Source organism: Qipengyuania vulgaris (assembly GCF_009827325.1).
GTDB lineage: Bacteria > Pseudomonadota > Alphaproteobacteria > Sphingomonadales > Sphingomonadaceae > Qipengyuania > Qipengyuania vulgaris.
Window position 1 is genome coordinate 1 of sequence record NZ_WTYC01000005.1, and the last position, 222,906, is coordinate 222,906.

Annotated in this window: 228 protein-coding genes, 5 tRNA genes and 1 pseudogene; 102 read left to right on the forward strand and 132 right to left on the reverse strand. The window is 60.9% G+C overall.

The window, feature by feature from the left end:
• A partial coding sequence (locus tag GRI69_RS15765; RefSeq protein ID WP_237453054.1) for a helix-turn-helix transcriptional regulator occupies positions 1–805 on the forward strand: 805 nt, incomplete at its 5' end.
• On the opposite strand, the gene GRI69_RS10185 is transcribed toward GRI69_RS15765, so the two are convergent.
• On the reverse strand, positions 802–2,115 hold the full coding sequence (locus GRI69_RS10185) for a tyrosine-type recombinase/integrase (protein WP_160728188.1): 1,314 nt from the start codon (positions 2,113–2,115) through the stop codon (positions 802–804). The two genes, GRI69_RS15765 and GRI69_RS10185, sit on opposite strands and share 4 nt — an antisense overlap.
• A gap of 518 nt (positions 2,116–2,633) precedes the next feature.
• Between GRI69_RS10185 and GRI69_RS10190 the strand changes: the two genes are divergently transcribed.
• From GRI69_RS10190 to GRI69_RS16115, 3 genes are all read left to right on the forward strand, one after another.
• Entirely contained in the window at positions 2,634–4,892 is a 2,259-nt protein-coding gene (locus tag GRI69_RS10190; protein WP_160728189.1) for an EAL domain-containing protein, read from the forward strand.
• 14 nt (positions 4,893–4,906) lie between these two features.
• On the forward strand, positions 4,907–5,491 hold the full coding sequence (locus GRI69_RS10195; protein WP_337191057.1) for a PilZ domain-containing protein: 585 nt from the start codon (positions 4,907–4,909) through the stop codon (positions 5,489–5,491).
• Positions 5,492–6,408: 917 nt separating this feature from the next.
• Positions 6,409–6,690: a hypothetical protein gene (locus GRI69_RS16115; protein ID WP_237453055.1), complete on the forward strand. Its 282-nt coding sequence runs from the start codon at positions 6,409–6,411 to the stop codon at positions 6,688–6,690.
• A 567-nt stretch (positions 6,691–7,257) separates the two neighbouring features.
• Here GRI69_RS16115 and GRI69_RS10205 read toward each other — a convergent pair.
• Positions 7,258–8,373, reverse strand: coding sequence for a serine hydrolase (locus tag GRI69_RS10205; RefSeq protein ID WP_160728192.1), 1,116 nt, complete (start codon positions 8,371–8,373; stop codon positions 7,258–7,260).
• Between the two features lie 261 nt (positions 8,374–8,634).
• Between GRI69_RS10205 and GRI69_RS10210 the strand changes: the two genes are divergently transcribed.
• The gene (locus tag GRI69_RS10210) at positions 8,635–9,033 is read left to right on the forward strand and encodes a response regulator (protein WP_160728193.1); all 399 of its coding nucleotides are present in this window, start codon (positions 8,635–8,637) and stop codon (positions 9,031–9,033) included.
• A 383-nt stretch (positions 9,034–9,416) separates the two neighbouring features.
• On the opposite strand, the gene GRI69_RS10215 is transcribed toward GRI69_RS10210, so the two are convergent.
• Positions 9,417–10,481, reverse strand: coding sequence for a class I SAM-dependent methyltransferase (locus GRI69_RS10215; RefSeq protein ID WP_160728194.1), 1,065 nt, complete (start codon positions 10,479–10,481; stop codon positions 9,417–9,419).
• Between the two features lie 30 nt (positions 10,482–10,511).
• Positions 10,512–10,796 carry a nickel-binding protein gene (locus GRI69_RS10220; RefSeq protein WP_160728195.1) on the reverse strand — a complete coding sequence of 95 codons (285 nt, stop codon included), beginning with the start codon at positions 10,794–10,796 and terminating at the stop codon, positions 10,512–10,514.
• 100 nt (positions 10,797–10,896) lie between these two features.
• Between GRI69_RS10220 and GRI69_RS10225 the strand changes: the two genes are divergently transcribed.
• The gene (locus GRI69_RS10225) at positions 10,897–11,835 is read left to right on the forward strand and encodes a LysR substrate-binding domain-containing protein (protein ID WP_160728196.1); all 939 of its coding nucleotides are present in this window, start codon (positions 10,897–10,899) and stop codon (positions 11,833–11,835) included.
• Between the two features lie 234 nt (positions 11,836–12,069).
• Here GRI69_RS10225 and GRI69_RS10230 read toward each other — a convergent pair whose 3' ends face one another.
• Entirely contained in the window at positions 12,070–12,651 is a 582-nt protein-coding gene (locus GRI69_RS10230) for a recombinase family protein (RefSeq protein ID WP_160728197.1), read from the reverse strand.
• Between the two features lie 427 nt (positions 12,652–13,078).
• Here GRI69_RS10230 and GRI69_RS10235 point away from each other — a divergent pair, with 427 nt between their 5' ends.
• Genes GRI69_RS10235 through GRI69_RS10245 form a run of 3 tightly spaced genes read left to right on the forward strand, consistent with a single transcriptional unit; the run spans position 13,079 to position 17,011 of the window.
• The gene (locus GRI69_RS10235) at positions 13,079–14,281 is read left to right on the forward strand and encodes an SIR2 family protein (protein ID WP_160728198.1); all 1,203 of its coding nucleotides are present in this window, start codon (positions 13,079–13,081) and stop codon (positions 14,279–14,281) included.
• A complete protein-coding gene (locus tag GRI69_RS10240) occupies positions 14,271–14,867 on the forward strand; it encodes a hypothetical protein (protein ID WP_160728199.1) in 597 nt (198 codons plus the stop codon). Before GRI69_RS10235 ends, GRI69_RS10240 begins: the two co-directional genes overlap by 11 nt.
• Positions 14,864–17,011: an AAA family ATPase gene (locus GRI69_RS10245; protein WP_160728200.1), complete on the forward strand. Its 2,148-nt coding sequence runs from the start codon at positions 14,864–14,866 to the stop codon at positions 17,009–17,011. Before GRI69_RS10240 ends, GRI69_RS10245 begins: the two co-directional genes overlap by 4 nt.
• 126 nt (positions 17,012–17,137) lie before the next feature.
• On the opposite strand, the gene GRI69_RS10250 is transcribed toward GRI69_RS10245, so the two are convergent.
• Positions 17,138–17,884 carry a thermonuclease family protein gene (locus GRI69_RS10250; RefSeq protein WP_337191058.1) on the reverse strand — a complete coding sequence of 249 codons (747 nt, stop codon included), beginning with the start codon at positions 17,882–17,884 and terminating at the stop codon, positions 17,138–17,140.
• A 601-nt stretch (positions 17,885–18,485) separates the two neighbouring features.
• Entirely contained in the window at positions 18,486–19,187 is a 702-nt protein-coding gene (locus tag GRI69_RS10255; RefSeq protein ID WP_237453056.1) for a hypothetical protein, read from the reverse strand.
• Positions 19,188–19,297: 110 nt separating this feature from the next.
• Between GRI69_RS10255 and GRI69_RS10260 the strand changes: the two genes are divergently transcribed.
• Entirely contained in the window at positions 19,298–19,612 is a 315-nt protein-coding gene (locus GRI69_RS10260) for a helix-turn-helix domain-containing protein (RefSeq protein WP_160728203.1), read from the forward strand.
• A gap of 57 nt (positions 19,613–19,669) precedes the next feature.
• Here GRI69_RS10260 and GRI69_RS10265 read toward each other — a convergent pair whose 3' ends face one another.
• The 3 genes from GRI69_RS10265 to GRI69_RS10275 form a co-directional block, all read right to left on the reverse strand.
• Entirely contained in the window at positions 19,670–20,011 is a 342-nt protein-coding gene (locus tag GRI69_RS10265) for a DUF3768 domain-containing protein (RefSeq protein ID WP_337191059.1), read from the reverse strand.
• Between the two features lie 5 nt (positions 20,012–20,016).
• Entirely contained in the window at positions 20,017–20,634 is a 618-nt protein-coding gene (locus GRI69_RS10270; protein WP_160728205.1) for a hypothetical protein, read from the reverse strand.
• A gap of 149 nt (positions 20,635–20,783) precedes the next feature.
• The gene (locus GRI69_RS10275; protein ID WP_160728206.1) at positions 20,784–21,110 is read right to left on the reverse strand and encodes a hypothetical protein; all 327 of its coding nucleotides are present in this window, start codon (positions 21,108–21,110) and stop codon (positions 20,784–20,786) included.
• 786 nt (positions 21,111–21,896) lie between these two features.
• Between GRI69_RS10275 and GRI69_RS10280 the strand changes: the two genes are divergently transcribed.
• From GRI69_RS10280 to GRI69_RS10290, 3 genes are read left to right on the forward strand one after another with little or no spacing between them, the layout of a single operon-like run.
• Positions 21,897–22,766 (forward strand): hypothetical protein, encoded by an 870-nt coding sequence (locus GRI69_RS10280; RefSeq protein ID WP_160728207.1) that lies wholly within the window; start codon positions 21,897–21,899, stop codon positions 22,764–22,766.
• Positions 22,767–22,788: 22 nt separating this feature from the next.
• Positions 22,789–23,019, forward strand: a complete 231-nt coding sequence (locus GRI69_RS10285; protein ID WP_160728208.1) for a hypothetical protein — start codon at positions 22,789–22,791, stop codon at positions 23,017–23,019.
• Entirely contained in the window at positions 23,016–24,647 is a 1,632-nt protein-coding gene (locus GRI69_RS10290) for a DUF927 domain-containing protein (protein ID WP_160728209.1), read from the forward strand. Before GRI69_RS10285 ends, GRI69_RS10290 begins: the two co-directional genes overlap by 4 nt.
• Here the strand turns inward: GRI69_RS10290 and GRI69_RS10295 are convergent.
• Both GRI69_RS10295 and GRI69_RS10300 read right to left on the reverse strand, forming a co-directional pair.
• The gene (locus tag GRI69_RS10295; RefSeq protein WP_160728210.1) at positions 24,644–25,825 is read right to left on the reverse strand and encodes a tyrosine-type recombinase/integrase; all 1,182 of its coding nucleotides are present in this window, start codon (positions 25,823–25,825) and stop codon (positions 24,644–24,646) included. The genes GRI69_RS10290 and GRI69_RS10295 overlap by 4 nt on opposite strands.
• A gap of 182 nt (positions 25,826–26,007) precedes the next feature.
• Positions 26,008–26,097: transfer RNA gene (locus GRI69_RS10300), tRNA-Ser, on the reverse strand.
• A gap of 161 nt (positions 26,098–26,258) precedes the next feature.
• Between GRI69_RS10300 and hspQ the strand changes: the two genes are divergently transcribed.
• Positions 26,259–26,639, forward strand: a complete 381-nt coding sequence (hspQ, locus tag GRI69_RS10305; RefSeq protein WP_160728211.1) for a heat shock protein HspQ — start codon at positions 26,259–26,261, stop codon at positions 26,637–26,639.
• A 291-nt stretch (positions 26,640–26,930) separates the two neighbouring features.
• Here hspQ and GRI69_RS10310 read toward each other — a convergent pair whose 3' ends face one another.
• The 7 genes from GRI69_RS10310 to GRI69_RS10340 all read right to left on the reverse strand — a co-directional run bounded on the left by GRI69_RS10310 (position 26,931) and on the right by GRI69_RS10340 (position 34,560).
• A complete protein-coding gene (locus tag GRI69_RS10310) occupies positions 26,931–27,302 on the reverse strand; it encodes a hypothetical protein (RefSeq protein WP_160728212.1) in 372 nt (123 codons plus the stop codon).
• 8 nt (positions 27,303–27,310) lie between these two features.
• Entirely contained in the window at positions 27,311–29,533 is a 2,223-nt protein-coding gene (locus GRI69_RS10315) for a M10 family metallopeptidase C-terminal domain-containing protein (RefSeq protein WP_160728213.1), read from the reverse strand.
• A gap of 193 nt (positions 29,534–29,726) precedes the next feature.
• Positions 29,727–31,082, reverse strand: a complete 1,356-nt coding sequence (locus GRI69_RS10320) for an HlyD family type I secretion periplasmic adaptor subunit (protein WP_160728214.1) — start codon at positions 31,080–31,082, stop codon at positions 29,727–29,729.
• On the reverse strand, positions 31,079–32,800 hold the full coding sequence (locus GRI69_RS10325; protein ID WP_160728408.1) for a type I secretion system permease/ATPase: 1,722 nt from the start codon (positions 32,798–32,800) through the stop codon (positions 31,079–31,081). The genes GRI69_RS10320 and GRI69_RS10325 overlap by 4 nt, the downstream gene beginning before the upstream one ends.
• A 5-nt stretch (positions 32,801–32,805) precedes the next feature.
• Positions 32,806–34,239, reverse strand: a complete 1,434-nt coding sequence (locus GRI69_RS10330; RefSeq protein ID WP_160728215.1) for a TolC family protein — start codon at positions 34,237–34,239, stop codon at positions 32,806–32,808.
• A gap of 148 nt (positions 34,240–34,387) precedes the next feature.
• Positions 34,388–34,463 (reverse strand) — tRNA-Thr (locus tag GRI69_RS10335).
• A gap of 23 nt (positions 34,464–34,486) precedes the next feature.
• Positions 34,487–34,560, reverse strand: a tRNA-Cys gene (locus GRI69_RS10340).
• Positions 34,561–34,672: 112 nt separating this feature from the next.
• On the opposite strand from GRI69_RS10340, the gene GRI69_RS10345 reads away from it, so the two are divergent.
• The 4 genes from GRI69_RS10345 to GRI69_RS10360 all read left to right on the forward strand — a co-directional run bounded on the left by GRI69_RS10345 (position 34,673) and on the right by GRI69_RS10360 (position 39,487).
• Positions 34,673–35,452, forward strand: a complete 780-nt coding sequence (locus GRI69_RS10345; protein ID WP_160728216.1) for an acyl-CoA thioesterase — start codon at positions 34,673–34,675, stop codon at positions 35,450–35,452.
• Positions 35,453–35,704: 252 nt separating this feature from the next.
• Positions 35,705–36,256: a sigma-70 family RNA polymerase sigma factor gene (locus tag GRI69_RS10350; RefSeq protein ID WP_160728217.1), complete on the forward strand. Its 552-nt coding sequence runs from the start codon at positions 35,705–35,707 to the stop codon at positions 36,254–36,256.
• A complete protein-coding gene (locus GRI69_RS10355) occupies positions 36,249–36,998 on the forward strand; it encodes an anti-sigma factor domain-containing protein (RefSeq protein WP_160728218.1) in 750 nt (249 codons plus the stop codon). The genes GRI69_RS10350 and GRI69_RS10355 overlap by 8 nt, the downstream gene beginning before the upstream one ends.
• A gap of 161 nt (positions 36,999–37,159) precedes the next feature.
• The gene (locus GRI69_RS10360) at positions 37,160–39,487 is read left to right on the forward strand and encodes a hypothetical protein (RefSeq protein WP_160728219.1); all 2,328 of its coding nucleotides are present in this window, start codon (positions 37,160–37,162) and stop codon (positions 39,485–39,487) included.
• Between the two features lie 87 nt (positions 39,488–39,574).
• Here GRI69_RS10360 and GRI69_RS10365 read toward each other — a convergent pair whose 3' ends face one another.
• Complete coding sequence (locus GRI69_RS10365; RefSeq protein WP_160728220.1) at positions 39,575–40,372, reverse strand: crotonase/enoyl-CoA hydratase family protein; 798 nt, start codon at positions 40,370–40,372, stop codon at positions 39,575–39,577.
• 12 nt (positions 40,373–40,384) lie between these two features.
• Positions 40,385–41,569, reverse strand: a complete 1,185-nt coding sequence (locus GRI69_RS10370; protein ID WP_160728221.1) for an LL-diaminopimelate aminotransferase — start codon at positions 41,567–41,569, stop codon at positions 40,385–40,387.
• A gap of 138 nt (positions 41,570–41,707) precedes the next feature.
• On the opposite strand from GRI69_RS10370, the gene GRI69_RS10375 reads away from it, so the two are divergent.
• The 8 genes from GRI69_RS10375 (at position 41,708) to GRI69_RS10410 (ending at position 48,793) form a co-directional block, all read left to right on the forward strand.
• Positions 41,708–43,585: a PHA/PHB synthase family protein gene (locus GRI69_RS10375; RefSeq protein ID WP_160728222.1), complete on the forward strand. Its 1,878-nt coding sequence runs from the start codon at positions 41,708–41,710 to the stop codon at positions 43,583–43,585.
• Between the two features lie 118 nt (positions 43,586–43,703).
• Entirely contained in the window at positions 43,704–44,483 is a 780-nt protein-coding gene (locus GRI69_RS10380) for a phasin family protein (RefSeq protein ID WP_160728223.1), read from the forward strand.
• A gap of 240 nt (positions 44,484–44,723) precedes the next feature.
• The gene (gene clpS / locus GRI69_RS10385) at positions 44,724–45,059 is read left to right on the forward strand and encodes an ATP-dependent Clp protease adapter ClpS (RefSeq protein ID WP_160728409.1); all 336 of its coding nucleotides are present in this window, start codon (positions 44,724–44,726) and stop codon (positions 45,057–45,059) included.
• Between the two features lie 4 nt (positions 45,060–45,063).
• Positions 45,064–45,570, forward strand: a complete 507-nt coding sequence (locus tag GRI69_RS10390; RefSeq protein ID WP_160728410.1) for a DUF427 domain-containing protein — start codon at positions 45,064–45,066, stop codon at positions 45,568–45,570.
• Between the two features lie 64 nt (positions 45,571–45,634).
• Positions 45,635–46,852: an LptF/LptG family permease gene (locus GRI69_RS10395; RefSeq protein ID WP_160728224.1), complete on the forward strand. Its 1,218-nt coding sequence runs from the start codon at positions 45,635–45,637 to the stop codon at positions 46,850–46,852.
• Positions 46,852–47,949, forward strand: a complete 1,098-nt coding sequence (lptG, locus tag GRI69_RS10400) for an LPS export ABC transporter permease LptG (protein WP_160728225.1) — start codon at positions 46,852–46,854, stop codon at positions 47,947–47,949. Before GRI69_RS10395 ends, lptG begins: the two co-directional genes overlap by 1 nt.
• Positions 47,946–48,464, forward strand: coding sequence for a GNAT family N-acetyltransferase (locus GRI69_RS10405; RefSeq protein WP_160728226.1), 519 nt, complete (start codon positions 47,946–47,948; stop codon positions 48,462–48,464). The genes lptG and GRI69_RS10405 overlap by 4 nt, the downstream gene beginning before the upstream one ends.
• A 68-nt stretch (positions 48,465–48,532) precedes the next feature.
• Positions 48,533–48,793 carry a hypothetical protein gene (locus GRI69_RS10410; RefSeq protein ID WP_160728227.1) on the forward strand — a complete coding sequence of 87 codons (261 nt, stop codon included), beginning with the start codon at positions 48,533–48,535 and terminating at the stop codon, positions 48,791–48,793.
• A gap of 83 nt (positions 48,794–48,876) precedes the next feature.
• Here GRI69_RS10410 and GRI69_RS10415 read toward each other — a convergent pair whose 3' ends face one another.
• A complete protein-coding gene (locus tag GRI69_RS10415) occupies positions 48,877–49,968 on the reverse strand; it encodes a fatty acid desaturase family protein (RefSeq protein WP_160728228.1) in 1,092 nt (363 codons plus the stop codon).
• Positions 49,969–50,115: 147 nt separating this feature from the next.
• Here GRI69_RS10415 and GRI69_RS10420 point away from each other — a divergent pair, with 147 nt between their 5' ends.
• Positions 50,116–51,282, forward strand: coding sequence for a GNAT family N-acetyltransferase (locus GRI69_RS10420; RefSeq protein ID WP_337191060.1), 1,167 nt, complete (start codon positions 50,116–50,118; stop codon positions 51,280–51,282).
• 35 nt (positions 51,283–51,317) lie between these two features.
• Positions 51,318–51,839, forward strand: a complete 522-nt coding sequence (locus tag GRI69_RS10425) for a response regulator (RefSeq protein ID WP_202391973.1) — start codon at positions 51,318–51,320, stop codon at positions 51,837–51,839.
• 230 nt (positions 51,840–52,069) lie between these two features.
• Here the strand turns inward: GRI69_RS10425 and GRI69_RS10430 are convergent, their stop codons facing one another.
• The gene (locus GRI69_RS10430; protein WP_160728229.1) at positions 52,070–52,813 is read right to left on the reverse strand and encodes a Crp/Fnr family transcriptional regulator; all 744 of its coding nucleotides are present in this window, start codon (positions 52,811–52,813) and stop codon (positions 52,070–52,072) included.
• A 152-nt stretch (positions 52,814–52,965) separates the two neighbouring features.
• Between GRI69_RS10430 and GRI69_RS10435 the strand changes: the two genes are divergently transcribed.
• Positions 52,966–53,757: a response regulator gene (locus tag GRI69_RS10435; RefSeq protein WP_160728230.1), complete on the forward strand. Its 792-nt coding sequence runs from the start codon at positions 52,966–52,968 to the stop codon at positions 53,755–53,757.
• A gap of 190 nt (positions 53,758–53,947) precedes the next feature.
• Here GRI69_RS10435 and GRI69_RS10440 read toward each other — a convergent pair whose 3' ends face one another.
• Positions 53,948–55,579 carry a CHASE domain-containing protein gene (locus tag GRI69_RS10440; protein WP_337191061.1) on the reverse strand — a complete coding sequence of 544 codons (1,632 nt, stop codon included), beginning with the start codon at positions 55,577–55,579 and terminating at the stop codon, positions 53,948–53,950.
• 264 nt (positions 55,580–55,843) lie between these two features.
• Here GRI69_RS10440 and GRI69_RS10445 point away from each other — a divergent pair, with 264 nt between their 5' ends.
• From GRI69_RS10445 to GRI69_RS10455, 3 genes are read left to right on the forward strand one after another with little or no spacing between them, the layout of a single operon-like run.
• Complete coding sequence (locus GRI69_RS10445) at positions 55,844–56,026, forward strand: NepR family anti-sigma factor (RefSeq protein ID WP_160728231.1); 183 nt, start codon at positions 55,844–55,846, stop codon at positions 56,024–56,026.
• A complete protein-coding gene (locus tag GRI69_RS10450; protein WP_160728232.1) occupies positions 56,026–56,634 on the forward strand; it encodes a sigma-70 family RNA polymerase sigma factor in 609 nt (202 codons plus the stop codon). The genes GRI69_RS10445 and GRI69_RS10450 overlap by 1 nt, the downstream gene beginning before the upstream one ends.
• Positions 56,635–56,688: 54 nt before the next feature.
• Complete coding sequence (locus GRI69_RS10455; protein WP_160728233.1) at positions 56,689–57,864, forward strand: AI-2E family transporter; 1,176 nt, start codon at positions 56,689–56,691, stop codon at positions 57,862–57,864.
• Between the two features lie 55 nt (positions 57,865–57,919).
• Here the strand turns inward: GRI69_RS10455 and GRI69_RS10460 are convergent, their stop codons facing one another.
• On the reverse strand, positions 57,920–58,531 hold the full coding sequence (locus GRI69_RS10460; RefSeq protein WP_160728234.1) for a superoxide dismutase: 612 nt from the start codon (positions 58,529–58,531) through the stop codon (positions 57,920–57,922).
• A 174-nt stretch (positions 58,532–58,705) separates the two neighbouring features.
• Here GRI69_RS10460 and glmM point away from each other — a divergent pair, with 174 nt between their 5' ends.
• The 3 genes from glmM to thiD are packed head-to-tail and all read left to right on the forward strand — an operon-like array spanning position 58,706 to position 61,082.
• Positions 58,706–60,043, forward strand: a complete 1,338-nt coding sequence (glmM, locus tag GRI69_RS10465; RefSeq protein WP_160728235.1) for a phosphoglucosamine mutase — start codon at positions 58,706–58,708, stop codon at positions 60,041–60,043.
• Entirely contained in the window at positions 60,043–60,267 is a 225-nt protein-coding gene (locus GRI69_RS10470) for a DUF1272 domain-containing protein (RefSeq protein ID WP_160728236.1), read from the forward strand. Before glmM ends, GRI69_RS10470 begins: the two co-directional genes overlap by 1 nt.
• Entirely contained in the window at positions 60,264–61,082 is an 819-nt protein-coding gene (thiD, locus tag GRI69_RS10475; protein WP_160728237.1) for a bifunctional hydroxymethylpyrimidine kinase/phosphomethylpyrimidine kinase, read from the forward strand. Before GRI69_RS10470 ends, thiD begins: the two co-directional genes overlap by 4 nt.
• Here the strand turns inward: thiD and GRI69_RS10480 are convergent.
• Both GRI69_RS10480 and GRI69_RS10485 read right to left on the reverse strand, forming a co-directional pair.
• Complete coding sequence (locus tag GRI69_RS10480; protein ID WP_160728238.1) at positions 61,079–61,969, reverse strand: LOG family protein; 891 nt, start codon at positions 61,967–61,969, stop codon at positions 61,079–61,081. The two genes, thiD and GRI69_RS10480, sit on opposite strands and share 4 nt — an antisense overlap.
• A gap of 52 nt (positions 61,970–62,021) precedes the next feature.
• Positions 62,022–62,097: transfer RNA gene (locus tag GRI69_RS10485), tRNA-Trp, on the reverse strand.
• Between the two features lie 86 nt (positions 62,098–62,183).
• Between GRI69_RS10485 and aat the strand changes: the two genes are divergently transcribed.
• The gene (gene aat, locus GRI69_RS10490) at positions 62,184–62,867 is read left to right on the forward strand and encodes a leucyl/phenylalanyl-tRNA--protein transferase (RefSeq protein ID WP_160728239.1); all 684 of its coding nucleotides are present in this window, start codon (positions 62,184–62,186) and stop codon (positions 62,865–62,867) included.
• Here the strand turns inward: aat and GRI69_RS10495 are convergent.
• Genes GRI69_RS10495 through GRI69_RS10510 form a run of 4 tightly spaced genes read right to left on the reverse strand, consistent with a single transcriptional unit; the run spans position 62,816 to position 64,788 of the window.
• The gene (locus tag GRI69_RS10495) at positions 62,816–63,301 is read right to left on the reverse strand and encodes a DUF2155 domain-containing protein (RefSeq protein ID WP_160728240.1); all 486 of its coding nucleotides are present in this window, start codon (positions 63,299–63,301) and stop codon (positions 62,816–62,818) included. The genes aat and GRI69_RS10495 overlap by 52 nt on opposite strands.
• A gap of 2 nt (positions 63,302–63,303) precedes the next feature.
• Complete coding sequence (locus GRI69_RS10500; protein ID WP_160728241.1) at positions 63,304–63,699, reverse strand: NADH:ubiquinone oxidoreductase subunit NDUFA12; 396 nt, start codon at positions 63,697–63,699, stop codon at positions 63,304–63,306.
• 40 nt (positions 63,700–63,739) lie between these two features.
• Positions 63,740–64,234, reverse strand: a complete 495-nt coding sequence (locus GRI69_RS10505; RefSeq protein WP_237453057.1) for a DUF192 domain-containing protein — start codon at positions 64,232–64,234, stop codon at positions 63,740–63,742.
• Positions 64,210–64,788, reverse strand: a complete 579-nt coding sequence (locus GRI69_RS10510) for a regulatory protein RecX (protein ID WP_160728242.1) — start codon at positions 64,786–64,788, stop codon at positions 64,210–64,212. The genes GRI69_RS10505 and GRI69_RS10510 overlap by 25 nt, the downstream gene beginning before the upstream one ends.
• A 129-nt stretch (positions 64,789–64,917) precedes the next feature.
• On the opposite strand from GRI69_RS10510, the gene GRI69_RS10515 reads away from it, so the two are divergent.
• The 6 genes from GRI69_RS10515 to GRI69_RS10540 all read left to right on the forward strand — a co-directional run bounded on the left by GRI69_RS10515 (position 64,918) and on the right by GRI69_RS10540 (position 72,549).
• Positions 64,918–66,651, forward strand: a complete 1,734-nt coding sequence (locus tag GRI69_RS10515; RefSeq protein ID WP_160728243.1) for a fatty acyl-AMP ligase — start codon at positions 64,918–64,920, stop codon at positions 66,649–66,651.
• A 288-nt stretch (positions 66,652–66,939) separates the two neighbouring features.
• Positions 66,940–68,187, forward strand: a complete 1,248-nt coding sequence (locus GRI69_RS10520) for a toxic anion resistance protein (RefSeq protein ID WP_202391974.1) — start codon at positions 66,940–66,942, stop codon at positions 68,185–68,187.
• A 2-nt stretch (positions 68,188–68,189) separates the two neighbouring features.
• Entirely contained in the window at positions 68,190–68,948 is a 759-nt protein-coding gene (locus tag GRI69_RS10525; protein WP_160728244.1) for a hypothetical protein, read from the forward strand.
• Positions 68,948–69,250: a polyhydroxyalkanoic acid system family protein gene (locus GRI69_RS10530; RefSeq protein WP_160728245.1), complete on the forward strand. Its 303-nt coding sequence runs from the start codon at positions 68,948–68,950 to the stop codon at positions 69,248–69,250. Before GRI69_RS10525 ends, GRI69_RS10530 begins: the two co-directional genes overlap by 1 nt.
• A 195-nt stretch (positions 69,251–69,445) precedes the next feature.
• A complete protein-coding gene (locus tag GRI69_RS10535) occupies positions 69,446–69,982 on the forward strand; it encodes a biliverdin-producing heme oxygenase (RefSeq protein ID WP_160728246.1) in 537 nt (178 codons plus the stop codon).
• A complete protein-coding gene (locus GRI69_RS10540) occupies positions 69,979–72,549 on the forward strand; it encodes an HWE histidine kinase domain-containing protein (RefSeq protein WP_160728247.1) in 2,571 nt (856 codons plus the stop codon). Before GRI69_RS10535 ends, GRI69_RS10540 begins: the two co-directional genes overlap by 4 nt.
• Here the strand turns inward: GRI69_RS10540 and GRI69_RS10545 are convergent.
• The 6 genes from GRI69_RS10545 to GRI69_RS10570 form a co-directional block, all read right to left on the reverse strand.
• Positions 72,503–73,255 carry a class I mannose-6-phosphate isomerase gene (locus GRI69_RS10545; protein ID WP_160728248.1) on the reverse strand — a complete coding sequence of 251 codons (753 nt, stop codon included), beginning with the start codon at positions 73,253–73,255 and terminating at the stop codon, positions 72,503–72,505. The genes GRI69_RS10540 and GRI69_RS10545 overlap by 47 nt on opposite strands.
• An 80-nt stretch (positions 73,256–73,335) precedes the next feature.
• Positions 73,336–74,358, reverse strand: a complete 1,023-nt coding sequence (locus GRI69_RS10550; RefSeq protein ID WP_202391975.1) for a mannose-1-phosphate guanylyltransferase — start codon at positions 74,356–74,358, stop codon at positions 73,336–73,338.
• Positions 74,359–74,417: 59 nt separating this feature from the next.
• Complete coding sequence (locus GRI69_RS10555) at positions 74,418–75,167, reverse strand: energy transducer TonB (RefSeq protein ID WP_237453058.1); 750 nt, start codon at positions 75,165–75,167, stop codon at positions 74,418–74,420.
• A 66-nt stretch (positions 75,168–75,233) separates the two neighbouring features.
• Positions 75,234–77,756: a TonB-dependent receptor gene (locus GRI69_RS10560; protein WP_160728250.1), complete on the reverse strand. Its 2,523-nt coding sequence runs from the start codon at positions 77,754–77,756 to the stop codon at positions 75,234–75,236.
• 242 nt (positions 77,757–77,998) lie between these two features.
• Positions 77,999–78,928 (reverse strand): isopenicillin N synthase family dioxygenase, encoded by a 930-nt coding sequence (locus GRI69_RS10565; RefSeq protein WP_160728251.1) that lies wholly within the window; start codon positions 78,926–78,928, stop codon positions 77,999–78,001.
• Positions 78,929–78,939: 11 nt separating this feature from the next.
• Positions 78,940–80,286: a NupC/NupG family nucleoside CNT transporter gene (locus GRI69_RS10570; protein ID WP_160728252.1), complete on the reverse strand. Its 1,347-nt coding sequence runs from the start codon at positions 80,284–80,286 to the stop codon at positions 78,940–78,942.
• A gap of 147 nt (positions 80,287–80,433) precedes the next feature.
• Here GRI69_RS10570 and GRI69_RS10575 point away from each other — a divergent pair, with 147 nt between their 5' ends.
• Positions 80,434–81,126, forward strand: coding sequence for a queuosine precursor transporter (locus tag GRI69_RS10575; protein WP_160728253.1), 693 nt, complete (start codon positions 80,434–80,436; stop codon positions 81,124–81,126).
• On the opposite strand, the gene GRI69_RS10580 is transcribed toward GRI69_RS10575, so the two are convergent.
• The 3 genes from GRI69_RS10580 to GRI69_RS10590 are packed head-to-tail and all read right to left on the reverse strand — an operon-like array spanning position 81,123 to position 84,087.
• Positions 81,123–81,638 (reverse strand): DUF421 domain-containing protein, encoded by a 516-nt coding sequence (locus tag GRI69_RS10580; protein ID WP_160728254.1) that lies wholly within the window; start codon positions 81,636–81,638, stop codon positions 81,123–81,125. The two genes, GRI69_RS10575 and GRI69_RS10580, sit on opposite strands and share 4 nt — an antisense overlap.
• Positions 81,639–81,685: 47 nt before the next feature.
• Complete coding sequence (locus tag GRI69_RS10585; RefSeq protein ID WP_337191062.1) at positions 81,686–82,675, reverse strand: radical SAM protein; 990 nt, start codon at positions 82,673–82,675, stop codon at positions 81,686–81,688.
• Positions 82,672–84,087 (reverse strand): dihydrolipoyl dehydrogenase family protein, encoded by a 1,416-nt coding sequence (locus tag GRI69_RS10590; RefSeq protein WP_160728256.1) that lies wholly within the window; start codon positions 84,085–84,087, stop codon positions 82,672–82,674. The genes GRI69_RS10585 and GRI69_RS10590 overlap by 4 nt, the downstream gene beginning before the upstream one ends.
• A gap of 74 nt (positions 84,088–84,161) precedes the next feature.
• Between GRI69_RS10590 and GRI69_RS10595 the strand changes: the two genes are divergently transcribed.
• Positions 84,162–85,175, forward strand: a complete 1,014-nt coding sequence (locus GRI69_RS10595) for an SDR family oxidoreductase (protein WP_160728257.1) — start codon at positions 84,162–84,164, stop codon at positions 85,173–85,175.
• A 10-nt stretch (positions 85,176–85,185) separates the two neighbouring features.
• On the opposite strand, the gene GRI69_RS10600 is transcribed toward GRI69_RS10595, so the two are convergent.
• The 6 genes from GRI69_RS10600 to GRI69_RS10625 all read right to left on the reverse strand — a co-directional run bounded on the left by GRI69_RS10600 (position 85,186) and on the right by GRI69_RS10625 (position 89,090).
• Positions 85,186–85,908 (reverse strand): glycosyltransferase, encoded by a 723-nt coding sequence (locus tag GRI69_RS10600; protein WP_160728258.1) that lies wholly within the window; start codon positions 85,906–85,908, stop codon positions 85,186–85,188.
• The gene (locus GRI69_RS10605) at positions 85,905–86,480 is read right to left on the reverse strand and encodes a TIGR04282 family arsenosugar biosynthesis glycosyltransferase (RefSeq protein WP_160728259.1); all 576 of its coding nucleotides are present in this window, start codon (positions 86,478–86,480) and stop codon (positions 85,905–85,907) included. The genes GRI69_RS10600 and GRI69_RS10605 overlap by 4 nt, the downstream gene beginning before the upstream one ends.
• 56 nt (positions 86,481–86,536) lie before the next feature.
• Positions 86,537–86,612, reverse strand: a tRNA-Lys gene (locus tag GRI69_RS10610).
• Positions 86,613–86,678: 66 nt separating this feature from the next.
• Entirely contained in the window at positions 86,679–87,155 is a 477-nt protein-coding gene (gene folK, locus GRI69_RS10615) for a 2-amino-4-hydroxy-6-hydroxymethyldihydropteridine diphosphokinase (protein WP_337191063.1), read from the reverse strand.
• Between the two features lie 181 nt (positions 87,156–87,336).
• Entirely contained in the window at positions 87,337–88,200 is an 864-nt protein-coding gene (gene aguB / locus GRI69_RS10620; RefSeq protein WP_160728260.1) for an N-carbamoylputrescine amidase, read from the reverse strand.
• Between the two features lie 38 nt (positions 88,201–88,238).
• Positions 88,239–89,090: a class I SAM-dependent methyltransferase gene (locus GRI69_RS10625; protein WP_160728261.1), complete on the reverse strand. Its 852-nt coding sequence runs from the start codon at positions 89,088–89,090 to the stop codon at positions 88,239–88,241.
• Between the two features lie 105 nt (positions 89,091–89,195).
• Between GRI69_RS10625 and msrA the strand changes: the two genes are divergently transcribed.
• On the forward strand, positions 89,196–89,723 hold the full coding sequence (gene msrA, locus GRI69_RS10630) for a peptide-methionine (S)-S-oxide reductase MsrA (RefSeq protein WP_160728262.1): 528 nt from the start codon (positions 89,196–89,198) through the stop codon (positions 89,721–89,723).
• A 67-nt stretch (positions 89,724–89,790) separates the two neighbouring features.
• Here the strand turns inward: msrA and GRI69_RS10635 are convergent, their stop codons facing one another.
• A complete protein-coding gene (locus GRI69_RS10635; protein WP_337191064.1) occupies positions 89,791–90,660 on the reverse strand; it encodes an OmpA family protein in 870 nt (289 codons plus the stop codon).
• 265 nt (positions 90,661–90,925) lie between these two features.
• Positions 90,926–92,161 carry an RsmB/NOP family class I SAM-dependent RNA methyltransferase gene (locus tag GRI69_RS10640; RefSeq protein ID WP_160728263.1) on the reverse strand — a complete coding sequence of 412 codons (1,236 nt, stop codon included), beginning with the start codon at positions 92,159–92,161 and terminating at the stop codon, positions 90,926–90,928.
• A 57-nt stretch (positions 92,162–92,218) separates the two neighbouring features.
• Here GRI69_RS10640 and GRI69_RS10645 point away from each other — a divergent pair, with 57 nt between their 5' ends.
• On the forward strand, positions 92,219–92,377 hold the full coding sequence (locus GRI69_RS10645) for a DUF1674 domain-containing protein (protein ID WP_160728264.1): 159 nt from the start codon (positions 92,219–92,221) through the stop codon (positions 92,375–92,377).
• Here the strand turns inward: GRI69_RS10645 and GRI69_RS10650 are convergent.
• Genes GRI69_RS10650 through GRI69_RS10665 form a run of 4 tightly spaced genes read right to left on the reverse strand, consistent with a single transcriptional unit; the run spans position 92,374 to position 98,058 of the window.
• Positions 92,374–93,762 carry a cytochrome P450 gene (locus GRI69_RS10650; RefSeq protein ID WP_160728265.1) on the reverse strand — a complete coding sequence of 463 codons (1,389 nt, stop codon included), beginning with the start codon at positions 93,760–93,762 and terminating at the stop codon, positions 92,374–92,376. The genes GRI69_RS10645 and GRI69_RS10650 overlap by 4 nt on opposite strands.
• 35 nt (positions 93,763–93,797) lie before the next feature.
• A complete protein-coding gene (gene hemH, locus GRI69_RS10655; protein WP_160728266.1) occupies positions 93,798–94,826 on the reverse strand; it encodes a ferrochelatase in 1,029 nt (342 codons plus the stop codon).
• The gene (locus tag GRI69_RS10660; protein WP_160728267.1) at positions 94,823–97,114 is read right to left on the reverse strand and encodes a molybdopterin cofactor-binding domain-containing protein; all 2,292 of its coding nucleotides are present in this window, start codon (positions 97,112–97,114) and stop codon (positions 94,823–94,825) included. The genes hemH and GRI69_RS10660 overlap by 4 nt, the downstream gene beginning before the upstream one ends.
• A complete protein-coding gene (locus GRI69_RS10665; protein ID WP_160728268.1) occupies positions 97,093–98,058 on the reverse strand; it encodes a P-loop NTPase in 966 nt (321 codons plus the stop codon). Before GRI69_RS10665 ends, GRI69_RS10660 begins: the two co-directional genes overlap by 22 nt.
• A gap of 117 nt (positions 98,059–98,175) precedes the next feature.
• Here GRI69_RS10665 and hflK point away from each other — a divergent pair, with 117 nt between their 5' ends.
• The 3 genes from hflK (at position 98,176) to GRI69_RS10680 (ending at position 101,822) form a co-directional block, all read left to right on the forward strand.
• Positions 98,176–99,297, forward strand: coding sequence for a protease modulator HflK (hflK, locus tag GRI69_RS10670; RefSeq protein ID WP_237453059.1), 1,122 nt, complete (start codon positions 98,176–98,178; stop codon positions 99,295–99,297).
• A 1-nt stretch (position 99,298) separates the two neighbouring features.
• Entirely contained in the window at positions 99,299–100,132 is an 834-nt protein-coding gene (gene hflC / locus GRI69_RS10675) for a protease modulator HflC (RefSeq protein WP_160728270.1), read from the forward strand.
• 112 nt (positions 100,133–100,244) lie between these two features.
• Positions 100,245–101,822, forward strand: a complete 1,578-nt coding sequence (locus GRI69_RS10680; RefSeq protein ID WP_202391977.1) for a Do family serine endopeptidase — start codon at positions 100,245–100,247, stop codon at positions 101,820–101,822.
• Between the two features lie 67 nt (positions 101,823–101,889).
• Here GRI69_RS10680 and GRI69_RS10685 read toward each other — a convergent pair whose 3' ends face one another.
• Together GRI69_RS10685 and msrB are read right to left on the reverse strand one after the other, a co-directional pair.
• Positions 101,890–104,097 carry a transglycosylase domain-containing protein gene (locus tag GRI69_RS10685; RefSeq protein WP_160728271.1) on the reverse strand — a complete coding sequence of 736 codons (2,208 nt, stop codon included), beginning with the start codon at positions 104,095–104,097 and terminating at the stop codon, positions 101,890–101,892.
• Between the two features lie 110 nt (positions 104,098–104,207).
• Positions 104,208–104,606: a peptide-methionine (R)-S-oxide reductase MsrB gene (gene msrB, locus GRI69_RS10690; RefSeq protein WP_160728272.1), complete on the reverse strand. Its 399-nt coding sequence runs from the start codon at positions 104,604–104,606 to the stop codon at positions 104,208–104,210.
• Positions 104,607–104,791: 185 nt separating this feature from the next.
• On the opposite strand from msrB, the gene rpsT reads away from it, so the two are divergent.
• The 3 genes from rpsT to GRI69_RS10705 all read left to right on the forward strand — a co-directional run bounded on the left by rpsT (position 104,792) and on the right by GRI69_RS10705 (position 107,845).
• Complete coding sequence (gene rpsT, locus GRI69_RS10695) at positions 104,792–105,052, forward strand: 30S ribosomal protein S20 (RefSeq protein WP_160728273.1); 261 nt, start codon at positions 104,792–104,794, stop codon at positions 105,050–105,052.
• 447 nt (positions 105,053–105,499) lie between these two features.
• Complete coding sequence (gene dnaA, locus GRI69_RS10700) at positions 105,500–106,957, forward strand: chromosomal replication initiator protein DnaA (RefSeq protein WP_160728274.1); 1,458 nt, start codon at positions 105,500–105,502, stop codon at positions 106,955–106,957.
• Between the two features lie 114 nt (positions 106,958–107,071).
• Entirely contained in the window at positions 107,072–107,845 is a 774-nt protein-coding gene (locus GRI69_RS10705; RefSeq protein ID WP_160728275.1) for a HesA/MoeB/ThiF family protein, read from the forward strand.
• On the opposite strand, the gene GRI69_RS10710 is transcribed toward GRI69_RS10705, so the two are convergent.
• A complete protein-coding gene (locus GRI69_RS10710; RefSeq protein ID WP_160728276.1) occupies positions 107,834–108,535 on the reverse strand; it encodes an NAD-dependent deacylase in 702 nt (233 codons plus the stop codon). The genes GRI69_RS10705 and GRI69_RS10710 overlap by 12 nt on opposite strands.
• A gap of 70 nt (positions 108,536–108,605) precedes the next feature.
• Between GRI69_RS10710 and dapB the strand changes: the two genes are divergently transcribed.
• Entirely contained in the window at positions 108,606–109,334 is a 729-nt protein-coding gene (gene dapB / locus GRI69_RS10715) for a 4-hydroxy-tetrahydrodipicolinate reductase (RefSeq protein ID WP_160728277.1), read from the forward strand.
• A 10-nt stretch (positions 109,335–109,344) separates the two neighbouring features.
• The gene (nth, locus tag GRI69_RS10720) at positions 109,345–109,995 is read left to right on the forward strand and encodes an endonuclease III (RefSeq protein ID WP_160728278.1); all 651 of its coding nucleotides are present in this window, start codon (positions 109,345–109,347) and stop codon (positions 109,993–109,995) included.
• Here the strand turns inward: nth and GRI69_RS10725 are convergent.
• From GRI69_RS10725 to dapE, 3 genes are read right to left on the reverse strand one after another with little or no spacing between them, the layout of a single operon-like run.
• Complete coding sequence (locus GRI69_RS10725) at positions 109,992–110,405, reverse strand: DUF4279 domain-containing protein (protein WP_160728279.1); 414 nt, start codon at positions 110,403–110,405, stop codon at positions 109,992–109,994. The two genes, nth and GRI69_RS10725, sit on opposite strands and share 4 nt — an antisense overlap.
• A 12-nt stretch (positions 110,406–110,417) precedes the next feature.
• Positions 110,418–111,656 (reverse strand): dicarboxylate/amino acid:cation symporter, encoded by a 1,239-nt coding sequence (locus GRI69_RS10730; protein ID WP_160728280.1) that lies wholly within the window; start codon positions 111,654–111,656, stop codon positions 110,418–110,420.
• A 25-nt stretch (positions 111,657–111,681) separates the two neighbouring features.
• Entirely contained in the window at positions 111,682–112,815 is a 1,134-nt protein-coding gene (gene dapE, locus GRI69_RS10735) for a succinyl-diaminopimelate desuccinylase (RefSeq protein ID WP_160728281.1), read from the reverse strand.
• Positions 112,816–112,844: 29 nt separating this feature from the next.
• Here dapE and GRI69_RS10740 point away from each other — a divergent pair, with 29 nt between their 5' ends.
• Complete coding sequence (locus GRI69_RS10740; protein ID WP_160728282.1) at positions 112,845–113,312, forward strand: cupin domain-containing protein; 468 nt, start codon at positions 112,845–112,847, stop codon at positions 113,310–113,312.
• On the opposite strand, the gene GRI69_RS10745 is transcribed toward GRI69_RS10740, so the two are convergent.
• Positions 113,309–114,202 carry a S1/P1 nuclease gene (locus tag GRI69_RS10745; protein ID WP_160728283.1) on the reverse strand — a complete coding sequence of 298 codons (894 nt, stop codon included), beginning with the start codon at positions 114,200–114,202 and terminating at the stop codon, positions 113,309–113,311. The two genes, GRI69_RS10740 and GRI69_RS10745, sit on opposite strands and share 4 nt — an antisense overlap.
• Positions 114,169–114,828, reverse strand: coding sequence for a glutathione S-transferase family protein (locus tag GRI69_RS10750; RefSeq protein WP_160728284.1), 660 nt, complete (start codon positions 114,826–114,828; stop codon positions 114,169–114,171). Before GRI69_RS10750 ends, GRI69_RS10745 begins: the two co-directional genes overlap by 34 nt.
• A 131-nt stretch (positions 114,829–114,959) precedes the next feature.
• On the opposite strand from GRI69_RS10750, the gene GRI69_RS10755 reads away from it, so the two are divergent.
• The 4 genes from GRI69_RS10755 to GRI69_RS10770 all read left to right on the forward strand — a co-directional run bounded on the left by GRI69_RS10755 (position 114,960) and on the right by GRI69_RS10770 (position 118,451).
• Positions 114,960–115,376, forward strand: coding sequence for a VOC family protein (locus GRI69_RS10755; RefSeq protein WP_160728285.1), 417 nt, complete (start codon positions 114,960–114,962; stop codon positions 115,374–115,376).
• Positions 115,377–115,619: 243 nt separating this feature from the next.
• Complete coding sequence (locus GRI69_RS10760) at positions 115,620–115,958, forward strand: hypothetical protein (protein WP_160728286.1); 339 nt, start codon at positions 115,620–115,622, stop codon at positions 115,956–115,958.
• A gap of 289 nt (positions 115,959–116,247) precedes the next feature.
• Positions 116,248–117,528 (forward strand): glycosyltransferase family 2 protein, encoded by a 1,281-nt coding sequence (locus tag GRI69_RS10765; protein WP_160728287.1) that lies wholly within the window; start codon positions 116,248–116,250, stop codon positions 117,526–117,528.
• A complete protein-coding gene (locus tag GRI69_RS10770) occupies positions 117,519–118,451 on the forward strand; it encodes a hypothetical protein (protein ID WP_160728288.1) in 933 nt (310 codons plus the stop codon). Before GRI69_RS10765 ends, GRI69_RS10770 begins: the two co-directional genes overlap by 10 nt.
• Before the next feature lie 48 nt (positions 118,452–118,499).
• Here the strand turns inward: GRI69_RS10770 and yihA are convergent, their stop codons facing one another.
• The 5 genes from yihA to rpmH all read right to left on the reverse strand — a co-directional run bounded on the left by yihA (position 118,500) and on the right by rpmH (position 121,788).
• Complete coding sequence (gene yihA / locus GRI69_RS10775) at positions 118,500–119,153, reverse strand: ribosome biogenesis GTP-binding protein YihA/YsxC (protein ID WP_160728289.1); 654 nt, start codon at positions 119,151–119,153, stop codon at positions 118,500–118,502.
• The gene (gene yidC / locus GRI69_RS10780) at positions 119,150–120,895 is read right to left on the reverse strand and encodes a membrane protein insertase YidC (protein ID WP_160728290.1); all 1,746 of its coding nucleotides are present in this window, start codon (positions 120,893–120,895) and stop codon (positions 119,150–119,152) included. Before yidC ends, yihA begins: the two co-directional genes overlap by 4 nt.
• 80 nt (positions 120,896–120,975) lie before the next feature.
• Complete coding sequence (gene yidD, locus GRI69_RS10785) at positions 120,976–121,185, reverse strand: membrane protein insertion efficiency factor YidD (protein WP_160728291.1); 210 nt, start codon at positions 121,183–121,185, stop codon at positions 120,976–120,978.
• The gene (gene rnpA, locus GRI69_RS10790) at positions 121,182–121,565 is read right to left on the reverse strand and encodes a ribonuclease P protein component (protein ID WP_160728292.1); all 384 of its coding nucleotides are present in this window, start codon (positions 121,563–121,565) and stop codon (positions 121,182–121,184) included. Before rnpA ends, yidD begins: the two co-directional genes overlap by 4 nt.
• 88 nt (positions 121,566–121,653) lie before the next feature.
• Positions 121,654–121,788 (reverse strand): 50S ribosomal protein L34, encoded by a 135-nt coding sequence (gene rpmH, locus GRI69_RS10795; RefSeq protein ID WP_090478272.1) that lies wholly within the window; start codon positions 121,786–121,788, stop codon positions 121,654–121,656.
• A gap of 221 nt (positions 121,789–122,009) precedes the next feature.
• Between rpmH and GRI69_RS10800 the strand changes: the two genes are divergently transcribed.
• Entirely contained in the window at positions 122,010–123,518 is a 1,509-nt protein-coding gene (locus GRI69_RS10800) for a YifB family Mg chelatase-like AAA ATPase (protein WP_160728293.1), read from the forward strand.
• Between the two features lie 3 nt (positions 123,519–123,521).
• On the opposite strand, the gene GRI69_RS15770 is transcribed toward GRI69_RS10800, so the two are convergent.
• The 3 genes from GRI69_RS15770 to GRI69_RS10815 all read right to left on the reverse strand — a co-directional run bounded on the left by GRI69_RS15770 (position 123,522) and on the right by GRI69_RS10815 (position 124,908).
• Positions 123,522–123,878, reverse strand: coding sequence for a hypothetical protein (locus tag GRI69_RS15770; RefSeq protein WP_202391997.1), 357 nt, complete (start codon positions 123,876–123,878; stop codon positions 123,522–123,524).
• Between the two features lie 170 nt (positions 123,879–124,048).
• Positions 124,049–124,312 carry a hypothetical protein gene (locus GRI69_RS10810; RefSeq protein ID WP_337191065.1) on the reverse strand — a complete coding sequence of 88 codons (264 nt, stop codon included), beginning with the start codon at positions 124,310–124,312 and terminating at the stop codon, positions 124,049–124,051.
• A gap of 41 nt (positions 124,313–124,353) precedes the next feature.
• Positions 124,354–124,908: a winged helix-turn-helix transcriptional regulator gene (locus GRI69_RS10815; RefSeq protein WP_160728294.1), complete on the reverse strand. Its 555-nt coding sequence runs from the start codon at positions 124,906–124,908 to the stop codon at positions 124,354–124,356.
• 187 nt (positions 124,909–125,095) lie between these two features.
• Here GRI69_RS10815 and GRI69_RS10820 point away from each other — a divergent pair, with 187 nt between their 5' ends.
• Positions 125,096–125,437, forward strand: coding sequence for a DUF8200 family protein (locus tag GRI69_RS10820; protein ID WP_160728421.1), 342 nt, complete (start codon positions 125,096–125,098; stop codon positions 125,435–125,437).
• Between the two features lie 78 nt (positions 125,438–125,515).
• On the opposite strand, the gene GRI69_RS10825 is transcribed toward GRI69_RS10820, so the two are convergent.
• The 3 genes from GRI69_RS10825 to galE form a co-directional block, all read right to left on the reverse strand.
• Complete coding sequence (locus GRI69_RS10825) at positions 125,516–126,130, reverse strand: HAD family hydrolase (protein WP_160728295.1); 615 nt, start codon at positions 126,128–126,130, stop codon at positions 125,516–125,518.
• Positions 126,131–126,223: 93 nt separating this feature from the next.
• On the reverse strand, positions 126,224–126,349 hold the full coding sequence (ykgO, locus tag GRI69_RS10830) for a type B 50S ribosomal protein L36 (RefSeq protein ID WP_006833921.1): 126 nt from the start codon (positions 126,347–126,349) through the stop codon (positions 126,224–126,226).
• An 89-nt stretch (positions 126,350–126,438) separates the two neighbouring features.
• Positions 126,439–127,452, reverse strand: coding sequence for a UDP-glucose 4-epimerase GalE (gene galE, locus GRI69_RS10835; protein WP_160728296.1), 1,014 nt, complete (start codon positions 127,450–127,452; stop codon positions 126,439–126,441).
• Between the two features lie 124 nt (positions 127,453–127,576).
• Between galE and GRI69_RS10840 the strand changes: the two genes are divergently transcribed.
• Together GRI69_RS10840 and GRI69_RS10845 are read left to right on the forward strand one after the other, a co-directional pair.
• A complete protein-coding gene (locus tag GRI69_RS10840) occupies positions 127,577–128,182 on the forward strand; it encodes a DUF4136 domain-containing protein (protein WP_160728297.1) in 606 nt (201 codons plus the stop codon).
• A complete protein-coding gene (locus GRI69_RS10845) occupies positions 128,179–129,318 on the forward strand; it encodes a M14-type cytosolic carboxypeptidase (RefSeq protein WP_160728298.1) in 1,140 nt (379 codons plus the stop codon). The genes GRI69_RS10840 and GRI69_RS10845 overlap by 4 nt, the downstream gene beginning before the upstream one ends.
• Positions 129,319–129,334: 16 nt before the next feature.
• Here the strand turns inward: GRI69_RS10845 and GRI69_RS10850 are convergent, their stop codons facing one another.
• From GRI69_RS10850 to GRI69_RS10865, 4 genes are read right to left on the reverse strand one after another with little or no spacing between them, the layout of a single operon-like run.
• Positions 129,335–130,360: a S66 peptidase family protein gene (locus tag GRI69_RS10850; RefSeq protein WP_160728299.1), complete on the reverse strand. Its 1,026-nt coding sequence runs from the start codon at positions 130,358–130,360 to the stop codon at positions 129,335–129,337.
• Complete coding sequence (locus GRI69_RS10855; RefSeq protein WP_160728300.1) at positions 130,357–130,761, reverse strand: cytidine deaminase; 405 nt, start codon at positions 130,759–130,761, stop codon at positions 130,357–130,359. The genes GRI69_RS10850 and GRI69_RS10855 overlap by 4 nt, the downstream gene beginning before the upstream one ends.
• Positions 130,762–130,770: 9 nt before the next feature.
• Positions 130,771–131,475: a glycoside hydrolase family 25 protein gene (locus tag GRI69_RS10860; protein WP_160728301.1), complete on the reverse strand. Its 705-nt coding sequence runs from the start codon at positions 131,473–131,475 to the stop codon at positions 130,771–130,773.
• 6 nt (positions 131,476–131,481) lie between these two features.
• Complete coding sequence (locus GRI69_RS10865) at positions 131,482–131,985, reverse strand: UPF0262 family protein (RefSeq protein ID WP_160728302.1); 504 nt, start codon at positions 131,983–131,985, stop codon at positions 131,482–131,484.
• Positions 131,986–132,119: 134 nt separating this feature from the next.
• On the opposite strand from GRI69_RS10865, the gene GRI69_RS10870 reads away from it, so the two are divergent.
• A complete protein-coding gene (locus GRI69_RS10870; RefSeq protein ID WP_202391979.1) occupies positions 132,120–133,643 on the forward strand; it encodes a replicative DNA helicase in 1,524 nt (507 codons plus the stop codon).
• 1 nt (position 133,644) lies between these two features.
• Here GRI69_RS10870 and GRI69_RS10875 read toward each other — a convergent pair whose 3' ends face one another.
• Both GRI69_RS10875 and GRI69_RS10880 read right to left on the reverse strand, forming a co-directional pair.
• Positions 133,645–134,178 (reverse strand): hypothetical protein, encoded by a 534-nt coding sequence (locus tag GRI69_RS10875; protein WP_160728304.1) that lies wholly within the window; start codon positions 134,176–134,178, stop codon positions 133,645–133,647.
• A 55-nt stretch (positions 134,179–134,233) separates the two neighbouring features.
• Positions 134,234–135,421 (reverse strand): phospholipase D-like domain-containing protein, encoded by a 1,188-nt coding sequence (locus GRI69_RS10880; protein WP_160728305.1) that lies wholly within the window; start codon positions 135,419–135,421, stop codon positions 134,234–134,236.
• A 112-nt stretch (positions 135,422–135,533) separates the two neighbouring features.
• Between GRI69_RS10880 and rpoZ the strand changes: the two genes are divergently transcribed.
• Positions 135,534–135,878, forward strand: coding sequence for a DNA-directed RNA polymerase subunit omega (gene rpoZ, locus GRI69_RS10885; protein WP_160728306.1), 345 nt, complete (start codon positions 135,534–135,536; stop codon positions 135,876–135,878).
• Between the two features lie 139 nt (positions 135,879–136,017).
• A complete protein-coding gene (locus tag GRI69_RS10890; RefSeq protein ID WP_160728307.1) occupies positions 136,018–137,103 on the forward strand; it encodes a DUF3667 domain-containing protein in 1,086 nt (361 codons plus the stop codon).
• A 1-nt stretch (position 137,104) separates the two neighbouring features.
• On the opposite strand, the gene GRI69_RS10895 is transcribed toward GRI69_RS10890, so the two are convergent.
• The 3 genes from GRI69_RS10895 to GRI69_RS10905 form a co-directional block, all read right to left on the reverse strand.
• Entirely contained in the window at positions 137,105–137,404 is a 300-nt protein-coding gene (locus tag GRI69_RS10895) for an entericidin EcnAB (protein WP_160728308.1), read from the reverse strand.
• A gap of 114 nt (positions 137,405–137,518) precedes the next feature.
• Positions 137,519–139,489 carry an ATP-dependent zinc metalloprotease FtsH gene (gene ftsH / locus GRI69_RS10900; protein WP_160728309.1) on the reverse strand — a complete coding sequence of 657 codons (1,971 nt, stop codon included), beginning with the start codon at positions 139,487–139,489 and terminating at the stop codon, positions 137,519–137,521.
• A gap of 81 nt (positions 139,490–139,570) precedes the next feature.
• Positions 139,571–139,990: a TetR/AcrR family transcriptional regulator C-terminal domain-containing protein gene (locus GRI69_RS10905; RefSeq protein WP_160728310.1), complete on the reverse strand. Its 420-nt coding sequence runs from the start codon at positions 139,988–139,990 to the stop codon at positions 139,571–139,573.
• Positions 139,991–140,094: 104 nt separating this feature from the next.
• On the opposite strand from GRI69_RS10905, the gene GRI69_RS10910 reads away from it, so the two are divergent.
• The 3 genes from GRI69_RS10910 to GRI69_RS10920 are packed head-to-tail and all read left to right on the forward strand — an operon-like array spanning position 140,095 to position 143,344.
• Positions 140,095–140,943, forward strand: a complete 849-nt coding sequence (locus GRI69_RS10910) for an ATP-binding cassette domain-containing protein (protein WP_337191066.1) — start codon at positions 140,095–140,097, stop codon at positions 140,941–140,943.
• Positions 140,943–141,935, forward strand: coding sequence for an efflux RND transporter periplasmic adaptor subunit (locus tag GRI69_RS10915; protein WP_160728311.1), 993 nt, complete (start codon positions 140,943–140,945; stop codon positions 141,933–141,935). The genes GRI69_RS10910 and GRI69_RS10915 overlap by 1 nt, the downstream gene beginning before the upstream one ends.
• Positions 141,935–143,344, forward strand: coding sequence for an efflux transporter outer membrane subunit (locus GRI69_RS10920; RefSeq protein ID WP_160728312.1), 1,410 nt, complete (start codon positions 141,935–141,937; stop codon positions 143,342–143,344). Before GRI69_RS10915 ends, GRI69_RS10920 begins: the two co-directional genes overlap by 1 nt.
• Positions 143,345–143,395: 51 nt before the next feature.
• On the opposite strand, the gene GRI69_RS10925 is transcribed toward GRI69_RS10920, so the two are convergent.
• From GRI69_RS10925 to GRI69_RS10940, 4 genes are read right to left on the reverse strand one after another with little or no spacing between them, the layout of a single operon-like run.
• Complete coding sequence (locus tag GRI69_RS10925; RefSeq protein ID WP_337191067.1) at positions 143,396–144,070, reverse strand: exopolysaccharide biosynthesis protein; 675 nt, start codon at positions 144,068–144,070, stop codon at positions 143,396–143,398.
• A 58-nt stretch (positions 144,071–144,128) separates the two neighbouring features.
• Positions 144,129–144,578, reverse strand: a complete 450-nt coding sequence (locus GRI69_RS10930; protein ID WP_160728313.1) for a MaoC family dehydratase — start codon at positions 144,576–144,578, stop codon at positions 144,129–144,131.
• Entirely contained in the window at positions 144,578–145,996 is a 1,419-nt protein-coding gene (locus GRI69_RS10935; RefSeq protein WP_160728314.1) for an aldehyde dehydrogenase family protein, read from the reverse strand. Before GRI69_RS10935 ends, GRI69_RS10930 begins: the two co-directional genes overlap by 1 nt.
• A 27-nt stretch (positions 145,997–146,023) precedes the next feature.
• Positions 146,024–147,100, reverse strand: a complete 1,077-nt coding sequence (locus GRI69_RS10940) for a CaiB/BaiF CoA transferase family protein (RefSeq protein ID WP_160728315.1) — start codon at positions 147,098–147,100, stop codon at positions 146,024–146,026.
• Positions 147,101–147,229: 129 nt separating this feature from the next.
• On the opposite strand from GRI69_RS10940, the gene moaA reads away from it, so the two are divergent.
• The 3 genes from moaA (at position 147,230) to GRI69_RS10955 (ending at position 150,678) form a co-directional block, all read left to right on the forward strand.
• Entirely contained in the window at positions 147,230–148,267 is a 1,038-nt protein-coding gene (gene moaA / locus GRI69_RS10945; protein WP_160728316.1) for a GTP 3',8-cyclase MoaA, read from the forward strand.
• A gap of 11 nt (positions 148,268–148,278) precedes the next feature.
• Entirely contained in the window at positions 148,279–149,463 is a 1,185-nt protein-coding gene (locus tag GRI69_RS10950) for a molybdopterin molybdotransferase MoeA (RefSeq protein WP_160728317.1), read from the forward strand.
• Between the two features lie 264 nt (positions 149,464–149,727).
• A complete protein-coding gene (locus GRI69_RS10955) occupies positions 149,728–150,678 on the forward strand; it encodes a complex I NDUFA9 subunit family protein (protein WP_160728318.1) in 951 nt (316 codons plus the stop codon).
• Positions 150,679–150,691: 13 nt separating this feature from the next.
• On the opposite strand, the gene GRI69_RS10960 is transcribed toward GRI69_RS10955, so the two are convergent.
• The 6 genes from GRI69_RS10960 to GRI69_RS10985 form a co-directional block, all read right to left on the reverse strand.
• Positions 150,692–151,153, reverse strand: coding sequence for an NfeD family protein (locus GRI69_RS10960; RefSeq protein ID WP_160728319.1), 462 nt, complete (start codon positions 151,151–151,153; stop codon positions 150,692–150,694).
• Between the two features lie 6 nt (positions 151,154–151,159).
• A complete protein-coding gene (locus tag GRI69_RS10965) occupies positions 151,160–152,167 on the reverse strand; it encodes an SPFH domain-containing protein (protein ID WP_160728320.1) in 1,008 nt (335 codons plus the stop codon).
• A 95-nt stretch (positions 152,168–152,262) separates the two neighbouring features.
• On the reverse strand, positions 152,263–153,126 hold the full coding sequence (locus tag GRI69_RS10970) for a dienelactone hydrolase family protein (protein ID WP_160728321.1): 864 nt from the start codon (positions 153,124–153,126) through the stop codon (positions 152,263–152,265).
• A gap of 119 nt (positions 153,127–153,245) precedes the next feature.
• A complete protein-coding gene (purU, locus tag GRI69_RS10975; protein ID WP_160728322.1) occupies positions 153,246–154,100 on the reverse strand; it encodes a formyltetrahydrofolate deformylase in 855 nt (284 codons plus the stop codon).
• A gap of 70 nt (positions 154,101–154,170) precedes the next feature.
• The gene (locus GRI69_RS10980; RefSeq protein ID WP_160728323.1) at positions 154,171–154,497 is read right to left on the reverse strand and encodes a hypothetical protein; all 327 of its coding nucleotides are present in this window, start codon (positions 154,495–154,497) and stop codon (positions 154,171–154,173) included.
• Position 154,498: 1 nt separating this feature from the next.
• Positions 154,499–154,882, reverse strand: a complete 384-nt coding sequence (locus GRI69_RS10985) for a hypothetical protein (protein WP_237453061.1) — start codon at positions 154,880–154,882, stop codon at positions 154,499–154,501.
• 76 nt (positions 154,883–154,958) lie between these two features.
• On the opposite strand from GRI69_RS10985, the gene GRI69_RS10990 reads away from it, so the two are divergent.
• Both GRI69_RS10990 and GRI69_RS10995 read left to right on the forward strand, forming a co-directional pair.
• Positions 154,959–155,441, forward strand: coding sequence for a glycine zipper 2TM domain-containing protein (locus GRI69_RS10990; protein ID WP_160728325.1), 483 nt, complete (start codon positions 154,959–154,961; stop codon positions 155,439–155,441).
• A gap of 106 nt (positions 155,442–155,547) precedes the next feature.
• On the forward strand, positions 155,548–157,362 hold the full coding sequence (locus tag GRI69_RS10995; RefSeq protein WP_160728326.1) for an SLC13 family permease: 1,815 nt from the start codon (positions 155,548–155,550) through the stop codon (positions 157,360–157,362).
• On the opposite strand, the gene purT is transcribed toward GRI69_RS10995, so the two are convergent.
• Positions 157,359–158,522 carry a formate-dependent phosphoribosylglycinamide formyltransferase gene (gene purT, locus GRI69_RS11000; protein ID WP_160728327.1) on the reverse strand — a complete coding sequence of 388 codons (1,164 nt, stop codon included), beginning with the start codon at positions 158,520–158,522 and terminating at the stop codon, positions 157,359–157,361. The two genes, GRI69_RS10995 and purT, sit on opposite strands and share 4 nt — an antisense overlap.
• 11 nt (positions 158,523–158,533) lie before the next feature.
• Positions 158,534–159,328 (reverse strand): LytTR family DNA-binding domain-containing protein, encoded by a 795-nt coding sequence (locus GRI69_RS11005; protein WP_160728328.1) that lies wholly within the window; start codon positions 159,326–159,328, stop codon positions 158,534–158,536.
• Positions 159,329–159,485: 157 nt separating this feature from the next.
• On the opposite strand from GRI69_RS11005, the gene GRI69_RS11010 reads away from it, so the two are divergent.
• Positions 159,486–160,022, forward strand: a complete 537-nt coding sequence (locus tag GRI69_RS11010; protein WP_160728329.1) for a DUF2306 domain-containing protein — start codon at positions 159,486–159,488, stop codon at positions 160,020–160,022.
• Here GRI69_RS11010 and GRI69_RS11015 read toward each other — a convergent pair.
• Positions 160,019–161,299: an aspartate kinase gene (locus tag GRI69_RS11015; protein ID WP_160728330.1), complete on the reverse strand. Its 1,281-nt coding sequence runs from the start codon at positions 161,297–161,299 to the stop codon at positions 160,019–160,021. The genes GRI69_RS11010 and GRI69_RS11015 overlap by 4 nt on opposite strands.
• Positions 161,300–161,352: 53 nt before the next feature.
• On the opposite strand from GRI69_RS11015, the gene ubiG reads away from it, so the two are divergent.
• Positions 161,353–162,111 (forward strand): bifunctional 2-polyprenyl-6-hydroxyphenol methylase/3-demethylubiquinol 3-O-methyltransferase UbiG, encoded by a 759-nt coding sequence (gene ubiG / locus GRI69_RS11020; RefSeq protein ID WP_160728331.1) that lies wholly within the window; start codon positions 161,353–161,355, stop codon positions 162,109–162,111.
• Here the strand turns inward: ubiG and GRI69_RS11025 are convergent.
• The gene (locus tag GRI69_RS11025) at positions 162,092–163,138 is read right to left on the reverse strand and encodes a glycerophosphodiester phosphodiesterase family protein (protein WP_160728332.1); all 1,047 of its coding nucleotides are present in this window, start codon (positions 163,136–163,138) and stop codon (positions 162,092–162,094) included. The genes ubiG and GRI69_RS11025 overlap by 20 nt on opposite strands.
• On the opposite strand from GRI69_RS11025, the gene GRI69_RS11030 reads away from it, so the two are divergent.
• On the forward strand, positions 163,137–163,304 hold the full coding sequence (locus tag GRI69_RS11030; RefSeq protein ID WP_160728333.1) for a hypothetical protein: 168 nt from the start codon (positions 163,137–163,139) through the stop codon (positions 163,302–163,304). The two genes, GRI69_RS11025 and GRI69_RS11030, sit on opposite strands and share 2 nt — an antisense overlap.
• Here the strand turns inward: GRI69_RS11030 and GRI69_RS11035 are convergent.
• The gene (locus GRI69_RS11035) at positions 163,298–163,648 is read right to left on the reverse strand and encodes an ArsC family reductase (protein WP_160728334.1); all 351 of its coding nucleotides are present in this window, start codon (positions 163,646–163,648) and stop codon (positions 163,298–163,300) included. The two genes, GRI69_RS11030 and GRI69_RS11035, sit on opposite strands and share 7 nt — an antisense overlap.
• Positions 163,649–163,828: 180 nt before the next feature.
• On the opposite strand from GRI69_RS11035, the gene GRI69_RS11040 reads away from it, so the two are divergent.
• Positions 163,829–165,103, forward strand: coding sequence for a serine hydrolase domain-containing protein (locus GRI69_RS11040; protein ID WP_160728335.1), 1,275 nt, complete (start codon positions 163,829–163,831; stop codon positions 165,101–165,103).
• Between the two features lie 85 nt (positions 165,104–165,188).
• Here GRI69_RS11040 and ruvC read toward each other — a convergent pair whose 3' ends face one another.
• A complete protein-coding gene (gene ruvC, locus GRI69_RS11045) occupies positions 165,189–165,662 on the reverse strand; it encodes a crossover junction endodeoxyribonuclease RuvC (protein WP_160728336.1) in 474 nt (157 codons plus the stop codon).
• 119 nt (positions 165,663–165,781) lie between these two features.
• A complete protein-coding gene (locus GRI69_RS11050; protein ID WP_160728337.1) occupies positions 165,782–166,528 on the reverse strand; it encodes a YebC/PmpR family DNA-binding transcriptional regulator in 747 nt (248 codons plus the stop codon).
• Between the two features lie 259 nt (positions 166,529–166,787).
• Here GRI69_RS11050 and GRI69_RS11055 point away from each other — a divergent pair, with 259 nt between their 5' ends.
• Positions 166,788–167,510 carry a DUF4136 domain-containing protein gene (locus tag GRI69_RS11055; protein WP_237453062.1) on the forward strand — a complete coding sequence of 241 codons (723 nt, stop codon included), beginning with the start codon at positions 166,788–166,790 and terminating at the stop codon, positions 167,508–167,510.
• A 70-nt stretch (positions 167,511–167,580) separates the two neighbouring features.
• On the opposite strand, the gene GRI69_RS11060 is transcribed toward GRI69_RS11055, so the two are convergent.
• On the reverse strand, positions 167,581–168,603 hold the full coding sequence (locus tag GRI69_RS11060) for a winged helix-turn-helix domain-containing protein (RefSeq protein WP_160728338.1): 1,023 nt from the start codon (positions 168,601–168,603) through the stop codon (positions 167,581–167,583).
• A 121-nt stretch (positions 168,604–168,724) separates the two neighbouring features.
• Between GRI69_RS11060 and GRI69_RS11065 the strand changes: the two genes are divergently transcribed.
• Complete coding sequence (locus GRI69_RS11065; protein WP_160728339.1) at positions 168,725–169,270, forward strand: hypothetical protein; 546 nt, start codon at positions 168,725–168,727, stop codon at positions 169,268–169,270.
• 7 nt (positions 169,271–169,277) lie between these two features.
• Here the strand turns inward: GRI69_RS11065 and dut are convergent, their stop codons facing one another.
• On the reverse strand, positions 169,278–169,739 hold the full coding sequence (gene dut, locus GRI69_RS11070; RefSeq protein WP_160728340.1) for a dUTP diphosphatase: 462 nt from the start codon (positions 169,737–169,739) through the stop codon (positions 169,278–169,280).
• On the reverse strand, positions 169,732–171,510 hold the full coding sequence (locus tag GRI69_RS11075; protein ID WP_160728341.1) for a bifunctional phosphopantothenoylcysteine decarboxylase/phosphopantothenate synthase: 1,779 nt from the start codon (positions 171,508–171,510) through the stop codon (positions 169,732–169,734). Before GRI69_RS11075 ends, dut begins: the two co-directional genes overlap by 8 nt.
• A 120-nt stretch (positions 171,511–171,630) precedes the next feature.
• On the opposite strand from GRI69_RS11075, the gene GRI69_RS11080 reads away from it, so the two are divergent.
• Positions 171,631–172,032, forward strand: a complete 402-nt coding sequence (locus tag GRI69_RS11080; RefSeq protein ID WP_160728342.1) for a hypothetical protein — start codon at positions 171,631–171,633, stop codon at positions 172,030–172,032.
• Here the strand turns inward: GRI69_RS11080 and ubiB are convergent.
• Positions 172,010–173,572, reverse strand: coding sequence for a 2-polyprenylphenol 6-hydroxylase (gene ubiB / locus GRI69_RS11085; RefSeq protein ID WP_160728343.1), 1,563 nt, complete (start codon positions 173,570–173,572; stop codon positions 172,010–172,012). The two genes, GRI69_RS11080 and ubiB, sit on opposite strands and share 23 nt — an antisense overlap.
• A 2-nt stretch (positions 173,573–173,574) precedes the next feature.
• Positions 173,575–174,306, reverse strand: coding sequence for a class I SAM-dependent methyltransferase (locus GRI69_RS11090; RefSeq protein ID WP_160728344.1), 732 nt, complete (start codon positions 174,304–174,306; stop codon positions 173,575–173,577).
• A gap of 56 nt (positions 174,307–174,362) precedes the next feature.
• Between GRI69_RS11090 and mutM the strand changes: the two genes are divergently transcribed.
• Entirely contained in the window at positions 174,363–175,178 is an 816-nt protein-coding gene (gene mutM, locus GRI69_RS11095; protein ID WP_160728345.1) for a bifunctional DNA-formamidopyrimidine glycosylase/DNA-(apurinic or apyrimidinic site) lyase, read from the forward strand.
• Positions 175,179–175,201: 23 nt separating this feature from the next.
• On the opposite strand, the gene GRI69_RS11100 is transcribed toward mutM, so the two are convergent.
• From GRI69_RS11100 to GRI69_RS11115, 4 genes are all read right to left on the reverse strand, one after another.
• Positions 175,202–175,633: an acyl carrier protein gene (locus GRI69_RS11100; protein WP_160728346.1), complete on the reverse strand. Its 432-nt coding sequence runs from the start codon at positions 175,631–175,633 to the stop codon at positions 175,202–175,204.
• Positions 175,634–175,636: 3 nt separating this feature from the next.
• The gene (locus GRI69_RS11105; RefSeq protein ID WP_160728347.1) at positions 175,637–176,308 is read right to left on the reverse strand and encodes a glutathione S-transferase family protein; all 672 of its coding nucleotides are present in this window, start codon (positions 176,306–176,308) and stop codon (positions 175,637–175,639) included.
• A 78-nt stretch (positions 176,309–176,386) separates the two neighbouring features.
• Positions 176,387–176,839, reverse strand: coding sequence for a glycoside hydrolase family 3 protein (locus GRI69_RS11110; RefSeq protein ID WP_160728348.1), 453 nt, complete (start codon positions 176,837–176,839; stop codon positions 176,387–176,389).
• A gap of 68 nt (positions 176,840–176,907) precedes the next feature.
• Positions 176,908–177,285 carry a hypothetical protein gene (locus tag GRI69_RS11115; RefSeq protein WP_160728349.1) on the reverse strand — a complete coding sequence of 126 codons (378 nt, stop codon included), beginning with the start codon at positions 177,283–177,285 and terminating at the stop codon, positions 176,908–176,910.
• A 93-nt stretch (positions 177,286–177,378) separates the two neighbouring features.
• On the opposite strand from GRI69_RS11115, the gene GRI69_RS11120 reads away from it, so the two are divergent.
• The 5 genes from GRI69_RS11120 (at position 177,379) to GRI69_RS11140 (ending at position 181,097) form a co-directional block, all read left to right on the forward strand.
• Complete coding sequence (locus GRI69_RS11120; RefSeq protein ID WP_160728350.1) at positions 177,379–178,488, forward strand: S-(hydroxymethyl)glutathione dehydrogenase/class III alcohol dehydrogenase; 1,110 nt, start codon at positions 177,379–177,381, stop codon at positions 178,486–178,488.
• Between the two features lie 21 nt (positions 178,489–178,509).
• A complete protein-coding gene (locus tag GRI69_RS11125; protein WP_160728351.1) occupies positions 178,510–178,890 on the forward strand; it encodes a VOC family protein in 381 nt (126 codons plus the stop codon).
• A gap of 4 nt (positions 178,891–178,894) precedes the next feature.
• Complete coding sequence (locus GRI69_RS11130) at positions 178,895–179,404, forward strand: prolyl-tRNA synthetase associated domain-containing protein (RefSeq protein WP_160728352.1); 510 nt, start codon at positions 178,895–178,897, stop codon at positions 179,402–179,404.
• Positions 179,401–180,243 (forward strand): S-formylglutathione hydrolase, encoded by an 843-nt coding sequence (gene fghA / locus GRI69_RS11135; RefSeq protein ID WP_160728353.1) that lies wholly within the window; start codon positions 179,401–179,403, stop codon positions 180,241–180,243. Before GRI69_RS11130 ends, fghA begins: the two co-directional genes overlap by 4 nt.
• 452 nt (positions 180,244–180,695) lie before the next feature.
• On the forward strand, positions 180,696–181,097 hold the full coding sequence (locus GRI69_RS11140; RefSeq protein ID WP_160728354.1) for a hypothetical protein: 402 nt from the start codon (positions 180,696–180,698) through the stop codon (positions 181,095–181,097).
• Positions 181,098–181,171: 74 nt separating this feature from the next.
• On the opposite strand, the gene GRI69_RS11145 is transcribed toward GRI69_RS11140, so the two are convergent.
• A complete protein-coding gene (locus GRI69_RS11145) occupies positions 181,172–182,392 on the reverse strand; it encodes a polyhydroxyalkanoate depolymerase (RefSeq protein WP_160728355.1) in 1,221 nt (406 codons plus the stop codon).
• A gap of 166 nt (positions 182,393–182,558) precedes the next feature.
• Between GRI69_RS11145 and GRI69_RS11150 the strand changes: the two genes are divergently transcribed.
• From GRI69_RS11150 to GRI69_RS11175, 6 genes are all read left to right on the forward strand, one after another.
• The gene (locus GRI69_RS11150) at positions 182,559–184,373 is read left to right on the forward strand and encodes an ABC transporter transmembrane domain-containing protein (RefSeq protein WP_160728356.1); all 1,815 of its coding nucleotides are present in this window, start codon (positions 182,559–182,561) and stop codon (positions 184,371–184,373) included.
• Positions 184,374–184,505: 132 nt separating this feature from the next.
• Positions 184,506–186,647: a M13 family metallopeptidase gene (locus GRI69_RS11155; RefSeq protein ID WP_160728357.1), complete on the forward strand. Its 2,142-nt coding sequence runs from the start codon at positions 184,506–184,508 to the stop codon at positions 186,645–186,647.
• Positions 186,648–186,728: 81 nt separating this feature from the next.
• Complete coding sequence (locus GRI69_RS11160; protein ID WP_160728358.1) at positions 186,729–187,538, forward strand: undecaprenyl-diphosphate phosphatase; 810 nt, start codon at positions 186,729–186,731, stop codon at positions 187,536–187,538.
• A gap of 94 nt (positions 187,539–187,632) precedes the next feature.
• A complete protein-coding gene (locus GRI69_RS11165) occupies positions 187,633–187,887 on the forward strand; it encodes a GlsB/YeaQ/YmgE family stress response membrane protein (RefSeq protein WP_160728359.1) in 255 nt (84 codons plus the stop codon).
• 73 nt (positions 187,888–187,960) lie between these two features.
• Positions 187,961–188,218 carry a hypothetical protein gene (locus tag GRI69_RS11170; RefSeq protein ID WP_160728360.1) on the forward strand — a complete coding sequence of 86 codons (258 nt, stop codon included), beginning with the start codon at positions 187,961–187,963 and terminating at the stop codon, positions 188,216–188,218.
• 164 nt (positions 188,219–188,382) lie between these two features.
• Complete coding sequence (locus GRI69_RS11175) at positions 188,383–188,658, forward strand: hypothetical protein (RefSeq protein ID WP_160728361.1); 276 nt, start codon at positions 188,383–188,385, stop codon at positions 188,656–188,658.
• Between the two features lie 90 nt (positions 188,659–188,748).
• Here GRI69_RS11175 and phhA read toward each other — a convergent pair whose 3' ends face one another.
• Entirely contained in the window at positions 188,749–189,690 is a 942-nt protein-coding gene (gene phhA / locus GRI69_RS11180; RefSeq protein ID WP_237453063.1) for a phenylalanine 4-monooxygenase, read from the reverse strand.
• Between the two features lie 58 nt (positions 189,691–189,748).
• Between phhA and ppk2 the strand changes: the two genes are divergently transcribed.
• Positions 189,749–190,519 (forward strand): polyphosphate kinase 2, encoded by a 771-nt coding sequence (gene ppk2, locus GRI69_RS11185; protein WP_160728362.1) that lies wholly within the window; start codon positions 189,749–189,751, stop codon positions 190,517–190,519.
• Here ppk2 and GRI69_RS11190 read toward each other — a convergent pair.
• From GRI69_RS11190 to GRI69_RS11210, 5 genes are all read right to left on the reverse strand, one after another.
• Entirely contained in the window at positions 190,516–191,748 is a 1,233-nt protein-coding gene (locus tag GRI69_RS11190; RefSeq protein WP_160728363.1) for an acetyl-CoA C-acetyltransferase, read from the reverse strand. The genes ppk2 and GRI69_RS11190 overlap by 4 nt on opposite strands.
• Before the next feature lie 17 nt (positions 191,749–191,765).
• On the reverse strand, positions 191,766–192,989 hold the full coding sequence (locus GRI69_RS11195) for a CoA transferase (RefSeq protein ID WP_160728364.1): 1,224 nt from the start codon (positions 192,987–192,989) through the stop codon (positions 191,766–191,768).
• 3 nt (positions 192,990–192,992) lie between these two features.
• Positions 192,993–194,180: an acyl-CoA dehydrogenase family protein gene (locus GRI69_RS11200; protein WP_237453064.1), complete on the reverse strand. Its 1,188-nt coding sequence runs from the start codon at positions 194,178–194,180 to the stop codon at positions 192,993–192,995.
• Complete coding sequence (locus tag GRI69_RS11205; RefSeq protein ID WP_160728365.1) at positions 194,177–194,380, reverse strand: hypothetical protein; 204 nt, start codon at positions 194,378–194,380, stop codon at positions 194,177–194,179. The genes GRI69_RS11200 and GRI69_RS11205 overlap by 4 nt, the downstream gene beginning before the upstream one ends.
• 97 nt (positions 194,381–194,477) lie before the next feature.
• Positions 194,478–194,774, reverse strand: coding sequence for a hypothetical protein (locus GRI69_RS11210; protein WP_160728366.1), 297 nt, complete (start codon positions 194,772–194,774; stop codon positions 194,478–194,480).
• Between the two features lie 114 nt (positions 194,775–194,888).
• On the opposite strand from GRI69_RS11210, the gene recQ reads away from it, so the two are divergent.
• From recQ to asd, 5 genes are all read left to right on the forward strand, one after another.
• Positions 194,889–196,679, forward strand: coding sequence for a DNA helicase RecQ (recQ, locus tag GRI69_RS11215; protein ID WP_160728367.1), 1,791 nt, complete (start codon positions 194,889–194,891; stop codon positions 196,677–196,679).
• A 72-nt stretch (positions 196,680–196,751) separates the two neighbouring features.
• Entirely contained in the window at positions 196,752–197,663 is a 912-nt protein-coding gene (locus tag GRI69_RS11220; protein WP_237453065.1) for an SPFH domain-containing protein, read from the forward strand.
• A gap of 19 nt (positions 197,664–197,682) precedes the next feature.
• Positions 197,683–197,877, forward strand: a complete 195-nt coding sequence (locus GRI69_RS11225) for a type II toxin-antitoxin system antitoxin (RefSeq protein ID WP_160728368.1) — start codon at positions 197,683–197,685, stop codon at positions 197,875–197,877.
• A gap of 250 nt (positions 197,878–198,127) precedes the next feature.
• The gene (locus tag GRI69_RS11230; RefSeq protein ID WP_160728369.1) at positions 198,128–198,391 is read left to right on the forward strand and encodes a DksA/TraR family C4-type zinc finger protein; all 264 of its coding nucleotides are present in this window, start codon (positions 198,128–198,130) and stop codon (positions 198,389–198,391) included.
• A gap of 27 nt (positions 198,392–198,418) precedes the next feature.
• Complete coding sequence (gene asd / locus GRI69_RS11235) at positions 198,419–199,279, forward strand: archaetidylserine decarboxylase (RefSeq protein WP_160728370.1); 861 nt, start codon at positions 198,419–198,421, stop codon at positions 199,277–199,279.
• On the opposite strand, the gene GRI69_RS15780 is transcribed toward asd, so the two are convergent.
• The 8 genes from GRI69_RS15780 to pabB all read right to left on the reverse strand — a co-directional run bounded on the left by GRI69_RS15780 (position 199,258) and on the right by pabB (position 205,912).
• Positions 199,258–199,758 (reverse strand): GNAT family N-acetyltransferase, encoded by a 501-nt coding sequence (locus GRI69_RS15780; protein ID WP_337191068.1) that lies wholly within the window; start codon positions 199,756–199,758, stop codon positions 199,258–199,260. The genes asd and GRI69_RS15780 overlap by 22 nt on opposite strands.
• Positions 199,755–200,813 carry a GTP cyclohydrolase II gene (ribA, locus tag GRI69_RS15785; RefSeq protein WP_202391981.1) on the reverse strand — a complete coding sequence of 353 codons (1,059 nt, stop codon included), beginning with the start codon at positions 200,811–200,813 and terminating at the stop codon, positions 199,755–199,757. Before ribA ends, GRI69_RS15780 begins: the two co-directional genes overlap by 4 nt.
• Complete coding sequence (xth, locus tag GRI69_RS11245; protein ID WP_160728371.1) at positions 200,813–201,604, reverse strand: exodeoxyribonuclease III; 792 nt, start codon at positions 201,602–201,604, stop codon at positions 200,813–200,815. Before xth ends, ribA begins: the two co-directional genes overlap by 1 nt.
• Positions 201,605–201,986: 382 nt before the next feature.
• Complete coding sequence (locus GRI69_RS11250) at positions 201,987–202,646, reverse strand: LolA family protein (RefSeq protein ID WP_160728372.1); 660 nt, start codon at positions 202,644–202,646, stop codon at positions 201,987–201,989.
• Positions 202,647–202,734: 88 nt separating this feature from the next.
• Positions 202,735–202,902, reverse strand: coding sequence for a 50S ribosomal protein L33 (gene rpmG, locus GRI69_RS11255; RefSeq protein WP_006832561.1), 168 nt, complete (start codon positions 202,900–202,902; stop codon positions 202,735–202,737).
• A gap of 148 nt (positions 202,903–203,050) precedes the next feature.
• The gene (gene arfB / locus GRI69_RS11260; protein WP_160728373.1) at positions 203,051–203,455 is read right to left on the reverse strand and encodes an alternative ribosome rescue aminoacyl-tRNA hydrolase ArfB; all 405 of its coding nucleotides are present in this window, start codon (positions 203,453–203,455) and stop codon (positions 203,051–203,053) included.
• Positions 203,448–204,104, reverse strand: coding sequence for an RluA family pseudouridine synthase (locus tag GRI69_RS11265; protein WP_160728374.1), 657 nt, complete (start codon positions 204,102–204,104; stop codon positions 203,448–203,450). Before GRI69_RS11265 ends, arfB begins: the two co-directional genes overlap by 8 nt.
• The gene (gene pabB, locus GRI69_RS11270; protein ID WP_160728375.1) at positions 204,101–205,912 is read right to left on the reverse strand and encodes an aminodeoxychorismate synthase component I; all 1,812 of its coding nucleotides are present in this window, start codon (positions 205,910–205,912) and stop codon (positions 204,101–204,103) included. Before pabB ends, GRI69_RS11265 begins: the two co-directional genes overlap by 4 nt.
• Before the next feature lie 107 nt (positions 205,913–206,019).
• Here pabB and GRI69_RS11275 point away from each other — a divergent pair, with 107 nt between their 5' ends.
• Positions 206,020–207,546, forward strand: a complete 1,527-nt coding sequence (locus GRI69_RS11275) for a helicase HerA-like domain-containing protein (RefSeq protein WP_160728376.1) — start codon at positions 206,020–206,022, stop codon at positions 207,544–207,546.
• On the opposite strand, the gene GRI69_RS11280 is transcribed toward GRI69_RS11275, so the two are convergent.
• The 7 genes and pseudogenes from GRI69_RS11280 to GRI69_RS16420 all read right to left on the reverse strand — a co-directional run.
• Positions 207,543–208,970 carry an ATP-binding protein gene (locus GRI69_RS11280; protein ID WP_160728377.1) on the reverse strand — a complete coding sequence of 476 codons (1,428 nt, stop codon included), beginning with the start codon at positions 208,968–208,970 and terminating at the stop codon, positions 207,543–207,545. The two genes, GRI69_RS11275 and GRI69_RS11280, sit on opposite strands and share 4 nt — an antisense overlap.
• Positions 208,967–209,701 (reverse strand): response regulator, encoded by a 735-nt coding sequence (locus GRI69_RS11285; RefSeq protein ID WP_160728378.1) that lies wholly within the window; start codon positions 209,699–209,701, stop codon positions 208,967–208,969. The genes GRI69_RS11280 and GRI69_RS11285 overlap by 4 nt, the downstream gene beginning before the upstream one ends.
• A gap of 48 nt (positions 209,702–209,749) precedes the next feature.
• Positions 209,750–210,454, reverse strand: coding sequence for an EF-hand domain-containing protein (locus GRI69_RS11290; protein ID WP_237453066.1), 705 nt, complete (start codon positions 210,452–210,454; stop codon positions 209,750–209,752).
• Between the two features lie 179 nt (positions 210,455–210,633).
• Positions 210,634–211,032 (reverse strand): cupin domain-containing protein, encoded by a 399-nt coding sequence (locus GRI69_RS11295; RefSeq protein ID WP_160728380.1) that lies wholly within the window; start codon positions 211,030–211,032, stop codon positions 210,634–210,636.
• Positions 211,032–211,427 carry a VOC family protein gene (locus GRI69_RS11300; RefSeq protein WP_160728381.1) on the reverse strand — a complete coding sequence of 132 codons (396 nt, stop codon included), beginning with the start codon at positions 211,425–211,427 and terminating at the stop codon, positions 211,032–211,034. Before GRI69_RS11300 ends, GRI69_RS11295 begins: the two co-directional genes overlap by 1 nt.
• Before the next feature lie 60 nt (positions 211,428–211,487).
• Positions 211,488–212,399 (reverse strand): M24B family metallopeptidase, encoded by a 912-nt coding sequence (locus GRI69_RS16415; protein WP_419957071.1) that lies wholly within the window; start codon positions 212,397–212,399, stop codon positions 211,488–211,490.
• Positions 212,382–213,293 (reverse strand): annotated as a pseudogene (locus GRI69_RS16420) (aminopeptidase P family N-terminal domain-containing protein); the annotation flags it as partial. The gene GRI69_RS16415 and the pseudogene GRI69_RS16420, both read right to left, overlap by 18 nt.
• Positions 213,294–213,437: 144 nt before the next feature.
• Here GRI69_RS16420 and GRI69_RS11310 point away from each other — a divergent pair.
• The gene (locus tag GRI69_RS11310; protein ID WP_337191069.1) at positions 213,438–215,588 is read left to right on the forward strand and encodes a S9 family peptidase; all 2,151 of its coding nucleotides are present in this window, start codon (positions 213,438–213,440) and stop codon (positions 215,586–215,588) included.
• Positions 215,585–215,980, forward strand: a complete 396-nt coding sequence (locus tag GRI69_RS11315; protein ID WP_160728383.1) for an acyl-CoA thioesterase — start codon at positions 215,585–215,587, stop codon at positions 215,978–215,980. Before GRI69_RS11310 ends, GRI69_RS11315 begins: the two co-directional genes overlap by 4 nt.
• Positions 215,981–215,983: 3 nt before the next feature.
• Here GRI69_RS11315 and GRI69_RS11320 read toward each other — a convergent pair whose 3' ends face one another.
• The 4 genes from GRI69_RS11320 to GRI69_RS11335 all read right to left on the reverse strand — a co-directional run bounded on the left by GRI69_RS11320 (position 215,984) and on the right by GRI69_RS11335 (position 222,900).
• A complete protein-coding gene (locus GRI69_RS11320; RefSeq protein WP_237453067.1) occupies positions 215,984–217,714 on the reverse strand; it encodes a GGDEF domain-containing protein in 1,731 nt (576 codons plus the stop codon).
• An 82-nt stretch (positions 217,715–217,796) separates the two neighbouring features.
• The gene (gene ald, locus GRI69_RS11325) at positions 217,797–218,921 is read right to left on the reverse strand and encodes an alanine dehydrogenase (RefSeq protein WP_160728385.1); all 1,125 of its coding nucleotides are present in this window, start codon (positions 218,919–218,921) and stop codon (positions 217,797–217,799) included.
• A 79-nt stretch (positions 218,922–219,000) separates the two neighbouring features.
• A complete protein-coding gene (locus GRI69_RS11330) occupies positions 219,001–220,551 on the reverse strand; it encodes a DUF389 domain-containing protein (RefSeq protein ID WP_160728386.1) in 1,551 nt (516 codons plus the stop codon).
• A gap of 9 nt (positions 220,552–220,560) precedes the next feature.
• Complete coding sequence (locus tag GRI69_RS11335) at positions 220,561–222,900, reverse strand: FtsK/SpoIIIE family DNA translocase (protein ID WP_160728387.1); 2,340 nt, start codon at positions 222,898–222,900, stop codon at positions 220,561–220,563.
• Positions 222,901–222,906 lie beyond the last annotated feature (6 nt).

Here is a 222,906-nt window from a genome sequence, read left to right on the forward strand (position 1 = left end):
TTCGCAGGCTGCTAACTATTCCTCGATGACCAACTCGATTTCTCCTTGGTCTCCCTATGTGGGGCGCACTTCGATGGTGTCGGCGGGGCGAAAAACGCTCACTTCGGCGTTTGCCGACCTTGTCGTTTCTCGTCAGGGGTTCCAGTCCTACGAATTACCCGATATCTTCTCTGCTCCTGTGGATGAAGGTGAGAACGACGCGGCGCGCGATCTCGTCCGGCTCGAGGCCGAGCATCTGTCTCGCATGTTTGCGAACGGCCGCCTTACCAGTTTTGCACGCCCACTGGGCGGCGGTGAGGTTACCACTATCGCATCTGAGTTTTGGGAACTCGACGATCCGTTGCCGCGCTTCGCAACCGGTGTGTTGAATCTAGAACAATGGGCTGACGAAGGTGCCGAACCAACCCATCGCATCTTCGTCGATGGTCAGCAGTTCGATGGTTGGCTCGCAAGCCTCAAGCCACTCGGACCGCTGTCCAACCGGCAGGTCGAGGAAATCGTCGACCCGCAATTGCGCGCGACAAGGTCTGTTGCCAGACGGAGCGCACAGTGTGGGTTCGGCCAAGCCGACGGGGTAGTGGATGGGCATCAGCATGAGATGTCCACCCCGCCCGGGGTCGGTCCCGAATTTCTCACGGTAAAAGAAGTCAGCACGCTTGTCGGTCGTAGCCGGTCCTCAATCTACGAGGATGAGAAGAAGGGACAATTCCCCGAGCGCGTAAAAATTGGAGCCAGTTCTCGCTGGGCGAAATCCGAAGTGCTTGCCTGGATCGCTGAACAGGCGACAAAGCGCGGCGAAGGCTAGCGTCGCTTGCGTCTGGGGCTATCGACGACCTCTTCGGGCGGTATCGCTCCTTCCATAATCATGTCAGCCCAGCGTTGGGCGAGTTCGCGGCGGCGCGGTTTGTACGCAGCGCGATTATACCGCAGTTCGCTTGCACTCATTCCCTTGGGGGTGTGCGCGAGCATCAGATCGATGATCATGCGATCGGCCAAGAGCCGCACATCGTTGCCTAGTTCCCGCTCAGCCTGTTCGTTCATGATGGTCGAGAAACTGGAGCGCCAGCCATGTGGCACGTGTCGACCCTTGTAGCCTTCGCGATTGTACAGATAGCCGATGGCATTCTCGCTGATTGGCTTGGTGCCTGAACGCGCGCCAGGAAAAGCAAATGACGAGCGTCCCGTGAGCCAGCGCACAGCGCGTAGAGCGTCGACGGCCTGCTTGGAAAGCGGGATCGGATGGCTGAAGGCTTCATCACTGCGCAGGTGGAGCTCCTGCTTGATCTTTTCCGCAGGAACCGTCCACAATGCATCGCTGCTATCGGCTTCGGGATCAGCCCAGTCGATACCAGTGATGTCATTCCATTCCATGAAGCGCACCATGCCGGGACGTTGCGCCGTAAGTGCGAGTATCCTGGCTGCCAAGCGATTAACCGGTGAAGCCCCGGCCCGATCGATATCTGTCATGAATCCTCGTATCGCTTCGACAGACAGCAAGGCCGGATAGCGCTTTGCGGGAGGCAGTGGTCTCAACGCATCATTGATTGCGGTGGCGGGGTTCTCGAGCTTCGCGCCCTCGGCATTTGCATAGCGATAGACTGCGGCAACACGCTGTTTGAGTCGCCTTGCCGTCTCGATGGCACCACGATTTTCAACCTTGCGCAGGACGGCCAGGAGCAGCGGCTTGTCGATATCGGCCAACGGCATGGAGCCAAGATCGGGAAAGATGTCACGCTCGAGGCTGGTGATGACGTCGTTAGCGTGCACAGGCTTCCAGCGTCCCAATTGAAGCGCGTGCCATTCGCGGGCCACCACTTCGAAGGACTTTGACACCCCCTCGTCCCCGACGAGACGCCCGCGTTTCACAGCATGCCGAGGGTCCCGTCCTTCGCGAAGTATCTTCTTCGCCTCGTCACGTTTTTCACGTGCTTCGGCGAGAGAGACCTCAGGATATGTGCCCAAAGTGAGCAAGCGCTCCTTCTTTTCGAACCGATATTTATAGCGCCAGCTTATGTGCCCCTTGCCTGATATGTGCAGGTGAAGTCCGCGGCTATCGGTGAGCTTGTAGGCCTTGTCCCTCGCCGCTGCCGCGCGCGCAGCCTTATCCGTCAGCATCCGATACCCCCAATCCGCACTCACGTTACCCCCAATCTACCCCCGCATGCCCTCGGCTAGGGGTAAATTGGCATGGACAACATAGGAGACGGAAATAGCCGAATTGTAAAGGTTTTTGGGCGACTTTGGTGACGTCTGGACGGCCTCGAAAAGGCCGGTGGCGGAGAGGGAGGGAGCCAAATCAGCTATATTTTTCAGCTAGTTATCACTAGGTCAGTACGGCTAACACCACCTCAGCCATAAATTCGGCAATGGTCTGTCACGGATTAGTGTGGACAATATGGCCGGTCTGGAGGCTAGGTTCCACGTCGCCAAAGGGTCGGTAGTGGAAGGTCCGCTCTCCCCATAGACATCCCAAGAAGCGGACCTCTGTCCGGGCAACTAGACAAACCTGACCCAGGCCCTCTCCATAAAATGTACCGGAAAATCGGGCCACGGATCACGGGGCCGCCCGAAGTTAACCGCGAATTAAGTATGCGGTCTTTATTTGGTTTAATGCCAATGGAGGGGTCGCACCCGTGTCGACGATTTTAGAGAGTGAGACCGCGCGCCTTGCTGCGCTCCATGCTTTGCGCTTGCTCGATACGCCGCGGCAGGATTGCTTCGACAGAATAACCGAGCATTGCGCTCAGTTGTTCGGCTGTACTGTCGCTCTAATTACGCTCGTGGATGAGGACCGGCAGTGGTTTTTGTCCCGCAAGGGTCTCGACGTACATCAGACTCCGCGCAACCTCTCTTTATGCGCCCACGTCGTGCAGACCGGAGAGCGCTTGCTTGTCTCCGATGCGCGGAATGATGAACGTTTTAACGCAAACCCCCTTGTCGCCGCAGACGGGGGTGTACGTGCATACTTGGGTCAGCCCATCTCTAACTTTGATGGAACTATCATCGGAGCGCTCTGCGTGGCTGATCCGCGCCCGGGCCTTTTCGATGGGAAGCAGCATTCCCTACTGGCCAATCTGGGGAAAACTGTAGAGGACCTAATCGAGGCGCATCGCCAGCGCTTAGAGGCAGCCGAACTGAGCGGAAGCCTTGTCGAACGGTCGGACCGACTCGAGAAATCAAACCGAATCTTCAAACAGGCAGAGAAAACAGCCAAGATCGGCTCGTGGGAGCTAGACATCGAGACAGGCATCTTGGAGCATTCCGATGAAGCCTTGTCGATACTCGGAATTGCCAAGAGTGATTCACGGGAGATCGAGGCGGCCTTTGATCGATACGCCCCCGACGATCGAGCCCTAGTTAAGGAAGCCCTTGAAGCAATACTTGCGAGCAAAGGGACCGCTAGCATCGAAGCTGACATTCTCACCCCCGACGGACAAATAAAGCGCGCCAAGACGACGGGCGAATATCTGGCAGGAAATGATAACCAAGGGCCGCGCGTTGTTGGGATCATTCAGGACATAACCGAAGCGCAGCATGCGCGCATGGCGCTCCAGCGTGCGGCTGATTACGATGCATTGACCGGCCTTCACAACCGAAACGCCTTCGACCGGATCCTCGGTGAGAGAATTAAACTCTACCGCAAATCTCAGCAGGATTTCTTTGTGCTGATGCTCGATCTGGATGGCTTCAAGGACATTAATGACTGCTTTGGCCATTTGGTAGGCGATGTTGTGCTTGAGGAGATTAGCTCGCGTATCTCGAAAGCCGTCCCGACTGGCGCGATTGCCGCCCGCTGGGGAGGCGACGAGTTCGCCATCATTACTCCGCTAGGCACCACTCTCAAAGAAGCAAGAAACCTCGGCAAGGCGATGATTGCGGCAGTCGCAGATCAGGTTGAAATTTCCGGCCGACAGGTGGGCGTAAGTGCGACCTGCGGACTTGCGCAGAGCGCCGAAGATCTCAACGTTCGTGAATTGATGCGGCGGGCCGACCTCGCCCTCTATCATGGTAAGTCTCGCGAGCCCGGCCGCATTCATGACTATAATGAAAAGCTCGAACGCGCGAACCGGTTAAGGCAGGATGCAATCAGCCAGGTACGGACTGCGCTAGACGAAGATCGTATTTACGTGGGCTACCAACCCATTGTCCATCTTTCCACCAATGCCCTTGAGGGCCTGGAAGCCCTGATGCGACTGAACACCCGTTCGGGGGCCAAGCTTACAGCCACGCAGGTGTTGCCCGCGCTACTCGATCCCGTGCTGTCGCGCGACATTAGCGAACGTATGGTTGATCTTGTCTGCGGAGATTTTCCTCAAATCTGGGCCGGACAGCCCGGGGTCCAGTTCATCAGCATCAATGCTACCGAAGCAGACTTGCTGAGCCGAGAGTTCTCGGACCGCCTGTTAGGCGCCTTGCAGTCTCACTGCATACCTCCGCAAAACGTTACTCTTGAGATTACTGAGACGATGCTGCTGGTGAACGACAGCGCAGCGGTACAAAAAGTCCTGGAGAATCTTCGCCGAGCAGGTATGCAAATCGCGCTGGACGACTTCGGAACCGGCTTCTCTTCCCTTTCCCACCTCCGCGATTTTCCGATCGACAAGGTGAAGATCGATGGCAGCTTTGTTCAGAAAATGAGCTGCGACCATCAGACAAAACTGATTGTGCAGGCCCTGATCGGGATGGCAAAGAATCTTGGTATCGAGGTTATTGCTGAAGGCGTGGAGACGGAAGAGCAACGAGATCTCTTGTTAGAGATGGGCTGTTACTACGGTCAGGGATATCTGTTCAGCCCCGCTGAGACAGCCTGCCGCTTGAAGTTCCTCAAATATGGCGGCCGCAATCAAGGACTGGAGTCCCCTGAGTTGGCACTCGCGGGCGCCGCGCGTTGAAATAAGGGCATGCTGTGAGTAGCGATCAGCAACCTGCGCATATAGCGTCACAGCGCTCACATGAGCGGACACGGTTGTTTATCATCGTAAACCTTTCTTGCGCGTCGATGTCGGGCACTGTTCGCATACGGGATATGTCTGATTTCGGAGCGCGGATTGAGGCGGACACCTTGCCGCCCCTTGGGGAGCGGGTGAAGCTGCGCAAGGGCGAATTAAGCGCGACCGGCGCCATAGTTCGCCGCGTAGGCAATCAGGCGGGGGTGCATTTTGAGAGGCCCGTCAATGTTGTTGATTGGCTACCAAACAAGGCGCGATCGCAGTTGATGGTTGATATTGCCTTCGAGACAATCAAACCCCGCTTTGAAGGTGGACCCCCTACTGCCAACATTGCTGCAAACGCCCGCGCAGAAGCCAGCGCTCTGCCCTCCAGTCCAGCCACTCGTGACGAACTCGAAGGAATTGCCGATATGCTTGACGCATTGGCCGACACGATGAGTGAGGATCCAGTGATTATCGCGAGTTATCTCGACAAGCTGCAAGTGCTCGACATCGCGTCTCAGAAGCTGCGGAAGGTGGGACGCGACCTGGCTCAGCAGTAGCCAACAAAACAGAGATAGAGAGCAACATTCCATTGGTTCGGCGGCATGGCCATCACCATTGGAACCGTCATCCCGGTATGGCGAATTTGCCACTCTGCCGAACAAACTGTCTCTGAATGGAACAGTTTTGATCAAGCCCGTTGTTTCCTCGATAGGTCTGGCAAAAGGTAGTCCACATGCGAGATGAGCAAGAGGACGATAGGGAGTACCAACCGCGGCACGCGGGCGATAATCCGCTCTGGTTTGCGGTCACTCTTGTGGCGGCAACCTTTGGGTTGCTTCACCTTTTTGTTGCGTAACTCGATGAGTTCTAGTTGCCTCATTTTTGCGGCGGCCGTTACTAGATCTCCAGTCGGCTCTTCCTTTCCACGCGACCAGTAGCTCGCTCAAGGCGAACGAGAAAACTAATGCTGCAAGAATAGCCGCCAAGGCGATCCAGGTCATCACGAACCCTCCTAGAGTGCGGGGCAACGTCTTCGACTCGCATACACTTTTTTCGACCTAGAGACGAGTCGCAGACGCTCTGCCGGACGGGCCTCAACCATAAGCAGATGATTTAGCCGTTCAGGAACTCGAGTGCTCTACGGCTTTTCTCAATCGGTCCGCTTGAGCTTTTGCCTTGGCGATGGCGGGTTCGGAGCAATCTGCCTCGGCAAGATCATCGATCTGATCCGCGGCGCGTATGGCCAATTTCTGCAGAGCTAGTTTCTCCTGCTCAGCGTTCTCAAGATCATGCCGAACCTCGCGATCATCCCTTTCCATAACGTGCCGTCTCCATGCTCGGACCTAACGCTCGGTAGTTGATGATTAATTTTTCCGAGCGATCTATTTACGACATACTAAGGTCCTCGTTCCAGAAAATCCGGAGCATCGATTCAGAACTGCAAAAGCAGCGGTGCAATTTCGGGAGCAAGACCATGATATGCCGCCAGAAGGAGATGCCGAGACCCGTTTTCGAAAAGCTAAAGCGAAGTTATAGCGATACGTATCGCGCCCTTAAGGAGCCATCTGGAGCCGCATTGTTCGTCTACCGCAATTGCTCGGCCAATCCGGTCGTTATGCTGTCACAGAATTTCAGCGAGATTTTTGAAAGGCTTTCTACGGGTAACTGGGAAAGCATTTACGACCCGGACCTCTCCGAGTGCGAGTTCGTCGCAGGCGATGCGAGCCTGGCCGCGCAGATTGTCCAATCGGCCTAGAACTCCGAAGAATCTCGCACGATCTTGGTCTTGTTAATTGGGTATGCGACGGCCGCGGGTCAAAGAGGGTCGAGTTCTTCGGGAGGTTGCGGCCGCCGCACTCTGGTCATGTATGCTGAGGACCACCGGATGCAACCATGCAACCAATTGATACCGCAGTGCGGTGCCGGAAAAGTATAGCCGGAAGACAGATGTGACGGGGGGTCTGAACATCGGCCTTCCGGCTGCACGCCATTTCAGCGCACCTGATGAGAAAGGCCATTCATTCGTTTCGTTCCTTCGGGATTGAGGGGGGCAGCTGCCCGATCGGGCGGCACAGCGGTAATTCTTACAACGCCTTGATGCTATACCGCCCTACGACCGAGGGCCGGACAGTAACGCCCGAGAACATGTCTCACGTCTGCGGTCCGCGAGTCACCCGGCTACTTTGTAGTCGGCTTTTCGTTTGGAATGCAAATGGCAGACTTGTTCGCTATCAGTTGGTCCGTTTGTTCAGGCGGACACCACCGCACGGGCCACGGACGAAACCTCATAAACTGCAGCCGTTTCCTTACGACGAACCGATGCTCATCGAAGAAACTCTGCCAAAAACTTGGCTGCAATCGGGCTCTGCTCGATCTCGGCGCGAACAAGGCTGTTGTGCCACCACACTGCATCGGTGTTCGCCAGAACAATCAGAGTGAGCCTTTCCTCTGGCACTTTGAGATACATCGCGGAATATCGGTCCGGATCCCAGCCCGAGTGCCAAGCGAGCCTGTGTCCTTGCCAGTCCTGAACAAACCATCCCCACCGGTAGTCGCCTGCATCATTCTCCAGAGGCTTCTTGAATATTCTTTCTTGCCAGGCGGGCGACAGCAGCGTGCCGCTGGCTAGGGCCTGGTCGAACTGCGCAAGGTGGCGCACACTGCCCTTGATGCCAGCGGAAGCGCGAAAGTCATCGTCTGATATCGCTGTCCTGACCCGCTGGCCATCCTTGACCATGAACGGGAGGGCGAGAAGCCGTAACGCCGAACCCCCATCAGGATCGCGCCAACCCAGCGCAATGTTCCGAATATCTGCCCGATCCATCACCTGTTCGCGAACAATACGGCGAAGGTCTCTTCCTCCCGCGCCGGTTATCACGCGATCAATGCGGGCGAAGCTGATCGGGTTGTAAACGAAAGTACTTCCGTCGCCATTGGCGCGCATGCTGAGCATGTCGCGCAGGGTTACATCGCGTTCGCAGTTCATTGCGGGGATCAACGTACCATCGGCTTCTGCGCCGCCGCTCCCGAACAGGATTTCGCTTCGCGACAGCCATTCGCACGTTCCCGCCCAGCCCGCGTCCGCGCTCATCGAAATGTCGAAGTCCAATCCCTCGCGTTCAGCTTCGGCGATCAAAGCGGTCGCCACGATTGGCTTGGTTACAGAGGCAATCGAGAAGGTCGTATCCAGAGAGCTGGGTGTCTCGCCTTCGTCGTCGGACCAGCCATAGGCCTCCTCCCAGATCACCTTCCCGTCGCGCAGGATGGCAACAGAGACTGCCGGAATACCTTGCTCATTGCGGAAGGCTGCAAGATACTCATCGAAACTGGAAAGAGCGTCCCTCTCTTCGGCGCTACCGGGAGCAACAGACTGCGCTTGTGCCGGGTATCCCGCGATAACGAGGAACCAGAACGCAGTGGTGAGAAGTCTGAATTGCACCGATCAAAACTCCCGCCATCTTCGTTTGATTTAAGGACTAGCCGGAAGCAGAGTCAAATCTCCAAAGACCTCATGAGCCGCAACTCACTTCCAGCTTTGAACTTGATTGGACATTTGCTCGTGGCGACCCGCGCCCTTTTCTGGCCTGGGAACGGCTGACAGCTTTTTTCGTTAAGCGCTTTAACGCTGGGTCACAAAGCGCTGGAAGCCTGCCACAACCGCATGCGGCAGGCTTCTCTTTCAAGGTAAAACTGCAGTATTATGTCGCTTGCACTCATCATCGAAGATGAACTGGTGATCGCCTTTTCGATCGAAGGAGCACTCGGAGAATTAGGATACTCGTTCTGCGAAATCGCGACGAGCGTCGAAGAGGCCATAAGCGCAGCAGAAAGACGATGTCCGGACCTCATCGTCGCCGATCACAGGATAGTCGGCGGAACCGGAACCGAAGCAGTCTTGAGGATATGTGCTCACAAGACGATACCGGTTGTCTTCGTATCTGCTAGCGGCCCTGAGATTCGCGAGGTGCTTCCGGACGCACTTATTGTCGACAAGCCTTTCGCCATTTCTAGTCTGCAGGGCGCAATCGAAAAAGCTCTCGAACGGCCATTCCGCCATTCGCCTGGTCAAGAAGGTCCGGAGATGCCCGCGATCGAATAGCAGCATTATAGTCGCTCTTGAACTCGGTTAGCGATGAAGGGGTGGCCTACATCAGCTTTGGCATTGCCGGGAACCATCAATCTTTCGGTTACTTGAAAAAAGGTGTCTTTCCGAGACACACCCGGAGGCCTTCCACTCGACCCACCGTTCAAAACCGGGGGGCCTCCGGACTTCTCTGAAAGCTTCATTCCTTTCCTGATTGTTGCGGCGTTTTTCAGAAATCGACGAGCCCATCTCAAATATCTGGTAGGAAGAAGCAGAACGGTCGATCAGTTCGAGAGCGTTGGGCAATAATGGCGATAGGTCGGTTCCAGACCACCTGTTGAATGATCCAAACATCATTCAAGCCCACAAGGGGCCAACGTAAACGATGCAGGGTCAGCCTAGTGTCGCGCTTCCAGAACCATGTTGAACGGTCCCTCCGTTGCTCTTCGAACATTCGAAAAGCCTGCTTCAGTAAGGACTTCAGAGAGTTTGTCTTGACCAGCTTGCGCCCCGAGTGCCTCGCCCACATCCTGCGCCAGCGAGGTCGGTACACAAATCATGGTTGAAGCATTGTAGAATAGCCGGCTCACCGGACTGCCGATGTTCTCGCCAGGCTGGTCGCCAGCGATCGGTTCGACCAGCATCCAGGCCCCGTCGCTTTTGAGCAGATCATGCATGTGGCTTGCGCAACCCCGTGGATCCCCCATGTCGTGCAGGCAATCGAACATGGTAATCAGATCGAAGTCCCGCTCCGCTATGTCCTTGGCCGGAATAGCCTCGAAGCGGACCCGGTCGTTTAGTCCATGAGCCTTTGCATGTGCGTTCGCCTGCTCGATCGAGGGCGCGTGGAAATCATAGCCCACGAAGTGGCTGCGCGGGAACGCCTCGGCCATGATCAGGGTAGAAAATCCGACACCGCACCCGACGTCGGCGACTGCCGCCCCGGCTTCGAGACGAGGAAGCATCCCCTCGAGCGCAGGCAGCCAGGACTGGACGATGCCATTGACGTAACCCGGCCTGAAGAATGCACCGACGGCACAGAACAGGCAGTTCGCGCTGTCACCCCATGCGACGCCTTCGCCGGTCCGAAACCCGTGCTCGACCTTGGCCTCGCCCTCGATCATGGCGGCTGCCAGTTCGAACGCGCCTTCGAGATAAAGAGGACTGTCCTTCTCGGCGAATATCATGGCTTGTTCAGGCGACAGGCTGAAGCGTCCGCTCTCAGCGTCGAACATCACGTAACCGTTAGTGGCCTGGGCCATTGCCCATTCGCGCACGTAGCGCTCGGCGAGGTCGAGACGGCTCGCCAACTCCTCCGCTGTTGCCGGACCGTCTGTATGTAATGAAGAGAACAGCCCGAGCCGCAAGCCGATGCGAACCGTGGGTACACTAAAGGCGCCTCCAAGATCACCGAGCATTTTGCCGACGAGCTGGTCGAGTGTCTCTGGATTGACTTCGGGCATTGCTTTTCTCCTAGAAGACATTGCTGGTGTTCAATTGTTCGCAGTGATCGGATCGATGGTTTGTGAAACTTCGGTGACCTTAGAGACCGGGATGCCGCTAAGTTCGCCATGTCTGCGAATGGTTTCCTCAGAATCGGCAAGGTAGATGCAGAATGTCTTGTCTCCGGCGACGTAGCTGTGTTGCCACTGGATATTCGGACCCAGCTTCGTGATAGCTTGGTTGGATGCGCGCGCTGCTCCGCAAAGCTCGACAATGGACATGCCGCCGATGCCCGATATTTCGCGCTCTACGAGGTAGCGTTTCAGGTTGCTCACCGTCATTCTCCCGATGTGAAAGTGCAGTGTCGCTCCGAACGGTAACTGGCTCAATCTAAAGTTTGTGGAGAAAACTAAAGGTATCCCTTAGTATCTGCCGATGGAATCTCCCACTCACCTGAAATCACTGCAGGCAGTAGAGATGGCGCTGCGTATGGGTTCTATGACCAAAGCGGCGCAGGTTCTTTCGATCACACCCGCAGCGCTCGGACAGCGCGTCAAGGTATTAGAAGATTACTTGGGAATATCTCTATTTGGCCGCGGCAGGAGCGGCCTGATAGTCTCGGCCGAACTGGCTGCTGCCCTCCCACACCTCAAATTGGCTTTCGCCGAACTCGAAGAAGCTGCCCGGGAACTGGACCTGCAGAGAGGACAGGAGTTGCACATCGCCGCTCCATCAGACTTTGCCGAACTCTGGCTCAAACCGCGACTTGGCGAGTTCAGAAAGCTGCTTCCAAACATGCGAATTTGCTTAAACGGTGTCGGGGACGCGCCCATGCGGCTTGGCAAAGGCGATTGCACAATCGCGTATGGCCCCCCTCTCGCAAGCCAGAGTACCGAGGTGCTGATCAACGACTACGCGGTTCCGATTTGTTCTCGGGCCAATCTTGAGCGTACCGCTGCTCTCCCGGCGGCGACAAGGCTCGAGGGGTTCCCACTCCTGCACGTCGATTTCTACAAAGATGATCCCGCCCGGATATCTTGGGCTGAGTGGATCGCCCACAATCACGTCCAACGCACGGCTCCCGAGCGCGGCATTCGATTTCGCCGGATAATAGACACCTTGAACGCGGTCGCCGCGGACGCGGGATTGGCGTTATGCGGAATAGCACTGCTGGAGACAGAAATTGCCGCAGGTCGTATCAAGTTTCCGTGTGGGCTTGATGGCGGGATCTGGAGCTCATGGGGCTTCGTCGCCAGCTTCCCAGAAAGATCACAAGCCAGGCCTCTCGTTCGGCGGTTTCGAGAGTGGCTTGTTAGTGAAAGCATAGCCACAAGCACTTGGCTCGAAAGCGTAACCTCAAAACCCCGGCTGTAGGGCGCTTGAATAGGCAGTATTAGAAATCCTCCCTGCCGATCTTTGCAAACGTACCGGGCATGCCCGAAGAGTGATCCATCGCCCAAGAATGAATGCGTTCGCGTCGCAGATGTCGTCGGGATAAGTCCAGCGAAGCAGAATCCGATTTCGCAGAGGGGGTTTGGCCACAGCATCGGGTAGTCTGCTTTCGGCAGCGCAAAGAATACAAATGACCGAAATGAGGACGCATAGCGGTTAATGCGTTTCTCTTTGCTCCGCGCGTTGAATGGCAGATCGACTGACACCCATCTTTGCAGCGACAGTTGCCAATGAGCCACCTGCTTTGCGCATGGTAATTACTTCATCTACTTGCGCATTGGTTAGTGCACGCGGTCTGCCCAGCTTCTTTCCTTCAGCCTTAGCGCGCCGGAGTCCGGCCTGTGTGCGTTCGATTAATAGATCCCGCTCGAACTCGGCAACCGCGTTGATGACGGACATGGTCATCTTCCCCGCAGCGCTCGTCAGATCGACACCACCCAGTGCCAGGCAATGAACGCGGACATTCTCTTCGGCGAGCAGTTCTACCGTGCTGCGGACATCCATGGCATTGCGACCTAGGCGATCGAGCTTGGTGACGATCAGCACATCATCCCAGTCTAATCGCTCGACCATACGCTTGAACTCAGGCCGCTCCATCGCCGGGACGGAACCCGAGACTGTCTCGCAAAATGTGCGGCGAGCTTCGACATGGAAGCCAGCACCCTCGATTTCGGCAATCTGGTTTTCAGTCGTCTGCTCGATGGTGCTGACGCGGCAATATGCAAATATTCGCGACATTGCTTCTCTCCTCGTATCGAAAGTGTGTCACGAAACAAATTAGTGTATCGAAATGCGTCAGCCTATATTTGGAGCTTCATCTAACGCACTGCAGAGCTGGTTCGAAAACGCTCCTTTTAATTACGGCAGAATCTGACGGTGACTCGCCTACCAATACTTGAGATTATATACCGAGCAAATCGTGTTGATCTGGTTGCATTGGCACCGTAGCCTGAACAACTGAGCTATCTTTGAGGGGTGTTCACCTTTGACAATTCCAGCAGATTTGCTTCACGCAATAGCTGAACCCGGAGGAGGGCAGCTAGCTGTAGTTATTGGAGCTGGATGTTCGGTAGAAGCACCTACTGAAATGCCGCTAGCCGGACCGTTGGCATCTGAAACATGTAGAAAACTAGTAGCAGATGGAATCCTCGCGGAAGGAGAATGCGTGGACCCGTCCAACCTTTCGAAGCTTGCGACTCTCGTCTTCGAGAAGACGGGGGGCCAGGATGAGCTTATCCGACGCTTCCCAGTTAAGGAGATGCGAGCGGCTCGTCCCAATTCAGGCTATAAGCTTTTGGTGGCGCTGATGGTCGAGCGCGCTGTTTCCCACGTTTTGAGTCTTAACTTCGACCGAGCTGTCGAAAATGCGGCTATTCAGTTAGGCCAAGCTCTCAACGTTGTAACCGAACATAGCGGCCACGTGCCGATGACGCCTACTTTAATCTATCTTCACGGGAGCGCAGATTCGCCGCCGCGCGCATGGGTTTTACGGGAAGATACTATGACCGAGGGTTGGAAAGGCCAATGGGAAGAGGTCATAGCAAATCAAATCTTGAGTGCGCCGCGCATCCTTTTTGCCGGGCTTGGCTCTGCCGCTCCGGTCCTTGAGGCGTCAGTTTCCACAATTCAAAAAGCTATTGGAGATAGTAAGCAGATATTCCAGGCTGATTACGGCCCACTGGATAGCAACTTTCTCGCAAAGCAATTGGGGGTTACCGCCGAGCGATACATTCAGGGCAGCTGGAGCGAAGTTCTCAGCAAGCTGTCTGAAAGGCTTGTCTCTGAACAACTTGAAGCCTTAAGGGTAAATGGCCGATCTAACCTTCAAGAGAACGATTTCAGTGACATTGACCAGCAGCGCTTTTTGAATCATGTCGATAAGCTTGCCACTGTTTCACTCTTAGCTTTGGGCCGGATGCGCGCGTTCGCCCAGCTCGATGGGACTCATTATCGACGACATTCGGAGTTAGATGATCTTCAGGTCGCGGAGCCTCTAACAAGACTGGCACAAATTGCGGAAGAACTCGCGCTGCAGGTCCGTCCCACGGCGCACGGCTCTTGGCAAATCCTTCGCGATGGCCGTGTCGTAGGTAATGTAATGTTGGCGTCTGGAGGTGGTGTGCGTCGTTTCGCTGCGATTGAGCCGAGAGTTCGGCAGTTTTGCACCCAAGTAGCGGATGAGGTTCTACCGCCTGATGTAATTTTGATAGGTGGAATAATTGCGGAGACCGACTTTTCGCCCCCTTCCGACATCGTTGCAGACACAGTGGTAGACAGCCTGATAGACGGTCCATCTGGACCTCTTATCGTGTCCGCCAACGCCCCTGACATGCTAGCGCAAGTTGGAGAACTGCTAAATGTCGCCTAGCTTTCCCGCAAATCCGCTTTCAACTTCAGAGCTTCTCGCTGTAGCGAGCTCGCATCTGTCTGCGAATGGCTATCTGGTTGTGCGAGACTTGGATGTAGGTGCGCATTCTGGTGAGCGGGGCTTTGTGGCAGAGGACGATTTCGGTGTCGTTTCCGTCCTCGTATTCGACTCTTGGGCGCAACTCGAAAATGAATGGCGGGACGCTCAAGCTGACCTAGTAGAGTTACTCTCGGCGCGTTTATCACGCTCAGCACCCAAGGCTTGGGATGGATACCTTGTCCTCCTGTGCTCTGCTTACGCAGGGGATTCTAGCGCAGTTAATCAAATCGAGCGTGACACTACTAGGGTCCGAAAAATTGTAGCTACCGGAGAGAATCTGCAAACGATTAAAGATGTCGAGGCGGCGCTGGACCTACTTTTGCCGTTGAAGCTAATAGAAAGCACCACGTCCATGGCGGGCGTCCTTCAAATTCTCCCAACGCTCATTCCCGCCGTCGACTCCGATGCAATTTTAACCGTGGTGGATGCTTTTCAATCGGGCGAACCTCCTCTTGAGCGGCTCCATGCGTTTGGACGGTCGAAATGAGACTCAAACATATTTCGATTGAAGGTTTTCGCGCTTTCACAAACTATGTCGAACTAAATCTCGACGCGGACGTAATCGTTTTGCAGGGACCGAATGGTGTCGGCAAAACGTCACTTCTCGACGCTATCTTATGGTGTTTAACTGGGACCCTAGAGCGATTCAGTGAAGAAACTTCGCCAGCCTCCGTATATTCACGCGAAGGTTTCGCACGAGTTGCTTTGCTACTCTGGGACGGACAAAGCGAACTGGAAGTAATCCGGAGCGTCGGTTCAGAGAAGCGCTCCATTCGTGTCAGATGTGGTGATGAAGAATTCGAAGGCTCTCTCGCCGAACAAAAACTTCGAGAGTCACTTCTGCCACATTCGGATCAGCGCAGCGAAGGGCAACGTGCGTTGGACAGCGTTCTAACTCGCGGCATTTACCTTCAGCAGGACATGGTAAGACAATTCGTTGAGGAGGACAGTTCGACCCAGAGGTTCGCGCTTCTTAGTGAAGTTGTTGGGGCAGGTATTGTGATTGAAGTCCAGCAGTGGCTGGAGCGTAGTAGGAATTCATGGTCACGCACCAATACTGCGCGTCGTCGTGATGAGCTTGGGCCTCTCGAGAAGCGTCTGGCTCAGATAGATGAACAATTATCTAGGCTTTCGGAAAGCAGCATTGAGCAAGTCGAAGGTGTAGATGCGCGAGGTGTGGCGGAAAGTCTTCATAGGCGGTCGGTAACGCTCTTAGGCACCAAGACAATTGAGATATCATCCGCCCCGGAAAGTTCTTCGCAGCTAAGCCGTTTCCTAAAGGAACTTGGCGCGGAAAGGGCAAAAGCGGAACGCGAAGCGATCGTCGCAAGCAGTCTTTTGGAGCAGTCTCAAGAATCTTCAAATACTGACAAGTCCGAAGAAGATGGCGGTAGTGATCTTCAAGGTCAGGAGGCCAAACTCGAAGCGGAAATAGCACAATTAGAGAAAGATTTCGCTTTAGCTGCGAGAGAAGCGGCAGCAGAGCGAGAGCGTTTTGCTAATATAGCACAACGTTCGGAGCGACGTGCGGCGCTTGCGCGTCTCGCGCTTGATGAGCTTGGCTCACACTGTCCTGTTTGTAACCAAACCTACGACGACGAAATTACCCGTCGGCACCTTGAATCGATGATTGCGGACGCAAACGATATCGCGCATCAGGCAACATCGCCCAGCGACCTGCAGCGTATATCTCGGCTGCGAGAGGATGCGTCACAGAAGCTTCAGGAAATACGCAGCCTGATACGCCAACGCGAAGACGCTGTCCGAGAAGCTGAGGCGCGACGATCGATGTTCGATGCCAGACTCTTGGATGCAGGGATCGATCCTAAGAAAGATTTGGTCGAACAGCTCACTCAGCGCCGCGACAAAGCGATGGAGGTTATGACCGAACTCGACGGCCTGATAAGCGAAGGAGAAAACTTTTCGTTGAGGGTACTCCGCGTGGGCGAACAAAGGCGCCGTGAGGAGCTATCGCAAGAGCGCATGTCAGTCTCATCGCAAATTAGCGACCTTAGAAATACGTTTCAATCTTTGGATAAAACGCACGAGTTGGCTGGCGACATTATCAACGGGCTGCGTGGAGCCTCACTCGCAGTGACTCAAAGGCAGGTCGAGCAAATCGAACCTATATTCCAAAGGATTTACAGTCGTATTGATCCCCATCCAACCTTTCGGGTTACGCAATTGGCGGCGTCCTTGAAAAATGGGAAGGGGCAATTGAGCCTCGGTGTATCAGACCCCGACTTCGACAGCGATCCGAATGAGCCAGGTCCGTTGCTGAGTAGTTCGCAATTGAACTCTTATGCAGTGTCGCTTTTTCTTGCCATGAATCTTGCTCTACCGACCGTAAATTTCAATGTAACGATTTTAGATGACCCGCTCCAAAGCTTGGACAATCTAAACCTTCTGGGCCTTGTCGACGTTCTCCGTCGTTTTCGCGCACATCGTCAAATAATTGTCTCGACCCACGAAGAACGACTGGTCGGCTTATTGCAACGAAAGCTAAGGCCAGCCCGGGAAGGAGAGCGGATGATCACTGTTTTGTTTGAAGAGTGGCAGCGCGACGGACCCAAATTTAAATCTATTTACAGTCAATATGTTGACGAGGAACAGCGTGTTCTCGCCGCGTGACAGAGGACTACAACAAGGGAAGTGGATCAATGAGAGGCCGAGTGACGCCCTGACCACGTTCGAGCTAGAGACTCTGATACCAATTGATCTTCGTTCGATCGCCCTGAATCGAGACCTTCTTAGTGCTCACCGTCGTCCCCGGTATGGTTCGCAGGCTACCCCATCGTTGTCGCCATCCATATGCGCTCCATAACCTGGTTGTCCTCGATAAAGCGGCGTGGCTCCGGCAGCACGCGCCTCGTCGCAATTTCGATAGTAGACGCCTGACCCTTGAACGGCACTCAGAGCCGCGGCCCTATTGGCCTGCCGGAGTTCCGCTTGATGTTGCCTATCAGAACGGGCTTTCTGTTCTATCATCGCCTGACGCTTCTCAACAGAGCGTGAGTCCCCTGCGCGAAACTCAGACGGTTTTTGAAAATCCGAAGACCAAATGCCCACTCCTCGGCCGCGCGCCGCGTCCTCGGCAGAAACGTAAGCAGAGGAAAAATCCCGGAGAGCCACTGCATAACCTTGGCGAACCATCTGCTCGGCAAGATCGTGCCCACCCACGAGGCAGGTAGCGACGACCCGTCCATACTGATCAACTGTGCGCTGGGTGCAATTCACACTCCCTCGCTCGACCAACGCGGCCAGGGCACTGGATGCGTCGGCTCCACATGACCAAGCTTGGCCATCGCGGTCGCACGTTTGATGTTTCTCAACAGCATCAATCCCGAAAAGCCGGAAGCGGGTTGAACCGATCTCCAGACTGTCACCATCCACTGCCTGCGCTTTGCCGACATAGGTCTGAGCGGCGGCGGGCGTTGAGATCGACAGCCCTATGATCGCCATTGCCAGCAGTTTGACGCCGTTGATCCCTCCCGAGACTTGCACTGTGTTTCCCACCCCTTTGCCATTCGACTTATATGGTCTGCCACAAGGTTGCCACAGTCAATGGTTTCGCCGGTCGGGGAGGAACCTGCGTTCTACCTGTGACGTTTGCGCGCGCGCAATCGAGTCTAAGTGAGCGAAAACAAGAAGGGCAGCAGCGCACATGAGCATGTCAAAGGCGTAGCCACCTAACGATCATTTTCCTGCTTGGAACAATTGTGGAACAAGCCCGATGTTGATTCGGAGTTTGTCATGATCGTTTTGGATGCCCCCATGGTAGCTGCCTTCGCGGCCCTTCTTACAGCGTGTTCAGCGCTTGTCTGGTCATTGAGACGCAAGCCGTGAGCAGCAAACGGCTAGATGATATTGGTGACTTTCGGAGGCACGGATACACCCTGCGTGTCGATTGTCGGACATGCAACCGGGTCGCAGTTCTTAACCCAACGCGGTTGGTCCTGCTCTGCAACCAGAATGGCTGGTCCCGGCAAATGGCTTCTGTCGAAGCGAGGTTGCGATGCTCCAAATGCGGCTCGAAAGACGTGCGATGTGGTCCCGGCTTCGCAGTGCACGAGGCCCATCGCTATTAGACTTCGAAGAGCACCCGTCAGCAATCGTTCCACTGCCCACCTGCTCTACATAGCCCTTGGACGGCGAGTTCTGCCTCGGTGGCCTCGCGCTCCGCGCACGCTGCTTCCTGCCGGACATCGTCAAGGGCATTGTTGCATTCGAAATCGAACCTGCTCCAATCGAGCTTCAGTTGGTCAGTTGAACGCTCAGGCTCCTCGGTCGCACTGGCAATCGGAGAGCCTACAAGGGCGCCGGACTGGGTTTCATCGACAACTTCGGCCTCCTCAGCTTCAGCAGGTTCCGGCAGGGGTTCTCCGCCACCGCTGGTGAAGTCATCATACGGTGCCTGGGAAAAGCCCATCTGATCCATAGGATAACCACTGGCGACGTGGCGCTCCATTCGTGCACTGGTGCAGGTCGAAACTTCCAATTCGCGATGGCATTGGTCTGCCAAGGGAAAGAGGCATCCGTCGACAATACGCGTTTCGATCCCATACTGGTTAAGTCCAGTCGTTTGCGAGGCGAATAACCCGTTGTCGAATTCACGGTAGATGAAGGGCCTGAAGCCCACATAAGCACCTACCAAGTTTTTGCCATTGAGGTCGCCGCAAACCATATCGCCCACTTGCACGACATCCCGAAACTGAACGGCGGCAGGGTCAGGTTCTTGTCGCACCACGTTCTCCTTGGCACGCCCGATTGCACCTTGGTCGCTCACGGCTTTATCGACCTCATCCACGATGCGGTCGCAGGCACCAACTAAAAGGGCGCAGAACCCTAGGATTCCTGCCCTCAACCTTATGTTGTTCATAAATGTGCCGCCCCGGTTCGTTGCCGTGACATCCGACAATGCAACAACCGCTCGCACAGTTTCTGTGCGCCGGTCAAGTTCGCCGACAGCAGGGTATGGTCGGACAACGAACAACGCCGGGTCTTCGTGACGATCGCTATCGCTGGGTGCTTGATCGGCTGAAGTCGCGCCGCAAGGAATTGGGTATGACGCAGGAGCGCTTGGGCGAACTGCTCGGCATTCACCGCCAATATGTGTCTCGGGTGGAACTTGGTGAGCGTCGCCTAGATATCGTCGAGTTCGTCGACTTTGCTCGAGCTTTGAACCTCGATCCGTTGTTGATAGTCGAGGATATCGAACAGGCGTCAACCTAAGTGCGGCACTCCTCGTAAATGAGACTACGCCGTTCATGACGTGATGCGTCCCCTGACCTACCATTCGCATGTCAGCATAACGGTGAGAACGCGCTTGGTCTTTGCGGGATCGGCGGGGTCATCTGATCCATACCGCAGGTCGGACGAATAGTAGTCCAGCTTCCAAAATAGATTCTCGCCCCACAGTTTGAGATCACCGAAGTCCCGTTCGCCGTGCGGGTCGTTATCAGGATCGAACGCGTCATAGGCTGCAAGTGCCTCTGCCAGCTCTGGTGAGTTGAAGCCTGTGATGGCGAGGACGCCGCTCGTCACCATGATCGAGCCACCGGTTCCGGTTTTCCGGAGTTGGTCATTGAGGCGAGCGATGGCTTCTGCGCGTGGCACAGCGAGTTCCGCCACGGCGCTCATCCTCGCACCAGCTTGAGCAGCAGGTCGATTTCCGGCTTGGCGGCAATGCCGAGTTCTGTGGCTTCTCTGACCGGTGCCATGGCGTCTTGGAAATCATCAGTCGGAAGTGCCTTGGCCAGCAGGTCTGCATTGATGACGATGGGCAGATAAACCCGCTTGTTCGGGGTATCGATCTTGAACCCCTTCTTGCGGAGCTTCGATGTCAGTCCTTGATCGCCTTCCAGCTTGGCGAAGTATCCGGCAAGACCGTCCCGGAACATCAGTTCGAGGTTCAGTTCGGTCGGGCCTGCACCGAGGGCTGCGGCAAGCCAGGTGTGGTCAAGCTCGTCTCGGGCGAACTCGACGATCTCAAGCCATGCGTCGCCCCGGCCAATGCGTTTGGTGGGCTTCCAATCTGGATGGGACAGATACGCGCTCCAAGCGGTGTTCTCGACCACGAACGGCTCGGGTGCCGCGGCCTTCATTGAGATCATGATCATGCGCATCAGCCAGTCACTCAGGTGGCCGTCCGCTAGCCGGTAATCCTGCTCAAGCTGGGCGATGTTCTTGACGATGCGAGCTGCGATGGCGGGGTCTTTCGCCATGGCCAAGTTGCTCTGCTCTGCGGTGGACATATCCACGCTCCTTCCAGTTCGATGATGTCGGAATGACGATCGGCACGCTGCGTCTGCCGCCGAATACGGCCGACCATTGCTGCCGAATCGAAGTTTACTGGCGTGGTGTGCGGTGATCCATATTCGGAGCCGGTCCGCGCTTACTCTAGCTAAAAGGACCAATCCTCATCGTCGACGGTGACGAGCTGCTTGCGTGATCGTTCGTCGTTGTCGCCATTCTCAGACTCGTCGTCATCGTCTTCGGTCAAGGGCGGGAAAAGCGGGTTCGGATGATACATAAATCTCCGAGCCTCCTGATAGGAACTAATCCAGTCTGCCTCGCGAAAATCATACTCTCCGGCGGCTACTCTAGCCGAGATAATCTCGTATCCTCCGAGTTCATCGATAAAGGCATTAACTAGTTGAGGCCGGATCTCATGCTCGAAGGCGTAATTGAGCTCAACGGACATCCGGGACATGGTCGTGTCGTCGAACAAGAATTTCGGTCTCTTGAAGCCTGTCTTGGGCGGTTTCCCAAGTAAGGCTCCTCGAACCAACCGCACGGCCCAATCGACAGCTGAGTTTTGTCGGGGCCGATGGACGATCCCCCACTTATCGTCTCGCTTAATGACCCATTGTCCCATTGTGATGATGGAGCCTCCGTCATCAGCGTCGCAGGCTAGTGTGTAGATTTCTCGTTTGAGGATATTGGCTGTCCTAAATCTCGGAGCTTCAGGTATTCTTTTAGTCTGCCTAATCGCGGTCGTCTTAGACGTTGGCGGTGAGCCAGAATCGGCATCGTTGTAGGTCTTCGCGATTCTACGAGCTTCAGACCGCAAACTCTTACGCGCCCTCTGCCTCTTCTGTGTCGTCGCGCTCTGCGGGTTTCTGATGTCTCTCATCATCCCCAATTAGATCAATTGCGAAATTTCGCAAATATACCCGAGAGAGATACTTGGATGTGTATTATCTGGTTGCTCCCTCTCGCTGGCAACTCCGCTCGGCGGGACTTTTGGAGCAAGTCAAATGACCAAGAAAAAGTCAGATTTTATCGAGATAGTCACTAGCCGCAGATCAGTGCGGACCAGCCGTTCAAAGCGTTTGACAAGGCTGCTAAACGACCCGCCTCTCTTAGTTAGCGTGAAAGATGCGCAAGGCCTCGTGGGGTATAAGCGCAGCAAGCTATTTTCGATGCTCGCAGACGGAACGCTTCAACGCGTAAAGTCCGGAAAGTCCACACGTGTCACGATGAAGAGCATCATGGCTTTTGTGGAGGGCAAGTGATGGCTGGCCTCAACATCGCGGATATTCCGCTACCGCCATATGACTATCGGATCGATCTGCTCTCCCAGAGTGGAACAGAGGATATTCGATTTGAAAGTCTTGAAGACAGCAAGGCTGAAGACTTGCGAAGGGCTCAAGGCCTCAAGCGGACAATGGAACGGTTCCCGGAAGCTTTAGAGCAGCAGCACGCCCTCGGGTTGATGTTACGTCTTGGAGCAAGTTATGCTGGCGAGGGCTACAGGACCTTAGCATCCAGCGTCTATATGCGTGACCTGCGATTGAGGAACTGTGGTGCGCTCTGGCAGCTGATGGACGAGGACGAGAACCCAGCAACGGGAACACTTGTCCGCCCGGGTTCGAAGATGCCTGCCGGGGGGCTCCAAAACCTTGTCCCTCGATGCTCGCGCGAGAGTCTGCGAACGGATCTCAATCGTGCAGGAGCAGCCGACACTGACGGTTGGTTTTATGCCTTTCTGCACGGGGAGTTCATCCCGAACCACGGGCAGTATCTTCCCCATTGGCACTTCGCCTGCAGCGACTCTTTCCGTCCGGTGATTGATAGGCTGCGCGAGCAGTCTGCGTATCAACCTGTAGAAGGCGGACAGGTCCATCGCCCGGTCTGGATGACGCGTGCTCCTCTGACCAATATGCCGAAACCCATCACTTATGTGATGCAGGCGTATTGGCCCTCCCGGGCCTATTTCCTGGATGCTGACGGGAAGGAACGCCGTGTCCGGACGAAGCGGGCAATCCCCGAACCGTATCACTCTCAGTGGATGCTCTGGATGGACCGCTGGGAACCCAAGGATCTCGCACTCCTCATGGGTCTACGTGTCACCCGCGAAGGTCTGATCCGGACGAAGGGGTAATCTGTACACGAGTCCAAGCCCCATGGTGCTCGTAGATGCGTCTGCGGGTGCTGTGGGGCCCTTGGATTGGTGGGTTCTGGGGAAGATTGGTGACAACACTGCACGTCTCTTCCCGACGCTGATTCACCTTCCACCAAATCATCATAACTTCACGCTCTCCGCCGGTGAAATCGGTGAAAACCATACTGATCCCTCGCCACCCTATTCCGAAGTTTTCACCGATTTCACCGCCAATCTGGAGATTCCAAGATGAGCAAATCTGATACAATAGACCGCATACGTCTCACCCTCGCCAAAGGACGTTCTGGTTCAGTCGCCGGCTTCCGTTCGCTGGGAGGAACCGAGTTCTTTGAAATCGAATATGGTGGAGCAGCGGGACACGTCCCGCGTTTGATGTTCCTGGATCAACAACCAGCAGCCAAGATCCTTCTCGCCCGTCAAAAAGTAGTGGTGATGTCGAAGAAGGATTGGACGGAAGTCATAAAGGGTATTGAGGACATCGATGAATTTCCTCCGAGGCCCATCGTTGACCGATTGGGTTGGACCGACGAATATTTCGCCCTGCGTGATGGCAAGGTATTCTCACCTGCACGGCAGCCCAAGGCACAGCTCGTTTCCAGCACCGCGAACGAAGGTGATGCGAAATCAGGAACCTTCGCCCGTTGGAGGAAGGAGATCGCTGAGCCCTTAACGGGCCAGTCCCTGCCCATGGTGGCGGTGCTTGCGGCGATGGCTGCTCCCCTGCTTCGGTATTCGGGCCTCACCCATAATCCAGGTCTCGAGCTTTGCGGTCCGAGGGGAAAAGGGAAAACGCTTCTTTTACGCCTAGCGATTTCGGTCGCGGACAACCCGAACAAACTGCCTACCTTCGACGCCACCCGAATTGGTCTGAGCAAAATCTCCGAGCGCTACGAGGATCGTATCTTTCCGGTCGACGAAGGAAGCCACGTAGACCGTAACGACGGGCATTTCTTTCAATCCCTCGTCTTTGGCATGGCATCGGGCACGAGCCGGGTCACAGCATTCCAAACCGAAATCCATGAGAGTCGCTTCATTCTGATGACGACCGCCAATCGGTCCTATCACGAGAGCCTGTCGCATCTAGACCACGAGACGCGGGCTGCAGCGCTTGATCGTCTCCTTCCGCTCTCGGTCGATCCGGACAACGAATTAGGCGTCTTTGACTTCCTGCCCGAAGGCTTCGCCACCTCCGGCGAATTCGCTCGATATCTGGAGCAGGGAATGAACGCATTGTTCGGCGTTGCAATTCGCCGCTTGTTGCATTCGATCGTCAATACCAAGGCGAAGGACACCGTCTCATTCGCGGCAAGTCTGGGTGCGGATATCCACGCGTTCGAAACTGCGGTAGGTGTGGCGAGCAGCCCGCAAGGCCGCACAAGACCATCTTCATCTTTCGGCCTCTTCTATGCTGCTGGGGCCTTCGCACAGCGCCGCGGGGTTTTGCCCGAAACATGGGATTGTTTGGCCGCCTGTGTCGCCGCCTATCGAAATTATCAGGCTCAATTGCCCGAATGCACACCCCTAGCAGCCCGCCTGATGATGATCGCCGATCGTCCGCAAACGCTAGATTTGCGCGACACTGAGCCGCCTCGGTTGCCTGATGAGGAGTTCAAGGCTCACGGTGCCTTCCTGAAGCGCGGAAAAAATGGGCGCACCGAATTGCTCGTCACGGATGACGTAGTTGATCGCTATTTCCCCGACTGGCGCTCCCTCTCGGGCTCGACCGAATTCAAGAGTCTAAATCTTCGTGACCGCGATCACCGCACCAAGCAACGGCAGGTGAGAAAAGGTCACAAGAAGGAGCGGCTTGTTTGCTTCGTCCTCCCCACGGACATGGTCAAACAGATCGACGCGGATTAGGCTCCCTGATTGTCGCAGTAGCTGGCCCAAGCTGTCATCAACTCTCGCCGCTTGTCGAGTGCACGACCCCGGCGATATGCACGCTCAGTTGCCGAGCCGACCGCATGGGCCAGCGCCATTTCGACCACATCTCGAGGGAACTCGGTCGTATCGCCCGCCCAGTCACGAAACGCACTCCGCATACCGTGGACTGTAACGTCGCGTCCCATCCGCTTCAGGACGGCACTGAGCGACATATCGGAGAGTGACCGACCACTTGGGGCAGCGAACACAACGTCTTTTCCCTCCAGACCTTCTTCGCGCACAGCCTGTAAGACAGATATTGCTGCCTCACTGAGAGGTACGACGTGGGTCTCGCTCGCTTTCATCCTCACCGCCGGGACTGACCACAGTTTCGCGTCTAGATCGACTTCACCCCAGGTCATACCGCGCACTTCGCCCGATCGTGCAGCCGTCAAAATGGTAAACTCCAGGGCTTTGGCCGCCATGCCTTCGCGCTTGCGAAGGGCCGCCATAAACGTGGGCATCTCAGCATAGGGAAGCGCGGCATGATGTTTCACGGACGCCTTGCTGCGTTTTGGCAACAAGTGTTCGAGGTGACCGCGCATACGAGCCGGGTTCTCGCCGGTTCGCAGTCCCTTGGCCTTGGCGGCATCAAGGACCTTTTCGATGCGGCCGCGCACTCTAGAAGCGGTCTCCTGCTTTTTCCCCCATATAGGCCGGACGCAGCGAAGAACATCATCGGTATCGACCTCAGCAATCGGAACTTTCGCAATCGGCTTGCCGTAGGTCTCCAGCGTATTGCGCCACTGCTGGCGATGTTTTGGATTTCGAAAGCCGCTCTCGATGTCGGCGACATACTGCTTGGCGAACTTCCCAAAACTCACCTGAGCCGCATTTTCCTCGCTCGCCCTCTTTCGCAAGATTCTCGGATCACGACCCTCAAGAGCTAGCTGACGCACCTCTGTCGCTTTCTCCCGAGCTTTGGCGAGCGAAACGTCTAGTGCAGACCCAAGGCCCAACTCGAAGCGTTCACCATTTACGGTTCCGATGAAGATCCATGAGCGCCCAGATTTGCGAATCCGGAGATAGAGCCCGCCACCGTCGGAGTGAACGCCTATCTTCTTGAGGTGTTCGACCTGTTTTACGTTGAGCTTGTTACGCGCGCGCGAGGACATGATTTCGCGACTTTAGCTGACACCAGTGTGCTGGCAAGCCATAAGTTCAGCCATAGTTGTGGCGCTGGTCTGGCGCGTTATGGTATGGACTTGCGTGAACGACAAATCGCCGAAAATCCACGGCATTCGGCCATTCGTCCGTGTCCGTATCGGTTCATAACGATGCATAGAAATCTGGCATCTGGCGGAGAGGGAGGGATTCGAACCCTCGATACGGTTGCCCGTATACCGCATTTCGAGTGCGGCGCATTCGACCACTCTGCCACCTCTCCGCATGCAGGGTGCGCTTGAATGGGCCTGGACCCGGGTCGAAGCGAGCGCGCCCATTAGCTGCAGGCACGACCCTTGCCAACCCCTTTCGCATGCGAAATCCGGGGATTCGCTCGGTGAAGTGCTTGTGTGACGGGCAATGCATCCCATATCTTCATCAGATATGGACAGGGCAACGTTTTTCTCCGCACAAGCCGGTCGCACTCTCGAGGCACCGCGCCGCTCCCGCACACGCTTCACCATCGGCGATGTCGTTCGCCACAAAGCATTCGATTTTCGAGGTGTGATCTTCGATATCGATCCTGTCTTCGCGAATAGCGAGGAGTGGTATCAATCCATTCCCGAAGAGATACGTCCCGACCGCGAACAGCCCTATTACCATCTGCTCGCCGAAAGTGACGATAATGACTACGTCGCTTATGTAAGCCAGCAGAACCTAATCGGCGATTCCCTGGCCGGTCCGGTTTCCCACCCCGAAGTCCATCGGTATTTCGAACAGTTTGAAAACGGGCGCTATCGGATGCGTCAAACCCTTACCCACTAGGCTGTCGAAATGGGTGATAGAGGCCAGATCGCCGTTCAGCATTTTAGCCTACTCGCGGGCCGCAAGAAGTAGATAGCCCGCGATCCAAATTCCGCGATGACTGGGCTGGCCGACGAAAGCTATTGAGACGCAAGCCGCACAAAGACTTCCGATCCTTTCGACATGCAGAGAGATCGGGCGAAGGCCGTACAGATCGATCCGAGGCACAACCGAGCCTTATACCAATTCTTCTAGTTCGCCGGATTGCGACTTCCCCTGAACTTGAGATTTGGCGGGGCTTCGAGGCGTGGTTCAGGATTTGCTCTTTGCGATCGCCTGCGCCAAACCGTGCGCGAGACTTGTCCATGAGCTCGGCCCAAGCTGCCTGTCCATCACGGATAGCTCGAGCCGGGCCAACAACACCCCGCTTTCGGCAAATGCGAGCGCCCGTGCCGTGCCGGTTGGACGGGCCTCGGCTTCAATCTTGGAAACCAAGCCGAGATCGATTTCCTTCAAGGCGATCCTGAATATTTCGCACAATTCTTCTTCCGCCGCGCCCGCCCACTTCTCACCTGACAGATGACAGGAGACCCGTTCAGCGCTCACGGGTTTGGAATAGCCCTGAGCGGCGCACGCCAAAAATGCCAATGCAGGCAGAAAGAGAATGCGGCGACGGAATTCCATGCCACGGCTCAGGCGAAGACGGGATCGACGCCCGCGATCGGGTCTATCGCAGAAGCGGCTGGCGGCGGCGCTGCCTCTCCGAATGCAAGGAAGGAATACGGGTTGAGCGAAGATTCAGGTTCCACTTCGGCAAACAGCACCGCATCTGCTCCGCCCACACCATCGGCATCGTAGAAGAGTTTTCCTGTCGCATACTGATAGATAATCCGATCGTCGGAATCCATGGCCTCGGTGCCATAGACGAAGGCCGAAGGGTCGAGCGCGCCTTCCTGTTCGATCGAACTGAAAAGAGCGCCCCGATCCAGCCCGATCTTGTCGCCATTCTCGAAATCGGTGATCTTATCGGCATGCTGCAAGCCGAATGCAGTGAATACGAAGAGGTCATTCCCAACCCCTCCGCTTAGCAAGTCATTTCCGGCACCGCCATCAATGCGATCAGCGCCGTCGCCACCAAATATCTCGTCGTCATCTGCCTCGCCGAATATTTTGTCGTTTCCGCGCTCGCCATAGATAAGGTCCGAGCCTGAGCCACCGCGCACGGTATCGAACCCCTGGCCGGCAAAGATCGTATCCGCCCCAGTCCGGCCGAAGATCGTATTGCTTCCCCATTCGCCTCGGATGGTATCGTTGCCGTCACCGCCGTCCAGGAAGTCGTTGCCCCCAGCACCACGGAGAAGGTCGCCCCCCGAACCACCTTCGAGCCTATCGTTTCCACCGTCGCCATAAAGGCGGTCATTGCCATTATTTCCGAGAAGGATGTCGTCACCGCTTCCGCCGAACAGGTTATCCCAACCGGCACCGCCTTCGACAAGGTCCATATCGCTATCCCCGCGCAGAACATCGCTTCCGAACCCGCCCATCAGGTGATCATCGCCATCACCGCCGCGAACCACGTCCGGGTAGCGGCCGCTGTCGAGAATATCGTTACCGCTATTACCCCACAGGTAGTTCACGGCGTCGTTGCCAAAAATTTGGTCCGAACCTGAACCCCCGCGTGCATCCTCGATGATCACGCCACGGGCAATTGCGACATTGCCAACGCTGCCGCCTATGTTCGAGTAGTGCTCGGCCCTCAAGTCGATAAGCTGGTCCGCGCCAAACCCGCTGTAATCGAGCGTATCGCGGCCGCCAGTGTCATACACCGTATATGCGATACGCGAGTAGAGCGTGGCATCGAAGATTTCCGGGGCACCGGAAATATTGAACCCATAGATGGTATTGCCGGTCCGCGCATCTCCAGCGCCATACAAATTCTGGATCGCCACGATGTCAGCGAGCATCGGAGTGCCAAGCGGCGTGCGACTGTATCCGAGTTGCGAGAAGTAGCTATTCTCCACTTGATCGAAATAGCTCATGATCGTCGTTGCCCAACTATCGTTCAGATAGAGCGCGTCCGTTGCATAGCTTGCATTGCCGTTATAATTTCCGGCGTGACCGAGGCCCAGTGCATGACCAATTTCATGCACGTAGGTCTGGAAGCTGTAGTCATTGAGTTCGCTTCCGTACTGATTGACCCAATCGCTGCTGATATTGACGATAGAACTCGTGATCGTGCCGTCCCAGTATTGGACCATGGATTGCGCGTAAGCGCCAGGCTCGCTGTTTTGAAACGTGATATTGGTAGTAAATGAGCCAAAGGTCGGTGAAAAGCTTATATCGATCAGCGATTCCCAATAGCTGAGCGCTGTTAATGCGAGTTGCTCTTCAGCATTGCTGAGGCTGACGAACTCGTAAAAGATTGTCGAGGCGGAGAACGACCGTTCGTCGCCGCCCCAGTAACCCGCGGTAAGTTGGCCTGCTATCTCGTCCAAGGAATAGACTTGGAGTGGCTGAGCTTCGGTAACGGCCAGCGTATATTCGCCCGAGCTACCCCCATTCCAAGAGTCTGCTTCGATGTAGTAGGTGCCGGCGCTGTTCGCTGTGAAACGAAGAAGGGAATTTAGGTCTGTTCCACCGTCATCGTTTTCGGCCACGAGTGTCCCGTTTGAATCGTAAAGGCGGAGGTAAGTGTCGCCAACCGGCGTCGCGCCGCTACCTTCGAGCGAAACTGAAATGGTTTGATCTTCGCGCAACTCGATCCTGAACCAGTCGCTGTCGCCAACGGTTTCCAACATTTCCGTGACGCTTCCACCGACGGCGATATTCGCTGTGGTCGATGTATCGCTCGGGATATCGACACCATTCGCGAAAACCAGATCGTCACTGTTGTAGGCCCGTTCGCTGGAAAGCAAATAGAGCTCCGCCGACCCGTCGAAGGAGAGAATAGAATTATCCGATTTGCATGCACAGCACGCGCAGTTTTGATTTTGCGACAACACGTATCGACCCTTTAAATTCTGTCATTCAAACGGGACATGCGACATGCCCTCTCCTTGAAGAGGTTCATTCCACATCCACGATTAGTAAGAGATTAAATCCACTTGATTATTCTCGAAAAGCAGTTTCGCTTAGTCGTGTGATTGGTGTCAGGATATACTGGAGTACCGTCCGCTTGTCACCCAACAGGCTGATGTCCGCGACCATACCGGGACCGATTGCCAGTTCCTGGCCTCCGGGACCTTCCAGGGCATTCTCCCGGGTAGTGACCCTCACCAGATAGTATATTTCACCCGATTGCGGATCCTGGATCGAGTCCGCTGAAATTGTCGAAACGGTCCCTTCCAGAGTGCCGTAGACTGCCTGATCATACGCGGTGATGCCGACCTTTGCCTTTTGACCGGTCCGTATGTTGCCGATGTCCTGCGGCGACACGCGTGCCTCGATTAGAAGACTGTCCTCTTGGGCGACCAGTTCGACCAACGGTTCGCCAGGATTTACCGCGCTCCCCCTGGTTGTAACCAGAACCCGACTCACCTTACCTGCAATCGGAGCTCGCAATGTCGTGCGCTGGACGCGCTCCTGCAGCGCAGGGAGAGAACTTGATCGAGCTTCGAATTCGGCCTGGGTCACGGCAAGCTCACTAGCGGCCTGCTCACGCCAATCCTGACGTACACTGGCAAGATTGGCCACCGATTCCGCAACTTGAGCCTGTGCCCGCCCGAGCGAGGCGCGCGCGCCGGCAAGATCGCTGCGGGCGGTTGAAGCTTCGCTCTCGGCGCGGGCCAGGCTCATGCGCGGTTCGATACCGTTCTCAACGAGGGGGCGGATGGCGGCAAGTTCGGCCTCTGCGCGCGTCAACGTGCTCTGGCGCGAGTCTATCGCGGCTTCGGCCTCCGCGACGCTCTGGCGCGAACGTTGCAGCTGCGCCTGTCCCGCGGAAAGAGCGCTGCGCAGGCTCGCCTGACGCGAAGAATAAAGAGCCCTTTCGATTTCCAGCTGGCGTGCAGCTTCCTCATCGGCAGGGGCAGGATAGCGGGGCGCGCGACCGGTCACTTCGGCAGTGAGGCGGGCGACCTTCATGTCGAGCGCCTGCGCTGTGGCCTCGGTGCTGCCCAGATTGGCCCCGGTTTCCGTCGGATCGAGGCGCAGCAAGGGCTGGCCAGCAGACACGCTGTCACCTGGCCGCACGAGGATATCTTCCAGGATGCCACCTTCGAGGCTGGAGACGACCTGCAATTCGCTGCTGGCGATCACCCTGCCCATGCCGCGGACGGTGCGGTCGATTTCAGCAAGTGCTGCCCAGACGATGAAAACGACAAAGAAGAGCAGAATGCCCCAGAAGAGCAGCTTCGAAGCCTTACCCGGCTCGATATCGCCTACAAAGTCCTCAAGGTGACGGTGCTGCTCGTCCTCCTCGATCACGATAGGCTCTTCGCGGCTTTCCTGGGGGAGCGTGTTCATGGTTGCTTGTTCCCCTGTGCGAGCTTTTCAAGCACGGCATCGCGCGGACCGTCGGCAACCACCTTGCCGCGATCCATTATGATGATGCGATCGACCAGTTGCAGCAAAGGCTGGCGGTGCGTCACCACCACGAGCGTGCGATTCTTGAGCTCGTCGCCGAGCCGGTTGATAAGATCGCCCTCGGTTTGCGCGTCCATCGCGCTGGATGGTTCGTCCATGACGATTATGGGCGGCTTGCCAGCGAGAGCACGCGCGACTGCAATCGACTGGCGCTGACCGCCTGAAAGACCTTCCCCGCGGTCGACAAGCTTGAGATCATAGCCGTTCGAGATACGTGAAACGAACAGATCGGTCCCGGATACGCGAGATGCGCGGAGCATCTCCTCGTCGTCGATGAACGGCCGTTCAAGCACGATATTCTCGCGGATGGAGCCTGAGAACAGCGCAGGTTCCTGCAGGACCGATCCAATCTGCGCGCGCAGCGAATAGGGATCGAACTGGGCAAGGTCGACACCGTCGACCAAGACCATGCCCTCCTGCGGGGGGTAGAGTCCGAGCATCATCCGCGCGATGGTCGATTTCCCCGACCCGACACGGCCGAGTATAGCGACGTGCTGACCCGGTTCGATCTTCAGATTGACGTTGTCGAGCGCCGGAGCGCTTCCCCCGGGGTAAGTGAACGACACTCCCCGCAATTCGATGGCGCCCGCAGTCGTGCCCATTTCCAGGGGTTCGGTTTCCGGGCCTTCCACCGGTTGATCCATCATCTGGCGAACATGGCGATAGGCAGTACGGGTTGCCGTCATCCTTCCCACCAGCTGCGAGATTTGCGCGAGCGGAGCTACTGCTCGACCCGCGAGAATGGAGCAGGCGATCAGGCCGCCCAAGGTCAGCTTGTTGTCCGCCACCTGGAAGACCCCGATGATCACCACGCCTGCATAGCTGATCATTCCGGCGGTCGTTGCGAAGGTGGTGCCCACAGAAGATATCAGGCGTTGCCGCAGATTGCTCTGCGCGTGCTCTCTCACTGCTTCTTTCCAACGGCGCTTGAGCATCCGCTCCGCGCCGGAAACCTTTACATGCTCAATGCTTCCGACCGTCTCGACCAATACCGATTGCTTGAGCAGTCCCTGCCCTAGCGTAGTAGCAGAAATGCGCTGCAATGCCGGTTGGGCGGCCAAACCGACCAATATCACCAGCGGGACCATCGCACCTGGTACCGCTACAACCCATCCGCCAATTGCCGCGACCACGGCCAATGTGATGAAGATGAATGGAAGGTCGACGACCGCCACCAAAGTCGCAGAGGCAAAGAAATCTCGAATGGTTTCCAATTCGCGCATCATACCGGTCAATTGGCCGGTGGAACCCTTGCGCAATTCCAGCCTCATCGAGGTCAGGCGGGCGAAGACATCCTCCCCGATTTCTTCATCGATCCGCGCACCGGCAAAGTCCACGAAATAGGCACGAAGCAACTTAAGAATGAAATCGAAGATCAGGATGATGCCGAGCCCGATCGACAGCGCCAGCAAGGAACCGTAGGCGGAGTTGGGCACCACCCGGTCATAGACCGTCATCGTGAACAGCGCGCTGCCGAGGCCGAAGATATTGATCAGTGCTGCAGCAAGCGCGACCTTCGAATAGGTGCGCCAGTTTCGCTTGATCGGCTCGGCCAGCCAATCGGCGATCCGCTTCTTCGGGACTTCGACGAGCGTCATGTCGCTCACAGCGGGACCTCTTCTTCCTGGATTTCCAGCACCTCGAGCAGGCGACCGGTGCGCAGCAACAAAATGTAGCGCGCCTGATCCAGTTCGGTCAGCGCGCGGATATAGGCACTAGCGGCATTGAGATAGGCATTTTGCGCATCCGCCACGTCGAACACCGATCCGCGAAGTGCCTCGAAACGGGCGACGACGATATCGCGCGATTGCCGTGCCGCCTTGTAGGCGGATTCCAGCGCGCGGATTTGCTCTTCTATCGCCTGTACGTCGGACCAGGCAATCGCAGCATCGCGGCGAGCCTCTTCACGTACTCGATCGGCGACTGCATCCGCTGCAACCGCCTCGGCTTCTGCAGCGCGAGCTCTCGACCAGACACCGCCGCCAAGAATACGCCAGTTGAAGTTGACAGTGGCGCGCGTGTCGTAATCGTTGCGCCCATCATCGAAAATTCCATACCGACCATTGTCCACTCGCGCGGTGAGGTCCGGGAACTTGTCCGCATCCGCCGCCCGCGCTTCCTGCTCGCGCGCCTCGGCGGATGCCTCTGCGCCTAACACCTGCGGAGCGGTCTCAGCGATGAAGATCGCATACTCCCGCGTATAGCGCGTGTCGTCGAGCAATGGAGGACGCAACAAGCGGTCGGGTGGCGCAAAGCCGCTGAGTTCTTCGAACCGGGCTTCCGCGCTGGCGAGCTGGCGGCGTGCCTGTGCGAGCTGGACAAGGCCCTGTGAACGCAGGCTGGCAACACGCGCCCGATCACCTTCGGCGGATACGCCGCGCTCGATGCGGGTCTCCACCGCTTCACCGAGCCCGTCCTGCGCTGCAACAAATCCTTCGATTAAGCGTACTAGGGCTTGATAGCCGAAGACCTGTGTCCAGGCAGCGACCATGTCTCCCGCCACCTCTCCCGTCCTTGCCTCCCGCTCAAAGCCTGCCGCGCGCAGCCGAGCAGCAGCCGAGCGGACACGGCCATCAGTCCGGCCGAAATCGATCAAAGGTTGCGCGATGGAAAAAGTAAAATCCACGCGCTCACGCGGTCGTGACCGTTCGATCAGATTGAACGGATCGTCTGAGAAATTACGTTCAAGCGTTTTGAACGCCGAGACGCCGACGTCGATTGCTGGCAGATACCCTGCCCTTGCCTCTCCGACCCTCGCCCGCGCAGCATCTTGCAAGGCGCGCGCCTCGCGACCGACTGGGCTTTGTTTCAATGCAGCCGCGACGATCGTGCGAAAGGTCTCCGGGTCCGCTGTCGTATCCTCGAGGCCTAAGACAGGATCGTTCGCGAAATCGATGGCTAGCGGCTTGGCTTCCGGTTCGGGCAGCGCCGGATCGCGACCAGCTTGAATCGCCACATCCTGCGCACGCAACTGAGCATCGCCAACTGCAGTCAGCGAAACGAACGCAACGACGCAGGCTTGGGCAAGCTCCCTCATGTCCGTCCTTTATCCCCTTATTCCTCCGCCTTAACAGCAAGTTTCCCGGGTGGCACTAACATTCCGAAGACGTGAACAATTTGGATAAGGAATAATGCAAATAGAAGATAGATTTCGAACAGTTGTGCGAGGTTAGTAGAAAAGATAGTGGTGCCGCTTAGGTGACTCGAACACCTGACCCCATCATTACGAATGATGTGCTCTACCAACTGAGCTAAAGCGGCACATTCTCTCTTGCCAAGAGAAGTGGAGGCCCGAGCCGGAATCGAACCGGCGTGCAAGGATTTGCAGTCCTCTGCGTAACCACTCCGCCATCGGGCCTCGCCCGCCCTATCGAACGGGAAGCGGCCCACTAGCGATTCTGCCGAAGCAATGCAATCGCCTTACGTAACGTCAGGCTGGACGACGCGCCGGACAGGGGCGATGGAGCAGCATGAGCATTGCCAGCCTGACCGATCCGATTACCGCCGAAGGCGGCCGCGCAACCTTCCACGACCTCGATCACTGGATGCAGGGTCGCACACTTTATGGCGGCGCTTCGGCGCTGATTGCCTATACCACGGCAGCCCGTGCATATACCGATTTGCCGCCCCTGCGCGCCGGACAGATTGCGTTTGTCGCGCCGACCGGGCCGGAAGTCGAGTTGAAGCGAGAGATCGTCCGCCAAGGACGAAATGTGGCCCAAGTCCGCAGCGAAATCTGGTGCGAGGGCAAGTGCACGCTCAGCGCCTTCTGGCTGTTCGGAACCGAGCGCGAGCCCAACGCAATTCATCCTCCAGCGGGTATCGCCGACTGGCCGGGCCTGCCAGAGGATGCGGCTCCGGTAATGGACGGGAAAGGCCCCGCCTTCATAAAGAACAATTTCGAGCTTCGGCGGGCGCAGGAATTGCGCGGTTCCGGTGAGCCGGTGGTGCGCCGCTGGGCACGCCTGAGCGACCGCGAGGGCCTCGATCCGGTGAGCGAGCTCATTCTGCTCGGCGACGTCATGCCGCCCGGCGCAATGCGAGCGATGCAGCGGCAGGGGCCGATCAGCTCGATCAATTGGTCCTTCAACCTGCTCGACACCGCGCCGAGGACCCGTGAGGGGTGGTGGCTATCCGAAAATGCCAGCCAGCACGCAGCCGGAGGATATTCTTCCGAACGTCTGCGACTGTGGAATGCCGACGGCAAACAGGTACTCGACGGCATGCAATGCGTGGCTATCTTCGGCTGACCGCAAGGTATCGCAAGATGCGCAAGTTGAAGTGCATGCGCCATGCGGTTTCAAAGAGGCGCGCAGAAATGCGGAAGTCCGGCGGAGTCTAGTGCTCTCAAAGCGCGGACGTTCTCCAATTCAAGTAACGCGCGGGGGTACTATCGCGGAGCTTCGCGCTAGGGAAACAGGGTGCGATGTTCCCAGTCCGCCATCACTGAAAAAATTGACATCCCCGGCCATCATGTCACCGTGGCAGCTCCAGGGGGTTAAATGACTGATCGTCAAACACAATTGATCGACGCTTTGACGGGGACTGCGGCGGGCAACCGCGGCTCGCTCCAGACTGTCTACGAGATGACGTCGGCGAAGGTCTTCGGCACCATTCTGCGCATTGTCCGCCGCCGCGAAGTGGCCGAAGATGTCCTCCAGGATGTCTATGTGAAGGTCTGGCGGCGCGCAGGGCGGTTCGACCCGAGCAAGGGCAGCCCGATAACCTGGTTGTGCACGATCGCACGCAATTCGGCCCTCAACGACGTGCGCAGGAACGGCCGCCAGCAGGAACTTGCGGAGGAGGAGTTTCCCGACGTCGCAGACACCAAGATCCTCGCCGCCGACGACTGGCTTTGCGCCGAGCAGGACAGTGCCGCGCTGGCGGACTGCCTCGAAGAACTGCGAGCCGACCACCGCCGCACGATCAAGCTGGCCTTCTTCGAAGGGCTTTCCCATTCGGAACTGGCCGAAAGGGTCAATGTCCCGCTGGGAACGCTCAAGAGCTGGATCAGGCGCGGCCTTGCCGGGCTGAAGGGATGTCTCGGTGGCTGATACGACCGACATCCGCGAAGACGATCCCTTCATCCGTGCCGGCGAATATGCGCTCGGCGCGCTCGAGGGTGACGAACTCGGCGAGGCGCGGCGCCTGCTGCTTGCCGATCAGGGTTTTGCCGAAGCGGTGGAATGGTGGGAATACCGTCTCGGCAGCATGAGCGAGGCGGCGGGCCGATTCATGCCCTCTCCCTCGGTTTGGCCGGGAGTACTGGCCCGGATCGACGCGGAAGACGCCTCGCGCGACTCCGTCCCGGTATCGTTCGAGCCAAGACGGCAATCCCCCTGGAACATCGCCGCGCTGGTCGCCGGTGCAGGCATGGCCGTGGCCGGTCTCGTCTTCTTCATCGCCACTCCGCGCACGGTCACGCTGCCGCAGCAGCCGCCTGCGGCCACCACGCCGGGGCCGCAGCTCATCGCCCAGCTGGACGACGAGGACAGCGCGCGCAAGCTCGCCGGCGTGATCGACGTGGAAAGCAATCGGCTTGCTCTCAGCATTACCGGACTTGAGGCGGATACGGGCAAGACCCCCGAATTGTGGGTGATCCCCGCAGGCGGCGCACCGGTATCGCTGGGCGCGATTCCGCAGTCGGGTTCGTTCGACCGAGAGCTGTCGCGGGCGGAAGCGGACCTCCTCGTGGCGGGATCGACGCTGGCGGTGACCTTCGAGGATGACACCGGCCAGCGGCACGAGAGCCCGACCATGCCGATCCTGCTTGCGGGACCACTCGACCAGGTCTGATCGGGAAAATTAGTCCCAAAATACAGAATGTTAAAAGATTGGCTCGATTTATTTCGCGGCGGGTGCATCCAATCAGGTGACCCAGGTGTAGCTGCGCTCGCCTTCGGGTATCAAATCCCGTCGGCAGCCGAGACCCGTAGGTCTTTGTGCAGCCAAGAGAGATGTCAAAACATCCGCTGTGGGAAGGGATACCCGCGCCACTCGGCTTTCTGGTCCATATGGAAAAGGAAAGCACTATGCGTATCAACACACCGAAGACATTCGCAGCAACACTGCTCGCCGGCACGGCAATGTTTGCCCTTGCGGGCACGGCCCATGCCGATCCGACCCCGGAATGTAACGACTCCGATCCCAACGCCACCGAATGCGGCACCGATTCCACCGCGACCGGCGAAGGTGCGACCGCGGTCGGTAACGGCGCAACGGCCGATGGAACCGATGCCGTCGCCGTAGGCAGCGACGATGCCGGCGCGGCCCCTGCCACTGCAACCGGCCCTTCGACCACTGCGGTCGGCGGGGAAAGCCTCGCGACCGGACCCGGTGCTACGGCTATCGGCTGGCAGTCGATGGCAACCCAAGAGCGCGCGACCGCGCTCGGCCATCTTGCCACCGCACAGGGCGTCCGTTCGCTGGCAGTGGGCGAAAACGCCGACGCGCAGACCGACAATGCAACGGCTATCGGCAATGAATCGATCGCCAACGGCATTGATGCACTCGCCATAGGCGATACGGCGACGTCCACGGGAAACTCCACATCGGCCGTGGGCGGCGAAAGTGTCGCAACCGGCCCGGGTGCCAGCGCATTCGGCTGGCAGGCAACGGCTAACGCGGAACGTTCGACTGCCTTGGGCCACCTCGCATCGAGTGACGGTTTTGCTTCGGTCGCAGTTGGTGAAGCAGCGGCAGCGCAGGGCCGCGGCGGAATTGCTATTGGGGGCAACACCGATGGCGGCGCCTTTGGTGCACTGGCCACAGACGATGCGGGCATCGCTCTCGGCAGCGACGCCGAAGCACGCCAAGTCGGCGCGATCGCGATCGGTAGCGACGGCGACGGCGACGGCGACGGAGCCGTTTCCGATGGCGTCTATTCAGCATCGCTCGGCGCCGATGCATCGGCCACCGGCCTGGGTGCGACTGCGGTAGGCGGCCTCGCCTCCGCAGACGGTGAAGACGCGCTTGCGGTCGGCTTTACCGCCAGCGCGACTGGCCCCTCGACCTCGGCAGTCGGCGGCGAAAGCGTTGCAACCGGACCGGGCGCCTCGGCTTTCGGCTGGCAATCGGCAGCCGCAGCTGAACGCGCCACTGCGCTGGGCCATCTCGCCACGGCACAGGGCGTTCGTTCGCTGGCAGTCGGCGAGAATGCCGATGCGCAAACCGATAACGCTACCGCCATCGGGAACGAGTCGATTGCCAATGGCATCGACGCGCTTGCCCTCGGCGATACGGCCATGGCCATGGGCAATTCCACGACCGCCCTTGGCGGCGAAAGCCTTGCCAACACTCCGGGTGCAACGGCCCTCGGCTGGCAGGCGCAGGCAACTGGGGACATGGCAACAGCTGTGGGCCACCAGTCGACTGCATCGGGCGCGCAGAGCTTCGCCGGCGGAGAGGACTCCGTAGCATCGGGCAGCAATGCCGTGGCCATCGGCAACACCGCCCAAGCAACCGGCGGCGATTCCATTGCCATCGGCGGCAATCGGGATGGCGTGGATGGCTTCTCGACGATCGCCAACGGGCCTTCGACCACCGTGGTCGGCGGACAGTCTTCGGCAATCGGGGCAGGTGCGACCGCCTATGGCTGGCGCGCCAACGCCACTGCCGAACGGGCCACCGCCCTTGGCCATCTGTCCACTGCATCGGGCGTACGTTCGGTTGCCGTGGGTGAAGCTGCATCGGCCACCGGTGACGGTGCCGTAGCCCTCGGCAACGAGTCCGTTGCTTCGGGAGCGAACTCGGTAGCGATCGGCAATGGTGCCGTTGCAGAGAATGACGGACAGGTTGTCATCGCCTCGCTGGACGAAAGCTCCACCTCGCAAATGGGCCCGCTGGCGTTCGTTACGGCGGATGCGAACGGGACGCTGGGCGTCAGCTCGACGGCAGGCATGAGTAATCTTGCCAGCTTCAGCGACGTGCAGGCCAACAGCGCGGCGATTGCCAACAACTCCATGCTGATCGCTGACAATTCCATGGCGATCGTGGATCTGCAGGACCGCCAGTCCATGCTGTTCGACCTGGCCGAAGAAAACAGCGTTCAGGCTCGCCGTGCCAATGAAGGCGTCGCCATGGCGCTGGCCATGGAATCGCCGATCATCATGCCGGGCAAGACAGTCGGCGTTGCGGGCGGCTTCGGCTATTACAACGAACGCGTTGCCGGATCCGCCTCGATGGGCTTCCGGGTGAGTGAAAGCACCGTGGTCACCGGCGGTGTCGGGGTCGGCTTCGACTCCGGCGAAGTCGGTGCCCGCGCAGGATTCCAGTCATCCTGGTAAGCTGGGGCACTTCAGGTTAATCCTGTGGACCAGGATGGGGGAGCGGGTGTTTCGGCATCCGCTCCCTTTTTCATGTGAGCAGGTCGTTCAGAGATCGGTGAACTTGGCGGCCCGTTTCTGCATGCCCGCCATCACCGCCTCGATCTGGTTGGGCTTGCGCATAACAGCAGCCTGTTCGACGCTTTCCGCCATCAGGATGTCGTCGCCCGACTGTTCGAGCATGGCTTCGGACAGACGCTTGGCCCCGCGGATTGCTTCCGGGTTGCGACTGGCAATCTCGTTCGCGATATCGTTTGCCTTGCCCAGCGGATCTTCGGTGACATGCGTCGCAAGTCCGTATTCCCGCGCTTCCTCGCCGGTGAATTCGCGGTTGGTGTAGACCAGTTCACGCAGGTAATCGTCGCGCACCAGTCCGCGCCAGAGGTGGTATCCGCCCATGTCGGGTACGAGGCCCCATTTGAGCTCCATAATCGCCATCCGGGTGGCGGGATGGACCACGCGGATATCCGCACCGCTGGCGATCTGCAGGCCCCCACCGAAGCACACGCCGTGGACCGCCGCAATCACCGGGACCGGGCACTTGCGCCAGGTCATGGCGACTTCCTGGAAGGTGTTGGCGTTGCCATGCGTGCGTTCGGTCAGCGGCTTGCGCTCGTCATCGGGCGCGGCATTGAAGCTCGATACGTCGAGGCCAGCGCAGAATGCCCTGCCTTCACCCGCCAACACCACGGCACGCAGGCCCTTCATCGCCCTCAGCTCTTCGCCCGCGGCAATGATTGCTTCGAACTGCTCCGGATCGAGCGCATTCATCTTGTCGGGGCGGTTGAAGCGGACCTGTGCTACGCCGTTGTCGGCAAGGTCGATCGTGACGCGGTCGGTACTCATCGCTTTCTCCAGTTACCGTGCATGCTCGGCGAGGAATTTTTTCACGTTTCGCGCGGCCTGGCGGATACGCTGCTCGTTCTCCACCATGGCGATGCGGACGAAACCTTCGCCCTCTTCGCCATAACCGACGCCCGCCGCCACGGCGACGCCGGCGTGTTCGAGCAATTGCTTGGAAAATTCGAGGCTGCCCATGTGCTCGAAACCGGTCGGCAGGGGTGCCCAAGCGAACATGCTGGCCGCCGGCACGGGAATGTCCCAGCCTGCGCGGGCGAAGCTTTCGACCATCACGTCACGCCGGCGCTGATACCGCTGCCGGTTCTGCTCGACCACGTCCTGCGGGCCGTTGAGCGCGGCGCAGGCGGCGGCCTGGATCGGGGTAAACGCACCGTAATCGAGATAGGACTTTACCCGCGTGAGCGCTGAAATCAGCGTCCTGTTGCCCACCGCGAATCCCATGCGCCAGCCAGCCATCGAATATGTCTTGGACATGGAGGTAAACTCGACAGCGACCTCCTTCGCACCTTCGGCCTGCAGGATCGAAGGTGTCGGCCTGCCGTCATAATAAAGTTCCGAATAGGCAAGATCGGACATGATCCAGACCTTGTTCTCGCGCGCCCAGTCGACCAGCCGCTGGTAGAATTCGGCATCGACTACCTCTGCGGTAGGATTGCTAGGGTAATTCACCACCAGCACAGTAGGGCGCGGCACGGTGTAGGCCATCGCGCTGTCCAGTGCGCGCCAGTAGCGCTCGTCCGGCGTCGTCGGCACGCTGCGGATCGTGGCGCCGGCGATGATGAAGCCGAAGGTGTGGATCGGGTAACTCGGGCTCGGCGCCAGCACCACGTCGCCCGGGGCGGTGATCGCGGTGGCCATCGAAGACAGGCCCTCTTTCGAACCCATGGTCACCACCACTTCGCTTTCCGGATCGAGATCGACGCCGAAACGGGTCTGGTAATATTTCGCCTGGGCCTTGCGCAGGCCCGGAATGCCCTTGGACTGTGAATAGCCGTGCGCGCCGGGTTTGCCCGCGACTTCGCACAATTTGTCGATCACATGCTGCGGCGGGGGCTGGTCTGGATTGCCCATGCCGAGGTCGATCACATCGCGCCCCGCCTGCCGCGCCGCGTGCCGCATCGCATTGACCTCTGCGATGACATAGGGAGGCAGGCGCTTGATGCGGTAGAATTCGTCGGACATTTAGGCTCCGTGGCGCATTGGTTAAGTCACACTGATTACCTATTCAGGCGGCAGGCGCAAACGGGATAGATGCGCAGGCTTGCGGATTCTTCTAGGTCCGTGACAAACAGCGCTTGGCCCACGCGCGAAGGAATGACGATGACCGAAACGCCCGACCCATTTACCAATCTCTACGAGCACCCGGCCAAGCTGGCGCGTGCGATGTTCGCGCCGATGACCGGCGCGATCGATCCTTCCGCGATGACGGGCACCGCCATGACGCCGGAAGATGTGCAGGCCTGGGCGGAAACGAATACCAGGCTGCAGGCGCTGTGGGCCGAATATCAGGTGGAACAGCTGAGCAATCCGCAGGCGCTGGTGCCCTATTTCGATCCGGCGCGCTGGATGGCGCTGGCCACCGACTGGTACAACCAGATGCCGATCGCCCAGACCGACCAGCAGCAGGCGCTGTGGGACGAAGGGATGAAGCTGTGGCAGGACGTGCTGGGCCAATATGGTCTCGGCCCCAAGGCTTCGGACAAGGGCGGAGACGATATCGATCTGCCGCGTAAGGACCGGCGTTTCGCCGACGAGAAATGGCGGGCGCATCCCGCCTATGCGCTGATCCACCAGACCTATCTCTTCCTGGCAGAGCGGGTTGGCGCGATGGTCGACCGGATCGAAGGACTGAGCCCGCACCAGCGCGAGCAGTTGCGCTTTACCACCAAGACCATCACCGAAGCGGCGAGCCCGGCGAATTTCCCGCTACTCAATCCGGTGGTGATGGAACGCACAATGGAAACGCGCGGCGCGAACCTGGTGAAGGGCATGGAACACCTGCTCTCCGACATGCGGCGCGGGCAGCTTTCGCACACCGACGCCTCGGCGTTCACGCTGGGGGAGAATATCGCCACCACGCCGGGCAAGGTCGTGCATGAAACCCCGCTATACCAGCTGATCCAGTACACCCCGACCACCGAGAAGGTGCTGGCAACGCCGCTGGTGATCTTCCCGCCATGGATCAACCGCTTCTACATTCTCGACCTGAACGAGAAGAAGAGCTTCGTGAAGTGGGCGGTCGATCAGGGCGTGAGCGTGTTCATGGTCAGCTGGAAATCGGCCGATTCGAGCATGAAGGACGTGGTGTGGGACGATTATGTCCGCGCGCAGATCGATGCGATCGACCACATCCGAAGCCGGCTCGACGTGCCGAACGTCCATACGATCGGATATTGCGTAGCGGGCACGACGCTGGCCGCGACGCTGGCGCTGCTTCACCGCCGCGGACAGGAGGAAAAGGTCAGGAGCGCGACCTTCTTCACAGCGCAGGTCGATTTCGAAAAGGCGGGCGAACTGCTCAACTTCGTCGACGACCAGCAGCTTGGCGCAATCAAGTCACTTTCGCCCGACGGTTACCTGGATGGGCGCTACATGGCAGCCACGTTCAACCTGCTGCGCGGCACCGACCTGATCTGGAACTATGTCGTCAACAACTACCTGCTGGGAGAAGACTATCCAGCCTTCGACCTCCTGCACTGGAACGGCGATGTCACCAACCTGCCCGCCAAATGGCACGAGCAGTACATGCGCGATCTTTATCGCGACAACAGGCTGGTCGAAACCGATGCGCTGAGCGTCGACAATACCCCGATCGACCTGGGGCTGGTGACGACGCCCACCTATGTCCAGGCGGGCAAGGAAGATCATATCGCCCCCGCCGAAAGCGTGTGGCGCCTGAAGGACCATTTCACCGGGCCGATAACATTCGTGCTCGCCGGGTCGGGTCACATCGCAGGCGTCGTGAACCCGCCCTCATCCGGAAAGTATCAGTACTGGACCAATGACGGCGAGCCCCGCAGCCTTGCCGAATTTCGCGAAGGCGCGAAGGAGCATCCAGGGAGCTGGTGGCCCCACTGGATCGACTGGCTTCGCGAACAGAACGGCGAAACCGTCGCCGCCGATGGAAAACGGAAGCCCGGCGGCAAGGGCGATCGGGTGATCGAAGATGCGCCCGGACGCTATGTCGCCACGCGGTAACGCCCGCTAACCGGTTGAAAACGAAGACTGCCTCCAATTATGGTGCAGTGCACAAAAACTCCTTGACTTCGCACCTGCAATGCCTATTTTGTGCACTGCAACAATAGCGAGGTTTCCCATGGCCGAAAGCCAGACCAAGATCGATGCCGCTGCAGAGAAGGCTTATGCCGAAGCTGCCGACAAGAAGACGTCCGAGGTTAGCGTCAAGGCTATCGAGAAGGCCGTCGACGCCGGAACGACTGCGCCCGTGAAAGCGGACGCCGTCGCCAAGGCTGTTGCCGCACCTGCTGAAAAGCCCGCCGCGAAGGCGGCTCCGGTGAAGGCGAAGAAGGTCGCTGCCAAGAAAGGCCCGGCAAAGAAAAAGCCGGTCGCCAAAAAGGCCGCTCCGGCCAAAAAGGCCGCCACGACAACCTCGAATACCCCGATCACCAAATTGAAGGATACCATCATGGCCACCGCCAAGAACGCAAAGACCGCCGATTACACCACCAAGGCCAAGGAAATGGCTGCTGACATGCAGACCCGCGCCAAGGCCGCTTACGACAAGAGCAGCGAAATGACCCAGGAAGCAGTCGAATTCCAGAAGGGCAACATCGAAGCCCTGATCCAATCGGGCAAGATCTTTGCTTCGGGCATGCAGGACATGGGCCGCACTTATGTCGAAGAAGCCAAGTCGGCTGCCGAAACCGTCCAGGGCGACGTCAAGAAGTTCGCCGCGATCAAGTCGCCGACCGAGCTCTTCCAGCTGCAGGGCGAAATCGCGCGCCGCAACTTCGACGCGATGGTTTCGACCACTTCGAAGAACACCGAAGCCATGCTCAAGCTGGCCAACGAGGCTTTTGCTCCGCTGTCGAGCCGCATGAGCCTCGCTGCCGACAAGGTCCGCAAGGCCGCCTAGTCGATCAGAGCTTCAACGCGCCGGGCATCTCTCTCCTCTCTCCCTTGTCCGGTAGTTGGAAACGGCGGGTCGGATGGCACAATCGTGTCGTCCGGCCCGTTTGCCTTTTCATAGACCCGAAGCGCCTTTTTGACGTTTTCTCGACCCCGATAAGCCATTGCCTGTCGCTCACCGCTTGCGATTTCCGACAGGCTTACGATATTGGCGCCTGCGATGACCCACCCCAACCGTCTCCACCCCATGCTCGCCGGAAAAGGCGACGATGATGCGCGCGAAGGCGATGGCCAGGTCGGCATCGCCACCAAGACGCGCGCCAAGCCGAAGAAGCCCAGCCAGTACAAGGTGCTGCTGCTTAACGACGATTACACTCCGATGGAGTTCGTCGTCATCGTGCTGAAGCGTTTCTTCCGCATGGATATGGAAGAGGCCACAAGGGTGATGCTTCACGTCCACCAGAAGGGCGTCGGCGTCTGCGGGATCTTTCCCTACGAGGTCGCCGAAACCAAGGTGAACCAGGTGATGGACTTCGCCCGACAGAACGAGCACCCGCTTCAGTGCACGCTGGAAAAGGCCTGAAGCAATCGCCGCAACCGACCACCCCGAACCCGATCCGGTCCGTGAGGGTCAGGAGAGCGTCTGGGACTATCCGCGCCCCGCAATAGCGGAACGCAGCAATCGCCACATCGTGATCCGCCACAAGGGTATCACCCTCGCCGATACCCGGCAGGCCTGGCGTACGCTCGAAACAAGTCACCCGCCCACCTACTACCTGCCGCCGGACGATGTCGCCGTGGAATACCTGTCGGCCAATCGCCACCGTTCCCTGTGCGAATGGAAGGGCCAGGCACGTTACTGGGACGTTGTTATGGGCGACGACCGGATCGAAGCGGCGTGCTGGAGCTACATCGAACCAACAGCTGACTTTGCCCCGATTGCGGGCTATTTTGCATTCTATCCAGAACCCTTCGATCACTGCCTGGTCGATGGCGAACAGGTAATGCCCCAACCGGGCGGCTTCTACGGCGGCTGGATCACCAGCCGGGAGGCGGGCCCCTTCAAGGGCATCCCCGGAAGCCGTTTCTGGTAAGACATGACGCGCGCGATTTTTCGCGCTAGGGCCGCAAACCAGAGACCCACAGGCCGGAACCCGAGTGCTCAATTTCCTTCCCGCAATCGACCGCTACATCTTCCGGCTGGTAATCGTGCCCATGCTGGGCGTGTTTGCGCTGGCGGCCTCGCTGCTGGTGCTCGACAAGATGCTGCGACTGCTCGATTTCGTGGCTGTCGAGGGCGGCCCGGTGGGCGTGGTGTTCAAGATGCTGGCCACGCTCCTGCCCGAATATGCCAGCCTCGCGATCCCTCTCGGACTGTTGCTGGGAATATTGCTGGCCTTTCGCAAACTGGCGACATCCAGCGAACTCGACGTGCTGCGCGCGGTCGGCATGAGCTATGGGCGGCTCCTGCGCGTGCCTTTCACAATTACCGCAGTGTTGATGACCGTCAACGTGGCGCTGGTTTTCTTCGTCCAGCCGGTCAGCCGCTTCACCTATGAAAGGCTCGAATACGAATTGCGTTCGGGCGCGCTGGGTGCGTCGATCAAGGTGGGTGAATTCAACACCATCGCCGACCGCATGGCGCTGCGTATCGAGGAAAGCGAAAACGACGGACGCGAATTGATGGGCATTTTCGCCCGCGTTGCAAACGATAGCGGACAGGTGCTCTCCATCAGCGCACGGGAAGGTTCCTTCCTTGCCACGACCGACGATCCGGACACGATCATCCTGCGACTGACCGACGGAACGATCGTCCAGGATACCGGAAGCCAGACCCCGCGCGTTCTGACATTTACCCGCCACGACCTGCCGATCGACCTGCCGGCGATCGAGGAATTCCGCTCCCGGGGGGAGGACGAACGCGAGTATATCCTGCCCGAGCTCCTGCGTATCGGCTGGGCCGACAATGCCAGCGAGACGAAACGCGATGCCTCGCAGGCGAGCTTCAACTTCCGGCTCGTGGAGGTGGTGATGATGGCGCTGATGCCACTGTTGGCCGTGGCGCTCGGCATACCGCCCAAACGAAGTACCAGCGCACTTGGTGTGTTCCTTTCCATCGTGATGGTCGTCGCCTATCACAAGGTGAACCAATATGGGGAGGATGTGGGCGCGCTCGGCATCGTGGACCCGCTGATCGCCCTTTGGGTTCCCTTCATACTCTTCGCTGCGCTCATCCTGTGGATGTATTACCGGGTGGCATTCGTCCCCGGTGGCCAGGCTATCGGTGCGCTTGAAAACTGGCTTGCCAAGGTGGCGAAGGGTTTCAGGCGGCTATTCCGGCGGAGCCGTGTCATGGACGAGGGTGCGGAGGCCTGATGCAGCTCGATTTCTTCCCTTCGGCCACGCTCACCAGATATCTGGCCAAAATGTTCGTGCTTCGCATCCTTGCGGTGCTGGTCATGCTGGTGCTCGTTCTGCTGATGCTCGATCTCCTGTCGAACAGCGGAAAGATACTAGCGGTGCCCGGCAACGGCCAGGGCGAACTGCTGACCTATGCCGGAATGCGCGCGCCGCAGCTTGTGCAGCGCTTCCTGCCATATTCGGTCTTGCTGGCGACATTGATCACCTTGGTGACGCTGAACCAGAACAGCGAAGTCATCGCGATGAAGGCGGCCGGGCTATCCGCACATCAGGTACTCGCACCCCTTTTGCTCACGGCGCTTGTCGTGGGCGGCATCAGCTTTGCCTTCAACGAACAGGTCGTGACCCGTTCCACCGCAACGCTCAAGGCTTGGGAAGCGGCAGAATGGGGTTCGATCCCGGAAGAATCCAACGTCCGCGCGAATGTCTACCTGGCAGAGGGGACGAATGTGCTTACCGCCGCGCAACTCGCCGGGCGCGGTGACGACATCCGCATGACCGACGTGACGTGGTACCGGCGCAGCCCGGACGGCGCGATCGTCGAACAGATCGACGCCGCGCGCGCCACCTATGCAAAGCCGGGCTGGAGACTCGATGACATCACGCGGTTCGAAGTCGCCAGCGCGTCGTCGAGCGAGGCTGGCAGCATCGTGGTGGGAGAAGGCCTGACCCCGAACCAGATTGATCTGGCGAGGATTGATCCCGATTCCGTACCCTTCTGGGAGCTGGGGGCGCAGATCGACGCATTCGAGGAAGCTGGACGCCGTACGGGCGAGATGCGTGCCAAGTGGTGGCACAAACTGTCGGGGCCGCTGTCGTCTTTCCTGATGCCCTTGCTGGGAGCTGTCGCTGCCTTCGGGCTGGCGCGGTCGGGCCAACTCTTCGTGCGCGCGCTGATCGGCATGGCGCTGGGCTTTGCCTATTTCGTGGTCGACAACGCTGCGCTCGCCATGGGCAATTTCGGGGGCTATCCGCCACTGCTCGCAGCGTGGGCGCCCTTCTTCCTGTTCGCCCTGATTGGCGAGACGGTGCTCATCCGCACGGAAGAATGAGCGAATTCTCGATCAGGCTTGCAGGGCCGGAAGATGCCGATGCGTTTCGCCAGATCGAAGAGGATGCGGCCACTCTCCTGCACGAGGAGCCCTCACTCGAGGGAATTCCAGTACCGGCGTCGCAGAGCCCTGAACATTATCGCGCGTTGATCGCCCGGGGAAACTGCCTTGCCGCCACCGTTGAAGGCGAAGTGGTGGGCTTTGCCGCTGCAGTCAGGATCGGGCGTGAACTCCACCTTCACGAACTCAGCGTTGCCCGGATGCACCATCGGCGCGGCATTGGCGGGACATTGCTCCGCGCGCTGGCCATCGATGCCCGCAATTGCGGCCTGAACGCGATAACTCTCGAGACCTATCGCGACATCCCCTGGAACGGACCGTTCTACGCGCGCCAGGGGTTTATCGAACTAGAGCACCTTGAAGACCGGCCGCACCTTTCCCGATCGCTGGAAGCGGCAGTCGTCGCAGGGATGCCGCGAGACCGGCGATGCGCGATGATCAAGTTTCTCGGCTGACTGAATTCCGGGAACCGCCGCAATTGAAACGCATTGATGCCACAATACTGCCACAAAGGAGATTTGGCATGAAGAAGTTTGCTATCCCCGCCCTCGCTGCTGCGATCGCCCTCGGTGCCTGTGCCGAAGCCAATGCGCCGGCCGACGAAGGCACTGACGGCACCGACACCACCACCGTGGTGACCGAGCCGGCTCCTGCTGAAACCACTGTCATCACCGAACCGGCCCCGGTCAAGGGTGAAGAAGGTTCGAGCGTGAGCATCGATGGCGCCGATGTCGACGCGACGATCAGCGAAGACGGCGTTCAGGCGGAAGTCGACGCCAACTGATTCGATAAAAATCACGGGGTCGCATGACCCGTGTTTGGAAAGGGCCGTTCCCAATCACCGAGGGGAGCGGCCCTTTTTCGTGTCTAGCGCGTGCGACCGAACGTACTGCGAGCGATGCGGGCGACGAGTACGCCCATTCCGGCGTGGTTCGCCCCATGATAGGTAGACGTCTCGCCCAGTTCCCCTGCGAGACGGCGGTGCGCTTCTGGCAGGGAATGATAGGGCATCGACGGCATGAGGTGGTGCAGCGCATGATAGCGCAGGCCCACCGGAGCCCAGATCTCCGCGATCAGGCCGGGCGGCGGCACGTTCACGCTGTCTAGGAATTGCGCAGTAACGGTCATCGCCTCGCCTTCGTTTTCCCACAAATGTGCGACCAGTGTGCGTAGCTGGTTGAGCACGGCCGTGACCGAGACGACCGCGAGCGCAATAAGCAGCGGGCGCCAGCCGAAAGCGAATATGCTGCCGATGAGCAGCCAGGACCAGACAAACCCGCCCGCTTCTTGCCAGAGCACGCGGCGCTTCAGATTGCCCTCGGCCGGACGCCGGCGAAACTCGGGATTGATCGAAAGCGCCGAGAAACGCTGCCAGGTCAGTTGGCGGATCGGCGGAAAGACCGCGCCCAGCGGAACCAGTACAGCAAAGCGGAACAGCAGCGCAACCGGGGCGAGCAACGCGATCAGCACGAACAGCGGCAGGCTCCACGGTTTCATCAGTGCCAGCGGCAGGTATTCCGGATCTTCCACCGTTCCATACTGGGTGCGTTTGTGATGCAGCGTGTGCACGCCTTCATACATGAAGGAAGGCGTCAGCATCGGAATGCCCACGAACAGGTTCCATCCCGTGCGGAATCCTGGGAGCGCGTCGCGGTGAAGGTGCGAAATCTCGTGAATGAACAGGAGCGCGCGGTACAGTGTCAGAGCCGAAACGATGCCAAGCGCTACCGCCAACGTCGTATTCTCGATCAGGATGGCAGCGGCAAGCGTGCCGTAGCCGACCAGCGCGGATCCGATCATATCGGGCCAGTAGATGGCACCGCGCGCCACCGCGATATCCTTGGTCAGGTCGCGGGCTGCGCGCAGCATCGCCTTGTCGTCGGCGATCTGCGAATGCCAGCTACGCTCACGCGGTGCGGTCGCGTCAGTGGCTGGGATGATGGTCTGGTCGGCATTCATGATCGATTTTCCTGGGTGTGCCCTTAGGTCAAAGGCGCGAGAAAATACAGTGTCGGCTGTCGATCATAGTGATCGTGTCCGCGCGTTTCCTTGACAAAGATCAACTGCCCAACACAGGGCTAACAGCGGCTGAATGAAGGAATACAGGTGTCCGACGCAGATATTGTTATCGAACCGGTCGAAGGCAAGCAGGGCCGTGCGACCTTCGTGGATCTCGGGCGCGAATTCGCCGCACGAGAGGCGCATTCGATCCCCCAATTACGTTCGGAACAGCTCGAACTGATCGATCCCGAGAAGAACCCATTCTTCGGACACGCGACCGTCCAGCTGTTCATCGCCTGCCGGGAGGGAAAACCGGTCGGACGGATAGCTGCCCATATCGACCATCTCGCGCTTGAACTTCCGGCCGAGCAGGGGATGGGACCAAGCACCGGAATGTTTGGCTATTTCGACGCGGAAGACGAGAATGTGAGCCGTGCCCTGCTATCCCGCGCCGAAGAATGGCTGCGGGAGAAGGGCATGACCCGCATGATTGGCCCCCTATCCCTTTCCATCTGGGAAGAGCCCGGCCTCTTGGTGAAGGGTCAGGACCATCCGCCCATGATCATGATGGGCCACCACCCCGCGCATTACGCCGACTGGATCGAAAGCGGCGATTTTACTGTGACCAAGCGGCTGTTCACCTACGATCTCGATATCACCTCTGATTTTCCAAAAATCGTTCAGCGCATCGTCGCCTCGGGCGAACGTAACGAGCGCATCCGCATCAGACCGATCGAGATGAAGCGCTGGGAAGAGGAAATCCGTGTCGTGCTCCACATCCTCAACGACGCATGGTCGGACAATTGGGGTTTTGTCCCTTTTACAGAGGCGGAAATCGATCACGCGGCAAAGAAGATGAAGCCGATCATCAAGCCCCGCCTCAACATGATCGCTGAACTCGACGGCAGGCCAGTCGCCTTCATGATGGTCCTTCCCGATATCAACGAGGTGTTGAAGAAGGTAGATGGCAGACTGTTTCCGTTCGGATGGTTCCACCTTCTGCGATGGCTACGCAAACCGATGGGAGCCGGATTGCGCGTTCCCCTGATGGGCGTCCTGAAGGAATTCCAGAATTCACGGATCGCCAGCCAGCTGGCCTTCATGATGATCGAGCATATCCGGCGCAATGCGTTGTCCGATTACGGCAGCCGACGAAGCGAAATCGGATGGATTCTCGACGATAACAAGGGGATGATCGCCATCGCAGACACGATCGGGAGTTCGGTCAATCGCGAATACGTGATTTACGAAAAAGCGATTGGTGTATCCTAGCGCCTGTTGCCGGGTTACCACGGCGGAGTGAGGTAATGGCCACGTTGGGAACTCCATGCCCTGCGCTGCCGTTTCCTGAGGACCGCGCCTCGACAACCGGGGCCGACACCGAATGGATCAGGGACCGCGTGAAAAAGCCCAAGTCATCTTCCAAACTTCCCGACCATATACTGATAGTCGAAGATGATGCGGTCATCAGCCTTACAATCGAACAGGCCTTGCTGGATGCGGGTGTATCGACGGTAGAAATCTGCCCGACAACCGACGAAGCGCTTGCCGCCCTTCGCCGCAAGCAACCCGACGTTATCGTTCTAGACGTCCACCTTGCCGATCGTGACGACGGCTGGGCGATCGCAGAACTGGTCCGCACGCTGGGCCCCGATAGCCCGCGGATCATTTTCTCTACCGGCATGCCGCGCGATATTCCTGAGAACATCGCTGCAATGGGATGCGTGCTTGAAAAGCCATATGAACCGGATGTGCTGGTCGCGCTTCTGAACGAACCGAAGCGCAAGGGCATTATTTCTCGTTTGAGAGGCGCACTGAGCCCCGATTGACCTTTGCGTCGGCGCACTTGGCGCCGGAGGCGTAATTCAAGTTAGTAGCCTTAGCACGAAAAAAAGGCCTTCGCTCTCTTGGAGCGAAGGCCTTTCGGGATCGTATCACCAGCCGCTTGGACGGGAGGGGGGGTCTCGGCGGTGACATAAGCTAAATGAGCCAGCAGGAGACGGGTTCCCACAGTCCCGAAAATTTTTTGATTGTTTCGAAATGGAGTTGGTCTTCCCTACTAAATGAAGGGACGCTGTCCTTTGCTAGACAATTCGAAATCGGCAAAATCCGATGCCTGCTCCATATCAGGGACGCAAATTTCCCGCTGGTTCCATTGAACGAGATTTTCACGGTCCAGCGCACGGATCGTACGGTTGGTGTGAACCAGAGACAGGCCAAGCATTTCCGATATCTGCGATTGAGTGACCGGTATCTGGAGAATATTGCCCTCCTCCGCCACGCCTGTCGAGATTGCGCGATCCAGCAGCCAAACTGCCAGGAAGACGACGCGCTCCTTCGCGTTGCGTTGGCCAAGTGAGACAATATGGCCTTCCAGCGCGGTTTCTTCCTTCGCCGCCAACCAGGTGACATCATAGCCGAGGCGCGGGTTTTCCTTAATCAGGTGAACGAAGTCGCTGCGCCTGAACACACATAGCCGCGCGGACGTCAGCGCCTCGACCGAATGACTGGAAGGTTCGTCGAACGCACCTTGTAGGCCCACCAAATCTCCTGGAAACATGAAATTGACGATCTGGCGCCGTCCGTCTTCGAGCGACCGGTAGCGGATCAGTACCCCCTCCAGAACGGTGAAGAGGTGCTTTGCCTGCTCCTCCTCGCGCAGGATCGGGTCACCCCGCTCATAGAGTCGCTCACCCTGCTTGATCGCTTTCATGTAGGCGCGCTGGCTTTCATCGAGCGGGCGCAGCCCCCGGCACTCCTGCAACGGACAGTCCATGCAATCATACGGTTTTGCGACGTCCATCAAGCAGCTTTCCCCCTTCTTCGCCAAGCTCTATAGGCCCACAGTCCGTTGTCCGAAAGTAGCCCTTTGTCAAATTGGAGGTTTTGCGGGACCCGACCGGAACCGAACCCGATGCGGGGCGTTCTCCCCGCGCAAACCACGGAAGGGGTTATATGTCGCTTGGTGACCAGATTGCTAAAAACCTACCTTATCTCCGCCGCTATGCCCGGGCACTGACCGGCTCACAAGCTACGGGGGATGCCTTTGTTCGCGCAACGCTCGAAGCAGCGCTGGCGGACGAACAACTCAAATCCTCGCTCGAGGGCGGACGTGTTCCGTTGTATCGCGCTTTCAACAAAGTGTGGTCCAGCGCCTATATGGACGTGCCCGAAAGCGAAGGCGAAACGGGCCATGAGGGTGCGGCGCAGGATCGACTTAAATCGATCACACCGCTCAACCGTCAGGCCCTGCTTCTGACCACTCTTGAGGATTTCTCGGTGGAACAGGCCGGAGAGATCATGGAACTGGAAACGGACCAGATCGAAAGTCTGGTTCAGGAAGCCGTCGGCGAGATCGATCGTGAAAGCGCTACCAGCGTCCTGATCATCGAAGACGAGCCGCTGATTTCGATGCAGCTTGAGGACCTCGTAACCTCGCTTGGTCACGAAGTTTGCGGGACTGCCGCCACGCGTACCCAGGCACAGGAAGTCGTGGCCCAGAAGACGCCCGGCCTCGTGCTTGCCGATATTCAGTTGGCAGATGGTTCGTCGGGTCTCGATGCAGTGGACGATATCCTCGCCATCGATAGCGTTCCGGTGATCTTCATCACCGCCTATCCAGAGCGGCTGCTAACGGGCGATCGTCCCGAGCCCACTTATCTCGTGACGAAGCCGTTTCAGGAGCAGACCGTTCGTGCGGCTATCAGTCAGGCACTGTTCTTCGGCTCGAGCCGTCCGCTGGGCTGAACGCCACACTTACAGATCGGGAAGCGACCGCGCGGAGCAATCTGCGCGGCCGTTTCTGTTGGGCCGGTCAAGTCAGCTCTCATCTTTCCGATGAGCTTTCCATCAGGTCGGCTGGCTGGTCATAAACACGTCGGCGCCCCCCTATTCGGGGAAATGGGGGAGGAGGCCCCACGGAAGTGCAGCAGCGCCGTCAGTGGCCCCGCGCGGCAGCCTTGCGAACGCTCCGCAGCGAGAACTCGCTCGGCTCGCGAACTGGAACTAGCAGGGTGCACCGTACGCCTTCCGGGTGAAACTCAAGCTCGACCGGGTGACGTAATTCGTGCGCTACGATCTTCTCGATAAGGTCGGTTCCGAAGCCCCGCTTTCTTGGAAGGTCCACCCGCGGCCCATTGCTCTCTACCCATTCGATACGTGCGAGGTTTTCGTTCACAAGTTCCCAGACGATCGAAACCCTGCCTCCGGGCATCGACAGCGCTCCGAACTTAGCAGCATTGGTGGCAAGCTCGTGAAGCGCCAGACCGAGCGAAAGCGCATCGTTCGGCGCGAGCTCGACATCCGGCCCTTCCGTCACGACTTCATGATCGCTCTCGTTTGTGTAGGGAGCGAGCTCTACGAGAACGACAGAGAGTACCGGAGTCGTCCCCCACTCGGACTGGGTCAGCAGATCGTGCGTGGCCGACAAAGCGCGAATCCGATTGTCTATACCTTCCGCGAATTCATCCAGCGAGGCAGCACGGCGGCGCGTCAGCGAGACGATAGAAAGAACATTGGCGAGGGTGTTCTTGACCCGGTGATTGAGTTCGCGCGTCAGCGAATTCCTGATCGAGTTCTGCTGCGCGAACCATTCGAGCGAGCGACTGTCTTCCTGCGCCTGTTGGGTCAGCAAGCGAGCAACTACGAGCAGGAGACTGGCCACCGCGAGACCGAAGAGAAGCGTGATCATTGACAGAGGGGAGAGCGCAGCCTCGCGCTTCGACTGGACCACTACCACCATTCGCCGATTGGCGAGATCAACCTCGCGCGCGACGGTTTCTCCTTCCTCGCTCCACGCGGCCGTTTCGGCCATGAGGAGCCGCTTTCCGTCCATGATATCGTACAAACGAACACTCGCCTCACTCGATGTGCTTAGCTCTGCCGCCGAATCCAGGAATTGAGATGCATTGAAGGGGCTGTAAACGAACCCCTTCAGTGTGCGTCCGGCACCGGCCCCGTCGAATACAGGCATGTAGATCAGAAAGCCGCTTCCTTCGGCCCGCCCTTCTTGTTTCAGAGTTAGTCGCCCGGTCGCGGTCGGGCGCACGGTCCGCGTGGCGCGATCCATGGCTTCCCTTCTGACAGGCTCGGAATACATGTCGAAACCAAGAGCACGTCGGTTCCGCAGCGTGTCAGGCTGAAGATAGAGGATCGGGACAAGCTGACTGCGATAACTCTTCTCCAGCGATGGCTCGATGCCCAGCAGCCCGACCTTCCCGCGATTTAATTGCTGCTCGAACTCGTCAGCCTGACTGGCAGAAATTGCGGGCGCCCAGCCGATGCCTTCCGCCCCTCGATAGTCGGCATCGAGACGCAATTCAGATACGAATTGCCGAAACAGTGTCGCCGTGATTTCGTCCTGCGCACCGAACAGGGCGGCTCCGGCCCTGAGAAACGAAGAATTAGAGTAAGCACGACGCTCAACCGCTGAAACCATCAACTGAGCCTGTCGCTGAAGTTCCGCACTTGCACGGATTCGTTCACCGCGCTCGATCGAAAAGACGCTGAGTACCGTCACTGCGGCGACGAGCAGAAAAATGGCTAGCGGCACTGCCCGCGGAAAATCCACTAGCCACCGTCTTCGCCGTCCCCTGCGAATGAGATCGTCTTTAACCAGCAGATTGCCTCTTTAAGAACTGCCCCAGTGCAGCCTATTATCCGCCGAAACCCTTAAAGTTCCACGGTTCGCCTTACTTTTCCGACAAGGGTCGAGTTTTTGCCGGAACCAATGTACGCTGGTCGCGTTATGCGTGGACCAATGGGATCGACTGGCGTTGCGCGCGCGGGACTGGGCGCATGCTATCGTCAAATGCAAGGACGTAACCTTAACACAATGACCGCAGATTCATCTTCCGAACGAAAGCCCGTCGCGGGTTCTGACAAGGAAGCGAAACAGGAAGTTAAGGATCGGCCGGACTGGACCAACGGTCTTCGCCGCCTCTACGACTCCGTCGTAGAGGAAGATCTTCCGGACAGCTTCAGGGATCTTCTCTCGCAACTGGACACGAAGGACTGATGGGGCCCGAGAAGCGTACGGCCTCGGAAAAGGCCGATTTCAAACAAGAACTGACGGACGTGGTTCCGCACCTGCGTGCTTTCGCTCGCGGGCTATGCGGGCGTGCCGACATGGCAGACGATCTGGTCCAAGAAACCCTTCTGAAGGCATGGGCGGCGCAGGAGCGCTTCCAGCCTGGCACCAGCATGCGGGCATGGACCTTCGTTATCCTTCGTAACGCCTATCTCACCGACATGCGGCGCAACCGTTTCCGCGGCGAATATGACGAGACGGTGGCTGAACGCATCCTCACTGCGCCGGCAGGCCAGGAAGAGCCAATCCATCTTTCGGATATGCATCGTGCATTGTTGACGCTTCCGCCAGAACGGCGGGAGGCACTGCTGCTGGTAGGTGCAGGTGGCTTCTCTTACGAAGAAGCCGCAAACATCTGCGGATGTGCCGTCGGTACGATCAAGAGTCGCGTCGGCCGCGCACGTGCCGCACTCAACACGATGCTGGCTGATGGCACAATCCCGAGGCGTTCACTTAACGACGATACGGCGCACCGTGCCATTCTCGAAGAATTGGACGATGTGGCAGCCGGACAGGGCGTTTCGGCACGTAGTTGATTGCAGGCCTGACCGGCTTATCCCGGCCATGCCTTCTGGGCGGATAGGATGGGGATGAGCGAGGTCGGTTCCGAATCGAAAGAGCCTACATCGGCCACAGCAACTCCGCACGGACGGCGGTTCACGTTTGCGGAGCAGGAACTGCGCCTTATTTCGGCGCTGGTCGTATTGATCGGCCTTGGGCTGTTTCTTGCACTTCCTTTCGTCCTCTCGATCGGCTCCGTAGTGTTCCTGCCTGTGGTCACCGCTATCATTCTGACGGTGATCCTGTCGCCCCTCGCGGACAAACTTACCGGCTTCGGCGTGCCCAACGCACTCGCATCGCTAATCTCCTTGCTCGTCTTCTTCGCGATCCTCCTTCTGGCTCTTGCCCTGATACTTCAGCCGGCCATCGCGCTGTTCGAGGAACTCCCCGACCTATTGCAACAGGTGGGAGAGCGGTTCACCCAGTTGCGCAACCAGTTTGCTTGGATTGCCCAGATCAACGAGCAGTTGGCGGAACTGGTCGAAAGCGAAGGATCGCAGGAGGTAGTGGTAGCTACCCCGAGCCTGCTCGAAGAGCTCGCCTTCGCAACGCCGAGTTTCGTGATCGAAACGATCCTGACGCTGCTCATGACCTTCTTCATGATCGAAGCGCGCGTTCGCCTGCGCCAGCGTCTGCTGTTCGGTCGCAGCAGCTTTGGCACTAGCATCAAGGCCGCGCGGGTTTTGCGCGAAGTGCAAGACCGCGTAGCTGCCTATATTCTTACCGTTGGCCTCATAAACGTCCTCGTCGGCGTCTTCGTTGCGCTTGGGGCTTGGGCACTCGGCGTCGAGGCCCCGATCATGTGGGGCGGACTTGCCGCGATTCTTAATTTCCTGCCCTATATCGGACCGACTATTATGGTCGGGTTGTTGGCGCTGTTTGGAATCGGAACGACGGAAACGGTATTTCTCGGCCTTATTCCAGCAGCAGCCTATCTTGCGCTCCACACAGTCGAGGCCAATGTCGTCACCCCATCCGTGCTCGGCGCACGGTTCACCATGAACCCCGTCATGATCCTTATCGCCTTGTCCTATTTCACTTGGATATGGGGAGTTTTCGGTGCGCTTCTGTCGGTCCCGATCCTGCTCATGCTTGCGGCACTGTTCGACCATGTGGGGCGACCGAACCTAGTCGGCTTCATTTTCGGAGAGCCGCTGTTCTCAAACGACATCCTCGACATGTCGCAAGACGACGAACACGCATGAAAAAGCCCGCCGTGCGCTTTCGCGCGGCGGGCTCTCCAAATTCATCGGCCAAAAATCAGCCGGGATATTCCCAGGTTGTACCGCGGGCCAGATTCTCGCTCGCGAAGCTCCAGTTCAGCTTTGAACTTACTGCATCCAGATAAGACGGGCGCGCATTTTGGTGGTCTAGGTAATAGGCGTGCTCCCACAGGTCGATAACCAGCAGGGGAGTTACGCCATCCTGATCAGCCAGCGTATCGCCATCGTGCGTTTCTTCGATCGACAGCTTCCCATCCTTGATCGCAAGCCACACCCAGCCACTCGCGAAATGTCCGGCACCGCGCTCTTTCAGCTTGTCCTTGAGACCGTCAGTTGAACCGAAAGCGTCGTCGATCATGGCCTTCAATTCGTCCGAGGCGGAAGTCTCATCCGCCGCCATGGAGTGCCAATAGAAACCATGGTTCCAGCTTTGGGCTGCGTTGTTGAACAACCCCTGATTGCTGCCACGGGCGGCGGCGATAACTTCTTCGAGGCTCTTGCCGGCAAGGCCGCCGCCTTCAATGGCTGCATTGGTCTTGTCGATATAGGCCTTGTGGTGCTTGCCGTGATGATAGCTCAGCGTCTTGGCTGAAACGGCGGGCTCCAGCGCGTTGTCTTCGTAAGGAAGGTCGATCAGCTCGAAAGCCATTGATTGGTCCCCTTGTCGGTTCGTGTGAAAAATTCCGTACTCGCGACCCTAACGCACGGAAGCGTGCGTGGTTGCACTAGGCCGCGACACAAGGAACGGAAAGGGGGGTGAGCGGTCTTTTCTTGCAGCGATAATCACGCCACAAGGACAGGTGGCAATAAATGAAAGGCATTCATGGCTCGCAAACTCTTCGGCACCGATGGCATTCGTGGACGCACCAATGAAGGTGTCATGACCGCGGAGATCGCGATGAAGGTCGGGCAGGCGGCGGGCACGCACTTCCTGCGCGGCGGACATCGCCACCGTGTGGTCATCGGCAAGGATACGCGCCTGTCCGGCTATATGGTTGAGAGTGCACTCGTGGCCGGATTTACCAGCGTGGGCATGGACGTCACTATGACCGGCCCGCTCCCTACTCCGGCCATTGCCTTGTTGACGCGCGAGATGCGTGCCGACCTGGGGGTCATGATCTCCGCCAGTCACAACCCGTTCGAAGACAATGGTATCAAGCTGTTCGGTCCGGACGGCTACAAGTTGTCGGACCAAGCCGAAAGTGCGATCGAGCTGCTGATGGAGCAGGACCCGCTGCTGGTAAGCCCCGATCGCATTGGCCGGGCGCAGCGGATCGAGGACGCTCGCGGGCGCTACATTCACGCGGTCAAGCAGTCGGTAGCGACCGACATTCGCTTCGACGGGCTGAAAGTTGTGGTCGATTGCGCCAATGGTGCGGCCTATCGCGTAGCCCCCTCCGCCATCTGGGAATTGGGTGCGGAAGTTATCGCGATGGGCGTCGAGCCCAACGGCACGAACATCAATCATGAAGTCGGCTCTACATCACTCGATGCAATCAAGGCCCGCGTGGTGGAAGAAGATGCGCATATCGGAATTGCGCTCGACGGGGATGCCGACCGGCTCATCGTGATCGACGAAAAGGGCAAGACTGTTGATGGCGACCAGATCATGGCTCTGATCGCTTCGCGGCTGCTCGAACGGGGCGATTTGAAGGGTGGCGGTGTGGTGGCCACCGTAATGAGCAATCTCGGTCTCGAACGCTACCTCGAAACCATCGGCCTGACGCTGGAACGCACCAAGGTCGGGGACCGCTATGTGCTCGAGCGTATGCGCGAGGGAGGTTTCAATGTGGGCGGCGAACAGTCGGGCCACATGATCCTGACCGACCACGGCACCACGGGAGACGGGACGGTAGCGGCGCTGCGCGTCCTTGCCAGCCTCGTCCGCTTCGGCAACCCGGCCAGCGAATTGCTCCATGTCTTCGATCCCGTGCCGCAGCTGCTGAAGAACGTGCGCTATGGCGGCGGGAAGCCGCTGGAGGATGAGAGTGTCAAGTCGGTCATCGCCGAGGCCGAGACGGAACTTGAGGGGAAAGGCCGCCTCGTCATCCGGCCATCAGGCACCGAACCGGTAATCCGGGTCATGGCCGAAGGCGACGACGCGGTACAGGTGGAAGCGGTGGTGGACCGCATCTGTAACGCGGTGAAAGAAGCCGCCTGATGCTGGAAATGCGTCCCGATTGCGAGCGCTGCCGCGCAGACTTGCCGGCTGATGCTTCCGGCGCGTTCATTTGCAGTTTCGAGTGTACGTTTTGTGCAGATTGCGCCGACCAACTCGACGATCTCTGTCCCAATTGCGGCGGCGAACTGATGGATCGCCCGACGAGGGCGAAGCCCCTCCACGCCAAATATCCGCCGAGCACTGAAAGAAGGCACAAGGGATGAGCGCCACAGCCCCGCCCCGCGTCCTCTCCATTGCCGGCTCCGATTCTTCGGGCGGCGCAGGTATCCAGGCCGATATCAAAACCATCACCATGCTGGGCGGCTATGCCATGAGCGCGATCACTGCAATCACGGCGCAGAACACTCTCGGTGTACAGGTGGTCGAGGCTCTGGACCCCGACCTGGTAATGGCGCAGGTCGATAGCTGCCTTTCAGATATCGGTGCCGATGCGATCAAAATCGGCATGCTCGGTTCGCCCGAAATTGCCATCCTCCTCGCCCAGCGGCTCGACACCTACGCCGGTGCAATCGTTTTTGACCCCGTGATGGTGGCAACCAGCGGGTCTGTATTGGCCGACGAGGCTACCATCGGTGCCTTCGGTGCGTTGATGCAGATCGCGACCGTCGTCACGCCCAATCTACCCGAGCTGGCCGCGCTGACAGGGCGGGAGGAAATCGCGCCGGATAAGGTCTTCGATGCTGCACGCGATCTGGCCGAGCAACAGGACACGATCGTCTTGGCCAAGGGCGGCCATGGAGACGGCGACCAGGTCATCGACTATGTCGTGTCGCCCAGCGGCAAGATCGCGAGCTTCGGCCATCAGCGGATCGAGACCCTTCACACGCACGGCACGGGATGTACGCTATCTTCCGCGCTCGCAACCATGCTTGCCCATGGACAGCCGCTGACACATGCCATTCGCATTGCACGCGCTTTTACCCGCGCCGCGATTGAGCAGGCACCCGGCTTCGGAAGCGGCAACGGCCCGCTTGGCCATCAGGCAGTCCGCAAGCTCAAAAGAGACGAGGAAGCCTAGCGTTCGAGCTTGTAGAACCCGGCGATATGCTCCCACGCATCATCGGCCGTTTCGCACCAGCGAAACAGGTCGAGATCCCTTTTCGAAATCGTGCCCTCTTCGGCAAGCGCTTCGAAGTTCACCACACGAGTCCAGAAGTCCTTGCCGAACAAAAGGATCGGCATAGGCTTCATCTTGCCAGTCTGGATCAACGTCAGCAATTCGAAGAACTCGTCGAAAGTGCCGAAACCCCCCGGGAATACCACCACAGCCTTGGCCCGCAGCAGGAAGTGCATCTTGCGCAAGGCGAAATAGTGGAAGTTGAGCGATAGGTAGGGTGTCACATACTGGTTGGGCGCCTGCTCGTGCGGCAGAATGATGTTGAGGCCGATGCTTTCGCCGCCCGCGTCGCTGGCCCCCCTGTTCGCCGCTTCCATGATCGAAGGGCCGCCGCCCGAGCAGACCACGAATTGGCGCTTGCCATCCTCGATGATCGATTTTTCGGTAACCATCCGGGCGAGCTTGCGAGCTTCGCCGTAATATTTGCTCTTGGCGGCAAGGCTCTCGACGACCTTGCGCTCGTCCTCCGGCAGGTCCTTCGCTCCTTCCAGGGCCGTTTCCACCGATTCCGGCGGAGGAATTCGGGCGCTTCCGTACATGACCATGGTCGAGCCAACGCCGGCCTCGTCGAGGATCATTTCCGGTTTGAGCAGTTCGAGCTGGAACCGGACCGGACGCAATTCCTCGCGGAGGAGGAATTCCGTGTCCTGGAAAGCCAGCTTGTAGGAAGGGTGCGCCGTCTGCGGGGTATGCTTGGCGAGGCCTTTCTTCTCGAACTCGGCCTCTTTCTCGGCTGGATAAAACTTGCGGTCCTTGAGATCGCGCTTTTGCTTTTCTTCTTCTGTCATGGCGCGCGCGATACTGCGCGCGTGCGTAACCGACAAGTCATCGAAGAGAAAATGGCAGGGGTGACAGGATTCGAACCCGTGGCCCTCGGTTTTGGAGACCGATGCTCTACCAGCTGAGCTACACCCCTGCAGCTTGGAGCGCGCGCATTAGTAGAGCCGCGCACACTTGGCAAGATGCGTATCGCCGACAAATGCAAAGTGCTATCATGCGCGCATGCATGCTCCGGTACCCGAAACGATCCCCGTAGAATTGTTGCTGCGCGCCTACCGCAGCGGGGTTTTTCCGATGGCCGACTACCGCAGCGACCGTGAAATATACTGGGTCGAACCGCGTGAACGCGCCATCATCCCGCTCGACGGCTTCCATTTGTCGAAGAGCCTTCGCAAGGTCATCCGGAAGGACCGGTTCCGCGTAAGCTGCGACGAGGATTTTGCTGCGGTCATCGCTGCCTGTGCCGAACCACGGGAGGAACACGCCGAAAGCTGGATCAGTCACCAGATCGAAGCGAGCTATATCGCGCTCCAACGCGCCGGACATGCCCATTCGATAGAGGTCCGGCTTGGAGAAGTACTAGTCGGCGGGCTTTACGGTGTCGCATTCGACCGGGTGTTTTGCGGCGAAAGCATGTTCAGCCGTACCGACAATGCGAGCAAGGTCGCGCTCGCCTGGCTCGTCTCGGCAATGCGGAATGCAGGTTATGTGCTGCTGGACTGCCAGTTCATGACGGAACATCTGGGCAGTCTGGGTGCGGTGGCGATGCCGCAGGCTGCGTATCTGGAACGGCTGCTGGCGGCACGAGGCGCGACTTCGTCGGACATTCCAGCTGCAATCGCCGCAGCCAATGCTCACTCTTCGCCCGGGAATTCCATCGCGCAGGATTTGACCCACACATCGTAAATCGGATGCTCGACGACGTTGATCGCGGGCTTGTTCTTGAACAACCACCCCGAGAATACCTTGCGGAAATCGTTTTCGGTTCCGCGTTCGCGCACCAGCACCTGGACAAAGGCGCCCTCATCCTTCTCGAACTCCCAGGGAGCGGTCCGCTCGCAGGCCCGAAGCCGGATAACGACGTCGCCGATTCTTTCCTGATCGCCCGGGCGCAGTTCAAGATCCTGGCTGAGATTGTTGCGCTTGTTGAGCAGACCGATGGTCGCGACTCGCTCACCCATCGGTGTACCGATGCTGACCTCTTCCGACACGTCCTCCGGCAATTCGACGCCCTGCAAATCCTCTGGAATGGCAGTTTCGACCGGAGCCGGCTCAGGCGGCTCCTCCGTACAGGCCGCAAGCAGCGCCAATGGAGCAAGAAGCGCGATAGCGCGGATCATGTTCAGGCGTCCGGAGACCATGCTTCATAATCGCCCACCGCATGGGCACGCTTACCACCCCGCTCGAGCGCTCCCTGTGGACGATAGGCCGTCGCGGTCCCGGTCGCATTGGGCGAATAATCGGCTTCCCAAATGTGCGCCGGCGGCAGGTTGCTTTCGGGTATGTCGTCGAAGGCTCCGTGCAACCAGCCATGCCATTCGCTCGGCACCCGGCTCGCATCGTTCGACCCTTTGTAAATCACCCAGCGGCGTTCACGCTGACCCTTCTTCGGCTTAGAGCGGTAATAGCTGTTGCCCTGCGCGTCGGTGCCAACATGCTCGCCATTGCGCCAACTCCAGAGGAGCGTGCCGAGGGTCGCACCATCCCACCATGTGAAGATCTTGCCGAGGAAACTCATGGGGCCGCGCCTAGCCGATTCGTGCGCGCGCGCCAAGCGCTTACCACGTCACCCGATCGCCAGCCTCGATCCCAAGTTCCTCCGCGCGGCCGCCCGCGATCTCGAGCACGGCGCTGGTCGAACCGATCGAATAGACCGGGTCTTCCGAATAAGGTTCCGCCATCGCAGCGATATTGGCAATCCGCCCGTCCAGCCCCACGAAGATGATGTCCAGCGGGATGGGCGTGTTCTTCATCCAGAAGCTGCGGGCCGTCGGCTCTTCGTTGGGGAAGAGCATGGCCTCGTCCGGTCCTAGCTCCGTGCGGAACATCAGGCCTTTTGCCTGAAGCTCGGGAGTGTCGGCCAGTTCCGTGCGGAAAGTGTGTGAACCCTGCTTGGTGGCAACTACTACCGGTATGATCTCGAGCCCGGAGACCGGATGAGCGCCGGTTTCCGCTTCAGCTTCCTGAGCCACCCCCGCACCTGTCTGCGGCGAACACGCCGCCGTCATGCACCCCAGAATTCCGACGATCAGTCCCGTACTTCTGCGACCCATTCCTCAAGCTCCGCTTCCGTTTTTGCCTCGACCGCGCGCCGAGCATCATCGAACGAATGGCCGGCACGCACGATGGCCGCAAGCTGCTTTTCACGGTGTTTGCGAGCGGCTTCGGGTCCAGCGCCTTGCGGATCGGTTGAGAACGGGCCGAACCGTCGGCGACGAACATAGGCGAACAGCGCTTCGCGTGCTTCGCATTCTCCCGGCGCATTGGCCTCGCGGACGCCCTCGTCCAGCCCGTCGGCCCGCAGCTTTTCCTCCACACGCCGTGCGCCATAGCCTCGGGCAAGCAAGCCGCTTGCCTTCATTTTCCCATACGCTTCGTCGTCGACATACTGTTTCTCGGCAAATCGAGCGACGAGCGAGGGGATGTCGGGATCGTCTTCGCCTTGCCAACCGCGCTCGCGCAGCTTGCGTTCGAGATAACTTTTTAGTTTGCCCGAGGAGGTTGCGAACCGGGCTGCGTAATGCAGGGCAAGGTCGTTCAAACGCGTCCGGTCGAGCGGTTTGGGTATGCGACGAGCGCGCCTTCGTGTTGCATGACGATCAGCCATCGGCCATATTCGTGCCATAAACCTTATCGAATGGGAAAGATCGATTGGAAGCCGAGTTTGGGAGTTAAGTATCCAGTCGCGTGAGGGTCGCCGCAAGGCATTGTTTTCAAAAGGTATACAAGAGAAAATATGACCGACGCCGTTTTGACGCCGACGCCGAACGATTGCAATCTGCCCCGCCGCCGGAGCGATTTCGCCACGTTCAACGAGGCCATCGACTATGCGGCCCGCAGCGAAAAGGGTCTCAATTTTCACGATATGCGCGGCGGTCTCGAGAGGGTGTATCCCTATTCAGAGATGCGCGAGGACGCGCTTTCCCTTTCTTACAAGCTGGTTGCCGCTGGGATTGGCAAGGAAGATCGCGTAGCGCTCGTCGCGGAAACCAGTGCGGAATTCGCTGCCCTGTTTTGCGCCTGTATCTATGCCGGCGCATGGCCTGTGCCATTGCCGCTGCCAACCACCTTCGGGGGTAAGGACAGCTATATCGAGCAGCTTTCGGTCCAGTTGCAAAGCAGCGACCCCAAGATTCTGCTGTACCCTCCCGAGATTTCCGAAATGGCCAAGGCCGCGGCAGACAATCAGGGCTGCGATGGCGAAAGCTGGGATGTCTTCGCCCGGCGCGAAGGGCCGGAATGCGAACTGCCCACGGCGCGGCCTGACGACATCAGCTACCTGCAGTATTCCAGCGGCTCCACCCGCTTTCCAACGGGCGTTGCCGTAACCCACGAAGCCCTGCTCCATAACCTTTACGGACATGCAACCGGCGTAGACTTGGGCGAGAATGACCGCGTGGTCAGCTGGCTTCCGTGGTATCACGACATGGGGCTGGTCGGCTGCTTCCTCTCGCCGATCGCCAATCAGGCGTCGGTCGACTACATTCGCACCGAACATTTTGCGCGCCGCCCGCTCGCCTGGCTCGACCTCATCAGCCGGAACCAGGGCAATACGCTCAGCTATTCCCCGACCTTCGGTTACGATATCTGCGCGCGCCGTATTTCCAGCCAGAGCCATGTGTCCGAACGGTTCGACCTTTCGCGCTGGCGAACGGCTGGCAACGGTGCCGACATGATCCGCCCCGACGTCATGCAGAATTTCGTCAACGCCTTTGCCGAAGCAGGTTTCAAGGCCAGTGCTTTCACCCCGAGCTATGGCTTAGCCGAAGCGACGCTGGCGGTTACCGTGATGCCCCCGGGCGAAGGCATCCGGGTCGAACTGGTCGAGGAAGAGCGCCTGTCGGGCCGTCCGCGCGACTTGTCGAAGCCTGCCCGTTACCGTGCGATCGTGAACTGCGGGAAGGCGCTGCCGGGAATGGAAGTTGAGATCCGCGACGAACATGGCCAGCCCAAGGGCGACCACCAGATTGGCAAGGTCTGGTGCCGCGGCAAGAGCGTGATGCACTCCTACTTCCGCAATGAGGAAGCCACCGAGGATTGCCTCGTCGGTGGCTGGCTCGATACCGGCGACATGGGGTACCTCGGCGATGACTATCTCTTCGTCGTCGGCCGTGCGAAGGACATGATCATCATCAACGGCAAGAACCTCTGGCCGCAGGACATCGAATGGGCGGTCGAACAGCTGCCCGGCTTCAACCATGGCGACATCGCCGCCTTTTCGATCGACACCGACAATGGCGAAGAAGCGCCTGCCGTACTGGTCCATTGCCGGGTGTCCGAGCCGGAAGAACGCATCAAGCTGCGTGACCAGATCGCAGACAAGGTCCGCGGCGTGACCGGGATGAGCTGTGTCGTCGAACTGGTTCCGCCGCGCACGCTACCGCGAACCAGTTCGGGTAAGCTCAGCCGCGCGAAGGCCAAGCGGCTTTATCTCTCGGGTGAAATCCAACCGCTCGACCTGGCAGCCTAAAGGAAATTCAGGCCGGGGTTTTTCGGACAGCCGAGACACGGCCGATTTCGCCGACGAAGCGGCGCGTAGATAGAACGTCAGCGACGGCCCGATATCGGAGATGTTTTCAACCAAATCCGCCTGCTCGCTTCGCCTCCGATTGCGCACGGGGCGCCCTGCGATGCAAACCGATTATCACGAAATACTCTTTGTCCGGAATCGTTTAGCCCTTCTGCCCGGTTCGGCTTGAAGATTGCGTCTTACGAACCTAATACAGGGAAAGAATTCATTCGGAGGTTATAGCCAGTCATGAGTGACGCAAAATCGCAGCCTGACACTGCAACTGCTGCAAAACCAGCCGCCACGGCGACGGCATCGCCTCCGGAATTCGACCTGACACCACCCGATCCCGTCCCTGCTGTCTCCGCCGAAAAGGCCGCAGGGCTGGTGCCGGTATCGGAAGATGTGAAGAGCAAGCTCGAAACCAAGGTCGACGGGTTTATCGAAGACCTGATCGCGCAAGATGCCAATTCGCCCGAATTCGGCAAAAAGGTCGACCAGCTGACCAATATGGGCCGCAAGGAAATCATGGCGGCCGCCGGAATGTCCAATCGCTTTCTCGACCGGCCGGTTCGCGCAATGGACAAGGACGAAGGCGTGGGTGCAAACCTCGCCGAGCTGCGCCGTGTCGTCGAAGACCTCGATCCGGGCAAGCGCGGCAAGCTGTCGGGAACACGCAAGATCCTCGGCATCATCCCCTTCGGCAACAAGCTGACCAATTATTTCCGCAGCTACCAGAGCGCGCAGACGCATATCCAGTCGGTCCTGTCCAACCTCGCCAGCGGCAAGGACGAACTGATCATGGACAATGCCGCAATCGACGTGGAACGCCAGAAGCTGTGGGAGGCGATGGGCAATCTGGAACAGATGATCCACATCTCCAACACGCTCGACGCCAAGCTGGAGGAAAAAGCGGCAGAGCTCGACGCAACCGATCCGGCCAAGGCGAAGGCAGTTCGAGAAACCGCGCTGTTCTATGTGCGCCAGCGCACTCAGGACCTGCTGACACAGATGGCGGTCAGCGTGCAGGGTTATCTGGCGCTGGACTTGGTCAAAAAGAACAATATCGAACTCGTAAAGGGCGTCGACCGCGCCAGCACCACCACGGTTGGCGCATTGCGCACTGCGGTGACAGTAGCCGAGGCGATGACCAACCAACGCCTTGTGCTGGGACAGATCACCGCGCTCAACGATACGACTGCCGGCATCATAGACAGCACGTCGACGATGCTGCGCGACCAGACCGGAAAGATTCACGAACAGGCCGCGGCGAGCACAATTCCGCTCGAAACTCTGCAGCGCGCCTTCCAGAACATCTACGACACGATGGACGAAGTGGACGAGTTCAAGGTCCGCGCCTTGGAAAGCATGAAGCAGACGGTCACCGTGCTGACCGATGAGGTGGAGAAGTCGAAAGGCTACATCGCGCGCGCCGAAGGGCAATCGCAAGCGCAGAAGCAGGTGGCGGAAAGCGGCTTGCTGAGTATCGAAGGCTGATCATGGGCGATCTCACCCGCGACAGCGACCGGATTATTCAGGATGCGCGTACCGTACGCGACGACAACCGTTCAGGTGGGCGGCATCGTCGTATACCTTCGATCGGTGCAGGCTCGGCCAAGATCAAGCGAGACCTGTGGACCCGTCGCATCCGCAACATCGTGATCACGCTCTTCGGCATATGGGTGGCCGCCGGGGTCGCGGGGATGGTGATCGACGGGATCGGTTTTGCCGGGGTGATGGCCGTACTGGTCGGCAGCGTGATCGCCATCGCTGTGCTTGGCAATTATCCCAAGCTCAAGAGCCCCAAGCGCGAACATCTCAACAAGGGCAATGTGAAGGACATGGTCGGGCGCACCGAGCTGTGGCTCGAAAGCCAGCGGCCTGCCCTGCCCGCTCCGGCGGCAAGGATCGTGAGTGACATGGGGGTGCAATTGGACGCTCTCGGGCTGCAACTGGAGAATGTCGACCAGAACCACCCCAAGGCGCGCGAAGTCCGCAGCCTTGTCGGCGAACAATTGCCGGAGATGATAGACAGCTATCGCAAGATACCCGCGCACCTCCGGAACGAGAAGCGGGCGGGTGCCACTCCGGACGAACAGCTGACCGACAGCCTCGGCAAGATCAGCGGAGAGATCGACAGCATCACGCGTCAGCTGGCTGAAGGCTCGCTCGACGACCTGGCTATCAAACACCGTTATCTCGATTACAAGTTCGGCGAAGGCACCCAGACCTCGCCGCAATTGGAGAACAAGGACTGATGCGCGTTCCTCTGCAGCATGATCTCGGCAAGGAAGAAGTGCGCCGCCGCCTCCACGCGCGCAGTCACGAGATCGGCGATGCAATCCCGGGCGGAATGGCCGATGTGACCACGAGCTGGCCGACCGAGGACTGTCTGGGCCTGGACATCAACGCCATGGGCAATGTCATCCGCGCCCAAGTACACATCGAAGAAACACAGGTGATCTTCGAGATCGATCTGCCCCCTGCACTTTCCTTCGTAGAGCCCATTATCGCCGCAGCGATACGCAAGAAGGGTCAGAAGCTACTGGCCGCCAAGTAGGCGCCGCTACCGGCCACGCCGGATGCAGTGCAAATTCTTGGAGAGGCTGGAACCAACGCTGGATACAAACGCTTTTTATCGCGGTTGGGAAGGTCTATTTCGCCTGCCTCCTGCTGCACCTTGCTTTCGAACAGTGTTCGCTTGCCTGAAATTAGCTCAATCCGGCGATTGCAATTTTGAGGACGGGGTCGACGTTTGAGAGAGCAACTGAGGCAAGCGACAGGAGCGATCCATGCGCGCCTCGACGACATGTTTGGCGAAGCGCCCGTTTCGAACGATGGCGGATACGCAGCATTCCTGTCTGCACAATACTGTGCTCGGAAGACCGTCGGCAATGCGCTCGATCGGCAGCCGCCCGAAGAATTGGGTGCGCCTCCAGCGCAAATCGATCTGTTGCTAAGCGACTTGCATGATCTGGGTGTGAAACCGTGCTCAACGCAAAGCTCCTTCCGATTGAATTCACCTGCCGAAGCGCTTGGCGCGGCCTGGGTCATGGCTGGCTCGGCACTCGGCAATCGAACGATGCTGAGCCGCAGGCGTAAGGCAGGACTGCATGATGCCGAACGTTTCCTTTCGGATACGAGGCTCACGACCTATTTCTCCGAGCTTCTCGGCGTCCTTCATGCAGAACGAGACCATGCGGAAGTGGATGAGGCGATCGAAGGTGCTCTCAGGACATTCGCCGTCTTCGAAAGCGCCTTTGCCTCCGAGGCAGTGGGAGCGGCGGCATGACTCCGACAATGCAAGATGTCGACCTGTCCAATTGCGATCGCGAACCGATCCATAAGCTCGGACACATTCAGGGTTTCGGCGCGCTGATTGCTGTTAACGCCGACTGGTTCCTGGCGCAGCGGTCTGCAAACCTCGAACAGATACTGGGAACACAGCAAGAGATAGCTGTCGGCAGCCGCCTTTCCGACGCCATGTCGGATCGCGCCGTCGAACGATTGCGAAGCGCTGTTGCAGCACTGGTCGATCCCGACCAAGTTGAGCGGCTCTTCGGCGTGGACCTGCTGGGCGATGGGCAACTCTTCGATTGCGCAGTGCACACTTCCGGCCATTACGTTATCATCGAACTCGAACGTCATGCCGAAGGCGACGTCAACCGGCAGATCGGGCTGCTGCGGCCGATAATGGCGCGACTGGAAAAGGTCGAGGGCAGCGAACGCATGCTTGGCGAGGCCGCGCGACAGCTACGCCTTTCGCTCGATATCGATCGGGTCATGGTGTATCGCTTCCATCCCGATCTCTCGGGAGAAGTGGTGGCAGAAGCCCGGCGTGACGATCTCGAGGCATTCCATGGCCTACGCTATCCGAAGACCGATATTCCTGCGCAGGCACGCGAACTCTACAAGCGCAACCGATTCCGCATAATCAGTGATGTCGAGGAAGACCCGGTCCCGATCGAACCCGGTGTAAGCACCGAAGGCGATGCCATCGACCTTTCCATGAGTACGCTGCGCGCAGTTTCGCCGATACATATCGAATACCTGCAGAACATGGGTGTTGGTGCGTCGCTTTCCATCTCAATCATTATCGGTGGAAAGCTGTGGGGTCTGTTTGCGTGTCACCACTATTCCGCAAAGGTCCTGCCCTATTCGCAGCGAACCGCGGCCGAGCTGTTTTCCGAACTATTCTCGCTGATGCTCGAACGCGCGTTGTTCCGCGAGCGCGAACAATTGCGCGAGAACGGCCTCAAGGTGCACGACCGGCTGATGCGCGATATCGCGGCCGGCACACCGCTCAGCGAGAGCCTGCCGCTCCTCACTCCGGTGATTCAGCAGATCATCCCGCACGACGGGGCAAGCGTTTTCGTGGACGACATCTACGATGCGCGCGGCGCGGCGCCGAACGAAGAAGAGTTCCGCGCGATCGTCCCCAGTCTCAACAGCGCCGCGACCAGCCGCATCCTCGCGAGCGATGCGATTGCCGAGCGCCTGCCAAAGGCGGAAAGGTTCGCCGAGCGCGCCGTGGGGGCCCTGATCATTCCGGTCTCGCGCACACCGCGCGATTATCTCGTTCTCTGGCGCCGCGGGCTGACCCAGACCGTCACTTGGGCGGGCAACCCGGATAAACCGGTGGAATATGGCCCGCATGGTGCCCGCCTCACTCCACGCAAGAGTTTCGAGGCGTGGCAGGAATCGGTTGAAGGCCGCAGTTCGCCATGGACACCAGGCGAACTGCAGGTTGCCGATGGTCTCCGCACGACCTTGCTGGAAATAATCCTCCGCCTGACGGACGAGGCGGTTCAGGAACGGGCGAAGGCTCAGGCCCAGCAAGAATTGCTGATCGCAGAGCTCAATCACCGGGTTCGCAATATCCTCAACCTGATCCGAGGGCTCATCAACCAATCGCAGCGTGAAGCCGGAACGATCGAGGAATTCTCCGACATCGTTGGCGGGCGGATTTCAGCGCTCGCAAGCGCCCACGACAATATAACCAAGGGGAACTGGTCTCCCGCCCCGCTACGCGAACTGATCGACACCGAGGCCCATGCTTATCTGACGGATAAGAATGATCGCCTCATCGTCACCGGCCCCGAAGCCATGATTGCGCCCGAGGCCTATACGGTCCTTGCGCTGGTGATCCACGAGATGATCACGAATTCCGCCAAATATGGCTCCTTGTCGGACAGTACCGGTAGGCTAACGATCGACATCGTCCAGAATACCGACACCTCGCTGAACCTGCTTTGGCGTGAAAGCGGCGGGCCACCGGTCAAGCCGCCAAGCAGGCGGGGTTTCGGATCAACCATAATCGAACGATCGATCCCGTTCGAACTGGGCGGCGATGCCAAGGTGGAATACAAGCTCTCGGGCCTCGAAGCGGAGTTCTGCGTACCAGTGCGTTATATCTCCTGGCGCGGTGCCAACAGCACAGGAAGGGCAATGAAAACAAATAGTTCAAATGAAAAACCGCATACCACCAACCTTCCGAAGCGCGTTCTTCTCGTCGAAGACAGCATGATCATCGCGCTCGATACGGAAGACAGCCTGCGCGAGCTTGGCGTGGATACGGTGACAGTGGAAAGCACCGTATCGGGGGCGCTGAACTCGCTCCAGAAAGCCACGCCGGAAATGGCCATCCTGGACTACAATCTCGGCAATGAGAGCAGCGAGCGGGTCGCAGAAGAACTCGCGCGATCAGGAATCCCGTTCTGGCTTGCCACCGGTTATGGCGAGATGGCCGACCGGGTGGAGGAACTCGGAGCGTCTGGCTTGCTGACCAAGCCCTACGGTAAGGATGACCTCCTCAATATTCTGACGCAGACGGGTTCTGGAGAAGCGGCGAAGGATTAGCGATCAGAAGACAGCGCAGGTTGTGAGAAAAGTCTATGCGCTCCGGACAATCCGCCCAGCCCGCAGCGCCCGGTTCAATTTGAGCGCCGTTGATCGAACAACTGCCATCGATGGGTAATACCTGAACTGCCCCTCGAAGGCGCGCCTGCAAATCCCGCGACGGGTTGCCTGTACATTGGGCGAGGAGAAAGTGAGGTCCCTCAATCAGGATCTGTTCGCTGGCCGGGTCTATCCGTCTACGGAATTCGGGCGGGTGGGGAACACGTCGGATGGAGGCCATAGCTTCGTCGAGATTTAGCGGTCTGCCCCGCCCGTAATCATAGAGTCGATGAGTAATGTCGGTGTTTTGCTGGATTTCGATCAGAGTTAGTCCCGCCCCCATAGAATGCACCGTGCCTGCCGGGACATAGATGAAATCGTTCACTTTCACGTCGATCCAATTTAGCATCTCCATGATCGATCCATCCAGCGCTCCCCTCCGGATCGCGTCTGCATCAACTCGTGTCTCAAAGCCCACGGCGAGGCGCGCACCCGGCTCGACTTCGGTCACCATCCAGCATTCGTCCTTCCCAATGCCGGTTGGGCTATTCTCCGCAGTCGGGTGGACCTGCACCGAAAGACGCTCTTCCGTGAACAGGTATTTTGCGAGAATATCGGAGAGCGGTTCCGGCCGTTCAAACCAGATTTCGCCGACCGGTTCCTTCACGGGAGACGCAAACACCGCAGGGAGATTGCAACGGCCCCATGGCTTAACCAGCGCGGTTGTCTTAAGAATCCCGCCGCCCGTCACTTCCCCTTGGCCCCTCCAAGTTTGGCGACGCCCGCTGCCGAGCCGCGCGCGATTACCAGGATTTCATCTCCATCGACCACGATTGTGACATCCCGCAGACCGACCGCTGAAACCCCGGGGCCGTCGCTCTGGATCATGACTCTGCGGCAGTCGATCAATTCGGCTTCCTTTGCCGCTACGATGTTGCCCTCTTCGTCGGCGCGGCGGATCGCTGCCAGGGCATCCCAATTGCCTATGTCCGACCAGCCCATGTCCGCGGCGATCACTGCAGCGCGATCGGTATGTTCCATGAGCGCGTAATCCACGCTCTCCGCTTCGATAGAGAGAAACTCCGCAGCCGCAGGATGGAAGATCGAACCCGTGTCCGTCCCGTTCTTGGTGGATGATCTTACCTGGCGAACCATCGCGGGACGATGCCGCTCCAATTGGGTTAGGTAGTCGCCAGCCCGCAACACGAAGATCCCGGCGTTCCACACAAAGCCGCCACGGCTGAGATAGTCGCGCGCCGCATCTGCGTCCGGCTTCTCAATGAACCGTGCGACGCGGCTCCCGGACCGCAAGCTTTCGCCCATTTCGACATAACCATAGCCCGTTTCGGGTCGGTCGGGCGTGACGCCAAGGCATACTAGCCAGCCTTCCTGCGCAAGCGCTCCGGCCTGATCGACCGCGCGAACCAGCGAAGCCTCATCGGCGATATGGTGATCGCTGGGACAGACGAGCATAATGCTTTCCGGCGGAAGGCGCGCCGCCGCCAGCGCGATCGCAGGAGCCGTATTGCGGGCAGCCGGTTCGACAATCAGCGAATGGGAGCCAGCCTGATCGGCAACGAGGCTCGCATGCGCTTCCCCTGCGACTACGATCGGTTCAGCAAACCGCGAGCGGTCGGCAACGCGATCGAGTGTTTGCTGGAAGAGCGTGCGATCCCCGAGCAGATTGAGGAACGGTTTGGGCCGCTCGGGCCGGCTAAGCGGCCACAGCCGTGTACCAGAACCGCCGCACAGGATCACCGGCTGTATCAACTTGCGCCCTACCCCAATAATTTCGGTCGGCCAGTCGTTAGCTGGCTGAGGGCTTCCTGTCAGTTGAAGAAGCGCTGCTGGTAAAGGAAGACTGCCGCCACCGGATTGCCCTGGGCATCGCGCGCAGGTTCAAAGCGGATCTGCTCATAGGACAGGCGGCAGACCACGGCATCCGTTTCGGGAAAGGGACTCGGACGGTGAACCGAACACGCCGTGACGCGCCCTTCCGCCGAGACCAACAGCCTTACGATAACCGATTCCCCGATACGCGCCTGACGCCCGCCCGGCGGAATGGGAAAGGCGCGAACATCTGTGATGGTGCGTGTCAGGACAGGTTTGGTCGCTGCCACACCGCTTTGTCCGCCGCCGCCGCGTCCGGCCCCTGTTCCTTCGCCGCTCCCCGCCGCGCCGGTGCCTTCGCCCGATTGCGTAGCACCCGAGGTGGTGGCGGTGCCAGTTGATGACGCGCGCGGAACGGGGCGTTCTGGCCTTAGGGTTTGCCGGGGGGTTGGTGCCGTGATGGGCTGCGGCACTGCCTCCTCACCCGGATCGCCCTGCGCGCCCTCATCGGGCTGCGGCTCGACCACCGGCAATTCTTCCTCCGGTGTGGTGACCGTCACGGTGAAGGCCGAGACGAAAGATCGCTCCACACTGGCGATTGATTGCGGGGCGAGTGCACGGGCCAGTCCGTAAAGAACAGCCAAGTGGAGCAGCACGATCAAGGCGATCACCCACGGGTTCGGACGCCGCTTGATTGTGCTGAAGCTTGTTGCAGGTTCGGCCATGGATTGAGAACAGGGTAACGCCATTCGCCGTTCCCGCAAACGAAAAGGGCAGCCCCGAAGGACCGCCCTTTCCTGTCTTCTATTTTGCTATCAGAACCCGAAAATCAGCGAAAGGCTGGCCGCGCGAGGCGGGCCGATCTGGACAAACGGCAGACTGCCGCGATCCAGCGAACCGCCAAAGCCACCGACGTAAAGCTCGTCGAACAAGTTGGTGACGTTCAACTGAATGGCAGCATCGTCGCCGAACGGTGTTTCGCCGATGTTCCAGCGCACGTCGAGATCGACCAGCGTGTACCCATCCACTTTGGCAAAATCGAGGCCGGTAGGTGCCACATTCTCGTCGTTAACGTAACGCTCGCCGGTGTGCTTGACCTGAGCACCGACTTCAACAGAGCCGAAGCTCAGCTGACCACGGGCGCCGACCGACCAGAGCGGTGCACCGCTCTCACGCTTTCCACCGAGCTCGATGGTTTGACCGTCACCCACGAGGTCGTTTTTGATTTCGGATTCGGTGATCGAACCGAAGACATAGAGCAATGCGTTGCTGGTCGGACGCCATGCTACCGAGCCATCGACGCCATACTTGTCAACGCGGCCCAGGTTACGGAAGATGACCGTATCTTGGATTGGGTCGTAAGCGGTGGCGAGACGGTTTTCGTACATGGTGTAGTAACCGGCCAGCTGGGCTTGGATCTGCCCGCTCTGGAAGCGCAGGCCAAGGTCGAAGCTGTCGGTCGTTTCCGGAACTGGCTGGACGCCGGGCGTGTCGGCCGGGAAATACAGCGAAGCATAAAGCGGGTCGGTGCCGGGGACGGATAGACCCTTCGCGTAGTTACCGAAGATCGAAGCATCACCGAGAGCATAGGTGAAGCCGACGTTCGGCAGGATCTCGTCATACTCGTAGGTGCGCGACTGTGGCGGGGCATAATCGGGATTGGCCGCTTCATAAGCAGTCGTGTCCTGATCACCCAAGCAGTCAATGAATCCGCGACCCGCGTCCGGTGTTGTGGTGAAGCAATTCTGGTTGAGTTCACGCGTGAAGAACGGTGCACGAAGACCGAGTACTGCCGTCAGATTGCCGAACTCGCCGCGATACTCACCCGAAACCTGATGCAGGATCGCATAGGAAAGACGGTCACGCTTGTTGAGCGCGAACCCGTCAGAGGTGAGCAGCGGGTCGTTGACGGGGAAAACGTCATTCGGCTCCCCATTGTTGCGGAGGAAGGTGGTCTCACCGGTCTGACGGTGACGTGCACGATCCCACGTATATGCCAAGCGGACGCGGTGTTCAGGGTTCAGTTCATAAGCGAGCGAGGTAATCACGCCATAGCGGCGGGTCTGCGTCTGGCTCGGGTCGGCACCTGCGATGCTGTCCAGAAGATCCCCGTCGCCGTTCAGATCACGGCCGAAGTAATAACCGCCACCGATGAAGCCGGTGTAATCGACACCCCCGACGGTGCGGAAGCCTTCGCGAAGATCTTCGACGCCGCCGCCGTTGGCTTTGACGTACTGGAAGCTCGGGTCCACTGTGAGAACGAGGTTTTCACCGAGACTGAAGCGCGATGCACCACGAATGTTTCCGGTGTTCGACGGATTGTAGCGACGGTCGAAGGTCGATCCACAGTCACCCGAGAAACCGGAGTCGCTGTACTGTTCGGCCTCGCCGTTTACGCCACCGCCACCAAACAGAGTGCCTGCAGGTAGGGTACACGGATAGTCCTGCTCACCAAGGCCGTTCTGCGTGATGTAGAAGCGATCCTCTTTCGTTTCGGGGAACGAATCGAGGCGGAACGAGCCGAAGAAGTTATTGCGATTTTCGTTGTAGTGGCCCGAAACAGAGATGAAGTCTCCGTTGTCGCCGAGGTCCTGCCAGATGCGGCCATTGACCTGGTTCTTATCGACCTTGCCGTAGTTATTGAACGGGTTGTTGTAGCGGGTGTAGCTGTACGACACGAAGGCTTTGGTGCCCGAGCCCGTCAAATCACCGGTGTCGACCATACCAAAAGCGCGCATGTAGGCCCGCGAGCGACCAATGTCGTCACCTTCGGGTAGCGTGGTTCCGCCGGTCATCGTTGCTGTAATTTTGAAATCGTTGCTCGGCTCACGGGTGCGGATATTGATGGTGCCGCCTACTGCCGAGGCCGTCGGACTGTCGACATCGGTTACGCCGAGATTGACGTTCACCGATTCAAGTACTTCGGGGTCAACCTGTTGGTTGGTGTAGAGGGCGTAGTTACCCGAGTCATTGAGCGGAAGGCCATCGAGGGTCTGCGAGATACGGTCCGAACTGAAGCCGCGGATTGTGAAAGAACCGCCCGACGAACCCCAGGGGTCGTTGTTCTGGAAGCTGACGCCCGGGACGAGGTTAACGATATCGTTGACCGTCTGGCCGGGACGCTGGCGGCGGATGATCTCTTCATTGAGAACCTGCGTCGCCTTCGGAGTGTCAGGAACTTCCACGCCGCCAACGCCGTCGAAACGGGCACCGGTAACGACGATTACTTCATCGTCTTCTTCGAAGTCGACCGAGCCGGTGGACTGGGCGAAAGCTGGCGTGGCTGCCACTGCAGAAAGACCAACCACAGAGGTGGCCAAAAGATACTTGAACTTCATCGGAGAAGACCCCTTCGTCTCTTCGGATTGAAAAATACGTAGCACTGGAGATGCGCCGCCCCGCTAGGCTGGCGATGTTTCGGCAAAGCTATCGTTTTGTGACAGAGTCAAGACAGCCGTGACAGTTATGTGGAGGCACCTCCACACTTGCCTGGAAACCGCCCGCATTTCAGCTGTTTACCGCTGTTGCAAAAAGCACACAGAAATCAAAAAGTTTACCTATCCTGCCGATAGGCCGTGTATCATACGAGATTGATCTCGCGCAGACGCTGCATCAGATAGTCGTGACTCGAGATCGGTGCGGGGTGATCGGACGGACTCTCAGGATCGATGCAGGAGGGCAGAGTTTCGATCACATAATCCGGCCTGAAATGCAGGAAGAACGGCATTGAATAGCGCGCCCGGTATGCCGCTTCGCCATGAGGATTGACCACCCGGTGTGTTGTCGAGCGCAGTTTTCCATTCGTAAGGCGATCAAGCATGTCGCCGATATTTACCACCAAGGCGCCTGCTGGCGGATCTATGGCCAGCCACTCGCCGTCAGCAGTGAGCAGCTCCAGCCCCGCCTCCTCCGCGCCCAGCAGCAGGGTGATCGTATTGATGTCGCCATGTGCAGCAGCGCGGATCGCTCCCTCGGCTTCCTTACCCTCGATCGGGGGATAGCGCAGGAGACGCATGACCGAATTTCCGTCCTCGACGGTGGGCACGAAAAACTCTCGCGGGAGGCCGAGGTGGATCGCGATCGCCTCGAGCACACGGGCTCCTGCTTCCTCAAATGCGGCGTAAAGACGGGTGAAGGTATCGCGGAAGCCATCGACCTCGTCCGGCCAGAGATTGTCCGCCATGTATTCGGCGAGCGGATGACCATCTGGCAATTCACGCCCCACGTGCCAGAATTCCTTCAGGTCATGCACGTTCGCGTCTTTCGCCTTCTCCGTTCCGAAGGGGGTATACCCTCGCGCACCGCCTCCGCCGGGAATGTGATAGGCATTCTTCACCTCGTCGGGCAGCGAAAAGAATTCCTTCGACATGGCCTCGGCCCGGTCGATCAGGTCCTGCGGGATGCCGTGGTCGCGGATCACAGCGAAGCCATACTCCTCGAAGCTCCGGCCGATTTCTTCGGCGACTTCTTCGAGCGGGCGGGCAATCGAAACGCTGGCAATGTCAGACATGTGTATTCAACTCAGTAAGGCAGGAAAATACCGGCTAGCGCGGCGCTCATCAGGTTTGCAAGCGAACCCGCCGCGAGCGCACGCAGGCCAAGCTTGGCAATAACGGGGCGCTGGTTCGGCGCAAGCCCTCCGGTGACTGCCATCTGGATCGCGATCGAGCTGAAATTGGCGAACCCGCACAGCGCGAAGGTAATGATGGCACGGCTGCGATCGGTCAGGGCCCCGGCGTCCATCCCGCCGAGTTCGATGAAGGCCACGAATTCGTTGAGCACGATCTTGGTGCCGAACAGCCCCCCCGCAGTTCCAGCCTGCTCCCACGGAATGCCGATCAGGAACATCACGGGCGCGAACAGCCAGCCGAGGATGAGCTGGAAGGTCAGGTCCGGGTAGCCGAAAATGCCGCCAATCCCGCCTAAGATACCGTTGGCAAGTGCAACCAGCGCGACGAAGGTCAGCACCATCGCGCCCACCGCCACAGCGAGCTTCACGCCCGTCTGCGCACCCTGCGCGGCTGCCTCGATCACATTGGCCGGCCTGTGGCCTTCTTCGAAAGTCTCGGCGACGGCTACTTCGTGCGGCTTCCCACTTTCGGTGATGGCAGCGGGCCCTTCTGCGCTGATACGAGACTTCGGCAGGACAATCTCGTCTTCGGGATCGACCCCGGAGAGTTCGGCTGCATCGCGCGCGAGCAGGCTCTCGTCGTCGGGCATGATGATCTTGGCCATCAGAATGCCCCCCGGCGCAGACATGAAGGCCGCGGCAAGCAGGAATGGCACGGCGTCCTCGCCGATGAAGCTGGCATAGGCCGCAAGAATCGTGCCTGCGACACCGGCCATGCCCACCGCCATGAGAGTAAACAGCCGGCTCGGCGTGAGCGCAGCCAAATAGGGGCGCACGACCAACGGGCTTTCCGACTGGCCGACGAAGATATTCGCCGCGCTGCCCAGCGCCTCGACCTTGCTGATGCCGGTGATCCAGCCAATCGCACCGCCGACCCAGCGCACCAGCCGCTGCATGATCCCCCAGTGATAGAGGATCGAGACCAGCGCTGCGAAGAAGATAATGACCGGCAAAGCCGCGATCACGAAAGTGTTGGCGAACGGATTTGCCTCCATGGGACCGAACACCGATTCGATACCGACCTTCGAATAATTCAGGAGCGCGATCACCCCGTTCGACATCGCCTGAATTGCTTCCACGCCCCATGGAGTTCGCAGCACAAGCAATGCCATCAGCGCTTGAAGCGCAAAGGCAGCACCGACGACGCGCAGCTTGATGCGCCTCTTGCCGGTCGACAGCAGGAAGGCGATGGCCAGGATCGCTAGGATCCCAAGAATATTGATAACGACAGGCGGCATGCGGACCCCTTCGCATTGCACGGATGCAACAAGGACTAGTTGCGGATGAAATCGACCGCTACCTTGCGCGGCGGCTCCGCTTAGTCAATTTACGGTCGCAATTCCAGCTTCCGCTATCACCAGTCACGAAAGTATGCCTTCCCTGCCATGACCGACCAATCGACAGGCGATATTCGCATCAATGCCGCCGCAACGCCGCTTGGCCTGTTCGTATATACGCTGGTCTACGGCGGCATGACGGTCTTGGCGGGCGTTCTCGCGTTCAAGCAGGTGCAATTGTACCCCACCGATCTGGCGGTAGAGGCCGGCATCTTCGCCTTCCTCCTGCTGGTGGTAATTTCCAGCACGATCGCGCAATTGTATGGGGAAAAGCTGGCGAACCGGATCGTGTGGTGGGGCTTCCTGCCCCTGCTGATCGCGGCGCTTCTTATGCAACTGGTACTGAATCTGCCCGCGTCGCCGGAAATGGCAGGTGGCCGGGCAGACGACCTTGCCGCCTTCGAACGCGTACACGCGACGATCTGGCGGGTCTGGGCCGCGGGGCCGGCCGCCTACATCGTTTCGCTGCTACTCAACGTATGGATATTCTCGCGCCTTCGCGGAGGTAGTGACAACAACAGCACATTATCACTCATGATGCGCGGCGCGATCGCTTCCGCCTTGAGCCAGGCCATCGATTCGGTGATCTTTATCACGCTCGCTTTTTACGGCCAGTTCCCGATCGGCAATCTGCTCATCGGGCAGATCATTGCGAAAGTAGTACTCAGCTTCATTCTGGTACCGTTCCTGATCACCGGCGGCGTCGCCTTCGCGAAATGGCTGGACGGAAGGCGGACTTAAACCCGCTTCACATTTTCGATCAGCGTTTCTTCGAGCCTGTCACCATGCAGGATCGAGACGTCGCCAGTGGTTTCCAGCACTGCGGCTCGGACGCTCGATAATTCGAGAACGTTGGCTTCGCGTAGTTTGGCAATCAGGTCGCTACGCGCGACCCGAGTCGCTTTCAGCCCATTCTCGCAAAACTCGCCATTTCGCATCAGAAAGACGGGTTGATTCTGCATTACGTTCTCCGCGGTATCGGAAGACTTGCGGATGATTGCAGCCGTAAACTGGATAAAGAACAGACCCGCCATCGCGGCCAGCGCTTGGGCAAAACCTTTCCAGTCGCTCGACTGTGCGGCTCCCGCGACAAGACTGCCGAGTGCCACTGTCATCACGAAGTCGAAATTGGTCATCTTGGAAAGCGAACGCAGGCCATTCATGCGAATGAGAATGACGATCCAGATGATTGCTGCCGCGGCCAGGAGAATCCCTCGGGCGGCAATATCCAGCCATGTGTTATCGAAAATCATGCTGCCCTAACGACTGAGGGCCCAAAAGCATCCCGGACCGATCGCGATCAGGCCGAACAGCTCGCTCCTCCGAGCACGCAGAACCGGGCACAATGGGGATGGTTGAGCGCGACGGGCCCCGAAGCCTCTCTCAACGTTTCTCCAAGATCGAAATCCACTGCGTAAGGGATGAGCGTGCAAGCAACCACACGCGGCGCGAACTCTCCCTTGTGATGGACCACCATCCGGCTGGTATTACACATTACGTCGGCGGGCGACTTGCCCAGAATCTTCCAGCAATCGGTGCTAATCTCGGCAATATCCTTGTCCTCATCCATCTCCGGGAAAATCACCAGCTGTGCTGGATCGCGCGCGTCGATGGCGATCTTCTCCAGTTCGAAAAGTATGGCATAAGCCTCACGAGCGGCCACCTCTGTCTCTTCGGGAAGCAATCGGCCGGCTACGGCGATCGAAAACCCGTGGAGCGACAACCAACGCAACCCATCCATCGCTGGCTCCCAGCTACGCGGGCCTCGCTCGGCCTCGTGGACAGGCTGGCTATGGTGGTCGAGACTGACGCGCAGCGTGAGCCGCTCTCCGTATTTGTCGCGCAGCGCGAGCAAGGCTGCCTCATGCCGCCGCATGGGTTTCATCGCATTGGTCAGCACGAGCGCTTCAAAGCCGCGGGAAAGCGTTTCGCCCAGCATCGCCAGCATGTCGGGATTCATGAACGGTTCGCCGCCAGTGAAACCGATCTCTCGAGTGCCGAACACACCCGCCTCTTCGAGAAAGTGCTGCGCATGATCCCGTGCGAGATAAACCAGCGCGTCATTGGTCGGGCTGCTCTCAATATAACAGGTAGCGCAGGCGAGGTTGCACAGAGTGCCGGTATTGAGCCAGAGCGTTTCCAGCTTTGCCAGCGGCACACTCGCTCGCTGTTCGCCCTTGGCCGTGAGTTTCGGATCGCTGAATTTTTCGCGCGGCAGCGGGGCGGCCTCGACGGCGAAGGGCGACCTGCCGACAGGAGCGTTGCGTGATTTCGGGGGGCTTTTATTCACGCGTGCCTTCTCCGCAACTTGGCGAGGAACTGCGCCCATTTCTTAGGGATCGCGCCAAACACTGTGGGCTCCCATGCGGTAAAGGCAGCGGCCTTGGAAATCTCGCTGCGGGTGGGATAGGCAATGATTGCCGAGCCGAGCGCAAAGGTACTGCTCTTGCCCGTAATCGACTGCGCCAGGGGCAACAGCAATTCCCCGGCATTCTTTCCCACGATGCTCGCGCCGAGAACTTTTTTGCCTTTCAGCACCAGTTTAAGGTGTCCGGCGTCATCGCCTTCGGCCAGCGCCCTTTCATTGTCCCGAAAGCTTTCTTTCACCACCGTCACACGACTGCCGTGTTTTTTCCGCGCATCTTTCTCGGTTAAGCCGATCTGCGCGACTTCCGGATCGGTATAGGTACACCAAGGTAGAGCCGACCATTCGACCTTCGTCGGCAAACCCAGTGTGATCTCCAGCGCGACATTCGATCCCTCGTATCCCGAAACATGGGTTAGTCTCGGACCGTCCCGGCAGTCCCCGATGGCGTAAATGCCCTTGACCGATGTGCGTCGGCGTTGATCCACCTCGATACCATTCGCGCCCATCTTCATGCCGATCTCTTCCAGGCCGAAGCCGTTGCAGTTTGCGCGCCTTCCGGCGGCGATCAGCAAATGGGAGCCTTCAATGATTTCGCTTCCGGCGTGCAGGCGGATTGCGTCAGCGCGGCCTTCGACCTTCTGCGCCTTCGCGCTGACGAAGCGCACTCCCTCCTCTTCGAAAACCTCGCGCACGACGGCTACGCTTTCGCGATCATCCCGGGCCATCAGGTCACCCGGTTCGATTACGGTGACGACGCTTCCGAGCCGGCGGAAGGCCTGTGCCATTTCCATGCCCACTACCCCGCCGCCGACGATCATCAGATGATCTGGCAAAACGTCGAGATCGAACAGAGTTTCGTTCGTAAGGAACGGGACTTGGTCCAGACCTTCGATTGGCGGGATTGCGGGCTTAGACCCGGTGGCGATGACGATGCGCGGCGCGCTCAATTTCCGCCAGCCGACTTCGACAGATTGCGGTCCGGTAACCTGGGCCCAGTCGCGAAAGACCTCGCATCCTATCTCCTCGAAGCGCTCCTCGCTATCGTGCGGAGCGATGGATGCGATCGCATCGTGGACATGCTTATGAACACCCGCCCACTCTACCATGGGTTTCGCCAGCGTAACGCCATAACGCGTTCTCTCGCGCGCCTCCGCAGCGCGTTTTGAAGCGGCGATCAGCGCCTTCGACGGGACGCAGCCGTCGTTCAGACACTCGCCGCCCATCTTGCACCCTTCGATCAGCGCCACATCCAGCCCGAACAGCGCGCAGCCTCCGGCGGCAGTGAGGCCAGCGGCACCGCCGCCGATCACGATAACATCATGGGTGAATTTCATTGCTTGCTGCCTAACGCACATTGCTGCCATTGCGAAGGAATGTTCGCTACACCGCCTTTCAGGGCAGATATCGCGTGAGAATTATCGTTACCGGGGCGGCCGGCCTGCTGGGCGGAGAAGTCTGCGCGCGCCTAGCGGCCGCTGGACACCACGTAACCGGCCTCGTCCACCGCAACCCTGACGTTCGCGCGAATGATGGCGGCGTGGTTCAAGTAGCGACCGTCACGGGCGATGTGTCGCAATGTCGATTGGGCTGGAGCGAACCATTCTTCGCTGAACTCGCCGAAGGTCACGACCTGCTTGTCCATTGTGCCGCAACGGTCCGCTTCGACCTTGCCGAAGAGGATTACAAAGCCGTCAATGTGGACGGGGTTGCCCATGCGCTGGCGCTTGCTGAGGCAGGAGAGATGCACTTCCTCCATGTCTCGACTGCCTATGTTTGCGGCGCTCGAGACGGCCTCGTTCGCGAGAGCGATCCTTTGCCGACCGGAGGATTTGCCAATGGTTACGAGGCGAGCAAGGCGGAGGGAGAGCGGCTTGTTCGGGCGAGCCGAGTTCGCTGGGCCATCGCACGGCCTTCCATCGTCGTCGGTGACTACACCAGCGGCGCGATCCGCCAGTTCGATACTACCTATGCCGCCTTCAAGTTGATTGCCGAAGGCCGCGTACGTCATATGCCCGCTCGGCAAGGCGCGACGCTCGACTTCGTACCGCTCGACTATGTCGCGGATGGAATCGTGACCTTGGCAGAGCGCATGGAAGAAGCTGCGGGCGGTACTTATCATCTCGCCTCCTGCCAGCCGCTTCCGGTCGAGACCTTCACCGCCGCGATTGGCGCCTTTCCTCAGTTTTACGAGCCCGAGCTTGTTCCTCCTGAAGATTTTGATCCGAGCAGACTTCCCGCGCTGGAGCGGCGGCTCTTCAAACGCGTGGCCGGGCTTTATGCGAGTTATTTTCAGCGGAATCCGCATTTCGACGATGCAAGCTTTTACGAACTTTCCGGGAGGCGATGTCCCCCGACAGGCGCGCCTTATATTCGCAGGCTGATAGATTTTTGCATTGAGGCTGGTTTCCTGCCCAAGGCCTAGCGTCGGAAAATCAGCGGACGTCAGGGTAGTGCTCAGCCATGCGCTGGCGCATGCCGAACGCCCAAAGCATTCCCACCTTGAAGTAAATCCAGTTCGCCTTGAGCGGCCCCCATGCCGCTATTCGGCGATCCGAGGTGTAAACGCGTCGCGAGACCATTTTCACCTTACCGCAAGCGGCGAGTTTCACGCACAGGTCGGCTTCCTCCATCACAGCATCTCCTGGCGTGCAGCCGCCAACGCGCAGGAAATCCGCGCGGCGAAAGAACATCGCATGGTCGCCGAACAGGAGCCGGACGCCGCGAAAGAACTGATGGGGGCGGGTCAGAAGCGGCGCGTACCAGGTCTTGGCCCAATTATGCAGCGTGGTGCCCCAACGAGTTTTCTTAGGGCCGCGAATGACGGGAGTGAAGCTCGCAAGGGCAATCGAGGCATCGGCCAGAGTGTCCTCGATCACTTGCACCATATCTGCCGGAGGCAGTGTATCAGCATGCACGACGCAGACGATTTTCCCTTTTGCCTGTTGGACACCGAGATTGATCTGGCGCGCACGTCCCCGTTCGCATTCGAGGATCCGCCACCCGGCCTTGCGGGCAATGTCCACAGTCGCATCGCTGCTCCCCCCGTCGACCAGCATGACTTCGTTCGGACATGGTTCGAGCGTTTCGAACAGTGTGACCAGAGCAGGTAGCGCTGCTTCTTCGTCTAGAGCGGGCACGAGGAGCGTGACGCTCATTCGAACTCGGGCCACTCTGCCAAGTCTTCCGGCGTGTCGATATCCGCCAGTTCGGGTAGTATCGCTGGACCGATCCCATGGGTCGCAAGCCGCGCAAGCGTTTCGGGAAGCACGCGCGGCGTGCTCCATTCCATATCTTCGAACAGGAATGGCACTGGCTCGCTGAAGCCAATTAGATAGTAGCCGCCGTCATTTGCAGGACCCAGCACAACACGCCGGTCATCCAATGCGCCCGCGGCTGCCTGGAGAAGCGGCGCGGTAACCCCTGGGCAATCGCTTCCGATCAGCAGGGCCGGCGCTTTCACCCGCGCCATTTTCTCTCCGAGATTGCCTTCGCCCTGATCGACGACCACCGTATCATCGCCAAATAATTCGTGAAATGCCATGATTTCCCCTCCGGTCACCCGGAGTTCGAAATCAAGACCACTTTCTTTGGCAACCTCGACAGTCTGCGCCAGCAATCTGGCGTAAATCCGGGCAGCACCTTCTTCGCCGACCGCCGGAATCAGGCGCGTCTTCACCTTGCCGGGAACGGGCAGGCGCGCGAAAATCGAAAGTTTCGGAGATACCATCGCCGTGCAGGATAGCGGACCTACAGCGCGGGGAAAGGGGCGGGGGCTGGAAAAGGTGGTGAGCCGTGCTGGGTTCGAACCAGCGACCTACTGATTAAAAGTCAGTTGCTCTACCGACTGAGCTAACGGCCCGACCACGGGCGCTCACCTAGGCAGGTGATGGGGACGGGTCAAGCGTGCATGACCGCGATCAGGAAATCAGGCGTGAGCGAGGCGGCTCGCGAGTTGCCGGAGGCTCAGGCCGGTCACCGGATCGCGCCAATGCGGTGCCACTTCGGCCGCAGGTCCCGATACGAACGGGCGTTCGCGGAATAGCGGATGCGGTATGACCAGGTCAGGTGTGAGCCACACGCCGCCGCTCCACAGGACGATGTCGAGATCAAGCGATCGTGCGCGCCAGGGCGCCCCGCGCCTCCGTCTGCCAAAGCGGAATTCGAGTTGTTGTAGTCGCGCTAAAAAATGGGCTGGTTCAGATTCCGATTCCACGACCGCAGCGGCATTCGCATAGCTCCGCAGGGAAGGCCCGATCGGCCGACTGCTTCGGGTCCGCGATACCTCGGCGACTTCCCCCACTTCCGCCAAGGCTAACACTGCTGCGTCCACTACCCGGTGCGGCCCACCGACCCCCGCCACACGGACGTTCGAGCCGATTGCAATGAGATAACGGTGAATCACCCAACCTTCTCGAAGACGCCGTCAGCTGTCGGCAACTGGGGAAACTCGCCCATCGCCACTCTGCACCTGCGCTTCATAACATCCGCGGTCTCGATAGCCTTCCGATAGATCGCGGTTTCGAGCGCGACAGTGAAAAGCCGGTCGAGCTGATCTTGAGTGATACCGCGCCTGCTGACCAAACCTAAATATCCTCGCTGATCCGCCCATAGAGCTGCGGACGTCGGTCGCGAAAGAAGCCCATGCCTGCGCGGTGCTTCGCCGCCCTGTCCAAATCGAGACTGGCAACCAGCGCGCCGGAATCCGATGCGCCATATTCCTCCAGCAAATCTCCCCATTCATCGCTGATGAAGCTGTGACCATAGAAACTCTGCTGGCGGTCGGCCGGACCCTCGTGGCCGATCCGGTTGGCGGCGCAGACCGGCATGCAGTTCGACACCGCATGGCCAATCATCGCCCTGCGCCACATGCGACTGGTGTCTAGATCCGCATCATAGGGTTCGGAGCCTATGGCGGTGGGATAGAACAACACTTCGGCACCCCTCAGCGCCATCACGCGCGCGCATTCGGGATACCACTGATCCCAGCAGATGCCGACGCCGATCCGGGCACCGAAGACATCCCAGACCTTGAAGCCGTCATTGCCCGGGCGGAAATAGTATTTTTCCTCGTATCCCGGCCCATCGGGGATGTGGCTTTTGCGGTACGTCCCCATGATCTCCCCATCCGGTCCGATCATCGCGAGCGTGTTGTAATAGTGATGCCCGTCGCGCTCGAAGAAGCTGGTCGGTATCGCAACGCCCAGCTTTCGCGCCAGCCCCTGCATCGCGAGAACGCTTGGGCTTTCGGCAGTAGGGAATGCGAGCGAGAAAAGCTCTTCGCTTTCATCCCGGCAGAAATACTCGCCCGCGAACAGTTCGGGCGGCAGGATGACCTGCGCGCCCTTCCCCGCCGCTTCCTCGACCAACGCAGAAACTGCGGCGATATTGTCGTCCGCTTGCGGACGGGCAAGCGGCAGTTGTAGGACGGCGACGGTCAGATTTCTCATGCGCGCGAGATAGGGTGCCGTCGCCGTTCAGGCAATGATTACGGGCGCTTGCGGAAAAGCAGCGTCATACGGTCGCTTTCGCCGAGATCGCGCGTGCGGGCGTCCATTTCATCGTCGCCGCCAAGGCTAGGCGGCATCGCCCACACGCCGCCTTCCCAATTGGCAGGGTCGTTGGGATTGGCATTCACTTCGCTGCTGCCGACGAGTTCGAAACCGAGCGCTTCGACATATCCGACCACGTCATCCTGCCGCAGATAGCCTTTCGAGCCGTTGGCATAGTCCGCTGCCGCATCATCGGGAGCGCGGTGCTGGACGATGCCCAGCATTCCGCCCGGCTTCAGCAATTCGCGCATCTTCTTCAGTTCGCTGTCGGCGTTGTTCCAGCGCATCATGTTGTGCATCATGCGGATCACCAGCACCCGATCAAGGGTTCCCGCCTCTCCCTCGGGAATGGCATCCAGCGTCATGGCGGAGAAATTCTCGGCAGGGAGGCCGGTGAATTCTGCCGCTTCGGCCGGAAAGCCTGCGGCGCCGGCACGAATACCCTGCTGCGATTCAGCGTTGAAGGGACCACTGGTCGGATCGAAATAGAGGCCGACAAGCTGGCCCTCGCCACCAAGGTAATGGCCGAGGACGCGGGTGTACCATCCGCCGCCCGGGGCGTATTCGCCGACTTTCATATCGGGCTCGACGCGGAAAAGCGCTAGGGTTTCTGCCGGATTGCGAAACTCGTCGCGCGCGCGGTCCTCTGCGCGGCTGGGGTGGTTGATCGCGCCCGAAAGCGCTTCGGCGTGGGTAGCGGCAAACTCCGCCTGATCCGGCAGTTCGTGATGGTCGGCGGCGGCAGGAACTGCCAGTGCCAGCATGGTGGAGGCAAGCAGGTAGCGCATCGAAATTCTCCCTCGGTATGATGGGTGAGTTCTGCACGTGCACGCCCCGGATGACAAGCGAGAGACGGCTTCCTATCTCCCTCTTCGACAAGGAGACTGATCGAGATGGCAAAAGAACAGGTGATCGTTGCGGGCGGGTGCTTCTGGTGCACCGAAGCCGTGATGAAGGACGTGATCGGCGTGAGCGATGTCGAGAGCGGGTATATCGGAGGCGACAAGCCGAACCCAACCTACAAGGAGGTCTGTACCGGCAACACCGGCCATGCCGAGGGCGTCCGTGTGACCTTCGACAGCGGGGAGATCACGCTGGACGAGATCCTCGACGTATTCATGGGTACGCACGATCCTTCCCAGCTGAACCGCCAGGGCAACGATGTCGGCACGCAGTACCGCAGCGCCATCTTCCCGACGGAAGAACAGCGCGAAGCCGCAGAGGCCGCTATCGAACGGTGGAACGACGAGCATTCCGATCAAAGCGCGGTGACCACGATCGAGAGTGGCGAATGGTATCCCGCAGAGGATTACCATCAGGAATATTGGGAGGGCGAAGGCCAGCGGAACCCCTATTGCCAAGCGGTCATTCCGCCAAAGCTGATGAAGCTGCGCAAAAGCTTCCAGAAGTACCTCAAGTAAGACGCCGAATAAAAAGAGGGCGAGCCAGCGGCCCGCCCCCAGATCATAGAAGTCTATCGCGTCAGGCTTAGCCTTCTTCGGTGGCCTTGCTGACGAGAATATTGACCGAAACGCGGCGGTTCTGCGCCTTGCCTTCAGCCGTGCTGTTGTCCGCCACCGGATCGGCTTCCGCCATGCCGGTGGGGGTCAGCATGCGCCACGGCTCCCAGCCGCATTCCTGCTGGAGATAGTTGACGACGCGGCTTGCACGGCGCTCGCTCAGGACCTGATTGTAATCCTGATCGCCGACAGAGTCGGTGTAACCGACGACCAGCAGCAGGGCGTTGTCCATCTGCTCCGCCTGCGTGGCGAGGTTGCAGATTTCGCGCTGGCCTTCGCCGGTAAGGTTCCACTTGCCGCTGTCGAAATAGACATTGGTTACACCGCGAACATTGTACTGGTCGATAGTGCCCATGCGGCCACGCAGTGCTTCGGCAGCGGCGGTGTTCTCATCAATGTCGGCGCGGTGCTCGGCGAACTGCTGCTGAGTTGCGCCGCGGATCATCGAAGCGGTTTCGAGGTCGCTCGACTTCAGCTTGACCTGCTTGGCGACGAGGCCGCCCTGGAACTGGAGCGTTTCGACTTCGACCGGAAGGCCGTTCATCAACTGTGCTGTATTCAGGGCCTTGCTTCCGAGGCCGAGGAAGCCACCAGAGGCTTTGACCTCAGTGCCCTCATCCACGATGATGGTGGTGGCCTGCCCGTTTTCGGTGGTCACCTGAATCCGGTCGCTCTCACGCGCAGTGATCATGCCTTCGACCTTAGGGCCTTCGGTGAGCGCCGAACCATAGACATCGATGTCGCTATTGGCTTCCTGCGCCGTGAGCGGTGCGGCCATCGGAAGGGCCATGGCGGACAGCAGGAGGGGGATACCTGCCTTCTTCGTAAATGCAGTCACTTTGGTACTCCTTATTAAACGATGACACCGCCTTGAGGGGGGAGGGCGAGGTCATGACCGGCGACCCGGTGCTCGTAATCCTTACGTCATTACCTCCACGCCGAAACGGCGCAGGGGACCGGGGCTCGGCCCCGCGAGACGGAGAGAAATGTTGGGATTTGCCTTGCTCGAAAATGAACAGTGGCCGGAATGTGGCAAGACTGGGGCCGGTTCGGTCAGCCGGTGCGACGAGTTGAGGCGACGCCGGTCACGTTTAACCTTGGAATCAGGCGGCTCTGCGCTTTCTCGTGATATAAAAACCATCGAGCCCACCGCGCTCGGCAAGCATTCCGGGATCGGTGCGCAAGCTGCCGTCGGCGCAAGGAGAAAGCCCGGCAGGTAGCTCGCTTTGTTCGATCGGAACCGTTTGCAGGGTTGCAAATCCCTGTTCCTCGCCTTCGGGGGGTTCAAGGGAGCAAGTGGCATAGACCAATAGCCCCCCGGGCTTGAGCCACTGGCCTGCCTGCTCGATCAGTGCGGCCTGCAATTCGGCCATTTCCTCGACTTGGCGCTGGCCGATCCGATGAATGACGTCGGGGTGGCGTCGGGCCGTGCCGGTTGCGGTGCAGGGCGCATCGAGCAGGATCGCATCGAAATGGTGCTTCGGCTCCCAGCCAAGCGCATCTGCGCGAACCACGCCTGCCTTAAGGCCGGTGCGTTTGAGATTTGCTTTCAGCAGGTCGAGGCGGCGTTTGGAGATGTCGAGCGCAGTCACCTGCCAACCTTGCGCGGCCAGCTGCAGTGTCTTCCCCCCGGGTGCGGCGCACAGATCGAGCACATGGCGCCCCTCCCCAGCACCGAGCAATCTCGCGGGGAGAGAGGCGGCGAGGTCCTGCACCCACCATTCGCCTTCGGCAAAACCCGCCAGCTTCTCTACATTTTCGCCGCGCGGAAGCCGCAGGTGTCCGGGCAGGATGCTGTCGGCGGCGAGCTTCGTCTTCCAGATCTCTGTCTGCGCCGGGTCTTTCAGCGTAATATCGAGCGGTGGCGGCTCGGCGAGACCCAGCGCGATCGACGCGCTTCGCTCGCCCCAGCGCTCCGCAACCTCGGCAGGCAAAGTGGGCACGTCCGGCAGGATCACTTCGCGCTTGGACAGTGTGGAGAAAACCCCGTGCGCCAACTTGCGCGGGCCACCGGCAAGGAGAGGCAGGCATGTGGCGATGACTGCATGTGGCGGGGTCTGCAGCCGCAACCATTGCGCCAGCATCATGCGCAGTACCATTCTCACCTTGGCATCCCCGGGCAGCGGCTTTTTGGTCGTGCTGTCGATGAGGGCGTCGAGGTCTACCAGCCAGCGCAACACTTCACTTGCGATGGCCCGCGCGAGTGCCTTGTCCTCGAACTTGCGCACGTCCTTGGTCGCGGCCGCAAAGGCAATGTCGAGCGTCTCGCCACGGCGAAGGACGGCATCGAGCAGGCGAAGCGCGGCGCGGCGCGCGTGTATTCCGGTAGGCTGGACCATGAGGCAGCGCCTCTACGCGCTCTTGCGCAACGCCGCCAGTGTGCTCATCTTGCGCTCATGACAAAACGTGCGACCAAGCGACCTGAGACTTTCGACAAGCCGAAACACTGGAACAGCGAGCCGCCGCCCGAACCGAAAAAAGGTAGCGACGATGAAGACCTCAGTCCGACCCGCTACGGCGACTGGGTCAAGGACGGCATCGCGATCGATTTTTAGATTTTCTCGAGCCGAATTCGGAGCCCGTCTTTCGGCTTGGGGATAGGCCAGGGCTGCCAGTCTGGCTCCTGTTCGAGGCTGACACGATAGCGCGGCAGGAACTGGGCCAGTAGAATCTTCACCTGCATGTAAGCGAAGTGGAGACCCAAGCACATGTGCGCGCCGCCTCCGAACGGCACCCAGGCGTATTTGTGCCGCGCCTTCACCTTGTCGGGCGTAAACCGCGTCGGGTCGAAGGCGAAGGGATCGTCCCAGTGCAGTTCATCATGATGCACGAAATACTGGTTTATCCCGACATGGCTGCCCGCCGGGATGCGATATCCACCAAACTCGAATTCTCTCAGCGCACGGCGAGGCATTGATGGAACGGGCGGTACCATGCGCAGCGCTTCCTTGAAGGCCATTTCACAGAGTTCCAGCTTTCCCATGTCTTCATAGGCAAGATCCCGCGGCTCGCCGTCAGAGCCAGCTCCGCCTGTCACGCTTGTGACCTCCTGCCTTAGCTTTTCCTGCCATTCGGGATGCTTCGCGAGCAGCCAGATGAGTGACGTCGCCGAGCTGGTGATCGTATCATGAGCCGCCATCATCAGGAAGTTCATGTGATCGACGACTTCGTCGACCGGCATACGGCTGCCATCCTCATATTCCGCTGTGGCGAATTGGCTGAACATGTCTTGCCCCCCGCCCTCGGCACGGCGGCGATGCGTTTCCCGGGTGAAGAAATCCACCAGAAAGGCACGCCCGTCCACACCGCGCTTCATCTGGGTGAAGGGCAATGGCTTGCGCACCGGTGCGACGCTCGCCTGCACCATGTCGATGAAAGCCGTATTGATTCGGTCGGCTTCCGGTCCCCATTCGATGCCGATGAAACTGTCTGCAGCGAGATCGAGTGTCAGCGACTTGATGGAGGGGTAGAACTGCATCGATCCCTCACCCCAATCCTCCATCTTCTTCGCGATACCGCGATTGAGGCTCCCCGAATAGTGCCGCATGGGCTCCGGTTTGAAAGCGATCGAGAGGGCGCGGCGGTCGGCGCGATGGTGATCGAAATCGAGCAGCATCAGCCCGCGCGGAAAGAGTTGGTCGAGGATCGGGCCCCACCCCTGCTCGCTGCTGAAATTCTTGCCGCGATCGAACAGCACCAGCTCATTCGCATCGGCACCGATCAGCACAACGTTCCAGCCTCCGAAAGCCTTGTTCTTGTAGACCCTTCCGTAGGTCCGAACCATATGCCGGGTGAACGCGTGAGGGTCCTTGAGCATCTTCAAGGTGTTACCAACCAGCGGCCAGCCTCCCTCGCCGGGGATGTGGGCGAGTTGGTCGTCGCTCGGATTGCCTTCGCTCCAATGCGTCGGGATCGGGTCGTGTGCTGCCAAAGTTGCCATCGGCCGACTATGCCTCAGCAGGTATTAAGTAGCAATTAGCAATCTATCCAGCCGGATAGTTCGCGCCTAAGGATCGTTTCGAGCATGATCAGACCCGCCTCCGAAGTATTGAGGCAGGAAAGAGCAGCGAAACTTTCACCCCCACCTTCAAGGAATTGGTCGCGCCCCTGGATCGCCAGCTCTTCCAAGGTTTCGAGGCAATCCGCGGAAAACCCCGGAGCCGCGATGGCCAGTCGTTTCGTCCCTTTCGCAACTTCTTCGCCGATTACTGTGTCTGTCGCCGGCTCGAGCCATTTTGCCGGTCCGAAACGGGACTGGAACGTCGTGCGGATTCGTAGGTCCCTCCTTTTCAGACGCTCCTGCAGCAACCGCGAAGTCTTCTGGCAGTGACAATGATACGGATCGCCGAGATGCAGCGTCCGCTCAGGCATGCCATGAAAACTAAGGAGCAGGACTTCGGGTTGAAAATCCAGCGCATCCAGTTGGCGGGTCAGGTCCGCTTCCAGCGCTTCAATATAAGCCGGGTCGTCTTGATAGGCGGGCAAAGTACGCAGCGCAGGTTGCCAACGCATTGTCCGCAGCTTGTCCGCAGCCTTGTCCACAACCGTTGCCGTCGTCGCGGCTGAATATTGCGGGTAGAGCGGGGCCAGCAAGATGCGCTCGCAGCCCGCATCCATCAGGGCTTGCAATCGTTCGGGAATCGACGGCGTGCCGTAACGCATCGCCCAATCGACCTTCACGCGCTCGCCGAAAGCTTCCTGCATGGCCTCCGCCTGTTTGCGGGTGATGACCGCGAGGGGCGATCCATCCTCGGTCCAAACCTGCGAATAGGCGTGCGCGCTCTTCTTGGGCCGGGTGTTGAGGATGATCCCGCGCAAAATGGGCTGCCAGGCGATTGGGGGGATCTCGACCACGCGGCGATCCGACAGAAACTCCGCAAGATAGCGCCTGACGGGACCGACTTCGGGTGCATCGGGCGTGCCAAGATTGACGAGCAGCATACCCACCCGTCCGGATTGCACGGAGGGATGGTCTACGGGAAGGCTCTGGGGCTGCAAAGTCATGGGGTCAGCGGCAGACGGTAAGATCGCTCACCCGTCAAGGCAAAGAGCGCATTGGCTATGGCTGGTGCGGCCACGGCGACCCCGATTTCTCCCGGATCGAATGGTTCGGCATCACTTGCCACGAAGTCGATCAGCATATCGGGCGTCTGCGCGAGAGATGGGAGTTTCATTCCGCTCAATGTCCTCGGCACGGGATGGCCGCTGCTGAAGCTTAGTGGTGCTCCCAACGCGAGTCCCATCCCATAAAGGAGGCCTCCCTCAATCTGCTGGCGGGCAATATCGACGTTAACGATACGTCCGATATCTACCACCGCACTCAGCTGTCGCACGGCAATGCCTCCTTCCCCGCGTCTGACGTGGGCAACGCATGCGATATGTCCGGCCGTTTCCGGATTTCTTCCCATGCGAACCATGGCGACGCCTTCGCCCGAACCTTCCTGTCCCCCGTCCCAGTCCCCGAGCCGCGTCGCGCGGCGCAGCGTCTCGGCCATTCGCGGGGCTCCCCCCAACATTGCCATGCGGTAAAGAAACGGATCCCGTCCGGCATTCCTCGCCAGCTCATCGATGAAGCATTCGGTGAAAAAGGATGTGTAGGCGTGCGCTCCGCCGCGCATTCGGCCCGTCGCCAAACTTACGGCGGCGGGGACATGCTCGATCGCGACATGGGCGAGGCTATAGGGCGGCAGCGCGCCGTCGACCACAAAAGGATCCGCTTCGCCTTCTGCTTCGCGCTTCGCTGCCTCGGAAGTATAATTGTCGAACAACCGATGCCCGACCTCGCGCATCCAGCATGGCGAGGTGATCCTGGCGCGCCATGCCAAGGGCTGTCCCTGTGCACCGATGGCAGCGGCTATCTCGGCCGAGATCGGAGCGCGAGGCGGGACTGCCTGGAAATCCTGCGCGCGAGACCAGGTCAACTGGACGGGCTTGCCGACCTGTGCAGCAATCTGCGCCACCTCGATCGCATGCTGCTTTTCAAGTCGAGCATCGAAGCTCCCCCCCGCCGGCATCGGATAGAGTATCACGTCCGATGGTGAGAGGCCGATGGCCTTCGCTGCTGCATCGCGTGCTGCTGCAGGAGCCTGGGTGGCGATCCACAGTTTGAGGCGTCCGCCTGATAACTGTGCGGTCGCCGATGCAGTTTCAAGCGGAGCATGTGTAGCTGGGGCGATATCGTAGCGCTGGATAACCTGCGGCTCGGCAGGAAGACTGTCGGGCTCTCCGATGGTCTCAATCCGTTCGGCGAGGTCCGGCCCCTGTTCGACCGCCCGTTCCATTTCGCTGTCAAGCACGACCTGCTCCATCGCGCCGGGGCCCGTGAATTCCGGGCGCATCTTAGCCAGTGCGCGATCGGCGATCCACCAGCTCTCCCCCACAGCTGCGAGCCAGCGTTTGGACTTGATGACGGAAACTAACCCGCCCGTTCCGGCGACAGCATCTGCGTTGAAGCGCAACAGTTCCGGCAAACCATAGGGACCGTGCCGTATCGAGGCATACACCATGCCCGGAAGACGAACATCTGCAGCGAAAAGGTGGCTGCCATCTACTTTCGACGGTAAGTCGAGCCGCGCAAAGAGCGTCTGCGCACTGCCTTCGCCAGGTATCGGCTCTTCGAAGGCCGGCATGGGCCGGAGCGGAGGCGGATCTGGTGGGTCGTATTCAGCGGCCTCTGCCGCCAGATCACCGAAAGGCAGGCGGTTGCCCGAATGGATGACGAAGCCTTCCGCGACTTCGCATTCTTCCGGTTCTACCTCCCAGCGATCCGCTGCAACGCGCGTAAGCATGTCGCGTGCGCTGGCCGCCGCCTCGCGAAGTGGCAATTCGTAAGCAGCAAGGCTGGTGCCGGCAGCCGTTACTGTGAAATCGTTAGATCTCGCGAACCTTTCCACCGATCTGTCTTGCGAATCCTGGCCCGCACCGAGGAGCCCTTCCCACAGTGGAGACCATTCGGCGGCAAGGGCCAGATTTGCAAAGAAGCCAGACGGAGGAACGGGCTCGATCCCGATTTGCCGCCAGTCCGCCCCCAGCTCCATGGCCGCGATCTGTGCGAGGACGGTGCCCACGCCCTGTCCCATTTCCAGTTGCGGAATGCCTACCGTGACCACCCCGTCGCGGCCGATTATTAGCCAGCCAGCGAACTCCGTCTCACCCTCGCGCGCCGCCAACGGGCTTTCGTAGCTACGCGGCCAGAACGACCAAGCAAGTAGCAGTCCCCCGCCCGCCGCTGCGCCGACCAGCAGCTTGCGGCGAGAAACCTGAAGGCCATTCAGTTTTTCGCGGAGATCCATGCCTGCAATCTTTCGGCAATCCGCAGGAACGGTTCGGCCATGGAGCTATCGCCCGCCGCCGGAGGATCGCCGGCATCGCTACCTTGCCTTATCGCGATATCGAGCGGGATACGTCCGAGGAACGGCAGGTCGAGCTTCCCGGCCGCCGCTTCCACACCGCCCGCACCGAACGGATCGGACACTTCACCGCAATGAGGGCAGGCATAGCCCGACATATTTTCCACCAGTCCGATGACCTCCACGCCTGCGGTGTCGAACAATTGCCCGGCGCGAGCGGCATCGATCAGCGCCAGGTCCTGCGGTGTTGAAACCAGTATCGCGCCTGCCGGTTTGAACTTCTGGATCATGGTAAGCTGCACATCGCCCGTTCCGGGCGGCAAATCCACCAGCAGGACCTCCATGTCCTTGCTCCAGTGCGCCTCAATCAGCTGTCCGAGTGCACTTCCCGCCATGGGGCCGCGCCAAGCCAATGCCTTGCCCGGCGCCACGAGATGCCCCATCGATAGATGCGGCACGCCATACTTGCTTTCGATCGGGACCGGCTTGTTGTCGCGCGCATCGGGCTTCTGCCCCTGGCTACCGAAAATTACGGGCTGCGACGGGCCATAAATATCTGCATCGACCAGCCCGACTTTCACGCCGCTGCGCGCGAGGGCGATAGCGAGATTGGCGGTCAGCGTCGACTTGCCCACGCCGCCCTTGCCCGAACCGATGGCAATTATCATCGGGCCCTTTCGTTCGGCTGTCATGACAACCCGCACGCCGCCAACATCTTCGCGCGCTTCAAGTTTGTCTTGGATCAAGCGTTCCATATCGGCGCGCTGCTCGTCAGAGAGGCCTGCGACATCGAGCACTACCGTCGCACGTCCTTCGTTCAGGACCGATCCCGTGATGCGGGCTGCAATTTCGGGCGGAAACTGGTCGGAAAAATCGGCGCGGCTCATGTCGGCCGCTGCTGTAGCATCGAAAAGCGCGCTGCAACCCCTGTTTTTCCGCCAAAGCCTTCCTATAAGACAGTTATGAGAATTTTGGACGGGCTTGGACAGAGGATCCGCCTCGCAATGGCAGGAAACAATCCATGGGGTTCGGGGGGCGATGGCTCCTCGGGTTCGGGCGATGACGGTGACAACGGAGGCGGCGATAAGCCCAAGGGCCCGCGTAATCCTTGGCTGCCCCCAGGTTCCGGCGGAAAAGGCGGCGACGGACGCCGCGGTCCCAACATCGAAGACATTTTCAGGAACCGCGGCCCTGAGGGTCCGCGTCGCCAAGGAAGCGGTGGACCCGGCGGGCCCGGATTCCGCATGCCCCAGAGGCCCGGCGGCAAGAGCTGGTTTCCCGTTCTGGTGGTCGGCATCATCGCGCTTGGTCTACTCGCCACAAGTGTTCATCTGATCGGGCCGCAGCAGCAGGCCGTGGTCAAGACGCTGGGCGATTATACCCGCACGCTGGATTCGGGTCTGCAGTTCACGGCCCCATTTCCAATCGAATCAGTCGAAGTGGAAGACGTTCAGGGCGTGCGTGCCGTGCGCATCCCGGGCAATGACACGCAGGTAAAGCTTATCCTTACCGGCGACCAGAACCTGGTCGATCTGAGCTACATCGTCCGTTGGAACATTCGCAATCTTTCCGACTTCAAATTCCGCGTCGTCGACCCAATCGAGACGGTCAACGAAGTGGCAGAGGCAGCCATGCGCGCCTCGATCGCCGAAAAGCAACTCGACGAGACGTTCTCCGGCCAAGGGCGTGCGGCCATCGAACTGGATGTGCGCGAAAGAATGCAGCGGACGCTCGACAATTATCAGGCTGGCATCAACGTGCTGGGTGTCGAAATCGAAAAGGCCGATCCGCCCGGTCAGGTGGTCGACGCATTCCGCGACGTGCAGGTTGCGGAACAGAACGCCGACGCCGCACGCAACCAGGCCCAGGGTTATGCCCAGCAGGTGCTGGCACAGGCGCAGGGTGAAGCCGAAGCTTTCGACAAGGTATACGAGGAATACCGGTTGGCCCCGGAAGTCACGCGCCAGCGTCTCTATTACGAGACCATGGAGCGTGTCCTGAGCAACACCGACACTACCGTTATCGAAGCGCAGGGCGTCACGCCCTATCTGCCGCTTCCCGAAATTCGGCGCCGCGCACAGCAATCGCAGCCAGCCGCCACCGTTACCGCGCCCGAAGGACAGTAAGATGCAGCGTATCTGGGAAGATCACCGCCTCTCGATCATCATCGGCGCCCTGGTGCTGATCGGCTTGTTGATGAGCGTGTATATCGTGCCTGAAGAAGAACAGGCCGTCGTTATTCGGACAGGCGAACCGATCGGCACGGTAAATACACCCGGCGGAGACACAGGCGCGGGTATCTACTTGCGAATGCCGTTCGTGGACCGTGTCGTACGAATCGAAAAGCGGCTGCTGGACCTCGAGATGAGTGACGAGGAAGTGCTGTCCAACGACCAGCAGCGCCTGCTGGTCAACGCCTATGCCCGGTTCCGCATTACTGATCCCGTTCGCATGGTGGAGCGCGCCGGCTCCACGGACGGGGTTCGCAACGCTCTCGAGCCGATACTGAACTCCGTACTGCGACAGGAGCTTGGTCGCCGTACCTTCCAGGCCATGCTGACGGCAGAGCGGGGGTCGGCCCTCGAGAATGTCCGGATCAATCTGGATCGACAAGCGCGCCAATACGGAGCCGAAGTGGTCGGAGTGCAGATCACTCGAACCGATTTGCCCGATGCGCCGCTGCAATCGGCATTTACCCGCATGGAGTCGGATCGGCAGCGCGAAGCGCGCACGATCCGCGCACAAGGCAGCCGTGATGCCCGTATTATTCGCGCAAATGCCGATGCAGATGCGGCGCGGATCTACGCGGACTCGTTCGGCAAGGATGCGAATTTCTACGACTTCTACCGCGCGATGCAGAGCTACGATGCGACTTTCGCGGCAGAGAACAGCAGCGCGGAAAGCAGCATAATTCTGTCTCCGGATAATGAGTATCTCCAGCAGTTCCGCGGACGCCGTTGACCTTTGGTCGAAAGCTCGGTGCTGCAGCAGGCTCCGTTCAAGGCGCATTCACCGCGCCTGACAGCAGGTTGCCGTTTGGAACCGCAGTCTGCGCATTGCATACCCCAAATGGATGTACGATCTGCGAACTGACACAGAGGATTTGAAAGAGGACGTGAAAAAAGTGCGATATGCCTATTCCGTAACCGCCACCCTTCTTGCCGGTGGTGCCGCCCTTTCCCTCGCCGGTTTCCCGGCCGGAGCACAGGTTGCCCAGAACGACGACACGCAAATAGCCCGCATGTCTCCGCGTGCGGGTGCGCCGGCCAGCTTCGCAGACCTCACTGCTCAATTACAGCCGGCTGTGGTCAACATCTCGACCCGCCAGCGGATCGAAGTGGAGAGCGGAGGCAATCCGTTTGCCGGCACTCCCTTCGAAGAACTATTCAATCGTCGCCAAGGACAGCAGAATGGCGAACCGCAATATCGCGAGGGCCAATCGCTTGGTTCCGGATTCATCATTTCTGCCGACGGTTACGTCGTTACCAATAATCACGTTGTCAGCCCGACCGGTCGCGGATCGGTTGAAGAAATTACCGTAACTCTCCCGGACGGCACTGAATACGAGGCCGAGTTGATCGGTACCGATCCGTCGTCCGACCTCGCCGTACTCAAGGTCAACCGGGGAGAAGCGTTCCCCTTCGTGAAGTTCGGCGATTCTAGCCAGGCCCGCGTGGGAGACTGGGTGATTGCCATCGGCAACCCCTTCGGCCTCGGAGGGACCGTTACCAGCGGGATTGTCTCCTCCGTGCTCCGCAATACCGGGGGCGGCGCATATGACCGCTATTTGCAGACCGATGCCAGCATCAACCGCGGCAATTCAGGCGGTCCGCTATTCGACATGGAAGGCAATGTGATCGGCATCAACAATGCCATCATCTCGCCGACAGGCGGCAGCGTGGGGATCGGCTTTGCGATTCCTGCCGAAATCGCCGAGCCGATTGTCGACAAGCTGGTACGCGGCATCGAAATCGAACGCGGCTATCTGGGAATCCAGATCCAGCCCGTGAGCGACGACGTTGCCGCATCGCTTGGCCTCGAACGCAATCGCGGTGAAATCGTCCAGATGGTCCAGCCGGGCGAGGCCGCTGCGCAGGGCGGAGTCGAGGCTGGCGATATCGTGCTCTCCGTCAACGGACGCGACGTTACTCCCGACCAGACCCTGTCTTATCTCGTCGCTAATGTCGCGCCGGGGACCACAATACCGCTAGAAGTGATCCGCAACGGCGAGCGTCGCCGCCTGAATGTCACTGTCGGCAAGCGCCCGACCGAGGAAGAGCTGCGCCAAAGCCAGATGTTCGATCCCGACGCTGAAGAAGAGGACGACATGGCGCCGAGCGACAGCGCGGTTCTCGATGACAGTCTCGGGCTCCAAGTGCTGCAGCTCACACCGCAGATCGCTCGTCAGCTGGGTGTTGGCCCCGACACACGCGGACTGGTGGTAGCTTCGGTCGACCAGAACTCGGATGCAGCTCGCAAGGGCCTGCGTCGCGGCGACATCATTTTGACGGCAAACTATCGTCCGGTCGTTCAGGTCTCTGAGCTCGAATCGATTGTCGGCAGTGCCCAATCTGAAAATCGTGATGCCGTTCTTCTGAGAGTGCAGCGTCGGGGCGGTTCGCCTCAATATATCGCGGTACGCATGCGCTGACTGATAAAGATATCTTGAGAAAATGGCCCCTCCCGGATCGCTCCGGGAGGGGTTTTTCGTAGGGCAATCAACCCGGGTTGCGCGTCGGCGATGGTGAAGGCCTCGGCCTGTCACGCCCGATCACGCCGTCGAGAAAATCGTCGTCCACGGCCTGCGGAGCTCCGTCGGCGCCGCGTCCGTTGGGAGTTTGCGGACGTGGTGCAGGGACACGTTGGCCCGGCTGAGGCACCGGCGAGGAAGGACGCATTGCATCATCCTGCCCGCCCGGCCCCTCACCGTCGCCAGGAAACGGAATCGCGCCGCCCGGTTCGTCGCTGCGGCCAGGTTCGATGAGATTGCCTTGCTCATCGATGTAATAATAGTCGTCCGGATCGCCGAAGAAAAAGTCGTCTTCTTCCTCCAGCTGCCATTCGGGAAGCTGCAATTCCGTGTCGAATTCCTCGACCGGGCGGTCCTTCACCGCATAACGCATATAGGCAGCGAAGGCTTGTGCCGGAGCGCGGCCACCCTGAAGGCCGCCGACCCGGGCATTGTCGTCGCGCCCCATCCAGACCCCGGTCGTGATCCCCGAAGAAAAGCCGACGAAATAACCGTCCTTGTTCGAACTGGTCGTGCCCGTCTTTCCGGCAACCGGTCGCCCGATCTGAGCGGCACGACCCGTGCCTGTCTGCACTGCTGTCTGCAGGAGATCGGTAATACCACGTGCGACATGATCAGGGACCAATTGCGAACTGCGTGCACGCTTGTGCTGGTAGAGAAGATCGCCATCGGCCGTCGTCACCTTTACGATGCCGTATGGCTCTACAGAGGAGCCCCCTGCCGAAACGGCAGCAAAGGCCCGGGTCATGTCGAGCAGACGAACCTCGTTCGATCCCAGAACCATGGCAGGGTAGGTGTTGATCGGCGTGGTTATGCCGAACCGGCGGGCCATGGAGGCCACCGCGCTGAACCCCACCTCATTTCCCAGCTGCGCCGCGACAGTGTTGATCGAATAGGCGAAGGCTGTGCGAAGATTGGTTTCGCCGATATTCCGGCCATTCGAGTTGCGGGGGCTCCACCCACCGATCGATACCTCTGTGTCGACCACGCGGTCTTCGGGCGTATAACCAGCCTCCAGTGCCGCGAGATAAACGAAAAGCTTCCAGCTCGAACCGGGCTGCCGCAGTGCATTGGTGGCGCGGTTGTAGTTAGTCTGCACATAATCCGTTCCGCCGACCAGCGCGAGGATGGCGCCGTCACGATCGAGGCTCACCAGCGCGCCCTGCGCCCCCTCCGGGGTGTTTGCAGAAATGGATGCCGTGGCCGCCCTCTGCATCCCGGGGTCGAGCGTGGTCCAGACCTCGATCGGTTCGAAGGTCTCAGGCAGAAGGAGATCGAGCTGCGGCAGCGCCCAGTCGGTGAAATAGCGGACCGAATTGGTGCCGGTGTCCTCCTTGAGCTTTACCGCGGATACGTCGACCTGGGCCTCGCTCGGGCTGATCCTGCCCTGATCGCGCATCAGTCGGAGCACCACGCTGGCGCGGGCAACGGCGGCATCGACATCGGCAGTCGGCGAATAGCGGCTCGGCGCCTTTACCAGGCCGGCGATAATGGCGGCCTCTGCCGTCGAGAGTTCGGTCGCGGGATGGCTGAAGAACTTCCGGCTCGCGGAATCGATGCCGTACGCTCCGCCGCCAAAGTAAACCTTGTTGAGATAGAGCTCGAGAATCTGCTCCTTCGAGAACTTCCATTCCAAGGCCATCGCAAGCACCGCCTCGCGTAACTTGCGGTCGAGCGAGCGATTGGAATTCAGGAAGACATTCCGCGCGAGCTGTTGGGTTATGGTCGACGTTGCACCAAGCCGGTCTTCGCCTGTCGCCCAGACATAGACTGCCCGTGTCAGACCATAGGGATCGACCCCGGGATGCGAATAGAAACGGCGGTCCTCGACCGAGATCATCGCATCCTTCATCACCTGCGGGATTTCGTTGCTCGAGAGCCATTTGCCGTAGCTGGGTCCGAGTTCGACAATCTCGGTTCCGTCCCGCGCACGCACGACGATCGTCTGCGCGTTTTGGGTCGCCTTGAGTTGGTAATAGCTGGGCAAGGACCGTGCCGCGAAGGCGACTGCAATAGCCAGGAAAACGAGACCGAGGACAGCCGCGCCGCCGCCCCAGATGAGCAGCCGCCTGAACCAAAGCTTCACGCGGCCGTGATCGCGTCTGCCATCCGCTTGTGCGCGCGATGCTCGTGCAGCGCGCTTGCTGCTTTTGCGGCGGCTGCCTCTCTTGTCCATCGAGTGCGAATTCCCTCGTTACGATTGGGTTGCCCTTTATCCGCCATAAACTGTCATGGCGAGACGTAACCTCGGGTGAATGCGGCATTCTCCGTGGAGAATGTGGCGCATCAGTCGTCAGGATCAAATTCCAGCGCGGCGGAATTGACGCAGTAGCGCAGGCCGCTTTCCCCCGGACCATCAGGGAAGACATGACCAAGGTGGCCTTCGCAATTGGAGCAAATCACCTCGGTGCGGACCATTCCGTGCGTCATATCGCGGTGCTCTTCGACCGCATCTCCCTCAGCAGGTGCCGTAAAGCTGGGCCAACCCGAACCGCTGTCGTACTTATCGGCACTTTCGAAGAGCAACTGACCGCAGGCCGCGCAATGATAATCGCCTTCCGCCTTGTTCTTCTCGTATTTTCCCGTGAAGGCGCGCTCGGTGCCCTTTTCACGGAGTACATGATATTGCTCCGGTGTCAGTTTTTCGCGCCATTGCTCATCGGTCAATGCGAGCTTGTCAGTCACTGCTTGTCCTTCCTCGGGGATCTGTCCATATGACGAGAACCGGGCGCTCTGCCGACGGTTCCGCTTTCGCTTGACGATTCGCAAGGCCAACGCTAAGTGCGCCGCTTTCCGGCGGTCCATCCGCCCTTTTCGACACGACCAATTGATTTTCGCCGCTCATAGCTGCGGCTCGACCGAGGACAAACATGGCCAATACGCCGCAAGCCAAAAAGCGCATCCGCCGCAACGACCGCCGCGCAGAGATCAACACCTCGCGCATGAGCCGCATCCGCAACTTCGTGAAGAAGGTGGAGCTGGCGCTCGAAACCGGCGACAAGAAGGAAGCCCAGACCGCTTTGCAGAACGCTCAGCCTGAGCTCGCTCGCGGCGTTGCAAGAGGTGTACTCCACAAGAATACCGCGGCCCGCAAGATGAGCCGTCTTTCGAAGCGCGTCGCCGCTCTCTGATTCGGGTCGGTTGACGCCGACCATAGGAAAATTTGAAGGGGCCGTCGGAACATCCGGCGGCCCCTTCGTGCTGTTCGAGTTTCTTATCAAAACCGAATTGTCATTCTAATGTAATGTGATCCTCCGGAATCCCGCGATTCGCGCGTATATTTCAGCGAATTGCATGCATTTTCAAATGCATGAACGGGGGGCTGCGGGGTAGCGTCGAGTCAACAAGTTTATTTCGACTTTTTTACAGTTATCCCCCTTGCGACTCATCACGAACGCGACTTAAAAAACGGTTCTGCCCGGGGGGGACAGCCCGGGTATTCACATCGATGGCCAAGGGGAGGGACCACCCGTGAATCAGACGATTCCGGGCAATGGCGGAGCCGTGCCTACCCTCCTGGCGAGCCGCCTTGAAATAGCAGACGATCACGGATCGGACCGTCTGGGGGGAATGAGAAAATGACAAAAGCGGGCGAGCTTGCTGGCAAGCGGAAGGCGACTGACGACATGGAAGATCTCGAGGCGGTAAACCTGGCAGCGGATTGGGCCGATATTAGCCAGGGACTCCGCAAGGATCTGGGTCATCAGCTTCACAGCCAGTGGATCAAGCCGATCCAGCTGGGCAAGATCGATGCCGATACGGGCACGCTCGACCTCTATCTTCCGACCGAGTTCAGCGCCAACTGGGTGAAGGACCGCTTTGCCGACCGGCTGAGCCTGGCATGGAAGATCGCACGCAACGAAGTCCGCAAGGTCGCCATTTCTGTTCATCCGGGCCGCCGCCAGGTTGCCGACCTGCGCCTCCATAACGATGGTCGCCGCCCGGCCAACGATGCCGACACATCGATGATGGCAATCGGCGCAGATACGCTCGGCGATTCCGGTTTCACCTCTTCGGTAGGTCTCGACGCCTCGCTGACCTTTGCCGCCTTCGTGACCGGCGAAGCGAATATCCTCGCCTTCAATGCTTCGCAGCGCATGGCTGCAACCGAGAAACCGCAGTTCAGCCCGCTTTATCTCAAGGCCGCCACCGGTCAGGGCAAGACGCATCTCCTCCACGCCATCGGTCACACGTTCCTCCAGACGCACAACCGCAGCCGGATCTTCTACTGCAGCGCCGAACGGTTCATGGTCGAATTCGTCCAGGCGCTGAAAGCGAACCGGATGATGGAGTTCAAAGCCCGCCTGCGCAGCTTCGACCTGCTGCTTGTCGACGACATCCAGTTCATCATCGGCAAGGCTTCGGCGCAGGAAGAATTGCTCTACACGATCGACGCGCTGCTCAATGAGGGCAAGCGCCTGGTCTTCGCCGCAGACCGTGCACCGCAGGCACTCGACGGTGTCGAGCCGCGCCTTCTTTCCCGCCTCTCGATGGGTCTGGTCGCTGACATCCAGCCGGCCGATATCGAACTTCGCAAGAAGATTCTCCATTCCAAGCTGACCAAGTTCGCACCGCTATCCGTGCCCGAGGACGTGCTCGACTTCCTTGCACGCACAATTACGCGCAACGTGCGTGAGTTGGTCGGCGGCCTCAACAAGCTGATCGCCTATGCCCAGCTGACTGGTCAGGAAGTCTCGCTCCAGCTGGCCGAGGAGCAACTCACCGACATCCTCTCGGCAAACCGCCGCCGGATCACCATCGACGAGATCCAGCGGACCGTCTGCCAGTTCTACCGGATCGACCGCAGCGAGATGAGCTCCAAGCGCCGCGCGCGTGCCGTGGTCCGCCCGCGGCAGGTGGCGATGTACCTGTCCAAGGTACTTACTCCGCGAAGCTATCCCGAGATCGGTCGCAAATTCGGCGGACGCGATCACTCCACCGTGATCCACGCCGTTCGCCTGATCGAGGACCTGCGCCAGCGCGATGCCGACATGGACGGCGACGTGCGCAGCCTTCTCCGCCAGCTGGAAAGCTGAACGAACTTCACTCCGTAGCCCTTCGGATCGCGCAGGCGCGGAGCCAAAGCTGATCGACAGGCCGGGCGCAGAGGCCTGTCGACAGTTTTCCCACTTGATGCCAACAGGCTTTCCATGAGCCTGTCCCCCGATCGCCTCGACCGTTTTGCGCGCCATATCGTCCTGCCGGAAATCGGCGGCGCAGGGCAGGTCGCGCTGGCTCGTAAGCACCTTGTGCTGGTCGGACTGGGTGGAATCGGCAGTCCTTCGTTGCAGTATCTCGCGGCTGCAGGAATCGGTAGATTGACGCTGGTCGATGACGACAAGGTCGATACCTCGAACCTCCAGCGCCAGACGCTTTATAACGAACGCGACGTCGGTCACGGCAAGGCCGTTTCCGCCAAGCGCTGGGTGAAGCTGTTCGACCCTGCGCTCGAGGTCGAGATCAGCGACCGACGGATCGATCCTGTCCGCGCCGCTGCGCTTGTCGAAGGTGTGGATCTCGTGCTCGACGGAACCGATAATTTCGCCACACGCCTCGCGGTTTCGGATGCCTGCGTGAAGGCAGGCGTACCGCTGCTGTCAGCCGCCGTGGGGCGCTTCCAGGGTCAGGTCGGAGCCTTCGCAGGTCACCTCGCGGAACAGGCTTGCTACCGCTGCTTCGTCGGCGACGCTTTCGATGCGGAAGATTGCGACACTTGCGCCGAGGACGGCATGCTCGGTGCGATGGCCGGATGGGTGGGAAGCTTCGCCGCGCTGCATGCGGTGCGGGTGCTGCTCGATAATGTGAGCGGCTTCGGCGATCCGCAATGGAGCCGGGTGAACCTGCTCGACGGGATGCAGCCCGGGATGCGGCAATTCACTATTGCGAAGGACCCGGCCTGCAAGGGATGCGGTTCAGGTATCTAGGATCTGCGACACCCATTCCGGCACGAGCTTCCCTGCCTTGCCCTGCCGCGATTCGTCGAACCAGTATGAGCCTTCGCCGCGTTCCAGATTGAGCTCCAGCGTGCGCGCGCCCAGTTCGCGCGCCTCGCGTACGAAGCCCGCGGCCGGATAGACCGCGCCGCTGGTCCCGATGCTCACGAACAGGTCCGCACGGTGCAATGCTGCATAGATCCGGTCCATCTCGTAGGGCATTTCGCCGAACCACACGACATCCGGACGGAGCGCTTGTTCTCCGCAGCCGGGGCAGGACGGCTGACCCAACAGCGGCGCGCTCCAGCGGTGACGTGCCTCGCACCGCGAACACAGCGCGCTCAGCAATTCGCCATGCATGTGAAGCACCCGCTTCGCCCCGGCTCGCTCATGGAGATCGTCGACATTCTGCGTAACGATCAGGAGATCTCCTTCCCATTCCGCATCAAGTCGCGCCAGCGCCTCATGCGCGGCATTGGGCGAAACCTTCCGAACCGCCTCACGCCGTGCATCGTAGAAGCGCTGGACGAGTTCGGGGTCACGGGCAAAGCCTTCCGGCGTTGCGACGTCTTCCACCCGGTGCTGTTCCCAGAGCCCTCCGGCATCACGGAACGTATCGATCCCGCTCTCTGCGGATATTCCCGCGCCGGTCAGGACGACGATGTTGCGGATATTGGTCATTGCCCTCACGTAGCGAAGCGGTAGGGCAGATCAAAGCCTACCAATCAAATACGGATCCGAGGGAGGGGCTATGGCGAATATCGGTGTGATCGGCAGCAAGGGCGCGATGGGCGAGGCGCTGCGGCGCGTAATCGAGGCGTCGGGCCACGATTATGCCGGGGGCGCGGACAAGGGTGACGATGTCAGCAAGCTGGCCGATGTGTCGGACATGCTGGTCGATTTTTCCGCTCCGGGCGCGCTCCAGTCGAATCTGCATGCCGCCGTGGGGGCGGGTATTCCGATGGTCGTCGGAACTACCGGCCTCGAGGACAAGCATCACGAAGCCATCGACCATGCCGCGCGCGCCGTGCCCGTGCTCCAGACCGGCAATACTTCGCTGGGCGTCACATTGCTGGCCCATCTCGTACGTGAAGCGGCTTCACGCCTCGGAAGCCAGTGGGATATCGAAATCGTCGAGATGCACCACCGCCGCAAGGTCGATGCTCCCTCCGGCACGGCCTTGTTGCTCGGCGAGGCAGCAGCAGAAGCACGGGGCATCACGCTAGCGGACAATCGCGAGAGCGGGCGCGACGGTCACGCCGGCGCACGGGCAGAAGGCGCAATCGGATTCGCGGCGCTGCGCGGCGGCACGGTGGCGGGTGAGCACAGCGTGATCCTCGCGGGCGACGAGGAGCGCCTCACGCTCTCGCACAGCGCCGAGAATCGCGCGATTTTCGCCCGCGGCGCGATCCGGGCGGCCGAATGGCTGCGCGGGAGAGAGCCGGGCCGCTATACCATGGAACAGGTACTGGGCATCTGACGCGCGTGGCATGACCAGGGACCAGATCTTCGAATTCTTCCGGCGTCTGGCGGAAGACAACCCCTCGCCAGAGACGGAACTGGAATATGGCAATGCCTACCAGCTGGTGGTGGCCGTGGCGCTATCGGCGCAGGCGACCGATGTCGGAGTGAACAAGGCCACCCGAGCACTGTTTCTCGACGTGGAGACCCCTGAGCAAATGCTGGAGTTGGGCGAAGAGGGGCTAAAGGAACACATCAAGACCATCGGCCTGTTCAATTCCAAGGCAAAAAATGTGATCGCCATGAGCCAGTTGCTGGTGGACGAATATGGCGGCGAAGTGCCCGCCACGCGCGAAGACCTCGTGCGTCTTCCCGGCGTAGGGCGCAAGACCGCCAATGTCGTACTCAACTGCTGGTTCGGGCAGGAGACCTTCGCGGTCGATACGCACATACTGCGTGTCGGAAACCGCACCGGCCTGGCCAAAGGCAAGACGCCCGAGCAAGTCGAGGCCAAGCTCGAAAAGCGCGTGCCCCAGCCCTTCCGCCTCGGCGCGCATCACTGGCTGATCCTGCACGGGAGGTATGTCTGCAAGGCACGCACGCCCGAGTGCTGGCGCTGCAAGGTGGCGGATCTGTGCAGCTACCGGAAGAAGGTGCTGGAGAAGCCGAAGGGGCGTTAGCCTTCCCTGACGCCATATAAGTCGAGCTCAAGAGCCAAACCTCGATCCGAAATCTGTTGCAAGATTGACTGCGACAACCCCACACCTTCGTTTACGCAAACCATAAAAAGGCCACAGAACAGCTGCGCGCGCTCTGCTCTCGGAAGTTGCTTCCACCGCGATAGGTCGTCGGTCACACTTGAAAATAACGTCGCGATTTTCATCTCAAGATTGCCCGAGACTTCCTTGTCGACCTCAAGTCGCCAAGAACCTGTTGGGGCGATTTTTGATCTACCGAGGGACGTGACCCATGCCTCACCTTTCTTGACCCCCACGGTCGGCTTGCATTCGAGTAGTTCGGTAAATAGCTCCGGATCTAGATCGTCATCCCAAAAACCAAGCGTGACGATGCAGTCTGATAAATCAGCCATCAGCACACTGACTCAAACGTCATCCGCCGAGACCATCTCGCCCCGGTCGATCTCGCCCGTCATCACCGCCACCGTTGTCGCCACCGCCGCATCTCCGCTGACGTTTGTCGTGGTGCGCATCATGTCCATTATCCGGTCCACCCCGGCAACGAATGCGATCGTCTCCAGCGGCACGCCGACAGCGCCGAAAACCAGCGCCATCATGATTAGGCCTGCGCCCGGAATGCCCGCTGCGCCGACCGCGCCGAGCGTGGCAAGGATCGAGATGAGGAAGTAATCGCCCCAGCTCAGGTCCACGCCGAAGATCTGCGCGCCGAACAGCGTGGCAAGGCCGAGATACATCGCCGTGCCGTTCATGTTGATCGTCGCGCCCAGGCTGATCACGAAGCTCGCCACCGAGTTCGAGACGCCGAGATTTCGCTCCGCGCATCGCAGGGTGACGGGCAGCGTCGCGTTGGAGCTGGCAGTCGAATAGCTCACCGCCATTGCATCCACGATGCCGCGGAAGAAATCGCGCACCGGCAGCTTGGCGAGGAACTTGATCATCGCCGAATACATCACGAAGATGATCAGCAAGCAGCCGACATAATTCAGCGCCACCAGCTTCGACAGCGCCAGCAGCGCGTCGAGGCCGAGCGTTCCGGCAACCCAGGCCATCAGCGCGAAGACGCCGAAGGGGGTGAGTTCCATGACGACCATGGTGACCTTCTGCATGATCACCGCGCCGCTATCGAAGACTTTCTGCACCGGCAGGCCGTCTTCCTTCGCCATCAATATTCCGATGCCGATCAGCATGGAGAAGACGATCAGCGGCAGCACCGCGACATCGGCCATGACCTGAACCGGGCTTTCGGGCACGATTGACAGGATCATGTCCACCGCCGTGGTTTCGTTGGGCACCGGGGTCTCGCCGCGCTCGATGGCGCTGGTATCCACCCCGCTGCCGGGAGCAACGAAGGTGCCGAGCGCGAGGCCCAGCCACACCGCGATCTGACCGGTCACGATGAACAGCAGCATCGCCCGCCCTCCGACTGCGCCAAGCTTGCGCAAATCGCCGATGGCGGCGACGCCGGAAACGAGACTGAAGAAGATCAGCGGGACGACCAGCATCTTGATCGACTTGATGAAGAAATCGCCGATCCACTTGATGCTTTCCGCATCCGGTCCCCAGGCATAACCTGTGAGCACGCCGAGGATGAGCGCAGTCAGCACGCGCTGCCACAGCGGAATTTCGAACCAGACCCTCAGCATGCGTATCCCCTCACGTCCCGGTAAATTATGTCAGCGCGTCTCTGGCTATGCGCGCGTAGATGCGGCTTAGCGTGGAAAGGTCTTCGATGGCTACAGCTTCGTCGCGCTTGTGCATGGTGGCGTTGACGAGGCCGAATTCGATCACCGGGCACACCGCGCGCAGGAAGCGCGCATCGGAAGTGCCGCCGGTGGTGGAGGGTTCGGGATCGACGCCCGTTTCCGCCTTCACGGCACGGGCAATGATGTCGCTGAATTCGCCCGGCGGGGTGAGGAAGGGTTCGCCCGAAATGATCGGCAGCGTGGTACCGCCGTGCTTTTCAGCAATCGCGGCCACCTTTTCGGAAAGCGAGGCACCCGAATGCTCGTCGTTGAAACGGATCGAGATGCGCGCCTTGGCAGCTTCGGGAATGACGTTGTGTGCCGGGTTGCCGACTTCGAGATCGGTGATTTCGAGGTTCGAGGCCTGGAACCAGTCATTGCCCTGGTCGAGGACCAGCGCGTCGAGCTCGGCAAGCATCGCGACCAGCTTGGGGATCGGATTGTCGGCAAGGTGCGGGTAGGCAACGTGGCCCTGAGTTCCTTCAACCGTGAGCCAGATATTGAGCGAACCCCGCCGGCCGATCTTCATCATGTCGCCCAGCCGGTTTACGCTGGTCGGCTCGCCGACGAGGCACAGATCCGGCTGGTGGCCTGCCTCGCGCATGAAGTCGATCAGCGCGCGGGTGCCGTGGAGCGCGGGGCCTTCCTCGTCCCCGGTAATGATGAAGCTGATCGTCCCCGCCTCGGCCGGCACGTTTTTCACCGCGTCGACCATGCAGGCGATCGCGCCTTTCATGTCGACTGCGCCCCGCCCGTAGAGCAGTTCTCCGCGCACTTGTGGGGCGAAAGCGTCGGAGGTCCAGCCGCCGCCGGGGGGCACTACGTCGAGATGGCCAGCGAAGGCGAAGTGCTTCGATCCCGCCGGCCCATGGCGGACGGCGAACAGATTTTCGACCGGTGCCTCGGGGCTGCCTGTTTCGCCGTGCCCGCTAATGAAGCGCTTGATCGTGAAGCTGAACGGCTCGAGCATCGCTTCAAGCTCGTCGAACACGGAGCCGGTGGCGGGGGTTACGCTGTGCGCGGACATCAGCCGCTTGGCGAGTTCGAGGACTTCAGTCATGGTCCCTCCGCTAGCAGGAGTGCGCCCCGATGCCCAAGCTCGATCTCGATGCCATCCCCCGGACCAATGCGACCGGCTACCCCCCGCCCTATGACGAGGACGTCGAGGGCCGCTGGTATCGCCGCCTTGCCCCTGCTGCGGAGCTGACGAAGCTTGGCGCAAGCCATGTCGTGCTCGAACCCGGCGCCTATTCCTCGCAGCGGCATTGGCACGAGGGACAGGACGAACTCGTCGTCATGCTGCAGGGTGAAGCCATCCTGATCGAGGACGACGGGGAGGTCCCCGTCCATCCGGGCGACATCCTCGCCTGGCCCGCAGGCCGAAAGGACGGCCACCGGCTCCACAACCGCTCCGACAAGCCCTGCGTTTTCATCGCCATCAGCGGAGGTGACCGCGACGAAGACCGCGGCGAATATCCCGATATCGACATGGTCTTCACGCCGGAGGGCTATTTCCGGAAGGACGGCACGCCCTACCCCACCAAGCGTGTGCCCTAGTCCCGTTCGGGCTCGGGCAAAGCGCCGGGAGCGAATGCGGCATCGAGATATTCCGCCATGCGAATGCCCGCCTGCGTGACGCGCTTTTGCGAAATGGGGATCGCGCGCTCGATGTCTTCTTGCGTCAGTGCGGTCTCGTCCGGCAGGTCTTCGCCCTCACAGGCTGGCCGGTCGAAGGCGTTGGGATAGACGAAGTCGCGGCTCGTCTCCCAGCTCTCGCGGCCCCAGTCGGCAGAGGTGCCCCCGCCCAGCTCGGCGCGCTCGGCGGCGGTGTAACGGCGCACCAGCGGTACGGGCGACGAGGTGATCGCCCGTTCTGCCAGCGGTCCGTCCCAGATCCAGTGGAGGTTCAGCCCCGGTGCGATGCCATAGGCAGTGTCGATATCGTTGCCGCCGCGGTCGTCATGGTCGCCCGAATGGAGCGGCATGTGCACATCGCCGATGAAGTGGACGAGGAAGGCGAGCGCTTCCAGCCGGACATTGGCGGGCAGGCTCTCATCGGAAAGGATCAGCTGGTTGCGTTCGATCTGCGCGAGGATGCAGTTCTGGCCCGAGCAGTTTGCGCGCGGCTCGTAAGCCTCGCACACGGGCGCAGTGCGATAGTGCCAGGCGAAGGTATAGCCCCAGCGCCAGTAATCCTTGCGCAGGCAATCGGGCCAGGTGCTGGCATCCTCGAGGCTGGCAAGATCGCATCCCTCCACGCCCAGTTCGGGCGCGGCCCTCAGCAGGCGCGCGATCCCAGCGCGCGTTTCGGGACGCACGTTCTCCATCGCGATCGCCGCCGTGGTGCGGTGGGCATAGAAGCCCCAGGCCTGCGCCTGCGCCGGTAGCAGCGCCAGCAGCGCCGCAAATGCGATCAGGAAACGGTTTCGTATTGCTCTATGACCCATTCTTCGTTTTCCGATGCCTCGATCCAGGCCTGCATCCATTCGTGCTCCCACATCGCCTGCATATAGGCTGCGGCGAAGCCGGGAACGGCGACCTCATAGCTGATAAAACGTGACACTACCGGGGCAAAGAAGATGTCCGCCGCGCCGAAAGTGCCGAAAAGATAGGGGCCGCCATTGCCGAACCGGCTGCGCGCCTCCGCCCAGAGGGTGAGGATGCGCAGGATGTCCGCACGGCAGGTTTCGCTCGGCTCGAATCCCTCGAAGCGCTTGCGCACGTTCATCGGGCATTCGCTGCGCAGCGCCTGGAAGGAACTGTGCATTTCGGCGACCATCGATCGGGCCATGCCCCGCGCCGTATCGTCCTTGGGCCAGAACCTGTCGCGGCCCACCTTGTCGGCGAGATATTCCATCATGGCGAGGCTGTCCCACACCACGGTTTCCCCGTCCCACAGCAGGGGGACCTTGCCCGAGGAGGGGCGGATTTCGCCATCCTGCTTGGAAGCCTCCCAGTTCTCGCCATAGAGCGGAACGACGATTTCCTCGAAGGACAGGCCGGATTGCTTGGCCGCCAGCCAGCCGCGCAGGCTCCAGCTCGAATAGTTCTTGTTGCCGATGATGATCTTCATGCAGGCTCCACCTTTCCCGTCCGCCTTGCGCCCTAGTGGTTCATCCCCGCGCTGTCGACGCTGAATGGTGACAGGGCGGCCGGGCGCAAGATACTGTAGGAAAATGGAAAGCGCTGGCATAGAACGGCGGCATGACCCTGCGCCCCTTCCATCTCGCCTTCCCCGTTCGCGACCTTGCGGAAGCCCGCAGCTTCTATGGCGGCCTGCTGGGCTGCGCGGAAGGACGCTCGTCGGACGAATGGATCGATTTCGATTTCTACGGCAACCAGATCGTTGCGCATACGGGCGGCGAAAGCGGCGACCGCGCCAGCAATCCGGTCGACGGGCACGATATCCCCGTCCCCCATTTCGGCGTGGTTCTGACGATGGAGGACTGGCAGGCGCTGGCCGAGCGGCTGGTGGCGGCAGGCACGGAGTTCGCCATCGAACCCACGATCCGCTTCAAGGGCCAGCCCGGCGAACAGGCGACGATGTTCTTCCGCGACCCCAGCGGCAATGCGCTGGAAATGAAGGCGTTCGCTGACGATGCGAAGCTCTTTGCGCGTTAGGCTGAGGTTAAGCGCGCACACAGGAAAGGCGACGTTCCGCTTACAACGCTCGTCCGTTCGCTCCCTAAGTTGTAACGATCACAGCTATACGATGAGTGCGTTTGGGATCAGAACAGATGTGTCACAATAGGACAGTTACCTATTAGCGGGCCATCGCGGGATAGAAATTACGACTTTATGCGTTAGCTGGATAAGCAATTCAGAGGACGATGAAACTCGTCGCGGGTCGTAAAGGGACTTTCAATGTCATTCAATCATTCTGGCAAGTCGCCAGAAGCAAAGCCTCATGCGCCTTACGAATATTCTAATTCCCGTCCATTCAGTGTCTTCGGATTAGCGGCAGTAGCTTCACTCGGGGCGCTGTCCGTAGTCGGAGGTGCCTGGACCGTGCTGGAACAGGCCACCAGCAGCGAGGGTATTGCCGGCCCACCTGATCTCAAACTGGTCGTTGATGCGATCGGGGGCCACGGCCAATCGATTGTAAGTGCATCAGAGGTACAGGCTTCAGAAACCCACGAAAGCGAGGGCGGCCTTTCCGGCGAAGATGCCGATAACGAGCAAGCCGTCAACGACCCTGTCTAATATGGCTTCCTGCATGACTTTGCTCCTGCTTCGTGAGCAGAAGATTGCAGACCGAGCTTCAAATGGAGTTTCGCAGTAGGGTTACCCCGCTGTTAACTTTCGGAAAAATAAATTGGAACCGCCCCCACGGGCGCAGGTTCAAGTCTTCGCGTGCAGTGGAATAACGGGGAAATGCATCAAGCAGGGGTCGCAGCAATTGACGTATACGCAATCTATCGGTGACCCCGCTTCCTCGCGGAGCGCCGAGTACTGGCGCAAACGCGAACGCAAAGTACGGCTCCGTTATCTCATGGCGCTCGCATTCGGTCTTGCTTGGGTTCTGTTCAGCATCTGGATGTCGCTTCCATGGCTGACCGACTTGGGAAACCTTGCCCATCCGCTGATCGCGCTCTTCGTGCTGACATTCATCGCCTACGTTCCCGGCTTCATGAACGCGTTTCTCCTGATCAGTCTGGTTCTAAGACCCAGCTCCCGGCGTGAAACGCCTGCGCAATGGCCGTCGATCACAATCCTGATAGCCGCGTATCAGGAAGAGAAGCTGATCGGTGAGACATTGCGAAGCATCGCCGCTCTCGAATATCCCGGAAAGCTCGAAATCCTCGTGTTGGACGATGGCTCCAGAGATGGCACCGCGGCCCGCACTCGTGATTGCCAGGCGCTGTTTTCTGCGCTCCCCAACATGGAGCTCAAGCTCGTGCGCGAAGAACACAATCGGGGGAAAGCGCGTGTCCTTAATCATGGGCTCGAACTGGCAAGCCACGAGCTAATCATCACCATCGACGCTGATACCCGCCTGGAAAAAGGGTGCATCACCAGCCTGGTGGAGCACCTCGTAGCCAGTCCTCCTGAAACGGTGGCAATTGCGGGGGCTGTCCTCGTTGCCAACCACGATGAAAGCTGGATCACGCGCGTGCAGCAGTGGGATTATTTCCACGGCATCGCTGCGGTCAAACGCATGCAGGGCATGTATTACGGCACACTGGTCGCCCAAGGTGCCTTTTCGATCTATCGCAAGCAGGCGGTGATTGACGCGGGTGGGTGGCCCGATACGGTCGGCGAAGACATTGTGCTCACCTGGTCGCTCCTGCGTCAGGGGCTGATCGTCCGTCACGCCGAAGATGCGATTGCATGGACCCATGCGCCAGAGACCTTCACGGGCCTTGCCAAACAACGCAAGCGCTGGGCGCGCGGAATGATCGAGGCGCTCGCGATACACAAGCCGCTGCTCTCGATGCGCAAGATGCGCACAATGTTCATCTGGTGGAACCTGCTCTTCGTCAGTATCGACCTGACTTTCACCTTCGCGTTCCTCCCCGGCCTGGTCCTCGCCTTCCTGGGGATATTCTGGCTGGCCGGACCCATCACCCTGCTGGTGCTGCCGCTGGCGGCGCTGTGGAACCTCGTCATCTATCGTATCCAGACCCGCATGCTGAAACGCATGGGCGTAAAGATGGAGAAAAGCCTCTCAGGCTTCCTTCTCTACGCCTTCATCTATCCTTTGCTGATGCAACCGGTTTCGGTCTGGGGTTATTTCGCCGAACTCTTCGGAGGCAAGAAGCAATGGAATTGAAGCCCGCCCTCAATGGAGCGGTTACGCTCCTCGCGCTCACGACCTTGGCCACTCCGGTCGCAGCGCAGGAACTCGACTCATCGGCGGCCGCCGGAGCCGAGGTATTCTACTCCTCGGACAGCGACGATACCGAAATCGTCCGCGCCGCGATCGACCTGGATATCTCCAATCGCGGCGAAGACCGCCGCTACGGCATTCGGGTGGAAAAGGCATGGTATGATCCCTCGGCTACCGGCACGCGTGAGCGCGAAAGGGTCTTTCTGAGGGCAGCGGACATTTCTGGGGACTGGAACTGGTCTGCGCTTGTCGGCACCGACGGCGATACAATCATCGGATCCGCATCGGTTCACGATAATTCGCCATGGCGAAAGGAAGCTTTTGTCGAACGCGATATCGTCGCAACGCCGCGTGGCCTCGATGAAGGCATCTATTCCACCTTCGCAGGCGCTGCGCTCGACATCCCCGCCGACGACAGCAACGTCTTCACGGTCCTCGGCGGAGTTCAAGAGTTTACCGGCGACAACGTCCGGCTTCACGCGAGGGCTAATTTTGTCCACGTGGTGGACGAGCAGCTTGGCCTGAGCGCCCAGCTGCGTACACGCTACTTTCATTCAAGCGATCCGAACGAGTTCGACTACTATTCACCGCGCTATTACGTTCAAGCGCTCCCCGTGATTCAAATGCGTCGCTTTGTTGAGCGGTGGGAACTCGTGGGGGTTGTTGGCGTAGGAGCGCAGCGAGATGCCACTTCCGATTGGAAGCGATCTGATTTTCTGAACTTACGAGTCAGAAGTCCGAAGAATGACGAGAACTGGCAGTTGCACGCAGACCTGACCTATACAAACCAACCTGGCGACAGCGCAATATCAGGGAGCGACTATAGTTATTTCCAAACGCGCTTCGGCTTAATGCGAAGGTTCTGAGCAACCGCCGTGGTTACCTCCCTAAAGCCGTCCGAAAGCCGACGTTCGCTAGACCCCAGCGTCCTTCAGCACCGCAGCCCTTAGTTCCGCGATTCCCATGCCCTTCTCCGCGCTGGTCACGTGGATCTGCGGATAGGCGGCGACGTGCTTCTTCGTCTCGGCTTCGACCGCGGCAACGGTCTTTTCGAGTTCGCTGGCCTTGATCTTGTCCGCCTTGGTCAGGACCACGCGGTAGCCGACCGCGGCCTCGTCGAGCATCTTCATCATCTCGCGGTCGACGTCCTTCAGCCCGTGGCGGCTATCCACCAGCACGAGATTGCGGACCAGCACCTGCCGTCCGCGCAGGTAGGTCTTCACGAGGGCCTTCCACTTCTCGACCACTTTCACCGGCGCCTTGGCAAAGCCGTAGCCGGGCATGTCGACGAGGCGGAACTGCGTGGGCTCCCCCACTTCGAAGAAGTTGAGTTCCTGCGTGCGTCCGGGGGTCACCGACGCGCGGGCGATCTTCTTGCGCCCGGTGAGCGCGTTGAGCAGCGAGCTCTTGCCGACATTGGAACGTCCGGCAAAGGCGATTTCCGGCACTGTCGGTTCGGGCAGGAACTTGAGCTGCGGGGCCGAGAGAAGGAACTCCACCCGGCCCGAGAACAGCTTGGTCGCGCGCCGTTCCAGCCGGGCCTGTTCGGCGGCTTCTTCGTCGGTCATGACCCGTCGGCCTCGGCAGCGGCAGCGGCCTTCTCGGCCTTCTCCCTCTCCGCAGCCGCCTTCAATTGCGGATGCTTCGAATAGAGGTATTTCTGCTGCGCCAGCGTCAGGATGTTCGAGGTTACCCAGTAGAGCAGCAGGCCTGCGGCGAACGGCGCCATGATGAACATCAGCACCCAGGGCATGATCGAGAAGACCTGCTGCTGGATCGGGTCCATCGCGCTGGGGTTCAGCTTGAACGTCAGCCACATGGTCACGCCGAGCAGAACGGCGAGGATGCCGATGGCAAGGAAGCTGGGCGGCGTGAACGGCAGCAGGCCGAACAGGTTGAGGATCGTCGCCGGATCGGGCGCGGACAGATCCTCGATCCAGAGGAAGTTCTGGTGACGCATCTCGATCGCGAGATAGAGCACCTTGTAGAGTGCGAAAAAGATCGGGATCTGCAGGATCAGCGGGAGGCAGCCGGCGAGCGGATTGACCTGCTCTTCCTTGAACAGCTTCTGCATTTCCTGCTGCTGCTTCAGCTTGTCGTCCTTGTGCTTGTCCTGCAGCGCCTTCATCTTCGGCTGGATGGCCTTCATCGCCGCCATGGAGCCGAACTGCTTCTGCGCAATGGGGAACATCAGCCCGCGCACGATAATCGTCAGGATGATGATCGCGACGCCGAAATTGCCGACGATTTCGAAAATGTTCTTGAGCAGCCAGAGGAACGGCTTCTCGAACCAGCGGAACCAGCCCCAGTCGATGGCGAGACCGAACTGCGGAATCCCGGCATCCTGATAGGAGTCGAGGATTTCGCTGTCCTTTGCCCCGGCAAAGAGGCGCGAGGTCGCGGTGTACTTGCGGCCCGCCGGGACGGTCACCGGATCGTAGATCATGTCGGCGCGATAGGCATCGGCCCCGAGCGAGCGGAAGGTCGCGTCGGGCGCTGCGCCCTGCTGCGGCACCAGCGCGGCCAGCCAGTAGATGTCGGTGAAGCCGATCCAATCGGGAGCGCCGGCCGGGCTTACCTTGCCGGATTCCTCGACATCGTCGTAATCATAGTCGTAATCGACGCTCTGGCCGAAGGAGCCGATGGGGCCGGAGTGGGCGATGAAGAAATCGTCGCTCGCCGTCGTGCTGGTGCGTCCGACCAGCCCGTAAGGCTGCGCCACCACCGGCGCTGCGCTGCCGTTGGAGATCGCCTGCTCGACGCTGACCATGTAATTTTCGTCGATCGAGTAGGTAAGCTCGATCGTTACGCCATCGCCCGCATCATGGGTGAGCGTGACCGGATTTCCCGGGCTGAGGGTTCCGCCATCGGCCTGCCACACGGCATCGTCGGAAATCTTCTGCCCGTTGAGCAGATAACCGAACTGCGAATACTGCTGGATCGCCGTACCGCGGGGCGCGAAAATGCGGACCGGTTCGCTGTCGGCATCCGGAGTGGCGGCATAATCCTTGAGCACCACATCGTCGAGGAAGGCGCCCTGCAGATTGATCGACCCTGCGATCTTGGGCGAATCGATAGGCACGCGCTGCGCCGAGCCCAGCGAAGTGGCAAGATCGACCGCTGGCATCGCCCCGCCGCCGATTTCACCGCTTGCCGCGACGGCAGCCTGTTCGGCTGGCGTATCGACCTGTTCCGCGGTGACCGGGACTTCTTCTGGCTGCGGATAGAAATAGTCCATGGCCCACTGCCAGCCGATCAGGACGGCAAGCGACAGGGTCAGGACGAGCACGAAATTGCGAGAGTTTTCCAAGGTCGATCCCGTTGGTAGTTGTATTCGGTCAGATGGGCCGGGTGTATTGCTACGTCAAGACAGCGCCCCGCGTAATGCACTCAGGGCACTGGATCGTGGCCGCAGCCCCCCCAGGGTTGGCAGCGCAATAGCCGCTTGAAGGCCAACCATCCACCCTTGATTGCCCCATGCTTTTGCAGGGCCTCGATGGCGTATTGGCTGCACGACGGGGTGAAGCGGCAAGTGGGCGGCAGGATGCGGCTGGGGCCTAGCTGCCAGCCGCGGGCGATCCAGATGAAAAGGTACTTCACGCGCGCCGCGACCGTTGGTGGCGGGGCCGCCGAGCGCGGTCGCCTTCTCCGCTTGCGGCCCGGGCGAGCGCGACATGGAGTTCGCCTTCCAGACTGGCGAAATCACGCTCCACCCCGCCTTCACGGCCGATGAGGATGTGATCGTGATCGGGCAGGCCGGCTTCGGGCAAGGCCGCCCAGAGCAATTCACGAAAGCGCCGTTTCATGCGGTTGCGCACGACCGCGTTGCCGATCTTCTTGGTTACGGTGATGCCGTACCGCTTGCCTTTGCCTTCGTTGGGCCGCGTCAGCAGCACGAACTCTGGCTTGGCATTGCGCAGCCCGCCATTGGCTGCGACAAAATCGCTGCGCTTGCGGATGACGGAGAGGCTCGGGTGCATCGATTGCAGATACGCAAAACGGGCCCCCGATGGGAGCCCGTTTGACTATCGCGATTGAAGCCGCACCGTGGCGCGGCCAATCAGTCGATCAAGCGCAGAGGTTCTTGCGGCCGCGGTTGCGACGCGCACGGAGCACCTTGCGGCCACCCGGAGTTGCCTTGCGGGCGAAGAAACCGTGGCGACGGGCGCGCACGAGGTTCGAAGGCTGGAAAGTCCGCTTCATCGGAAAGTCCTTTAAAATCCATAGTTGCTGCCGGGCGAATCGCTCCGACAAAAAAGGGCCGCCGCAACGGGCGACCGCTCACAGGTGGGCGCGTTTAAGAGAATGTGCCTTCGAGGTCAAGCCTCAAACCGCGGCGCGGCGCCCGCGATAAGCCAAGTCTCGACAATATCTGCGCTTCTTGCCAGAGCGTCAAATTCAGACAGGGGTTTGGGGGTATTAGCGTGGTCGCACTGGTCCGGACGGTGGCCTATCTCGGGCTGGAAGCGCGGGCGGTAGAAGTGCAGTGCTCGCTCGCGCCCGGCCTGCCCAATTTCAACATTGTCGGGCTTGCCGACAAGGCGGTCGGCGAAAGCAAGGAACGCGTCCGCGCTGCGCTTTCATCGATGGGCCTTGCCCTGCCGCCCAAGCGGATCACCATCAACCTCTCCCCCGCCGACCTGCCCAAGGAAGGCTCGCATTACGATCTCCCGGTCGCGCTTGCGGTGCTCGCCGCGATGGGCATCACCGATGCGGAGCAGCTGGCGGACTGGATCGTGGTCGGCGAACTGGCGCTCGATGCGCGGGTCGCCCCGTCGCCCGGCGTATTGCTTGCGGCCATCCATGCGAGCGAGGAAGAGAAGGGCCTCATCTGTCCTGCTGCACAGGGCTCGGAAGCCAAATGGGCGAGCGACGTGCCCATTCTCGCCGCGCCGGACCTTGCCAGCCTGCTCAATCATCTCAAGGGCACAAGCCTGCTGCCCGATCCCGAGCGCGGCCTCGTCGAGGAGCCCGGCCGCGCGCCCGATCTCAAGCAGGTGAAGGGACAGGAAACCGCCAAGCGCGCGCTCGAAATCGCGGCCGCCGGTGGTCACAACCTCCTGATGATCGGTCCGCCCGGCGCAGGGAAGTCACTGCTCGCCAGTTGCCTGCCGGGGATACTCCCCCCGCTTTCACCGCCGGAAGCGCTGGAGGTCAGCATGGTGCAATCGGTGGCGGGCCTGCTCGAGGAAGGCCGGATCAGCCGCGCCCGCCCGTTCCGCGCGCCGCATCACTCGGCAAGTATGGCCGCGCTGACCGGCGGCGGGCTCAAGGTCAAGCCGGGCGAAGTCAGCCTCGCACATCTCGGCGTGCTGTTCATGGACGAGCTTCCGGAATTCCAGCGCGCCGTGCTCGATTCACTGCGCCAGCCGCTCGAGACGAACAAAGTCGATGTCGCGCGCGCCAATGCGCATGTGAGCTTTCCGGCGAACGTCCAGCTTGTCGCTGCCATGAATCCGTGCCGCTGCGGCCATCTGGGCGATCCCGCGCTGGCCTGCAGCCGCGCACCAAAGTGTGCCGCCGATTACCAAAGCAAGGTATCAGGCCCGCTGCTCGACCGTATCGATCTGCATGTCGAAGTCGATCCCGTCAGCGCTGCGGATCTGGCGTTGCCTCCACCGGCCGAAGGGAGCGCGGAAGTCGGCGCGCGCGTGGCGAAGGCCCGCGCGATCCAGACAGAACGTGCAGAGAAAAGCGGGGCGCGCACCAATGCGGATCTGGAGGGCGACGCGCTCGAAGAGATTGCCGGTCCCGACGAAAAGGGCCGCGAGTTGCTGATGCAGGCAGCAAGCGCGATGCGTTTGTCGGCGCGCAGCTATACCCGAATGTTACGGGTTGCCCGGACCATTGCCGATCTGGCTGGCGCCGAGAAGGTGGGGCGCATACATGTGGCAGAGGCGCTCAGCTACCGGAGACAGCCGCCCCGCGCCTGATCTTCAGCGGACGCTTTCTTCGCTCATATCGAGGTTGAGCTTGACCGTCTCGTGTTCGTGGTCGCCTTCGAACTTGGCGAGGAAATCGGCGATCGGCATTGCCTGGTCGGGCATTTGCGTCGCTCCCGCAGTCGGCGTTTCCATAGTGGCGGCATCGCCAGGCGTGGTGCGCACATGCAGGTAGGGTACCCAGATCTCGCCGAAGTCCGCCTGCTGATACCATACGTCCAGCACGTCATAGCTCGCCCAGGTCCCGTCGGGTTCCTTCAGGCGCAGGCCTTCGCCAATGCGCGGCACGGCCATCGCCTTGATGCGAAATTGCGTCTGGTGAGTCTCGTTCTGAACTTCGATTTCGATCACGTTTCTGTCCGGCTCAAACGGGCATGTGCCCCGATTCCCGACAGGGTATGCCAGAAAGGTGTTGCGATGGTTTTAACGATGACGTCACTTGGAAAAGCAGCGTTTGACGTCACGACGCCGGATTGGGCTTGGGGTCGTGAGCATGGTGTTTGCGGGCCAGCGACTCAGGCTTATCCGTTCGAGGCGTAGGGCGTATTCTCGACCAGGTGGCGATTGTAATCGGGGGCTCCGTCGTTCCACCAGACCGGGCCCCGCTCCCCGAGCGATACCTTGGCTTCGTGCACACGGACGCGCGCTGCCTTCTCCGCTTCGGGGTCTTCCTGACGTTTCGCGATGCCGACGGCACGGCGCGCGTCCATCAATTCCGCTACCAGCGATTCGCGGGCACCTTCGGAAAGTGCAGGATTGCTTGCGCGCCAGAGCCTTCCGCGCACGATGATATAACGCCGGTCGGGAGTGTATTCGGGCTGGTCGCTCAGGCTGCGTCGCGCTTGCGGCGGTTGGCGGCAAGATCGACCACCGATCCGCAATCCAGTTCCGCACCCTGCGAGGCCTTCGTTCCGTCGGCGCGTATGCCGAGATTCGCGCGTTCCACCAGATGGAGGTCCTGCGGCCCCAGGATACGCCCGTCATGGCTCAGGATGGAGGTAGGCCCGATAGGAAGCCGGTCACGTTCATCCACGAGGACGGGGTTTTCGATAACTTCGGCCCCGTATTTCTGACCCCACTGGCGCAGCGAGACCATGGCGGGAAGCAGATCGAAGCCCTTTTCGGTCAGGCGGTACTCGATCTTGCGGCGATCGTCGGGACAGGGATCGCGTTTGAGAATCCCGTGTTCGACCAGCTTGGCGAGGCGGTTCGAGAGGATATTGCGAGCGATACCCAGTTCGCTGAGGAATTCCTCGAAATGGTGCAGGCCATTGAAGCTGGCGCGCAGGATCATGAAACTCCAGCGTTCGCCCATCACTTCGAGCGCCTGCGGCAAGCCGCATTCGGTAAGTTCGCGCAACGGTTCGCGGATATCGCCCATAGAAATCAGTCCTCTTCCTGCAACCTGTCTAGCGCAAAATCCGCTGAGTCCAAACATTTAGAAAAAACGAGTTGCATATCGAAACCTATAAGCATAGGTAGTGATTCGCAACCAGTTGCAAATCGAAACTTAGTTGCTGTTTTCGCAATTGCTGTTGTCAAAAATGCATTCTTCGAAAGGTTTCGACATGACCCTCTCCAATTCTCCCTCCGCCAAGCTCGGCGTTTTCGGCGCCGCCATTCTCTATACTGCCGCAGGTTTCGGCGCCCTGATCGCGCCGAGCGCAGCAGAAGCGCGTGACAGCGCCCCCTTCTACACTGCCGAACTCTCGCAACCTGCTACGGAACGCACCGTAATTGCCGGAGGCGTCGCCTGGACCTGCCAGGGTACGACTTGCGTCGCGCCCAAGGGCACCTCGCGCCCGCTACGCGTATGCCGCGAACTTCAGCGCGATACCGGCGATGTGGTCGCCTTCACCGCCAAGGGCGAAGCGCTCGAAGCCGACAAGCTGGCGAAGTGCAACGGCTGAACCGTCACGATCCCTCCCCACCCCCTCTCCATCAGGGTGGACCTTCAAGCCCCGGCGTTAACCGCCGGGGCTTTTTCGTCAGATGAGCCCGCGTGCCTTCAGATCGGATTCGAGCAATTCCGCATCGGTGAAGTGATGCACCTGCCAGCCGCAATCCCTGGCGGCAGCGATATTGTCAGGATTGTCGTCGATGAAGAGCATCGCTTCCGGCGCGTAGCCGAAACGGTCCGCCGACAGCGCAAAGATTGCCGGGTCGGGCTTCGCGATCCGCTCGACCCCGGACACCACGATCTCGCGAAAGCGATCGAAAATTGCGTGCTGCGGGCGAAAACCGGCCCAGAAGGCATCGGCGAAATTGGTGATGGCGAACAGGGGCACGCCGCGTGTGTCCAGCCGTTCGACCAGTTCATGGCTGCCTTCGACAGGCCCCGGAATGGTCTCGTTGAACCTTGTCGCATAGGCGTGGATTTCCGCAGAGAAATCCGGAAACCGGGCAATCCGATCAAGAACCAGCTTTGTCAGGGGCTGTCCGGAATCGTGGAGATAATGCCATTCCTCGGTAACGACCTCGCTGAGTATCTTCTCAAGCCGTGCGGCATCGCTGGTCATCTTCTCGAACAGCAGGCGCATGTCCCATCGATAGAGCACGCGCCCGACGTCGAAGACGACGGCGTCGACCGGCTGTCCGTTCATAAAGCTGGTTCCCCAAATGCGAACGGCCCGCACTCCCTTCGGAGCCGGGCCGGTCGGTGCAAGTCGCGGGATGAATTCCCGCGCAGCCGAAGCTTAGCCCTGGCGGGCCTTGAAGCGACGGTTGGTCTTGTTGATGACGTAAGTGCGGCCGCGACGACGGATCACGCGGCAATCGCGGTGACGGCTCTTGAGCGACTTGAGGCTGTTGCGGATCTTCATCGTTTCTCTCTGCAAATAAATACGCGCCGGAGATTGGTCCCCGACGCGCCAATTTCAAGCGGGCCCGTTAACGGCGGAGGCGATTCTGGTCAAGCTTTTCCACGAATTTCGGAGAGCCTGCGTTCCCATTGAAGTGCGTGGGTGATGATTTCGCCAAGATCGTCGTGCTTCGGCTGCCACGGCAGCATCTCGCGAATGCGGCCGGGATCGGAAACCAGTTCGGCCGGATCGCCGGCGCGCCTGGCCTCCATCCGGCGCTCGATATGGGTGTTCGTCACCCGGTCGACCGCGTCGAGGACTTCAAGGACGGAAAAGCCCCGCCCGTATCCGCAGTTCATAGTGAGCGAGCGGTCGGGTGCTGCTATCAGCGCCTCCATCGCAAGCACATGGGCGTCGGCAAGATCGCTGACGTGGATGTAATCGCGCACCCCCGTCCCATCGGGCGTGTCGTAATCCGTGCCGAAAACCGAGACGCCGTCCCGCTTGCCCGACGCAGCCTCGCAAGCGACCTTGATCAGATGGGTGGCGCCTGCAGTGGACTGGCCGCTCCGCCCCTGCGGATCCGCACCCGCGACGTTGAAATAGCGCAGCGCGCAGAAGTTGAAACCATGGGCCACGCTTGCATCGGCGAGCATCTGTTCGGCCATCAGCTTCGACCAGCCATAGGGATTGATCGGCTGTTTCGGCGCATCCTCTGCAATCGGCGAGGTTTCCGGAATTCCATAGGTCGCAGCAGTCGAGGAGAAAATGAAATGCTCCACGCCGCCGGCCACCGCAGCTTCAATCAGCGCGCGGCTTTTGACCGTGTTGTTCTCGTAATATTTCAGCGGCTGTTCGACCGATTCGGGGACGATGATCGAACCGGCGAAGTGCATGATAGCCTTTGTGCCCTGCTCGAGAAAAATCTGTTCGAGCAGGATTCCGTCCGCAATGTCGCCCTCGTAGAACGGAACGCTATCCGGCACCGCGAATGGGAAGCCGGTAGAGAGATTGTCTATTACCGCAACGGGCCAGCCAGCATCCTTCAGGGCAAGCACCGCGTGGCTGCCGATATAGCCTGCCCCTCCCGTGACGAGCACGGGTACTTTCGCATCACGATCCATGACCGTGCGCCTAGCACAGCTTGCAGCAAGGGCAATCGCACAGGGGATCGGGGAAGGTCGGCGGAGCCATGTCGCAGGCCGAGCGTTGGGGTTGGACAGTCTCTGCCACATGAAAGGTCGCAAGATGACAATCAAATCAGCAATCGCTGCAACTCTGGCCGCCGTCACGCTTTCGGCCTGTTCGACCACGCCCGGACCGGTGGAGGTGACGCGCTTCGTTGCACCCGAAGCCACTGCCCAGCTGGGACAAGGCACCATATTCGTAGAGAGCGCGCCCGGCATGGATGGCGACAGCCTTTCGGCTGCGCCCTATAAGTCCGCGGTAGCCGATGAACTGCGTCGCCTTGGCTATACGGAGACGGATCGCGCCTCCGCCTCCCAGATCGCGGCCGTATCGTTTGAGCGATATGTCATGACCGCCGAAGGTCGGCGCTCCCCTGTGAGCGTGGGAGTGGGCGGTAGTACCGGAACATATGGTTCCGGCGTCGGGCTCGGTCTCGGCATCAATCTGGGCGGCGGAGAGCGCGACAAGGTCGGCACGCAGCTCGGCGTGACGATCCGCGATTCGGCAACTTCACAGAACCTCTGGGAGGGCCGCGCAGACTTCCGCGTTGCGGAAAACTCGCCCCTTGCGCAATCGCAGGCGAACGCCCAGACGGTCGCCGCCGCGCTGTTCAGCGAATTTCCCGGCAATAATGGCGAAACAGTAGAAATTGAGGTTCCCGAGTGAGTGATATCCGGATCGATGCAGCTTTCGACAGCGGCAATATCGAAGTCCTGTCGGTAGAAGGCGCAACCGCCCGTCTGGCCATTCCCCGGGATACGAATAGCGAATTCAAGCAGTGGTTTCACTTTCGCGTCTCGGGCGCTGCGGGCCGCGAACTCGTACTCAAGATCACCCAGCTTTCGAACAGCGCTTATCCCGGCGGCTGGCCCGACTATGACGCCTGCGTATCCGAAGACCGCGACTATTGGGGCCGAGCCGCTTCGAGCTACGACGAAAGCGAAGAAGGCGGAACGCTGACGATCCGCTATACGCCTGCCAGCGATATCGCCTATTTCGCCTATTTCGCCCCCTATTCGATGGAGCGCCATCACGATCTCGTCGCCGAGGCCGCGGCTTCGGAAGGGGTGACCCATACTCACCTCGGCAATACGCTGGACGGCCAGCCGATCGATTGCCTCGAGATGGGCGACGGCAATTTCAACGTGTGGCTCTACGCCCGCCAGCACCCGGGCGAAACGCAGGCCGAGTGGTGGATGGAAGGCGCCTTGGAAGTGCTCACCGATCCATCCGACAGCGTCGGGCGCAAACTGCGCCAGCGGTGCCGCCTGCATCTCGTGCCCAACTGCAACCCGGACGGTTCGAAGCGGGGGAACCTGCGCGTCAACGCGGCGGGCGCCAACCTGAACCGCGAGTGGGAAAACCCCAGCGCCGAACGCAGTCCGGAAGTGCTCGCCATCCGTAACTACATGGACAAGACCGGCGTGGATTTCGCCATGGACGTTCACGGGGACGAAGCGATCCCGGTCAGTTTCCTTGCCGGCTACGAAGGCATCCCGTCCTGGACCGAAGAGCATGGCGAGCGTTATTACAGCTACGAACGCATCCTCGACCGCCGTACGCCCGATTTCCAGACCGAGTTCGGCTATACCAAGGCCGCCCCGGGCAAGGCCAATCTCGCGATGAGCACCAACCAGGTTGCAGAACGCTTCGGCGCGACCGCGATGACCTTGGAAATGCCCTACAAGGACAACAAGGCAGATCCCGAGCCCGAACAGGGCTGGAGCCCGGAACGCTGCAAGATGCTGGCCCGCGACTGCCTTGCTTCACTGGTAGAATGGATGGACGAGCGCGGCATCTGAGCCGCGCCCGGCCAACTCAGCGCACGATCGGCTCCAGGAGGGCGATCGTGCGCGCATCGGCGTCCACTTCCACCATCCCGCCATGGGGCAGGCTCAATTGTCCGCGATGATGGCCGATGTTCGCGCCTGCAAACGCGGGAATGCCGAGCGGCTCCAGATAGGCAGTGAGCAAATCGTCGAGCGTCTGGCCCGCGTAGTCCGGATCGGAATTCGCACAACTGCGGCACCGCCCGAAAACAACGCCCGATAGCTGGCCCAACACGCCTGCCAGCGAGAGTTGCTGCAGCATCCGGTCGATCCGGTATTCTTCTTCATTCACGTCTTCGAGGAACAGGATCGCGCCGCCAAAATCGGGGACGTAGGCCGATCCCATCATCGTCGAGAGTACAGTCAGGTTGCCGCCCAGCAATCTGCCGCGTGCCTTGCCCGATCGGATCGTTCTTCCCTGCGGCCCCTGTGCAAGTTCGATTTCGGTGCTCAGGACCGGTGTCTCGCCCGTGAAGGCGAGCCGCCACAGGCTTTCCCAGCTTGCCTTTGGCCAGGGACTGCCAGCATTGGGCGCATGGAGGGTGGGAAAGCCAGCGTTTGCCGCAATCGCGAGGTGCAGCGAGGTCACATCGCTATAGCCGATGACAAGTTTGGGATTATCGCGGATCAGATCCCAGTCCAGCATCTGGAGCAGCCGCGCCCCGCCCCAGCCGCCGCGAATGGCGAAGATCGCGCTTACGCTTTCGTCGGCGAACATCGCCTCGAGATCGCGCGCCCGCTGGCTGTCCGTTCCGGCGAGGTAGCCGTCGCTTGCCATCACATTTGCGCCCAGTTTCGGCACCAGCCCCATTCCGCGGATATTGTGCTGGGCGAAGGCTATCTCCTCGTCGCTCACCGCGCTGGCCGGGGCCACGAGGCCTACCGTGTCGCCCAGCGCGATGCGCCGCGGCTGGCGGTGCAACTTGGGGGGCGCCGCGGCGTGAGCGAGCGAAGGTGCGCCAGCCGCCAGAGACATCGCGGCAAGACCGCCGAGGGCGGCGCGCCGGTCGATCATACGAGGCTGGCAGGCCCGAATGCATGCGGGAGGAGCTCGCTGAGCTTCACCCGGTGCACCTCCTGCGGTCCCACGCACAGGATCAGCGGATCGGTCCCGCCCAGTTGCGCAAGTTCGTTGAGCACCTGTCGGCAGCGGCCGCAGGGGGTGATCGGTTCGTCGCCCGGACCCGTAACCGCGACCGCTTCCAGCCCGCCGCGGAGCCCGTCAGCCATGGCCTTCGATACCGCCACGGTTTCGGCGCAAAGTGCAAGGCCATAGCTGGCATTCTCGATATTGGTGCCGGTCACCACGCTCCCATCGGCAAAACGCAAGGCGCTGCCCACGGCGAAATTCGAATAGGGAGAATAGGAGTTTTGCGCGGCCTTGCGGGCGGCAGCGATCAGGTCGTCGTCGGTCATGCTTGCGGCTTACGGTCGCACGACCAGCCAGCGCAAGGGGTTCTCCGCCGCCTCGCTGAGATAGGACGAGTTCGCGGTCCAGACCATCCATGGCCGTCCGCCATAATCGGGCTCCTGCATGTCTCCCTCCAGCCAGAGCGCGCGTTCGAGACGGCGTGCGGGGCGATAGCGAGCCTCGAATTCCTCGCTCGGGGCAAGCACGGCGGGGGCTTCGGTATGCGATTCGATCTGGTTGACCAGCGTCAGCAATTCGCTCTGTACCGCCGCTTCGGAAACGCTCTCGAAGCACTCGTCGGTCGTGCGGGACAGCCGGATCGCGGGAGGCAGCAAGTCGGCATCGCGCGGGACAATGGTGACGTAATTCGCCGATTGCCCGTCGGCGGTTTCGCACGGATCGAACAAATGGACCGCGCCGACCTGCAATCCGGCCTCGCGCGCCGCGGCGAGATTGCGCGAGAAATTGGCGTCCTTGCCGCGGGCGCCGCGACTGGCCTCGAGATAGACGAACTCGGCCCCCAGGCCCTTCAGCACTTCGAAATCTACTGCGCCATCGTTCTCGCCGACGAGGGCGCCCTGATCCGGATAGGCCTGGTCGTCAGGTCTCCAGCTCTGCTGCTCGTATTCAAGGTACAGCCAGTACCCCGCACCGATCAGCCCTGCGAGCAGCAGCAGCTTGATCAGGAGGCCGCCGCGGCCCTTCTTGCGTTTCGCCATCGCCGATCAGCCCTTGATGTGCAGGACGCAGATGAGGGTGAACAGGCGGCGCGCGGTGGCGAAATCGGTTTCGACCTTGCCCTCCAGCCGCTCGAGCAGCAGTTCGGCGGCGCGGTTGTGTACGCCGCGGCGCGCCATATCGATCGTCTCGATCTCGCCAGGGGTCGCCTTGCGGATCGCTTGGTAATAACTGTCGCAGATGGCAAAATATTCGCGGATCGGCCGGCGGAAACGGGCGAGGCCGAGCAGCAGTTCCTCCAGGACGGTATCCTCGCTGTCCGCGATGGTCATGAGCAGCCGCCCGTCGCGCACGGCGAGGCGCAGATGATAGGGGCCGCCCGACCCGCGCTCGGCTGCGCGCACCGGCCTGAACGTGTTTTCCTCGATCAGGTCGAAGATCGCGATCCGGCGTTCCTGTTCGACATCGGCGTTGCGCCAGATGATCGTCTCTTCATCGAGATCGATCTTCGCAATGCGCTGGTCGCCGGAAGGGGTGGTTGAATCGCTCATCGTCCGAAGCTGCTTTCGCAACTGCGGCGAGGCGGGGCAAGGTCGATCTTTTTTTCGGCCATCCACAGGCCTGTCCTCACTCCTGCCGATCGCGGCGGTTCAATCTGCACCGCGCTTGCTGCATGGTGCCGCGCATGGCCGAAACCGATCTTCTTTTCCCCGCAACCGATTCGACACCAGCAGCCGAGAAGCAGGGCCAGACCCTGCCCAGCAATGTCGAAGCGGAGGCTGCCTTCCTCGGTGCGGTGCTGATCGACAACCAGGTGGTGCAGGAGCTCAATACCCCCCTTCAGCCCCATCATTTCTACGAGCCGGTGCATCAGCGTATCTACGAGCGCGTTCACAAGCTGATCGATCGCAATTCGGTGGCCACGCCGGTTACGCTCAAGCCCTATTTCGAGAGCGACGAGGCGATGAAGCAGCTGGGCGGGGTGACCTATCTCGCGCAGCTTACCATGGACGGGCAGGGCCTGCTCGCCACCGGCAAGCTGGCCGAGCAGATCTACGATCTCGCCCTGCTTCGCGAACTGGTCAATGTCGGACGCAACCTCGTCGAAGGAGCGCTCGACACCTCGGATGAAGTCGCGCCGATGGACCGCATCAGCCAGGCCGAAGCCGATCTCTACAAGGTGGCCGAGGGTGCCACGACGGGGAGCGAGGCACAGGATTTCCGTACTGCCGCGCTAGGCGCGCTCAAGATGGTCGAAGCCGCGATCAATTCGGGCGGCAAGTTCTCGGGCAAGACGACCGGCCTCGAAACCATCAACGACAAGACCAGCGGCCTGCACAATTCCGATCTCGTGATCCTCGCGGGCCGTCCGGGCATGGGCAAGACCTCGCTGGCCACGAATATCGCCTTCAATGCCGCGCGCCGGCTGATGGATGACGAGAAAATCGGCATCGAGCGCGGCGAAAGCCCCGGCGCGGCGACCGCCTTTTTCAGCCTCGAAATGAGCGCCGACCAGCTGGCGACGCGTATCCTGGCGGAGACGGCGGAGATTTCCTCGGAAAAGCTGCGATCGGGCAAGCTGAGCAAGGAGGAGTTCCAGCGACTCTCCTTCGCCAGCCAGGAACTGAACGAACTGCCGCTGTATATCGACGACACTCCGGGCCTGACCATCGGCGCCCTGAGGACCCGCGCGCGGCGCCTGAAGCGACGCCACGATATCGGTCTGGTCATCGTCGACTATCTGCAGCTCTTGCAGGGTTCGGGCCGCGCCAACGACAACCGCGTGAATGAAATTTCCGAAATCAGCCGCGGATTGAAGACTCTCGCCAAGGAACTGCACGTTCCCGTCATCGCGCTGTCCCAGCTCAGCCGTGCGGTGGAGCAGCGCGAGGACAAGCGCCCGCAGCTGTCGGACCTGCGCGAATCGGGCTCGATCGAGCAGGACGCCGACATGGTCTGGTTCATCTATCGCGGCGAATATTATCACAATGCGCTCAAGCCCGACACGCCCGATGAAACAAGCAGCGAAGAGGCGCGAGTGAAGTACGCCGATTGGGAGGCGCGGCACCTCGAACTGGTGAACCGCGCAACGCTGATCGTCGCCAAGCAGCGCCACGGTTCCACCGGCAACGTGCCGCTGTTGTTCCAGAGCGAATTCACCAAGTTCACCTCGCCCGAACTGCGCGGTGGCTACGACGATTACGAGTAGGTCAGGCGTCGGGTTGCGGCCCGCATTCGTAGCGGCCATCGATTGCAACGCTCTGCTCGCCTCGCGCGATCGTCATCGTGGCTTCCATCGGCGCCGGACCGGTCCGGGGCGCGGGCGTTTCACGAATTTCGGCAGCTTCGCTTACCTCGATCTCGACCGTGAGCCCGTCGTCGCCGGTGAAGCTGGCCGCGGCCTGTAGCGAGTTGTAGCCGCCCGATCCATCCATCTGGATTTCCTGCGGCTGCCCATCGAGCACCACGAGGCCTTCAGCGCCTTCGAGCGACACCGAATTCGCGGCAGCAGCGAACAGGGTTTCATTTCCCCGGCGGAATACGCAGCCGAGTTCGCCCATCACATTTCGATCCCGGCGCAAAGCCTCGTCGATCACGCCCGGCACAAGCGTGGGGCGCTGCGCTGACAGTTCAGCGGCTGTCGGCAGGGGCGGTAGATCGGCTTCGCCTTCGTCCCGATCTTCGATCGGTTCGGCACAAGCTGCAAGGGTGAGGATGGCCGCGGCGGCGATCACGTGTTTCATCGAAATCTCCTTCACTGACCTACGGCCCTGCCGACCAAAGCGTTCCGGCGGGAGATCAGAAGCCGAGATTCGTCCGCCGCGCGACGGTATAGTCGATCACCGAAACCAGTACCCAGCCCATCCACCAGCGGACGCGGTTCCACAAAGTGGCGCGCTCGCGGTGCTTCTCCATGGTGATGTGTTCCGATGCCTCGATATGTGCGCCGACGAAATCCCGCATGCGATCGGCCAGCGCCTTGTCCTCGATCCGCAACATGATCTCGAGATTGAGATAGAGGCTGCGCATATCGAAATTGGCGCTCCCCAGATAGACGGCATCGTCCAGCACCAGCAGCTTCGTGTGGAGCTTGCAGGGCGTGAACTCCCAGATTTTCGCGCCGCGCTTGAGGAGATATTTGTACAGCGACCGGGTGGCCCCGATGGTGGCGCCATTGTCGCTCTTGGCCGCCATCAGCAAGCGCGTATGCCCCTTCCGAGCCACCCGTGCGATGCGCTTGAGCAGCGTATAGGGCGGAGAGAAATAGGCCATGAAGATGTCCAGCTTTTCGCCGTCCTTCAGATCCTGCGTGACACAGCGTGCCCAGGTTGAAAGACCGCGGGTCGGTCCACCGACCAGCCAGCGCGCATTCCCATCCGCCGAAGTCCAGTCCCAGCTGCTGACCGCCCGTCTTATCTCCCGGAAATGCGCATCCGCATCCTTGGTCCAATGGCACAATCGCGCGAACCAGTCGGTGAGCCCCTGCACCGCATCGCCTTCGATCCTTATACCGATATCGTTCCAGCCATTGCGTTCGGGCGGGGCGAAATAGTCGTCTTCGATATTGAAGCCGCCAAACATGGCGCATCTATTGTCGGCGATGACCATCTTCTGGTGGTTGCGGATGAGATATCGCAAGCTCCAGCGCGGGCTGAAGCACAGGTAGCGACCCCCGCAATCCACCAAGGGCTGGAGGAATTCGTCGCTCGCCGAAGCACCGAAGCGATCAATGATCAGCGTGACATCCACCCCGCGCCCCGCCGCATCGCACAGCGCATCGCGCAGCTGCGTGGAAACCTCGTCCTCGGCGAAGATGTAGAAACAGATGTCCAGCGTTTCGCGGGCCGAGCGGACGAGGTCCATCAGCGCTTCGCGGCGATCTTTCCCCGCGGGATAGAAGGTCAGCGACTGGCCCTGAGCCTCGGCGGTGAAGCTGGGCGGGTCCCGGTAGTCCGATGCCTGCGCTGTGATGGCTGGTTCTCCCATGCGCTTCCACCCTTAGCGTGCCGCGCGACCGGCGCAAATTCTTGACTATCGGGTTCCCCATCCCTATTTGGCGCGCTTTCCGAGATTCTCTTGATTTTGCATCGGAGTGCCCATGGCGCGCGTTACCGTCGAAGATTGCGTAGACAAAATTCCCAACCGTTTCGATCTTGTCCTGCTGGCAGCCCAGCGGGCCCGCGAAATTTCCGGCGGCGCGGAACTGACCATCGACCGCGATCGTGACAAGAATCCGGTCGTGGCGCTGCGTGAAATCGCCGAACAGACCGTGAAGCCGAAGGAACTCAAGGAAGCTGCAGTAACCAACCTGCAGAAAATCCTGCCGGACGACGATGACGAGATGGATGACGTGGGCTCGCTCAGCCAGTCGGCCGAAGCACTGCGCATCACCGCATCGGCACCGGCGCGTTCGACCTCGATCGGCTCCGACTACGAAGGCTGATCCTTCTATCGAATGATACGAAAGGGCCGCCTCCCAAGGGGACGCGGCCTTTTTGCGTTCTGAGGCCGATGTCACGGGAATGTTCGGCCTCGACGAGGTCTGGTGTTGCGGTTTATCAGCAGCCCCGGAGGGTATGGGCATGAGCGATTTCGGCGAGGCGATGGGAACGGCCGTGGAGGGAGGTCTGTTCGCGAAGGTGGTAGGCCGCAATGGCAGCAAAGGTATAGCCGGCGACTCCACACCGCTTGAAAAGGGGCATTTCGCAGAGGGCATCTGCCTCAATTGCGGCACCAGCCTGGTCGGTTCGCATTGCCACGAATGCGGACAACAGGCGCACCTCCACCGGACCATCGGCGCCTTCATTCATGACCTCCTGCACGGGGCGCTCCATTTCGAAGGTCGGACGTGGAAAACGCTGCCCAAGCTGTTCTTCAAACCCGGCGAACTGACGCGCCGCTATATCGATGGAGAGCGAGCGCGGTTCGTTTCTCCGATGGCGCTGTTCCTGTTTTCGATCTTCCTCATGTTCGCAATTTTTCAGGTGGCGGGCATTTCGACCCCTACCGACATGAGCAGCCCCAACGCAGAGGTGCGCGAACGGGCAGAAGGCGCACGCGACACGCTCGAAGCAGAGCTCGCAGCAACCGATCCTTCCGACAGCGAGCGGCGGGCGGAGCTGGAGACCAAGATAGCTGGCCTTGGCGAAGCGATCGAGTTCATCGAGACTGGTAGGGACTATGACTTCGTCGATCGGGACGGAAAGCGGGCCTATTCGACCATGAACCTGACAGGTATCGAAGCGATCGATCAGGGCATCGTCGCCAAATGGCGCAAGAACCCTGGTCTCATGCTCTACAAACTGCAAACCAACTTCTATAAATTCAGCTGGCTGCTGATCCCACTGTCGATCCCGTTCGTATGGCTATTGTTCGCGTGGCGGCGGCGCTTCAAAGCGTACGATCACGCCATTTTCGTTACCTATTCGCTCAGCTTCATGAGCCTGCTGATACTGGCAGTCACTCTGGCAGGGCTTGCAGGGCTGCATACCGCCTTGATCGCGCTTGTCCTGATGATCGTACCACCGCTCCATATCTACAAGCAGCTGCGCGGAGCCTACGGCCTATCTCGCTTTTCAGCGCTCTGGAGGCTCGCGGTCCTCACCGTGTTCATCATGGTCATACTGACGCTGTTCCTTCAGCTGCTGCTGGTCATGGGCGCCTTCTAGCTCACTCGTTGGGATCGGCCTGATCCGCGTTCAATTCGTCGCCGAGCACCGGTGCCGGGCCCGGCGATTCCGTGTCGCCTTCCTCGATTTGGTGTTCGAGATTCGAGGCGCCTTCCGCAACCGCACCGGCGGCTTCCTTCGCACCCTCTTCAAGGACCTCCCCTGCGACTGCGGCATTGGCCTCGATGTCGTCACCTACAAGGTCAGCGGTTCGCGATGCATCCTCCTGCGTCTGCTCGGAGCAGGCTGCAAGGCCGGTCAGGGTAATGGCGGCAAAGGTCGTGGCGATCAGGCGGTTCATTGGTTCATCCTCATGCTGTGGCGGCCATTTCTTCGGCCATTGTCGCCCCTAAACGCAAGAAGGGCGCCGAGGGTTTCCCACTCGGCGCCCTTAGCTTGTCACGAGCCTTGAAGATCAGGCCCCAGCGGGAGCACCTTCACCCGAGCCGCCGAATTTCTTTCCGGCTTTGGGAACCGTGCTGCCGCCCGGCTGACGGACCGCGATCGGCCCCTTCGGCTCATCGGGACGGTCGATCTTGCCGTCCTTCATCAGCTGGTCGATTTCATCGCCGGTCAGGGTCTCGAATTCGAGCATTGCCTGTGCCAGCAGGTGCAGCTTGTCTTCCTGCTCGGTGAGGATTTCGCGGGCGCGGGCAAGCCCTTCCTCCACCAGCGACTTGATCTCGGCATCGATCAGTTTGTTGGTTTCCGCCCCGCCCATGGTGCGTGCGGTCTGGCCCATGCCGAGATAGCCTTCCTGGCTCTCTTCGTACATCAGCGGGCCGAGCTTGTCCGACATGCCCCATTTGGTGACCATGTTCTTGGCGAGGTCAGTGGCGTACTGGATGTCACCGGATGCGCCGCTCGACACCTTGTTGTGGCCGAAGATGAGTTCTTCCGCCACGCGGCCACCCATCGCCACGGCAAGGTTCGCATGCATCTTGTCGCGGTGGTAGGAGTAATTGTCCCGCTCGGGCAGCCGCATCACCATGCCCAGTGCGCGGCCGCGCGGGATGATGGTGGCCTTGTGAATCGGGTCCGATGCCGGCTCGTTGAGGCTGACCAGGGCGTGGCCTGCCTCGTGATAAGCAGTCATCTTCTTCTCGTCCTCGGTCATGACCATGCTGCGACGCTCGGCGCCCATCATGACCTTGTCCTTGGCGTCCTCGAATTCCTGCATAGCGACGAGACGCTTGTTGCGACGCGCGGCCAGCAGGGCGGCTTCGTTACAGAGGTTTGCGAGGTCTGCGCCCGAGAAGCCGGGCGTACCGCGCGCGATGGTGCGCGGGTTCACATCAGGTGCGAGCGGAAGCTTCTTCATATGCACGGCGAGGATCTTCTCGCGCCCGTCAATGTCCGGGATCGGCACCACGACCTGTCGGTCGAAGCGGCCCGGACGCAGCAATGCGGGATCGAGCACGTCGGGGCGGTTGGTTGCCGCGATGATGATGATGCCTTCATTGGCTTCGAAGCCGTCCATCTCGACCAGCAGCTGGTTCAGCGTCTGCTCGCGCTCGTCGTTCGAATTGCCGAGGCCGTGGCCACGGCTACGCCCGACCGCATCGATTTCGTCGATGAACACGATGCAGGGCGCGTTCTTCTTGGCCTGTTCGAACATGTCTCGCACGCGGCTCGCGCCGACGCCGACGAACATTTCGACGAAGTCCGAGCCGGAGATGGTGAAGAAGGGAACGCCCGCCTCGCCAGCGATTGCGCGGGCGAGCAAGGTCTTACCCGTACCCGGGGAGCCGACCAGTAGCGCACCTTTGGGAATCTGACCGCCAAGCTTGGAGAAACGGCTCGGGTCCTTGAGAAACTCGACGATTTCTTCCAGTTCCTCGCGCGCTTCGTCGATACCGGCCACATCTTCGAAAGTCACACGGCCCTGCTTTTCTGTAAGCATCTTGGCCTTCGACTTGCCGAAGCCCATGGCACCGCCTGCGCCGCCGCCTTTCTGAACCTGGCGCAGCGCGAAAAACGCGATGCCGAGGATCAGCAGGAACGGCAGGATATTGATCAGCGCATAGACAAGCATGCTGCCATTTTCGGCTTCCTTGCCGGAGAACTGGACGCCGTTTTCCTCGAGCAGCGGCGTCAGGGTCGTGTCGCCCTTGACGGGGATGGTGCTGAAGGTTTCGTTGTCGTTGGTCACCCCGGTGATCTGCTCGTCGGAAATCTCGACCGACTTGATCGTCCCTTCGGCGACCTTCTCCTTGAAGTCCGAATAGAGCAGCTGGGTCCCTGCGCTCTGCCCGCCGCCGCCGAACATCGAGACGACCAGCAACAGGCCGAGGAACACACCGCCCCAGACCAGCAGGCTCTTGATCCACGGGTTGGGACCGTTTCCTTCCGGATCGGGTGTGCGGTTGTCGTTATCATCGCGCATGGCGGGGGCAATCCTTTCCTAGCGTGTGGAATGTAGGGTGGCCCGGGTGAATGGCAAGTTTAGAGGCCGCCGAATTCTCGCTTAATTCCGCTCACACTTATCGACGGCATAGGCGCGGCAGAAGACCTCGACCGCTCCTTCGATCCGCTTGCTGTTGTACGCCGGGTCGTTCGGCTGGCCAAAACGCCGCTCGATGTCGCCCATCCCCTTGCACATGCTGGCAAATTGTTCGGCGGCGAGTTCCGGGTCATCAAGGGCTAGCTCGCCTGCTTCGGCCATGGCAGCGAGCAGCATGCCGAAATTGCGCTTCATGCGGTGCGGGCCAGCCGCAAGGAAAGCGGCCCCGATTTCCGGCTCATGCTCCGTCTCGGCGGCAATTCTGCGGTCGAACCGGATCATTTCTTCGCGCGACAGGAACGCCACCATTGCTTCCCCGATGACGCGCAGCCGATCGCGCAGGGCACCGCTGGGAATTTGCCGGAGCGTGAAATGGTCACGCATACGTTCGCATTCGGCTTCCACGGCTTCGGCGAACAACCCGCGCTTGTCGCCGAAATGATTGTAGATCGTGACCTTCGGGCATACCGCTCAATTTCGGGATTACCGTGGCGCTCGGCTTTATCGTGGGGGTCGCCATCGTCGGGCTGACGTTCAGCCTTTTCATACGAGACAACATCAAGCAGTTCGGCGCGCTCAAGGCGATCGGCGTGACCAATGGCAAGATCCGCCGGATGGTGGCAGCGCAGGCCGGCCTGGTGGGGTTGATCGGATACGGACTCGGCGTGCTCGGCACAGTGGGATTCGTCGTGGCCTTTTCTTCCGACCCCACCTTCAAGGGCTTCTACATTCCCTGGCAGATCCCGCTCATCAGCCTGGTCGCGGTCGCGCTCATTCTCGGGCTCACCGGCTGGCTTGCCCTGCGCAGCGTGCCAACGGAGGGCGAGGTGAAGGTCTTCGGCACCGACATTTACGATCTCAGCGACGACGAACTGGTCGAGTTCCGGCTGAACAACATCGGCTTCATCTTCCAGCAGTACAATCTGATCCCGTCGATCGATGCGGCGAGCAATGCGGCCGTGCCCCTGATGGCGCAGGGCATGGACCGCGAAGAAGCGCGCATGCGCGCGGTCGCCATGCTGGAAAAGCTGAATATCGGTGATCAGGCCGCCAAGCTGCCGAACCAGCTTTCGGGCGGACAGCAGCAGCGCGTCGCCATCGCCCGCGCGCTGGTGCACGAACCGCGCCTGGTGGTGTGCGACGAGCCCACTGCGGCGCTTGACGCTTCTTCGGGCCGCCGGGTCATGGACCTGTTGCGCGAGGTAGCCGTCGCCGAAAATCGTGCCTGCATCATCGTCACCCACGACAACCGCATATTCGATCTCGCCGATCGCATCCTCGTGCTCGAGGACGGCGTGGTTACTCATGACGGCACCGAAATGCCGGAGGATCACTGATGGCCCTTGATATCAAATCGCTCAGTTTCACTCGCCAGATACTGCCCATAATCGCGGTGCTCGGGCTGGTGCTGGCCGCTTTCTACATCCTCTCGAGCCAGCCCGATCGGGAACTTTCGGACCCCGACCGAGAGCCGCCACGCGCACCCGAAGCGCTGGCGAACGCAGCGCGCGTGGCGGGATCGGGCGTGGTAGAGCCGTCGAGCGAGCTGGTGCAGATCGGCTCCGCGCTCTCGGGACTGGTCACCGGAGTCTTCGTCCGGCCCGGGGAACGGGTAAGCGAAGGGCAGACCCTGTTCACCGTCGACGACCGTCAGGTGCGCGCCCAGTTGCGCGAGGCCGAAGCCGCCATTGGCGAAGCGCGCGCAGCGATAGCCGAAGCCCAGAGCGCCGAGGCCACTGCCAGCCGCCAGCTCGCGCTATACCGCAGCGTCGACGATCCCGCCGCCGTAAGCCGCAGCGAAGTCATCCGCGCAGAGGGCGAAGCGAGCACAGCGGCAGAACGCTTGCGGCTGGCCCGCGCCCGGCTCGATGCGGCGCAGGCCCGGGCGGCTTCGGCACGCACCGAGATCGGCCGGTTGACCGTACGCGCACCTATCGCCGGCGAAATCCTGGCAGTAAATATCCGCAAGGGCGAGTATGTCTCGACCATGGGCGGAGGCGGATCGCAGCCCTTCATCGAGATGGGTCAGACGCAGCCTATGCACGTGCGCATCGATATCGACGAGGAACAGGCTCCGCGCATCGCACTGGGCGAGCCTGCCACGGTCTCGCCCCGCGGTGCGGCCGACCAGCAGGTGAAAGCCAGTTTCGTCCGCGCCGAACCTCTCGTCGTACCGAAGCGGTCGCTGACCAATTCCGCTGCCGAACGCGTCGATGTGAGGGTCCTGCAGGTCATCTACGAATTGCCTGCCGGTGCGACCGGCGACGCCGGCATCTTTCGCGTCGGCCAGCAAGTCGACGCCTATATCCCGGCCAGGCAAGTTCGGTGATGCAGCGGCTTCTCCTGCTCGCGGGCACGCTGGCCTTGGCTTCGTGCGTGGCCGGACCGCCGCCCGAAGTCGCAACCCCTGCACCGGTGCTGCCGCCACAATTCCTGTATGAGCCTTATGCAACCACCGGTGCGGCGCTGGCCGACCTTCTCCCGCAAGAAGACCCGGGCTTCGGCACGCTGGCGGCTCAGGCTCTCGCCAGCTCGCCGACTCTGGCGGAAGCGCTTGCCCGCATAGACCAGGCCCGCGCTGGTGCGGATCGCGCCGGTGCAGAGCGCCTGCCCTCAGTCGGGGCCAATGCCTCCGTCACGGGCCAGCGAGCCAACCCCGCGCAGTTCGGGGCCTCGCTGCCCCCCGGCGTGACTATCGATACCGAACGGGTCAGCTACGCCGCCAATCTCACCGCTCGGTGGGACCCCGACCTCTTCGGCCACCTGCGGGAACAAGAGCGTGCGGCAATTGCGCGAGTAGATGCTGCCAATGCCTCTTCGCGCGCGGTACGCAACGCCCTGTTATCTGAGATCGCCGCCAGCGTCATCGACTGGCGCACGCTCGAAGCGCGGCAGGCAGCAATCGAGGAAGACATTGCGGGCGCAGAAGACCTAGCCCGGCTGGCCAGCGTACGCGAACGGGCAGGTATTGCGCCCGGCTTCGACCGAGTCCGTGCCGAAAGCGCCGCCGATGCTTCCCGCAGTCGGCTCGCGGGGCTGGAGAGCGAGCGAGCACGGCTGACGGGCCGACTGGTGACGCTGACGACACAAGGAGCTGCGCAGGTTTGCGCGGCTCTTGCTCTCGATCCGCCCGGCGCCGAACTTCTTCCGCCCCCAGCCGCCTTGCCCTCGACGCTGCTCGTGAACCGGCCGGACGTGCTGGCGGCTTCGGCGGAGCTTGCAGCGGCAGATGCCGAACTCGCGGCGACAGCGCGTAGCCGGTTTCCCTCCTTCGATCTCTCTGCTGCAGTGGGATTGCTCGCCTTCAGCCCGGCCGACCTGTTCGACGAGGATAGCCTCGTAGGCTCGCTTGCTGCCGCGGTCGCCGCGCGCCTGTTCGACTTCGGCCGGATCGAAGCGGAAATAGACGGCGCAGCCGCCACAAAGCGAGCGGCGTTCCAAGCCTATCGCGGGTCGGTCTATACCGCACTCGGTGACGCGGAGGCCGGATATGGGCTGGTTGCAGCAGCAGACCGGGAACTGGCGGCAGCGCAGGCGGAAGCCGCCAGCCTGCAGCGGGCCGCACGCCTTGCGGAAACGCGTCAGCGCGCGGGACTGGCCGATTTCCTGACTGTGCTGGAAGCTCGCAGGGCAACCGATGCAAGCGGCGAGCGCGCCGCGTCGGCACTAGGCCGTGCGCGAAGAGCACGGGTCCTGCTGTGGCAGGCGCTGGGCGGAGAGGTTCAGCCGGACGACTGATACTGTGGGCGTATTCAATATGAGTGCGAAGCGCGTCAGAACATGATGCGATCAACCGCTCCGCAATGAGACTTCCGCCGCAATCACAGTCGCCAAGCCCCCCGAACCACCTTCCTCGTCATCAGACGTGTAATAATAATATGTCCCGCCAGCTATTGCAGCGACGGCCAGTAGCAATGCGAAGAGCATTACCAGTCCGTCGCGCACGATCAGGGCGAGGCCAATGGCGGCAATTGCGAGCATAGGACCGGAACTGGCGAAAGGGAGAAACTCGAGCGGCGGGACGGTGACGCACAGGATGATCACCGCAAACGCCGCAACTTTCAGCCAAATTCCTTCGGTCAGATTTCCGAGCCGGTCCTTGCTGTGTCCGTCCAGCCAGTGTGCGATGCCGCGCAGCTTCTTGACTGACTTGTGCAGCTTCTTTGCGCCGACCGCGCGTTTCTGGAGGAATTGCGGCATCCATATATGGTCCTTGCCGAACAGCATCTGGACCGCGACGAGTGCGATGATCAGCGCAAGGAATGTCGGCACGCCAGGGATTCCGCCAACCGGGGTGATCTCGATCAAGGCGGGCAACATGATAAACGGACCGAAGCTGCGCCTGCCGAAATCGTCCAGCACGTCTCCGATGCAAACCTTCTCGTTTTGCGCGGCCAGCTCGTCGAGTTCGCCGATGACGTCTTCGACGCTTTGCGGTTCGTGCCGGCCCATGTCGTCGCTCACTCGCTATCCCCTTCGCCCCTCAACGCACGATAGGGCGAAAGGGGTACCCAGCGATCTCTCAGCCGCTTTTCCTGAGCAGTGCCGAACGCTCGCAGCGGCATACGACTTCACCCCTCTGGTTCACTGCTTCGTGCACAAAGGTGACGATTCCGGCGTCGGGCCGCGACTTGCTTTCGCGCAGCGCAATCACCTCGCTGGTGGCATGCAGCGTGTCGCCGATAAACACCGGCTTCGGCATGACCAGCTTGTCGTAGCCAAGATTGGCTACCAGCGTGCCGAGGGTCGTATCCCCTACGCTCAGCCCAACCATCAGCGAGAATGTGAAAGTGCCGTTGACCAGGATCTGCCCGAACTCGCTTTCCTTCGCCGCTTCCACATCGAGGTGGAGCGGCTGCGGATTGTGGGTCATCACGGTGAAGAAGAGGTTGTCCGCCTCCGTCACCGTGCGTCGGATTTCATGCGTCAGTCTGTCACCGACCTTCCATTCGTCGAAGAATTTCCCCGCCATCAGCCGTGGCCCATCACGGCTTTCACCTCGAGGAAGTCGGTGAAGCCCCACTCGCCCCATTCGCGGCCGTTTCCCGACTTCTTGTAGCCGCCGAAAGCCGCGTTCATGTCGTAACCGCCATTGATGGCGACGCGGCCAGCGCGGATACGCTTGGCAAGGCTTCGCGCGGTTTCGATGTCTTCGCCCGTAACCGCACTGGCGAGCCCATATTCGGTATCGTTGGCGATGCGGATGGCGTCATCATAATCGTCGTAGCCCAGAATGCAGAGTACCGGCCCGAAGATTTCCTCCCGCGCAATGGTCATATCGTTGTCGACATCGGCGAACACTGTCGGCTTGACGTAGTGACCGGTCTCCAAGCCCTCAGGCTTGCCGGGTCCACCTGCGACCAGCGTAGCACCTTCTTCGATGCCTTTTTCGATAAGTGCCTGGATCTTGTCCCACTGCGTGCGGCTGACGACTGGCCCGATTGCAGCGTTGCCCTTCGGATCGGCCGGGATAACACCTTCTGCGGCTTCTTTCGCCGCGGCCTTGGCTTCTTCCATCCGCTTATGCGGCACGAGCATGCGGCTGGGCGCGGTACAGGTTTGGCCCGAATTGCCCATCATCGAAACCGTGCCCCTGGCCACCGACTTCGTGAAGGCGCTATCGTCGAGGACGATGTTCGGGCTCTTCCCGCCCAGTTCCTGCGCGACGCGCTTGACGGTGTCGGCAGCGTTCTTGGCGATTGCGATGCCCGCGCGCGTCGAGCCGGTGAAGCTGACCATATCGATGTCGGGATGGCCGCTGATGGCTTCGCCTACACCTGGTCCATCGCCATTGATCAGGTTGAACACACCTGCGGGTACGCCCGCGGCATCCATGATCTCGGCGAAGATATACCCATTGAACGGGGCGATTTCGGACGGTTTCAGGATCATGGTGTTGCCGGTCGCCAGCGCTGGGAAGACTTTGCAGGCGATCTGGTTGAGCGGCCAGTTCCACGGGGTAATCATTCCGACCACGCCGATCGGCTCCCACACGTGGAGCGTTGGCCCGTCCTGGCGTTCGAATTCAAAGCCCTCGAGAATTTCGATGGCCTTCTGGCAGTGGCCGGCAAGCAGGCCCACATGCGGTCCGTTGGCGAGGCTCAACGGTGCGCCCATCTCGTCGCTGACAGCGGTTGCGAGGTCTTCCTTGCGGCTTTCGATCTCGGCCTGGATTGCGCGCAGCAGCGTGAGGCGTTCTTCCCTGCTGGTCTGGCTGAAGGTGTCGAACGCACGGCGCGCTGCGGTCACCGCCTTGTCAACATCGGCCTTCGTGCCGAAGCTGATATGTCCGATGGTCTCTTCCGTCGCCGGGTTCTCGACCGCTACGGTGTTTTCCGTGACCGGATCGACCCATTGGCCGTCGATGTAGAACTTGGTGAAATCGCGCATGAGGTATCTCTCCTTATGCGCGCTCCACTAGCCCCTTGTATCCCAGCGCGCCACCACCTCTTCACCGTCTTGCGCACTGTCGCGAATAACCCCCGGCGTGCGGCCGAAGCGCGGCGCCGGTGCCGTGTGCGAGACGCCGCCGTGATCGACGAATGCCCCGCGCGCTTTCATGTGCGGATGATCCTTCGCTTCATCCAGAGGCACGACCGGGGCGAAGCACGCATCGGTTCCCTCGAGCAGCGCCACCCATTGCGCCTGAGACTTGGTCCTGAACAGCGCGGCGAGTTTCTCGGTGTAATCGTCCCAGTTCTTCGGATCGAGCTGCCCTTCGGCAAGCTCCTTAGGCGCGTCGGCGCGAGCCAGCAGTTCAGCGTAGAACTGCGGCTCGATCGCACCGACACTGATCTCGCGGCCATCGGCACATTCGTAGCAGCGGTAGAAATGGGCCGCGCCTCCGAGCAGGCCTGCACCCCGTTCGGTCGTCCGCAACGCGCTGTGTGGCTGGCCGTAGAAAAAGCTCATAAGGCTGTTCACACCATCCACGATTGCCGCGTCAACGACCTGCCCTTTGCCGCTCTTTTCGCGTTCGTAGATCGCCGCTAGGATGCCGAAGGCGCAGTACATCGAGCCGCCACCGAAATCGCCGACGAGGTTTTGCGGCGGGATCGGCAGCTGCCCCTTCGCTCCGATACTGTCGAGCGCCCCGGTGATGGCGATGTAATTGAGATCGTGGCCCGCTGCCTGCGCGAGCGGCCCCTCCTGCCCCCATCCGGTCATGCGCGCGTAAACGAGCCGCGGATTGATCGAGAGCATTTCGTCCGGACCTAGTCCCAACCGCTCCATCACCCCCGGGCGGAAGCCTTCGACGAGAACATCGGCATGTGTCAGCGCCTTCTTGACGAAAGCCTGACCATCTTCACTCTTGAGGTCGACCGCCGCCCGGTTGCGCGCCCTTTCGACTACCGCATTCATCGGCTGGTGTCCGGGCCGTTCGATCCGCACCACTTCCGCACCGAGATCGGCAAGGAGCATCGCAACATGGGGTCCCGGCCCGATCCCCTGGAATTCGACGACTTTAAGGCCTTCCAGCGGTCCGTTGTTCATTCTTCTCTCCCGATATTGCGTTTCGTCCACACAAATCCAAACGGTCCGCAATTGCAACCGAATTGGCTGGTCGCGGATGTCTTCACGAATGGTGGCCTTGTTGCGGGGGAGCGTATATGCCTCGGACCGATGGCATTGTTCGATCCTCTTCAGCCAAAGCAACCGGGTAAGCACGCGGGCGAACCCGCGCCGCTCGTCGATGGTTTCGGACGCCGCTTTTCCTACCTGCGTCTTTCCCTGACCGATCGCTGCAATTTTCGCTGCACCTATTGCCTGCCACAGGGTTTCGTGAAGCAGAAGGGCTTGCCCGCCGAACTTTCACCCGATGAATTTCGCCGGGCAGTGAGCGGGTTTTCCCGGCTGGGCCTGCGCAAGGTGCGGCTGACGGGCGGGGAGCCGACGGTACGGCGGGATTTCACGGAAATCGCAAACGGATTATCCAGTATCGAAAGCGTCGAGCGGATTGCGATGACGACCAATGGCTATCGCCTCGCCGAGCGGGCGGCTGAATGGCACGGCGCGGGGATCGATGCAGTGAATGTCAGCATCGACACGCTCGACCGTGAGGGTTTCGCCAGACTGACCGGCCATGATCGGTTGCCCGGAGTCGTTGCCGGTGTCGATGCGGCGATCGATACAGGATATTCCGCGGTCAAGATAAACAGCGTTCTCCTTCGCGATCTGGAAGGCGCCGGTTGGGAAAAGGTGCTGGAATTCGTCGCCCAGCGGGACGTCACTTGGCGTTTCATCGAATTGATGCGCACCAACGACAACGCGCGATATCACGAGCAGCAGGCAACACCGGGCGAAGGCATCCGCGAACGGCTCCTGAATTCCGGTTGGACCCTCATCGCACGCCAGCGAGATGCCGGGCCTGCGATCGAATATAACAACCCGCACTATCGCGGACGCATCGGACTGATCGCACCTTACTCCCCCGGCTTTTGCGACAGTTGCAACCGCCTGCGCCTTTCCAGCCGCGGCCGGCTGCATCTTTGCCTTTTCGGGAAGGAAGGTTTCGATCTGCGCCCATACCTTCAGAGTGACGACCAGCAGTCCGAACTGATCGATTGCATCGTGTCTGCGATGCCATCCAAGACCAACGGTCACCGCCTTCACGAGGGCGACAGCGGGTCGACGCCGCATCTCGCCTCGATCGGCGGCTGAGACGACGGGACATGCTGAGCTTCGACGAGGCCATCGTACTACTGGCCGAGAATATCAGGCCTCTGGGGGCCGAGACCGTGGCGCTGGAACAATCGGCTGGCCGCTTCTTGGCGGAAGACCTCCGCGCTCGCAGTGACGCCCCCCGAACCGACGTCGCGATCATGGATGGTTATGCCGTTCTGCGTGCAGCGGCGGCTGCCGATGACTCTCTTTCGGTTATCGGCGAAGCAAGACCGGGGGCGCCGTACAAGGGCCGATTGGAAGCAGGCGAAGCCGTTCGCATTTTCACCGGCGCCGCCATCCCGGACGGCGCTGATTGCGTCATCATGCAGGAACATGCCGTTCGCGATGGCAAGAAAGTAACATTCGCGTCGGGCCATGGACCGGCACGCCATATCCGCAAGGCGGCGAGCGACTTTCGTGCCGGTGAAGTGCTCCTGACTAGCGGGACACGGCTCAATCCAAGCGTATTGGTGACAGGCTCAGCCGCGGACCGTGCGCGCGTGATGGTTGCGCGGCGACCACGCGTTGCGATCATAGCTACAGGCGACGAACTAACCCCTCCGGGCGAAGCTTCCCTGACCGACTCGGGGATTCCGGATTCCGTCAGCTACGCGATCGCGGCATTGTGCGAACAGTCGGGAGCGGAAGTCGTATCTCGCCTCCGTTGCGGTGACAATCTTTCAGACCTGGCCAAATATGCGGATGAAGCGGTTACCGAAGCCGATTGCATCATAGTGACAGGAGGCGCGTCCGTCGGCGACCACGACCTGGCCCGACCGATGTTCTCTGAAACGGGGCTGAATCTAGTGTTTTCAAAGCTCGCCATAAAACCCGGCAGGCCGGTCTGGTTCGGCCTTTCCGGCAGTAAGCCGGTGCTCGGGCTACCCGGCAATCCTACTTCGGCAATGGTCACCGCAAGATTGTTCCTGCGCCCGCTATTATCGGCCTTGCAAGGCGGCGAGATTGCCCATGAACTCGAATTTGTCCGGCTAAACTTGGCGTCCCCACTTCCGGAAACGGGAAACCGGGAAACCTTCGTGCGCGCGTTCTGGTCTCCGGCCGGACTGATGCCGATTGGCAACCAGCAAAGCGGCGCGCAAGCACCGCTCGCCACAGCCAACTGGCTTATCCGGCGGCCAGCCGGTTCCGCAGCAGTAGCGCCGGAAACGTCCGTTGATGCGCTGCCGTTCTGAACAGGATAAGGAGAAATAATGTCACAGGAGAATTCGAACCTCCACGCCCTTGGGAGCTCTGACACCTGAAATCGGTGCGCCTAGAAGTTCCCCATTTCGGAACGCGATCGATCCGCGAATTATACGAGTCCCGATCAGGATAGGGCGGTGGCTACCTTCTCAACGCAAGTTAAGTCGTGTGCGGGGTGAGTGCTTGCGGCTTAAAGTACATTGCGGCTAGGGCGCAGCGACAGATTCCCATTTCGCAAATTCGAGACAAGACTGATGGCAAAGAGCGGCGCTTTGAACGGCAAGATGGTGGTGCTGATGGGCGGCACCGGCTTTCTCGGCAATTACGTGGCACAAGCGCTGCTTACCCGGGGCGCCCGTGTGAGGATTTGCGGCCGTGACCCACAGGCCGCATTCAAGCTCAAGCCTCTGGCCAATCTCGGGCAGCTGCAGTTTGCACGATTGGACGCGACCGACCGCCGCAGCGTTGAGCAGTGCGTCGACGGCGCCGATGCGGTGGTGAACCTCGTCGGCAGCTTTGAAGGCGATCTCCACAAACTGATGGGTGAGGCGCCCGGCTGGATGGCCGCTGCCGCAACGGAAACCGGCGCGCAGAGCTTTGTGCATGTGAGCGCCATTGCTGCCGAACCGGATGAAGATTCCGAGAATGAATATGCCAGCGCCAAGCACCTGGGCGAGCGGCGCGTCAGGGCCGCTTTTCCCAATGCCACGATCGTTCGTCCGTCGATCATGTTCGGCAAGGACGATAACTTCCTAAACATGTTCGGAGCGCTGATTTCGAAACTGCCCGTGCTCCCGGTCTTCGGCCCCGAGGCGGAACTGCAACTCGTTTACGTGGACGATGTCGCCGAGGTAATCGCAAGAAGCCTTGAGGACCCCGGACTTCATGGCGGCAAGATTTATGAGCTGGGCGGTCCCGAAAAGCTGACCATGATGGAAATCAACCGCCGTATCGCCGCGTCGCAGCGCCGCAAGCGGACATTCTTGCCGATGCCCGACGGCCTGTCGGCTACGTTCGCGGCGCTCCCTGGAACTCCGATGGGCAGCGACCAGTGGAATCTGCTGAAACAAGGCAATGTGACGAGCGGCGAATATCCCGGTTTCGAGAAATTCGGGATCGAGCCCAAGCCGCTTGGCCTTTTTCTCGACAAGTGGATGACACACTTCCGCAAGCACGGACGCTTCGCCGCAAGGCTGAGCGCCTGAGCCCTTACCGCCCTTAGTTCGAGCTCTCGTCGCGCAGCACTCCGACTGGCTCGACCAGCAGGTCGGTTCCGCGATTGCCCGTTATGCGCACGCGCGCGCCCGCGTCGACATCTGCGCCCCGCGCGGTCCACTCGCTGTCGCCGACCTTGACCCTCCCCGTCCCGCTTTCGATCGCCTGGGTCACAACAGCCGTTTCACCGACCAGACGCCCGACCCGGTTGTTGAGCAGGGGATCGGAAGAGATGATCGGCCGATCGCGCAGCCAGCGCTTGGCGGAAAAGGCGAATATCAGGGAGAGCGAAACAAAGGAGATGACCTCCATCGCCAGCGGAGGACCCGAGACGAAAGAAAGTACCGCCACCGACAGCGCAGCCAGTGCCAGCCAGATAAGATAGACGCCTGGCACGAGCATTTCGAGGGCTGCCAGCGTGAGCCCGAGGATCGCCCAGATCCAATAGCTTTCGATTCCGTCCATGCGTGCTCAGCCCTGGTTTCGCGTGGGCGGCACGCTGGGGCTGCGAACGGGCTCGCGTTCACGCTGACGGGGGATCGCAGTCCCGCTATCCACCTTACCCGGGTCTTCCCCGAAGGTACCCCTCACGAGCTCGCCAATACCCCCAAGAGAGCCAATCAGCTGCGTTGCCTCCACCGGGAAGAGTATGGTCTTAGCATTGGGGCTATCGGCGAACTTGGCGACCGCCTTGGTATATTCCTGTGCTACGAAATAATTGATCGCCTGGTTGCCGGAACTGGCGATGGCGTTGGAGACCATTTCGGTCGCTTTCGCTTCGGCTTCGGCCGCCCGTTCGCGCGCTTCGGCGTCGCGGAACTGGGCTTCGCGCTTGCCTTCTGCTTCGAGGATGGCGGATTGCTTGCGGCCCTCGGCGCGGAGGATCGAGCTCGTCTTGTCGCCTTCCGCTTCGAGTATTTCGGCACGCTTCAGGCGCTCCGCCTTCATCTGCCGCGCCATGGCCTCCGAGATATCCATTGGCGGACGGATGTCCTTGATCTCCACGCGGGTGATCTTGATGCCCCAAGGCGAGGTCGCGTGATCGACCACGCTGAGCAGCCGGGCGTTTATTTCGTCACGCTTGGACAGTGTCTCGTCGAGATCCATCGAGCCCATGACTGTGCGCAGGTTGGTGGTGGTCAGCGCAAGGATGGCGTTATGCAGGCCGGAAACTTCATAGGCGGCCTTGCCCGCATCCAGCACCTGGAAGAACACTACCGCATCCACGCCCACCATGGCATTGTCCTTGGTGATGATCTCCTGCCCCGGAATGTCGAGCACCTGTTCCATCACGTTCACCTTGTGGCCGACACGGTCGATGAAGGGGGTGATGATATGCAGCCCCGGTTCGGCCGCCTTGGTGAATTTTCCGAAGCGTTCGATGGTGTAGACGAAGCCCTGCTTGACCACGCGCACTGCCATCAGCAGAAACACGATCAACAGCAGGACCAGCAAAGCCAGCGTTATCGTACCACCCATTACCATACCCCTCACAACTGATTGGAGCATCGTAACGAGGTGTAGTCAGCCCGCAAGCGAAACCGGCATCTACCTTTGCCGGAGGTGTGCGCCTGTTACAACGCCGCCGAATAGGTCGCCAGTAACCTGCTCCAGGCACGCTCCGCAGCCTCGCGATCATAAGCTGGACTGTCCGGCACGCACCAGCCGTGATCGCCCGCATAGACCTCTATTTCGGCAGAAGTGCCAACTGCCGAAGCGGCATTACGCAAGGCTGTCTTGGCTTCCGGCCCTTCGGCGTCGTCATCCTGCGCGATGGCGATGAGATAGCGGACATCGTCCTGCAACATCCGATGCGGACTGGCCTCGCCATCACGCACCAGGCCGCCCCCATGGAAGCTACACGCCGCGCCGATGCGATCGTCTGCGGCAGCGCTCCAGATCGTGAAGGGCCCGCCCATGCAATAGCCCTGCGTTCCGATACGCGCGTCCGTGTCGACCGCGCTCTGGTTAGACAGCCAACCGGCCGCGGCCTCCGCATCCGATCCGATCGCCGCGGCATCGAGCTTGCCCCGCCAGGGCCGCACCTTCTGGAAACCCTCATTCGCGGCAAATGTAGCGAAGTCGGAAAATTGCTCTCCGGAAACGTCGCGGTAATAGGGATTTACCAGCAGAACCGCATATCCTCCCCCGGCGAGGCGCCGCGCCATCTGGCGCTTGGCATCCCGGATTCCTGCGATGTCGGGCCAGAAAATCACCGCGGGATGGTCGCCCGTTTCGGGGTGAAAGAACTCCCCGTCCATCGTACCGGAAGAGGTGCTGAAGCTCACCTGACGGCCCGCAATCGTGCGGACGTCGGTGCTGCTTCCCATTTCCATCGGCGCACAGGCGGCTGCGGCCCCGGCCAGGCTGCCCGCTCCGAACGTCCTGCGGGACAGCTTCTGTTTCGCCCATCGTGCCAGTTGCTGCTCATCGCACATAAATTCACTCTCCGCTCGCCCGTCCGCCAAAGAGCCTAGCAAGGTGCGCGGATCGAGCAAGAGCCCAATGGGCGTGAAGACTCGGCGAGGCCAAGCCGTTCGTCGCCTCAAACGGTCAATCAGTTTCCGAAGACCACCGTGCGGTGCCCGTTGAGCAGAACACGTTCCTCAAGGTGCAGCCGGACGGCTTCGGCCAGTACGCGGCTTTCTATGTTCCTGCCTTTGCGGACCAGTTGATCGGGACTGTCGGCATGGGTAACCGGCTCGGCTGCCTGATGGATGATCGGACCCTCGTCCAGATCAGCGGTAACGTAATGGGCGCTGGCGCCAATCATCTTGACCCCGCGCTCGTAGGCCTGATGGTAGGGCTTCGCACCCTTGAAACCGGGCAGGAAGGAATGATGAATGTTGATGCAGCGTCCTGCAAAATGTTCTGCCTGGCGATCCGACAGGATCTGCATGTACCGCGCTAGGATCACCAGCTCCGCATCGTACCGATCGGCCAGCTTTCGCACCTCGGCTTCCTGTTCCGGCCTGGTTTCCGGCGTGACCGGCAGTTGGTGGAAAGGAATACCACCCAGATGCGCGTGCTCGATCGATTCGCGCGGATGATTGGAAATGATTGCCACCGGCTCCATCGCCAGTTCGCCGATGCGCCAGCGGTATAGCAAGTCGGCGAGACAGTGGTCGAACTTGCTGACCATTATCAGCACCCGCTTCGGCCGGTCGCACTGAGCGAGCTTCCACCCCATTTCGAACTCATTAGCCAGGCCAACGAATTGGTCGCAAAGGTGATCGCGTTCCCAGTTGCCCGGATCGAATTCGACCCGCATGAAGAACGCCTTCGAAGACCGGTCGTTGAATTGCTGCGCCTCGAGGATGTTGCCGCCGCCTGCAAAAAGGAATGAGGTCACACGGGCAGTTATGCCCGGTCGGTCGGCGCAGGATAAGGTGAGGACAAGAGGCTCTGCCATCAGCTTTCTTGGTGCCTCATCTGCGGAAATCGCAAGCGCGAAGGCCTAAGCGCGGCGATAGTTGCGCTTCTCAGTCATCAAGCTCGAAAATCACCTCTTTCATCCCGGTCTCGTGAAGAGCGTTTTCGACAATTGCCTTCTCTTCCTCATTGAAGCCTCCATCGCAGCGGATCACATGGGCGATCGGATTTCGCAGCGAAAAGCCACCCTCCCTTACGATCTGCCGGATGGCGCGAACGATCGTATCTTCGAGAAAACGGGCATGCCCCACCACGGATTGTTCGGTAGAAAACGGATATTCGGCCCGCTGGTCGACGAAGGTCTCGGTTCCGCGATGGGTAACCTGTACCCGGTCGCGATATATTGCGACGTCGAGATCGAGCCGATGGATGTTCACCCTACCGGCGCGCGAGCGCGTCCTCGCTGCGCGTCACCAAATTCGCAATGAGCTCCACGACCGGTTCTTCTTCCTTGAACATGCCGACCGAATGGCCTGCCACTAGGCTGCCATTTTCGAAATTGCGATCGATCACTGCACGGCGCAGGGCACCCGCCCAATTGTATTCGATCTGGAGCTGTACTTCTTCCATTGCGATCTCTCCGCGATGAAGAACGCTCACGACTTCAATCTGTTTCCGGGTGACCTCTTTGGCTCCCTCGCCTTCAAACGCGCGGAACACAGTTACCGGCAGGCGCAGGTCGACCTGCACGCTTGCAATTCCGTCGCGTGCACTGACGCAAAACAACGCGCCCTCGAGGCAGTTCGCCGCAATCAGGGCCAATCTGTCGAAGCCGGTTTCCTTCCGTTCATGTTTCTCCAACCACGGTGGGGACGAAGTAAAATCTGGAGACGAACCCATGCTTAGGAAAACAACAAGCTCGCTCCTCGCTCTTGCCGTTGGCGGCGCCGTTTTCGCCTCACCCGCAAGCGCAGCCGAACCGGTTTACGGTTTCGCGCCCCAGGCGGGTCACGCCCTCTCAATGACGTGGCATCATTCCGATGATGACGATGATTGGGACGATGACGATTGGGAGGATGATGACGACGATGACGATGACCGCTGGCGCAAGCGCCGCTATCGCGGAGATCGGTACTCGCGCGATCGAGGTCGATATTACGGCGAGCCGGTCTATCGCAATACGCGTGTCTGGCGGGGCCGGGATGGCCGCGTCTATTGCCGCAAACAGGATGGCACGACAGGGTTGATCGTCGGTGGTGCGCTCGGTGCGATCCTTGGACGGGAGATCGATTCACGCGGTGACCGTAGCCTCGGCACCATTCTCGGTGCGGCAGGCGGAGCGTTGCTTGGCCGCGAAATCGAACGGGGCCGCTGTCGTTAGTTACGCGCTCACGTGAAACCAAGTTGATCTAGCCCGTCGGAGGACCGTACCTCCGGCGGGTTTATTCCGCTTTGCAAACCGAAGTTTGCCGCTAGCAGTTGCGCAAATGCCAGCGTTGCTGCCCGATTCGCTTGTCGCCTTCCACCCGCAGATCGGGTTGGCGCTCCTCATCATCCTGTTCGTTGGCTTCATGCTTGAACGCCTGCCACCGGTCGTGCTCGCTTCTGTAGGCGGGCTGGCGATGTTTTTGCTGGGCTTCTTGTCGACCGACGAGCTGCTTGGGGTCTTCTCCAACCCTGCCCCGATTACCATCGCGGCCATGTTCGTCCTCTCCGGTGCGCTCCTGCGGACCGGGACCCTTGAGGAAATATCCGGCTGGATAATTCGGCGTACGCGGCGCAAACCGCGGCTCGCTGTCGCCGAGATCGGCATGGGGACAATCGCCGCATCTGCCTTCATGAACAACACGCCGGTCGTGCTGGTGATGATTCCCATCGTCAAACGTCTTGCCAAGGCGCTCGGCATCGCTGCGACACGCCTGCTGATCCCGCTCTCCTATCTCTCGATCCTCGGCGGCACTTTGACGCTCATCGGCACCTCGACCAATCTTCTGGTAGACGGTGTTGCGCGCGAGCAGGGACTTGAGCCATTCGGCATGTTCGAAATCACCAGTGTAGGATTGGCGACCGCGACTGCAGGCGCGTTGTTTCTTGCTCTTCTCGGTCCGCGGCTGCTCCCCAATCGCCCGCCTCGCGCGCTGGACGAAGACGAAACCGAAAGCGACTCCTACCTTTCCCACCTCACCGTAATGCAGGGCAGCCCGCTGATCGGTCAGAAATTGGTCGCGATCGCGCTTGCGCGTAGGCCCGGAGTGAGAATCATCGGGGTGAAGCGCGGTGCCACCATTACCCGCAATGGTATCGAAACCCACCGTCTGGCAGCGGGCGACCAGTTGATAGTCGGTGCCAGTCCTGCAGAACTCGCTTCGCTGGCCGAGGCATTCGATTTCCGTACCGGCCTCACGGGCGTCGGCGGAGGCGTGGCGACCGCAGGCATGGATCGGCCGCGCGATTTGTCCCTGGTGGAGGCGGTCGTGTCTTCATCGCATCCGATAATCGGGCGAAGGCTCGCGGACATACCCATGCTTTCAAAGCTCAAGGTTCGCGTGCTGGGCCTCTCCCGGCCTCGGCATCTTGCAGGTCCCGAATTGGCCGAAGTGCGAGTGCGTGCAGGCGACCGCCTGTTGATCGCAGCCGGAACCGATGCCGCACAAGCCCTCAACGGCAATGTTGGGCTGGGCACGGTCAACAAGGCTCCAACACGCGCCTTTCGTCGCCGGCACGCGCCGGTGGCGATCGGGACGCTTGTGGGCGTGGTGGTACTCGCCGCACTGTTCAACCTGCCGATCCAGGCATTGGCGCTTCTGGGTGCAGGCTTCGTGCTCTTGACCCGCTGCCTCGAGCCCGAAGAAGCATGGAGCGCGATAGACGGCAATACGCTCGTCCTGATCTTCGGCATGCTGGCTTTCGGCAAGGGGCTCGAAAATGCAGGAACGGTCGAGTTGATCGTCGAATGGGCGCAGCCTTTCTTTGCCTCGGCCACCCCGCTGCTCATGCTGCTGTCTATCTACGCGCTGACCAGCCTGCTGACCGAAAGCGTTACCAACAACGCCGTGGCGGTCATCCTCACGCCCATCGCCATCGGCCTCGCCCAAGCCACCGGAGCGGATGTGCGCGAAATGGTGGTGGCGGTCATGTTCGGAGCCAGCGCCAGTTTTGCGACGCCCATCGGATACCAGACCAATACGCTGGTTTACGGCGCGGCGAACTATCGCTTCGCGGACTTCCTCAAGATCGGGCTGCCGATGAACATCGTGGTGGGCGTGGCCACCTGCGTCGCGATAGATAGCTTTTTCGGTTAGTCGCCGTAGACGATGCGGACCTTGTGTGCCGCATCGCGCGCCTTGCGCCGTGCCTCGTCGGTATCGCCGGCCGTCGCCAGCGCCACGCCCATCCGGCGGTATGGCCGGCTGGTCGGCTTGGCAAAGATCCTGAGATCGGTGCCCGGTTCTTCCAGTGCTTCGGCAAGGCATTCATATGACAATGCCGCGCTGTCGCGCTCGGCAAGTATGACTGCACTGGCGGAAGGCCGCGCGCGCATTTCGGGCGGAACTGGCAGCCCCAGCACTGCGCGAGCGTGCAGGTCGAATTCGGTCAGGTTCTGACTGACCAGCGTTACCATGCCGGTATCGTGCGGACGGGGCGATAGCTCCGAGAAGATGACCTCCTCGCCCTTCACGAAGAATTCGACCCCGAACAGCCCATAGCCCCCAAGATTATCGACGACCTTGCGCGACATCTCCTGTGCCTTCGCAATTGCCGCTTCCGACATGGGCGTGGGCTGCCAGCTTTCCTGGTAATCGCCCCGCTCCTGCCGGTGCCCAATCGGCGGGCAGAAAGTAACGCCGTCCTGGTGCCGTACGGTGAGCAAGGTGATCTCATAATCGAAATCCACGAACTGCTCGACAATCACGCGCTGCCGGTCGCCGCGCATGTTTGCGCAGGCATAGTCCCACGCCTCTTCCAGCTTCGCGTGCTCGCGCACCGTACTCTGGCCCTTGCCCGATGACGACATCACTGGCTTGATGACGCAGGGAAAGCCGGTGTGCTCCGCCGCCGCACACACTTCCTCGAGATTCTTGGCGTAGAGATATTTCGACGTCACCAGCCCAAGCTCGTTCGCGGCAAGATCGCGGATCGCATCGCGGTTCATCGTCAGCTGTGCAGCGCGAGCCGAAGGGACGATCGTAAAGCCCCCATCCTCAAGATCGGCCAACACGGAGGTGCGGATCGCTTCGATTTCGGGCACGATATAGTCGGGCCTGTGCTTCTCGGCCGCCTCGCGCAGCTTTTCAGCGTCGAGCATGGAGAAAACTTCGCGCGCGTCGGCTAGCTGCATGGCCGGGGCATTGTCATAGGAATCGCAGGCAACGACATAGGCACCCAGCCGCTTGGCCGAGATGACGAACTCGCGCCCTAGCTCGCCCGAACCAAGCAGCAGGATTTTTGCCGTGAACGCCATTTTCGAATTCCCTAAATCCAGCCCGCATCCCTGAGCATCTGAACATTGGTGCGACTGACAGGTACTTCGACGCCATTGGCCAGCACCAGCCGCACATTGCGCCCCTCGCGTCTGATTTCCTCGACGGCCCCGCGCGCGACCCACCAGCTGCGGTGCACCTGCAGACCCTCAGCCGCGTCCAGTTCCGCCACCGCGTCGCGCAGGCGCAGCAGTACGAGATCGGAGCCCAGCGCGGTGTGAGCGCGGACATAATGATCTTCCATTTCCAGAGCCTGCAGATCCGTGCCAAGCGATGGCGGCAAGCGGTCGAGAAAGCGCGGGGGCAGGTCCTCGCCGGTCTTTGCAATTCCATCGGATCGCGCATGCGTGGGCGGCGGTCTTGTGCTGTCGCGACCCAGCAGCTGAAACAGCACAGTGACGGCCCCGCCGACGACGAGCACGTTGAGGTAATGTGTTAGCGCCGTCTCGGGATCGGGCATGGACAACGGTCCGTACAAACCGTTCAGCGACCACACGATGGCCGCCATTGGTACAGTCGCCAGCAAGACGCCGGCGATCCATAATCCGGCGCGCGGTAGGTCCAGCTGCCGATGGATACGAGCAACAAGCACGCCGAGCGGTGCATAGACCGCGTAACCTGCGTAGGCGAGCCCCAGCCACATAGCGAGCCGTGTGACGAAAGGTTGCTCGAAACTGCCAAAGGGGCCGATGACGGCCATCAGGACACCGAGCACCGACATCACGGACAGGTCCACCGCCAATTTGCGCGCAAGCGTCCTTTTCCGGCCTGTGTCCTCCGCGGTCATCGCGCCGGTTTGCCTGCCCGTTCGCGATACGTAAAGTGGCAAGACACCACAAATGCGTGCTTTTCGCGAAGGATCCTGCCCGCCTGCGCACAGCGCATTGCACGCGAACGGCAGGGCAGCAGGAAGGGTCTCACGAACCTCAAGCGGAGACCTTCACATGACCACCTTCAACAACCAGACGGCACGCCGAGCCCAGCCCGGCCATGCCTTCGATCTCTCGCCTGTGGCCCGCACCCTTATCAGCCTGTCCTGCTTCACCCTGTGCTTCTTCGTAGTTCTGGCGCTTGGCCGAGCCGCATTTGGTTTTGCCCCGGACCTGCATCATTACGACAAGCTGCCGGTCTGGATCCACGTGGCCTGTGTCGTCCCGGCCATTCCGCTGGGTGGTTACCTGTTGCTCGCCCGCAAGGGGACGAAGCGTCACAAGCAGCTCGGCAAGTTCTGGCTCATCCTCATGTTGGCGACGGCCACTTCCGCCATCTTCATCAAGTCGGGCGGTAGCTTCAGCCCCATCCATTTATTGATACCGGTGACCTTTCACGCCGCGTGGAAAACGGTGGCCACAGCGCGGCGCGGCAATATCGCCGGCCACAAGAAGCATCTCGTTCTGACCTATGTGCTGGCGTTGCTGGCGCCGGGTATCATTGCTTTTGCAGTTCCCGGCCGTCTGATGAACCAGATGGTATTCGGCTAAGCCGCCTCATCCTCCGCATCGAGGCCATAGGCGGTGTGCAGAACACGCACTGCCAGTTCGGTTTCGTCCTCGTCGATCATCACGCTGACCTTGATTTCCGAGGTGGTGATCGCCTGGATGTTGATCCCGCGGTCGGCGAGTGCCTGGAACATGGTCGCGGCGACACCTGCATGGCTCTTCATGCCGACGCCCACGACACTGATCTTTGCGATCTTGCTGTCGGTGATCAGGCGGTTGTAGCCGATGTCGTCGCGCCTGTCCTCGAGCAGGGCCTGCGCACGGGCGAGGTCGGCTTGGGGCACGGTGAAGGTGACGTCGGTCTCACCCTTGTCGCGCCCCACGTTCTGGATGATCATGTCGACGTTGATGCTGGCCTGCGCGAGCGGTTCGAAGATATGCGCCACCGAACCCGGCTTGTCGGGCACGCGGGTGAGGATGATCTTGGCTTCGTTCTTGTCGTGCGCGATGCCGGTTACGTGCTGGCGTTCCACTTCGCCCTTCTCCACCAATTCGTCCATTTCCTCTTCCGACACGATCATCGTGCCCGGAAGTTCGTCTGCGGGGATCGCATCGTCGCCCACGAAGCTGGAGAGGACCTGCACGCGCACACCCTCCTTCATGGCAAGGCCCACGCTGCGGGTCTGCAGCACCTTGGCCCCCACACTCGCCAGTTCGAGCATTTCCTCGTAGGTCACCGCCTTCAGCTTGCGTGCCTTGGCCACGATCCGCGGGTCGGTGGTATAGACGCCGTCGACATCGGTATAGATGTCGCAGCGGTCGGCATTGATCGCCGCTGCCACTGCTACTGCAGAAGTGTCGGACCCACCACGCCCGAGTGTCGTGATCCGGCCATCTGTCGCAAGGCCCTGGAACCCGGGGATAACCGCAATTTCGCCTCGCTCCATTGAGGCGACAAGCTCGTCCGCATCGATACCCTCGATCCGCGCACGGGCATGGGCTTCGATGGTCCGGACCGGCAATTGCCAACCCAGCCAGCTGCGTGCCTTGGCCCCCACCGACTGGAGCGTCAGTGCCAGAAGGCCCGAGGTGACCTGCTCGCCGCTTGCCACCACCACATCGTATTCGGCCGGATCGTAGAGCGCGTTGGCTTCGCGGCAGAAGTTTACAAGCCGATCGGTTTCGCCGGCCATGGCGCTGACGACAACCGCAACCTCGTTGCCGCCCGCCGCCTGCTTGCGCACGATATTGGCGACGCGGCGAATGCGTTCGGTCCCTGCCATGGAGGTGCCGCCGAATTTCATCACGATGCGGGCCAAGCGGGAATCTCTCCGTACTGGAATGCGTGGGATATGGCTGCTAGCCACGGCGCATGAGCGATGCAACCACGAGCCGTCCAAGCAATACTTCGGTCGGCCAAACGATCCGGCCCGAAGAGGCTGCGCATTTCGGCAAGCTGGCCAAGGACTGGTGGGATCCGAAGGGATCCAGCGCGATGCTGCACAAGCTCAATCCCGTGCGCCTAAAATTCCTGCGCGAAGCCATCGACCTGCACTGGACGGGCGACGTTCGCGATGCGCGGCCGCTCGCGGGCAAAAGCGCGCTCGACGTGGGGTGCGGCGCAGGGCTGCTCTGCGAACCGCTGGCGCGGTTGGGTGCGGATGTGACCGGTGTCGACGCGGCGCCCGAAAACGTGGCAGCCGCCGCGATCCATGCCGAACGCAGCGGGCTCGACATCCGCTACATGGCGGGCGAGCTTGCCGGACACGACATCGGCACCTTCGATCTGGTCACCGCGATGGAGGTGATCGAACATGTCGCCGACAAGCAGGCCTTTGCCGCGCAACTGGCGGTACGGCTGGCCGAAGGCGGGTTGATGGTCCTTTCCACCCCCAACCGGACCGTGCGGTCGCGCGCGCTCATGATCGGTGCGGCGGAGAGCTTCGGACTGATCCCGAAAGGGACGCACGAATGGAGCGATTTCGTCACTCCCGGCGAGCTATCCGAAATACTTGCCTCGGCAGGTCTCATCATGGGTGAACCTAAGGGTATCGCATTTTCGCCGATGAAGGGACTGCACCTCTCGGACGATTTGTCGCTGAACTACATCGTCACTGCTCGCGCAGCTTAATCGCAACTGCCGGATCGTCGGTGAAATAGCCGTCTACCCCGGCCGCATCGAGAAGGCCGATCAGGGCCTCCACATTACCGCGCGCGGCCTCGCCGCCCGAGCTGCGCAGCGGCTTCGGCAGGAAGACGTTTTCCTTGCGCACCGTCCAGGCGTGAACTTCCAGCCCCGCCGCCTGCGCCGCCTCGATCAGCCCTGTGGGTGTCCCATCGGGATTGAGCAGAAGGCGTAAATCCGCGCCCACCGCATCGGCATAGCTGGTCACTTCGGCCAGTCCGCTGGGGGAAAGCATGTCCTCGTAACGCAAAGCCGGTTCGTCGGCGGGCCCTTTTCCCGGTGTGGCAAGCAGCACCAGCCTTGCGTCGATCAGCTGGTTGAGGCGGCGCAATGGAGCTACTTCGAAGCTCTGCACGAAGACCGCGTCTTCCGCATCGTCCAGACCGGCATCGCGCAAGGCAGTGACCAGCAGGTCGACGCTGTCGATGCCCGCTTCCTGCAGCAGGAAGGTAGGGTGCTTCAGTTCGGGATACAGGCCGATAGTGCGGCCCGTCTCTGCCTGCTTGGCCCTCACCAGCTTCACGATCTCGGCGAAGGTCGGGACGGGATAGAGCCCGTCGAAGCGGGCATTGGCTGGCCGGACGCCGGGTAGGCGCTCCTTTGCCCGCAGCGTACGCAATTCGGCGAGGGTGAAGTCTTCGGCGAACCATCCGCTCACCATGGTTCCATCGATCGTCTTGGTGCGTCGGCGGTCGGCGAATTCCTCGCGCTCCCCGACATCCGTCGTGTCCGAAAGTTCGTTTTCGTGGCGTGCGACGAGGTGGAGATCCTGGGTCACGACCAGGTCAGGTTCGATGTAATCTGCGCCCTGGTCTATCGCACGCTCGTAGGCCGCCAGAGTATGCTCTGGCCGCTCCCCGCTTGCGCCGCGATGCGCAATCACGAGCATCTCCTGTGCGCTGGCTACCGCCGGGCTGGCAAGGATAAATAGTAACGAAATCTTGAGGACGAATCGGCTAAACAATCTCGTCATGTTCAAGAAGCTCCTAATCGGCACGGCCATCGTGGTGGGACTCATCTACGGGTCGGGAAACGATTTTGCGTCCCTAAAGCAGCAAATTACCAGCACTTCGAACGAAAACGCCCGCGGCCTGACTGCCGGAGACAACAAGGGTTGGGGAAGCGACAGCGGTTATTGAAACGCCGCGGACCAGTCGTCTTCCGAAAAGCCCACCAGTACGCCGCCTTCATGTTCCACCACCGGGCGCTTTATCATGCTCGGATGTTTCACCATCAAGTCGATCGCCTTTGTGCGGTCGATATCGATCTTGTCCCCGTCGGATAGTTTGCGGAAAGTCGTCCCGCGCCTGTTGAGAAGGGCTTCCCACCCCGCCAAATTGCTCCACGCCGACAGTCTGGAAGGATCGGCACCCTCCTTCTTGTAATCGTGGAACGCGTATTCGATACCCTGCGTGTCGAGCCATTTCCGGGCCTTCTTGACGGTGTCGCAGTTGGGAATTCCGTACATTGCAGGTCTGGTCATTGAGTCAGCTATCTCTTCAATTCCGGGCAGTGTGAGTCTCGGCTTGGGCATGCCACAGAATTACCGCTACGGCGACACAGTCTATGGCGAGCGGCGAAAGCGCGTCTAGCGCGTCATCGGCGTATCGCCCTGCGCAGATTGATGACAATCGTGTGGTTGGTGGGAAGAAGGGGGGAGCATATGTTGAGACAAGGATTGGCATTGGCGGGCGCGGTCGGGCTGGCGGCCTGTGCAACGGTTCCGGCTTCAGTCGAAAGTCAGGCGTTCGCACCGGATTGCCCAGCGATCGACAAATTCCTCGAAAATACCGTCATGGAAGGCCGAACGGTCGGAGCATCGACCCTGGTCTGGAAAGATGGACGCGAGGCCTGCTTCGAGTCCGCAGGATTGGCATCGCGCGAAGACAACCGTCCTTTCGCTCGCGACACCCTCTTGCAGATTTTCTCCATGACCAAGCCGGTAACCGGCGTGGCACTGATGCAGCTCTGGGAGCAGGGCAGGTTTGGGCTGGACGATCCGCTCTATTGGCATCTTCCCGAATATAAGGGCCTGCAGGTTGCAACCGGTATCGGCAGCGATGGCAAGCCGGTACTGCGCGATCCCTCACGGCCGCCGACCGTCCGCGATGTGCTGCGCCATACGGCGGGGTTTTCCTACGGCGATTCGGGCGAGCCCGCTGACAGGGTCTGGGCGACAGTTGATCCGCTCTCGGCCGACAATACGCTCGCCGAGTTTTCCGAGAAGATGGCAATGGTGCCGCTTCGTGCCGATCCGGGTACCCGATGGATCTATTCCGCCAGCGTCGATGTGCAGGCGCGGCTCGTCGAAGTATTGTCGGGAATGACCTTCGACGAATACGTTGCCGCCAACCTATTCGAGCCATTGGGCATGGCCGATAGCGGATGGAAGCGCGAAAGCAGCGATCTCGGACGGTTGGCCCGCATATATTTAGCCGGCGAAGACGGCGGGCTTGAACCCATGCCACGTGAGGACTGGCTCGAAGCGAATTTTGCCGGAAAGCCGATGACGATGGGCGGCTCGGGCATCGTGACCACGGTTGACGATTACATGCGCTTCGCCCGCATGCTGCTGAACGAGGGCGCGCTGGACGGCGCACGCATTCTTGAACCGGCGACGATACGCCTGATGTCCACCGACACACTTGATCCGCGCATCTCCCCTGGAGATCGTTCGTGGCTGACGGGCAAGGGAACCGGGGGCTTCGGCTTGGATTTCTTCGTGCGCACTGCGCCGCCCATGTCGGCGGACGAAAACAGGGGGACGGTCGGCGAATTCTTTTGGGACGGATTGCCATCCATGCTGTTCTGGGTGGACCCGGGGCAGGATATGGCGGTCGTCTTCGCGACGCAGAAAATTCCGTTCGACAACGCACTGCACCGCGACTTCCGGATCGCCGTCTATGGCACAGATTATGCGGGTGTCCCGCCGGAATGAGCCGATAGAGATGGCAAGCGTGTAAGCTACAGCTTGCCGGTCGTTAAACCCGGTAGCTACCGGTTACCGCCCAAGTTGCCTGTATCTAGTACCTCGGGCTCAGGTGCGCATCGGCGATAGCTACCGCAAGCGCGTCGGCAGCGTCGGCTCCCGCGATCGCCGCTCCGGGCAGCAATACCTTGAGCATGGCCTGCACCTGATGTTTGTCCGCGCCGCCTGTGCCGACCACGGCCTTCTTGACCAGCCGCGCTGCATGTTCATTGACCTGCAGGCCAGCAGCACCGCAGGCGGCCAGCACTGCGCCGCGAGCCTGGGCCAGCTTCAGGGTCGATTGCGGGTTCTTATTTACGAAGACCTCTTCGGCAGCGGCGCGGTCGGGCGTGTATTCGGCAATGACACTCGCCACTCCCGCCTGCAGCAAGGCCAGACGCTCTGCCATCGGCTGGTTCGGCCCGGTGGGCACCTGACCGTTGGCGAGATGCGTGATGCGCGAACCTTCGGCGCGGATCACGCCCCAGCCAGTGCAGCTGAGCGAAGGATCGAGGCCGAGGATAATCATCGCTTCGCGCGTCTCCTACAGCCCGATCCGCCAGCCAAGGCGCCACGCCAAAGCAAGCAGGAATGCCGCGCCGAGCACGAGGGCGATTGCCCATTCGCGCGCCCTCACCGCGAAACCTCTCAGGCCCCGACCTTGTCCATCACCTCGTCCGAAATCTCGTAATTGCCCCAGACGGTCTGGACGTCGTCATCGTCTTCCAGCGCGTCGATCAGCTTGATCAGCGTGGAAGCATTCTTTTCGTCCATGTCGACGGTAATATTCGGCTTCCATGCCAGCTTGACGTTCTCCGCCGCGCCCAGCGACTTTTCGAGATCGCCGGCAACCTGGTGGAGATCGTCCGCGGCAGTCCAGATGGTGTGGCCGTCTTCCGAGCTTTCGATGTCCTCCGCGCCGGCTTCCATGGCGGCTTCGAGGACCTTGTCCTCGCCGCCCGCACTGGCCGGATATTCGATCAGGCCGAGCCGTTCGAAGCCGTGCTGGACGCTGCCTTCGGTGCCGAGATTGCCGCCGTTCTTGCTGAAGGCCGTGCGCACGGCCGTGGCCGTCCGGTTGCGGTTGTCGGTCAGCGCTTCGACAATGATCGCACTGCCGCCGGGGCCATAGCCCTCGTAACGCACTTCTTCGTAGTTCTCGCCGTCACTGGCAGAGGCCTTGTCGATCGCGCGCTGGATGTTGTCCTTCGGCATCGACTGCGCCTTGGCCGCATTGACCGCCAGGCGTAGTCGCGGGTTCATGTCCGGATCGGGCATGCCCATTTTCGCAGCCACCGTAATCTCGCGGCTCAGCTTCGAAAACAGGTTCGAGCGCTTCTTGTCCTGCGCGCCCTTGCGGTGCATGATATTCTTGAACTTGGAATGGCCTGCCATGGGTCTCGTTTGCCGCCTGAATGTTTATAATCGCGTGGTCCCTTAGCCGCTTCCCGGTCCTTCCGACAAGCCTCGCAAGCAGTGCATCTTTTGTGAAACCGCGCATTCAAAGGCTGTTCATGGCAAAGGGCGTAAGACACTGATCATTCGCTGGAAGAATGCCATGGGGAATTGGCACGCGGCGAAAGTTATGAAACTATCGTGTATCAAGGGCTTCGCACCCGGCGACGCTGCCGCGCGATACGAAAGGACCCAAGCTATGACCACCCGTTCGAAGGGTTGGGGGCGCAAACTCAAGCTGGCCTCCGTTCCCATGATCCTTGCAGGCCTTGCCGCCTGCGCCACGCCTTTCCAGGCTGATGTGTCGCGCTTCCAAACGCAGCTTCCCGCTCCACAGGGTGAAAGCTTTGCGGTAGTGGCCGATGACCCCGAACTGGCTGGCGGCCTTGAGTTTTCTCAATACGCTGACTTCGTCGAAGCTGAGATGGCGCGTCTCGGCTATGCTGAGGCTGCCTCTCCCGACGACGCAACGTTGCTTGTTCGCTTCGACTACGGTGTCGACAATGGACGTGAACGCGTGCGCAGCACCGGGTTCCATGATCCGTTCTATTCGCCTTGGCGCGGCTACCGGTCTCCATTCTATCGCCCGCGCTACTACCGCACCCGGGATGGTCGACTGATCCGTGCCGGTTATGCCGGTAGCCCTTGGGGTTATGGCTTTTACGATCCCTGGTTCGGCGGTCCCGACGTGACGAGCTACACGGTCTATACCAGCGGTATCGACATGAAGATCGACCGTGCTGCCACGGGCGAGCGCCTGTTCGAAGGCAAGGCACAGGCGCTGTCGACCTCGAACCGTCTCCAGTACCTCGTCCCCAATCTGGTCGAGGCCATGTTCACCGACTTCCCCGGCAATTCGGGCGAAACGGTGCGCATCTCGGTCAAGCCGGAAGACGAAAATACCGTTCGCCGGCTCGACTGACGTTAAATTGATCTCGCTTTTAGGCGGGAACTGAAAAGAAAAGGCGGCCACGGATTGGGCCGCCTTTTCTCTATCTGCTGCGCATTCGCCACACCAGATTCGCGTAGACGATGGCAGACGTGAACGCTGCGCCCTCAATCATCGCGGTCACCAGGTGGGTGATCTCTCGAAAGCCTTCGTCTCCGAAGAGGGCTCCCACGCCCGCCATTTGTAAGTGCGAAGCCGGGAACTGCGCTTCGAGTTGGGCAAGCGTTGCTCCCAGAAACGACCCGCCGGACAGCGCCGTCAGGGCGGTGACCGATGCGCCGACAATCGCAGCCAACAAGATCGTCACAGTTCGTGACCTGTTCGCACCCAGCATGATCTGCAGACTGGCACCGGCAGCGGTTCCCAACGCCATTCCCTCGAACATTCCCGTAACCCGGCCCGGAAACACACCGGTCAGCGATTGCATACCGTATGCTGCCAGCGCCGACCCCAGCCCACCAACCACGATACCGCCGGCGGCTCCGCCAAGAACGACCGACCAACCCCTCTCACCGCGCCAGAGCGTGGCAAGCGCCATCCCGGCGCCGATTGCCGCCCCGCCAAGCACTGCAAGAGTGGCGGAAAGCAGGATGAGCGTCGCTATCCCCGCCACCCCGCCCGTGGTTCCGGCGATCCCGTAAAACAATCCGCCCAAGAGACCGGCCGCCAATGCGCCCAATGTAGTTGCCCCCGCCACTCGCGCGGCTGGCGACTGTTGGTTCGCCATTGGACGCGCGTCTTCAGCTCCCGTGATTTCGGCCACGAAACGATAGCCGTGCTTGGGCACCGTTTCGATGTAACGCGGTGCAGATGCTCCGTCGCCCAGCGCGCGCCGCAACGTGCGAATGCACTGGGTGAGTGCTTCGTCGGTTACCGGGATGCCTTTCCAGACATCGTCCATGAACCGCTCTTTCGTTACGAGACTGCGCGGGTTTGTCGCAAGTAACGCCAGGGCATCGAAATAGCGGCTTCCGAGCTCGACCTTCTGGCCCTCGCAAAGCAATTGCCGATTGTCGAAGTCGAGAACGAATTCGCCGAAGCGAAGGCTTCCGGTGATGTCTCCCATAACCGACCGGTTAGGCTATGATTGCCTCGTGAGGAAGGGTTTCAGCAATTGCTCACGAATTGCTCATGCCGCTCACCCGGGGCGGCGGTTAGTTGTCGCCCTGTCCACAGGGAGAAAGATTATGTCCGACGTTGTTAAGGCACTCAATGGTTGGCGCATCGCCGGATGGGGCGCGCTTGCTGCACTCCTGATCCTCCCGGCGATCGCCATGCGGTTCACTCCGGAAGTCGACTGGACGGCATCCGATTTCCTATTTGCAGGAATAATTCTTGCGGTGCTGGGAATCGGGGGCGAGATCGCCTTGAGGGTTGGGCGCAACGCCCCGCATCGGTCGGGGATAGGGATCGCAGCACTGGGCGGCTTCCTGACAGTCTGGATCAATGGCGCAGTGGGGATGCTGGGAAGCGAAGACGAACCGACCAACCTCGTTTTCATTGCATTGGTTGGCGTAGCGATATTCGCCAGCCTTATCGTGTGGTTCCGCCCCTCGAGCATGCGCTGGATCATGGCGGCACTTTCCGCTGGTCAGTTCGCGGTGGGTATCGCAGCAGGGTTATGGACCATGCCCGGACACTCCCTTGAATGGGGTGTACTGACTTTTTTCGCCTTGATCTGGGGCTCGTCTGCCGCGTGTTTTCATGCGGCGAACCAGCGCGCAAGGAAATGATGCGGTGCTAGACCAGTTGCGCGTGGCCGCCGGTTGATCCGAAGCCACCTTCACCGCGGGCGGTATCATCGAGCTCTTCGACTTCGTCCCACGAAGCCTGAACGACCGGGGCGATCACCAGCTGTGCCACCCGGTCGCCGCGCGCAATCGTGAACTCGTCGGAACCGTGGTTGATAAGAATGATCTTCAATTCCCCGCGATAGTCGCTGTCGATCGTGCCCGGGGTGTTGGGCACGGAAATGCCGTGCTTAAGCGCGAGGCCCGAACGAGCCCGGACCTGAATTTCGAAGCCTTGCGGGATCGCCATTGCCAGACCTGTCGCCACGGCATGACGTTGGCCGGGTCTGAGCGTCACGCTCTCTGCTGACAGCACGTCCATGCCGGCGGCACCGCTGGTCGCGTAGGCGGGCAAGTCGAGCCCGTGGCCATGCGGCAGCCGCTTGATGCGGACCGGCACCGGGTCAGTCACGCGGGTCTTCCTCCGGTGCAACGAGTGCTTCGGCCGCGCGGCGGACCAGTTCGCGAGCGACGTCTTCCTTGGGCATTTCGGCGAGGCTTTCCACGCCGCCCGAGGTGACGATGTGAACCTGGTTCAAATCGCCGCCCATCACGCTTTCGCCTTCAACACCAGCGACATTGTTGGCCACGATCCAGTCGGCACCCTTGCGCTTGCGTTTGGACTTCGCGTTCTCGACGACGTTTTCGGTTTCGGCAGCGAAGCCGATCAGGAGATGCGGTCGTTTGCGCCCCGCTGCGACGGCGGCAAGAATGTCCGGATTCTCGGCGAGGATAAGCGCAGGCGGTGCGCTGCCGCGCTTTTTCATTTTTTCGCCTGCGACATGGCGGCTCTTCCAGTCGGCCACGGCGGCGACCATGAAGGCTGCATCGGCAGGAAGCGCATTGCGCACTTCTTCTGCCATGTCTTCGGCTGTCTCTACATCGATGCGATCGACACCCACCGGGGTGGGAAGATGCACGGGACCGGAAATAAGCGTTACTCGTGCTCCAGCCGCTGCAGCCATGGCAGCGATGGCAAAGCCCTGCTTCCCGCTCGAACGGTTGGCGATGTACCGCACCGGATCGATCGGCTCGCGGGTCGGACCGGCAGTAACCAGTACGTGCTTGCCGTAGAGCGGGCGATGTTCGGGATCTTCGTCGAAAATCGCCTGACCATAGAGCGGATTCGCGGCCAATGCTTCCGATGCGTCCAATACCTGGGCATCGCCTGGAATCGGCTGCGGCATGGCGCGCGCGTCCAGCCGGGCGACGGTGTGGTTGATTGCTTCCTTGTCCGTCGGAGGAGCAGAGGCAGCCCCGCCCTTCTTGGCAAGCAGCGGCCCGCCGAGATCCGGATTGAATTCTGGCTCCTCGAACGCGTCGGCGTCGAAATCGACTTCCTCGAATTCGTCCTCGTCGAAATCCTGTTCGACCTCCTTCTCACTGCGCTTTGCGGTGCTGCGCGGGATGATCGCATTGAGCAGGCTGCCGAGTCCCGAACCGCTATAGGAGGACTTCTCTTCGTCGTATTCGTGTTCGTCAGCTTCTGCCGGTTCGCCGTGCTCGTCGCTCTCTGGATCGACGGAAAGCGGCGAGAGTTGCGGGGCCGGCGGAGCAAGTTCGGGCAGGTCGATATCCAGATCGAGCTGTTCGGCGATCTTCTGCAGGATCGCCGCCGGTTCCGGCAGGCGTCCGGGACCGAATTCCCCACACGCCATCGCGCCTTCGTCCGGATCCATCACGGTAACGCCCGCCTGACGGAGCCATTCGGCATTACGCTGGGTCGCAGAATGCTCCCACATGCGCACGTTCATCGCGGGCACGGTCACGACTGGCTTGTCGGTGGCGAGGATCAGAGTGGTGGCGAGATCGTCGGCGATGCCCGCAGCCATCTTTGCAAGGAGGTCCGCCGTGGCCGGGCATACGACGACGAGGTCGGCCTGCCGCGAAAGCTGGATATGCCCCATCTCCACCTCGTCCTTGAGGTCGAAGAGCGAGGTATAGACCTTGTTCTCGCTCAGCGCGGCAAGCGCCATGGGTGTAACGAATTGCTGGCCACCTTCGGTCAGGACGCAAGTGACATCGCCCCCCGCCTTCTTGATCAGGCGCACGAGTTCGCAGCTCTTGTAGGCGGCGATGCCGCCTCCGATGACGAGCAGTATCCTGGGGCCGCTCACGCGCCCATGCCCGCTGTCTTCATGGTGCGCTGACTGGCTCGCGCGGATCGGCTGGTGAATTCCCATTGCGTCATCGATGCGCTTGCTAGCGCCCCCTGTCCGTCATTTCCAGCGCGCATAAGCACACTATTCAAGCTCATCCTTGCCAGCCTATGGTTTAGAAATCCGTAACGGGGGAATTTCACCATGCATTTCATTCTCGCCGGTCTGCTTGCGCTCGGTGCGCTGCTCGACCTGATCCTCGGCATCAGCTTCTTCATCGATCCCGCCAAAGCTGGTTCCGATTTCGGGCTGCATTCGCCCACGCCGATGGGTCTGTCGGCCATGCGCGGGGATTTCACCGCCTTCTTCTGGGTTGCGGCGATCAGCATGGGTATCGGCGCATGGAAGCGGCGCGGAGACGTATTGTGGCCCGCGCTTGCGCTCTTCGCCATCGCTTTTACCGGGCGACTGGTGAACCTCGTGGTGGTCGGCGATTACGACGGCTGGTGGCAGCCCATGACTGTCGAAGCGCTTCACGTCATCGTGATCGCTCTCGCGATCCAGGTCTTTCCCTTCGGCGGGATCAGCCCAGCAGACCCTGTGTGACAGCGGCCCAGGACGCGATGCCGCCCAAGGCTGCCGCCGCAACATAGCCGACCCAGCCGCGTTTCTTGCGCTTGGGGGCTCCCGGTCCGAATTCGATCGGGATTTCGGGCAGCGGCGGCGGTTCGGGCGCCCCGCCCCGGGTAGGGAAGCGATCCTCGATCCGGCGGACGAGTTCGGGAATACGTAGCAGCGTTGCGGTATCTTCGCGGATCCGGTCCGCGATGGCGGCTTCGGGGCCGAGTTCGTCGCGAATCCAGCTGCGGACATAGGGGGCGGACACGTCCCACATGTTGATCTTGGGATTGAGCTGGGTGGCGATGCCTTCGACCATTACCATGGTCTTCTGCAGCAGCAGAAGATGAGGCTGGGTCTGCATGTCGAAATCGCGCGTGATTGCGAACAGCCCGTCGAGCATCTGGCCGACGCTCAACTCGCTTACCGGCTTGCCGCGCATCGGCTCGCCCACAGCCCTGAGCGCCGTCGCGAACTCGTCGACATTATGGTAGCTGGGCACATATTGTGCCTCGAAATGGATCTCGGCAACGCGGCGGTAATTGCCTGTGGTCAGACCATAGAGGATTTCGGCCAGCCACATGCGCGCGCGCCGGTCGATCCTCCCCATGATGCCGAAATCGATCGCCGCGATTGTCCCGTCGGGCTTAACGAACAAGTTGCCCTGATGCATGTCGGCGTGGAAGAATCCGGCCGCGATAGCCTGTTTGAGAAAGGCAAGGACCAAACGGCTGGCCAGATCGTCCATGTCGTGGCCTGCGGCGATCAGCGCTTCGGTGTCGCTGATCTTGATCCCGTCGATCCAGTCGATGGTCATGACCCGGCCATTGGTCCGGTCCCAGTCGATATCTGGGATCTCGTATTTCTCGGTTGCGACCATGTGCTCGGCCAGTTCGGAAGCGCTCGCCGCCTCGCGCCGAAGATCGAGCTCCCGATTGGTCCAGCGTTTGAAATTGGCGATGGTCAGGCGCGGGCGGAGGCGCGCGCCCTCTCCGCCGAAGCTTTCGAGATGCGCGGCAGCCCATTCATAGGTGTCGATATCGCGCGCAAAGCGTTCGCGCACGCCGGGGCGCAGCACCTTGACCGCGACTTCGCGGCCCTCGGTCGTCACCGCGCGGTGCACCTGCGCGATCGAGGCAGCGCCGATCGGCACCGGATCGAATTCCGACCATAGCGCCTCCAGAGGCTGTTCGAAGCTGGCCTCGATACTCGCCTTGATCTCCGAGAAATCGACCGGGGGCAGGTTGTCCTGCAGGCTCAGGAGGTTGCGTGCCGCTTCCTCTCCGACAAGGTCGGGACGGGTCGCCAATGTCTGTCCGAGCTTGATGGCTGCCGGACCGATATCCTTGAAGGCCCCGGCATAGTCGGGCTCTTTCGGCTGCACCGTTCCGAAGCGAGCGATCCGCGCCAGCCGCTTGACCGGCGGCGGCGTATTCGGATCACGCTCGATCCCGCGCAGCGCGCCATGCCGCGCAAGCGTGCGGCCCCATTTCAAGAGCCGCCAGATATGCGTTGCGGGCCGTGCCACCGCTAGACTTTCCACCCCGAGTGGATGTTCACCGCGCCGCCGAGTATTTTCTCGACACGTGTGTTCTCGAAGCCCGCATCGCGGATCATGGCCTTGAACTCGGGTGGCTTGGGGAACCGGCGGATCGACTCGGCCAGGTAGCGATAGCTGTCCTCGTCACCAGCAATCGCCTTGCCGATCTGCGGCATGACCTTGTGCGAATAGAGGTCGTAGACTTCCTTGAAGCCGGGCCAGTCGGTCTGGCTGAATTCCATGCAGTAGAACCGTCCGCCGAACTTCAGAACGCGGTGCGCCTCGCGGAGGGCCTTGTCGATGAAGGTCACGTTGCGGATGCCGAACACGATGGTGTAGGCGTCGAATGTGCGGCTGGAAAACGCCAGTTCCTCGGCATTCTGGCGAGACCACACGAGTCCATCGATGCCGCGCTCCATCGCGCGTTCGATGCCGACGTCGAGCATTTCCTGGTTGATGTCGGACACGGTGACGCTCGCACCCTTGTCCGCCATACGGAAGGCAATATCGCCCGTGCCGCCCGCCATGTCGAGGATCTGTTCGCCCGGCTGCGGCTTCACGCGCTTGACGAAGCGGTCTTTCCAGAGCCGGTGCATTCCGGCGCTCATGGCGTCGTTCATCACGTCGTATTTGGCGGCAACGCTGGAAAAGACCTCGCCCACGCGGCCGGTCTTTTCGGATGCGTCGATGTCTTCGTAGCCGAAGGAAACGGTGTCGTTCATGGAGGCGAGCCTTAGGGGGAATTGAGCGGGGCGCAAAGGGTGTTAGAGGGGTTTTCATGCCAGAGCTTCCCGAAGTCGAAACAACGGTGCGCGGACTTGCCCGGTTCCTCGAGGGGGAGACGATCACGCGCGTCACGGTCAACCGCCCCGATATGCGCCGCCCCTTCCCGCCCGATCTGGTGCAGGCGCTGACCGGCGCAAGCGTGACGCACCTGTCGCGCCGGGCGAAATACGGGCTGATCCATACCAGCCGCGACCATGCCATGATCTTTCACCTCGGCATGAGCGGGCGCTGGCGGATCGACCCGGAGGTTGACGAGAAACACGACCATCTCGTGATCGAAACCGCAGGCCACCGTTTCGCCCTCAACGACCCGCGCCGCTTCGGTTCGGTCGACCTGATGACCAGTAGCGAACTGGTTACGTGGAAACCCTTCACCGCTCTGGGACCGGAACCATTGGGCGACGATCTCACCCCCGAACATCTGCGCGAGGCGACACGCGGGCGCAAACAGGCGATCAAGCTGCTGCTGCTAGATCAGAGCATCGTGGCAGGCCTTGGCAATATCTACGTCTGCGAGGCGCTGTGGCATGCGGGCATCCACCCGCGAAAGGCTGGGGGCAAGGTGACCCTGCCGCAACTCCGCCGCCTCGTGCCTGCGATCAAGGATGTGCTGGAGCGCTCCATCAGCGACGGCGGTTCTACCTTGCGCGATTTTGCCCAGCCCGACGGCAACCTCGGCTATTTCGCCACCCGCTTCCACGTCTACGGTCGCGAAGGGGAGCCCTGCCACCATGAGGACGGCGGCACCATCCGCCGCATCGTACAGGGTGGTCGCAGCACGTGGTTCTGCCCGGTTTGTCAGAGGTAGAATTCAGCCTAAGTCTTGCAATATTACTTGTCCGGCCATGCGCCAGCTTCAGCGGCAGAAACCACTTCGGCAACAGTGATAGGTTGAAGAGGGTCGGGGGTGACCCGGTGTATAGCCCAATACCAAGCCACCAAGAGAACGACGGCAATCAGGAAGCCAACCATTGCTCCGAGATCGAGCAACCCCGCAACTACGCCGCCTGCTACGGCGGCAGGCAATATGATCAAGCCGTTCCAACAGGAAAATCCTTCCGGCCCAAAATAGTCACCCCAATGCTGATATAGGTTCGTTAGATCAGTCCCGTATCGCTCCTGGAGAGATTGAAAGAATTCGACCGCATCGTCACCGTCCATTCCTAGGTCGTGAAGTAGCCGTGAGGATGGACTAATCTTCTCGGCCGACAGACCGCGCTCGTCAGCCAACATCCCGACAATCTCGCGACCTGTTTCGCTCATGACCTACAAATCCAGCGAGGCATATTCCCGTGGCGGGGGCAGGCCGTCCATCTTCTCGCTCAGCAGCGGGCGGAAGCTGGGGCGGCTTTTCATGACCATGTACCATCCTTGCGCCTGCTCATGTCCGCGCCAGTCGACCGCGCCGAGGTAATCGACGACCGAGAGATGCGCTGCACAGGTCAGGTCGGCGAGGCTCAGCTGGGGGCCTGCGAGCCATTGCCGCGTGTCGACCAGCCAATCGATATAGTCGAGATGGCCATGCAGCATCCGCCCCATCTGGCGCAGCACCTGCCCATCTGGCGGCTGCCGCAGGACAATCCGCTTCTTCATCTTCTCATTGAGGGCTGGCCCGCTCACGTCGGCATAGAAATTCTCGTCGAACAGAGCGACCAGACGCCGGATTTCGGCGCGCTGGGTTGCGCTGCCCGAAATCATCGGATTGCGTTCGACAGTCTCTTCCAGGAATTCGCAGATAGCCTGGCTGTCACACAGGGTGACCCGGCGCGCAGCATCATGGAGCACCGGGGTACGACCTGCAGGATTGAGCTGCCAGAAAGCGTCGCTTGCCTCCCAGGGATTTTCGCGCACCAGTTCGTAGGCGACCGACTTCTCGCCCATGAGCAAGCGGAGCTTCCGGCTGAAGGGACACAAGGGGAATTGGTGGAGTTGCCACATGCTGGCCCACCCCATGCATCACCCGGGCGCCAAAATCCACATCGCCGCGCAGCTGTCCGCCAAAATTTCGGCGTGAAGTCAGTCGGCTTGCGGCGCAGCGTCCTTTAACCGTTCCGCCATCTGCTCGAGCGCGGGCATCATCTGTTCGAAAGCGTCGGCCATCGAGCCCATCGTATCGAGCGCGCGCGGCAGGTTCTTCTCGATTGCTTCAGGCACGCGGTCCGCTTGGGGAGCCACCGAACGCAAGGTTGCGTCGGGATCGACCTTGGGCGCATCCTCGCCCGCGATTTCCCCGAGCGAGTTCATCAGGGGGGCAAGCGGCATGTCGAGCAGCACCTCGCTCATCGTCCGCAGCATAAGCGCCATCTGGCGCTGGTTTTCGGGGTCCCGCATGCGTTCGGCCATGTCGGAAAACGGGCTTTCCCGCTCTTCCAGCGCAAGCGGCTCTTGCGTGTCCGCATCCTGCGCAAATGCGGGGGCAGACGCCAAGAGGGCGGTCGAAGCAAGAGTTGTCAGAACAAGTTTACGCATGGTCATTCCCCGAATTTCGCGGCGGGAAGGTGCTACTCCCAGCCCGCTGAAAGGTGGCTGAACGGACTTCAGAGACCGGACGCCTCAAGCATCAGCAGGCAAGCTGGCATTACCTGCTCGATGGCTTGCGGATCACCTTTCAGCGCTTCCGCCTCCCGCATCACGAGCTGCGCAATCGCATCGCGGTTTGCCCCGGTCTGCTCCATCAATTGCGCCATGGTGCGCACGAAGAATTCCTGGCCGCGCTGGCCGAGTTCCGGATAGTCCTGAAAGCCCGCATCGCCGGCCTCACGTGACTGCTGGACCAGCGCGAAGGCAACACCGCAGCGCAGCGTGGTTTCCTGCTCCATCGTGAGAGCGGGAAGCGCAGGTGCGGGTTCCACGCCCTGCGCAGAAAGCGGAACCGCGGCAGAAAGGGCGGCGAGTGTGATCAAGGACTTTATCATGGCACCCAGCCTAAACCGGTGCCGATGAACCGCAAGCAACTTGCGGGGCCGCAGGAGCTTCACTACGCCAGCCGAAAAGGAGATTCGTTTCATATGAAAACCAGAGCCGCCGTCGCCTTCGAAGCCAAGCAACCGCTGGAGATCGTCGAACTCGATCTCGAAGGCCCGAAAGACGGCGAAGTGCTGGTCGAAATCAAGGCGACGGGCATCTGCCACACCGATGCCTATACGCTCGACGGGTTGGACAGCGAGGGGCTGTTCCCGAGTGTGCTGGGCCATGAAGGCGCAGGAATTGTGCGCGAGGTCGGCAAGGGCGTCACTTCGGTGAAGCCCGGCGACCATGTGATCCCGCTCTACACGCCGGAATGCCGCCAGTGCAAAATGTGCCTCTCGGGCAAGACCAATCTGTGCAGCGCGATCCGCGAAACGCAGGGCAAGGGCCTGATGCCCGACGGGACGACGCGGTTCAGCTACAACGGCAAGCCGATCTACCATTATATGGGCTGTTCGACCTTCTCGAACTTCACCGTCCTGCCCGAAATCGCCGTGGCGAAGATCCGCGAGGACGCGCCCTTCCACACCAGTTGCTACATCGGTTGCGGTGTGACCACGGGGGTGGGCGCTGTCGTGAACACGGCGCAGGTGAAGCCGGGCGACAATGTGGTGGTGTTCGGGCTGGGCGGGATCGGCCTCAACGTCATCCAGGGCGCGAAGATGTCGGGCGCCGACCGTATCGTCGGTGTCGACATCAATCCGGACAAGAAGAGCTATGCCGAACATTTCGGCATGACCGACTTCATCAATCCCAAGGAAGTGAAGGACGTGGTCGCCACCATCGTAGAGATGCTCGATGGCGGGGCGGATTACAGCTTCGACTGCACCGGCAATACCGACGTGATGCGTCAGGCGCTCGAATGCTGCCACAAGGGCTGGGGCACCAGCATCATCATCGGCGTGGCGGAAGCGGGCAAGACCATCGAGACGCGCCCCTTCCAGCTGGTGACGGGCCGCAACTGGCGCGGGACGGCATTCGGCGGGGCCAAGGGCCGCACCGACGTGGCCAAGATCGTCGACTGGTACATGGACGGCAAGATCCAGATCGACCCGATGATCACCCACGTCCTCAAGCTCGAGGAAATCAACAAGGGTTTCGACCTCATGCATGCGGGCGAAAGCATCCGCAGCGTGGTGGTTTACGACTGAATTTCACCAAGGAGAGAAGCAATGTTCAGCCATGTCATGCTGGGGGCCGACGATATCGACGCCTCGAAGAAGTTCTACGATGCCTGCTTCAAGGCGCTGGGCGGCCGCGAAGGCCAGATCGATCCCAAGGGCCGCGTGATCTATATTCACAATGGCGGGATCTTCCTGCTGACCAAGCCGATCGACGGACAGCCGGCGAGCTGCGGCAACGGATCGACCATCGGTTTTGCCGCCGACAGCCCCGAAATGGCCGATGCCTGGCATAAGGCTGGCAGCGAGAATGGCGGCACCGAGATCGAGGATCCGCCGGGCATGCGCGAAGGTGCAGGCATGAAGCTCTACCTCGCCTATCTGCGCGATCCTGCAGGCAACAAGGTCTGCGCGATGCACCGTCCGGGCTGATAGCTTGGGCCATCGCGGCGAAGCGGGATTGCGGGAGGACCTCCGGGCGCTCGCGATCCCCTTCGAGCATCACGAACACGAGGCCGTCTTCACGGTCGAGGAAAGCCGCGGGGTGAAGGAAGCCATCCCGGGCGAGCATACGAAGAACCTGTTCCTGAAGGATGCGGGCGGCGCCTTCTGGCTGGTCACCGTTCCGGCGGAAATGCGGGTCGATCTCAAGGCGCTGCCTGCCGCCATCGGCTGCAAGCGGGTGAGCTTCGGCAAGCCTGACGACATGGAGCGACTGCTGGGCCTTACACCCGGATCGGTCACTCCGCTGGGCGCGATCAACGCCGAACCGGGCAGCATCGCCGTGGTTCTCGACCGAACACTGGCCGAGGCGGCCCGTATCAACGTCCACCCGCTTCGCAATACCGCGACCATCGGCCTGTCCGGCGCGGACACCTTGCGATTGCTCGAACATTGGGGGCATGCGCCGCGCATTGCAGACATACCCGCACAGGAAACCGGATGACTCTCGAATACCTCTCCCAGAACAAGGCCTTTGGCGGCGACCAGTTCGTGCTGTCGCACCAGTCGGAAACGACGGGGACGGAAATGACCTTCTCCGTCTATGTTCCGCCCCATGCCCAGGGAGCGAAACTGCCGGTGCTCTGGTACCTTTCGGGCCTCACCTGCACCCATGCCAATGTCACCGAAAAGGGCGAATACCGCGCCGCCTGCGCCGAACACGGCGTGATCTTCGTCGCGCCCGACACTAGCCCGCGCGGTGACGACGTGCCCGATGCCAAGGACGAATATGATTTCGGCAAGGGCGCGGGCTTCTATGTCGATGCCACACAGCAGCCGTGGTCGAAGCACTACCGGATGCGCAGCTACATCGAGGAAGAACTCCCCGCGCTGGTAGCCGCCAACTTCCCCGCCGACATGACCCGACAGGGCATCACCGGCCATTCGATGGGCGGTCACGGCGCGCTGATCACCGCCCTGCGCAACCCGGACCGCTTCCGCTCGGTCAGCGCCTTCGCGCCGATCGTCGCCCCCGCGAAAGTCCCATGGGGCGAAAAGGCCTTGTCACGCTATCTCGGGGACGACCGCGATGCGTGGCGCGCATATGATGCCGTCGCACTGATCGAAGATGGCGCGCGGCTGGACAATCTGCTGGTCGACCAGGGCACGGCAGACAATTTTCTCGAAGAGCAGCTCAAGACCGGCCTGCTATCGATGGCTTGCGCCAAGGCAGGCATTCCCGCCGACATCCGCATGTGGGAAGGGTACGACCACTCCTATTACTTCATCTCGACCTTCTTGGGCGAGCATTTGGCGTGGCATGCGGAGCGGTTGGGTAAGTAGAAGGCGAAAAGGCGGCTGACGCCCCATTGTTGACATCCATCGACGTTCCCCTTTTTGCATCAAAAAGCTGAAAATGCTAAAAACAGTTCCTCTTTAAATAAGGAGCTGTCGTGAAATAAGGAGCTGTCGTGATAAATTCCCTCGTCGCCGTCGCTGTCATCCTAATAGGTGTTTTCGGATACAAGAACAGCAAACGTTCTGACAATCGCCCTGCCGATTGACCACCTTGCACCCCAAACGGTCATCCGCCTCTGTTTAGGATCACGCCAAAAGTGGACCGATTGCTTTGTGGAATTCTTTGCTGTTAACGGATATTTTTGATACAATGCCGACGCAAACATGCGTCCGATTATGTCGTTTAATCAAAGGTCCAGCTGGGTAGCAGACTAACACTATTCATCTTGGCTTCATATTCGGACGAGCAACCTTTGGCCTTATCGAGGGGACCTGCAATGCACTTACTAGCATCCGTTTTGCCGCTTCTTTCGGTAGGTATTGCCGCACCCCCTACTGGCTATTCGGAGCAATTCGAGAAAATCGCAGTTGCCGCGTCCTCTTTTCAGACTTGTGAACAGTTGGGCTACTCGGTCGATCGTCAAGGTATCGCCAGTTGGACTCGGGCCGCCAAACAGAACGCCGTTGCCGCTGGTGCTAGCGAAGACGAAGCTCGAAATAAGTTGCAGAAAGTCGTTCGGACTGAATGGAAAAGTGTTCTTGATCGCCATGCGCGCGCAAAGATCATGCAGCATTCTCCCAAGCACGTGGCTCGCAACAATCGCCTCTGGCAGTCTCGCTGCGAGAACTTGGCGGAAGATCCTTGGAGCGCGCCCTATTTTTCGGCCGATCGAGGCTGATCATCAATCGCTGTTCCGGGGGAGGGGCAGAAGTTCCACCCCTCAGCCCATTCGGGAAGTTAAGGTCCATCGCCTCACCCGTGCGCGGCGATGAATTCCTCCACCACCGGCGCGATCTTGCCGCGCCATTTGCTGCCGTTGAAGATGCCGTAATGTCCGGCGCCCTCCGCCATGTAATAGCGCTTCTTTCCGGTCTCGAGATTGGGCGTCAGTTCAAGCGCGGCGCGGGTCTGGCCTAGACCCGAGATATCGTCGCGCTCGCCTTCGATGGCGAGCAGGGCGGTCTCGGTGATGTCGCCCAGATCGACGCGCTTGCCGCGGTGCATGAAGGTGCCGTTGGGGATCGAATGGTTCTGGAACACTTCCTGCACCGTCTGCAGGTAGAATTCCGCCGTCATGTCGCACACGCTGCGATATTCGTCGTAGAAATCCTTGGTCGCCTGCGCGCTCGCCTCGTCGCCTTCGGTGAGGTGCTTGTACATCTCGTAATGGCTTTGCATGTGATTGCCGAGATTCATGCTCATGAAACCGGCCAGCTGCATGAAGCCGGGATAGACCCGCCGCCCATGCCCGCGGTATTGCATCGGCACCGTGGCAATCACGTTGTGCTGGAACCACTCGATCGGACGGTCCATCGCCATGTCATTGACGCTGGTGGGCGAACAGCGGGTGTCGATCGGTCCGCCCATCATGGTGAGCGTCTTGGGCGCGCAAGGGTGCCTGTCGCGGTTCATGATCGCGGTCGCGGCGAAAACCGGAACCGAAGGCTGGCAAACCGCCATCGCATGCGATCCGGGACCGATGTGTTCGAGGAACTCGATCACGTAATCCATGTAGTCGTCGAGATCGAACTCCCCTTCGTGCAGCGGCACGTTGCGGGCATCGGACCAGTCGGTGACGTAAACGATGTAATTATCCAGCATCCGCTCGACCGTGCCCCGCAGCAGGGTGGCGTAGTGTCCGCTCATCGGCGCGACAATCAGGAGGCTCGGCGCGTCTTTCGGCAGGCCTTCGCGGTGGAAACGCTTCAGGTCGCCGAAGGGCTTGTTGAGTACCGTGGCTTCGACCACCGGATATTCGTCATTCCCGACGGTGACGCTTTCGATGCACCAGGCAGGCTTGCCATATGTGGCGGTGGCGTGGGCGAAAACCTCGAGCGCGCTCGCCGCCATTGGCCCCATGCCCATATAGCCGAAGGGCAGCGCCGGATTGGAGAGCATCTCGGACCCGATCGAGGCCCAGGTGCTGGCGCTCGACAGCCAGCTGCGTTGCAATTCATAGGCGTGATAAAGCATCGTATTCCCCTGCGGCCCGCCTGTTGTGTTGTCGCGTGCGGGATCGTCCAAAAGAGGTGGAGTGTGCCGCTTCGCTTGTGATTGTGCAATGCACAAAAGGGGTAAAAGTGCCGGTAAGGCGCCTCCGGTGTGGATTTTGCACCCCGCGCGCACTAGGTGAGCGTCGATGGACGAGACGGGCACTGAAACCAAACCGAAGCGCAGGCTCTTCCGCCGGCGGAAGGTCGAGAACCGCTCCCTGAAGCCCCTGCGGATGGTCTTTGCGGCCATGCTGCAATATCCCGGCCACGTGGCCATGGCGCTGGCAGCGCTGGTGATAACGGCAGCGGCCACACTGGCGATTCCCGCCGGCTTCAAGATGGTCATCGACAGCGGCTTCGGCGCCAGCGGCGATCCCGACCAGATGGGGCAGTGGTTCCGCTACCTGCTGGTGATCGTCTGCGTCCTGGCGCTGGGAACGGCGCTGCGCTTCTATTTCGTGAGCTGGCTTGGCGAACGGGTCATCGCCGATGTCCGGATGCGGGTTCAGGACAACCTGCTGCGGCTTGCGCCGGGATTTTACGAAGAGAACAGCCCCAAGGAAATCTCGAGCCGGATGACCAGCGATACGGCGCTGATCGAAACGACCGTGGGCACGACCGTGTCGGTTGCCCTGCGCAACACGTTGGTGGCGATCGGGGGGACGATCTACCTCTTCTACCTCGTGCCGAGCCTGACGGCGGGCATGCTGCTGATCATCCCCGCAATCATCCTGCCGATAACCCTGTTCGGGCGCAGGCTGCGCAAGGTCAGCCGCACGAGCCAGGACCGCGTGGCGGACATCGGGGCGATGGTGACCGAAGTGCTGTCGGCGATGAAGATCGTCCAGGGCTTCAATCAGGAAAAGCGCGAACATACGCGCTTCTCGGACGCGGTGGAGCGCACCTTTGCCGTGGCCAAGCGCCGGATCCTCATCCGGGCCGCGCTCACCGCAAGTGTGATCCTGCTTATCTTCGGCGGCATCACCATGCTAATCTGGCGCGGTGCGGAAGCCGTGAACGAGGGCACGATTTCCGGCGGCACGATTGCGGCCTTCGTGCTCACGGCAGGATTGGTGGCAGGGGCTTTCGGCGCCCTGACCGAAGTCTATGGCGATCTGCTACGCGCTTCGGGGGCTGCGAGCCGATTGACGGAACTGCTGGCTGAAAAGCCCGCAATCAGGGCTCCCGAGAAACCGCAGGAATTGCCCACCCCGCCCCGCGGCAGCCTGTCGTTTCGCAATGTCACCTTCCGCTATCCGACACGGCTCGAGACGCCTGCGCTGATCGATTTCAGCCTCGAGGTCGAGCCGGGAGAGACCGTCGCCATCGTCGGCCCCTCCGGCGCGGGAAAATCGACCATTTTCCAGCTGGCCGAACGCTTCTACGACCCGCAGAGCGGCACGATCCGCCTCGACGGCATACCGCTGACGAAGGCCGATCCAGCCGAGATCCGCAAGCGTATCGCCTTCGTCCCGCAAGAGGGTGTGCTGTTCTCCGCCAGCGCGCGCGACAATCTGCGTTACGGCAATTGGGACGCGAGCGAAGAGGAAATCTGGGCCGCCGCACGGGCCGCGAATGCGACCGATTTTCTGGAATATCTGCCGAAGGGTCTCGACACCTATCTCGGCGAAAACGGAACGCAGCTTTCGGGGGGCCAGCGCCAGCGCGTTGCCATTGCCCGCGCGCTGCTGCGCAATGCGCCGATCCTGCTGCTCGACGAAGCGACCAGTGCGCTCGATGCCGAAAGCGAACGGCTGGTGCAGGACGCGCTCGAACACCTGATGCAGGATCGCACTACGCTGGTTATCGCCCACCGCCTTGCCACCGTGCGTGCGGCGGACCGGATCGTGGTGATGGAGGAAGGGCGCCTCGTCGAACAGGGCACGCACGATCAGCTGGCGGCCAATGGCGGGCTCTACGCAAGGCTCGCGAGGCTCCAGTTCGGCAACGAAGCCGCCTGAACCTTCGACCAAACCCTCGCGGTATCCGACGAACGGCGACTCCCTCGCCTTCGATCTGCTAACCAGACTGCACGAGGTCGCATGTCCTGGGGGAATGAGGGCACGACCGGACTGCAACCGGAGAGATATTTCATGACCAAGACGTTTTTCGCTGCGGGTGTTTCCGCGCTCGTGCTGTCGCTGTCCATGCCCGCCGTGGCGCAGGACACTGCCGCAGCACCGGCCGCCGAAGAGACTCCGCTGCCCACGATGGAATTCGGCGAATGGGGCTTCGACCCGGCTTCGCTGTCGCAGGATATCGATCCGGGCGACGACTTTTTCGCCTATGCCAACCAGAAGTGGCTCGACGCCAATCCGCTGCCGGCGGAATTCAGCCGCTTCGGCGCGTTCAATCTGCTGCGCGAGAAATCGACGGCGGATGTGAAGACGCTCGTCGACCGGCTGACCGCCAAGGACCCGGCCGCACTTACCTCCGACGAAAAGCGCATCGTCGATGCCTATGAGGCCTATCTCGACACCGCCGCCATCGAAGCTGCCGGCCTTGCGCCTGCGCAGCCCTATCTCGAAGCGATCAAGGGCGCCGAAACGCTGGCTTCGCTGGCCGAGGTCTGGGGCACGCCCGGCTATTCCTCGCCCCTCTTCGCCTATGTCGAAGTCGATGCGAAGGAACCCACCCGCTATTCCGTCCACGCCGGTTCGGGCGGTCTCGGCCTGCCCGACCGGGACTATTACCTCGACGAAAGCGAGAAGGGTAAGGACATCCAGGCTAAGTACCGCGACTACCTCGCTTTCCTGCTCGGCGAGGCGGGTTATGCCGACGCTGCGGGCATGGCGCAGAAGGTCTATGACTTCGAGGATTCGCTTGCCCGCAAGGTCGCCTGGGATCGCGCTACGCGCCGTAACGACGACCTGACCTATAATGCACTGACCCCGGCAGAGCTGAACGAAAAGGCCGGCGGCTTCCCCCTCGCTGCGATGCTGGCGGCGAGCGGCTTCGAGGATGTCGACCGCTTCATCGTCACCGACCTTTCGCCGAGCAAGGAACGTGCAGAGGAACTTGGACTCGATGCCGAAACGCTCGCCAAGATTGGCGGCGGCATGCCCGCAGCAATGGAATTGATCCTCGAAACCCCGATGGAGGTGCTGCAGGCCTGGACCGCCAAGGGCTTCCTTTCGTCCAACGCCGCTGTCCTGCCCAAGCGCTTCGACGATGCACAGTTCGCTTTTTACGGCACCACGCTGAACGGCACCCCCGAACAGCGCCCCCGCTGGAAGCGCGCGATCGGCGAGACCGAGGGCCTGCTGGGCGAATTGCTCGGCAAATCCTATGTCGCCGATTACTTCCCGCCCGAAAACAAGGCGGCGATGGACGATCTGGTGGCCAACCTGCGCAAGGCCATGGCGCTTTCCATCGAGCAGAACGACTGGATGGGCGAAGCGACCAAGAAACAGGCGGTGGCCAAGCTCGACGCGTTCGATCCCAAGATCGGTTACCGCGACAACCTCGAGACCTATGAAGGTCTCGGCATCGTTCCCGGCGCACCTATCGCCAACCGCATGGCGGCGGCCGAATGGGGCTGGGAAGACATGATGAGCAAGCTGGGCGGCCCGATCGACCGGACCGAATGGTACATGCTGCCGCAGACGGTCAACGCCTATTACAACCCGACCAAGAACGAGATCGTCTTCCCGGCTGCCATCCTGCAGCAGCCGTTCTTCGGCATCAGTGCCGATCCGGCGGTCAACTATGGCGGCATCGGCGGGGTAATCGGGCACGAAATGGGCCACGGTTTCGACGACCAGGGTTCCAAATCGGATGGTACCGGCATGCTGCGTAACTGGTGGACCGACGCCGACCGCGAAGCGTTCGACCAGATGGGCAATGCGCTGGTCGAACAGTACAATGCCTACTGCCCGCTCGACGACGGGGAAACCTGCGTCAACGGCCGGCTCACCCTTGGCGAGAACATCGGCGATCTCGGCGGTCTCAGCCTCGCCTACCGCGCCTACAAGCTGTCGCTGAACGGCAAGGAAGACGAAGTGATCGACGGGCTGACCGGCGACCAGCGGTTCTTCCTCGCCTGGGCGCAGGTATGGCGTTCGCAGCAGCGCGAGGAATCGGCCCGCCAGCGGCTGACCACCGATCCGCACAGCCCCGAAGAGTTCCGCGTCAACGGCATCGTGCGCAACATGGATGCCTGGTACGAGGCCTTCGGCGTAACCCCGGAAGACGAGCTCTACCTTCCTCCGGAAGAGCGGATCACGATCTGGTAAGTACGCCAGTCGGCGCAGAAAACAGCGAGGGCGGAGCAGGTCGGTTGACTTGCTCCGCCCTTTCTTCATGAGAGCGCCCCTATGGACAATACGATCACCGCCATCCTGCTGGGCATACTCGAAGGCCTGACCGAGTTTCTGCCGGTCTCCTCAACGGGCCACCTGATCCTGGCCCAGTCGTTTTTCGGTTACGATCCGGAACAGTGGCGCCAGTTCAATATCGTCATCCAGCTGGGTGCCATCCTGGCAGTCGTCGTGTCTTACTGGTCGCTATTCTGGCGCATGGGCACGGGATTCCTGACCGGCCAGCCGGAAGCCCTGCGCTTCGTGCGCAACATCTTCCTGGGTTTCGTGCCGGCCGCGATCATCGGACTGCTCGCCAAGGATGCCATCGACGTCATGCTCGGCAGCCCGATGGTGGTTGCCGTCGCGCTGGTGCTAGGCGGGATCGCCATACTGGTTCTGGAAAAGACGATACCCGCGCGGGAAGACACCGGGGTGGCGGCGCTTTCGTGGAAAGTCTCCATGGCGATCGGTCTCGCCCAGTGTCTGGCGATGATCCCCGGTACGAGCCGCTCTGCCTCCAGCATCCTCGGTGCGCTCGCCATGGGCGTCGGACGCAAGACCGCAGCGGAGTTTTCGTTCTTTCTCGCGGTGCCCACCATGCTCGGCGCGGCCACGGTCAAGATACTCGACGAACCGGCGCTGCTCCGCGGAGAGGCGCTGATCAGCTGGACCGAAATCGGCCTCGGCTTCCTCGCGGCCTTCCTCACCGCATTATTGGTGATCCGCCTCTTCGTCGCTTATGTCAGCAAGCACGGCTTTTCGCCCTTCGCATGGTACCGAATCCTGCTGGGTTCGATCGCTGTCTTCTGGCTCTGGGGCAGCTGATGGGCCGCATTACTGTCACCGTTTCGTCTCATTTTAGGAACCGATTGCCAAACCATGGCTTGTCTGGATTGATACGAACTGCAGGGAACCCCCGATGGGTCTGATTATCCTGATTATTACTGGTGCTCTTCTGGGCTGGTTGGCGACAATCGCCCTGAAGATCGAGGACGGGAGCAGCATCTTGCGCAACGTCCTGGCAGGCATGGCAGGATCGCTGATCGTCGGCGTAGCCACTTCGGGCGGTGTTTTCCTGGGCGCAATCGGCGCGACTACGCTCCTCTATGCGATACTGGGCGCGCTCGTCTTCGTCGGCCTTTACAACGTCATACGCCAGAAGGCCTTGTCTTAATTTCGCCACCGTTTATCAAAAGCAGCCAGGACATGCCCTGCGGCATGAATCCTTGAACCAAGGGGAAGATATAATGAAATTCACCAAAGCCACGCTCGTTGCATCGGCAGCCGCACTCAGCCTCGGCCTCGCAGCTTGCGACAGCCCGACGGAAGAAGCCGCTGAAGAGCAGGCAGAAGGCATGGAAGCCGAAGCTGACGCCATGGAAGACGCCGGCACGATCACCGACGAGCAGGCTGACGCCATGGAAGCCGAAGCTGACAACGTCGAAGACGCCGCCGAAGGCGACACCGACGAGTACACCGAAGGCATGGAAGAAGCCGTCAACTAAGACGCTTTCCAATCGGAATTCGAAGGCGGCTCGGGAGAAATCCCGGGCCGTCTTTTTTTCGATCTCCGGAACCAATCCCGCTCTAACACATTTTTGCCATGATTAGCGATTTGTCGTGCTTTTGCGACAGGCGTCGCAATCGCACCAATTGAAGGGGAAATTCGATGAAATTCACCAAAGCTACTCTCGTTGCTTCGACCGCTGCCATGAGCCTCGGCCTTGCCGCATGCGACGGCGCAAACGAAAACGCCATGGAAGATGCCGGCGAACAGCAGGCTGAAGAAGTGAACGACATGGCCGACCAGATGGAAGCCGAAGGCGCGATCACCAGCGATCAGGAAGACGCTATGGTCGATGACGCCGAAGACACGGCCGACGCCATGGAAGAGCAGGGCGAAATGATGGACGAAGGCGCGGAAGACGCTGCCGAACCCATGTAAGTCACTTCTGCTTTGCAGAACGACAAACGGCTCCGGAGCAATCCGGAGCCGTTTTCGGTTTGGCTCTGAATTCGGTCCTGATCGGTCTGCCTAGACCGGCTTGGCGCCCGATCCCCTGCCGCCGCGCAGCGTGTATTCGAGCGTCCCGCGATTGACCACATAGTCGACGTCGATCACCGCCGTATTGGCATAGGTGAACCCCGGCCCCAGATTCCTGTAGAGCTTGTCGAAATCGCGTTCTACCGTCTGGCGGTAGAGATCCTCGAAGCTCGAGATGACGAAATAGGTCGGCTGCAGGTCGCTGATCACGTAATCGGTGCGCATAACCCGGTCGACATTGAGCATGATCCGGTTGGGGCTTTCCGCCTCGACCGAATAGACCACCTCGGTCGGTCCAGACAGGATGCCTGCCCCGTAGGCGCGGATATCGCCAGGCTTTTCTTCGAGCAGGCCGAACTCCACCGTGTACCAGTAAAGCGCGCCCAGCGCCTTCAGCCGGTTGTAACGCATCGCCTTCCAGCCGGCCTTGCCGTATTCCTGCATGTAATCGGCATAGACCGGATCGGTCAGCATCGGGACGTGGCCGAAGACATCGTGGAACACATCGGGTTCCTGGATGTAGTCGAAGGTCTCGCGCGTGCGGATGAAATTGCCTGCGGGGAAGCGCCGGTTGGCGAGGTGCCAGAAGAACACGTGATCGGGGATCAGCATGGGCACGGGGACCACGCTCCAGCCGGTCAGCCTGTCGAGCTCTTCGGAAAGCTTGCCGAATTCGGGCACGCCCCCGCGCCCAAGGTCGAGCTTCTCCGTCCCTTCCATGAAAGCGGTCGCCGCGCGGCCGGGCAGCATTTCCATCTGCCGCTTGAACAGGTCGTTCCAGATCGCGTCGTCTTCGCTGTCATATGCGGTCTGCTTGGGCTCGAGCCAGTCTTCGCCCACATGCTCGGGCCGCTTCAAGGGCGCGGTGAATACATCCGCCGGCATTTCCGGCAGGCGGGTAAAATCTTGTTCTGTTTCTGCAAGTGTAGCCATATTGCTCCACTAGATAGTAGCTTTGCCGCCACCATTCAAATCGGGAGATGCGCGCAGGATGAAACGGAAAGAATACGAAACCGCGCTCGAACCGATGCGCGAAGAACTGGTGGCGATGGCGCGCTGGGTGCGGGTAACCGGCCAGCGTATCGTCGTATTGTTCGAAGGACGCGATACGGCAGGCAAGGGCGGCGCCATCCGCGCGGTGTCGGAAAAGCTCAATCCGCGCCAGTGCCATACCGTGGCACTGGGCACGCCGACCGAAGCCGAGCAGGGCCAATGGTATTTCCAGCGCTACGCCGGACACCTGCCGACAGCGGGCGAGATTGTGCTGTTCGACCGCAGCTGGTACAATCGCGCGGGCGTCGAAAAGGTCATGGGCTTCGCGACCGATGCCCAGGTGAACCAGTTCCTCGATCAGGTGCCGGTTTTCGAGAAGATGCTCGTCGAGGACGGAATACTTCTGTTCAAATACTGGCTTGGAGCGGACCAGGAAAGACAGGAGGAACGACTGCGCGAACGGCTGGATGACCCGCTCAAGCGCTGGAAGCTCTCTCCCATCGATCTCGCCGCGCGCGGTAAATACGATGCCTATACCGAGGCGCGCGAGGAAATGCTGCGGCGTACACATACCGACTGGGCACCGTGGACGCTCGTCGATTTCAACGACCAGAAGCAGGGCAGACTGACGCTGGTACGCGACCTGCTCGACCGCTTGCCCGACACCAGATGCGATCCTGCGGAAATCGACTTTCCCGCGTTGGGGCGCGAACCAGAGGCGGAGAGCTACGGCGTGCTCAAGCCCATCGAAAACTATCCGATCGCTTAGGCCGCGCGCTCGAACACCGCGGCCATGCCTTGTCCGCCGCCGATGCACATTGTCTCGAGGCCGTAGCGCACCTCGCGCCGCTGCATTTCATGCGCCATGTCGGCGAGGATGCGGATACCCGTCGCGCCGATGGGGTGGCCGAGCGAGATGCCCGATCCGTTGACGTTGACGATGTCGCGGCGGCTGTCGTCATCGGCAAAACCCCAGCCCTTGAGCACGGCAAGCGCCTGCGGGGCGAAGGCCTCGTTCAGTTCGATCAGGTCGATGTCGTCCCAGCCAAGACCGTTCTTCGCGAACAGCCGCTCGACCGCCGGGACCGGGCCGATGCCCATACGGCTGGGATCGCAGCCCGCCGCGCTCCACGAATGGAACCACAGGATCGGTTCGAGGCCGAGTTCCTCCACCTTGTCTTCAGCCACGACGAGGCAGGCGGCCGCGGCATCGTTCTGCTGGCTGGCATTGCCTGCCGTGACGACGGCTTGCGGGTCACGCTTGCCGTCGATGGGGCGGAGCGCGGAAAGCGTCTCCATGCTCGCATCCTCGCGGAAGCCTTCATCCTTGGCGAAAATGGTGGGATCGCCCCTGCGCGAGGGGATTTCGACCGGCACGAGCTGTTCGTCGAACCGGTCGGCGTCCCACGCGCGGGCGGCATTCTGGTGGCTGCGGACCGCAAATTCATCCGAGGCCTCGCGGCTGATGCCGTAATCCTTGGCGAGATTCTCGGCGGTTTCGATCATGCCGGTGATGACGCCGAAACGCTCGATCGGCTGGCTCATCAGCCGTCCCCGCGTCAGGCGGTCCCACAAGGCCATGTCGCCCATCCGCGAACCGTGGCGCGCCCGGGTGGTGTAGTGTTCCACATTGGACATGCTCTCCACCCCGCCCGCCAGCACGCAATCGGCAGCGCCAGTCTGGACCATCATCGCCGCGGTCGCTACCGCCTGAAGGCCCGAGCCGCAGCGCCGGTCGAGCTGGAAACCGGGCACTTCGATGGGATAGCCTGCCGCCAGCCAGCTCCACCGCCCGATAGCGGGTGCCTCGCCGCTGCCATAGCCCTGGCTGAACACCACATCATCGACGCGCAGAGGATCGATGCCGGTGCGTTCGACCAGCGCCTTGATGATAACCGCCCCCAAAGCACCCGCCTCGAGCGGGGCGAGGCTGCCGAGAAACTTGCCCACCGGGGTACGGAGCGGCTTGCAGATGGCGACACGGCGGAGTTCGGGCATGGGTTTAATCCCTAAATTCAAGCATCGGAAAGGCGGGCGATATCGCGGTCGACCAGCTGGCCTATTGCGCCCGAGGAAAGGCCGAGCCTTGTCGCGAGCACTTCCTCGGTATGCTGGCCGAGATAGGGCGCGGGGGCAGGCGCACCTGCCTCGCGGCCGGGAATGTTGGCGAAGCTGCGCGTAGCGGGATATTCGAGTCCCGAGGGGTTGCCCGATGAGCGGGTGAAAAGCGGGTTTTCGCCAACGAGAACGGGGTCGTTCGCGGCTTCGTGCATGGTGCGGTACCGCTCGAAGGTGCAGCCTTCCGCCCCCATCCGGCGTTCGAGGTCGCTCCAGTCCATCGCACCGGCGCGCGACTTGAACAGGTCGAACAGCGCGCGGCGATGCTCGAAACGGGGCCGGTCGCCATCGGCGAAACGTACGCCCTCCCGTTCTTCCAGAGCGGCAATTCCCTCCGCCACATCGAAGGCTTTCACCAGCCCTGCCCACTGCTTGGCGGTCAGCGCAGCGACCATGAAGCGCGTGCCGTCACGCGTGCGAAAGTCGCGCCCGAACGCACCCCAGATCGCATTGCCCAGCCGTTCGCGGTCGCCGCCGCGATAGAGCATTTCGGCCATCGCGCCGCTATTGGCGACCGTGCCGATCGCCACATCGCCCAGCGGCACGCGCAGTTCGCTGCCCTCGCCGGTACGATCGCGGTGGCGGATCGCCGAAACCAGCGCAAAGGCGCAATATGCGCCGGTGATGAAATCCCAGGCGGGCAGCACCTGGTTGACCGGCGGCGCGGTCTCCAAGTCCCAGTCTTCCGGGCCGCACATCAGCGGATAGCCGCTGGCGGCGTTGACGGTGAAATCCATCGCCTGCCGTCCGTCATGCCAGCCCATGATGCGCACGCTGACGAGATCGGGCCGGTCAGCCGCAACCGCATCGTGCGAAAGGAAGCTCTTTTCGGGTAGGTTGGTGATGAGGTTGCCGGTTTTTGCCGACAGTTCGACCAGCAGTTCGCGCCCCTCTGCGCTACGCAGGTCGAGAGCGACCGATTTCTTCGCCCGGTTGAGGTTCTCCCAACTCAGCGAGCGCCCCTCTTCGGTCAGCATGTAGCGATCGTAATCGAGCCCGCCTTCCTTGTGATCGACGCGGATCACCTCCGCGCCCATCTGCGCGCAATAGAGCCCTGCAGTGGGCGAGGCGACGAAGCTCGACGCCTCTATGATCGAGAGATCGTCCAGGAGGTTATACACCCGCTACAGACCCGCCGCATATTCGCGCAGCATCCGCTTGGCGATCTGCAGTTGCAGGATCTGCGTGGTGCCTTCGTAAATGCGGTAGATCCGCGCATCGCGGAAGAAGCGTTCGGCGTCGTATTCCGCGAGATAGCCCGCCCCGCCATAAATCTGCACCACGCGGTCCACCACGCGGCCGCACATTTCGGAGGCGAAGACCTTGAACGCCGCCGCGTGCTTGACCGTGTCCTCGCCGCGATCGACCCGCGCGGTAACGTCGGCCATCATGGCTTCGGCGGCATAGATCTCGGTCCAGCTCTCGGCGAGCATCTGCTGGATCAGCTGGAAATTGGCGATGGGTTCGCCGAAAGCCTGCCGCTCGTTGGCGTATTTCACCGCGGAATCGAGCGCGCGGCGCGCATAGCCCGCGCTCGCCGCGCCAACCGAGATGCGGCCATTGTCGAGGCTCATCATCGCAAAGCGGAAGCCCTGACCCGTCTCGCCGCCGAGCAATGCATCGCCCGGCACATGCACGTCGTCGAGCATGACATCGGAGATATGGCTGCCCGACTGACCCATTTTCTTGTCCGGGCTTCCGGTCGAAACGCCGGGGGTATCCATCGGAACGAGGAAGGCGGAAACATGCGCGTTTTTCGGTAGCGCGTCCTTCTCGGTACGCGCCATGATCAGCGCGACATCGGCGTGCGGCGCATTGGTGATGTAGCGTTTGGTGCCGTTGAGGATCCAGCCGTTCCCGTCCGGATCAGGCCGAGCCATCGTCTGCATGGCTGCACTGTCAGATCCGCTGCCGGGTTCGGTCAGGCCGAAACAGGCGATCTCTCCGCCCGCGATGCGCGGCCACCATTCGGCTTTCTGCGCTTCGGTCCCGCCGTTTTTGATCGCCGAATTGAACATGCCGACATTGATCGAAAAGATCGAACGGAAGGCAGGCGCGGCATAGGCCATGGTCTGCACGACCTTGGCGTATTGGGTGATGTTGAGCCCCGCGCCGCCATAATCTTCGGGAACGGTGAGGCCGAACAGTCCCATGTCCTTCATCTCGGCCAAGATGTCGTCGGGGACCTTGTCCTGCTCGATGACGTCCTTTTCCGCCGGAAGCAGCCGTTCGCGGACATAGCGTTCGAGCTGTTCGAGGAACTGGTCGAACGTATCCTGATCCATTCCGGGATTGGCGGCGGCCGTGCTCATTCGCTCTCTCCAGTCGATGGCGTTGCTTCGGGGTCAGGCGTTTCCTCGGGCATCCGCTGTTCCTCCAGCATCGAGGCAGCGTCTTCGAGCGCTTCCGCCTCTTCCTGCGTCACGGGGCCGGGGTCAGCGCCCTCAGTCGAGGAATTGCATCCGGCGAGGGCAAAAACACTCGCTGCGAGCGGAAGGGCGATTCGGGTCATGGCGGCGATGCTATCTCCCCGGAGCGCGGCAAACAAAGCCGCTACGGAAAAGGGGCGGGCACGGCGCATGGCCGGCCCGCCCTTCAGGCGCGGAAACTTATTCGGCCGATTCTTCAGCCATCGCGTCCATCGCGGCTTCGGCCGTCGCGGCAGCATTGTCGCCTGCGGTTTCGACCGAAGCGGCTTCGACTTCGGCTGCAGCCTCGGCCTGCGCATCGTCGGCCACGACATTGGCGTTGGGATCGGCGACCGGTTCGTCGGTTACCGGTTCCATCGCCTCGTCGGCGGCGATTTCGACGGTATCGGCTTCGGCTTCGGTCGAAGCATCGTCGGCACTGCCGCAGGCGGCGAGCGCAAGCGAGGCGGTGGCGATGGCAGCAATACGGAACTTCATGGCATTCTCCTTTGAATGGGTTCACTTCGTGGTTAATCGCTCCTGCGCCAAGAGGCCAAGGGAAAAAACGCCTTCGCCGGTTGCGCAGGGCGGCGCGGGCGGCGACAGGGGTGCATGGCCTCCAGCCCCACCCTCGACATGCCGAACGCGCGCGAGACCTTGCGCGCCACCTTCGGGTTCGACGATTTTCGCGGGCGGCAGGCGGAAGTGGTCGAGCGCACGCTGGCGGGCAAGTCGAGCCTGGCGGTCATGCCGACGGGTGCCGGAAAGTCGCTGACCTACCAGCTTCCCGCAGTTATGCTGGAGGGGACCTGCGTGGTGATCAGCCCGCTCATCGCGCTGATGCACGACCAGTTGCGCAGCGCACGGGCCAACGGCATCCGCGCTGCCACGCTGACCAGCGCCGACGCCGACTGGCGCGAAACGCAGGACGCCTTCCGTGCGGGCGAACTGGATCTGCTTTACATCGCGCCCGAACGCGCCAGCCAGCCGGCATTCCGCGATTTCCTCTCCTCTTCCAAGCTGGCGCTCTTCGCCATCGACGAGGCGCATTGCGTTTCCGAATGGGGGCACGATTTCCGTCCCGATTACCGGATGCTGCGCCCGCTGATGGACGCCTTCCCCGATGTGGCGAGGCTCGCGCTGACGGCCACCGCGGACGGGCAGACGCGCGTCGACGTGATGGCGCAGCTTGGCATTCCGGAAGAGGGGCTGGTGCTGGCGGGCTTCGACCGGCCGAACATTCGCTACGCCATCCGCCCGCGGGACAACCCGGTCCGCCAGATCGCCGCCCTCATGGCCGAACGCCCCGGTCCCGGCATCGTCTATGCCCAGACCCGCCGCAAGGTGGAGGAGCTTGCCGAAAAGCTCGCCGCCGCCACGGGCCGCAAGGTGCTGCCCTATCACGCCGGGCTTCCGGCAGAGACGCGGGCCGCCAACCAGGCCGCCTTCGTCGCATCCGAAGACATGGTGATCGCCGCCACGGTCGCCTTCGGCATGGGGATCGACAAGCCCGATGTCCGCTTCGTCGCCCATGTCGGCGTGCCCAAGTCGGTGGAGGCCTATTACCAGGAAACCGGCCGCGCGGGGCGTGACGGGGACCCGGCGGCTGCGGCCATGTTCTGGGGCGCGGGCGATTTCGCCACGGCCCGCGCGCGTCTCGCCGAAGTCGACGAGGATCGCCGCAATGCCGAGCGCGCCCGCCTCGATGCGCTGGCGGGGCTGGTCGAGACGGCGGGGTGCAGGCGCGCGGTCCTGCTGCGCCATTTCGGCGAAAGCCCGCCCGAGAGCTGCGGCAATTGCGACAATTGCCTCGACCGGCCCGCAGTCACGCAGGTGACCGAACTGGCGCGCAAGCTGCTGTCCGCCGTCTACCGCACCGGACAGAGCTTCGGCTTGGGCCATATCCAGAAGGTGCTCACCGGCGCGAACGACGAGCGCATCCGCCAGCGCGGGCATGACCGTCTCAGCGTCTTCGGTATCGTCGAGGGGGAGGATGCGCTGTTGCTCCAGCCGCTCGGGCGCGCCTTGCAGGCTCGCGGCGATCTCGTCCCCACCGAGCACGGCGGACTGGCGCTGGGCGGCAGCGCGCGGGAAATCCTGACAGGCGCGCGCGAGGTCGAGATCGTCGTCCCGCCGAAACGCCAGCGCCGCAGCCGGGGAGGCGGGAGCGGTGAGGCCAATCCAGTGGGCGATCCGCTGTTCGACGCGCTGCGCGAACTGCGCCGCGAACTCGCCGCCGAAGCGCAGGTCCCGCCCTACGTCATCTTCCACGATTCGACCCTGCGCGAGATGGCGGCCAGCCGGCCCTCGACCATGGCACAAATGGGCCGCATCACCGGCGTGGGCGGCAAGAAGCTCGAAGCCTATGGGGCGCGCTTCCTCCAGGAAATCTCCCGCCACTGACCGCTTCTGCTTGACCTGCACGCCTGACGATATAAATATGATATCATAATTATATCGGAGGAACGATTCGTCATGACGGTAGAACTCAAGGGGATGAACACCAGCCGCGAACGCGCGGCTTCCAGTTACAACGGCTATGTAATGCTGATCATCCTCGTGGTGGTGGTCGCGGCGCTGGCATTCATCTTGCCCGCGCTCGCGCCCGAAAGCGGCGCCGCGAAAGCAGCCAAGCTCACCTTCGTCGGCGCGTTGATCGCCTCGCTGATGGGCGTGCTGATCCTCGCCGCGGGCTTTTTCATGATCCAGCCGAACCAGGCCGTCGTCATCACGCTGTTCGGCGAATATCGCGGCAGCGAACGGACAGAGGGGCTGCGCTGGGTGTGGCCGTGGATGGGCCGGAACAAGATTTCCGCCCGCGCACACAACATCCATTCAGAACGCGTGAAGATCAACGATCTGCGCGGCAACCCGATCGAGATCGCCTGCAACGTGGTATGGCGCGTGGCCGATACCGCGCAAGCGAGCTTCGATGTCGACGATTACAAGGCCTTCGTGAACATCCAGATCGAGGCGGGTCTGCGCACGGTCGGTTCGCGCCATCCCTATGACGATTTCGAAGGCGAGGAAGTCACGCTGCGCAGCGGCGGCGACGTGGTCAACCGCGAGTTGCTCGAGGAACTCAACGACCGGCTCAAGGTCGCGGGCATCGTGGTCGACGAGGCGGGCCTCACCCACCTCGCCTATGCCAGCGAAATCGCCAGCGCCATGCTCAAGCGCCAGCAGGCCGACGCGATCATCGCCGCGCGCGCCAAGATCGTGCTCGGCGCGGTCGGCATGGTCGAGGACGCGCTGACCAAGCTGAGCCAGGACGGCATCGTGGAGATGGACGACGAACGCCGCGCCGCGATGGTTTCCAACCTGATGGTCGTCCTGTGCGGCGAAAGAGACGTGCATCCGGTGGTCAACGCCGGTTCGATCTACTGACGGTCAAGAACCCGGGTCCATGTCCAACAAGAAAGCCTTTGCCCTGCGTCTCGACCCGGCGGTTCACGCCGCGGTCGAACGCCTGGCGGCAGACGAACTGCGCAGCGCCAATGCGCAGATCGAAATGCTGCTGCGCGAGGCGTTGAAGGCGCGCGGCGCCGAGGTGAAACCGTCCCCGCCGCCGCGCAGGGGGCGTCCTCCCGCCGAGGGCTGAGCGTGGTTACGGCAACGCTCATCATGTCGGTTAGCACCGTTTCGCCAGCATGCGAATTCTGCGGATCTTAACCTTTTGCGGCCATCAGGGCACAATGGCCAAGCCGACTGCCTCGAACCTCCAGCGATTCCCCGTGTGGATCGTCCTCGCGGTCGCCGCCGCTTCGATCGGCTTCATCCCCCTCGCCGCCCTGCTCTTCTGACGGAACGACAGCAGGCTCCTGTCCGTTATCCGGGCGAAGGAGTTTGCAATGGCAGGCGGATGGGCGCGTGACGGCGCAGTTCAGGACCAGATCGACGATACGGTGAGCGACGCGGTGAGCGCCGCCCGCGCGCGTATGCCCAAGGGCGAAAGCGCGAAATATTGCGACGAATGCGGCGAGGAAATCCCCGAGAAGCGGCGGCTCGCACTGCCCGGCGTGCGTACCTGCGTCGCATGCCAGTCGGGCCGCGATGCCTCCTCGCGGCAAACCGGCATCAATCGGCGCGGCAGCAAGGACAGCCAGTTGCGCTGAGCCGCGGCCCCGCTAAGGCTCCAATCCATGACATCCCCCTTCATCTGGCTGCAGCACGCGCTTCCGCACCATCTCGTCTCGCGCGGTGCCGGCAAGATCGCCTCCAGCGAATCCGTCTGGCTCAAGAACCTCCTGATCCGCCGGTTCATCGACGCCTATGATGTCGACATGGGGGAGGCCGCCCGCCGGGTGGAGGACTTCAAGAGTTTCAACGATTTCTTCACCCGCGAACTCAAGCCCGGCGCGCGTCCGCTTGCCGACAGCCGGACCCACATCCTCAGCCCCGCCGATGGCGCGGTCAGCCAGATCGGGCGCATCGACGAAGACCGGATCTTCCAGGCCAAGGGGCGGCATTTCACCGCCACCCAGCTCCTCGGCGGCGATGCCGGAGCGGCAGAGCGTTTCGAAGGCGGCAGCTTCGCCACCATCTATCTCTCGCCGCGCGATTACCACCGCGTCCACATGCCTGCCGCAGGTTCGCTCGCATCGACTGCCTATGTGCCCGGCGATCTCTTTTCGGTGAACCAGGTGACGGCAGAGAATGTCGACGGCCTCTTCGCGCGCAACGAACGGCTCGCCTGCCTCTTCACCGGCCCGGACGGCGTGTTCGCCAGCGTGATGGTCGGCGCCATGATCGTGGCGGGCATAGAGACGGTGTGGAGCGGACTCGTCGAGACCCACCATCCGCGGCTGGTCCGCGAAAGTTTCGAACCCGGCGCCCATGCGTTCGGCGCGGGTGACGAAATGGGCCGCTTCATCCTCGGCTCGACCGTGGTGCTGCTGTTCGAACCGGGCAGGGTGGAATGGGACGCGGGGCTCAAGGCCGGTGACGCCGTCCGTATGGGACAGGCGATCGGCAGGCGGCTTCAGCCGAACGCCGGAGCGTAGGTCACCGTGCCAGCGGGAGGTTCGCCTTCGAGCACCAGCCGCTGAAAATATTCGGGCGGCGGGCCGGGATAGACCAGCCGCGGATCGTGCCGGAAGCCGAAGCGCGCATAATAGGCCGGATCGCCCAGCAGGACGATCCCGCGCGCGCCCGTCTCGCGCACATCGGCAATCGCGCGCTGCATCAGGCGCTGTCCCACACCTCCGCGCTGGCACGCAGGCAAGACGCTGATCGGCCCCAGCCCGAACCAGCCTTGGCTGCCGTCCGATATGCGGACCGGCGAAAGCGCCACATGACCGACGATGCGCTCTCCGTCCTCGGCGACCAGCGAAAGGGCAAGGTCGCCATCGGCGCGCAGGCGTTCGATGATTTTCACCTCGCTGCCGTCGCTATGGTCGACGTCCGCAAAGGCGGCCTCCGTGACTACGCTGATCTGCGCGCAGTCGGCCCGCGTCTCGGGCCGGATGGTCAGCGCGCTCACGGCAGCAGGTGGCCCGCCCGATCGCGCTTGGTGGCGAGGTAGCGGGCGTTGTGGGGATTGTCGGGCAGCGAATGCGCCACGCGCTCGGACACCTCCACCCCTTCGGCCTCCAGCGCTGCGACCTTCGCGGGATTGTTCGTCATCAGGCGGATGTCCTTCACGCCGAGCAGGCCGAGCATCCGCGCCGCCGTGGGGAAATCCCGCGCTTCGTCGGGCAGGCCCAGCCGCGTGTTGGCATCGACCGTGTCGAACCCCTGATCCTGCAAACGGTAAGCCCGCAGCTTGTTGACGAGCCCGATCCCGCGCCCTTCCTGCCGCATGTAGAGCAGCACGCCCCAGCCGCCCCTGTCCGCTTCCTGCGCCATGGCGTGCAGGGCGGCATCGAGCTGCGGGCCGCAATCGCACTTGAGACTGCCGAGGATATCGCCGGTGAGGCATTCGGAATGCAGGCGGACGAGTGGCGGCCGGTCCACGCGCTGTTCGCCGATGATCAGCGCGACATGTTCGCGCGTATCGTCCGGGCTGCGGAAGGCCACGATATGCGCGTCCTCCGCCGCGGCGACGGGGAGGCGTGCGCGCGAGGCGATATGGAGCCGGGCGGGATCGGCGAAAGCGGCCAGATCGCCGACCTCCAGCGACGCCGGCTCTGTCGCTCCCGCCGGATCGACGAGGAAGGCGGGAAGGATGCCCGCAATCCGCGCCAGTTCGAGCGCGGCCCGGGCCTGTTCCTCCCACGCCAGCGGCAGGGCCTTGAAGGGACCCTTGAGCGGGCTTTGCAAATCGAGCGCCGGATCGGCGACCGCCAGCGCAGCGGACAGGTCGAAGCTTTCCGCGCCGCGAAGCAGGACAGGCGTGCGCGGCACCGCGGCTTCGCGCTGGTTGGCCAGCTTGAGCGTGACCGCGCGGGTGGCGGAAATCAGCATCGCCTCCCCTGATATTTCCGAGAAAGCCGTCTCGACCGGTTGCAGCAACGGTGCACCTTCGATCGCCAGCGGCCAGCCGTGGCGCAAGGCATCCACCGCCAGCGCCGCCCGGCGAGAAGGCGACGGAGACATCAGATGCTGAACTCCGTCACCAGCGGTACGTGGTCGGACGGCTTTTCCCAGTCGCGCGCATATTCGTGGACCGAATGCCCGGTCGCCTGCCGGGCGAGTTCGGGGCTGGCCCACATGTGATCGAGCCGGCGGCCCCGGTCGTTCGCCTTCCAGTCCTTCGCGCGGTAGCTCCACCAGCTGTAATAGCGTTCGGGCGCCTTGATATGCTCGCGCCCGATGTCGGACCAGCCGTGGGCATCCATGAACCGCTGGAGGCTTTCGACCTCGATCGGCGTGTGGCTGACGACCTTGAGCAACTGCTTGTGGTTCCACACGTCGCTTTCCAGCGGCGCGATGTTGAAATCGCCCACGATCAACGTCGGGCGGTCCACCGCATCGGCCCAGCGGGTCATCCGCTCGAGGAAATCGAGCTTCTGGCCGAACTTAGCGTTTATCTCGCGGTTCGGCTCGTCACCCCCGGCAGGCACATAGACGTTCTCAACGATCATGCCGTCGTGCTCGGGCAGTTCGACGCCGACGTGGCGCGCCTCGCCATTGTCCTGCCAGTCGTGACGCGAAAATTCGCGGATCGGCACCCGGCTAACCGTGGCCACGCCGTGATAGCCCTTCTGGCCGTGCACGGCGATATGATCGTAGCCCAGCGCCCTGAACGCCTCGTAGGGGAACTGGTGCTCCTGGCACTTGATTTCCTGCAGGCAGAGAACGTCGGGCGCGGCATCCTTCAGGAAGCGCTCGACGATGGGCATGCGGAGGCGAACGGAATTGATGTTCCAGGTAGCTACAGAAACCATGGCGCGGAGATAGGGGGACGCGGCGCAGGGGTCTAGGTTTGAGTTGGGATTGTCGACGCCTGGTCACGGCAGTCAAAGGCCGGATGGCCGCCCGCAGCGGGTGCAGCTTGCTGCACGTCTGGCGAGGACGAACCCGCGGACGCGGGTTCGGAACACCAGACAGCAAAAAAACCCTCGAGCCGGGGGCATTGGCTCGAGGGTTCCTTGTGAGCGTTCGTCACGCTTGGATACCGAGCGGTTTTTAAGGGCGGGCAATCAACAGGGGGGAAATTGCCGCCACCGCTTCGATAACTCCAGTTCTAGGCCTGCCGGGATTGCTGCTCAATGAACATTCCGACTCGGCGAATCGCAACAATGGAACGGGTTGTCGCCGAAGTGTTATTTACGGGCGACGGGACGAACGACGCGGGTCCTTGAAGGTAAATGCGCTGTCCGCAACCGACACGCCGTAGCGGTTGTTGTTGAGGCGAACCGTGGTGCGGTGATTCTGCGAATCGAGCGCCACCCAGTGCGTGAGGCGCAAACCGCCCGGGGCCGATCCGTCGCGCGCGAAGATCAGCGTGATCGCGCCGAATTCGGGGCGGCCCGGATCGCGCACTTCGATGCTGACGACGTCGCTATGGCTGGTCGGAACCAGCTTGCCGTATTTCTTCACGTCGCGGCTCGGGTCGAGCAGTGCGCCCAGCGGCGAATTGCTGATCGGCCAGCGCTGGACCTGGTTCACCTCGTAGTCGATCATGTACATCGACTTGCCGTTCGAGACGACGAGGAGCGGCACGCCCTTTTCATATTCGAAACGGATCTTGCCGGGGCGCTTCAGCGTCATCACGCCCGAAACGGCCTGGCCGTTGCGGTCGGTCTGGACGAAGTCCGCCTTCATGGTGGAAATGCCGCGCAATGCAGCGACCGCACGGTCGAGATCGCCGGCCGCCGCTTCGACGGGGGTCGGAGCGGCATAAAAGGATGCGGGAACACCCACGGATAGCGCAAGCGCCAGTGCGGAGGCGACGGGACGATTTTTGAAGATAGACAAGGTGCTCATGCTCCTGAATTACAGTCGGAGCATTGAACTGTCACTGAACTAAAGGCGTTCCCGCCGTTCAGCTTCCGGACCGCACGGCCCGGCCAGATCACTTGATCTTGGCTTCCTTGAATTCGACGTGCTTGCGCGCCACCGGATCGTACTTCTTGAAGACGAACTTTTCGGTGTGGTTGCGCGGATTCTTCTTCGTCACGTAATAGAAGCCCGTGTCGGCGGTCGAGACGAGCTTGATCTTGACGGTTGCGGGCTTCGCCATGGCGTGTTCCTAAAGATCTTTCGAAAAGGGTCCGCCCCACGCGAGGGAGAGGCGGCCTAAATAATAAGGGCGGCGCGTGTCGCACCGCCGTCCGGCGCGCCCTTTGTGTGATTCACCGGCAAAAGTCAAGCGCCCGGCGCACCCGGCATTACCATTCGACCTTGCCGCGCTTGGCCTTCACGTCGCCCCGCACCTTCTTGGCCTTGAGGCGTTTCACCTTGCCCACGCGGTTCACCCTGCTCTTCTTGCGTTTCCGGGGCGGATCAAGCGCTTGATTGACAAGTTGGATCAGACGCTCCCGCGCCGCCTCGCGGTTCTGTTCCTGCGTGCGGTACTCGTTGGCGGTGAGGACGATTTCGCCGTTCTTGGTGAACCTGCTGCCCGCGATTTCCTTGATTCGCTCGAAGGTTTCCGGGCTCAGGCCGAGCTGGAATACGTCCACCCGGAGCTGCACCGCCGTGGCGACCTTGTTCACATTCTGCCCGCCCGGGCCGGAGGACGCGATGAATTTCTCTTCGGCGATCTCCAACGCCCGGTCGACGATTCTACCCATCCGTGAACCCGAGCGCCGCGAACTCGCGCGGCAGCGGCGCGGCCGCCTCTATGGCCGGCTTCTTCTCCCGCGGGACCACCAAACCTGCGGCATGCAGCATGGTACGAGGCGCGCCCTTGCCCGTCCCGTAAACCGGATCGCCCAACAGCGGCATGCCCAAACCTGCCTCGCAATGAATCCGGATCTGGTGCGTCCTTCCGGTTTCCGGACGGAATTCGAGGAGGGCCTTTCCATCAAGTTCCATCAGCTTGCGCCAATGGGTGATCGAGGGCTTGCCCTTCTTCGCGGCGATCATGCGCCAGCCTTTTTCCGCGCTGCTGATCTTGGAAAGTGAGAGCTCGATAGTGCCCTCTTCGCCCTCGGGGATACCCGCAACGACACCGACATAACGCTTGGTCACGAGCCGGTCCTCGAACGCCTTGGCGAATCGCTTCAACGCCTTGGGATTGCGGGCCAGCAGCAGGCAGCCGCTGGTGTCCGTATCGAGCCGGTGGACCGGCGAGGGATCGCGCTGGAAGCCGAGGCGGAGCTGTTCGAAATGGTCTTCCAGACACGGCCCGCCGCGCTTCGGGCGATCCACGGAAATACCCGCAGGCTTGTTGATCACGAGCGCTTCGCCGTCTTCGAAAATAATCGGGATGTCGGTCATACGGCTTTCAGTTCGGCCCGCACCATCTGGCGCAGCGCATTTCCGAGGAAGAAACCGTCCTCGAGATCGGCAATGGTGAGTTCGGCTTCGCGCGCCCTGCCCCCGTCGAGGAGCGACTGGCGGAACACGCCGGGCAGGAGGCCGAGCGCTGCGGGCGGCGTCAGCCATACGCCATCGCGTTCGACAAAGATATTGGTGACGCACCCTTCGGTCAGCAAACCATCCTCGCGTACGAACAATGCCTCGGTCGCCCCATGGCGCCTGGCGATGGCCTGCGCATCTTCATAAAAGCCGCGGTCGGTGGTCTTGTGGCGCAGCCGCCAGTCGCCGGAATCGACCGGCAGCGGGAGGATGATGCACGCGGCGGGATTGGGCCAGGCATCGGGCATGCCCTGCACCTCCAGCGCAATGGCACCGCTGCGCGAAGCCAGCAGACGGATACGGCCCGGCTCGTCGAGGACGAAACAGCAGGCATGGAGCTGGTTGCGCGCGTCGTGACGGTCGAAGCCGAAACCCAGTTCCGCCGCGCTGTCCTTCATCCGCGAAAGATGTGTTTCGAGCAGGGGTATGCCTTCCTCGGGCGTGAAGCGCATGGTTTCGATCAGGTCGAACTGCGCCGCCTTGTGTTCGGGCGAGGACTTGCTGGCAAATGCCCCCTTGAGCAGCGCTTCGCGCCATTCCGTGCGCGCTTCGCTGTCGGCCACGATCGCGCCGCCCACGCCCAGTACGGCCTTGCCCCGAGCATTCTCGATCTCGGTCAGCCGCAAGGTGCGGATGGCGACGTTGAATGCGGCATCGCCATCCGCACCGATCCGTCCGATGGCCCCGCAATAGGGCCCGCGCGGTTCGCGCTCCACCGCCTCGATCAGTTCCATCGCGCGGATTTTCGGTGCGCCGGTGATCGAACCACAGGGGAAAAGCGCGCGCACCAGATCGGCCGCGCCCCTGTCCTCGCGCAATTGGGCGCGCACCACGCTCACCATCTGGTGCACCGTCGGATAGCTCTCGATCGCGAAGGGTTCGTCCACCCGCACGCTGCCCGCCTCGGCCATGCGGGAGAGATCGTTGCGCATCAGGTCCACGATCATGAGGTTTTCGGCCTTGTCCTTGACCGAATTCGCCAGTTCTCCGGCCAAGGCTGCATCCTGCCCTGCGTCGGCGGACCGCGGACGTGTGCCCTTCATCGGCTTGGCCTTGGCTTCCCGTCCTTTCAGGGAAACGAACAGTTCGGGCGACAGGCTCAGCAGCCAGTGCGATCCGTCGAAGATCACTCCGCCATAGCCCGCCTGAGCCGCAGGTCGCAGTGCGGCATAGAGGCCCAGCGGATCGCCAGTGAAATTACCGGCCAGAGGAAAGGTCAGATTGGCCTGGTAGATATCGCCTGCACGGATCGCTTCCTGAAGGCGTTCGAATGCCAGCTCGTAACCGCCGGGCGAGATTTGCGGCTCCAGCGGGCCTACGCTTCCCGGGCCCTGCGCCCGTGCGGCGAGCCATGCCGGCATTTCGCCGGCGGCAATTCGCCGGGGTTCATCGAACAGGCCCAGCCAGACCAACGGGCCAGCCCCGCCCGCCTTTGCCTCGGCCAGAGGCAAGAGCCGATCCTCCAGTGCCAGCCCGGCTTCATAGGCGATATAGCCCGCCAGTTCGCCGCCTTCCTGCCGCGCGGCCTCGGCAGCTGAAAGCACGGCCTCGACCTCGTCGGTCCGATTGGCGACGAACAGCTGCTTGGGATTTTCATAGAACAGGGCATCGGCGGCGTCGTGTTCGCGCGCATCGTCTAACAGAACGAATGGGTGCCTGCCCGCCATCTTGCGTCTGCCTTTACAGAGCCTGCGCGCCAAGTCGAGGGATTGCTTGACCATTGCGCCAGGCCTGCGCCAAATCGATACGCACCACAAACAAGGGCGGGACAACGATGAGCACTATCTTTCTTGGCGCCACCGACGCAGGCGGCCAGCAGTTCATGCGGCTCGCGCAGGCCAACCGCCACGGCTTGATCGCAGGCGCCACCGGCACCGGGAAGACCGTGACCCTACAGGGGCTGGCTGAGAGTTTCTCCGCCCAGGGCGTGCCGGTCTTCGTGGCCGATGTGAAAGGCGACCTTGCGGGCATTGCGATGTCCGGATCGCCGCAGTTCAAACACGCCGACAAGCTTGAGGGCAGGGCGAAGGAACTGGGCATGGATGATTATGCCTATGCCGATAACGCCGCGGTTTTCTGGGATCTCTACGGCGAACAGGGTTTCCCGATCCGCACCACGATTTCGGAAATGGGGCCGCTGCTGCTTGCGCGGCTGCTCGACCTGAACGAAACGCAGGAAGGCGTGCTCAACATCGTCTTCCGCTATGCGGACGAGAACAATCTCCTGCTGATCGATCTCGGCGACCTGCAATCGATGCTCACCTTCGCCTATGACAATGCGAGCGAGCTTTCGGGCACCTATGGCAATGTTTCCAAGGCGAGTGTCGGGGCAATCCAGCGGCAGTTGCTCAGCTTCGAAAGCCAGGGCGCGGACATGTTCTTCGGCGAACCGGCGCTGGAGATCGACGATTTCCTTACGGTGGACGATCGGGGTCGCGGCATCATCAATGTCCTCGCCGCCGACAAGTTGATGCGCGGGCCCAAGCTTTACGCCACCTTCCTCCTCTGGCTGCTGGCCGAATTGTTCGAGACCCTCCCCGAGGTAGGCGATCCCGAAAAGCCGAAGCTGGTGTTCTTCTTCGACGAAGCGCACCTGCTGTTCGACGACGCTCCTGAAGCGCTGGAAAACAAGGTCGAGCAGGTCGTGCGGCTGATCCGATCGAAGGGAGTTGGCGTCTATTTCGTGACGCAGAACCCGATCGATATCCCGGAAAAGATCGCCGGACAGCTGGGCAACCGCATCCAGCACGCCCTGCGCGCCTTTACCCCGCGCGACCAGCGCGCGATCAAGGCGGCAGCCGAGACGTTCCGCATCAATCCCGCGCTCGATGTCGAACAGGCGATCACCGAACTCAAGGTCGGCGAGGCTCTGGTCTCCACGCTCGACGAGGACGGTGCGCCGACAGTAGTTCAGCGCACACTGATCAAGCCGCCGCATTCACGGCTTGGCCCGGTGACCGAAAAGGAACGCAAGATCGTCAATTCGGTCAGCGAGCTGGACGGGAAATATGACGACGCCGTCGACCGCGAGAGCGCGGAGGAGGTGCTTGCCGCCAAGGCCGCAGATGCCGCTGCAACCGCCGAAGAGGTGGCGGAGCAGGGGCGAGAGGAAGTGGCGAAGCGCAGCCGCAAGTCGACCTCGATGTGGGGCAAGGCTGGCAAGGCGGCGGCCACGGCTGCGGCCGGTTCGCTCACTTCGATCGCGGTGGCGACGGTACTGGGCAAGAAATCGAGCGCCAATCCGCTGCGGACCGGCGCCACGGCTTTCGTGCGCAACATCATCGGCGGATTGATGCGCTAGAGCGGGAGGCGGAATTCCGCGCGGAGCCCCCCTTCGGGGCGGTTCGACAAATTCAGTTCTCCGCCGTGCTGTTCGGCAACGGCGCGCGCCAGCGTCAGGCCGAGCCCCGCCCCGCCGGTGGCGCGGTTCCGGCTCGCCTCGCCGCGGGTGAAGGGCTCCAGCATGTCGGCAATGCGATCTTCGGGGATGCCCGGCCCGCTGTCCTCTACGCGCAGAACGGCGGTATCGCCTTCCTGTAGCACGCTTACGCAAGCGCCCCCGCCATAGCGCAGGGCGTTCGAGACGAGGTTACGCAGCCCGCGCTTCAGCCAGGTGAGGTGGATGGGCGCGACGATGCGCTGCGTTTCCAGCTCGACCGTCTCGCCCATATCCTCGAATTCCTCGACCACAGAAGCCGCCAATGCAGCAAGGTCGGTCCGTTCCGGCGCAGCGTCCGACTTGCCGACGCGCGCAAGCGCGAGGATTTCGTCGAGCGTAAGCGTGATGTCCTCGATGCTGTCGATCATGCGTTCACGCGCGGCGGCATTTTCGACGCTTTCAACCCGCACACGAAGCGCGGCCAGCGGCGTCTTGAGATCGTGTCCGATCGCTCCGAGCATCACGTCCTTTTCCGCCAGCATGGCACCGATCCGTGCCTCCATCGCATTATGCGCGCCAATCAGACGGCGGACATCCTCCGGCCCGTGGGGCTCCATCGGCTCCGACTGGCTGGGCCGCCGCGAAAATTCCTCGGTCCGCGTCGTCAGTTGGGCGAGCGGCCCGGTAATCCGGCGCAGGACGAGCCAGAGGACGAACGAGAGGAGCAGGGTAAGTGCGCCGGCCTGGAGCAAGGGGAACAGCGGTCCGAATTCCTCATGCGGCTTGCGAATGGGGGCGCGGACCACGTCCCATCCATCGCCATCGGTGATTCCGGCGATGGCGATAGAATCCGGCAGGTCTTCCGGCGCATAACCGCGGCGAAGGGCAAGGCGCTGCATAAACCGTTGCGCGATCGGGTCTGCTGAGACGGGCCGCTCGACCAGCCTGATATCGGTGAATTCGCGGCCGTTCTCGCGCAATGTCTCCGCAAGGCGTTCCTGCAGTTCGGGCATCGCGCGGTCCTGCAGCAAGGACTGGAAGCCGGTCTCGCGCGTGAAATCGGTGCCGGAGAACCGGCGGCCCATGCGGCGCGGGCGGTCCTGCTCGTCGCGGGAGGACATTTCCCGGCCGGGGTCGATTCGGGCCACGAGGTCTTCCGCGCCGCCTTCCCGAATGCGGGCCGAAGCGACGAGGCGCAGGCTTAGCGTATTTACTAAACCGGTCTCGGCACGGTCCTTTTCGATGCTCCACGCCAGAAGGCCGTTGACGCCCTGGACGATGAAGAGCGTGAGCGCGACTGCCAGCGTGACCTGGCCGAGCAGGCTTTTCGGAAGCCAGCGCGTCACCGGCTATCCTGCGCCACCCGTGTAACGTCGGCGGCGAAACGGTAGCCTCCGCCGCGCACGGTCTGGATGAAATGCGGGCTGCGGCTGTCTGCTTCGATCTTTCGGCGGAGTCGGCTGATCTGATTATCGACCGCACGATCGAACAGATGGGCTTCGCGGCCCTGCACCATATCGAGCAATTGATCCCGGTCGAGAACGCGGCGCGGGTGATCGCAGAAGGCCCGCAGCATGCGGAATTCGGCGGTCGAGATCGGTACGAGCGTGCCTTCGGGATCAATCAGGCGACGCTTCAGGGGATCGAGCTTCCAGCCCTCGAAGGCGTACAGCATGTCCTCGGCAGCATCTTCCGGTACGCGCTCGGCACGCCGCAGGACCGAACGGATACGCGCCACGAGTTCGCGCGGTTCGAAGGGTTTCGTCACATAATCGTCCGCGCCGATCTCGAGGCCGACGATCCGGTCCATTGCTTCGCCCTTGGCGGTCAGGAGGATAACCGGCAGGTTCTTGGTTTCAGCAAGGTGGCGGCACAGCGATAGGCCGTCTTCTCCCGGCATCATGATGTCGAGCAGGACGAGATCGGGCGTTTCCGTGCCGAGCAGGCTGCGCGCCGAGGCGGCGCTGTCCGCTTCACGCACGACGAACCCCTGGCCGGTGAGATATTCGGCGAGGGGTTCGCGGAGCGTGCGCTCGTCGTCGACGAGCAGGAGGGTGATGAGCGCGGTATCGTTCATGGATTGGCTTTCGCGCCTACCGTGTGGTTCGCGAGATGCGCAAGCGCCTTACTGGGCGGCTTCGCGCTTTGCCTTCCATTCGGCGCGCATCGCCTGATGGGCGGTTTGCCGCTCGGCGGCGGTAATCGTCCCGTCTCCATTCGTGTCGACCTTGGCGAAATGGGCAGCCTGAGCGGCGTCGAATTCAGCCCGCGTGATCGACTTGTCGCCATCGGCATCTGCCATGCGAAGCATCATCATGCCGCCGCCGCGACGAGCGCCGCGCATGCCGTGGTGGCCGCGCTTGCCGCCGCGCCGCGATTCGGCATCGCTGCCACGATTACCGCGGGCCTCGTGGTTGGCCTGCATTTCTTCTTGGGTGAGGCCACCAGAGGTATCGGCATCCATGGCGGCGAAGCGTTCTGCCATGCGCTCGGCGCGGCGTTCGGCGCGCGCTTCAAGGCGTTCGCTGCGGCGCTCCATGCGCGCATCGCGCCGTGCTTCCATTTCGGCCTGCGAAAGTTCGCCGTCGCCATTCGTATCGGCCTTGGCGAACATTTCACTGCGGCGAGCGGCGCGGTCTTCGGCGTTGATCACGCCGTCGCCATTGGCGTCCATTCTGGCGAACATCTGAGCGCCATGACTGGCCATTTCGGCGCGGGTGACATTGCCGTCGCCATCGGTATCGACCTTGCCCATCGGGCCCTGCGCCAAAGCGGCGGTTCCGGCCAATGCCAGTGCGGCGGCGGAAAATCCAAGTGCAGTCTTTTTCATCATTCTCTCCAAACTGGGAGAGCTGCGACGGTGTGTCGGGAAGAGGGGGAGAAACAGGAGGGCCCGCCGCAGCTCGTGCATTCCTTCTAGAGAGGGATTGTCGCAGCTTTATCCCGAAGACAGGCTGAATTGTAACGAAGTGTCGCGTTCAGCTGGCCATGTTCATCGCCGTGAAACCCTCAGCGCGGGCGGTGCAGCGTTCCTTCGCCCGCAGTCACGAAGATCGCAGTGGCTCGCCCCGCAACGTCGGCAATGTGCCAGACGCCGGGCGGGTTGATCACATATTCGCCCGCGCCAAGCGTCACGCTCTCGCGGTGTCCGTCGGGAAATTCCTGGTGCAAAACCATCTCGCCTTCGGTGCAGATAACCAGCTCGTCGCCGACGGGATGCATTTCCCAACTCGGCCAGCCCTCCTCAAACGTGTGCTCGCTCACCAGCCGCCCCTCCCGGCCATCGGCCCGGTGCCGCACGCCATAGGCCTCGTACCACTCCATCCCGTCGAAGGGCGGCTGGGGCACGGCGGTGGCGCCGAGACCCAGATGGACGAAGCTGTCGGCGAGACGGCGCGGGCCGGCCATCAGGCAACCTTGTCCATCAGGAAGGCATTGAGCTTGTTGCCGTCCGGATCGCGGAAATAGGCGGCGTAGAACAGCATGCCGTTCTCGTCCGGCTCCCCGCGCGGGCCCGGCTCGCCTTCGTCACTGCCGCCGTTGGCCAGCGCGATGTCGTAAAGACGCTGGACCTGGTCACGGTCCTTCGCCTCCAGCGCTACCATGGTGCCGTTTCCGACGCTCGCCTTCTCGCCGTCAAACGGCACGGTCGCAGCGATCCCTGCGCCGCCATCCCATTTGCCCCAGGCAATGAAGGTCTCGAAATCCATCATCCGGCCAACCCCGAGTTCTGCCGCAACGGCATCGTAGAACTTCGCTGCTCTTTCGAGGTCGTTGGTACCGACCGTAACGTAACCGATCATGCGTTTGCTCCTTCGATAACGACTCGCGACCGGCAGAACATTACGTGAACAATGCGGTCCCTACAAGGGCTTGCATTCACGTTCGAGCCACGCGAGATCCTCGCCCTCGAGCTGCGGCGCCAGAATCTCGCGCGTCTTCGCGTGATAATCGTTCCACCATGCTATTTCGCGATCGGTCATCATCGATTTGTCAACCAGCCGGCGATCGAGCGGGACATGGGTCAGCGTCTCGAAAGTCAGGTATTTGCCTTCGCTGCCATCTATCTTCGCATCGACGACTAGCACGAGGTTTTCGATCCGGATGCCGAATTCGCCCGCCTTGTAATAACCCGGCTCGTTGGAAAGGATCATGCCCTCCTGCAAGGGGGTCTCGGTCCCGGGGAATGCACCGCCCGGCTTGGAGATCCGCTGCGGGCCTTCGTGGACGGAGAGATAGCTGCCCACACCGTGGCCGGTGCCATGGCCGTAATCGACCCCGGCCTGCCACAGGTGCATGCGCGCAAGAGCATCCAGCGCGCCGCCCGAAGTCCTGTCGGGAAAGCGTGCAAGATCAAGCTCGATATGGCCCTTGAGGACGCGGGTATTGCGGTCGATCATCTCTGCGGTGGGCTCACCCGGACCGACCCACACGGTGCGGGTGATGTCGGTCGTCCCGTCGGGATACTGGCCGCCCGAATCGCACAGATAGATGCTCGACGGCGGGATCTTGATATTGCTGTCTTCGTCCACCTTGTAGTGCGGCAGCGCGGCATGGCCGGCTGCGGCGCTGATCGTGTCGAAACTGGTATCCTTCAGATCCGGGCTCAGGCCGCGGAATTCGCGCAGCTTGGCCGCCGCGGTGAGTTCGTCCACCTCGCCCGAGGGGGCGTTTTCTGCAATCCAGCGCAAATATTTCACGACCGCCGCACCGTCGCGTGCCTGCGCGTCGCGGTGGCCCTGCTGTTCGGCGGAATTCTTAATCGCCTTGGGCAGGACTGCGGGATCGGCATCGCGTACCACTTTGGCTCCGCCCTGTTCGAGCGCTTGGAAAATGCCCGCCACGGCGTGATTGGGATCGGCCGCGACGGTCTTGCCCTCGAGCCCCGCAAGGGCAGGCTGGAAATCGGCCCGGTCCCGCACTCTGACGGCATTGCCAAGGTGCTTGGTCAGCTCGGGCGTGACCTTTTCAGGGGCTATGAACAGCTCCGCCGTGCCATCGGCATGGGCGAGCACATAGGACAACGCGACCGGGGTGTTGTCGACATCCGCACCGCGCATGTTGAGCACCCAGGCGACCGAATCGAGCGCGGTGATGACCGTGGCGTCATACCCTTCCTGCTTGAGCCAGTCGGCGATCTCCGCGCGCTTGTCGGCGCTGGAACGACCTGCAAACGTGTCGTCATGGGGCACGGCCGCTTCGAGCGAAGGTTGCGGACGGTCGGCCCAGACCGCGTCGATCGGATTGCCGTCGACCGGCACCAGTTCGATACCCTTCTTAGCGAAAAGCTTCTGCGCATTTTCGACCCATTCGACCCCGTGGAGCCAAGCATCATAGCCGATTTTCGCCCCCTTCGGTGCGTGTGCGACGATCCATTTGGCGGGCGAAGTCGCGGGCACGTCCTCGTAATCGTAAAGCTTGCCATCGACCTGCTCGCGCACCTGGACGGTGTAACGTCCATCGGTGAACATGGCCGCCCTGTCCTTCAGGACGGCGGCGCTGCCCGCGCTACCGCCGAAGCCGGTCAGCCAGTGGAGACGCTGGGCATAGGATCCGACATATTCGCTCATATGCTCGTCGGAGATCGGAATTACGAAGCCATGAAGGCCGCACTTGTCGAGTTCGGTGCGCAGCGCATCGAGGCGGGCTTCATGTGTCTGCATCAGCATTACGGAAAATCCTTTCGTCGGGGCCGCTCGGCTTTTGGGCGAAGCGGCGCTTGCCGCGGCTCGGTGCCGCGCATAATCACCCCCTATCAATAGGGAATTGCGGCCACTCTTTCCACCTTTGCGCCGCAAGAGGAGGGACCATCCGTGACTTTCATTCGACTGGCTGCGTGCCTATCTGCCGCAACGCTGGCATTCGCCGCGCCCGCATCTGCCCAGAATACCGAAGGGAACTCCGTGACCTCACCCACCTCTCCGCCCACTGCCGAGAAGCGCGATCACAGCTACACGCACCACGGGATAACCATCTCCGATCCCTATCACTGGCTGAAAGACCAGAGCTACCCTACGATCGACGACGAGGACATTATCGATCATCTGAAGGCTGAAAACGCCTGGTTCGAAACGCGCATGGCGCCGCAACAGGCGCTGGTCGACGGACTGTACGAAGAAATGAAGGCGCGGGTGAAGGAGGACGATTCCACGGTTCCACAGCGCCGCGGCGAATATCTCTACTGGTCGGAATTCGAGGAAGGCAAGGAGTACCGCAAATACTATCGCCGCCCGGTAGCCGGCGGTGATGCGCAGCTGATCCTCGACGAGAACGAACTTGCCGAAGGAAATGAATATTTCCGACTGGGGGCATTCTCCGTCTCGGACAACGGCCGCTACCTCGCCTACTCTTCCGACAACACCGGTTCGGAACGCTTCACCGCGCGGATCAAGGACCTAGAGACAGGCGAACTGCTGCCGGACGAAATCCCGGGAACGCTGACGGGCCTGACCTGGGTGATGGACGACAAGGCTATCGTCTACGGCCTCGCCAACGAGCAATGGCGCGTCCACGATGCGACGATACACGTGCTTGGGACACCCGTCGCCGAGGATGTCGAGCTCTACCGCGAAACACAGAACGACGGCTTCCGCGTGGACGCCGGGCTCTCCGCGCAGGAAGACTGGCTGATCATTTCGGCGGGCGATAACGAGACCAGCGAAATCCGCCTGGTGCGGGCCGACGATCCGACCGGCGAACAGATCCTGATCTCGCCGCGCCAGACGGGCCGCGAATACGATGTGGATGTGCGCGACGGCAAGATCTACGTCCACACCAACGACGAACATGTGAACTTCCGCCTCGCCACGGCCAGTCTCGACAACCCCGGAGACTGGACCACGCTGATCGCGGGTTCGGACGAATTCTATCTCGACGGGTTCGAACTGTTCAAGGAATTCTACGTCACCGAAGGGCGCCTGCGCGGTCTCGACCAGATCCAGCTTCGCAGCTACGACGATCCCAACCTCGTCAAACCGGTCGCCTTCACCGAAGCGAGCTTTTCGACCGGCTTATCCAACAATCCGGAATACGATCAGGACAGGCTGCGCCTGTCCTATGCAAGCATGGTCACGCCGGATTCGGTTTACGATTATCATGTGGAGACCGGCGAACTCGAACTGCTGAAGCAGCAGGAAATTCCCAGCGGTTACGACGCCGATCTCTACGAAGTCGAGCGGATCGAGATTGCCGCACGTGACGGGACGATGGTCCCCGTATCGATCGTCAGCCGGAAGGACCGCGAACGGGGCGGGCCGCTGCATCTCTATGCCTATGGTGCTTACGGTTTCGCCTATCCTCCCAGCTTTTCGACCACGCGCCTGAGCCTGGTTGATCGTGGCTATGCCTTCGCCATCGCCCATATCCGCGGCGGCGACGATCTTGGCCGCAACTGGTATCTGCAGGGCAAGCTCAACGAACGGACCAACACTTTCAACGATTTCGTCGATGTGGCGAAGGGGCTGATCGCCAAGGGGTACACGCAGCAGGGCAGGATCAGCGCAAGCGGCGGTTCTGCAGGCGGCGAGTTGATGGGCGTAGTGGTAAACACCAATCCCGAGCTTTGGGGCGCGGTCGTGGCGCATGTTCCCTTCGTCGACGTGCTCAGCACGATGCTCGACAAGGACCTGCCGCTAACGCCAGGTGAATGGCCTGAGTGGGGCAATCCGATCGAGAGCAAGCAGGCCTTCGCCTATATCCTGAGCTATTCGCCCTACGATCAGGTGGTTGCACAGGACTATCCGCCGCTGCTCGTGACCGCCGGCCTCAACGATCCGCGCGTGACCTATTGGGAGCCCGCCAAATGGGTTGCCAAGCTGCGCGAATTCAAGACCGACGACAACGAACTGCTGCTCAAGACGAACATGGGTGCAGGGCATGGCGGCAAATCGGGACGTTTCGCCTCGATCTACGAGGTCGCCGAGGAATACGCCTTCCTCCTGTGGCAGATGGGCGAAACGGGTTGAGCGCGAAATACCAGCAAAGGTTTACGGCGAAGCCCGAGCACATCGACGAACTCGGGCACGTCAACAATACGGTATGGGTCCGCTGGATCCAGGATATCGCCGTAGCGCATTGGGACAACACGGCCCGGGCCGAAGACAGCGAGCGATACTTCTGGGTCGTGACCCGGCACGAGATCGACTACCGAGGGAATGTGTCAGAAGGCGAGAGCGTTACCGGCGAAACCTGGATCGAGGGCGGGCCGCGCGGGGCCACTTCGATCCGCCGTGTCGACTTCCGCAACGAGGCAGGGAAGGTGATCGTTTCTGCCGCGACGACCTGGGCCATGCTGGATCGCACCACGCAGCGTTTGGTGAGGGTTCGGCCGGAAATACTCGAGCCGTTCCGCGCGTAACGATTACGCGGCTACCGAACGCGGGCTTGCAGGGTTTGGCTCGAGATCTTCCAGCTTCTCCGAAAAGGTCCTGTTACGCCCCGCACATTTCGCTGCGTAGAGCAGACGGTCGCCATGCGCGTACAAGTTCTCGAAACTGGCTTCGGGCAAGGTCGCGATTGCAGCGAAATCCAGATAGCCCATGCTGGCCGTGACCGGGAACTGAACTTCATCCACCTCGGCCATGATCCGCGCGGTAACTGCCTTGCGCCGGCCTTCGGCCTTTTGCGCTGCGTCTTTTCCGCGCAAGAGCAGGAGGAATTCCTCGCCCCCGATCCGGAAGGCGATCATATCCTCTTCGTCGCCCGGGCTGAGCGCCCATGCTGCGCTGCGGATGACGCGGTCGCCTACGGGGTGGCCATAGAGGTCGTTGATCGATTTGAACTGGTCCAGATCTACCACCGCCATAGCATGGAAGCCCTGTCGGACAAGGAGGGGATAGCGCGCTTCCAGCGCCCGGCGGTTGAGCAACCCGGTGAGCTCGTCCAGCTCGCTGAGGACTTCGAGATCGCGCGCTGCATTAAGGGCCTTGTCGCGTTCGCGGCGCAGGGTCATGAAGCGCTGGGCAACAGCCAATGCGGTGGCGACCACTTCGAACAGCAGGGCAAAGTTCTGCGGCCAGGTCTCATCAAAATCGATGCGCAGCGAAGGCACATAGACACTTGTCAGCTGGAAAAGCACGATCGAGGCAAGCGGCGCAAACCCGAAGATCAAGTAGGGCGCCATTTTGCTTCCGCCCCTCTGCGCTTGCCCCAGAACGGTGAAATAAGCCGTCAGGATTATCAGCAAGGCGCCAAAGTAGACATGATCGAGCCAGAGGCCGAAGGCGGCCGGAAATAGCGTCGTCGCCAGTCCGTTGACCAGCGTCAACGCGGTTATTCCGAACAGGATTTGCCGGTGTCTGCGGGTCAGATACCGGGGTTCGATGAAATTCAGGGCGAACAGGATAGTCGCGATCACTAGCATGTCGAGGCTGAGATAGGTGATGATCAGTTCAGCTTCGTAGGTCAGGCCCGACACCAGTGGGAGCAGCCCCGATACCGCCGCTGTCTGGAGCGAAGCCATGACGCAGAAGAGGGCATGAAACAGCGGGAAGCTCTCGCGTAGCGCCCTGAAGAACACGAAGTCGAAGATCATCGGGGCGAGGAGCAACCCGCACAAGAGCGCCGCGAAGAGGTGAATCACGCCAGCCGTGGACCGTACCGAAGGTTCGGTGACCAGCTCGCCCTGCACCAATGCCTCGGGCCAGTATCCATCGTCGAGCACCATGACCATGGCTTCGGTTGGCTCGTCCAGCCTGGGGAGCTCGACGATCGATTTGAGGCTCGAGGTTCCGAGCTGGGTGTCCTTGAAACCGTAAACCCGCGTCGCATGACCGCCCTCTCTGCCCAGCGCGGTGATGGTCAGCTTCCCGAATGGGTGACGGTCGAATTCGATGAAGCGCGGCGGCTCCCCCGCCCAGCGCCCGTCTTCGAAATCGAACCGAATGAAATGCCGTTCCGCCTCCCAATCGAACTCCGCGCCTTTGCAGCTCCAGCCGGCAGCATCGACTGCCCGCACTTCCACACCAACCGACTTCTTGTCCGAGGTGTGACAAATGGATCCGGCAGGGAATGCCTCGCGCGCGGAAAGCGGCGCAGGCGCAAGCGCCTGCATCGCCAGATAGGCGAAAATTAGCGCATGCACCGCGTGCATAGCTGTTTTCTTGAGCACCCCGCCCATCAGCGCGGTATACTCGCGGGCGCTTAAAAGGAAGTTACCAGAACGGGGCCGGGCATTAACCCTGGTTCGTCAGGACTTCCGCAACGGGGCGGTACTCATAGCCCAGCTCGCGGGCGACCGCTTCGTAGGTCACCTCGCCGGCATGCACGTTGAGCCCTTCCGCAAGGTACGGGTCGTTGGCCATCGCCTTCTTCCAGCCCATGCGCGCAATGCGCAGGGCGTGCGGCAGGGTGACGTTGTTGAGCGCATATGTACTGGTGCGCGCGACCGCGCCCGGCATGTTGGCAACGCAGTAATGCACGACATCGTCGATCACATAGGTCGGGTCGGCGTGCGTGGTCGGCTTCGAAGTCTCGAAGCAGCCGCCCTGATCGATGGCGACATCGACAAGCACTGCGCCCTTCTGCATGTCCTTAAGCATCTCACGCGTGACGAGCTTGGGGGCGGCTGCACCCGGGATCAGCACGGCACCGATGACAAGGTCCGCACCGCAAACCGCATCGTAAAGGTTCGCCTGGTTGGAAAAGCGAGTTGCGGCGCGGGCTTCGAAATGGGTGCCGACCTTTTCGAGCACATCGGGGTCGCGGTCGAGGATCGTGACGTCCGCACCAAGCCCGGCTGCCATCTGCGCGGCATTGAAACCGACCACACCGCCGCCGATCACCACCACCTTCCCCGGCATCACGCCAGGCACGCCGCCAAGCAACACCCCGCGCCCGCCATGCGCCTTTTCAAGCGCAGTCGCGCCCGCCTGGACGCTCATGCGTCCGGCAACCTGGCTCATGGGCTTGAGCAGCGGAAGCTGGCCGCGCGGACCGGTCACGGTCTCATAGGCAATGGCCGTGACGCCGCTTTCAACGAGGTCTTTCGTCTGCGGGGCGTCGGGTGCCAGGTGGAGGTAGGTGTAGAGAATCTGGCCTTCGCGCAGCTTCTTGCGCTCGGCTTCCTGCGGTTCCTTCACCTTCACGATCATCTCGCATTCGGCAAAGATTTCATCGGGTGTATCGACGATCTTCGCGCCCGCTTCGACATACTGCTGATCGGTTGCGTCGATACCGCTTCCGGCCTGGGTCTGGATCCAGACCTCGTTCCCCTGGACGATCAGTTCCTTCGCGCTTTCCGGCGTGAGGCCGACGCGATATTCGTGGTTCTTGATTTCCTTGGGACAACCGATGCGCATGGGGACAAACTCCTTCTCTGCGCCGGGCCGTTACAAGTGATACCATCCCCCTGCAAGCGCAGCACAACCGCTCGCAAGCTTATTGCGGCAGGGCAGCCCATTCGATTTCGATACTATCGCCTTGCCCAGTTTCGACTTGCGAAATCTCGATTCCCGCGGCGGTCAGCCTGCTCGCGAGAGCATCGGTCTCCTCCTCCGGCCCGCGCAGGATCAGCGGCAGGCCGATTCGCCGAGCAGCCCAGGTGACCGTTCCTTCGGAAAGCGCGCCCTGTTCGGTGGGTCCATCCTCCCCCAAAGCAATGCCGGGAAGCGCCTGCGGGGGAGGCCGCAGGTAGACCGTCCACCCGGGTGTCTTGTCGGCAACGCGGCGCTCGAGCTGGCGATATCCAGCTAGCGACAGGCCGGGCAAAGGCCTAGCCGAGGCTGAAATCCTGCGTGTTTCGCGGTCGAGGAGGACATCTGCGCGTTCGACGCCAGCTGCCATCGCCATGCGTTCGATCATGCCGGCGATCTGCCGTTCGGTGGCGGCGGCCTGTTCTGCCGCACGTGCGCGGGCGAGTTCGGCCTGCTCCGCAGCGCCGGGGTCGGTGCCCACGCGGAACTGCTCGATACTCACCTTGATATTCTCTCCGAGACGCTGGCGCAAAAGCCGGTCGATATCCGCATTTGCGTCGGTATCGAATTCGGGAGTCAGGACTGTCGCCGTGATGTTCAGCGGGTCGCTATCCCAGTCAATCGCCTGCTCGCTGATCCGCGCGCGATCCCCAAATTCGGCCTGTATTGTATTCGTGACGATGCGCTGCGCGTTGGCCTCCCACGCGATCTGCCGGAGCGACAAGCCCAGCGGGATGGCGAGGGCGACGAAGATCGAAAAGATCCCGAAGTTCTGGAACCAGCCTTGCCGGCTGGAAAGGGTAGTTCGAAAACCGTAAAGCCTCGCCATCATCGTGGCGGTGAGCGCAATGACGAGGAAGTTGGTGAAAAAGAGCCCCAGCGCGCCGAAGAAGACCGTCCAATTCAAGGTGGCAAGGCCGAAACCCACTACGGCAAGCGGCGGCATCAGGGCTGTGGCGATGGCGACGCCGACAATCGTTCCTTCGCGTCCGCGGATCATCGCGTAGGAACCGGCGATCGAAGAGAACAAGGCTACCAGAAGATCGAACAGGTTGGGCCGCGTCCGGGCGGCGATCTCTTCGGTTACGGTCTGCAAGGGTGAGACCACCACGATCAGCGCTGCAAAGAGCACCGAGGCAAGGCTTCCGATTGCCAGCGACCTAGCGCTGATTTTCAGCCATTTCTGTTTGCCGGTGGCAAGTGCAAACCCAACGCCGAGAATCGGGCTCATCAACGGCGAGAGGAGCATGGCGCCGATCACGACCGCAGGCGAGGACAGCAGCAATCCGAGGATCGCAATCCCCGCCGACATCATCACCATCAGGATATAGCGTGCGGTCGTCGGGCATTCGGTGGCGATCTTGGCGACCACGTCCTGATGGTCCACCTCCGACCGAACGTTGTCGCGCCAATACTGGCGCAGGGGCGCCATCGCGCGTCCAATCGGGGAAAATACCCAGCGCGCAGCACGCTCGGCCTCTTCATCGGCGGACGGAGTTGCAGATTTGGTATTCATGGGCGCGCTTTAGATCGGGGTTCCGTCCTGGTCGCGGAATATCTCGCGGCGACCGACGTGATTGGCAGGACCAACCAGACCTTCCTCTTCCATCCGCTCGATCCACTTGGCAGCGGTGTTGTATCCCACGCCCATCTGGCGCTGGAGCCAGGAACCGGACGCCTTCTGGTTTTCGATTACGATCTGGCAGGCCTGCCGGTACTTGCGCTCTTCCGGATTGTCGGACGCGGTGAACTCGTCCTCGAAATTGAAGCCGCCGTCTTCCGGTTCTTCGGTGACTGCATCGACGTAATCTGGCTTGCCCTGTTCGCGCCAGTGGTCGGCCACACGTTCCACCTCGTCATCCGCCACGAACGGCCCGTGCACGCGCACCACGGCGCCCGTGTTGGGCTTGTAGAGCATGTCGCCCTTGCCCAGCAGCTGCTCTGCACCCTGTTCGCCGAGGATGGTGCGACTGTCGATCCGGCTGGTGACTTTGAAACTGATACGGGTCGGAAGGTTCGCCTTGATGACGCCAGTAATGACATCGACCGAGGGACGCTGCGTCGCCATGATCAGGTGAATCCCGGCGGCGCGTGATTTCTGGGACAGGCGCTGGATCAGCACCTCGATCTCCTTGCCGACGGTGACCATGAGATCGGCAAGTTCGTCGACGATCAGGACGATCAACGGCAGCGGTTCGTAATCGAGCTGCTCTTCCTCGTAGAGCTCCTCGCCCGTTTCCGCATCGAAACCGGTCTGCACCCGGCGGCCGAGCGGCTTCCCCTTGGCAGCAGCGGTTTTCACCTTCTCGTTGAAGCCCGCAATGTTTCGCGAGTTGACGCTCGACATCATGCGGTAGCGCTTTTCCATCTCCTCGACCGCCCATTTGAGCGCACGGACCGACTTGGCGGGTTCGGTGACCACCGGGCTCAGGAGATGCGGGATGTCGTCATAGGTCTTGAGTTCGAGCACCTTGGGATCGATCAGGATCAGGCGGCACTCGTCCGGCGTGAAGCGGTACAATAGCGACAGCAGGATCGCGTTGAGGCCCACCGACTTACCTGAGCCCGTAGTACCGGCAACAAGCAAGTGCGGCATGGCGGCAAGATCGGCGATGATGGGCTCGCCCGCGATGTCCTTGCCGAGGATCATCGGCAGGATGCCCTTGTGATCGACGAACGCGCTGGACGTGGCCAGTTCCTTGTAGCTGACCATCTGCCGGTCGGCATTGGGCAGTTCGATGCCGATCACCGTCTTGCCCGGGATCGGGCTGACACGCGCGCTGATCGCGCTCATATTGCGGGCGATGTCTTCCGCCAGCCCGACCACCCGGCTGGCCTTGATGCCGGGCGCGGGCTCGAGTTCGTACATGGTCACGACCGGTCCTGCGCGCACGGCGGTAATCTCGCCCTTCACGTTGAAATCGTCGAGCACGTTTTCGAGCAGGCGCGCGTTTCGCTCCAGCGCGATCTTATCCAGTTTCGCCACCTTCTGCTCAGGCTGGTCGGCGAGCAATTCGTGACTCGGCAACTGGTAGTTGGCGAACATGTCGCGCTGGCTGGGTTTGGCCGTCTGGGAGGGGGCCGGCGCTGAAATGGGATCGGCGATCTCGGGCGCGCGGCGGACAGCAGCGACCGGCTCGGTCGTTTCCTCGTCACCGGTCTCGACCGGAGCGCGTTTTGCGCGCTTCTGCTTCTTGGATGCAAGGGGCACATCGATTTCGGAAAGCTGCGGGCGACGCTTGAGCATTCCGGGCAATGTGAAAAACTGTGCCCATTCGATGGCGAAGACCTTCGTCACCAGCGCCAGCGCGCCGCCCAAGGCGACAAGACCGATCCCGGCAATGATCCAGCCGGAAAATGCGCCGCCGAAACGCGTCGCGACAGCCTCGATTGCTCCGGCCCCGAGCAACCCGGCGGTGCCCCCGCCGCCCGCAGGGAAAATCCCGGGGCTATCCTGAAACAAAAGCGAGATGACCGTGCCGAGCAGCACCATTGCGAGCACAAGCAAGGCAAACGGAATCCACCACTTGCCGGGCGTTTCCTCCTCATCCGGATCTTCCACTCCGGTCCACAACCGGCGCGCGGAAATCCACAAGAGCGGGAGCAGCAGAAGCGCAGGGAGACCAAACCAGAAATAGGCCTGATCGGCGGCCCAGGCACCGCTTGCCCCCATCCAGTTGGAAATGTCGCTGCCCGAGGCAGCGGTCGAGGCGCTGGGGTCGGTCTGCGTATAGCTGAACAGTGCCAGAGCAAGGAACAGCAGGAGCGCGAACAGTACGCCTGCGCTCACCATATGCGTCGCACGGCGCAGGGAACGGCGAAAGGCCGCCCGCCAATCGGGTTTGGCGCCTGCGCGCGTTGCCATTACAAT

What these genes read in the sequence shown, in the direction of transcription:
- GRI69_RS10185 (WP_160728188.1), bottom strand. Translation starts at nt 2,115, where the DNA reads ATGCTGACGGATAAGGCTGCGCGCGCGGCAGCGGCGAGGGACAAGGCC.
- GRI69_RS16115 (WP_237453055.1), top strand. Translation starts at nt 6,409, where the DNA reads ATGATATGCCGCCAGAAGGAGATGCCGAGACCCGTTTTCGAAAAGCTA.
- GRI69_RS10210 (WP_160728193.1), top strand. Translation starts at nt 8,635, where the DNA reads ATGTCGCTTGCACTCATCATCGAAGATGAACTGGTGATCGCCTTTTCG.
- GRI69_RS10215 (WP_160728194.1), bottom strand. Translation starts at nt 10,481, where the DNA reads ATGCCCGAAGTCAATCCAGAGACACTCGACCAGCTCGTCGGCAAAATG.
- GRI69_RS10225 (WP_160728196.1), top strand. Translation starts at nt 10,897, where the DNA reads ATGGAATCTCCCACTCACCTGAAATCACTGCAGGCAGTAGAGATGGCG.
- GRI69_RS10230 (WP_160728197.1), bottom strand. Translation starts at nt 12,651, where the DNA reads ATGTCGCGAATATTTGCATATTGCCGCGTCAGCACCATCGAGCAGACG.
- GRI69_RS10240 (WP_160728199.1), top strand. Translation starts at nt 14,271, where the DNA reads ATGTCGCCTAGCTTTCCCGCAAATCCGCTTTCAACTTCAGAGCTTCTC.
- GRI69_RS10245 (WP_160728200.1), top strand. Translation starts at nt 14,864, where the DNA reads ATGAGACTCAAACATATTTCGATTGAAGGTTTTCGCGCTTTCACAAAC.
- GRI69_RS10260 (WP_160728203.1), top strand. Translation starts at nt 19,298, where the DNA reads ATGCAACAACCGCTCGCACAGTTTCTGTGCGCCGGTCAAGTTCGCCGA.
- GRI69_RS10270 (WP_160728205.1), bottom strand. Translation starts at nt 20,634, where the DNA reads ATGTCCACCGCAGAGCAGAGCAACTTGGCCATGGCGAAAGACCCCGCC.
- GRI69_RS10280 (WP_160728207.1), top strand. Translation starts at nt 21,897, where the DNA reads ATGGCTGGCCTCAACATCGCGGATATTCCGCTACCGCCATATGACTAT.
- GRI69_RS10285 (WP_160728208.1), top strand. Translation starts at nt 22,789, where the DNA reads ATGGTGCTCGTAGATGCGTCTGCGGGTGCTGTGGGGCCCTTGGATTGG.
- GRI69_RS10290 (WP_160728209.1), top strand. Translation starts at nt 23,016, where the DNA reads ATGAGCAAATCTGATACAATAGACCGCATACGTCTCACCCTCGCCAAA.
- GRI69_RS10295 (WP_160728210.1), bottom strand. Translation starts at nt 25,825, where the DNA reads ATGTCCTCGCGCGCGCGTAACAAGCTCAACGTAAAACAGGTCGAACAC.
- hspQ (WP_160728211.1), top strand. Translation starts at nt 26,259, where the DNA reads ATGGACAGGGCAACGTTTTTCTCCGCACAAGCCGGTCGCACTCTCGAG.
- GRI69_RS10310 (WP_160728212.1), bottom strand. Translation starts at nt 27,302, where the DNA reads ATGGAATTCCGTCGCCGCATTCTCTTTCTGCCTGCATTGGCATTTTTG.
- GRI69_RS10320 (WP_160728214.1), bottom strand. Translation starts at nt 31,082, where the DNA reads ATGAACACGCTCCCCCAGGAAAGCCGCGAAGAGCCTATCGTGATCGAG.
- GRI69_RS10325 (WP_160728408.1), bottom strand. Translation starts at nt 32,800, where the DNA reads ATGACGCTCGTCGAAGTCCCGAAGAAGCGGATCGCCGATTGGCTGGCC.
- GRI69_RS10330 (WP_160728215.1), bottom strand. Translation starts at nt 34,239, where the DNA reads ATGAGGGAGCTTGCCCAAGCCTGCGTCGTTGCGTTCGTTTCGCTGACT.
- GRI69_RS10345 (WP_160728216.1), top strand. Translation starts at nt 34,673, where the DNA reads ATGAGCATTGCCAGCCTGACCGATCCGATTACCGCCGAAGGCGGCCGC.
- GRI69_RS10350 (WP_160728217.1), top strand. Translation starts at nt 35,705, where the DNA reads ATGACTGATCGTCAAACACAATTGATCGACGCTTTGACGGGGACTGCG.
- GRI69_RS10360 (WP_160728219.1), top strand. Translation starts at nt 37,160, where the DNA reads ATGTCAAAACATCCGCTGTGGGAAGGGATACCCGCGCCACTCGGCTTT.
- GRI69_RS10365 (WP_160728220.1), bottom strand. Translation starts at nt 40,372, where the DNA reads ATGAGTACCGACCGCGTCACGATCGACCTTGCCGACAACGGCGTAGCA.
- GRI69_RS10370 (WP_160728221.1), bottom strand. Translation starts at nt 41,569, where the DNA reads ATGTCCGACGAATTCTACCGCATCAAGCGCCTGCCTCCCTATGTCATC.
- GRI69_RS10375 (WP_160728222.1), top strand. Translation starts at nt 41,708, where the DNA reads ATGACCGAAACGCCCGACCCATTTACCAATCTCTACGAGCACCCGGCC.
- GRI69_RS10380 (WP_160728223.1), top strand. Translation starts at nt 43,704, where the DNA reads ATGGCCGAAAGCCAGACCAAGATCGATGCCGCTGCAGAGAAGGCTTAT.
- clpS (WP_160728409.1), top strand. Translation starts at nt 44,724, where the DNA reads ATGCTCGCCGGAAAAGGCGACGATGATGCGCGCGAAGGCGATGGCCAG.
- lptG (WP_160728225.1), top strand. Translation starts at nt 46,852, where the DNA reads ATGCAGCTCGATTTCTTCCCTTCGGCCACGCTCACCAGATATCTGGCC.
- GRI69_RS10405 (WP_160728226.1), top strand. Translation starts at nt 47,946, where the DNA reads ATGAGCGAATTCTCGATCAGGCTTGCAGGGCCGGAAGATGCCGATGCG.
- GRI69_RS10410 (WP_160728227.1), top strand. Translation starts at nt 48,533, where the DNA reads ATGAAGAAGTTTGCTATCCCCGCCCTCGCTGCTGCGATCGCCCTCGGT.
- GRI69_RS10415 (WP_160728228.1), bottom strand. Translation starts at nt 49,968, where the DNA reads ATGAATGCCGACCAGACCATCATCCCAGCCACTGACGCGACCGCACCG.
- GRI69_RS10425 (WP_202391973.1), top strand. Translation starts at nt 51,318, where the DNA reads ATGGCCACGTTGGGAACTCCATGCCCTGCGCTGCCGTTTCCTGAGGAC.
- GRI69_RS10430 (WP_160728229.1), bottom strand. Translation starts at nt 52,813, where the DNA reads ATGGACGTCGCAAAACCGTATGATTGCATGGACTGTCCGTTGCAGGAG.
- GRI69_RS10435 (WP_160728230.1), top strand. Translation starts at nt 52,966, where the DNA reads ATGTCGCTTGGTGACCAGATTGCTAAAAACCTACCTTATCTCCGCCGC.
- GRI69_RS10445 (WP_160728231.1), top strand. Translation starts at nt 55,844, where the DNA reads ATGACCGCAGATTCATCTTCCGAACGAAAGCCCGTCGCGGGTTCTGAC.
- GRI69_RS10450 (WP_160728232.1), top strand. Translation starts at nt 56,026, where the DNA reads ATGGGGCCCGAGAAGCGTACGGCCTCGGAAAAGGCCGATTTCAAACAA.
- GRI69_RS10455 (WP_160728233.1), top strand. Translation starts at nt 56,689, where the DNA reads ATGAGCGAGGTCGGTTCCGAATCGAAAGAGCCTACATCGGCCACAGCA.
- GRI69_RS10460 (WP_160728234.1), bottom strand. Translation starts at nt 58,531, where the DNA reads ATGGCTTTCGAGCTGATCGACCTTCCTTACGAAGACAACGCGCTGGAG.
- glmM (WP_160728235.1), top strand. Translation starts at nt 58,706, where the DNA reads ATGGCTCGCAAACTCTTCGGCACCGATGGCATTCGTGGACGCACCAAT.
- GRI69_RS10470 (WP_160728236.1), top strand. Translation starts at nt 60,043, where the DNA reads ATGCTGGAAATGCGTCCCGATTGCGAGCGCTGCCGCGCAGACTTGCCG.
- thiD (WP_160728237.1), top strand. Translation starts at nt 60,264, where the DNA reads ATGAGCGCCACAGCCCCGCCCCGCGTCCTCTCCATTGCCGGCTCCGAT.
- GRI69_RS10480 (WP_160728238.1), bottom strand. Translation starts at nt 61,969, where the DNA reads ATGACAGAAGAAGAAAAGCAAAAGCGCGATCTCAAGGACCGCAAGTTT.
- aat (WP_160728239.1), top strand. Translation starts at nt 62,184, where the DNA reads ATGCATGCTCCGGTACCCGAAACGATCCCCGTAGAATTGTTGCTGCGC.
- GRI69_RS10495 (WP_160728240.1), bottom strand. Translation starts at nt 63,301, where the DNA reads ATGATCCGCGCTATCGCGCTTCTTGCTCCATTGGCGCTGCTTGCGGCC.
- GRI69_RS10500 (WP_160728241.1), bottom strand. Translation starts at nt 63,699, where the DNA reads ATGAGTTTCCTCGGCAAGATCTTCACATGGTGGGATGGTGCGACCCTC.
- GRI69_RS10505 (WP_237453057.1), bottom strand. Translation starts at nt 64,234, where the DNA reads ATGGGTCGCAGAAGTACGGGACTGATCGTCGGAATTCTGGGGTGCATG.
- GRI69_RS10510 (WP_160728242.1), bottom strand. Translation starts at nt 64,788, where the DNA reads ATGGCTGATCGTCATGCAACACGAAGGCGCGCTCGTCGCATACCCAAA.
- GRI69_RS10515 (WP_160728243.1), top strand. Translation starts at nt 64,918, where the DNA reads ATGACCGACGCCGTTTTGACGCCGACGCCGAACGATTGCAATCTGCCC.
- GRI69_RS10520 (WP_202391974.1), top strand. Translation starts at nt 66,940, where the DNA reads ATGAGTGACGCAAAATCGCAGCCTGACACTGCAACTGCTGCAAAACCA.
- GRI69_RS10525 (WP_160728244.1), top strand. Translation starts at nt 68,190, where the DNA reads ATGGGCGATCTCACCCGCGACAGCGACCGGATTATTCAGGATGCGCGT.
- GRI69_RS10530 (WP_160728245.1), top strand. Translation starts at nt 68,948, where the DNA reads ATGCGCGTTCCTCTGCAGCATGATCTCGGCAAGGAAGAAGTGCGCCGC.
- GRI69_RS10540 (WP_160728247.1), top strand. Translation starts at nt 69,979, where the DNA reads ATGACTCCGACAATGCAAGATGTCGACCTGTCCAATTGCGATCGCGAA.
- GRI69_RS10555 (WP_237453058.1), bottom strand. Translation starts at nt 75,167, where the DNA reads ATGGCGTTACCCTGTTCTCAATCCATGGCCGAACCTGCAACAAGCTTC.
- GRI69_RS10560 (WP_160728250.1), bottom strand. Translation starts at nt 77,756, where the DNA reads ATGAAGTTCAAGTATCTTTTGGCCACCTCTGTGGTTGGTCTTTCTGCA.
- GRI69_RS10565 (WP_160728251.1), bottom strand. Translation starts at nt 78,928, where the DNA reads ATGTCTGACATTGCCAGCGTTTCGATTGCCCGCCCGCTCGAAGAAGTC.
- GRI69_RS10570 (WP_160728252.1), bottom strand. Translation starts at nt 80,286, where the DNA reads ATGCCGCCTGTCGTTATCAATATTCTTGGGATCCTAGCGATCCTGGCC.
- GRI69_RS10575 (WP_160728253.1), top strand. Translation starts at nt 80,434, where the DNA reads ATGACCGACCAATCGACAGGCGATATTCGCATCAATGCCGCCGCAACG.
- GRI69_RS10580 (WP_160728254.1), bottom strand. Translation starts at nt 81,638, where the DNA reads ATGATTTTCGATAACACATGGCTGGATATTGCCGCCCGAGGGATTCTC.
- GRI69_RS10590 (WP_160728256.1), bottom strand. Translation starts at nt 84,087, where the DNA reads ATGAAATTCACCCATGATGTTATCGTGATCGGCGGCGGTGCCGCTGGC.
- GRI69_RS10600 (WP_160728258.1), bottom strand. Translation starts at nt 85,908, where the DNA reads ATGAGCGTCACGCTCCTCGTGCCCGCTCTAGACGAAGAAGCAGCGCTA.
- GRI69_RS10605 (WP_160728259.1), bottom strand. Translation starts at nt 86,480, where the DNA reads ATGGTATCTCCGAAACTTTCGATTTTCGCGCGCCTGCCCGTTCCCGGC.
- aguB (WP_160728260.1), bottom strand. Translation starts at nt 88,200, where the DNA reads ATGAGAAATCTGACCGTCGCCGTCCTACAACTGCCGCTTGCCCGTCCG.
- GRI69_RS10625 (WP_160728261.1), bottom strand. Translation starts at nt 89,090, where the DNA reads ATGCGCTACCTGCTTGCCTCCACCATGCTGGCACTGGCAGTTCCTGCC.
- msrA (WP_160728262.1), top strand. Translation starts at nt 89,196, where the DNA reads ATGGCAAAAGAACAGGTGATCGTTGCGGGCGGGTGCTTCTGGTGCACC.
- GRI69_RS10640 (WP_160728263.1), bottom strand. Translation starts at nt 92,161, where the DNA reads ATGGTCCAGCCTACCGGAATACACGCGCGCCGCGCCGCGCTTCGCCTG.
- GRI69_RS10645 (WP_160728264.1), top strand. Translation starts at nt 92,219, where the DNA reads ATGACAAAACGTGCGACCAAGCGACCTGAGACTTTCGACAAGCCGAAA.
- GRI69_RS10650 (WP_160728265.1), bottom strand. Translation starts at nt 93,762, where the DNA reads ATGGCAACTTTGGCAGCACACGACCCGATCCCGACGCATTGGAGCGAA.
- hemH (WP_160728266.1), bottom strand. Translation starts at nt 94,826, where the DNA reads ATGACTTTGCAGCCCCAGAGCCTTCCCGTAGACCATCCCTCCGTGCAA.
- GRI69_RS10660 (WP_160728267.1), bottom strand. Translation starts at nt 97,114, where the DNA reads ATGGATCTCCGCGAAAAACTGAATGGCCTTCAGGTTTCTCGCCGCAAG.
- GRI69_RS10665 (WP_160728268.1), bottom strand. Translation starts at nt 98,058, where the DNA reads ATGAGCCGCGCCGATTTTTCCGACCAGTTTCCGCCCGAAATTGCAGCC.
- hflK (WP_237453059.1), top strand. Translation starts at nt 98,176, where the DNA reads ATGGCAGGAAACAATCCATGGGGTTCGGGGGGCGATGGCTCCTCGGGT.
- hflC (WP_160728270.1), top strand. Translation starts at nt 99,299, where the DNA reads ATGCAGCGTATCTGGGAAGATCACCGCCTCTCGATCATCATCGGCGCC.
- GRI69_RS10680 (WP_202391977.1), top strand. Translation starts at nt 100,245, where the DNA reads ATGTACGATCTGCGAACTGACACAGAGGATTTGAAAGAGGACGTGAAA.
- GRI69_RS10685 (WP_160728271.1), bottom strand. Translation starts at nt 104,097, where the DNA reads ATGGACAAGAGAGGCAGCCGCCGCAAAAGCAGCAAGCGCGCTGCACGA.
- rpsT (WP_160728273.1), top strand. Translation starts at nt 104,792, where the DNA reads ATGGCCAATACGCCGCAAGCCAAAAAGCGCATCCGCCGCAACGACCGC.
- dnaA (WP_160728274.1), top strand. Translation starts at nt 105,500, where the DNA reads ATGACAAAAGCGGGCGAGCTTGCTGGCAAGCGGAAGGCGACTGACGAC.
- GRI69_RS10705 (WP_160728275.1), top strand. Translation starts at nt 107,072, where the DNA reads ATGAGCCTGTCCCCCGATCGCCTCGACCGTTTTGCGCGCCATATCGTC.
- GRI69_RS10710 (WP_160728276.1), bottom strand. Translation starts at nt 108,535, where the DNA reads ATGACCAATATCCGCAACATCGTCGTCCTGACCGGCGCGGGAATATCC.
- dapB (WP_160728277.1), top strand. Translation starts at nt 108,606, where the DNA reads ATGGCGAATATCGGTGTGATCGGCAGCAAGGGCGCGATGGGCGAGGCG.
- nth (WP_160728278.1), top strand. Translation starts at nt 109,345, where the DNA reads ATGACCAGGGACCAGATCTTCGAATTCTTCCGGCGTCTGGCGGAAGAC.
- GRI69_RS10725 (WP_160728279.1), bottom strand. Translation starts at nt 110,405, where the DNA reads ATGGCTGATTTATCAGACTGCATCGTCACGCTTGGTTTTTGGGATGAC.
- GRI69_RS10730 (WP_160728280.1), bottom strand. Translation starts at nt 111,656, where the DNA reads ATGCTGAGGGTCTGGTTCGAAATTCCGCTGTGGCAGCGCGTGCTGACT.
- dapE (WP_160728281.1), bottom strand. Translation starts at nt 112,815, where the DNA reads ATGACTGAAGTCCTCGAACTCGCCAAGCGGCTGATGTCCGCGCACAGC.
- GRI69_RS10740 (WP_160728282.1), top strand. Translation starts at nt 112,845, where the DNA reads ATGCCCAAGCTCGATCTCGATGCCATCCCCCGGACCAATGCGACCGGC.
- GRI69_RS10745 (WP_160728283.1), bottom strand. Translation starts at nt 114,202, where the DNA reads ATGGGTCATAGAGCAATACGAAACCGTTTCCTGATCGCATTTGCGGCG.
- GRI69_RS10750 (WP_160728284.1), bottom strand. Translation starts at nt 114,828, where the DNA reads ATGAAGATCATCATCGGCAACAAGAACTATTCGAGCTGGAGCCTGCGC.
- GRI69_RS10755 (WP_160728285.1), top strand. Translation starts at nt 114,960, where the DNA reads ATGACCCTGCGCCCCTTCCATCTCGCCTTCCCCGTTCGCGACCTTGCG.
- GRI69_RS10760 (WP_160728286.1), top strand. Translation starts at nt 115,620, where the DNA reads ATGTCATTCAATCATTCTGGCAAGTCGCCAGAAGCAAAGCCTCATGCG.
- GRI69_RS10765 (WP_160728287.1), top strand. Translation starts at nt 116,248, where the DNA reads ATGGCGCTCGCATTCGGTCTTGCTTGGGTTCTGTTCAGCATCTGGATG.
- GRI69_RS10770 (WP_160728288.1), top strand. Translation starts at nt 117,519, where the DNA reads ATGGAATTGAAGCCCGCCCTCAATGGAGCGGTTACGCTCCTCGCGCTC.
- yihA (WP_160728289.1), bottom strand. Translation starts at nt 119,153, where the DNA reads ATGACCGACGAAGAAGCCGCCGAACAGGCCCGGCTGGAACGGCGCGCG.
- rnpA (WP_160728292.1), bottom strand. Translation starts at nt 121,565, where the DNA reads ATGCACCCGAGCCTCTCCGTCATCCGCAAGCGCAGCGATTTTGTCGCA.
- rpmH (WP_090478272.1), bottom strand. Translation starts at nt 121,788, where the DNA reads ATGAAGCGGACTTTCCAGCCTTCGAACCTCGTGCGCGCCCGTCGCCAC.
- GRI69_RS10815 (WP_160728294.1), bottom strand. Translation starts at nt 124,908, where the DNA reads ATGGGCGATATCCGCGAACCGTTGCGCGAACTTACCGAATGCGGCTTG.
- GRI69_RS10820 (WP_160728421.1), top strand. Translation starts at nt 125,096, where the DNA reads ATGACCCTCTCCAATTCTCCCTCCGCCAAGCTCGGCGTTTTCGGCGCC.
- GRI69_RS10825 (WP_160728295.1), bottom strand. Translation starts at nt 126,130, where the DNA reads ATGAACGGACAGCCGGTCGACGCCGTCGTCTTCGACGTCGGGCGCGTG.
- ykgO (WP_006833921.1), bottom strand. Translation starts at nt 126,349, where the DNA reads ATGAAGATCCGCAACAGCCTCAAGTCGCTCAAGAGCCGTCACCGCGAT.
- galE (WP_160728296.1), bottom strand. Translation starts at nt 127,452, where the DNA reads ATGGATCGTGATGCGAAAGTACCCGTGCTCGTCACGGGAGGGGCAGGC.
- GRI69_RS10840 (WP_160728297.1), top strand. Translation starts at nt 127,577, where the DNA reads ATGACAATCAAATCAGCAATCGCTGCAACTCTGGCCGCCGTCACGCTT.
- GRI69_RS10850 (WP_160728299.1), bottom strand. Translation starts at nt 130,360, where the DNA reads ATGATCGACCGGCGCGCCGCCCTCGGCGGTCTTGCCGCGATGTCTCTG.
- GRI69_RS10855 (WP_160728300.1), bottom strand. Translation starts at nt 130,761, where the DNA reads ATGACCGACGACGACCTGATCGCTGCCGCCCGCAAGGCCGCGCAAAAC.
- GRI69_RS10860 (WP_160728301.1), bottom strand. Translation starts at nt 131,475, where the DNA reads ATGGCGAAACGCAAGAAGGGCCGCGGCGGCCTCCTGATCAAGCTGCTG.
- GRI69_RS10865 (WP_160728302.1), bottom strand. Translation starts at nt 131,985, where the DNA reads ATGAGCGATTCAACCACCCCTTCCGGCGACCAGCGCATTGCGAAGATC.
- GRI69_RS10870 (WP_202391979.1), top strand. Translation starts at nt 132,120, where the DNA reads ATGGCCGAAACCGATCTTCTTTTCCCCGCAACCGATTCGACACCAGCA.
- GRI69_RS10875 (WP_160728304.1), bottom strand. Translation starts at nt 134,178, where the DNA reads ATGAAACACGTGATCGCCGCCGCGGCCATCCTCACCCTTGCAGCTTGT.
- GRI69_RS10880 (WP_160728305.1), bottom strand. Translation starts at nt 135,421, where the DNA reads ATGGGAGAACCAGCCATCACAGCGCAGGCATCGGACTACCGGGACCCG.
- rpoZ (WP_160728306.1), top strand. Translation starts at nt 135,534, where the DNA reads ATGGCGCGCGTTACCGTCGAAGATTGCGTAGACAAAATTCCCAACCGT.
- GRI69_RS10890 (WP_160728307.1), top strand. Translation starts at nt 136,018, where the DNA reads ATGAGCGATTTCGGCGAGGCGATGGGAACGGCCGTGGAGGGAGGTCTG.
- GRI69_RS10895 (WP_160728308.1), bottom strand. Translation starts at nt 137,404, where the DNA reads ATGAACCGCCTGATCGCCACGACCTTTGCCGCCATTACCCTGACCGGC.
- ftsH (WP_160728309.1), bottom strand. Translation starts at nt 139,489, where the DNA reads ATGCGCGATGATAACGACAACCGCACACCCGATCCGGAAGGAAACGGT.
- GRI69_RS10905 (WP_160728310.1), bottom strand. Translation starts at nt 139,990, where the DNA reads ATGCGTGACCATTTCACGCTCCGGCAAATTCCCAGCGGTGCCCTGCGC.
- GRI69_RS10915 (WP_160728311.1), top strand. Translation starts at nt 140,943, where the DNA reads ATGGCCCTTGATATCAAATCGCTCAGTTTCACTCGCCAGATACTGCCC.
- GRI69_RS10920 (WP_160728312.1), top strand. Translation starts at nt 141,935, where the DNA reads ATGCAGCGGCTTCTCCTGCTCGCGGGCACGCTGGCCTTGGCTTCGTGC.
- GRI69_RS10930 (WP_160728313.1), bottom strand. Translation starts at nt 144,578, where the DNA reads ATGGCGGGGAAATTCTTCGACGAATGGAAGGTCGGTGACAGACTGACG.
- GRI69_RS10935 (WP_160728314.1), bottom strand. Translation starts at nt 145,996, where the DNA reads ATGCGCGATTTCACCAAGTTCTACATCGACGGCCAATGGGTCGATCCG.
- GRI69_RS10940 (WP_160728315.1), bottom strand. Translation starts at nt 147,100, where the DNA reads ATGAACAACGGACCGCTGGAAGGCCTTAAAGTCGTCGAATTCCAGGGG.
- moaA (WP_160728316.1), top strand. Translation starts at nt 147,230, where the DNA reads ATGGCATTGTTCGATCCTCTTCAGCCAAAGCAACCGGGTAAGCACGCG.
- GRI69_RS10950 (WP_160728317.1), top strand. Translation starts at nt 148,279, where the DNA reads ATGCTGAGCTTCGACGAGGCCATCGTACTACTGGCCGAGAATATCAGG.
- GRI69_RS10955 (WP_160728318.1), top strand. Translation starts at nt 149,728, where the DNA reads ATGGCAAAGAGCGGCGCTTTGAACGGCAAGATGGTGGTGCTGATGGGC.
- GRI69_RS10960 (WP_160728319.1), bottom strand. Translation starts at nt 151,153, where the DNA reads ATGGACGGAATCGAAAGCTATTGGATCTGGGCGATCCTCGGGCTCACG.
- GRI69_RS10965 (WP_160728320.1), bottom strand. Translation starts at nt 152,167, where the DNA reads ATGGGTGGTACGATAACGCTGGCTTTGCTGGTCCTGCTGTTGATCGTG.
- GRI69_RS10970 (WP_160728321.1), bottom strand. Translation starts at nt 153,126, where the DNA reads ATGTGCGATGAGCAGCAACTGGCACGATGGGCGAAACAGAAGCTGTCC.
- purU (WP_160728322.1), bottom strand. Translation starts at nt 154,100, where the DNA reads ATGGCAGAGCCTCTTGTCCTCACCTTATCCTGCGCCGACCGACCGGGC.
- GRI69_RS10990 (WP_160728325.1), top strand. Translation starts at nt 154,959, where the DNA reads ATGCTTAGGAAAACAACAAGCTCGCTCCTCGCTCTTGCCGTTGGCGGC.
- GRI69_RS10995 (WP_160728326.1), top strand. Translation starts at nt 155,548, where the DNA reads ATGCCAGCGTTGCTGCCCGATTCGCTTGTCGCCTTCCACCCGCAGATC.
- purT (WP_160728327.1), bottom strand. Translation starts at nt 158,522, where the DNA reads ATGGCGTTCACGGCAAAAATCCTGCTGCTTGGTTCGGGCGAGCTAGGG.
- GRI69_RS11005 (WP_160728328.1), bottom strand. Translation starts at nt 159,328, where the DNA reads ATGACCGCGGAGGACACAGGCCGGAAAAGGACGCTTGCGCGCAAATTG.
- GRI69_RS11010 (WP_160728329.1), top strand. Translation starts at nt 159,486, where the DNA reads ATGACCACCTTCAACAACCAGACGGCACGCCGAGCCCAGCCCGGCCAT.
- ubiG (WP_160728331.1), top strand. Translation starts at nt 161,353, where the DNA reads ATGAGCGATGCAACCACGAGCCGTCCAAGCAATACTTCGGTCGGCCAA.
- GRI69_RS11030 (WP_160728333.1), top strand. Translation starts at nt 163,137, where the DNA reads ATGTTCAAGAAGCTCCTAATCGGCACGGCCATCGTGGTGGGACTCATC.
- GRI69_RS11025 (WP_160728332.1), bottom strand. Translation starts at nt 163,138, where the DNA reads ATGACGAGATTGTTTAGCCGATTCGTCCTCAAGATTTCGTTACTATTT.
- GRI69_RS11035 (WP_160728334.1), bottom strand. Translation starts at nt 163,648, where the DNA reads ATGACCAGACCTGCAATGTACGGAATTCCCAACTGCGACACCGTCAAG.
- GRI69_RS11040 (WP_160728335.1), top strand. Translation starts at nt 163,829, where the DNA reads ATGTTGAGACAAGGATTGGCATTGGCGGGCGCGGTCGGGCTGGCGGCC.
- ruvC (WP_160728336.1), bottom strand. Translation starts at nt 165,662, where the DNA reads ATGATTATCCTCGGCCTCGATCCTTCGCTCAGCTGCACTGGCTGGGGC.
- GRI69_RS11050 (WP_160728337.1), bottom strand. Translation starts at nt 166,528, where the DNA reads ATGGCAGGCCATTCCAAGTTCAAGAATATCATGCACCGCAAGGGCGCG.
- GRI69_RS11055 (WP_237453062.1), top strand. Translation starts at nt 166,788, where the DNA reads ATGACCACCCGTTCGAAGGGTTGGGGGCGCAAACTCAAGCTGGCCTCC.
- GRI69_RS11060 (WP_160728338.1), bottom strand. Translation starts at nt 168,603, where the DNA reads ATGGGAGACATCACCGGAAGCCTTCGCTTCGGCGAATTCGTTCTCGAC.
- GRI69_RS11065 (WP_160728339.1), top strand. Translation starts at nt 168,725, where the DNA reads ATGTCCGACGTTGTTAAGGCACTCAATGGTTGGCGCATCGCCGGATGG.
- GRI69_RS11075 (WP_160728341.1), bottom strand. Translation starts at nt 171,510, where the DNA reads ATGGGAATTCACCAGCCGATCCGCGCGAGCCAGTCAGCGCACCATGAA.
- GRI69_RS11080 (WP_160728342.1), top strand. Translation starts at nt 171,631, where the DNA reads ATGCATTTCATTCTCGCCGGTCTGCTTGCGCTCGGTGCGCTGCTCGAC.
- GRI69_RS11090 (WP_160728344.1), bottom strand. Translation starts at nt 174,306, where the DNA reads ATGAACGACACCGTTTCCTTCGGCTACGAAGACATCGACGCATCCGAA.
- mutM (WP_160728345.1), top strand. Translation starts at nt 174,363, where the DNA reads ATGCCAGAGCTTCCCGAAGTCGAAACAACGGTGCGCGGACTTGCCCGG.
- GRI69_RS11100 (WP_160728346.1), bottom strand. Translation starts at nt 175,633, where the DNA reads ATGAGCGAAACAGGTCGCGAGATTGTCGGGATGTTGGCTGACGAGCGC.
- GRI69_RS11105 (WP_160728347.1), bottom strand. Translation starts at nt 176,308, where the DNA reads ATGTGGCAACTCCACCAATTCCCCTTGTGTCCCTTCAGCCGGAAGCTC.
- GRI69_RS11110 (WP_160728348.1), bottom strand. Translation starts at nt 176,839, where the DNA reads ATGCGTAAACTTGTTCTGACAACTCTTGCTTCGACCGCCCTCTTGGCG.
- GRI69_RS11115 (WP_160728349.1), bottom strand. Translation starts at nt 177,285, where the DNA reads ATGATAAAGTCCTTGATCACACTCGCCGCCCTTTCTGCCGCGGTTCCG.
- GRI69_RS11120 (WP_160728350.1), top strand. Translation starts at nt 177,379, where the DNA reads ATGAAAACCAGAGCCGCCGTCGCCTTCGAAGCCAAGCAACCGCTGGAG.
- GRI69_RS11125 (WP_160728351.1), top strand. Translation starts at nt 178,510, where the DNA reads ATGTTCAGCCATGTCATGCTGGGGGCCGACGATATCGACGCCTCGAAG.
- fghA (WP_160728353.1), top strand. Translation starts at nt 179,401, where the DNA reads ATGACTCTCGAATACCTCTCCCAGAACAAGGCCTTTGGCGGCGACCAG.
- GRI69_RS11140 (WP_160728354.1), top strand. Translation starts at nt 180,696, where the DNA reads ATGCACTTACTAGCATCCGTTTTGCCGCTTCTTTCGGTAGGTATTGCC.
- GRI69_RS11145 (WP_160728355.1), bottom strand. Translation starts at nt 182,392, where the DNA reads ATGCTTTATCACGCCTATGAATTGCAACGCAGCTGGCTGTCGAGCGCC.
- GRI69_RS11150 (WP_160728356.1), top strand. Translation starts at nt 182,559, where the DNA reads ATGGACGAGACGGGCACTGAAACCAAACCGAAGCGCAGGCTCTTCCGC.
- GRI69_RS11155 (WP_160728357.1), top strand. Translation starts at nt 184,506, where the DNA reads ATGACCAAGACGTTTTTCGCTGCGGGTGTTTCCGCGCTCGTGCTGTCG.
- GRI69_RS11160 (WP_160728358.1), top strand. Translation starts at nt 186,729, where the DNA reads ATGGACAATACGATCACCGCCATCCTGCTGGGCATACTCGAAGGCCTG.
- GRI69_RS11165 (WP_160728359.1), top strand. Translation starts at nt 187,633, where the DNA reads ATGGGTCTGATTATCCTGATTATTACTGGTGCTCTTCTGGGCTGGTTG.
- GRI69_RS11170 (WP_160728360.1), top strand. Translation starts at nt 187,961, where the DNA reads ATGAAATTCACCAAAGCCACGCTCGTTGCATCGGCAGCCGCACTCAGC.
- GRI69_RS11175 (WP_160728361.1), top strand. Translation starts at nt 188,383, where the DNA reads ATGAAATTCACCAAAGCTACTCTCGTTGCTTCGACCGCTGCCATGAGC.
- phhA (WP_237453063.1), bottom strand. Translation starts at nt 189,690, where the DNA reads ATGGCTACACTTGCAGAAACAGAACAAGATTTTACCCGCCTGCCGGAA.
- ppk2 (WP_160728362.1), top strand. Translation starts at nt 189,749, where the DNA reads ATGAAACGGAAAGAATACGAAACCGCGCTCGAACCGATGCGCGAAGAA.
- GRI69_RS11190 (WP_160728363.1), bottom strand. Translation starts at nt 191,748, where the DNA reads ATGCCCGAACTCCGCCGTGTCGCCATCTGCAAGCCGCTCCGTACCCCG.
- GRI69_RS11200 (WP_237453064.1), bottom strand. Translation starts at nt 194,180, where the DNA reads ATGAGCACGGCCGCCGCCAATCCCGGAATGGATCAGGATACGTTCGAC.
- GRI69_RS11205 (WP_160728365.1), bottom strand. Translation starts at nt 194,380, where the DNA reads ATGACCCGAATCGCCCTTCCGCTCGCAGCGAGTGTTTTTGCCCTCGCC.
- GRI69_RS11210 (WP_160728366.1), bottom strand. Translation starts at nt 194,774, where the DNA reads ATGAAGTTCCGTATTGCTGCCATCGCCACCGCCTCGCTTGCGCTCGCC.
- recQ (WP_160728367.1), top strand. Translation starts at nt 194,889, where the DNA reads ATGGCCTCCAGCCCCACCCTCGACATGCCGAACGCGCGCGAGACCTTG.
- GRI69_RS11220 (WP_237453065.1), top strand. Translation starts at nt 196,752, where the DNA reads ATGACGGTAGAACTCAAGGGGATGAACACCAGCCGCGAACGCGCGGCT.
- GRI69_RS11225 (WP_160728368.1), top strand. Translation starts at nt 197,683, where the DNA reads ATGTCCAACAAGAAAGCCTTTGCCCTGCGTCTCGACCCGGCGGTTCAC.
- GRI69_RS11230 (WP_160728369.1), top strand. Translation starts at nt 198,128, where the DNA reads ATGGCAGGCGGATGGGCGCGTGACGGCGCAGTTCAGGACCAGATCGAC.
- asd (WP_160728370.1), top strand. Translation starts at nt 198,419, where the DNA reads ATGACATCCCCCTTCATCTGGCTGCAGCACGCGCTTCCGCACCATCTC.
- ribA (WP_202391981.1), bottom strand. Translation starts at nt 200,813, where the DNA reads ATGTCTCCGTCGCCTTCTCGCCGGGCGGCGCTGGCGGTGGATGCCTTG.
- xth (WP_160728371.1), bottom strand. Translation starts at nt 201,604, where the DNA reads ATGGTTTCTGTAGCTACCTGGAACATCAATTCCGTTCGCCTCCGCATG.
- GRI69_RS11250 (WP_160728372.1), bottom strand. Translation starts at nt 202,646, where the DNA reads ATGAGCACCTTGTCTATCTTCAAAAATCGTCCCGTCGCCTCCGCACTG.
- rpmG (WP_006832561.1), bottom strand. Translation starts at nt 202,902, where the DNA reads ATGGCGAAGCCCGCAACCGTCAAGATCAAGCTCGTCTCGACCGCCGAC.
- arfB (WP_160728373.1), bottom strand. Translation starts at nt 203,455, where the DNA reads ATGGGTAGAATCGTCGACCGGGCGTTGGAGATCGCCGAAGAGAAATTC.
- GRI69_RS11265 (WP_160728374.1), bottom strand. Translation starts at nt 204,104, where the DNA reads ATGACCGACATCCCGATTATTTTCGAAGACGGCGAAGCGCTCGTGATC.
- pabB (WP_160728375.1), bottom strand. Translation starts at nt 205,912, where the DNA reads ATGGCGGGCAGGCACCCATTCGTTCTGTTAGACGATGCGCGCGAACAC.
- GRI69_RS11275 (WP_160728376.1), top strand. Translation starts at nt 206,020, where the DNA reads ATGAGCACTATCTTTCTTGGCGCCACCGACGCAGGCGGCCAGCAGTTC.
- GRI69_RS11285 (WP_160728378.1), bottom strand. Translation starts at nt 209,701, where the DNA reads ATGAACGATACCGCGCTCATCACCCTCCTGCTCGTCGACGACGAGCGC.
- GRI69_RS11290 (WP_237453066.1), bottom strand. Translation starts at nt 210,454, where the DNA reads ATGAAAAAGACTGCACTTGGATTTTCCGCCGCCGCACTGGCATTGGCC.
- GRI69_RS11295 (WP_160728380.1), bottom strand. Translation starts at nt 211,032, where the DNA reads ATGGCCGGCCCGCGCCGTCTCGCCGACAGCTTCGTCCATCTGGGTCTC.
- GRI69_RS11300 (WP_160728381.1), bottom strand. Translation starts at nt 211,427, where the DNA reads ATGATCGGTTACGTTACGGTCGGTACCAACGACCTCGAAAGAGCAGCG.
- GRI69_RS11320 (WP_237453067.1), bottom strand. Translation starts at nt 217,714, where the DNA reads ATGCACGCGGTGCATGCGCTAATTTTCGCCTATCTGGCGATGCAGGCG.
- ald (WP_160728385.1), bottom strand. Translation starts at nt 218,921, where the DNA reads ATGCGCATCGGTTGTCCCAAGGAAATCAAGAACCACGAATATCGCGTC.
- GRI69_RS11330 (WP_160728386.1), bottom strand. Translation starts at nt 220,551, where the DNA reads ATGAATACCAAATCTGCAACTCCGTCCGCCGATGAAGAGGCCGAGCGT.
- GRI69_RS11335 (WP_160728387.1), bottom strand. Translation starts at nt 222,900, where the DNA reads ATGGCAACGCGCGCAGGCGCCAAACCCGATTGGCGGGCGGCCTTTCGC.